Annotated in this window: 196 protein-coding genes, 3 tRNA genes and 1 riboswitch (1 of these 200 only partly in view); of the genes, 133 read left to right on the top strand and 66 right to left on the bottom strand. The window is 41.8% G+C overall.

What is annotated here, in order from left to right:
• Positions 1-116: 116 nt before the first annotated feature.
• Positions 117-713 carry a ribonuclease HII gene (locus tag ABD873_RS12575; RefSeq protein WP_345068815.1) on the bottom strand — a complete coding sequence of 199 codons (597 nt, stop codon included), beginning with the start codon at positions 711-713 and terminating at the stop codon, positions 117-119.
• 220 nt (positions 714-933) lie between these two features.
• On the opposite strand from ABD873_RS12575, the gene ABD873_RS12570 reads away from it, so the two are divergent.
• From ABD873_RS12570 to fabD, 4 genes are all read left to right on the top strand, one after another.
• Positions 934-1,611, top strand: a complete 678-nt coding sequence (locus tag ABD873_RS12570; RefSeq protein WP_345068813.1) for a hypothetical protein — start codon at positions 934-936, stop codon at positions 1,609-1,611.
• A gap of 7 nt (positions 1,612-1,618) precedes the next feature.
• On the top strand, positions 1,619-4,417 hold the full coding sequence (locus ABD873_RS12565; RefSeq protein WP_345068811.1) for an outer membrane beta-barrel protein: 2,799 nt from the start codon (positions 1,619-1,621) through the stop codon (positions 4,415-4,417).
• A gap of 95 nt (positions 4,418-4,512) precedes the next feature.
• Positions 4,513-5,745: a M16 family metallopeptidase gene (locus tag ABD873_RS12560; protein ID WP_345068809.1), complete on the top strand. Its 1,233-nt coding sequence runs from the start codon at positions 4,513-4,515 to the stop codon at positions 5,743-5,745.
• Between the two features lie 87 nt (positions 5,746-5,832).
• Positions 5,833-6,723, top strand: a complete 891-nt coding sequence (fabD, locus tag ABD873_RS12555; RefSeq protein WP_345068807.1) for an ACP S-malonyltransferase — start codon at positions 5,833-5,835, stop codon at positions 6,721-6,723.
• A 60-nt stretch (positions 6,724-6,783) separates the two neighbouring features.
• Here fabD and metK read toward each other — a convergent pair whose 3' ends face one another.
• A complete protein-coding gene (gene metK, locus ABD873_RS12550; RefSeq protein WP_345068805.1) occupies positions 6,784-8,040 on the bottom strand; it encodes a methionine adenosyltransferase in 1,257 nt (418 codons plus the stop codon).
• Positions 8,041-8,329: 289 nt separating this feature from the next.
• Between metK and ABD873_RS12545 the strand changes: the two genes are divergently transcribed.
• The 8 genes from ABD873_RS12545 (at position 8,330) to ABD873_RS12510 (ending at position 16,014) form a co-directional block, all read left to right on the top strand.
• Positions 8,330-9,208, top strand: coding sequence for a diacylglycerol/lipid kinase family protein (locus ABD873_RS12545; RefSeq protein ID WP_345068803.1), 879 nt, complete (start codon positions 8,330-8,332; stop codon positions 9,206-9,208).
• Between the two features lie 2 nt (positions 9,209-9,210).
• Positions 9,211-9,555 (top strand): translation initiation factor, encoded by a 345-nt coding sequence (locus tag ABD873_RS12540; RefSeq protein ID WP_039054121.1) that lies wholly within the window; start codon positions 9,211-9,213, stop codon positions 9,553-9,555.
• 401 nt (positions 9,556-9,956) lie between these two features.
• Positions 9,957-10,790: a MotA/TolQ/ExbB proton channel family protein gene (locus ABD873_RS12535; protein ID WP_345068800.1), complete on the top strand. Its 834-nt coding sequence runs from the start codon at positions 9,957-9,959 to the stop codon at positions 10,788-10,790.
• Positions 10,791-10,893: 103 nt separating this feature from the next.
• A complete protein-coding gene (locus ABD873_RS12530; RefSeq protein ID WP_039054120.1) occupies positions 10,894-11,556 on the top strand; it encodes an ExbD/TolR family protein in 663 nt (220 codons plus the stop codon).
• Positions 11,557-11,568: 12 nt separating this feature from the next.
• Positions 11,569-12,126, top strand: a complete 558-nt coding sequence (locus ABD873_RS12525; RefSeq protein WP_039054119.1) for an ExbD/TolR family protein — start codon at positions 11,569-11,571, stop codon at positions 12,124-12,126.
• Positions 12,127-12,166: 40 nt separating this feature from the next.
• A complete protein-coding gene (locus ABD873_RS12520) occupies positions 12,167-13,045 on the top strand; it encodes an energy transducer TonB (RefSeq protein ID WP_039054118.1) in 879 nt (292 codons plus the stop codon).
• A gap of 297 nt (positions 13,046-13,342) precedes the next feature.
• On the top strand, positions 13,343-14,254 hold the full coding sequence (locus ABD873_RS12515) for a PstS family phosphate ABC transporter substrate-binding protein (RefSeq protein WP_345068797.1): 912 nt from the start codon (positions 13,343-13,345) through the stop codon (positions 14,252-14,254).
• Between the two features lie 23 nt (positions 14,255-14,277).
• Positions 14,278-16,014: a tetratricopeptide repeat protein gene (locus ABD873_RS12510; protein ID WP_231561599.1), complete on the top strand. Its 1,737-nt coding sequence runs from the start codon at positions 14,278-14,280 to the stop codon at positions 16,012-16,014.
• An 80-nt stretch (positions 16,015-16,094) separates the two neighbouring features.
• Here ABD873_RS12510 and ABD873_RS12505 read toward each other — a convergent pair whose 3' ends face one another.
• Genes ABD873_RS12505 through ABD873_RS12495 form a run of 3 tightly spaced genes read right to left on the bottom strand, consistent with a single transcriptional unit; the run spans position 16,095 to position 19,646 of the window.
• A complete protein-coding gene (locus ABD873_RS12505; protein ID WP_345068794.1) occupies positions 16,095-16,964 on the bottom strand; it encodes an HAD-IIA family hydrolase in 870 nt (289 codons plus the stop codon).
• A 20-nt stretch (positions 16,965-16,984) separates the two neighbouring features.
• Positions 16,985-18,268, bottom strand: coding sequence for an MFS transporter (locus ABD873_RS12500; RefSeq protein WP_345068792.1), 1,284 nt, complete (start codon positions 18,266-18,268; stop codon positions 16,985-16,987).
• Between the two features lie 22 nt (positions 18,269-18,290).
• Positions 18,291-19,646, bottom strand: a complete 1,356-nt coding sequence (locus ABD873_RS12495; RefSeq protein ID WP_345068790.1) for a sn-glycerol-1-phosphate dehydrogenase — start codon at positions 19,644-19,646, stop codon at positions 18,291-18,293.
• 409 nt (positions 19,647-20,055) lie between these two features.
• Between ABD873_RS12495 and ABD873_RS12490 the strand changes: the two genes are divergently transcribed.
• The 20 genes from ABD873_RS12490 to ABD873_RS12395 all read left to right on the top strand — a co-directional run bounded on the left by ABD873_RS12490 (position 20,056) and on the right by ABD873_RS12395 (position 44,038).
• Entirely contained in the window at positions 20,056-20,826 is a 771-nt protein-coding gene (locus ABD873_RS12490; RefSeq protein ID WP_039054411.1) for a DeoR/GlpR family DNA-binding transcription regulator, read from the top strand.
• Between the two features lie 288 nt (positions 20,827-21,114).
• Positions 21,115-24,363, top strand: a complete 3,249-nt coding sequence (locus tag ABD873_RS12485) for a SusC/RagA family TonB-linked outer membrane protein (RefSeq protein WP_345068788.1) — start codon at positions 21,115-21,117, stop codon at positions 24,361-24,363.
• Between the two features lie 12 nt (positions 24,364-24,375).
• Positions 24,376-26,175 (top strand): RagB/SusD family nutrient uptake outer membrane protein, encoded by a 1,800-nt coding sequence (locus ABD873_RS12480; RefSeq protein ID WP_345068786.1) that lies wholly within the window; start codon positions 24,376-24,378, stop codon positions 26,173-26,175.
• Positions 26,176-26,214: 39 nt separating this feature from the next.
• On the top strand, positions 26,215-27,483 hold the full coding sequence (locus tag ABD873_RS12475) for a BACON domain-containing protein (RefSeq protein ID WP_345068784.1): 1,269 nt from the start codon (positions 26,215-26,217) through the stop codon (positions 27,481-27,483).
• Between the two features lie 240 nt (positions 27,484-27,723).
• Entirely contained in the window at positions 27,724-28,104 is a 381-nt protein-coding gene (locus ABD873_RS12470) for an NADH-quinone oxidoreductase subunit A (RefSeq protein ID WP_345068782.1), read from the top strand.
• A gap of 90 nt (positions 28,105-28,194) precedes the next feature.
• The gene (locus ABD873_RS12465; protein WP_039053126.1) at positions 28,195-28,749 is read left to right on the top strand and encodes an NADH-quinone oxidoreductase subunit B; all 555 of its coding nucleotides are present in this window, start codon (positions 28,195-28,197) and stop codon (positions 28,747-28,749) included.
• Entirely contained in the window at positions 28,742-29,245 is a 504-nt protein-coding gene (locus ABD873_RS12460) for an NADH-quinone oxidoreductase subunit C (protein WP_345068780.1), read from the top strand. Before ABD873_RS12465 ends, ABD873_RS12460 begins: the two co-directional genes overlap by 8 nt.
• Positions 29,246-29,256: 11 nt before the next feature.
• The gene (locus ABD873_RS12455; RefSeq protein ID WP_039053124.1) at positions 29,257-30,492 is read left to right on the top strand and encodes an NADH-quinone oxidoreductase subunit D; all 1,236 of its coding nucleotides are present in this window, start codon (positions 29,257-29,259) and stop codon (positions 30,490-30,492) included.
• The gene (locus ABD873_RS12450; RefSeq protein ID WP_039053123.1) at positions 30,485-31,009 is read left to right on the top strand and encodes an NADH-quinone oxidoreductase subunit NuoE family protein; all 525 of its coding nucleotides are present in this window, start codon (positions 30,485-30,487) and stop codon (positions 31,007-31,009) included. The genes ABD873_RS12455 and ABD873_RS12450 overlap by 8 nt, the downstream gene beginning before the upstream one ends.
• Positions 31,010-31,014: 5 nt before the next feature.
• Complete coding sequence (gene nuoF, locus ABD873_RS12445; RefSeq protein ID WP_345068777.1) at positions 31,015-32,370, top strand: NADH-quinone oxidoreductase subunit NuoF; 1,356 nt, start codon at positions 31,015-31,017, stop codon at positions 32,368-32,370.
• Between the two features lie 19 nt (positions 32,371-32,389).
• On the top strand, positions 32,390-33,406 hold the full coding sequence (locus tag ABD873_RS12440; protein WP_039053121.1) for an NADH-quinone oxidoreductase subunit G: 1,017 nt from the start codon (positions 32,390-32,392) through the stop codon (positions 33,404-33,406).
• A gap of 6 nt (positions 33,407-33,412) precedes the next feature.
• On the top strand, positions 33,413-34,453 hold the full coding sequence (gene nuoH, locus ABD873_RS12435) for an NADH-quinone oxidoreductase subunit NuoH (protein ID WP_039053120.1): 1,041 nt from the start codon (positions 33,413-33,415) through the stop codon (positions 34,451-34,453).
• 8 nt (positions 34,454-34,461) lie between these two features.
• The gene (locus ABD873_RS12430) at positions 34,462-34,980 is read left to right on the top strand and encodes a NuoI/complex I 23 kDa subunit family protein (protein ID WP_039053119.1); all 519 of its coding nucleotides are present in this window, start codon (positions 34,462-34,464) and stop codon (positions 34,978-34,980) included.
• Positions 34,980-35,477, top strand: a complete 498-nt coding sequence (locus ABD873_RS12425) for an NADH-quinone oxidoreductase subunit J family protein (RefSeq protein ID WP_039053118.1) — start codon at positions 34,980-34,982, stop codon at positions 35,475-35,477. The genes ABD873_RS12430 and ABD873_RS12425 overlap by 1 nt, the downstream gene beginning before the upstream one ends.
• Positions 35,477-35,806 carry an NADH-quinone oxidoreductase subunit NuoK gene (gene nuoK / locus ABD873_RS12420; RefSeq protein ID WP_039053117.1) on the top strand — a complete coding sequence of 110 codons (330 nt, stop codon included), beginning with the start codon at positions 35,477-35,479 and terminating at the stop codon, positions 35,804-35,806. Before ABD873_RS12425 ends, nuoK begins: the two co-directional genes overlap by 1 nt.
• Positions 35,807-35,828: 22 nt before the next feature.
• Complete coding sequence (nuoL, locus tag ABD873_RS12415) at positions 35,829-37,748, top strand: NADH-quinone oxidoreductase subunit L (RefSeq protein ID WP_345068772.1); 1,920 nt, start codon at positions 35,829-35,831, stop codon at positions 37,746-37,748.
• Between the two features lie 24 nt (positions 37,749-37,772).
• Complete coding sequence (locus ABD873_RS12410; protein ID WP_345068770.1) at positions 37,773-39,218, top strand: complex I subunit 4 family protein; 1,446 nt, start codon at positions 37,773-37,775, stop codon at positions 39,216-39,218.
• Between the two features lie 18 nt (positions 39,219-39,236).
• The gene (locus ABD873_RS12405; RefSeq protein WP_345068768.1) at positions 39,237-40,622 is read left to right on the top strand and encodes an NADH-quinone oxidoreductase subunit N; all 1,386 of its coding nucleotides are present in this window, start codon (positions 39,237-39,239) and stop codon (positions 40,620-40,622) included.
• A 114-nt stretch (positions 40,623-40,736) separates the two neighbouring features.
• The gene (locus ABD873_RS12400) at positions 40,737-43,253 is read left to right on the top strand and encodes a DUF5686 family protein (RefSeq protein WP_345068766.1); all 2,517 of its coding nucleotides are present in this window, start codon (positions 40,737-40,739) and stop codon (positions 43,251-43,253) included.
• A gap of 5 nt (positions 43,254-43,258) precedes the next feature.
• Positions 43,259-44,038: an enoyl-CoA hydratase-related protein gene (locus tag ABD873_RS12395; RefSeq protein WP_345068764.1), complete on the top strand. Its 780-nt coding sequence runs from the start codon at positions 43,259-43,261 to the stop codon at positions 44,036-44,038.
• Between the two features lie 2 nt (positions 44,039-44,040).
• On the opposite strand, the gene ABD873_RS12390 is transcribed toward ABD873_RS12395, so the two are convergent.
• The gene (locus ABD873_RS12390) at positions 44,041-44,706 is read right to left on the bottom strand and encodes a 4'-phosphopantetheinyl transferase family protein (protein ID WP_231561426.1); all 666 of its coding nucleotides are present in this window, start codon (positions 44,704-44,706) and stop codon (positions 44,041-44,043) included.
• Positions 44,707-44,805: 99 nt separating this feature from the next.
• On the opposite strand from ABD873_RS12390, the gene dcd reads away from it, so the two are divergent.
• The gene (dcd, locus tag ABD873_RS12385; RefSeq protein WP_039054002.1) at positions 44,806-45,342 is read left to right on the top strand and encodes a dCTP deaminase; all 537 of its coding nucleotides are present in this window, start codon (positions 44,806-44,808) and stop codon (positions 45,340-45,342) included.
• Positions 45,343-45,398: 56 nt separating this feature from the next.
• Here the strand turns inward: dcd and prfB are convergent.
• A protein-coding gene (gene prfB / locus ABD873_RS12380; RefSeq protein WP_345068761.1) for a peptide chain release factor 2 occupies positions 45,399-46,482 on the bottom strand; the annotation gives its coding sequence in 2 pieces (ribosomal slippage) (positions 45,399-46,421 and positions 46,423-46,482; 1,083 coding nt in all).
• A gap of 83 nt (positions 46,483-46,565) precedes the next feature.
• Between prfB and pgi the strand changes: the two genes are divergently transcribed.
• On the top strand, positions 46,566-48,212 hold the full coding sequence (gene pgi, locus ABD873_RS12375) for a glucose-6-phosphate isomerase (protein WP_345068759.1): 1,647 nt from the start codon (positions 46,566-46,568) through the stop codon (positions 48,210-48,212).
• 70 nt (positions 48,213-48,282) lie between these two features.
• On the opposite strand, the gene ABD873_RS12370 is transcribed toward pgi, so the two are convergent.
• Positions 48,283-50,394: a M3 family metallopeptidase gene (locus tag ABD873_RS12370; protein WP_345068757.1), complete on the bottom strand. Its 2,112-nt coding sequence runs from the start codon at positions 50,392-50,394 to the stop codon at positions 48,283-48,285.
• Positions 50,395-50,628: 234 nt separating this feature from the next.
• Between ABD873_RS12370 and ABD873_RS12365 the strand changes: the two genes are divergently transcribed.
• Genes ABD873_RS12365 through ABD873_RS12345 form a run of 5 tightly spaced genes read left to right on the top strand, consistent with a single transcriptional unit; the run spans position 50,629 to position 56,245 of the window.
• Positions 50,629-51,738 (top strand): DUF4407 domain-containing protein, encoded by a 1,110-nt coding sequence (locus tag ABD873_RS12365; protein WP_039054521.1) that lies wholly within the window; start codon positions 50,629-50,631, stop codon positions 51,736-51,738.
• 57 nt (positions 51,739-51,795) lie between these two features.
• Complete coding sequence (locus tag ABD873_RS12360; protein ID WP_345068755.1) at positions 51,796-52,980, top strand: DmpA family aminopeptidase; 1,185 nt, start codon at positions 51,796-51,798, stop codon at positions 52,978-52,980.
• On the top strand, positions 52,949-54,064 hold the full coding sequence (locus ABD873_RS12355; protein WP_345068753.1) for a serine hydrolase domain-containing protein: 1,116 nt from the start codon (positions 52,949-52,951) through the stop codon (positions 54,062-54,064). The genes ABD873_RS12360 and ABD873_RS12355 overlap by 32 nt, the downstream gene beginning before the upstream one ends.
• 8 nt (positions 54,065-54,072) lie before the next feature.
• A complete protein-coding gene (locus ABD873_RS12350) occupies positions 54,073-54,822 on the top strand; it encodes an aspartate/glutamate racemase family protein (RefSeq protein WP_345068751.1) in 750 nt (249 codons plus the stop codon).
• A gap of 19 nt (positions 54,823-54,841) precedes the next feature.
• On the top strand, positions 54,842-56,245 hold the full coding sequence (locus ABD873_RS12345; RefSeq protein WP_345068749.1) for an aldehyde dehydrogenase family protein: 1,404 nt from the start codon (positions 54,842-54,844) through the stop codon (positions 56,243-56,245).
• Between the two features lie 59 nt (positions 56,246-56,304).
• Here ABD873_RS12345 and ABD873_RS12340 read toward each other — a convergent pair whose 3' ends face one another.
• Positions 56,305-56,649 (bottom strand): phage holin family protein, encoded by a 345-nt coding sequence (locus ABD873_RS12340; protein WP_039054520.1) that lies wholly within the window; start codon positions 56,647-56,649, stop codon positions 56,305-56,307.
• 155 nt (positions 56,650-56,804) lie between these two features.
• Between ABD873_RS12340 and ABD873_RS12335 the strand changes: the two genes are divergently transcribed.
• The 3 genes from ABD873_RS12335 to typA all read left to right on the top strand — a co-directional run bounded on the left by ABD873_RS12335 (position 56,805) and on the right by typA (position 60,528).
• Positions 56,805-57,233 (top strand): DUF2147 domain-containing protein, encoded by a 429-nt coding sequence (locus ABD873_RS12335; protein ID WP_345068746.1) that lies wholly within the window; start codon positions 56,805-56,807, stop codon positions 57,231-57,233.
• A gap of 132 nt (positions 57,234-57,365) precedes the next feature.
• Complete coding sequence (gene kbl / locus ABD873_RS12330) at positions 57,366-58,556, top strand: glycine C-acetyltransferase (protein ID WP_345068744.1); 1,191 nt, start codon at positions 57,366-57,368, stop codon at positions 58,554-58,556.
• Between the two features lie 166 nt (positions 58,557-58,722).
• Positions 58,723-60,528 carry a translational GTPase TypA gene (gene typA / locus ABD873_RS12325; RefSeq protein WP_039053626.1) on the top strand — a complete coding sequence of 602 codons (1,806 nt, stop codon included), beginning with the start codon at positions 58,723-58,725 and terminating at the stop codon, positions 60,526-60,528.
• A gap of 61 nt (positions 60,529-60,589) precedes the next feature.
• Here typA and trmB read toward each other — a convergent pair whose 3' ends face one another.
• Positions 60,590-61,243: a tRNA (guanosine(46)-N7)-methyltransferase TrmB gene (trmB, locus tag ABD873_RS12320; RefSeq protein WP_345068741.1), complete on the bottom strand. Its 654-nt coding sequence runs from the start codon at positions 61,241-61,243 to the stop codon at positions 60,590-60,592.
• A 56-nt stretch (positions 61,244-61,299) separates the two neighbouring features.
• Between trmB and fcl the strand changes: the two genes are divergently transcribed.
• A complete protein-coding gene (gene fcl, locus ABD873_RS12315; protein WP_345068739.1) occupies positions 61,300-62,229 on the top strand; it encodes a GDP-L-fucose synthase in 930 nt (309 codons plus the stop codon).
• Here fcl and ABD873_RS12310 read toward each other — a convergent pair.
• The 3 genes from ABD873_RS12310 to ABD873_RS12300 are packed head-to-tail and all read right to left on the bottom strand — an operon-like array spanning position 62,226 to position 63,540.
• Complete coding sequence (locus tag ABD873_RS12310) at positions 62,226-62,747, bottom strand: hypothetical protein (RefSeq protein ID WP_345068737.1); 522 nt, start codon at positions 62,745-62,747, stop codon at positions 62,226-62,228. The two genes, fcl and ABD873_RS12310, sit on opposite strands and share 4 nt — an antisense overlap.
• On the bottom strand, positions 62,728-63,210 hold the full coding sequence (locus ABD873_RS12305; protein ID WP_345068735.1) for a phage holin family protein: 483 nt from the start codon (positions 63,208-63,210) through the stop codon (positions 62,728-62,730). The genes ABD873_RS12310 and ABD873_RS12305 overlap by 20 nt, the downstream gene beginning before the upstream one ends.
• Positions 63,211-63,270: 60 nt before the next feature.
• The gene (locus tag ABD873_RS12300) at positions 63,271-63,540 is read right to left on the bottom strand and encodes a YtxH domain-containing protein (protein ID WP_039053634.1); all 270 of its coding nucleotides are present in this window, start codon (positions 63,538-63,540) and stop codon (positions 63,271-63,273) included.
• Between the two features lie 245 nt (positions 63,541-63,785).
• On the opposite strand from ABD873_RS12300, the gene ABD873_RS12295 reads away from it, so the two are divergent.
• A complete protein-coding gene (locus ABD873_RS12295; RefSeq protein WP_345068733.1) occupies positions 63,786-65,324 on the top strand; it encodes a YifB family Mg chelatase-like AAA ATPase in 1,539 nt (512 codons plus the stop codon).
• Here the strand turns inward: ABD873_RS12295 and ABD873_RS12290 are convergent, their stop codons facing one another.
• From ABD873_RS12290 to rsfS, 4 genes are read right to left on the bottom strand one after another with little or no spacing between them, the layout of a single operon-like run.
• A complete protein-coding gene (locus tag ABD873_RS12290) occupies positions 65,325-65,954 on the bottom strand; it encodes a rhomboid family intramembrane serine protease (protein ID WP_345068731.1) in 630 nt (209 codons plus the stop codon).
• Positions 65,955-65,958: 4 nt separating this feature from the next.
• Positions 65,959-66,606: a LutC/YkgG family protein gene (locus ABD873_RS12285; protein ID WP_345068729.1), complete on the bottom strand. Its 648-nt coding sequence runs from the start codon at positions 66,604-66,606 to the stop codon at positions 65,959-65,961.
• A 43-nt stretch (positions 66,607-66,649) separates the two neighbouring features.
• Complete coding sequence (ftsH, locus tag ABD873_RS12280; RefSeq protein WP_345068726.1) at positions 66,650-68,716, bottom strand: ATP-dependent zinc metalloprotease FtsH; 2,067 nt, start codon at positions 68,714-68,716, stop codon at positions 66,650-66,652.
• Between the two features lie 36 nt (positions 68,717-68,752).
• Positions 68,753-69,127: a ribosome silencing factor gene (gene rsfS / locus ABD873_RS12275; protein WP_039053637.1), complete on the bottom strand. Its 375-nt coding sequence runs from the start codon at positions 69,125-69,127 to the stop codon at positions 68,753-68,755.
• Between the two features lie 45 nt (positions 69,128-69,172).
• Here rsfS and ABD873_RS12270 point away from each other — a divergent pair, with 45 nt between their 5' ends.
• From ABD873_RS12270 to pfkA, 4 genes are all read left to right on the top strand, one after another.
• Complete coding sequence (locus ABD873_RS12270; RefSeq protein WP_345068722.1) at positions 69,173-69,943, top strand: biotin--[acetyl-CoA-carboxylase] ligase; 771 nt, start codon at positions 69,173-69,175, stop codon at positions 69,941-69,943.
• 107 nt (positions 69,944-70,050) lie between these two features.
• A complete protein-coding gene (locus ABD873_RS12265; protein WP_345068720.1) occupies positions 70,051-70,503 on the top strand; it encodes a protein-disulfide reductase DsbD domain-containing protein in 453 nt (150 codons plus the stop codon).
• Positions 70,504-70,589: 86 nt separating this feature from the next.
• Positions 70,590-72,311 carry a protein-disulfide reductase DsbD family protein gene (locus ABD873_RS12260; protein WP_345068718.1) on the top strand — a complete coding sequence of 574 codons (1,722 nt, stop codon included), beginning with the start codon at positions 70,590-70,592 and terminating at the stop codon, positions 72,309-72,311.
• A 48-nt stretch (positions 72,312-72,359) separates the two neighbouring features.
• Positions 72,360-73,334, top strand: a complete 975-nt coding sequence (gene pfkA / locus ABD873_RS12255) for a 6-phosphofructokinase (RefSeq protein WP_345068716.1) — start codon at positions 72,360-72,362, stop codon at positions 73,332-73,334.
• Positions 73,335-73,368: 34 nt separating this feature from the next.
• Here pfkA and ABD873_RS12250 read toward each other — a convergent pair whose 3' ends face one another.
• A complete protein-coding gene (locus tag ABD873_RS12250; RefSeq protein ID WP_345068714.1) occupies positions 73,369-73,830 on the bottom strand; it encodes a hypothetical protein in 462 nt (153 codons plus the stop codon).
• 8 nt (positions 73,831-73,838) lie between these two features.
• On the bottom strand, positions 73,839-74,312 hold the full coding sequence (locus ABD873_RS12245; protein WP_345068712.1) for a DUF4293 domain-containing protein: 474 nt from the start codon (positions 74,310-74,312) through the stop codon (positions 73,839-73,841).
• A 100-nt stretch (positions 74,313-74,412) separates the two neighbouring features.
• On the opposite strand from ABD873_RS12245, the gene truA reads away from it, so the two are divergent.
• Together truA and ABD873_RS12235 are read left to right on the top strand one after the other, a co-directional pair.
• Positions 74,413-75,177: a tRNA pseudouridine(38-40) synthase TruA gene (gene truA, locus ABD873_RS12240; protein ID WP_345068710.1), complete on the top strand. Its 765-nt coding sequence runs from the start codon at positions 74,413-74,415 to the stop codon at positions 75,175-75,177.
• Positions 75,178-75,246: 69 nt separating this feature from the next.
• A complete protein-coding gene (locus ABD873_RS12235; protein ID WP_425568721.1) occupies positions 75,247-76,944 on the top strand; it encodes an ABC transporter ATP-binding protein in 1,698 nt (565 codons plus the stop codon).
• A gap of 57 nt (positions 76,945-77,001) precedes the next feature.
• Here ABD873_RS12235 and ABD873_RS12230 read toward each other — a convergent pair whose 3' ends face one another.
• Together ABD873_RS12230 and ABD873_RS12225 are read right to left on the bottom strand one after the other, a co-directional pair.
• Entirely contained in the window at positions 77,002-78,465 is a 1,464-nt protein-coding gene (locus ABD873_RS12230) for a WG repeat-containing protein (protein WP_345068706.1), read from the bottom strand.
• An 82-nt stretch (positions 78,466-78,547) separates the two neighbouring features.
• A complete protein-coding gene (locus tag ABD873_RS12225; RefSeq protein WP_345068704.1) occupies positions 78,548-79,399 on the bottom strand; it encodes a M23 family metallopeptidase in 852 nt (283 codons plus the stop codon).
• Between the two features lie 136 nt (positions 79,400-79,535).
• Here ABD873_RS12225 and mutY point away from each other — a divergent pair, with 136 nt between their 5' ends.
• From mutY to groL, 16 genes are all read left to right on the top strand, one after another.
• The gene (gene mutY / locus ABD873_RS12220) at positions 79,536-80,585 is read left to right on the top strand and encodes an A/G-specific adenine glycosylase (RefSeq protein ID WP_345068702.1); all 1,050 of its coding nucleotides are present in this window, start codon (positions 79,536-79,538) and stop codon (positions 80,583-80,585) included.
• Between the two features lie 24 nt (positions 80,586-80,609).
• The gene (locus ABD873_RS12215; RefSeq protein WP_345068700.1) at positions 80,610-81,101 is read left to right on the top strand and encodes a single-stranded DNA-binding protein; all 492 of its coding nucleotides are present in this window, start codon (positions 80,610-80,612) and stop codon (positions 81,099-81,101) included.
• Positions 81,102-81,169: 68 nt separating this feature from the next.
• The gene (gene pheS, locus ABD873_RS12210; RefSeq protein WP_345068698.1) at positions 81,170-82,207 is read left to right on the top strand and encodes a phenylalanine--tRNA ligase subunit alpha; all 1,038 of its coding nucleotides are present in this window, start codon (positions 81,170-81,172) and stop codon (positions 82,205-82,207) included.
• Complete coding sequence (locus ABD873_RS12205) at positions 82,208-82,609, top strand: hypothetical protein (RefSeq protein WP_345068696.1); 402 nt, start codon at positions 82,208-82,210, stop codon at positions 82,607-82,609. It begins immediately after the preceding gene.
• A gap of 2 nt (positions 82,610-82,611) precedes the next feature.
• Positions 82,612-83,187, top strand: a complete 576-nt coding sequence (locus ABD873_RS12200; protein ID WP_345068694.1) for a TetR/AcrR family transcriptional regulator — start codon at positions 82,612-82,614, stop codon at positions 83,185-83,187.
• Between the two features lie 50 nt (positions 83,188-83,237).
• Positions 83,238-84,647, top strand: coding sequence for a 23S rRNA (uracil(1939)-C(5))-methyltransferase RlmD (gene rlmD / locus ABD873_RS12195; RefSeq protein WP_345068692.1), 1,410 nt, complete (start codon positions 83,238-83,240; stop codon positions 84,645-84,647).
• A gap of 1 nt (position 84,648) precedes the next feature.
• Positions 84,649-85,056 (top strand): hypothetical protein, encoded by a 408-nt coding sequence (locus tag ABD873_RS12190; RefSeq protein WP_345068690.1) that lies wholly within the window; start codon positions 84,649-84,651, stop codon positions 85,054-85,056.
• 55 nt (positions 85,057-85,111) lie between these two features.
• Complete coding sequence (locus tag ABD873_RS12185) at positions 85,112-85,870, top strand: peptidase associated/transthyretin-like domain-containing protein (protein ID WP_345068688.1); 759 nt, start codon at positions 85,112-85,114, stop codon at positions 85,868-85,870.
• 102 nt (positions 85,871-85,972) lie between these two features.
• Entirely contained in the window at positions 85,973-86,662 is a 690-nt protein-coding gene (locus ABD873_RS12180; RefSeq protein WP_345068686.1) for a YiaD family glycine zipper/OmpA-like lipoprotein, read from the top strand.
• Positions 86,663-86,806: 144 nt separating this feature from the next.
• Positions 86,807-88,240, top strand: coding sequence for a tRNA (N6-isopentenyl adenosine(37)-C2)-methylthiotransferase MiaB (miaB, locus tag ABD873_RS12175; protein ID WP_039054284.1), 1,434 nt, complete (start codon positions 86,807-86,809; stop codon positions 88,238-88,240).
• Positions 88,241-88,261: 21 nt separating this feature from the next.
• The gene (locus ABD873_RS12170) at positions 88,262-89,527 is read left to right on the top strand and encodes a sigma 54-interacting transcriptional regulator (protein ID WP_345068684.1); all 1,266 of its coding nucleotides are present in this window, start codon (positions 88,262-88,264) and stop codon (positions 89,525-89,527) included.
• 10 nt (positions 89,528-89,537) lie between these two features.
• Positions 89,538-90,068 (top strand): LptE family protein, encoded by a 531-nt coding sequence (locus ABD873_RS12165; protein ID WP_345068682.1) that lies wholly within the window; start codon positions 89,538-89,540, stop codon positions 90,066-90,068.
• Between the two features lie 9 nt (positions 90,069-90,077).
• A complete protein-coding gene (locus ABD873_RS12160) occupies positions 90,078-91,145 on the top strand; it encodes a hypothetical protein (protein ID WP_345068680.1) in 1,068 nt (355 codons plus the stop codon).
• A gap of 14 nt (positions 91,146-91,159) precedes the next feature.
• A complete protein-coding gene (gene secG, locus ABD873_RS12155) occupies positions 91,160-91,510 on the top strand; it encodes a preprotein translocase subunit SecG (RefSeq protein ID WP_345068678.1) in 351 nt (116 codons plus the stop codon).
• Positions 91,511-91,728: 218 nt separating this feature from the next.
• Complete coding sequence (locus ABD873_RS12150) at positions 91,729-92,004, top strand: co-chaperone GroES (RefSeq protein WP_039054190.1); 276 nt, start codon at positions 91,729-91,731, stop codon at positions 92,002-92,004.
• A 56-nt stretch (positions 92,005-92,060) separates the two neighbouring features.
• Positions 92,061-93,695: a chaperonin GroEL gene (gene groL / locus ABD873_RS12145; protein ID WP_345068675.1), complete on the top strand. Its 1,635-nt coding sequence runs from the start codon at positions 92,061-92,063 to the stop codon at positions 93,693-93,695.
• A gap of 52 nt (positions 93,696-93,747) precedes the next feature.
• Here groL and ABD873_RS12140 read toward each other — a convergent pair whose 3' ends face one another.
• From ABD873_RS12140 to ABD873_RS12130, 3 genes are all read right to left on the bottom strand, one after another.
• Positions 93,748-94,128, bottom strand: a complete 381-nt coding sequence (locus tag ABD873_RS12140; RefSeq protein WP_345068673.1) for a DUF2752 domain-containing protein — start codon at positions 94,126-94,128, stop codon at positions 93,748-93,750.
• A 179-nt stretch (positions 94,129-94,307) separates the two neighbouring features.
• A tRNA-Glu gene (locus ABD873_RS12135) sits at positions 94,308-94,379 on the bottom strand.
• 123 nt (positions 94,380-94,502) lie between these two features.
• A tRNA-Glu gene (locus ABD873_RS12130) sits at positions 94,503-94,574 on the bottom strand.
• Positions 94,575-94,667: 93 nt separating this feature from the next.
• Between ABD873_RS12130 and ABD873_RS12125 the strand changes: the two genes are divergently transcribed.
• Positions 94,668-97,151: a family 20 glycosylhydrolase gene (locus ABD873_RS12125; RefSeq protein WP_345068671.1), complete on the top strand. Its 2,484-nt coding sequence runs from the start codon at positions 94,668-94,670 to the stop codon at positions 97,149-97,151.
• Positions 97,152-97,198: 47 nt separating this feature from the next.
• Here the strand turns inward: ABD873_RS12125 and ABD873_RS12120 are convergent.
• Together ABD873_RS12120 and ABD873_RS12115 are read right to left on the bottom strand one after the other, a co-directional pair.
• Positions 97,199-97,271, bottom strand: a tRNA-Gly gene (locus tag ABD873_RS12120).
• Between the two features lie 100 nt (positions 97,272-97,371).
• Positions 97,372-98,913 carry an NAD(P)/FAD-dependent oxidoreductase gene (locus ABD873_RS12115; protein WP_345068669.1) on the bottom strand — a complete coding sequence of 514 codons (1,542 nt, stop codon included), beginning with the start codon at positions 98,911-98,913 and terminating at the stop codon, positions 97,372-97,374.
• A gap of 152 nt (positions 98,914-99,065) precedes the next feature.
• Between ABD873_RS12115 and ABD873_RS12110 the strand changes: the two genes are divergently transcribed.
• From ABD873_RS12110 to ABD873_RS12095, 4 genes are all read left to right on the top strand, one after another.
• Positions 99,066-99,644, top strand: coding sequence for a LemA family protein (locus tag ABD873_RS12110; protein WP_345068667.1), 579 nt, complete (start codon positions 99,066-99,068; stop codon positions 99,642-99,644).
• 89 nt (positions 99,645-99,733) lie between these two features.
• Positions 99,734-100,168, top strand: coding sequence for a TPM domain-containing protein (locus ABD873_RS12105; protein WP_345068665.1), 435 nt, complete (start codon positions 99,734-99,736; stop codon positions 100,166-100,168).
• Between the two features lie 10 nt (positions 100,169-100,178).
• Positions 100,179-101,009 (top strand): TPM domain-containing protein, encoded by an 831-nt coding sequence (locus tag ABD873_RS12100; protein WP_231561372.1) that lies wholly within the window; start codon positions 100,179-100,181, stop codon positions 101,007-101,009.
• 106 nt (positions 101,010-101,115) lie between these two features.
• Entirely contained in the window at positions 101,116-102,240 is a 1,125-nt protein-coding gene (locus ABD873_RS12095; RefSeq protein ID WP_345068662.1) for a redoxin domain-containing protein, read from the top strand.
• A 40-nt stretch (positions 102,241-102,280) separates the two neighbouring features.
• Here the strand turns inward: ABD873_RS12095 and ABD873_RS12090 are convergent, their stop codons facing one another.
• Positions 102,281-103,465 carry a trans-sulfuration enzyme family protein gene (locus ABD873_RS12090; protein WP_345068660.1) on the bottom strand — a complete coding sequence of 395 codons (1,185 nt, stop codon included), beginning with the start codon at positions 103,463-103,465 and terminating at the stop codon, positions 102,281-102,283.
• 120 nt (positions 103,466-103,585) lie between these two features.
• Between ABD873_RS12090 and ABD873_RS12085 the strand changes: the two genes are divergently transcribed.
• Positions 103,586-106,084, top strand: coding sequence for a M14 metallopeptidase family protein (locus tag ABD873_RS12085; RefSeq protein WP_345068658.1), 2,499 nt, complete (start codon positions 103,586-103,588; stop codon positions 106,082-106,084).
• 37 nt (positions 106,085-106,121) lie between these two features.
• Here the strand turns inward: ABD873_RS12085 and mfd are convergent, their stop codons facing one another.
• The 3 genes from mfd to ABD873_RS12070 all read right to left on the bottom strand — a co-directional run bounded on the left by mfd (position 106,122) and on the right by ABD873_RS12070 (position 110,784).
• A complete protein-coding gene (gene mfd, locus ABD873_RS12080; RefSeq protein ID WP_345068656.1) occupies positions 106,122-109,457 on the bottom strand; it encodes a transcription-repair coupling factor in 3,336 nt (1,111 codons plus the stop codon).
• 172 nt (positions 109,458-109,629) lie between these two features.
• A complete protein-coding gene (locus ABD873_RS12075; RefSeq protein WP_039054231.1) occupies positions 109,630-110,058 on the bottom strand; it encodes a nuclear transport factor 2 family protein in 429 nt (142 codons plus the stop codon).
• A gap of 180 nt (positions 110,059-110,238) precedes the next feature.
• On the bottom strand, positions 110,239-110,784 hold the full coding sequence (locus tag ABD873_RS12070; protein WP_052259000.1) for a hypothetical protein: 546 nt from the start codon (positions 110,782-110,784) through the stop codon (positions 110,239-110,241).
• Between the two features lie 141 nt (positions 110,785-110,925).
• Here ABD873_RS12070 and ABD873_RS12065 point away from each other — a divergent pair, with 141 nt between their 5' ends.
• The 5 genes from ABD873_RS12065 (at position 110,926) to ABD873_RS12045 (ending at position 117,345) form a co-directional block, all read left to right on the top strand.
• Positions 110,926-111,786 carry a helix-turn-helix domain-containing protein gene (locus tag ABD873_RS12065; RefSeq protein WP_345068653.1) on the top strand — a complete coding sequence of 287 codons (861 nt, stop codon included), beginning with the start codon at positions 110,926-110,928 and terminating at the stop codon, positions 111,784-111,786.
• A 13-nt stretch (positions 111,787-111,799) separates the two neighbouring features.
• Entirely contained in the window at positions 111,800-112,207 is a 408-nt protein-coding gene (locus ABD873_RS12060) for a DUF983 domain-containing protein (protein WP_039054230.1), read from the top strand.
• 111 nt (positions 112,208-112,318) lie between these two features.
• Positions 112,319-114,184 carry a M1 family metallopeptidase gene (locus tag ABD873_RS12055; protein WP_345068649.1) on the top strand — a complete coding sequence of 622 codons (1,866 nt, stop codon included), beginning with the start codon at positions 112,319-112,321 and terminating at the stop codon, positions 114,182-114,184.
• Between the two features lie 344 nt (positions 114,185-114,528).
• Complete coding sequence (hemW, locus tag ABD873_RS12050; protein ID WP_345068647.1) at positions 114,529-115,659, top strand: radical SAM family heme chaperone HemW; 1,131 nt, start codon at positions 114,529-114,531, stop codon at positions 115,657-115,659.
• Positions 115,660-115,896: 237 nt separating this feature from the next.
• Entirely contained in the window at positions 115,897-117,345 is a 1,449-nt protein-coding gene (locus tag ABD873_RS12045; RefSeq protein WP_345068645.1) for a glyceraldehyde-3-phosphate dehydrogenase, read from the top strand.
• A 65-nt stretch (positions 117,346-117,410) separates the two neighbouring features.
• Here ABD873_RS12045 and ABD873_RS12040 read toward each other — a convergent pair whose 3' ends face one another.
• The gene (locus ABD873_RS12040; RefSeq protein WP_345068642.1) at positions 117,411-118,658 is read right to left on the bottom strand and encodes a 3-deoxy-D-manno-octulosonic acid transferase; all 1,248 of its coding nucleotides are present in this window, start codon (positions 118,656-118,658) and stop codon (positions 117,411-117,413) included.
• 64 nt (positions 118,659-118,722) lie between these two features.
• Here ABD873_RS12040 and ABD873_RS12035 point away from each other — a divergent pair, with 64 nt between their 5' ends.
• Entirely contained in the window at positions 118,723-119,682 is a 960-nt protein-coding gene (locus tag ABD873_RS12035; protein ID WP_345068640.1) for a UDP-glucuronic acid decarboxylase family protein, read from the top strand.
• A gap of 4 nt (positions 119,683-119,686) precedes the next feature.
• The gene (galE, locus tag ABD873_RS12030) at positions 119,687-120,715 is read left to right on the top strand and encodes a UDP-glucose 4-epimerase GalE (RefSeq protein WP_345068637.1); all 1,029 of its coding nucleotides are present in this window, start codon (positions 119,687-119,689) and stop codon (positions 120,713-120,715) included.
• Between the two features lie 59 nt (positions 120,716-120,774).
• Here the strand turns inward: galE and trhO are convergent, their stop codons facing one another.
• The 11 genes from trhO to ABD873_RS11975 form a co-directional block, all read right to left on the bottom strand.
• Positions 120,775-121,707 carry an oxygen-dependent tRNA uridine(34) hydroxylase TrhO gene (gene trhO / locus ABD873_RS12025; protein WP_345068635.1) on the bottom strand — a complete coding sequence of 311 codons (933 nt, stop codon included), beginning with the start codon at positions 121,705-121,707 and terminating at the stop codon, positions 120,775-120,777.
• 89 nt (positions 121,708-121,796) lie between these two features.
• Positions 121,797-122,036 carry a DUF3820 family protein gene (locus ABD873_RS12020; protein ID WP_345068633.1) on the bottom strand — a complete coding sequence of 80 codons (240 nt, stop codon included), beginning with the start codon at positions 122,034-122,036 and terminating at the stop codon, positions 121,797-121,799.
• Positions 122,017-122,790, bottom strand: a complete 774-nt coding sequence (locus ABD873_RS12015) for a glycosyltransferase family 2 protein (protein WP_345068631.1) — start codon at positions 122,788-122,790, stop codon at positions 122,017-122,019. Before ABD873_RS12015 ends, ABD873_RS12020 begins: the two co-directional genes overlap by 20 nt.
• On the bottom strand, positions 122,775-123,683 hold the full coding sequence (locus tag ABD873_RS12010; protein WP_345068629.1) for a glycosyltransferase family protein: 909 nt from the start codon (positions 123,681-123,683) through the stop codon (positions 122,775-122,777). Before ABD873_RS12010 ends, ABD873_RS12015 begins: the two co-directional genes overlap by 16 nt.
• A gap of 2 nt (positions 123,684-123,685) precedes the next feature.
• On the bottom strand, positions 123,686-124,552 hold the full coding sequence (locus ABD873_RS12005) for a glycosyltransferase family 2 protein (protein ID WP_345068627.1): 867 nt from the start codon (positions 124,550-124,552) through the stop codon (positions 123,686-123,688).
• A complete protein-coding gene (locus tag ABD873_RS12000) occupies positions 124,549-126,021 on the bottom strand; it encodes a lipopolysaccharide biosynthesis protein (RefSeq protein WP_345068625.1) in 1,473 nt (490 codons plus the stop codon). The genes ABD873_RS12005 and ABD873_RS12000 overlap by 4 nt, the downstream gene beginning before the upstream one ends.
• A complete protein-coding gene (locus ABD873_RS11995) occupies positions 126,022-126,765 on the bottom strand; it encodes a DeoR/GlpR family DNA-binding transcription regulator (RefSeq protein WP_345068623.1) in 744 nt (247 codons plus the stop codon).
• Positions 126,766-126,787: 22 nt separating this feature from the next.
• Positions 126,788-127,711, bottom strand: a complete 924-nt coding sequence (locus tag ABD873_RS11990) for a hypothetical protein (protein WP_345068621.1) — start codon at positions 127,709-127,711, stop codon at positions 126,788-126,790.
• 79 nt (positions 127,712-127,790) lie between these two features.
• A complete protein-coding gene (locus tag ABD873_RS11985; protein ID WP_039053536.1) occupies positions 127,791-128,516 on the bottom strand; it encodes a YebC/PmpR family DNA-binding transcriptional regulator in 726 nt (241 codons plus the stop codon).
• A 6-nt stretch (positions 128,517-128,522) separates the two neighbouring features.
• Positions 128,523-129,467, bottom strand: a complete 945-nt coding sequence (locus tag ABD873_RS11980) for an NAD-dependent epimerase/dehydratase family protein (protein WP_197053567.1) — start codon at positions 129,465-129,467, stop codon at positions 128,523-128,525.
• A gap of 25 nt (positions 129,468-129,492) precedes the next feature.
• Positions 129,493-131,160: a lamin tail domain-containing protein gene (locus ABD873_RS11975; RefSeq protein ID WP_345068618.1), complete on the bottom strand. Its 1,668-nt coding sequence runs from the start codon at positions 131,158-131,160 to the stop codon at positions 129,493-129,495.
• Positions 131,161-131,442: 282 nt separating this feature from the next.
• On the opposite strand from ABD873_RS11975, the gene ABD873_RS11970 reads away from it, so the two are divergent.
• On the top strand, positions 131,443-132,432 hold the full coding sequence (locus tag ABD873_RS11970; RefSeq protein ID WP_345068616.1) for an aspartate-semialdehyde dehydrogenase: 990 nt from the start codon (positions 131,443-131,445) through the stop codon (positions 132,430-132,432).
• A gap of 62 nt (positions 132,433-132,494) precedes the next feature.
• On the opposite strand, the gene ABD873_RS11965 is transcribed toward ABD873_RS11970, so the two are convergent.
• Together ABD873_RS11965 and dapF are read right to left on the bottom strand one after the other, a co-directional pair.
• Positions 132,495-135,371, bottom strand: a complete 2,877-nt coding sequence (locus ABD873_RS11965) for a DEAD/DEAH box helicase (RefSeq protein WP_345068614.1) — start codon at positions 135,369-135,371, stop codon at positions 132,495-132,497.
• 78 nt (positions 135,372-135,449) lie between these two features.
• On the bottom strand, positions 135,450-136,244 hold the full coding sequence (gene dapF / locus ABD873_RS11960; protein WP_039053532.1) for a diaminopimelate epimerase: 795 nt from the start codon (positions 136,242-136,244) through the stop codon (positions 135,450-135,452).
• Positions 136,245-136,446: 202 nt separating this feature from the next.
• On the opposite strand from dapF, the gene ABD873_RS11955 reads away from it, so the two are divergent.
• The 5 genes from ABD873_RS11955 to ABD873_RS11935 all read left to right on the top strand — a co-directional run bounded on the left by ABD873_RS11955 (position 136,447) and on the right by ABD873_RS11935 (position 140,492).
• Entirely contained in the window at positions 136,447-137,994 is a 1,548-nt protein-coding gene (locus ABD873_RS11955; protein WP_345068610.1) for a Do family serine endopeptidase, read from the top strand.
• Positions 137,995-138,084: 90 nt separating this feature from the next.
• Complete coding sequence (locus ABD873_RS11950) at positions 138,085-138,531, top strand: low molecular weight protein-tyrosine-phosphatase (RefSeq protein WP_345068608.1); 447 nt, start codon at positions 138,085-138,087, stop codon at positions 138,529-138,531.
• A 67-nt stretch (positions 138,532-138,598) separates the two neighbouring features.
• Positions 138,599-138,946 (top strand): hypothetical protein, encoded by a 348-nt coding sequence (locus tag ABD873_RS11945; RefSeq protein WP_039053529.1) that lies wholly within the window; start codon positions 138,599-138,601, stop codon positions 138,944-138,946.
• A 13-nt stretch (positions 138,947-138,959) separates the two neighbouring features.
• Positions 138,960-139,727 carry a peptidylprolyl isomerase gene (locus ABD873_RS11940; protein WP_345068605.1) on the top strand — a complete coding sequence of 256 codons (768 nt, stop codon included), beginning with the start codon at positions 138,960-138,962 and terminating at the stop codon, positions 139,725-139,727.
• Positions 139,728-140,492 carry an exodeoxyribonuclease III gene (locus ABD873_RS11935; protein ID WP_345068603.1) on the top strand — a complete coding sequence of 255 codons (765 nt, stop codon included), beginning with the start codon at positions 139,728-139,730 and terminating at the stop codon, positions 140,490-140,492.
• Positions 140,493-140,525: 33 nt separating this feature from the next.
• On the opposite strand, the gene ABD873_RS11930 is transcribed toward ABD873_RS11935, so the two are convergent.
• The 6 genes from ABD873_RS11930 to ABD873_RS11905 form a co-directional block, all read right to left on the bottom strand.
• Positions 140,526-140,945 (bottom strand): 6-pyruvoyl trahydropterin synthase family protein, encoded by a 420-nt coding sequence (locus ABD873_RS11930; RefSeq protein ID WP_039053526.1) that lies wholly within the window; start codon positions 140,943-140,945, stop codon positions 140,526-140,528.
• Positions 140,946-140,984: 39 nt separating this feature from the next.
• Positions 140,985-141,512, bottom strand: coding sequence for a DUF4833 domain-containing protein (locus tag ABD873_RS11925; RefSeq protein ID WP_039053525.1), 528 nt, complete (start codon positions 141,510-141,512; stop codon positions 140,985-140,987).
• Between the two features lie 136 nt (positions 141,513-141,648).
• Positions 141,649-141,825 (bottom strand): hypothetical protein, encoded by a 177-nt coding sequence (locus ABD873_RS11920; protein WP_197053566.1) that lies wholly within the window; start codon positions 141,823-141,825, stop codon positions 141,649-141,651.
• A 151-nt stretch (positions 141,826-141,976) separates the two neighbouring features.
• The gene (gene metE / locus ABD873_RS11915) at positions 141,977-144,292 is read right to left on the bottom strand and encodes a 5-methyltetrahydropteroyltriglutamate--homocysteine S-methyltransferase (protein ID WP_345068598.1); all 2,316 of its coding nucleotides are present in this window, start codon (positions 144,290-144,292) and stop codon (positions 141,977-141,979) included.
• A gap of 68 nt (positions 144,293-144,360) precedes the next feature.
• Positions 144,361-144,464, bottom strand: a riboswitch (SAM riboswitch).
• A gap of 216 nt (positions 144,465-144,680) precedes the next feature.
• Positions 144,681-145,367: a response regulator transcription factor gene (locus ABD873_RS11910; protein WP_345068596.1), complete on the bottom strand. Its 687-nt coding sequence runs from the start codon at positions 145,365-145,367 to the stop codon at positions 144,681-144,683.
• An 11-nt stretch (positions 145,368-145,378) separates the two neighbouring features.
• Positions 145,379-147,232, bottom strand: coding sequence for a sensor histidine kinase (locus ABD873_RS11905; protein WP_345068594.1), 1,854 nt, complete (start codon positions 147,230-147,232; stop codon positions 145,379-145,381).
• A 118-nt stretch (positions 147,233-147,350) separates the two neighbouring features.
• On the opposite strand from ABD873_RS11905, the gene ABD873_RS11900 reads away from it, so the two are divergent.
• Complete coding sequence (locus ABD873_RS11900; RefSeq protein ID WP_345068592.1) at positions 147,351-147,668, top strand: hypothetical protein; 318 nt, start codon at positions 147,351-147,353, stop codon at positions 147,666-147,668.
• A 4-nt stretch (positions 147,669-147,672) separates the two neighbouring features.
• Positions 147,673-148,182, top strand: a complete 510-nt coding sequence (locus ABD873_RS11895) for a thioredoxin family protein (RefSeq protein ID WP_345068590.1) — start codon at positions 147,673-147,675, stop codon at positions 148,180-148,182.
• Between the two features lie 66 nt (positions 148,183-148,248).
• Here ABD873_RS11895 and pyk read toward each other — a convergent pair whose 3' ends face one another.
• A complete protein-coding gene (gene pyk, locus ABD873_RS11890) occupies positions 148,249-149,679 on the bottom strand; it encodes a pyruvate kinase (RefSeq protein WP_345068588.1) in 1,431 nt (476 codons plus the stop codon).
• 128 nt (positions 149,680-149,807) lie between these two features.
• A complete protein-coding gene (locus ABD873_RS11885) occupies positions 149,808-150,308 on the bottom strand; it encodes an IPExxxVDY family protein (RefSeq protein WP_039054536.1) in 501 nt (166 codons plus the stop codon).
• A gap of 265 nt (positions 150,309-150,573) precedes the next feature.
• Between ABD873_RS11885 and ABD873_RS11880 the strand changes: the two genes are divergently transcribed.
• The 37 genes from ABD873_RS11880 to rplQ all read left to right on the top strand — a co-directional run bounded on the left by ABD873_RS11880 (position 150,574) and on the right by rplQ (position 174,219).
• Positions 150,574-150,810, top strand: a complete 237-nt coding sequence (locus tag ABD873_RS11880; RefSeq protein ID WP_039054535.1) for an acyl carrier protein — start codon at positions 150,574-150,576, stop codon at positions 150,808-150,810.
• 28 nt (positions 150,811-150,838) lie between these two features.
• The gene (fabF, locus tag ABD873_RS11875; RefSeq protein WP_345068584.1) at positions 150,839-152,092 is read left to right on the top strand and encodes a beta-ketoacyl-ACP synthase II; all 1,254 of its coding nucleotides are present in this window, start codon (positions 150,839-150,841) and stop codon (positions 152,090-152,092) included.
• An 87-nt stretch (positions 152,093-152,179) separates the two neighbouring features.
• Positions 152,180-152,902, top strand: a complete 723-nt coding sequence (gene rnc / locus ABD873_RS11870) for a ribonuclease III (protein ID WP_410528273.1) — start codon at positions 152,180-152,182, stop codon at positions 152,900-152,902.
• Positions 152,903-152,961: 59 nt separating this feature from the next.
• On the top strand, positions 152,962-154,341 hold the full coding sequence (gene hisS / locus ABD873_RS11865; protein WP_345068581.1) for a histidine--tRNA ligase: 1,380 nt from the start codon (positions 152,962-152,964) through the stop codon (positions 154,339-154,341).
• A gap of 172 nt (positions 154,342-154,513) precedes the next feature.
• Positions 154,514-155,509: a pyruvate dehydrogenase (acetyl-transferring) E1 component subunit alpha gene (gene pdhA, locus ABD873_RS11860; protein ID WP_345068579.1), complete on the top strand. Its 996-nt coding sequence runs from the start codon at positions 154,514-154,516 to the stop codon at positions 155,507-155,509.
• 53 nt (positions 155,510-155,562) lie between these two features.
• Positions 155,563-157,188, top strand: a complete 1,626-nt coding sequence (locus tag ABD873_RS11855; protein WP_345068576.1) for a 2-oxo acid dehydrogenase subunit E2 — start codon at positions 155,563-155,565, stop codon at positions 157,186-157,188.
• Between the two features lie 117 nt (positions 157,189-157,305).
• A complete protein-coding gene (locus ABD873_RS11850) occupies positions 157,306-158,493 on the top strand; it encodes a serine hydrolase domain-containing protein (protein ID WP_345068574.1) in 1,188 nt (395 codons plus the stop codon).
• A gap of 12 nt (positions 158,494-158,505) precedes the next feature.
• The gene (locus tag ABD873_RS11845) at positions 158,506-158,865 is read left to right on the top strand and encodes a CoA-binding protein (RefSeq protein WP_345068572.1); all 360 of its coding nucleotides are present in this window, start codon (positions 158,506-158,508) and stop codon (positions 158,863-158,865) included.
• Positions 158,866-159,228: 363 nt separating this feature from the next.
• Entirely contained in the window at positions 159,229-159,846 is a 618-nt protein-coding gene (gene rplC, locus ABD873_RS11840; RefSeq protein WP_039053747.1) for a 50S ribosomal protein L3, read from the top strand.
• A gap of 5 nt (positions 159,847-159,851) precedes the next feature.
• Entirely contained in the window at positions 159,852-160,481 is a 630-nt protein-coding gene (rplD, locus tag ABD873_RS11835) for a 50S ribosomal protein L4 (RefSeq protein WP_039053748.1), read from the top strand.
• 1 nt (position 160,482) lies between these two features.
• On the top strand, positions 160,483-160,773 hold the full coding sequence (gene rplW, locus ABD873_RS11830) for a 50S ribosomal protein L23 (RefSeq protein ID WP_039053749.1): 291 nt from the start codon (positions 160,483-160,485) through the stop codon (positions 160,771-160,773).
• Between the two features lie 7 nt (positions 160,774-160,780).
• Positions 160,781-161,605, top strand: coding sequence for a 50S ribosomal protein L2 (rplB, locus tag ABD873_RS11825; RefSeq protein WP_039053750.1), 825 nt, complete (start codon positions 160,781-160,783; stop codon positions 161,603-161,605).
• Entirely contained in the window at positions 161,605-161,871 is a 267-nt protein-coding gene (rpsS, locus tag ABD873_RS11820) for a 30S ribosomal protein S19 (protein WP_037498931.1), read from the top strand. The genes rplB and rpsS overlap by 1 nt, the downstream gene beginning before the upstream one ends.
• Before the next feature lie 6 nt (positions 161,872-161,877).
• Positions 161,878-162,309: a 50S ribosomal protein L22 gene (gene rplV / locus ABD873_RS11815; protein ID WP_345068567.1), complete on the top strand. Its 432-nt coding sequence runs from the start codon at positions 161,878-161,880 to the stop codon at positions 162,307-162,309.
• 11 nt (positions 162,310-162,320) lie between these two features.
• Positions 162,321-163,082: a 30S ribosomal protein S3 gene (gene rpsC, locus ABD873_RS11810; RefSeq protein ID WP_345068565.1), complete on the top strand. Its 762-nt coding sequence runs from the start codon at positions 162,321-162,323 to the stop codon at positions 163,080-163,082.
• Between the two features lie 55 nt (positions 163,083-163,137).
• The gene (rplP, locus tag ABD873_RS11805) at positions 163,138-163,560 is read left to right on the top strand and encodes a 50S ribosomal protein L16 (protein ID WP_039054267.1); all 423 of its coding nucleotides are present in this window, start codon (positions 163,138-163,140) and stop codon (positions 163,558-163,560) included.
• 92 nt (positions 163,561-163,652) lie between these two features.
• Positions 163,653-163,871 carry a 50S ribosomal protein L29 gene (rpmC, locus tag ABD873_RS11800; RefSeq protein ID WP_039054266.1) on the top strand — a complete coding sequence of 73 codons (219 nt, stop codon included), beginning with the start codon at positions 163,653-163,655 and terminating at the stop codon, positions 163,869-163,871.
• 13 nt (positions 163,872-163,884) lie between these two features.
• Positions 163,885-164,139, top strand: a complete 255-nt coding sequence (rpsQ, locus tag ABD873_RS11795) for a 30S ribosomal protein S17 (protein ID WP_039054265.1) — start codon at positions 163,885-163,887, stop codon at positions 164,137-164,139.
• A gap of 1 nt (position 164,140) precedes the next feature.
• Positions 164,141-164,509 carry a 50S ribosomal protein L14 gene (gene rplN / locus ABD873_RS11790; protein WP_039054264.1) on the top strand — a complete coding sequence of 123 codons (369 nt, stop codon included), beginning with the start codon at positions 164,141-164,143 and terminating at the stop codon, positions 164,507-164,509.
• A 2-nt stretch (positions 164,510-164,511) separates the two neighbouring features.
• A complete protein-coding gene (rplX, locus tag ABD873_RS11785) occupies positions 164,512-164,853 on the top strand; it encodes a 50S ribosomal protein L24 (RefSeq protein ID WP_345068560.1) in 342 nt (113 codons plus the stop codon).
• Positions 164,853-165,422, top strand: a complete 570-nt coding sequence (gene rplE, locus ABD873_RS11780; RefSeq protein ID WP_345068559.1) for a 50S ribosomal protein L5 — start codon at positions 164,853-164,855, stop codon at positions 165,420-165,422. Before rplX ends, rplE begins: the two co-directional genes overlap by 1 nt.
• Complete coding sequence (gene rpsN / locus ABD873_RS11775) at positions 165,415-165,684, top strand: 30S ribosomal protein S14 (protein WP_039054262.1); 270 nt, start codon at positions 165,415-165,417, stop codon at positions 165,682-165,684. The genes rplE and rpsN overlap by 8 nt, the downstream gene beginning before the upstream one ends.
• Before the next feature lie 146 nt (positions 165,685-165,830).
• Positions 165,831-166,229: a 30S ribosomal protein S8 gene (gene rpsH, locus ABD873_RS11770; RefSeq protein ID WP_039054261.1), complete on the top strand. Its 399-nt coding sequence runs from the start codon at positions 165,831-165,833 to the stop codon at positions 166,227-166,229.
• Between the two features lie 23 nt (positions 166,230-166,252).
• On the top strand, positions 166,253-166,807 hold the full coding sequence (gene rplF, locus ABD873_RS11765) for a 50S ribosomal protein L6 (protein ID WP_039054260.1): 555 nt from the start codon (positions 166,253-166,255) through the stop codon (positions 166,805-166,807).
• 5 nt (positions 166,808-166,812) lie between these two features.
• Positions 166,813-167,166 (top strand): 50S ribosomal protein L18, encoded by a 354-nt coding sequence (rplR, locus tag ABD873_RS11760; protein WP_345068558.1) that lies wholly within the window; start codon positions 166,813-166,815, stop codon positions 167,164-167,166.
• Between the two features lie 12 nt (positions 167,167-167,178).
• Positions 167,179-167,697 (top strand): 30S ribosomal protein S5, encoded by a 519-nt coding sequence (gene rpsE / locus ABD873_RS11755; protein ID WP_039054259.1) that lies wholly within the window; start codon positions 167,179-167,181, stop codon positions 167,695-167,697.
• A 5-nt stretch (positions 167,698-167,702) separates the two neighbouring features.
• On the top strand, positions 167,703-167,882 hold the full coding sequence (gene rpmD / locus ABD873_RS11750; RefSeq protein ID WP_345068556.1) for a 50S ribosomal protein L30: 180 nt from the start codon (positions 167,703-167,705) through the stop codon (positions 167,880-167,882).
• Positions 167,883-168,007: 125 nt separating this feature from the next.
• Positions 168,008-168,454 carry a 50S ribosomal protein L15 gene (rplO, locus tag ABD873_RS11745; protein ID WP_039054257.1) on the top strand — a complete coding sequence of 149 codons (447 nt, stop codon included), beginning with the start codon at positions 168,008-168,010 and terminating at the stop codon, positions 168,452-168,454.
• 3 nt (positions 168,455-168,457) lie between these two features.
• Positions 168,458-169,801 (top strand): preprotein translocase subunit SecY, encoded by a 1,344-nt coding sequence (secY, locus tag ABD873_RS11740; protein WP_345068553.1) that lies wholly within the window; start codon positions 168,458-168,460, stop codon positions 169,799-169,801.
• A gap of 8 nt (positions 169,802-169,809) precedes the next feature.
• Positions 169,810-170,592: a type I methionyl aminopeptidase gene (gene map / locus ABD873_RS11735; RefSeq protein WP_345068551.1), complete on the top strand. Its 783-nt coding sequence runs from the start codon at positions 169,810-169,812 to the stop codon at positions 170,590-170,592.
• A gap of 77 nt (positions 170,593-170,669) precedes the next feature.
• Entirely contained in the window at positions 170,670-170,888 is a 219-nt protein-coding gene (gene infA, locus ABD873_RS11730) for a translation initiation factor IF-1 (RefSeq protein ID WP_079643278.1), read from the top strand.
• 38 nt (positions 170,889-170,926) lie between these two features.
• Complete coding sequence (gene rpmJ, locus ABD873_RS11725) at positions 170,927-171,043, top strand: 50S ribosomal protein L36 (protein ID WP_039054402.1); 117 nt, start codon at positions 170,927-170,929, stop codon at positions 171,041-171,043.
• 28 nt (positions 171,044-171,071) lie between these two features.
• A complete protein-coding gene (gene rpsM / locus ABD873_RS11720) occupies positions 171,072-171,449 on the top strand; it encodes a 30S ribosomal protein S13 (protein ID WP_345068548.1) in 378 nt (125 codons plus the stop codon).
• A 10-nt stretch (positions 171,450-171,459) separates the two neighbouring features.
• A complete protein-coding gene (rpsK, locus tag ABD873_RS11715) occupies positions 171,460-171,849 on the top strand; it encodes a 30S ribosomal protein S11 (RefSeq protein ID WP_039054404.1) in 390 nt (129 codons plus the stop codon).
• Between the two features lie 67 nt (positions 171,850-171,916).
• Complete coding sequence (gene rpsD / locus ABD873_RS11710) at positions 171,917-172,525, top strand: 30S ribosomal protein S4 (RefSeq protein WP_039054405.1); 609 nt, start codon at positions 171,917-171,919, stop codon at positions 172,523-172,525.
• 86 nt (positions 172,526-172,611) lie between these two features.
• Positions 172,612-173,604 carry a DNA-directed RNA polymerase subunit alpha gene (locus ABD873_RS11705; protein ID WP_345068543.1) on the top strand — a complete coding sequence of 331 codons (993 nt, stop codon included), beginning with the start codon at positions 172,612-172,614 and terminating at the stop codon, positions 173,602-173,604.
• Positions 173,605-173,700: 96 nt separating this feature from the next.
• Positions 173,701-174,219, top strand: a complete 519-nt coding sequence (gene rplQ, locus ABD873_RS11700; RefSeq protein WP_345068539.1) for a 50S ribosomal protein L17 — start codon at positions 173,701-173,703, stop codon at positions 174,217-174,219.
• 70 nt (positions 174,220-174,289) lie between these two features.
• On the opposite strand, the gene ABD873_RS11695 is transcribed toward rplQ, so the two are convergent.
• From ABD873_RS11695 to ABD873_RS11655, 9 genes are all read right to left on the bottom strand, one after another.
• The gene (locus ABD873_RS11695) at positions 174,290-174,883 is read right to left on the bottom strand and encodes an RNA polymerase sigma factor (RefSeq protein WP_345068537.1); all 594 of its coding nucleotides are present in this window, start codon (positions 174,881-174,883) and stop codon (positions 174,290-174,292) included.
• Positions 174,884-175,036: 153 nt separating this feature from the next.
• Entirely contained in the window at positions 175,037-176,803 is a 1,767-nt protein-coding gene (locus ABD873_RS11690; protein ID WP_345068535.1) for a DUF4091 domain-containing protein, read from the bottom strand.
• A gap of 62 nt (positions 176,804-176,865) precedes the next feature.
• Positions 176,866-177,690 (bottom strand): endonuclease/exonuclease/phosphatase family protein, encoded by an 825-nt coding sequence (locus ABD873_RS11685; RefSeq protein ID WP_345068533.1) that lies wholly within the window; start codon positions 177,688-177,690, stop codon positions 176,866-176,868.
• A gap of 72 nt (positions 177,691-177,762) precedes the next feature.
• Positions 177,763-178,788 (bottom strand): BT_3987 domain-containing protein, encoded by a 1,026-nt coding sequence (locus ABD873_RS11680; RefSeq protein ID WP_345068530.1) that lies wholly within the window; start codon positions 178,786-178,788, stop codon positions 177,763-177,765.
• Between the two features lie 15 nt (positions 178,789-178,803).
• The gene (locus tag ABD873_RS11675) at positions 178,804-180,669 is read right to left on the bottom strand and encodes a RagB/SusD family nutrient uptake outer membrane protein (protein ID WP_345068522.1); all 1,866 of its coding nucleotides are present in this window, start codon (positions 180,667-180,669) and stop codon (positions 178,804-178,806) included.
• An 11-nt stretch (positions 180,670-180,680) separates the two neighbouring features.
• Positions 180,681-184,004, bottom strand: coding sequence for a SusC/RagA family TonB-linked outer membrane protein (locus ABD873_RS11670; RefSeq protein WP_345068520.1), 3,324 nt, complete (start codon positions 184,002-184,004; stop codon positions 180,681-180,683).
• A 178-nt stretch (positions 184,005-184,182) separates the two neighbouring features.
• Positions 184,183-185,226: a FecR family protein gene (locus ABD873_RS11665; RefSeq protein WP_345068518.1), complete on the bottom strand. Its 1,044-nt coding sequence runs from the start codon at positions 185,224-185,226 to the stop codon at positions 184,183-184,185.
• A gap of 123 nt (positions 185,227-185,349) precedes the next feature.
• Positions 185,350-186,546, bottom strand: a complete 1,197-nt coding sequence (locus ABD873_RS11660) for a metallophosphoesterase family protein (protein WP_345068516.1) — start codon at positions 186,544-186,546, stop codon at positions 185,350-185,352.
• 7 nt (positions 186,547-186,553) lie between these two features.
• Entirely contained in the window at positions 186,554-187,861 is a 1,308-nt protein-coding gene (locus tag ABD873_RS11655; RefSeq protein ID WP_345068514.1) for an acetylxylan esterase, read from the bottom strand.
• Positions 187,862-188,124: 263 nt separating this feature from the next.
• On the opposite strand from ABD873_RS11655, the gene ABD873_RS11650 reads away from it, so the two are divergent.
• From ABD873_RS11650 to ABD873_RS11630, 5 genes are read left to right on the top strand one after another with little or no spacing between them, the layout of a single operon-like run.
• Complete coding sequence (locus tag ABD873_RS11650) at positions 188,125-189,258, top strand: aspartate aminotransferase family protein (RefSeq protein WP_345068512.1); 1,134 nt, start codon at positions 188,125-188,127, stop codon at positions 189,256-189,258.
• 12 nt (positions 189,259-189,270) lie between these two features.
• The gene (locus ABD873_RS11645) at positions 189,271-190,236 is read left to right on the top strand and encodes a Rossmann-fold NAD(P)-binding domain-containing protein (protein WP_345068510.1); all 966 of its coding nucleotides are present in this window, start codon (positions 189,271-189,273) and stop codon (positions 190,234-190,236) included.
• 8 nt (positions 190,237-190,244) lie between these two features.
• Positions 190,245-191,042 carry an acetylglutamate kinase gene (argB, locus tag ABD873_RS11640; protein WP_039054241.1) on the top strand — a complete coding sequence of 266 codons (798 nt, stop codon included), beginning with the start codon at positions 190,245-190,247 and terminating at the stop codon, positions 191,040-191,042.
• Positions 191,043-191,066: 24 nt separating this feature from the next.
• Positions 191,067-191,867 (top strand): pyrroline-5-carboxylate reductase, encoded by an 801-nt coding sequence (gene proC, locus ABD873_RS11635; protein WP_345068508.1) that lies wholly within the window; start codon positions 191,067-191,069, stop codon positions 191,865-191,867.
• Positions 191,860-192,930: a M20 family metallo-hydrolase gene (locus ABD873_RS11630; RefSeq protein ID WP_345068506.1), complete on the top strand. Its 1,071-nt coding sequence runs from the start codon at positions 191,860-191,862 to the stop codon at positions 192,928-192,930. Before proC ends, ABD873_RS11630 begins: the two co-directional genes overlap by 8 nt.
• A gap of 32 nt (positions 192,931-192,962) precedes the next feature.
• Here the strand turns inward: ABD873_RS11630 and ABD873_RS11625 are convergent, their stop codons facing one another.
• The 5 genes from ABD873_RS11625 to ABD873_RS11605 all read right to left on the bottom strand — a co-directional run bounded on the left by ABD873_RS11625 (position 192,963) and on the right by ABD873_RS11605 (position 197,922).
• Positions 192,963-193,493 (bottom strand): hypothetical protein, encoded by a 531-nt coding sequence (locus ABD873_RS11625; protein ID WP_345068504.1) that lies wholly within the window; start codon positions 193,491-193,493, stop codon positions 192,963-192,965.
• A 102-nt stretch (positions 193,494-193,595) separates the two neighbouring features.
• The gene (locus tag ABD873_RS11620; protein ID WP_345068502.1) at positions 193,596-195,065 is read right to left on the bottom strand and encodes a glycine--tRNA ligase; all 1,470 of its coding nucleotides are present in this window, start codon (positions 195,063-195,065) and stop codon (positions 193,596-193,598) included.
• 40 nt (positions 195,066-195,105) lie between these two features.
• A complete protein-coding gene (bcp, locus tag ABD873_RS11615; protein ID WP_039052681.1) occupies positions 195,106-195,573 on the bottom strand; it encodes a thioredoxin-dependent thiol peroxidase in 468 nt (155 codons plus the stop codon).
• Between the two features lie 11 nt (positions 195,574-195,584).
• Positions 195,585-197,309, bottom strand: coding sequence for a M23 family metallopeptidase (locus tag ABD873_RS11610; protein WP_345068499.1), 1,725 nt, complete (start codon positions 197,307-197,309; stop codon positions 195,585-195,587).
• A 1-nt stretch (position 197,310) separates the two neighbouring features.
• Positions 197,311-197,922, bottom strand: a complete 612-nt coding sequence (locus ABD873_RS11605; protein ID WP_345068497.1) for a fumarylacetoacetate hydrolase family protein — start codon at positions 197,920-197,922, stop codon at positions 197,311-197,313.
• 282 nt (positions 197,923-198,204) lie between these two features.
• Here ABD873_RS11605 and ABD873_RS11600 point away from each other — a divergent pair, with 282 nt between their 5' ends.
• From ABD873_RS11600 to ABD873_RS11585, 4 genes are all read left to right on the top strand, one after another.
• The gene (locus ABD873_RS11600) at positions 198,205-201,216 is read left to right on the top strand and encodes a SusC/RagA family TonB-linked outer membrane protein (protein WP_345068495.1); all 3,012 of its coding nucleotides are present in this window, start codon (positions 198,205-198,207) and stop codon (positions 201,214-201,216) included.
• A 13-nt stretch (positions 201,217-201,229) separates the two neighbouring features.
• The gene (locus tag ABD873_RS11595; RefSeq protein ID WP_345068493.1) at positions 201,230-202,858 is read left to right on the top strand and encodes a RagB/SusD family nutrient uptake outer membrane protein; all 1,629 of its coding nucleotides are present in this window, start codon (positions 201,230-201,232) and stop codon (positions 202,856-202,858) included.
• A 46-nt stretch (positions 202,859-202,904) separates the two neighbouring features.
• Positions 202,905-204,080, top strand: a complete 1,176-nt coding sequence (locus ABD873_RS11590; RefSeq protein ID WP_345068491.1) for a glycoside hydrolase family 76 protein — start codon at positions 202,905-202,907, stop codon at positions 204,078-204,080.
• 314 nt (positions 204,081-204,394) lie between these two features.
• On the top strand, positions 204,395-204,428 hold the beginning of the coding sequence (locus ABD873_RS11585; RefSeq protein ID WP_345068489.1) for a SusC/RagA family TonB-linked outer membrane protein. Its footprint extends 3,233 nt past the window's final position; only the first 34 of its 3,267 coding nucleotides appear in the window; its start codon is at positions 204,395-204,397; its stop codon lies off the right edge, out of view.

Raw genomic sequence — 204,428 nt, 5'->3', positions numbered from 1 at the left:
TAGTGGTTACTAGACGTAACTTAAAATTGAAATTATACTTCTGTTTTTTACTCATAAAAATGCCCCAAATAAGTGTCTAACTTTTTGGGGCATGTCTAATCGAGAAGCCTTTTTATTTAGAATAATGTCAGTTGCGGTCTGCTTACCGTAAAAGTTTTTCTATGATGTGGAGTCATGCCAAATTCAAGCACGGCATTTCGATGTTTCACTGTGGGATAACCTTTGTTAGAGGCCCAATCGTACACAGGAAATTCTTTACTCAGCTCAAGCATATATTCATCTCTATATGTCTTTGCCAGAATGGAGGCAGCTGCTATGGAGAGGTATTTCCCATCACCTTTGATTATACATTGGTGAGGAAGATTTTTGTATGGGATGAAGCGGTTTCCGTCTATAATCAAAAATTCAGGGGCCACCTTCAGCTGGTCTAGGGCTAAATGCATGGCCTTGTAAGAGGCATTGTGAATGTTGATGGCGTCAATCTCTTGTGGGCTGACAGAAGTGACAGCGTAGGCTAAGGCATCCCTTTCGATGATCGGGCGTAGTTCCATACGCTTCTTCTCGGACAGCTTCTTGGAATCGTTAAGCTGCGGGTGGAAATAGTCTTTGGGGAAAATCACGGCTGCAGCAAAAACAGGTCCCGCAAGGCATCCTCTGCCGGCTTCATCGCATCCCGCTTCCAACAAATCCTCTTGAAAATAAGATAATAACATGTGGTCGTGTTCTGTAACTTCTCTGTGATAAGTAAAAAAAATACCCTTATTCTGCTAAGTAATTGCTTTTTTTGTGTTTCGTTTAAACAATTACTGACATTGCAAGTCTAATATACTGTGTAAAAATAAGTATAAACTTAAACTTATGATAAAACATATCCTCCTTAGTTTAATGTTATGCTTGCCTTTTTCATTGTTTGCACAGAAAAGTAAGAAAAAGGTGAACTATACATTTTCACGGCTTGAGCAGGTGGCAGTGGACGGCAATGTGGAAGAATGGGAAAACCATCTGAACGCCTTGGAAGACCTTTGGTCTTTCGGTGTTGCTGAACGAAATAATGTTTTGTTTGTTGCTATAGTGATAAAAGATATACAACTTCAACGAGAGGCACTTTCGGGAGGAATATTTGTTAACATAAGCTATAACGACAAAAGGAAGGATGGCGCCCGTTTATATTTTCCCTATTGGGATAGAGAGCGCAAAAAGGCGTTGTCAGCCAGTGAAGAACTGAGGCAGACCGAAAATTTCGAGCAGGCCTTGTTAGAGAAAGTCAACGGCTATTACTTGCAAGGATTTGGAAGGGTAAGAGATGGCCTTTTGGCATTAGACAATGACTATGGCATTCGTGCGACGACGCTGGTCGACAGCAATAAAAATTTGGTTTATGAGGCGCGAATACCGTTGGAACTTGTGGGGCTGAAGTCTGATGTCGTCGCGGTACAGGTTGGCGTAAGAACCCAATACGCGATGATGAAGAAGGCTATGGAAAGCTCAAACCGGCCTACAAACAGAGGATATGGGTACGGCTATCCCGTGATGGGAGGACCGTCCTTGAAAAATCCATATAAGGCAGAAACTGAAATTTGGATTGTAGATAAAGTAGAAAAGAGTAACTAAGAATATTATGAGAGTTTATAGCGCATTATTAGCTGTATTTTTTATGGTTGTAGGGTTTAATACCCATGCTCAGAGCCCCAAAGTGGTTCAGGGATTATTAAGAGACTCCTTGTCTAGGGTTGTTTCCGGTGCTACTGTCGAATTTATCGATGGCAAAGATACCTTGAAAACCGGAGCATCAGTCGGAGGAGTTTTTACTTTTAACAATGTTAAATCCGACAAGTTCAAACTTAGAGTAGTGAGCTTGGGCTTTGAACCTTTCGAGCAGGAATATACCTTCCCGACAGGGGAGTCTAGATTCATGGTTCCTACGATAGTACTTAACCCTATTTCTAACCTTATTGAGGAAGTAGTGGTTAATGGTGTCATTACCGTGCAGGTAAAAGGCGATACGGTAGAATATGCTATGAAGGACCTTAAGTTGAGAGATGGTTCTGTAGCTGAGGATGCCTTGAAAAAGCTACAAGGAGTAGAAGTAGACAAAGACGGTAATGTGACAGCCCAAGGAGAGCAGGTAACACGTGTACGTATCAACGGTAAAGATTTCTTCGGTGGTGATGTGAAAACAGCCACACAAAACCTGCCAGCCAATATTATTGAAAAAATTCAAATCGTGGATGATTTCGGTGATATGGCTAATATTACTGGAAATAGAAGCGGAGAGTCAACAAAAGTCTTGAATATCCAAATAGATCCGGAATACAATAAAGGATATATGACTACCATACGTGTAGGCGGCGGTACGGAAGAACGTTACCAAGCTACCGGCATGTGGATGGGCTTGAATAACAATTCACAGGTAGCAGTATTGGGTAACCTGAACAATATGAATGCTCCGTTATTTGACTTCAATGCTATGGGAGGTGGTGCCCGTGGTCGTCAAGGTGGAGGAGGTCGTTCTGGTGGAGGTATGTTTGGTGGTTCTGAAGGTATTACTACTACCGGTTCTATCGGAGTAAATATCCGTCACGACTTTTCCGATAAGCTGAAAGTGTACGGCTCTTACTCTTACGGAAGAGACGACAACAATACGATTTCGGAATCTTTTGCCAACTACTTGGCTCAAAATATGACGGAAGAGTCTAACAAGAATAATGGAAGTATTCGAGCCAATCACCGTTTTGAAGGTAACTTGGAGTGGAATATCACCCCTCGTGACTATATCAAATTTTCACCACAATTAGGTTTTGATAATAACTCTGCTGACAACTTCAGCAATACACTCCAATATATCGATCAAACTTTCAGTAACTTGCAGCAGCAGCGTACAATCTCGGACGTTACCGCTCCGCGTTATAATTTTTCCGGCTTGTATAACCGTAAGCTAAATGACAAAGGAAGAAACTTATTCTTCAACTTCAACTACGACAATGCGGTGAGCGAAACGGAATTCAACCAAGAGTTGGAGCGTTGGCTGACAGACCCTAACAATCAAAATCTTACTGAAGCCGATATTATTGAAAAAACAAGACGTGAAGTAGAAAACAGAAGCTGGAATGCAGGTGCTTCTGTGTCGTATACCGAACCGCTATCGGAAAAAGGTAAGTTGGAAATCACATATGACTTCAATAACAATGATTACGATAATAGCAATTCACAGAAACTATTGGAGTCCAAAGGTAGCACTGCAGGAAATATCCTGAACTATGACTACGACTATGACTATGCCTTTACAACACACCGTGTAGGCGCAAGCTATAGATACGAAGGCGAAAAATTCAAATACTCGTTGGGTGCTTCGGTGCAGCCTTCAGTATTGAAGGGAGATGCTTCGAACGGATCAGTGACAGAAATTATCGACCGCAAAAACTTTAACTTCATCCCTATAGCTAGATTTGAATATAAGTTCTCAAGACAGTCGAATATTACTTTACAATATTCTGGAAGATCGTCAGAACCTTCGGTATCGCAAATTCTGCCTTTTGAGGTGGCTACTAGCGAAACATACAAAACCTTAGGAAATCCAGATCTAGATCCAGAGTTCAGACATTCAATGAGCTTAAGATACCGCTCGGGAGACTTCCAAAAAGGTACTAACTTCTTCGCGATGTTAAGAGCTGAGGTTACAAACGATAAAATCGTTTCATATAATAAAATAACGACCCAACCGGGGTTAGGATCTGTCCAAGAGGTAGGATATGCCAATGAGGATGAAGGTGTTTACTCTATCAACTCTTTCTATCATTTCAGCAGATCATTTAAGGAGAAAACGTACAACATTATGTATGGTGGTGGCGTTTCCTTCAACAAGGGAATCTCTTACCAAAGCTCTGATTTTACCAATTTTGAATTCAAGAAGAATATTAACAACAATACCAGCATCAACCAGATGTTGTTCTTCCGATACAATCCTTCGGAAAACTTAGAAATCAATCCGGGGGTGCGTTTCAACTATACGATCACAAAATCGTCGTTGATAGATTTGTCCAACCGCAATACTTCTAAGATTACGCCTAACTTGATCGGTTCGGTGAATATTACACCAACTACTATCTTTGGATTAGATGTATCAAAGGAGTTCAACCACGGTTATACATCGAATGTTAATCCATTCATAATCAATACTTATATTGAACAAAAGCTGTTGAAAGATCGTCGTGGAACACTTAGATTGCAAGGGTTTGACTTGTTGAATGAACAAACAAACATCAACCGAACAGTGTCGGAAATCCTAACAGATAGCCGTACCAACCGGTTGGCAAGATACTTCATGTTGACATTTACCTTCAAACTGCAGAAGTTCTCCGGTATCAATCCATTCCAAGACCAGAGAGGTCCTGGAGGTATGCGTCACCCACGAATGTAATCCAACAAATTATAAATGAAACGGTTGTATTTCGATACAGCCGTTTTTTGTTTTTTATTACGTAGCTTTGCTCTCAATTTCAACAAAAAAATTAAATGAAAGAATACAATCTTATCCGGTTGGATAATGGTATTAGAATATTACTGCATTACCAGAACTCTCCCATCACCCATACTTGTTTAGTGGTCAATGCTGGTTCGAGGGATGAACAGGAGGGAAAATATGGTGTTGCACATTTTATCGAACACTTATTATTTAAACGTACGGAACGCCGTTCCACGAATCAGATTTTACGTCGTCTGGAACAGGTGGGAGGGGACCTTAATGCCTATACGACAAAAGAATATACCTGTATCCATGCCTCTTTCCTAAATCCTTACCTAGAGAGGGCTATGGACCTTTTTGAAGATGTACTTTTCCATTCCACCTTTCCACAGAATGAGATGGAAAAGGAAAAGGGTGTGATTTTGGACGAAATGGCTTCCTATCTGGATAGTCCGGAAGAGTCCATCATGGATGACTTTGAGGATCTGCTTTTCAAGGGAACGGGCTTGGGTCATAATATTCTTGGGACGGAGAAAGACCTATTGGGACTCCAAAGGAGCGATATAGAGGATTTTATGAAAGGCAATTACGATACCGAGGAGATTGTGATTGCTATAGCTGGAAACTATACCTTGGCTCAGGTGGAACGTATGGCTAATAGAATTTTCGGCCGTATAGCTCCTAATAAACGAGGAAACAAAGAGCGTCTGACGCTGGAGAACGAAGGTCAACATGTGGTGGTGAAAAAACCTATCAACCAAGCTCATTATATCTTGGGGATAAAAACTTTCGGGATTTATGATGAGCGGAAGACGGCTATGTTGCTGCTGAATAATATGCTTGGTGGTTTCGGGATGAGTTCCATTCTGAATTTGGGTATACGAGAAAAATATGGCATAGCTTATACCATAGAATCCAACTTTACCATGTACTCGGATATAGGTCATTTCAACATATATCTCGGAACGGATGAAGAAAAGCTTAAAAAGGCTGTTTCCTTAGTGTATAAGGAGCTAAGTAAGCTGAGGGATAAGCCTATCTCGGAGTATCACCTTAAGCTTGCAAAACAGAAGTTCAAAGGACAGATAGCTTTGGCCGAAGAGGGAAGAATGAGCATGATCATTGCGGAAGCTAAAAACATTATTGATTATGGAGAGGTGGTATCATTGCAACAGGTTTTCGATAAGATTGATGCCGTGTCTTCAGAGCATATCCTGGAGCTTGCCAACCTCTTTTTTGACGAAACGAAGCTGACCTCACTAAGCTTCATTCCGGAGGAATAGCATTTCATCAATATTGTTATATTTGCCCAAGATATCTTGAATACAAGATAGACACAATAACCTTTTAATAGTAGAAAATAAGTCTTTATGAAAACAGCTTACATTTTCCCGGGACAGGGAGCGCAATTCGTTGGAATGGGGCAGGACCTGTACAACCTTAATGAAGAAACAAAAGCTTTGTTCGAAAAAGCAAACGATATTTTGGGTTTTCGAATTACCGATATCATGTTTAATGGTACGGAGGAAGACCTTAAACAAACGAAAGTTACGCAGCCCGCAATTTTCTTGCATTCGGTGGTTTTAGCAAAGGCATTAGGGGATAAATTCCAGCCCTCGATGGTGGCGGGACATTCCTTGGGTGAGTTTTCTGCCTTGGTAGCTGCCGGAGCTTTGTCTTTCGAAGATGGCTTGAAGCTTGTTGCTCAGCGTGCGAATGCTATGCAGAAGGCTTGTGAATTGCAGCCTTCCACTATGGCAGCAATACTAGGTTTGGATGATGAAACCGTAGAAAAGGTTTGTGCACAGATAGAGGATGTAGTGGTAGCGGCCAACTACAACTGTCCGGGACAATTGGTGATTTCGGGAACTATCGAAGGTGTGGATAAAGCATGTGCTTTGTTGTCAGAGGCAGGAGCTAAAAGAGCGCTGAAACTTAACGTAGGAGGTGCGTTCCATTCGCCATTGATGGAGCCTGCGAAATTAGAACTTCAAGCAGCTATCGAGGCTACAGATATTAAGGCTCCTATCTGCCCAATCTATCAAAATGTAGACGCTAAACCGTATACTGATCCGGCGACTATAAAGGAAAACTTAATCGCTCAGCTGACAGGTGCAGTGCGCTGGACACAGACCGTACAAAATATGCTTGAGGATGGAGCCGAAGCTTTCGTGGAAGTAGGACCGGGAAATGTACTTCAAGGGTTGGTGAAGAAGGTAAACCGTCAGGCCCAGACCTCCTCAGCCTCTATAGCAGAATAAAGACTTTTGCTGAATATCATGGCAAAAAAAAAAGCGGAACCTTGGTCCCGCTTTTTTAGTTTATTTAATATTAAATGCTTCTTTGATTTTGTCTACGTAATCAAGCTTTTCCCAAGTGAACAGCTCTACTTCCATGGTTTTGATTTCACCATTGGAGTTTTCGAATGTCTTGGTCACTTTTCGGTTAGTTCTACCCATATGACCATAGGCTGCGGTTTCAGAGTAGATAGGTTTTCGTAACCCTAATCGTGTTTCTATGCCATAAGGAGTCATGTCAAAGAGTTCTCCTATTTTCTTTGCAATTTCTCCGTCGGTGAAGTTTACTTTGCTTGTGCCATAAGTGTTGACATAAATACCCATAGGGTCTTTCACACCGATAGCATAGGAAATCTGTACAAGGATCTCATCTGCTACGCCTGCTGCTACGAGGTTTTTCGCGATATGACGTGTTGCGTAGGCTGCGGAACGGTCCACCTTGGAAGGATCTTTTCCTGAAAATGCACCTCCACCATGAGCTCCCTTACCGCCGTAGGTGTCTACGATGATTTTTCTTCCTGTAAGACCGGTGTCACCATGTGGTCCCCCAATCACGAATTTTCCGGTCGGGTTTATGTAGTATTTGATGTCGTCAGTAAATAGCGCTTGCAGTTCAGGTTTGAGCTGTGCTTTAACGCGAGGAATCAATATGTTTTTGATATCCTCTGCAATTTTAGCCTGCATAGCGGCTTCGGTATCGAATTCGTCGTGCTGTGTAGATATTACGATCGTGTCTATACGTTGAGGTTTGTGGTTGTCACTGTACTCTAATGTTACCTGTGCTTTAGAGTCCGGACGTAGGTATTTGATCTGGTCATTTTCACGACGTAAGGCAGCAAGCTCGTATAATAGACGATGAGAGAGGTCTAATGCCAAAGGCATATAATTTTCGGTTTCGTTGTTGGCATAACCGAACATGATACCTTGGTCTCCGGCGCCTTGCTCTTGTTTTGTTTTTCTGTCCACTCCTTGGTTGATGTCGGCCGATTGTTCGTGGATGGCAGACAAGATTCCGCATGAGTTGGCATCGAACATGTATTCCGACTTCGTGTATCCTATTCTTTCGATAACAGAGCGGGCAATTTTCTGCACGTCAAGGTAAACTTTTGATTTAACCTCGCCGGCCAATACCACTTGTCCCGTGGTTACTAATGTTTCAATTGCTACGCGAGCATCTTCGTCCCAAGCTAAAAAATTGTCAATTAAAGCATCAGAAATTTGATCGGCAATTTTGTCAGGATGGCCTTCCGATACAGATTCGGACGTAAATAAGTATGCCATATTTATTTATTAAATTTTAACGTTAAAAAAATAGGAGGCGCTATCAAATAGATAGAAGTGGAAAAACGTAGTTGTCAAAATGGTTTTTAGCACTTTTTTTCCGTGGTTGCAATCTCCCCTTTTACTTCAGATTTGTAAAATGCAAATCAGTCCACAATTTTTTTAATACGGTCGCAAAGTTACAACACTTTTACTATTATAACAATAATAGCACGGGAATAAATTTATTTTGAAAGTATTAGCCATCGGGCAGTATTATTATCTTTATATTAGTGGTTGAATTTATAGTATGGAAGGACAGAAAAAGATACTTTTCGTAATAAACCCGATTTCAGGAGGAAAGAAGAAGACGGCGTTTAACAAAAAAGTGTTGGAAGTGTTGGATTTGAGTAAATTCCATCCTACATTTCAACAGACCACACATCCCAATCATGCGTATGAACTGGGGAAAAAAGCGGTAGAGGCAGGCTATGATGCTGTGGTGGCTGTGGGCGGCGACGGCACGATAAACGAGCTGGGGTCTGCTTTGGTGGGATCCGGTATCCCATTGGGAATCATTCCAGAAGGCTCCGGCAATGGATTGGCCTTGTATCTGGGTATACCGATGAATGAGGCTTCAGCTATCAACAGACTAAATCGTTTTGAGACAGTAGAGGTGGACTGCGGTTATATCAACGACAAGCCTTTTTTCAATATTGCAGGTCTGGGGTTTGATGCTACGGTCAGTGACCGCTTTGCCAATGATACTATTCGCGGACCTATAGGGTATTTAAGGTCTGTAGTGAATGTTATCAGTAAGTATAAGCCTAGTAAGTATATCCTTACCATTGATGGAAAAACTTATGAGCGAGAAGCTTTTATGATTTCCGTGGCCAATTCACCGCAATATGGAAATAATGCGTATATTGCACCTAATGCATCCGTAAGTGACGGAATTTTGGATGTGTGTATCGTACATAAGTTTCCTCTTTATATTCTGCCCATGATGGTGTTCCGTCTGTTCAACCGATCTGCCGATCAGTCTGAGTATGTGGAGATTATTCCCGGTAAAGAAATTCATATTCAGCGAGTTGAGGAAGGGCCTATCCACGTGGATGGAGAGCCTATCAGCCTGTCTGGGGATCTTAAAATCACGGTTAAGCCGAAATCATTGAAGATAATTTGTTAGTCATGGCCAAACAAAAGAAGCAGCGTTTTGAGGGTATAGTTTATTCTACAGATAGTAACTTCCAGTTCGATACGGATGAAGAGATTGTAGAAACATTACCTCCACATCAGCAGAAACTTAAAGTGATGTTGGATAAGAAAGCCCGCAAGGGTAAAATTGTTACAATAGTGCAGGGGTTTGTAGGCTCAGAAGATGATTTGGAGAGCCTAGCTAAAACATTAAAGCAGCGTTGTGGTGTGGGAGGAAGTGCCAAAGATGGGGAAATTTTGATACAAGGAGACTTTAAAATGAAGATTTTCGACATATTGAAAGCACTTGATTACCAAGTCAAAATTGTTGGTGGATAGTGGGAAAAAGCTTTTGTTAAACGCTTTATTTAAAGAGTTTTAAAGAAAATAAGTCAAAAAATATGTTAAAACTATTGTTAGTAAAAGTGAGTGTCCGGTTACTTATTTTTGAAAGTTAGCAGGATATTAATTTGCATTTAATAGAAAAAATAGTTTTTATTGCATTATAATTCTGATGAAGTGGCTTGATTTATCAAGTGTTAAGAATAAGGCCGCCGCGATGCACGTTCTTAAAAGAATAGAGACAGGAATGTTTGGAAAAAAATCGAAAAAATTTGATTTTTATAGCAAAATAGTATATTTGTTTTGATTTAATCAGAACAACATCATTAGTATTGCATTATTTTAATAAAATTTAACATAATAATTAAACAACAGTAAAAATCTAAAACTTAGTAAAAATGGCAAACGCACCAAAAACTACTAGCCCAGCAAAACAAGAGAAGAGTGGCAATTCAGGTAATTTATTTGCGAGCTTAGCAATCCTTATTTGTTTAGGTATCGGTTTATTGGTTTACACCTTCGTAATGGGTAACCCAGAAAACTTTATTGACAACAATCCAGACAATCAGCCAAAACCAGGTAACTATCTAGGTATGGTTTACCACGCAGGTGTGATCGTACCAGTGCTTATCGGTTTGTTCTTGATGGTATGGGTATTCTCAATCGAGCGCTTCATCGTTATCGGCAAGGCTTCTGGTACTGGTAATGTAGGTAACTTTGTAAGAAAAGTACAATCATTCTTGAAATCAGGAAGCATCGATGCTGCTATCGCTGAGTGTGACAAACAAAAAGGTTCTGTAGCTAACGTAATCAAAGCGGGTTTATTGAAATATAAAGACGTTGAAGCTAACCCAGGTTTAGACGCAGAAAAATCTGCTTTGGCAATCCAAAAAGAAATCGAAGAAACTACAGCATTGGAAATGCCAATGTTAGAGAAAAACTTGAACGTTATCGCTACATTAGTTTCTATCGGTACATTGACAGGTCTATTAGGTACAGTAACAGGTATGATTAGAGCGTTCGCGGCGTTAGCGACAGGTGGTGCACCAGATTCAGCGAAATTGGCGAACGGTATCTCTGAGGCCTTGATCAACACTGCAACAGGTATTGCGACTTCGACTTTCGCGATTATCATGTACAATATCTTGACTGCTAAAATTGATAAATTAACATATTCTATCGACGAAGCTGGTTTCTCAATCGTTCAAACTTACTCCGCAAACCACAAATAGTATAATGTGCTATTAAAAAAATCAACTTTCTTTATGGAAAGTGGAATGAAATAGCATCATTAGAGTAAACGAATAGAGTTGTTAATTGTATAAATAAAAAGAAATGGGTAAAGCGAAAGTAAAAAGAGCCAGCACAACGATCGATATGACGGCGATGTGTGACGTATCTTTCTTGTTGCTTACGTTCTTCGTTCTTACCGCAACTGCAAGACAACCAGAAACACTGGTAGTAGATACAGCTCCTTCTTATTCAGAAGCAAAATTGCCTGACGGCAACCTAGCTGTAATCACTGTAGGTGATGAAGGTAAAGTGTTCTTCAAAATGAGTGACCCTAACGTACGTGTTCAGACCTTACAACAAATGTCTGCACTGTATGGGGTAGAATTCACTCCGGAAGAATATGCTAAGTTCAAAAACTTAGAAGATTTCGGTGTATCGATTAAAGCATTAAAAGCTTTGTTGGCCGCCGATCAAGCAGAAAGAACGGCAGAAAAGCAGAAAGGTATTCCTGTAGATTCTACAATGAATGCTTCAAATGAGTTGTTCGCTTGGGTTAAGCAAGCTCGTTTGGCATCAGCAAAAATTTTGAAGGATAAAGCCATCGAAGAAGGCAAGGATCCGGATGATATCGAGCTGATGACAGTGGCTATCAAAGCGGATGCTGATGAGAAGTTTCCGAGTTTGAATCTAATTATAGAGACATTACGTAATCAGAAACAGAACAAGTTCAGTTTTGTAACGGGACTTAAGGCTTCTGATAAATAAAGGATATTTAAAATGGCAGAATTAAATCAAGACTCCGGTAAACAAGAGAAGGGTGGAAAACCTAGGGCCAAGAAAAGCGGTGGTAGGGTAGACCTTACAGCCATGGTGGACCTAGCGTTCTTATTGATTACCTTCTTCATGTTGACAACCTCCTTAAACAAGCCTCAGGCTATGGATGTTGCGATGCCAGATAAAAATGTCGAGACAGATAAAAATACCGACGTTAACGTAGATGAGCATCGTAGTGTCACCCTAGTCTTGGGATCGAATGATAAACTTGTTTGGTATCAGGGGGATGTGAAGAATCCTCTTCAGGGTCCTACGGTAGTAGATTATTCTAAGGAAGGTCTTCGTGCTGTTCTGATGCGTATGAAAGAACAAGTTCCAAGACAAGCTGGCGGTAAAGACATGATTGTCGTTATTCGACCAAGTGAAAAATCTGTTACCCGCAATATCATCGACGCCCTAGACGAAATGAAAATTGTTGACGTTAAGCGTTATATGATATCCAACAGGATCATGAGCGAAGAAGTTGAGCTGTTAAAGAAGGAAAACTTATATAACGATTAATAAATTGTTGTATTAAGCGTTCCAATAAAATGAATTAAATATGTTTGGAAAATTAAATATATTCAGAAATGACTGGCTTGAGGTTGTTTTCGAAAACAGGAACAAAAGCTACGGAGCTTATGAGCTACGTAAGCTAGGTCCTAAGGCAACCAACATTGGTCTTGCCGTTGTGACCGCCGTTGTTGCTGTGTTCAGCGCAACTCAAGTTTTCGATCTGAATCCTTTCAAAGGGGAAGAGGCTCCGAAAGAGGAGTTGGCTTTCACCGAAGAGGTTACTTTGGAGGATTTGGCAGAAAAACTTCCTGAAGAAGAAGAAAAGCCAGTAGTAAAAGAAGAGGCTCCAAAAATCGCCGAATCGAGACCAGCTCTTGATGTAGTAGCTCTACCTGAAATCAAACCTGTGCCTAAAGAAAAGGCCGTTACTGAAGAAGTAGCTACAGTAGAGGAAGCAACAGATAAGAAAAAACTTATCGGTCCTGTGGCTATGAAAGGTATGAAAGGTGGTAGCATCACTACTGAAGGTAAATGGGGTACAAAAGATGTGGCGGGAGCTGCAACAGGTAGTACCAAAGGTGTGGAAGGTGGTACCGGAGATTCGGAAGAAATCTTCCAATCGGTAGAGATCCAACCTGAGCCACCAGGCGGTATGGCTGCTTTCCGTAAGTGGATTGCCGAAAACTATGTATATCCACAAGCTGCGACAGAAGCAGGCATCAAAGGTACAGTACATGTGACTTTCGTTGTGGAAAAAGATGGTTCATTGACAGATATCAAAGTTGTTCGTGACCTATCGTATGGAACAGGACAGGCTGCCGTTAATATGCTTAAAAAAGCTAAGAAATGGAGCCCAGGTATCCAAAACGGTCGTCCAGTACGTGTACAATACTCACTTCCAATTCGATTGGATTTAACCAACTAGTTGATGAGTTATAATTCAGAAATGAATAAAACAAATAATTTTAGACAGAAATCGCCACTAAAGCGATTTCTGTCTATTTTAGGGCTATTTATGTTCCTCTTTTATTTCGTGTTGGGACTGCTGATTATCTTCTGGAAGGATTTCCCGCTAGAAATAAACAAAACCTATAAAAATCTGTTCGCTGCATTATTGATCGTCTATTCTTTTTTGCGCTTCGCTCGGTTGTGGCAAAACAACTTTATACGTTAAATATTGTTAAGTATTAATCTTTTACTTCTATAATCAATCATAATGGTAATGAATTTGTTCTATAGATCGGTAGCTATATTGTCTTTCGTATCGTTGTTGTTTGCCTGTTCTGGTGAGAATAATAAGGATAAGAAAGAGGATATCCTTTCAGGTGAAGTTGCCGTATTAGTAGATGAGACGATTTTACCTATTATCGAAGAGCAAAAGGAGGTCTTTGAAAGTTCCTATCAGCAGGCGAAGATTAATCTGTTGGCAAAGCCTGAAGTTAATGCCGTAAACAGCTTACTGAAGGGCGAAGCTAATATTATTCTTCTGACGCGGGAGCTGACCGAAGAAGAAAATCAGTCTTTCGTAAAGAGGCAGATTCAACCACGTATTTATGGCGTAGCGTATGATGCTGTGGTTTTCGTCGCTCATGTTTCTGCGGATAGTCTTATCAAAGTATCGGAAGTGATGGAGATTATGTCCGGCGAAAAAAAGACTGAAAGAAAGCTTGCTATTGATAATCCGAATTCTAGTCTTGTGCGATATTTGAGGGATAAAGGCAATTTAAGTAAATTAGGGAGTACAAATATCGTAGTCAAAGGAACAGTGGATTCGCTCTTAGACGCAGTGGGAGATAATAGTAATATTATTGCGATGTTGAGCTACAATCAGTATTTAAGTTTTACTAGATTGTATGCAAAAAAAGAGAAAATTCGTATATTGAGCGTGCTCAACGATACGTTGGCCACACCTAAATACGTAAAACCATCCCAGACGAGTTTGTCGACGGGTGAATATCCTTTGAAACGCGAGTTGAAAATCTTAAATTATCAGCCCAATATGGGCTTGGGGATGGGATTTTCTGCTTTCTTAACTGGAGACAGAGGACAGCGTATAGTGTTGAAATCGGGATTACTTCCCTACACAATGCCGGGAAGAGAAATTATAATTAGAGATATAAATAGTTTAAATTAGAAATAACTAAGAACATAAATAGAATGATGACAAAGAGCAAATTGTTTTTGAGTTTATTAGCTGCAGGAGCTATTGTAGGTACTGCTAGTGCTCAAAGTTTGAAAGACGCACAATCAGCAATTGATGCTGAGCAATTCGACAAGGCGAAAAGCATCTTGCAGAATTTGGTAACAAAGAAACCTAAAGATGGTAAAAACTATTTCTATTTAGGTCAAGTATATTTGTTGAACGATAAGTTGGATTCCGCTGCTTGGGCTTTCAATAATGGTTTGACAAATGCACCTAAAGAAGTTTTGAACAACGTAGGTTTGGGTATTGTGGATTTAAAGAAAAACAGTGCTTCTACTGCAGAACAAAAGTTCGCACAAGCTACTGCTTCCTTAGGTAAGAAAGATTATTTACCTTTATATTATATAGGTAAAGCTTATACAGAAGCTCCAAAGCCAGATTACGCTAAAGCGGTAGATTATTTGACCCAAGCGGCGTCAAAAAACACTAAAGATGGTAATATCTTGGTAGCATTGGGTGATGCCTATCTTGGTCTAGGAGAAAACAGCCAAGCTTACAAAAGCTATAGAGATGCATTGAACTTGGACCCGAACTTGGTAAAAGCTAAAGTTCAACAAGCATTGATTACACGTAAAGCATTTGCTTTTGACGTAGCTTTAGAGTCATACAATGCTATCGCTCAGGAATATCCTAACTATGGCCCTGTCTACCGTGAGATTGCTGAGACAGAGTTGGCTATAGCGAAGAGAATGCCTGACAACACAGACGAAGAAAAAGCTAAGTATGAAGCACAAGTAGCTAAAGCTGTTGATGCTTACAAAAAATACTTGCAAGTAACAGGAGATAACTCTGCGGACGCAAAAATCCGTTATGCAGACTTCTTGGTTTACGGTCAGCAATACGAAGAATTGAAGAATGTAGCATTGGAATTGGAAAATGTTCCAGGAATCGATGCTAAGGTGTACCGTTACTTAGGTTTGATTGCTATCAACCAAGATAAGGACGCTGCTAAAGCGGTAGGCTATTTTGACAAATTATTTGCTAATGCGGATGAAAACCGTCTTATTGCTATCGACTACTTGTTTGCTGGTTTTGCAAACATTGAAGCCGGCAGCAAAGAAAAAGGTCTTCAATACTTAGGTAAAGCATTAGAATTGGATAAAGAGTTGATCAACGAGGTAGATGGTTACGGAAGAAATGCTTTCAATGCTCAAAAATTTGAGGCTGCGGCAGCAATCTTTAACGTGCCTGCACAACAAAAAGGAGAGCCTTGGTACTATGAGGCTAACTACCTAGTAGGTGATGCTACTTTCCGTGCAGCTAATGCTAAAAAAGAAAAAGGTGAGGATGCTACTGCTGATTTCCAAGCGGCCATCAAAGCATTGGATGTAATCGTTCAATCTACTGATTCCGCTGCTGCTGAATACATTGTTCCGGCATTGTATATCAGAGGATATAGCAACTATAACTTAGATGTTATCGATCCTGAGAAACCTGAGTTGCACCAAGGTCTGTACTTGAACGATTTTAATCAATTAGCTAAAGTTCTTACAGACAAGCAAGCGGCAGGTAACCAATTGACAGAAGACGAAGTATTGAAATTAACTGACGTTTACAATGTAATCGGTTACTATCATATCTTGAAAGAAGATTATAAGAAGGCAGCTGAGTTATTCAAAAAAGCTATCGATTTATCACCTAACGACGAAGTAGCTACACAATACTTAGATGCTTTGAAAGATATCCTATAAGAATCTTTCCATAAACGAGAAAGGGACTGAATTTTCAGTCCCTTTTTTATAGCTAGATTAAAATTATTGGATTTTGCAGATTAAGCTTTCTGATGAGTCTGAACTAGCATTTGTCCTAACTCTGCCAGATCTCTAATGATGATATGAGGCTTTGTTTGTGCCTCTATGGCTGTTTCTATTTTTGTTTCCCCCGAAAGTGTTAGTACTCCTATTGCGCCGGCATTGTGGGCCATCTGCACATCGGTATATATTCTGTCACCTACCATCAACACCTCTTCAGGTCTTAGTGAATAATTATTTAGAATACCATCAAGCATACCGGGGTTGGGTTTACCAATAATTACATCTGGTTTGCGTCCTGTGGCATGTTCGATACAAGTATATATAGCACCGCAGTCCACAAGGACGACCTTTTTGTCAGTAGGGCAAACACGATCCGGATTGGTGGCTATATAAGGGATATTTTGGGTAGCCCACCAAGCTGCTCTGCAGAGCCTGCCGTATTGCAACGACATATCGAAAGCTACAACAAGGGCGTCAGGAACATCGTTTTCATCGTCGGCAGTAGAGATAAACCCTGCCTCCTCAAATTCTTTAATCATACTTGGAGTGCCTAAGAGGAACAGCTTTTTTGCTTCCGGAAGGTTTGTTTTAATGTAAGCTATTGTTGCCTGTGCAGAAGTGTATATGGCCTCTATAGGTACGTTTATGCCCATCTTATGGAGATGAGCCAGATAGTCCTCCTTATTTTTGGAAGGATTGTTTGTCAGAAACGAAAAACCTATTCCATTTTCTTTTAGAAGGTCCAGAAATGGAACGGTAAAAGGGAATAAGGTGCTTCCATTGTAGATTGTTCCGTCCATGTCCAAAGCGACATGTTTTATCTTCTGTAAGCAATTATATAGATCTTCTTCTTTGCTAAATTGTGCGTGTATATTGTATTCAAACATTTTTCTATGACGTAATAATATTAAGATTCGTAACCATGGGCTTTAGCCTTCCAGCCGAAAAGGAAAGTAACGGCACCAATAATACTTGTGAAAAATAATATCTCGAAAGTAAGGTCCCATCCAAAGTGCTGTGCAAGATAACCTAAGCCCCATCCTGAAACGATAGTACTAGCATATCCAAATAAACCTGTGAAACCTCCTGCTGTTGCTGCCGCTTTGTTGGTAGCCAAGTTTGCTGCCGCAATGCCTATCAGTGCCTGAGGGCCATAGATGAAAAATCCGGCCGCCATAAGCACAAGGGATGCCAACCACACCGGAGGATGCTCCAGCTTCCAGAAGATGAATACGAATATGGATACACCTATCATACAAAGGAAACATACGCGGATAGCTTTTCCTTTGAAGAATTTGTCCGTAGCCCATCCAGCCAGTAGCATTCCTATGATTCCGGCAATTTCGAATCCGGCGACCATCCATCCGGCCTTGGCAAGTGTCACGCCTTTCCACTCACTAAGGATCGTAGGTCCCCAGTCTAATACACCGTAGCGCACAACATAAACGAAGAAGTTTGCGATACTTATTACCCAGATGTAAGGGTTAAGGAATACATTTTTACGAAGGAACGCTTTGAATTCGGCTGATTTTTTTTCGTCTTTCTTTTCTTCTTGACTTTTGTCTTCGTGCAGTTCTGGAAGTCCTACGGAAGATGGTGTGTCACGTAACATTATCCAAAGGTAAATAGCTCCAAGGATAGCGATAAGGGACGGGATGAAGAAAGCCCATCGCCATGTCATATGGCTTACCACATAGCCACATACGATTACTACCAGTCCGGCACCGATAGAGTGTGACGTATTCCAAACAGACATTTTGGTAGCCAGCTCTTGCGGCGGTACCCAGTGTGTCATCAGGCGTGCACAAGGAGGGAAACCCATTCCCTGAAACCAACCGTTCAACACCCAAGTAATGCCTAAGACCATTACGGCAGAACTGAATCCGAAGACAACGTTACACAGGGCAGACAAAAGAAGTCCCAGTACCATAAAATGGCGAGCATTGACTCTGTCGCCGATGATTCCGTTGACAAATTTGGATACACCGTAAATAAGTCCATGTAAGGTTAAAAATATACCCAAATCAGCTTTCCCGATACCTAAATCTTCCTGCATGCCCGGGATAGCCATACTAAGATTTTTACGCACGAAATAGTACAGTGCGTATCCTATCATCGTGGCAATAATAGTTCTTCTCTGCCAATATTTAAACTTATCGGATAGGTTGTTTGTAGATGTATGATTAGCCATAATAGGATGAATTTAAGAAAGATTATGAAATTAATTGCGGTTTTAAATCCCAAATCTGGTTTTTCCCGAAAATTTTGTTAAGGAAATAATCTACGGTATTCGTGCGGACGATAAGATCCAGTACCGTAAATCTTCTGCGGATAAACTGAGCTCTTACGAAGGTGTTTTTCAGGTATTCTCTGCTTACACCTATATGTTCAGGCTCGTAAGGTGCTCCAACTAATTTCAACCTTTCTTGTAATTCCTTGAAGGAGATGAGTTGTTGTTCTAATCTTGATTTTATTTTTGGCCAATTGTTTTTCAAGATTGAAAGCTGTTCTCTCAACTGGTCTTTATCCACGTATTTGGCGGCTGTTTCTTGGACGCCGATTGTTGGGAAGTCGGTATCTTTAAAGAATTCTGTTGCTTGTGCTTCAAGCTGTTTCATTGAAGGCCATGCTTCCACGCATTTATCTATGTCCAATTGATCGAAAGGATGTGCCAAGACGTGTTCATAAAGGGCGGTGATGGCTAAGGTGCCTATAGCCACTTGGAACCCATGGGATACATTCTCTCCATTGTTGGTGTGGTGTTCCATGTTCCACAGATGGCTAAACTGATGTTCTGCCCCTGAAGCGGGACGGCTGGACTTAGACCACTGCATAGCAAAACCTCCCAACATTAAGCCTTCAATCAGTTTTCTTGTAGCTTCTTCGTCGCGGTTTTTTAATTGTTGAGGTGCTGACAGTGCATCGTGCAGGCCATCTTGAACTATACTCCAAGCCTGCGGATCTATTTTTTCTACGTTGAGTTCGTCGGCCAAAATCCAGTCGGCTCCGGCGGTAACTTTGGCAAAAAGGTCTGAATAACCTGAAGCGGTCATTTCTACAGGAGCGTCTTTAAGTATATCGATATCTGCTACACAAACTTTTGGAGCAGGACAGTTGAAGGTTTGTTTAGCTCCTTCAAAGGTAATGGACGCACCGAAAGCAGTATATCCATCCATGGAAGCAGCAGTAGCTATACACATATACTGTCTGTTGTTTTCGTGTGAGGCCAGCTTTGTAAGGTCATTGATAGTTCCGGAGCCTACGGCCAAGGCTATTGCTTCCGTATTTTTCAGATGATTGGAAAGCTGCTCTACGAAGCTGTATTCGGCATAAAGGTTAGGATCATCAAAGATGAAAGGCTCACCTTGTTCTATTCCCGCTTTTTGTAGATGATTGAACACTTCTTGTCCAGCAACGCGATAAGTCGTTGTGTCCGCTACGATAATGGCTTTTTTATCTTTAAAATATTTTTGGAATAATTCCGGAACTTGAGTTAATACATTTTTTCCTATTATCAAATCTTCCGTCTCTCTTGCGGCCTTAAGCGCCTCTTCAACTCTTTTTGACATATTGTTTCGAATTTTTGTTTTTACTATTTATGATGTAATCCTAATAAATAAGAAGCGTGTTTTTGCAGCTTCTACCGTTCTCTCGTAAGGAAAGATTTATTATATTGGTCATTGAGGGAGAGCAGCTGACTTCTACGTTGTTGACTGTTAAAATGTTAGGTTATCGCCATAGACGTACTTTCTACAATTTTTATAAAAATCATCATCACTGGAGGCTGTTTATGAGAATAAACTCTGGCAGCTTTCGTGGTTGATTCTTAAATTGGTTATACTTATTGTTGATAATCCTTTCGAATTAGGACTTATATAACAAAAATAGAAAACAAAACGAAAAATAGAAAACAAAACGAAATTTTATTAAAATTCCTTAATTTCGTATGTAAAGGTTTTTAAACTTAAATTATGTGCTATGATATTAAGTATAGCTGAAAGACATAAATATATATTGGAGGCATTGCGCAGAGATGGTTTTGTGAAAGTTGTGGATATAGCGAAACAGTTGGATGTGACCACTGTGACAATCCGTAAGGACTTCAAGGTGCTGGAGGAGAAAGGCCTACTATATCGTACGCATGGCAGTGCCAGCTCGGTGAACCCACATGCAAAGGACAAAAATGTGCGTGAGAAGGAGAAAATCCGCACGAAGGAGAAAGAGGCTATAGGCCTATGTGCCGCTCAGTTGATTGAAGAAGATGATTCTATCATCATCAATTCCGGATCTACGATATGTGCATTTGCAGAAAAAATTGTTCCTAAAGGAAACTTAAAGGTGGTGACCTCTTCCATAAAGGCTGCTTCCAAATTAGCTGAATCCGAAGGTGTTACTGTTATACAGCTGGGGGGCGTGCTACGAAGAAGCTCTATGTCTGTAATTGGCAATTATACGTTGGGACTGTTGGATAATATTACTTGCTCCAAGTTGTTTTTGGGGGTGGACGGGGTTGATGTGGACTATGGTGTGACGACCTCTAATATTGAAGAAGCAGAATTAAATAAAGCCATGATGGACGTTTCGTTGCGTACCATAGTGTTGTGTGACTCTTCCAAATTTGGCAGAAAAGGATTCGGGAAAATCTGCGGCATAGACAAGATTGATGTGATAGTTACGGATGAGGGCATTTCGGAATCTATGCATAAAACATTAGAGGAATACGGCGTGCAGGTTATTATTGCGAAATAGTTTTTATTTAAGGTGTTTGTTTGAAGGGAAAAGTTTGACTTTTCCCTTTTTATTTTCTTTTTCTTTTTTGAAGGAATGTAAACGAAATCAAATCGCTTTCTAAATTTCTATTTTTATTTTGTTATTTTTCGTTTTCTTATTTACATTTGTTTTATATCTGGAATAATAGAAGGATAGCCAATTAAAAGTATTAAAACCAAAAAATCCCGGTTAGCAATATAAGAGCTTGAATTTCATGCTTTTAAAATTTGTTTTCTGGTGTTTTTCAAAAAAGAAATCAAAACTAAAATGAAAAGAAAAATTAACCTGTTGAGTGCTTTTCTGTTGCTTACCATTTTTTCTTTTGCACAAGAATTGAAGAAGGTGACGGGAATTGTAGTGGGAGAGGACAACAATCCTATTCCTCATGTGACAATTTCTGTATCTACGGGTAAGCAAACACAGACTTCGGAATCGGGGAAGTTCGAAGTCGAGTTGAAGCGTGGCGACATCGTAAATGCACAGTCGCTGGGTTATCATCCTGAAAGCATGGTGTATCGTGATGAGGCTACCATACGATTTGTCTTGCGTGCGCAAGAGAAGAATCTAGATGAAGTGGTAGTGATTGGTTATGGTACGAGTAAGCGTAGAGACTTGGTGGGAGCGGTAGACCAAATCAGTGGTGATAAGTTGCAGAACAGAGGGAATATGAACATATCGCGAGCGTTGCAAGGTCAAATGCCGGGATTGAATATCAGCATGCGTGATGGTAAACCTTCTCGTGGTGCTACGCTCAATGTTCGCGGTACAGGAAGTATTGGTGCTGGCGGCTCTGCCCTTATCCTTATCGATGGTGTGGAGGGGGATATGACTACGGTAAATCCAGAGGATGTAGAAAGTGTGTCGGTATTAAAGGATGCTTCTTCGGCAGCAATCTATGGAGCCAGAGGTACTTTCGGTGTAATATTGATTACAACAAAACGTGCCTCCAAGGGAAAACCTAAGTTGAACTACAGCGGAGGATATTCGGTGAATGACCGTATTGTCAAAATGGAAAATAACATCGTGACCAACGGTCTTCAATGGACGGATGCCTGGTACAGGGCTTACATGGAAGGAAATGACAATGGTACCCCTCCTGCCGGTATCAACAATGTGTTTAAATATACAACCGATTGGTACAATGAGCTGGTGAAGCGCAATTCGGACGATTCGTACGAAAAAATGCGTGTTAACAGTATCGGCGAATATGAATATTTTGGTAATACCAACTGGTTCGATATTATCTACAAAGACTATAATATGAATACCGAACATAATGTTTCGGTGTCGGGCGGCAATGATAATGCTTCGTACTATGTGTCCGGAAGAATGTTTGCACAAGACGGAATTTATAATGCCGGAAATGAGGAATACAAACAATATAACTTCCGCGGTAAGGGCGAGATCAAATTGCTTCCAAACCTGACCTTAAACAACAATACCGACTTCATTCGTCGTAATATTCACCAGCCTATGGTGATGTACGACAGACAGCTGTTGCCACGTATGTTGGAGCATCAAGGATATCCTATGACATTAGAGAAAAACTTGGACGGCACATGGACTGAGGCTGCGGTATATATGGGATGGGCCGGCTTTGTGGAAGGAACATCGTATCAGAAAAACAACAAATTCGATATCCGCAATACGACAGCCTTGACATATGAGGCTATTCCGGGGCAGTTGATTCTTAAAGGTGACTTTACTTACTATTATAACCATTCGGACCGTACACGTGTAGAAAACATGTACGACTTCTATATAGGTCCCGGAATCAAGAAGTCAAGACAGACATATTCTTCTTTGGAGTTGTGGAATTATGTGAATAAGTATATTGCTAGCAATGCTACGGTGAACTATATCCCTAAGTTCAACAATGAAGATCATCGTTTGAACCTATTGGCAGGTATCAACATCGAAGAGAAAATCACGAGAAACTTCCTCAGCTACCGTAGAGGTCTGTTGTATGCAGATAAGCCAAGTTTCGCTCTTATGGATGGTGACTATTATACCTTAAATCAAACAGGGGAAGAGTGGGCATATGTAGGAGCGCTTTTCAGAGCAAACTATAACTATAAAGGTAAATACTTGGCGGAATTCAGCGGCCGTTACGACGGTTCGTCGAAATTCCCATCCAATCAGCAATGGGGATTCTTCCCTTCGGCATCTTTAGCATGGCGTGCTTCCGAAGAAAGTTTCTTAAAAGACAATGCGTCATGGCTAACAGATTTGAAATTTAGAGCTTCCATCGGAAGTTTGGGTAACGGTAATGTGAATCCGTTCCTATTCTTGCCGACTATGAATATCTCTCGCTCCTCATTTATCATAGGAGAGGGCTTGTTACCTTACACATACATGCCTGCCAACATCCCTGAGTCTCTGACTTGGGAAAGAGCCACAACATATGATATAGGCGTAGACCTTTCGGTTCTTCGCAACAGACTATCCTTGGTATTTGACTACTATCACCGTTATACTACGGATATGTTTACGGTAGGTCCTGAAGTTCCTGCGGTTTTCGGTGCTACCGTTCCTAAAGGAAACAATGCGGACCTGAAGACAAAAGGATGGGAAGTTTCGGTAGAATGGAAGGATCAATTCATGATTGCAGGTAAGCCATTCAATTACGGTATCAAAGGTATGTTATGGGACAGCAGAAGCTGGGTAACAAAATACAATAACCCTAATAAGCTGTTGTCAACATACTACGAAGGTATGGAAATCGGTGAAATCTGGGGGTATTCGATAGAAGGTTTATTTAAAGATCAGGCAGATATCGACAATCACCTCAATGATTTGGGAATGCCTATCGACCAATCTCGTATCTTGGTGTCTAGCAGTAATATTATCAAACCTGGGGATTTAAAATTCAGAGATCTGGATAATTCAGGAAGAATCGATAACGGCAACAATACGGTGGACAACCCTGGAGACCGCAAAATTATTGGTAATAGCTCTATTCGCATGCAGTATGGCTTTAACCTTAATGCTTCATGGAATGGTTTCGGCCTAAGTGCCTTCTTCCAAGGAGTGGGTAAGCGCAACTGGTACCCAGCAAAAGAATCTGCTTATTTCTGGGGGCAATACAATAGACCGTATAGTTATTATCTGAAAGATCATGTAGGGGACAATGTGTGGTCCGAAGAAAATCAGAACGAAAATGCGTACTGGCCACGATACAGAGGCTATCTAGCTTTGAACTCTAACCGAGCAATGACATTGACCAATGATAGATATCTTCAGAATGTAGCTTATCTGAGATTGAAAAATATTCAGATTGATTACAGATTGAAACAGTCTTTTGCGCAACGCTTCGGACTTCAAAACTGTAAGATCTTCGTGTCGGGAGAGAACGTATTTACATGGTCTCCACTGTATAAAGTTACCAAGAACTTCGATCCCGAAGTTATTGAACCAGGAGATACGGACTTCCGCTCTACTTCCGGTACAGATGGAGATGGCTACGGTTATCCAATGTTGAGAAGTTTCTCTGTAGGTCTTAATCTAACATTCTAAGCGATTATCATTATGAAAAAGAGATTATATATATATGGTGCTTTAGCCGTGCTCCTTTCAACCACTTCATGCGAAAAGTTCTTGACAAGAGAGCCGGAAAATGAAATTGGCTCGATCAATTTCCTTACCAAAGAAAGTGACTTGGCTCTCTACGCTAATGGCTTTATCCAGCGACATATGCCGGACGAAGAGACCTTAGCCTGGGGAGATCAATATAGCGACATTACGGCGACACGAGCGTCGACAGCGTTCTTGATTGGTGACACATGGAATGCGGACCAGCAAGGTGGTTGGTCCGGAGGGTCCAGTGGTACATGGTCTAAGCTGCGTAACGTGAACTATTTCCTTCAGAACTTGCCTAAAGCAAAAGGTAATGTTTCGGACGAAGTGTACAGACATTATGAAGGCGTAGGTCGTTTCTGGCGTGCGTACTTCTACTTCGATATGGTTAAGACCTTTGGAGATGTGCCATGGTACGACCAAGCTTTGGAGGTGGACGACTACACTCAGCTTTATAAAGGAAGAGACAGCCGCGAATTTGTGATGGAAAAGGTGTTGGAAGACCTAAACTATGCGGCAGAAAATTGCTCGGCAGATGCCAAGTATGTGAAGACTTCCACTATGATCCACAAGTGGGTGGCTTTGGCCTTTAAAGCACGTGTGTGTCTGTTTGAAGGTACTTACCGAAAATACCATACGGAGTTGGGCTTACAAAGTTCGGCGGCTACATTCTTGCGCGAAGCTGTGAAAGCAGCTGAAGAGCTTATGACTTCTGGACCCTATTCGCTAGTTAATAATGCTTCTAATGTAGCTACTCAATATCGTTCGTTATTCAACTCCGAAAACCTTAACGAGCAAGAGGTAATACTGGGTGTCCGTTTCATGAAGGATGTACGTATGCACTCCATCACTTGGAAATTGTTCTCCGCTTCTTATGGTAACAATTGGTCGCTATCCCAAGATTTTGTGAACCACTACTTGAAGTTGGATGGCTCTAGATTTACGGATGATCCTAACTATGCTACAAAGACATATCAGGACAACTTTGTGAATAGAGATTACCGTCTGAAACAGACCGTGGTGGCTCCGGATTACGAAAGAAAAATTAGCGGTAATCTGAAAAAAGATGCGCCAAACTTTGCGTTGACATCTACAGGTTATCAATTGATAAAATGGGCCATCGATGATGATATCCACGTGGGTATTGCCAACTCCTACAATTCGGTTCCTATGTTCAGATATGCTGAGGTGTTGTTGAATTACGCTGAGGCCAAAGCCGAATTGGGAGAGATGGGCGTGACAGAATGGAATAGAAGTATTCGTCTATTGCGTGAACGTGCCGGCGTGAACGGTGCAGCCCCTTCAACATATGATCCATATCTCGCTAGTTATTATATGAACCAAACTACGGATATGTGGATTTTGGAAGTGCGCCGTGAGCGAACAGTAGAGTTGGTACATGAGAACCTACGCTATGATGACTTGATGCGCTGGAAGTTAGGACCGCTTTTAGCAAAACCATGGAAAGGAATTTATTTTGAACAAAAGAATACGCCTTACGACTTGAACGGCGACGGAGTGATGGATGTGGCTGTGGTAGACGTAGAACCACCAGCAAGCTCTAAAGTGCCGGGAGTTGTGTATGTAGTGTTAGGAACAGGATTCCGTTTGACAGATGGCAACAGCGGAAACTTGGAGTTCGGGATGCACCAAAATAGATATTGGCACGACAAGAAATACTTAAGACCGGTGCCAAGCACAGCAATCCAAGTAAATCCAAACTTATTGCCACAAAATCAAGGATGGGATTAAGATAAATTCTTAGTGGTATTTCGTTAAAAGTAAAGAATTATGAAAGCATTGAATATAGTTGGAACATTCATCATTTTGTTGCTCTGTGTAGCATCGTGTTCCAAAGAATCTGTGGAGCATTTTCTCCGCAGGGATACAGATAAATTGAGCTTTGGCTATAAGTCTTCCAAGCAGACCTTTACCTTGCGTTCCAGTCAGGCATGGACCATTGACCTTAACGGCAATGATTGGATAAGCGTTGATACGTTGCAAGGAGGAGCTACGGGAGAAAGGGTGCTTAATGTGGGGGTTACTGTGTCGCGCAATCTGGGTGCACAACGGGAAGGTATCATCACCTTAAAATCGGGAGACAAAACCGCTGAAATTACTGTGACTCAACAGGAGGGAACAGTAATTTTCGGGACACCATATTTTACACAACCGCTGTTACCTGGTACACCTTTAGAGGAAGCATATATCGTGATTCCTTATAGCAAAGGCGGATTAGAGGGATTGGTAACGGTGCAATCCCAAATAAGTGGACCTGGTGCAGCGGGTATTCAGGTGCCAAATACGCAAGTAGACATGTCTAACGATGCAGGAGAAGTTCGTATCCCTGTGACGGGAACTCCTACGCAGGTCGGGGTGGTGAACATTGGCATTACCTTGCTGGGACAGACTGTATCCGTTAATTCCGAAGTAAAACCTCAGGGAAATACAGATCCTGTAGGTACGGTATATTTATCTCAAGATTTCAACCTGCTGGTGTTAGGAGGTGATCACTTCAACAAAGCTGCAGGATTGCAGCTTCAAGGAGATTGGGCAACTCTTGATGGAAAGCGCGTTCTTCCTGAAAATCCGGTGTTCGCTATTTCCGGCACAGGAAATACCGATGGATCTAATGATTATTTTGCTACTATGCATCCTTCTTACGTGGCCATGCGTGGTCTTGCCGGCTGGACGGGCTCTAGAGTGTACGAGCGCCCAGGATTGGTGAAAATCAACACGGCATCTAGTACGGATGGATATCTAGCAACACCTAAGCTTTCCGCTATCCAAGGATGGGCTGATATCAAAGTGAAGTTTAAGGCTGCCAGATGGAGTGAAAACGCTACCAACGATAAAGATGCTACCGTGGCTGTTTTTGTCCGCAATGCAGGCACTTCAGCACAGCATGGTGTACATTTCGAGCTTACACCAAATCTTACCGAATTTGAAGTTATCGTAGAAGGAGCGACAAGTGAAACAGTGATAGAATTCAGAGGAAGAAATGCAGCAAACAGCCGTTTCTTCTTGGATGATATTCATATCTCAAAAGTGATTAAATAAAACCACAATATTGTATCATAGGCTATATTATAATCTGTATGGTTAGCCTAATAGTTTAGGTGGCTCATCGCTGGGAAGTGATGAGCTCCTAAATTAGAAAGAGAAGAATCAAATGGGAAAAAAATTTTTGTTTAGTAGTTATTCAAAAGTAGTTTGAAAAAAAGAAAGGAAACCTTAGGGTTTCCTTTTATTTTTTAATAAAAACTCTATATTTGTTTACAAACTGATATAAACTAAATTATGGAACATTTACAGGGGGAAAACTTACCGGTAGACTATATTCCAATTTTGATTCAGATGCTTGTCGCTGCCGGTTTCGGTGTGACCACCATTGTTGCTACACACCTCTTAGGACCTAAAGTCCGTACCGAAAATAAACTTACGGCTTTTGAATCGGGAATCAAGGTAATCGGTAACGCCAGACAGCCTTTTTCTATCAAATATTTCCTTGTGGCAATCTTATTTGTCATCTTCGATGTGGAGGTAATCTTCATGTATCCGTGGGCTGTTAACTTCAGGGAAATGGGTTTGGAAGGTCTTATAGAGATGTTTATCTTTATGGGGCTGCTGTTGTTAGGCTTTGTGTATGTGATTAAGAAAAAAGCACTTAACTGGGATTAGAATCATTCTAAATAATATTCCTTTATTCAATTTAAGGAATAAAAACACTAAATTGAACCATTATAAACCGAGGAAAGATAAACTTTTATTATGAGCAAGGTCACCTTAGCGGAGGCACCTCCCGGCGTGGCGGGTGCAGGTTTTTTTGCCACTACTTTAGATAAAGCGATAGGATTAGCACGTGCCAATTCATTATGGCCATTGCCTTTTGCGACGTCATGTTGCGGTATTGAGTTTATGGCTACCATGGGGGCAACATATGATTTGGCAAGATTTGGTGCAGAACGTCCAAGTTTCTCTCCTCGTCAGGCAGATATGTTGTTGGTTATGGGTACCATAGCCAAAAAGATGGCTCCTGTCCTTAAGCAGGTGTACACCCAGATGGCGGAGCCTCGATGGGTAATAGCAGTAGGGGCTTGTGCATCCAGTGGAGGAATTTTTGATACTTATTCTGTATTACAAGGGATAGACGAAATCATTCCGGTAGATGTATATGTCCCGGGATGTCCACCGCGTCCCGAAGCCATATTGGATGGCGTACTCAAATTGCAGGAAATCGTGAAAAACGAATCCTTGAACAGACGTAATACGCCGGAGTACAAAGCCTTATTGGAGAAATACGGAATAGAGACTAACAATGGATAAACTAACTAATCAATATATCATAGAAAGACTGAAGGGGAAATTTGGGGAGGATGTAGAAATATTGGGTGAGCCACACGGCCTACTAACCATTTCTACATCCAAAACCCGAATTATAGAGCTTTTGGATTATCTCAAAAACGACGAAAACCTTCGCTTCAACTATCTGACGGATATTACAGGGGTACACTATCCTGAGCAGGAAAAATCTTTTGCAGTGGTATATCATCTGCATAATCTTTTTCAGAATTTCCGAATCCGTATCAAAGTGTTTTTGGAAAAAGAAAATCCGTCCATTCCTACGGCGACTACCTTATGGAAGGGCGCCAACTGGATGGAGCGCGAAACGTATGATTTCTTTGGAATAGTGTTCGATGGGCATCCCGATCTACGTAGGATTTTGAATATGGAAGATTTGGATGTTTTCCCTATGCGCAAAGAATATCCATTGGAAGATCCGAACAGAGTCGATAAGAAAGATTTTTATTTTGGCCGATAACTTCTATTTACATGAGCAAACCGATAACCAAAATAACACCTAACAAACCACTTCTTGATGATAATGACCCTCAAGAAGAATTGATAACCCTCAATATAGGACCTACCCACCCTGCTACGCATGGCGTATTTCAGAATGTGGTGCAAATAGATGGGGAACGTATTGTAAGCGGTGTCTCCACTATCGGTTATATCCATCGGGCGTTCGAGAAGATCGCTGAGCGTCGTCCGTTCTATCAGATTACGCCGTTGACAGACCGTTTGAATTACTGCTCGGCTCCTATAAACAACATGGGCTGGCATATGACGGTAGAGAAGCTGTTGGATATTGAAATTCCTAAGCGGGTGCAGTATATGCGTGTCATTGTCATGGAGCTCGCGCGTATAGCCGACCACATCATCTGTAACGGTATTTTGGGGGTAGACACGGGGGCTTTCTCCGGCTTCCTGTATGTGATGCAGGAGAGAGAATTTATCTATGAGATTTTCGAAGAAATCTGTGGGGCACGCTTGACGACAAATATTGGTCGTATAGGTGGTTTTGAAAGGGATTTCAACGAGGTTGCTTTCCGAAAGATAGAACATTTTTTGGAGCGATTCCCTCCGGTGTTAAAAGAGTTTGAGGAGCTTTTTGTCCGTAATAGAATATTTATCGAGCGTACGTCCGGTGTTGCGGCGGTAACGGCTGAGCAGGCTTTAGATTATAGCTGGTCAGGGCCTATACTGCGTGCTACGGGCGTAGACTACGACGTGCGTGCTGTAGCGCCATACAGCTCCTATGAAGAGTTTGACTTCGAGATTCCTGTAGGAACGCAGGGCGACGTATATGACCGTTTCATGGTGCGCAACGCAGAAATGTGGCAGTCGTTGAGCATTATCCGTCAAGCCTTGGAGAAGATTAAGAAAGAACCTAAGGGCGTGTTTCATGCTGATGTTCCAGAGTTTTACCTTCCTCCGAAGGAGCAGGTGTATAACAATATGGAGGCCCTGATCTATCATTTCAAGATTGTAATGGGTGAATGGGAAACCCCAAAATCCGAAGTGTATCATTCTGTGGAAGGTGCCAACGGAGAATTGGGATTCTATCTGATTCATGATGGTGGGCGTACACCTTACCGATTACATTTCAGAAGGCCTTCCTTTATCAACTATCAGATGTTTGCTCCTATGAGTGCAGGCATGCTGATATCGGATGCGATAATTAATATGAGTAGTTTAAATATTATAGCAGGAGAATTAGATGCTTAGTGTACAAGAAAACCTTCCCGTAGAATTTTCTGAAGAGCTCTTAGCCAAGTTTGCCGAGGTGGTGAGCCGCTATCCTGCAGGTAGACAGAAGTCTGCTTTGATACCTATTCTTCATTTGGTGCAGGCCGAATACGGCTGGTTAAGTACCGATGCCATGGATAAGGTGGCTGCGTATCTACAGATTAGACCTATTGAGGTATATGAAGTGGCTACTTTCTATACGATGTTTTTCCTTAAGCCGCAGGGGCGCTATGTCTTGGAAGTATGCCGCACCGGACCTTGCTGTTTGGTGGGGGCCGAGAAAATTATGAAGCATATTGAAAAACGGTTAGGAGTGAAAGAAGGAGAGGTGACGGAAGATGGATTGTTCTCTTGGCGTGGCGTAGAATGTCTCGCTGCTTGTGGCTACGGGCCGGTATTACAGATAGGTCCGGAGTATACCTATTATGAAAAATTAACTGAAGAAAGTGTAGATCAGCTGATCGAAACACTTCGTAATAAAGCTAAGGAGGCATAATCATTATGGGACGAAAATTATTGTTAGAGCATATAAACGTACCTGGTATCAACACTTTTGAGGTCTATCGCCAGAAGGGTGGATACCGTGCCGTCGAGAAAGCTTTAAAGACGATGTCTCCTGATGACGTGGTAGAGGAAGTGAAAAAATCGGGGTTACGCGGGCGTGGAGGTGCCGGTTTCCCTACGGGGATGAAATGGAGTTTCTTAGCAAAGCCTGAAGGGGTGCCTCGCTATCTGGTATGTAATGGTGATGAATCCGAACCAGGCACTTTCAAGGATAGATTTTTGATGACACATATCCCCCATGCGCTGATCGAAGGGATGATAGTTTCCAGCTATGCGTTGGGTGCAAATACGTCTTATATCTATGTGAGGGGAGAGATGATGCCTCAGATACGTATTCTGGAGAAAGCTATAGGGGAAGCTAAGGCCGCCGGTTTTTTAGGTAAAAATATTTTGGGTACAGGATATGACCTTGAAATATATGTGCAGCCGGGAGGCGGGGCATACATCTGTGGCGAAGAGACGGCTTTATTGGAATCGTTGGAAGGTAAGCGAGGAAATCCTCGTATCAAACCTCCATTTCCTGCCGTTGCAGGGCTATATGGATGTCCTACCGTGGTGAACAATGTTGAATCTATCGCAGCGACTGTTCCTATCGTGAACGAAGGAGGGGAAGAATATGCTAAGATAGGGATTGATCGAAGCACAGGAACAAAGCTTATTTCTGCATCAGGAAATATCAACAAGCCGGGAGTTTACGAGATAGAGCTAGGCATATCGGTGGAAGAGTTTATTTATTCAGACGAATACTGTGGTGGTATAGCCAATGGCAAACGCCTCAAAGCGTTGGTGGCGGGAGGATCTTCGGTACCTATTTTGCCGGCCAATCTGGTAACGAAAACCGCAGCAGGAAACCAACGTCTTATGACTTACGAGTCTTTGTCGGAAGGAGGTTTTCAGACTGGAACCATGTTGGGTTCGGGGGGATTCATCGTCTTTGACGAAGACCAATGTATAGTACGTAATACTTGGAATTTTGCGCGTTTCTACCATCACGAAAGCTGTGGGCAATGCTCTCCGTGCCGTGAGGGAACAGGATGGATGGAGAAGATCCTTCATAAGATAGAACATGGTAATGGCACGATGGAAGATATTGACCTCTTGTGGGATGTACAGCGTAAGATAGAAGGTAATACCATATGTCCGTTGGGTGATGCGGCAGCATGGCCTGTTGCAGCGGCAATAAGACATTTCAGAGACGAGTTTGAATGGCATGTGTTGCACCCGGAAGAGTCGCAACAACGAAATTATGGATTGGCACATTATGCAGATCCATTGGAGCCAGTAGTTCAATAGACATATAGAAGCAGTAACAATGGCAGATGAAGTAGTAAAATTCAAGGTCACTATAGATGGAATTCCGGTAGAGGTAGAGCCGGGTACTACGATTTTGAATGCGGCACGCAAAATAGGAGGAGATATTGTTCCTCCGGCGATGTGTTATTATTCGAAATTGGAGGGCTCAGGAGGAAAATGCCGTACCTGTTTGGTGAAAGTTACCAAAGGTTCGGATAAAGATCCTCGACCTATGCCGAAGTTGGTAGCCTCCTGCCGTACCACGGTGATGGATGGCATGGAAGTGCAAAATATAACTTCTCCGGAAGTTGTGGAAGCGCGCAAGGGGGTAGTGGAAATCCTGTTGATAAACCATCCTTTGGACTGTCCTATCTGTGACCAGGCGGGAGAATGTAAGCTTCAGGATTTAGGGTACGAGCATGGAGCTCAAAATACAAGGTATGAGTTTGAGCGCCGTACGTTTGACCCTATAAGTTTGGGGGATAAGATTCAGCTGCACATGAATAGATGCATCTTATGTTATCGATGTGTGTATGTGGCCAATCAGCTGACTGGAGAGCGTGAACACGGCGTACTATACCGTGGTGACCATTCTGAAATTTCGACCTATATAGAAAAAGCTTTGGACAAAGACTTCATCGGCAATGTCATCGATGTGTGTCCTGTAGGTGCGTTGACCGACAAAACGTTCCGCTTCAAGAACAGGGTGTGGTTTACCAAGCCTGTGAATGCACATCGCGACTGTCCTACATGTAGCGGAAAGGTAACCTTGTGGTATAAGGGCGAAGAGGTGTTGCGTGTTACTGCCCGTAAGGATGAGTACGGAGAGGTAGAAGATTTCATCTGTGACACTTGCCGTTTTGAGAAGAAAAATACTTCGGATTGGGTGTTGGAGGCACCGACACAAGTAGATAAAGAGTCTGTAATCGGTGCAAATCATTATTTACAGTTCAATCCACCTTCAGTTATCAAAGAAAATAAGAAGTTACAAGCTGCGAATGCCGAGCAATTGCAAAGGACAGAACCTTTAAAATAATATTCGATGGAAGTTGCTTTTATTTTGGAGAAACTCATATTAGTCGTAATTGTCTTCGTTATAACCTTGGTTATAGCGATGTACTCGACCTTAGCCGAGCGTAAGGTAGCTGGTTTTATGCAGGACCGATATGGTCCTAACCGTGCCGGTATCGGAGGAATCCTGCAACCCCTCTGTGACGGGGGAAAGTTTTTCTTCAAGGAGGAAATCATTCCTGCGGGAGCACATAAGGTGTTGTTCGTATTAGGACCGGTTCTGGCGATTGTTACAGCCTGTATCAGTTCTGCCATTATACCTTGGGGACAAAGTCTGAACATCAATGGTCGGGAGATCTCTTTGCAGGTTGCCGATGTGAATATTGGTGTGCTGTATATTTTTGGTGTAATAGCATTAGGGGTGTATGGCATCATGCTAGGGGGATGGGCTTCCAACAATAAATTTTCGTTACTGGGAGCCATACGTGCTGCCTCTCAAAGTATCTCATATGAGATAGCTATGGGGTTGGCCTTGATTTCCTTACTGATGGTGACAGGAACGTTGCAACTTGGTGACATAGTAAGGCAGCAGTCCGGTTTTGTAAACTGGAACATATGGGTACAGCCGTTAGGCTTCCTGATTTTTATGACATGTGCTTTTGCGGAATGTAATAGGGTGCCTTTTGACTTGCCGGAGTGTGAGACGGAGCTTGTCGGAGGGTATCATACCGAATATTCTTCGATGAAGTTGGGCTTGTATATGTTCTCCGAATATATCAACATGTTTGTGTCATCGGCATTGATGGCTTCCTTATATTTCGGAGGATACAACTTCCCATTTATGGATCAGCTAGACTTGTCACAGAACTGGATAACGATTATCGGGGTTATTGTTTTCTTCCTGAAGATTTTCGGCTTTATATTTTTCTTCATGTGGGTACGTTGGACCTTACCGCGTTTCCGTTATGATCAGCTGATGCATTTGGGATGGAAAATATTAATTCCACTAGCGATTACCAATATCGTGTTGACCGGAGTGATAACATTAATCAAGGACAGTTACTTACAATAGGTGGGGATATGCAATCATTAACCAATAGAAAAAAAGTCATCGAGCAGAAGCCAATGAATATATGGGAACGTATGTATTTGCCGGCTATTGCTAAGGGACTTTCTATTACGCTAAGACATTTTTTCAAGAAGAATAACACTATACAATATCCTGAAGAGGTAAGGCCGTATTCGAAGAATTTCAGGGGACGACATTCTTTGAAGCGTGACGAGCAGGGCAGAGAGCGATGCACGGCCTGCGGTTTGTGTGCTTTGTCCTGTCCGGCAGAGGCCATTACTATGGTTGCTGCCGAGCGTAAGAAGGGTGAAGAGCATCTTTACAGAGAAGAGAAATATGCTGCGGTATATGAAATCAATATGTTGCGCTGTATTTTCTGCGGTCTTTGTGAGGAGGCCTGTCCTAAGGAAGCCATCTATCTGGATGGACCGCATGTGACAGCGGAATATGTGCGAAAAGATTTCATCTATGGCAAGGATAAATTGTTAGAACCAAGATTTGATATCACAAAACTTAACGAAAAGGAATAATGGGTGTATTTTATTTTGTAGCCTTTCTGTCCATATTCTTTGCGTTGATGACCATCTTCACAAAGAATCCGGTGCATAGTGTACTTTATCTTGTCATTACCTTTTTTACGTTTACCGTGCATTATATCCTGCTGAATGCGCAGTTTTTGGCGGTGGTAAATTTTATAGTGTATATGGGGGCCATCATGGTGTTGTTCTTGTTCGTCCTCATGCTACTGAACCTGAACAAAGATACGGAGCCGATGAAATCTGTGCTGGTGAAGGTCATGGGAGCAATAGCAGGGATGTGTCTTTTGGCCACTTTCTTAGGAGCTTTCCGCGCATTGGACAGCCAGTCGGAGCTGGTGACCGGACATACAGAGGTGGGATTGGTGAAAAACCTCGGTAAGGTTTTGTTCAATGAGTTTTTGTTGCCGTTTGAGCTGTCCTCGATTTTGCTGTTGACAGCGATGGTAGGAGCGATATTATTAGCCAAAAAAGAAACTAAAGAAGCATAATGGATACTATTGTTCAACATATACAGGGAGTACCTTTAAATCATTATTTGATTTTCTGTAGTGTCATCTTTGCTATCGGCGTGATAGGAGTGTTGATACGTCGTAATGTGATTATCATTATGATGTCTATTGAGCTTATGCTCAACGCCGTGAATCTGTTACTGGCAGCGTTCTCTGCTTATTGGGGGGATGCGAATGGGCAGGTGTTTGTGTTTTTTATCATGGCTTTGGCAGCCGCAGAAGTGGCGGTGGGTTTGTCCATAGTGATTATGGTGTACAGAAATACCAAATCGGTAGATATAGAATCCTTGAATAAATTGCGTTGGTAAAATCAGTTTAAGCCTAAATTATATGATGGAATTGATCTGGCTCATCCCTTTAATACCTTTATTTGGATTTATTATTAATGGTCTTGGGCAACAAACTTTTTCGAAATCAGTTATAGGATGGATAGGATGCGGAACGGTGTTATCATCGTTCGTGCTTAGTTTGATACTATTCTTTCAGGTTCAGCAACAAAGAGCTTTGGGTGAGGAGGCCTCCACGGTCTATCATCTTTTTGATTGGATTACGGTGGGAAGTTTGAACTTAGGTTTTTCCTTTTTGGTGGATCCACTGAGTGCCCTAATGTTGTTGATAATTACGGGAATAGGCTTTTTGATTCATCTGTACTCGTGCGGATATATGGCTTCGGACGAGTCTTTTGGCCGTTTTTTTAGCTATTTGAATTTGTTTATCTTCTTCATGTTGTTGTTGGTGATGGGGTCGAATTATCTTATCATGTTCATAGGTTGGGAAGGAGTGGGTTTATGTTCTTATTTGCTTATCGGCTTCTGGTATAAGAATACATCTTATGCAAATGCGGCGAAGAAAGCCTTTGTAATGAACCGTATTGGCGATTTGGGCTTTCTGATAGCAATGTTTGTCTTGATAGCCGTTTTTGGTACTTTAGAATATAAGGAAGTGTTTGCAAAGGCATCGCAATTTCCAATGGGTGATGCTACTTTGCTACTGATAACATTACTGTTATTTGTTGCAGCTACAGGAAAGTCGGCACAGATTCCTTTGTTTACGTGGCTGCCGGATGCTATGGCCGGACCTACGCCGGTGTCGGCTTTGATTCACGCGGCGACGATGGTGACCGCGGGAATCTATATGATTATCCGTTCGAATATTTTATTTACGCTTTCTCCTTTGACATTACAGATTATTGCAGCCATAGGAGTGGCAACGGCATTGATTGCTGCTTTCATTGCTATGACGCAGAATGACATTAAGAAGGTCTTGGCTTATTCTACCGTTTCACAGCTAGGCTATATGTTTTTAGGCTTAGGGGTAGGAGCCTTTACGGCAGCCTTTTTCCATGTGCTCACCCATGCCTTCTTCAAAGCTTTGCTCTTTTTGGGGGCCGGCTCGGTCATTCATGCTATGCATCACGAGCAGGATATGCGTAAGATGGGGGGATTGAAAAAATATTTGCCTATCACTTTCATGACGATGCTTATTGGTACGGTTGCCATAGCAGGAATTCCGCCGCTGTCGGGTTTTTTCTCCAAAGATGAGATTCTAGCTTTTGCTTTTGCCCAAAGCCCTTTATTCTGGGGTTTAGGCTTTGTAGGAGCACTGTTTACGGCATTCTATATGTTCCGCATGCTGTATATCACTTTTTATGGTGATTTCAGAGGCACCACAGAGCAGGAGCAACATCTGCATGAATCTCCAATGGTGATGACTCTTCCTTTAATTGTATTGGCGGTGTTGTCGCTCATCGGTGGAATCATCAATTTGCCTTCAGTCCTAGGAGGAGGGCAGTGGTTGGCCAATTTCTTGAGCCCTATTTATGAGTATTCTGTGTCTCGTGCATCGGAAGTGCATTTAGAGCATTCTACCGAGTATATACTGATGGCGGCGTCGGCGATAGCAGCAATAATTATGGCTATCCTAGCATATCAAAAATATGTGAAGAAGCAGGATCTGCCTCAGGAAGATGGAGCTCAACAAGGGAGTCTACATAAGCTGTCGTACCACAAACTTTATATTGATGAGATCTATGATGCGCTTGTTGTGAAGCCGTTGAACGGGTTGTCCAAAGTGTTATATAAGGCAATAGACAAGGGGCTCATAGATGCGATAGTTAATGGTGTTGGTGACATCATCCATGCTTCCGGCCGGGGTATCCGCCAGCTGCAGAGTGGTTATGTCGGCTTTTATATCATTATGATGGTGTTGGGTGTTGCAGCGATAGTACTGTATGGCATTTTGAATATGTAAGAGATTTGAAATAGAAGATAATCAATGAATAACCTTTTTTTATTGCTATTACTGCCTGTTGTAGGCGCCATAGTGTTGGCGTTTACCAAGTCGTCTTCTGTGGCGAGATGGATTGCGCTTGTCTTTTCTTTAATTCAAATCGTCTTGACCGTTCCTCTTGTCTGTTCTTTTGTGCCGGATGCCGGCATTCAGTTTGAGCAGTCGTTGGAATGGATTAAGGAGTTGAATATACGTTTTCATATAGGTGTGGATGGCATCAGCCTGCCTTTGATTCTACTGACTAACGGTCTTATGCCGCTTATTGTGCTGTCCACTTTCCGAAATGATTACAAACATAGTTTTTATGCTTTGGCGAGCTTCATGCAGTCGGGCCTATTGATGGTGTTTGCTGCTTTAGATGCCTTTACTTTTTATGTGGGCTGGGAAATTGCATTGATTCCTATTTACTTTATTTGTGCATTGTGGGGAGAGGGAGACCGTATACGGGTGAATCTCAAATTTTTTGTTTATACGTTTTTCGGCAGCTTGTTGATGCTGATAGCTATTATCTATCTTTCGCAGCAGACGCCTAGCAAAGATTTTGAGTGGACTTCGTTTATGGCCCTTGAACTGAGTGAATACGCACAACGAGTGCTGTTTTGGGCGTTTTTTATCGCTTTCGCTATTAAGATTCCTATTTTCCCATTCCATACATGGCAGCCTGATACATATACATATGCCCCTACGCCGGGAACCATGTTGTTGGCAGGCATTATGCTTAAGATGGGGACTTACGCGTTGATCCGTTGGTTGATTCCTGTTATTCCTTTCGGCACACAGGTGTATGCTCCTATAGCGTTGGTATTATGTATTATAGGCATTGTATATGCTTCTATTATTGCTTTCAAGCAATATGAATCCAAGACATTGGTAGCCTATTCGTCCATTGCACACGTAGGGTTGATAAGTGCCGGCATTTTTGCGTGGAATCAGGAAGGTCTTCAAGGAGCTTTATTGCAGATGATAAACCATGGTATCACTGTAGTGGGGTTGTTTTATGTATTAGACATAATAAAGTCTCGCACGGGAACGAACAACCTAAATGATTTGGGAGGTTTGGCTGCCGCCATGCCGAAGACGGCAACCTTGTTTGCTATTATCCTGTTAGCTGCGGTGGGGTTACCATTGACCAATGGATTTGTGGGAGAGTTTCTACTGTTGAAGTCCTTATACTCACTTCATCTATGGTATGTTGTTTTTGCAGGGCTAACATTGATTTTTGGAGCCGTGTACATGTTGCGTCTATTTCAGAAAACCATGTTAGGCCCCGTGAATCCGAGCTATGCTGCTGTAAAAGATGTCAGTGGGGTAGAACTATTGGTTTTAGTCATCATATCGATATTAATCTTAGTTATAGGTATTAAGCCGAATATATTGCTTCATTTGTCTGAGGCATCGGTAACACAATTGTTGAATTCAGTAAAACTATAAGTTGAAATTGCGAGATATATGGGAGCGATAATAACACTTTCTTTATTAGGGATATTGCTACTTTATTTGGGGCTGTCCAATGCTAAATCTTTGCTCTTGCCAGTTTCTTTGGTGGGGCTGGCTGTAGCTTTGGGCTTCGAAATCTATGCTTGGAATGGTGAGGCGGCACCTCTATATCACGGCATGGTGTTGTTCGATAATTTCGCTCTTGCCTTTTCGGCATTGTGTATTGTTGTTACAGCCCTAGTACTGCTCCTATCTAAGGAATATTTTAGGGCTATAAGCTCCAATGTGGCGGAATATTATGCGCTGATATTGTTTTCGTTGACAGGAGCTTTGATGGTTTGTTCCTATCATAATATGGCTATGCTCTTCATTGGTATTGAGGTGATGAGCGTGGCGCTATATATCCTTGCCGGAATACGGAAGACTGACTTCAGTTCGAATGAAGCAGCATTGAAATATTTTTTGATGGGGGCATTTTCTACAGGCTTTTTACTTTTCGGCATAACCTTACTTTATGGAGCTACAGGCTCTTTCGATATCGAAGGAATAAAGAATTATGTCGTTGACAACCCATCATCTGTGTCGCCATTGTTTTATGCAGGGGTGTTGCTCCTTTTGGTAGGATTGCTGTTTAAGGTGGGGGCGGCACCTTTTCACTTCTGGACGCCGGATGTATATGATGGCTCTCCGATTTTGATTACCGCTTATATGAGTACTGTGGTGAAGGTCGCGTCTTTCGCCGGATTCATCCGTCTGTTTGCCAATGTGTTTGCTCCGCTTCAAGACTTTTGGGTCCCAGTATTGTTGACTGTGATTGTGATTACGTTGTTTGTAGGCAATATTACAGCGTTGATGCAGAGCAGCTTTAAACGTATGCTGGCCTATTCGAGTATTTCCCATGCGGGCTACATGCTATTTGCTATCATTGCCCTAGGGACAAATGCTTCTTCAAGTATTCTGACCTATGGACTTGCCTATTCATTATCCACTATTGCGGCTTTTGCAGGCTTGATTCTTGTGAAGAAGATGCAAGGCTCTGATCAGTTTATGGCTTTTGATGGCCTAGGGAAGACCAATCCTCTGTTGGCGCTGGTGATAACCATTGCTATGCTGTCATTGGCGGGGATACCATTTACGGCGGGCTTTGTGGGCAAGTTTATGCTGTTCAAAAATGTGATGCAGGATTATCATATCATTCTGTTGGTGTTGGCGGTAATCAATGCTGCTATAGGGATATATTATTACCTACGCGTGGTTGTACACATGTATTTTCATGCTCCTGCCGATGGACAGAAAGACCTTGCCGTGTCTATGAATTTTAATATTGTACTTATCATTGCCGCACTGCTTACCGTTTTGGTCGGTGTTTATCCGGATTGCATCATAGCATTACTTTAATTAGATAACATAAAATTTTCCTATCAAGCTCTTCTATATAGGAGAGCTTTTTTTATGGGTTATGTTTTGAACTTGAGGCACAAATTGTATATTTATAAATAACCGATTTTCATTATGGGAAGAGCTGTGTTTTATCATATACGTGTGATTTTGGTACTGTGCTGTTGTTGTTTCGTAAATATGGTGTTGGCACAGGTGCGTGTGAGTGGTATAGTTATGGACGCAGATTCTCATAAGCCCTTGGCAGGGGCAAGTATCCGAACCCCAGAAGGCAAGCTGTTGGCTTCTTCGGACAGTTTAGGTGCCTTCTCCTTTTTTTTGTCTGGCAGTACTAGCCAAGTCATTGTCTCAGCGATGGGATACACTCAGGAATACGTATCGGTAAAAGATAAATCCAAAATAGAGATATTGCTTCGTCATGAAGGCCTTACCATAGAGGAGGTCAAGGTCAATACTAAGCAGAAATACAAAAACAGAAATCCAGCAACAGAGATTATTGATCTTATCATAAGGCATAAAAAGTACAATAAATTAGAGAAGAAGGACAGCTTATATTTTGAGCAATATGAAAAAATAAAGATGGGCTTGGTCGACCCTCAGCGCGTGTTCGACAAGGCACCGTCAAATATGTCATATTTTTTCAACAATGTAGATACTACATTTATGTCTGAGAAGGATGTTCTAAACATCTTCATGAAGGAAACGATCGCCGATGTCTATGTAAAGCAGCATCCGGCACGTCAGAAAAAGATTGTCAAGGCAGAAAAGAAAACGGAGTTCGATCCACGGTATATCAATAATGCGAATATCCATGCTTTCATGGATTATATGTTCCAGCCTATAGATATTTATGACGAGAGTATTTTTCTTATCAATAAGCAATTTTTGAGTCCCATAGCGGATAATGCTAAGCTTTTTTACAAGTATTATATCGTAGATACCTTAAGGACGACAAATGATTTAAGGATACGACTACGCTTTGAGCCGCGCAACAGCAAAGACTTGCTCTTTAGAGGAGATCTTATTGTTTCTATGGATGGCAGATATGCCGTAAGTGACGCCCGTCTCTTCATGGATGAAAAAACGAATGTAAGTTGGATTTCGGATTTAAATTTGCGTTTATCTTATTTCAAGAATGAAGAGGGGATCATGTTGCAGGACACGGCAGAAGTCTCTTTGACTTTCGGAAGAGGAACCAAAGAAGTGATGTTTGGTCATCGCGTCAGCGTGAATAGCGGCTATGATCTTCACTATCCTGTCTCGGAGGAGATGGTGGCAGGAGCACCAATAGAAACCAAGCTGAATCCTCTTTTTTCGTTGGAATTCCATCGCCCGATTATGCTGAATAGCTCTGAGGCCGCCACTTACGTCAATGTGGAGCGTCTAAATAATGAGCCATCATTCAGACGACTGATGAGTGTAGGGTATTTGTTGTCACAAGGCTATTATTCTTTAGGTAAAGTAGAGCTAGGCCCTTTGGAATACTTGTATCATCAGAATCCTATTGAAGGACATAGAATCCGAGTAGGGGGACGTACGACAGCAGCTTTTTCGGATAGAGTGTATATGGAAGGATATCTGGCATATGGTGTGGAAGATAAGGATATGAAATACAACTTCCGCACAGCCATCTCGCTAAACAGAAAGCCTGTTACGACCTTCCCTGCCCATTATCTGGAGTTTTATGTACAACATGATATTTTTGAGCCAGGAAAGAGTTTGGGCTTCCTGAAGGGGGACGGCTTCTTCAGAAGTTTTAGATCCAATAAGCCGACGAAGTATCTGGCTACCGATGCTTTTAAGTTATCTCATCTGATAGAGTTTGGCAACCATGTAAGTCTAGCTACGGCTCTTACCATGCATCATCGTAGTCCTATAGGCGACATGCGCTTCGACCTAGCTGGCGCCCCTTCCAAATCTTTGGAGCATATAAACACGGCCGATTTACAGCTGCTTTTGCGCTGGGCACCTAATGAGCGCTTTTATTACAGAAATTTACAGCGTTCGACGATAGTGCAGAGGGAGCCTGTCTTCACCATTCAATACAACAGAGGGTTCAAAGAGTTTATGGGGGGAGATTACGATTATGACGCTTTGCGTGTGGCGGCGGCCAAGAGATTTTTCCTTAATCAGCTTGGCTTTGCCGATATGACTATCCATGCGGGAAAGATTTGGGGAACATTACCCTATCCGCTGCTTGAAATTCCAGGATTGACAGAGATGAAAGACCGTACCTCCGTTTCGTACGAACGTACGGAATCCATGGAATTTGTTGCCGATAGATTTCTCAAGTTGTCGTATGACCATCGTTTGCAGGGCTTTATACTCAACCGCATTCCTTTGGTGCGTCAGCTGAAATGGCGGGAAACTTTTGGTGCCCGCATGTTCTGGGGAGACCTTTCCGATAAAAATAACCCATATATCAATGGCAATGTGATACGGTTTGAACAAAATGAGGAAGGAACGCCGGTGACGCGCATTATGACCAGCCAGCCGTATTGGGAAGGGTATGTAGGTTTAGAAAATATATTCAAAATATTGTCCGTTCGATATTACGTACGCCTGACGTATGATGATGTCAACGATTCTTTCAAAGACCGATTAAGATTTAATTTACGCTTTAGTTTCTAACCATTATGAACACGTTTAACAATATTACTATAGACAAAGATGGTAAAACCGCTGTGGTAACTATCAACAGGCCATCCAAGATGAATGCTTTGAATGCCGCAACCCTTTCGGAAATAGCCCAGGCCTTCCACGTGTTGGAGGCCGATAATGAGGTGCGTGGCATCATCCTTACCGGGGCGGGAGAGAAAGCCTTTGTTGCAGGAGCAGATATTCAGGAATTTGTCCATCTCAATAAGGAGGAGGCTACACAGCTGTCGCGTAGAGGACATGAGGAGGTGATGAATGTGATTTATAACTTCAGAAAGCCTGTGATTGCCGCAATAAATGGGTTTGCGCTGGGAGGAGGTTTGGAGCTTGCTTTGGCCTGTCATCTTCGCATTGCTGTGGAGAGTGCTAAAGTAGGACTGCCGGAGGTTTCTTTGGGCATCATCCCTGGCTATGGGGGTACACAACGCCTTACGGCTTTAGTGGGACGAGGCAAGGCCTTGGAAATGATTATGACAGGGGATATGATAACGGCGACAGAAGCCTACCAATGGGGGGTATTAAATCATGTTGTCACAGAGGCAGAAGATCTTCTTCCTAAGGCTAAAAGTATTTTAGAACGCACTTACTTACGTTCGGCAACAGCCATAGGGGCAGCCATAGAAGCGGTAAATGCCGGTATTCAAGACAGTGCTGTGGGGAGTGAAGCTGAGATTAGGCTTTTCGGTGAATGTTTCGGTTCTGAAGACATGAAAGAAGGGGTGGCAGCCTTTTTGGAGAAGAGACAGCCTAATTTCTGATATTATTCCACGACGAAGCCCAGCATATAGTCCTTAAATTGTTCGTAATAGACCTGATAGCGGGTGGTATGTCCCTTTTTCTGCAGGTCGAGGTATAGCACACCTTGCGGTTTGTAGTGGAAAGGCTGAATGGTCATATCATGCAAAAAAGAGACGCCACGGTTGCCCTGAAGTTTATAGACTGCTTCTTTGGCGCACCAGCACGCATAGAGCTGTGGTACTTCATGTTCAGGATGAATAAACTGAAGCTCTTCCTTTTTAAGGAATTTTTCTTTGATTCTGACCACCTTGTTCATGACACGCTCCAGGTCAATGCCGCATTCTCCTTTGGTGCTCAGCATGACGCCGGCATATTCGAAAGAATGGGTCAATGAAATTTTGTAAGGGTAGTCAGGCAGATATGGCTTTCCGTTTGCATCGGAAGGACAGTGTATGTATTTGTCGGTCTGCAGTAGGTAGCGCAGCAATACACGTGTGGCTAACCAATGCAGTGTTCGTTTACCTTTGCTCAGTTGACGCAAAGTGTTGCGTTCGTTATCGTCCAATTGCAGCTTGCCGATAAGCTCTTCGGCGGATTCTTCGATTTGCCAAATCGCGAATTTGGTTTGGTTGTCCAGTTCTCTGAGGTAAACGAGTGCCATATCCAAAAGTAGCAATTCTCTACGCATAAAAAAATATTCTTCTCCCTGTTTTCATTTGTTTAACAGGCTCGAATACTGTATTTTTGAATCCTATTTGGTTTTATTCCAATACAATACTAAATCCTTATGATTTTATCCGATAAAAGAATTTTAGAAGAAATAGAAAAAGGCAACATCGTCATCGAGCCTTTCGACAGAAAGTGCTTGGGAACAAACTCTTACGATGTGCATCTTGGTAAATATCTTGCTACCTATAAGGATGAGGTGCTCGATGCCAAAAAACACAATCAGATTGAGCATTTCGAGATCCCTTCGGAAGGATTTGTATTGCAGCCCGGAAAGTTATATTTAGGAGTGACCTTGGAATATACCGAAACGCATGGACATGTGCCTTTTTTGGAAGGGAAGTCTAGTACGGGCCGTCTGGGGATAGATATTCACGCCACAGCAGGGAAGGGCGATGTAGGTTTCTGCAACACCTGGACCTTGGAAATATCTGTGGCACAGCCTGTCCGCGTGTATGCTGGCATGCCTATAGGTCAGTTGATCTATTTTGTGGTTGACGGAGAGATTGAAACTTTCTACAACAGCAAGGACAATGCAAAGTATAACAATAAGACTATCCGTCCGGTGGAAAGTATGATGTGGAAGAATAAGTTTTAACAGGACTTTCATAAAAGCAAAAAGCTCAATCGATATACGGTTGAGCTTTTTGCTTATTATCCTCCGAATTCCATGAGGTATGCTTTGATGAAGTCGTCGAGTTCGCCATCCAAAACGGCTTGTGTGTTGGAAGTTTCCACGTTAGTACGTAGATCTTTTACGAGCTTGTACGGATGTAATACGTAGTTTCGTATTTGAGAACCCCATTCAATTTTTTTCTTGGAACCTTCTATAGCAGCAGCTGCTTCCTGACGTTTACGCATTTCGATTTCGTAGAGTTGCGATTTCAAGAGGCGTAAAGCATTTTCTTTGTTTTGCAGTTGCGAGCGGGATTCTTGGTTTTTGATGATGATACCGGTAGGCTTGTGGTGTAGACGTACGGCCGTCTCCACTTTGTTTACGTTTTGCCCTCCGGCACCGCCTGAACGGAACGTATCCCATTCGATATCGGAATCTTTCACTTCTATTTCTATGTTGTCGTCCACCAATGGGTATACATACACAGAGGCGAAAGAGGTGTGACGCTTGCCGTTAGAGTCGAATGGAGATATACGTACCAGACGGTGTACACCGTTTTCACCTTTTAGGTATCCGTAGGCGAAGTCGCCGGAAAACTGAAGAGTAACGGTTTTTATTCCGGCTACATCTCCTTCCTGATAGTCTTGTTCTGTGACCTTATAGCCGTGTTTTTCGCCCCACATGATATACATACGCATAAGCATGGATGCCCAGTCGCAGGACTCAGTACCTCCGGCTCCCGCCGTGATTTGCAGGATAGCATCCAACTGATCTTCTTCGGCGCTCAGCATGTTTTTAAATTCCAGCTCTTCGACTTCTCTAAGAGCCGTTTGGTATTGGTCCTCAACATCCTGTTCGCTGGCGTCGCCACTCTGGAAAAATTCATACATCACCACGACATCCTCAACAGCATTTGCAACACGGTCGTAGTGTTCTGTCCACAGCTTTAGATTTTTGATGCCTTGAAGAATTTTTTCGGCTTCCTTAGGATTATCCCAGAAGTCGGGTCTTAGGGTTATTTCGGTTTCTTTTTCTATTTCAGCTTTTTTGACATCGATGTCAAAGATGCCTCCTCAGGGACATTACACGATCCCTCAAGTCTTGAATCTGTTCTTTCGTCATACACCAAAATTAGCAAGTATGGTGGTAAATAAAAAATTAAGCATATTTATCTATATTTGATTTTATTTCTAAAAAGACAAAATATGTTACCAAATATAGATTTTACTTCTACCGAAGCGTATAGAAAGCTGGTAGAACGCTATGAGATATTAAAAGACAAAAATATAAAAGACCTTTTTCAGGAAGACCCTTACCGTTTCGAGAAATATTCCGTTCTGCTGGATGATTTGCTATTCGATTACTCGAAGAACAGGTTGGACGAAGAGACTTTTTCCTTACTTATACAGCTGGCGCAGGAATGCCGTTTGGAAGAGGCTATCGACGCCATGTTTTCTGGAAAGAAAATCAATGTGACAGAAGGGAGACCTGTGTTGCATACCGCTTTACGCAACCAGGCTTCACACCCTATCTATGTGGATGGGGAAGATGTGATGCCGAAGGTACGCAAAGTGTTGGCTCATATGAAAGATTTTGTAAGCCGCATTTTATCCGGAGAATGGAAAGGTTACAAAGGGGATACCATCACCGATGTAGTGAATATCGGTATTGGTGGTTCTGACCTAGGACCGGTAATGGTTACTGAGGCGTTGAAACCTTACAAGACCCATCTTAACGTGCATTTCGTTTCCAATGTGGATGGCACTCATATAGCCGAAACATTGAAGAAGGTAAACCCTGCTACGACCTTGTTTCTTATAGCTTCGAAGACTTTTACCACCCAAGAAACTATGGCCAATGCCCATACGGCAAAGGCTTGGTTCTTACAAAGTGGCGCAACCGAACAGGATGTGGCCAAACACTTCGTGGCTTTAAGTACCAACGAGAAGGGAGTGGCCGCTTTCGGTATCGACACTAAGAATATGTTCGAATTCTGGGATTGGGTAGGAGGGCGTTACTCCTTATGGTCGGCCATAGGTCTTTCCATAGCGTTGGGGATAGGTTTTGACAATTTTGAGGAGCTTCTGAAAGGAGCCTACGAAGCGGATGTACACTTCAGGCATACGACATTCGAAAAAAATATTCCTGTGATAATGGCAGTATTAGGCGTTTGGTACAACAATTTCTTTGGAGCTGAAAGTCATGCTATATTGCCTTACGACCAATATCTTCACCGTTTTGCGGCTTATTTCCAACAAGGAGATATGGAGAGCAACGGCAAATATGTGGACAGGAATGGCAACCGTGTTAACTACCAAACAGGACCTATTATCTGGGGAGAGCCAGGGACAAATGGCCAACATGCCTTCTATCAGCTGATACATCAGGGAACAAAACTTATTCCTTGTGATTTCATAGCGCCGGCGGTATCCCACAACGCCATAGGAAACCACCATCAGCTACTGCTATCCAACTTTTTCGCACAGACAGAGGCTCTGATGAATGGAAAGACAGAGGAAGAAGTGGTCAATGAGTTGAAGCAGGCCGGTAAGTCGGAGGAAGAAATAGAAAAGATTAAAGCATATAAAATTTTTGAAGGTAACAGACCGACAAACTCCTTCCTGCTCAAGAAAATCACACCAAAGACATTAGGAATGCTTATCGCTTTATATGAACACAAAATCTTCGTGCAAGGTGTTATCTGGAATATTTACAGCTTCGACCAATGGGGAGTGGAGTTGGGTAAGCAGCTTGCCAATAAGATATTACCGGAATTAGACAACGAAGAGGTGGTGCTAAGTCATGATAGCTCTACTAATGGTCTTATCAACCAGTACAAAGCTTGGCGATAATCGATGAAGATAAAATATATATCAAAAAAGGCTTATTCTTTTGAATAAGCCTTTTTTGATGAAAGTATTATTAGTTTAAGCCTCTTTTCTTCATCAAGTGGATAGGATCGGGGTCTTTACCGCGGAAAGCTCGGTATAATTCTGCCGGATTTACTGTTCCTCCTTTTTCCAAGATATTTTTGCGGAAAGAAGCTGCTGTAACCTCATCGAAAAGTCCTTTTTCTTTGAATGCGGCATAGGCATCTGAATCCAATACTTCTGCCCAGATATAAGCATAATATCCTGCAGAGTAACCTCCTGAGAAGATATGTTGGAAATAGGTGCTTCTATAACGAGGGATAATGGCGTCTATCAAACCAATTTTGTCCATGGCAGCCTTTTCAAAGGTGTTGACATCTCCTGTAATCGGAGTTTTGATAGCATGATAAGCCATATCCAATAGTGATGCAGCAAGATATTCTGTTGTGGCAAAACCTTGGTCGAAGGTTCCTGCTTTTTCCATTTTAGCAATCAAAGAATCTGGAATAGCTTCTCCTGTTTTATAGTGTTTGGCATAGGTTTTCAGCACTTCAGGATCTGCTGCCCAATTTTCCATGATTTGTGAAGGAAGCTCAACGAAATCGCGCGATACTGATGTTCCGGCCAATGATCTGTATTTTACATTAGACATCAAGCCGTGAAGGGCGTGGCCAAATTCGTGGAATAGGGTTGTAGCCTCATCGAAGGTCAACAGTGCCGGCTGGTCACCAACAGGTTTGGTGAAGTTGCACACAATAGAAATTACAGGAGCTACGCGTTTGCCTTCCTTCATATATTGACTTCTGTAAGATGTCATCCATGCACCGCCACGTTTTGATTCACGTGGGAAAAAGTCGGCATACAATAATCCTAGATGAGAACCGTCTTTATCTTTAACTTCATATACCTCAACCTCTTCATGGTAGGTAGGGACATTGTTCAAGGCTACAAAAGTAATCCCGTAAAGTTTTGTCGCTGTTTCGAAGGCACCTTCTCTTACTGAAGCAAGGCTGAAGTATGGCTTTATCTCTTCTTCGTTCAAGGCATAGCGTTTAACACGGATTTTTTCTGCATAGTATCTCCAGTCGTAAGGTGCTACCTTGAACGTATCTTTCGCTGCTTCGATTTCTTTTTGGATGTCGGCAGCTTCGGCTTTAGCCTTATTTATTGCGGGAGTCCACAGCTTGTTCAACAGGTTATATACATTGTTAGGGTTGCCGGCCATAGCTTCTTCCAAGACGTAGGCAGCATGGGATTCATAGCCCAGCAGTTTGGCTTTCTCGAGACGTAGATTGGCGATTTTCAATAGCACGTCTTTGTTGTCGTTGTCATTGCCGTTGTTACCTCTTTTTTGGTAAGCATTCCAGATCTGCTTACGCAGCTCTCTGTTATCTGCATATTGTAAGAAAGGCATCACTGAAGGGTTCGATAAGGTGAATACCCATTTTCCTTCTTTTCCTTTAGCTTTTGCTGTTTCAGCTGCAGCCGCTTTTACGGCTTCAGGAAGTCCTGCCAAATCTTCTTCTTTATCGATAACCAGTTCGTATGCATTTGTCTCTGCCAATAAGTTTTGGCCGAACTTAGTGGTCAGAACAGAAATTTCCGCATTGATTTTTTTAAGTTTTTCCTTGTCGGCATCCGAAAGGTTAGCACCGGAGCGAACAAAGCCTTTGTATGTCTCTTCCAATAACTTTTTGTCCTCGGAATCCAAAGCGAATTTGTTCTGATTGTCGTAAACAAATTTAACGCGCTGGAAAAGCTTGGCATTGAGGTTAATTTCATCCGAATGTGCTGATAGCTTGGGAGCCATCTCCTGCGCTATAGCCTGAAGGCTGTCATTCGTGTTAGCCGAATTGAGGTTATAGAAAATCGTAGAAACATTATTTAGGAGAGAACCTGCATTTTCTAATGCTACGATAGTATTTTCGAAAGTAGGTTCTTCCTTATTGTTGGTGATAGAGTCGATTTCAAGATTATGTCTTTTGAGGGCTTCTTCAAAAGCCGGTTTAAAGTGCTCGTCTTTGATTTTGTCGAAAGGAGGAACATTAAAAGGAGTCTCGTATTCGAGTAGTAAAGGGTTGTCTGTTTGAATTTTGTTTTCTGTGTTGCAACCTACAAACATAGCTGCCATGACCATAAATGGAATGAAACTTTTCTTATTCATTTCAATTTTTTTGTTTACCAATGATTTCATGCAAAAGTACATATTAATTCGTGGAATTATCCAGAACAAATACGTCATTTCGTCAAGATATAAATATTACATTTAACTGTCAAATTTTGGCTCATTAAGGGGGTTTACCGACTTAAAACCTTCACTCACCGAAAATTAACATTTTTTCTACAAACTGATGATTACTTTTGCGCCGATGATTTTGCTTTCGCATAAAAATATAAAATGAACTCTATTCAACATTTCTTTTGGTGGTGTGCGGGGGTACACAAAGAAACATTATCCCGGTATCCTGAAGAACATAGCAAGTATGTTAGTATTGGCGCAACTATTTTCTTCACAGGATTGTTTGCCTCTCTTGCAGGTGGATATGCGTTATATTTTGTGTTTAGTGGAAATGATAATGCCATATTCTATTCTCTTGTGTTTGGGTTGATGTGGGGCCTAGCAATCTTTAATCTAGACAGATACATCGTATTGAGTATAGACAAAAACCAAAACGCTTTCAGGCAGTTTTTGCAAGCATTGCCTCGTATTCTTCTGGCCGTACTTATAGGCTTGGTTATATCGAGGCCTTTGGAACTCAAAATCTTCGATAAGGAAATCCAAGACTATCTACGTGTAGAATATCTTAAAAAACAGCAGGCTGCCATCGATACGTTAAACCGCACTTTCGAAAATAAATACGCTGTAGAATATGGTCAGCTGCGGGCGCTAAAGGTCCAAGCCGACTCGTTGGAGAATGATCTTAAAAAGGCACGCCAAGCGTTGAATCATGAAATCTTCGGCACTAAAACCGATGAGACTTCCGGCGTGATGGGATATGGCCCTTATGCGAAGATGAAAGAAGCTAACCTCAAGAAACAGGAAGTGTATCTCGATACATTAAGAAGTAGAATACAACAGAAAGAAAGTTTGCTTTCGGAGCGAAAGGTGAGGGAAGGGATTATGGCCCAAAAGATTCTTACAGACAGAAGTCTTGACAGTGCCATTAATGTGGCGGGATTTGCTGACCGTAATGCTGCTCTCAGCAATCTGCATAAGAAAGCTGACGGCTCGGAAGATCCTTCGACCAAGTATGCTGTTATTTTCATCACCCTCCTTTTTGTTTTTTTTGAGTGCCTACCTGTCTTCGTTAAGCTGATGAGCAAGAAAGATGTTTACGACATCGCCGTAAACAATCAAAAGGCTGTCCATGCCTTTGAATCTACCTCCGATGTGGATGTGGAGAAAAATGCCCTAAATAAACTTATCTCACAAAGAACGGATGTGGCTATACAGCGGCGCTTGGATAAGCTGTCCCAGATGTACGAGGATCAAAAGAACACGAATTAATACTTAGAACATATTTTTTGGCCATTTTTTAGTATTTTGCATAAGTTTTATTAACCTATGAAGATACTAAAATATGGCTTTTGTATTGCGTTGAGTTGTTGCACGTTTGTACATTCAACGTTGATAGCACAGGAGAAGAGAGTCCGAGCACGTGACTTGGGAATTTCTATTGGAATTTTACCTACTGGAAAGTGGAATGCCATTACTGACGTGGAGGGCGTAAAAGTAGGCCACGTATCCGTAATCCAAGGGGATAGTGTGCGTACCGGCGTTACCGCCATCATTCCACATGACGGCAACATTTTTCAGGATAAGGTGCCTGCCGCTGTATATGTAGGCAACGGCTTCGGAAAACTGATGGGAATCTCCCAAATCCGTGAGTTGGGAAATATAGAAACTCCTATTCTTCTTACAAACACGCTCAATGCTCCTAAGGTAGCGGATGCGCTGATAGACTATATGATACACCTTCCGGGCAACGAGAAAGTACGTTCCGTAAACCCGGTGGTGGGGGAGACGAATGATGGTGGCCTTAATGATATTCGTGGAAGACATGTGCACAAAGAGCATGTGTTTCAGAGTCTTAAGGAAGCCAAGACAGGTCCTGTCGCCGAAGGAAATGTAGGGGCTGGTGTAGGTACCGAGACGTTAGGCTTTAAAGGAGGTATAGGGACAGCTTCGCGTAAGCTGCCTCCTTCAAAGGGAGGTTATACCGTCGGAGTTTTGGTGCAATCCAACTTCGGGGGAGTGCTGCAAATCAATGGAGCTCCTGTAGGAAGGGAGCTGCACAACTTCTACATGATGGAGAAGAAAGAGCCCCATAAAGTGGATGGTTCTTGTATGATTATTATCGCTACCGACGCTCCTCTTTCGCCACGAAATCTGGAACGACTTGCTAAACGATCATATATTGCCTTCGGCAATGTAGGAGCCTTTTCTTCAAATGGCTCCGGCGACTATTCTATTGCTTTCTCTACACATCCTGCCTGTCGTGTTCCATACAATGGAAAGACCATAGAGATGGAAGTCAAGGATGTGCATAATGACGAGATGTCTGCGCTGTTTATGGCAGTATGGGAAGCTACAGAAGAAGCTTTGCTGAACTCGCTGTTCATGGCTGAAGATATGACAGGAATAAATAAACGGACTGTTAGATCTTTGCCGATTAAAGAAACCTTGCAAATCCTTAAAAAATATAATGTGTTAAACCATGACAAACTACCTAAGGCCACAACTAAGTAGGATTCTTGTTGTATTAGTTCTGTTATCCACATTCATTGGCTCTATGCGGAGAGCTTCGGCTCAGTCTATCAGACAGTCGTTGGAAGACATAGCAAAGGAAATCGGCATTCCAGGAATGCAGGTGGCTTTCGCCAGAGGAGAACACGTCAATCTGTATAACTATGGTGTTAAAAAGTACGATACTACAGCCTATGTGTACAACGAGACCCGTTTTCAGGCGGCTTCGTTGACCAAGGTGGTGGCTGCCTACACCTTTTTCCGCCTGATGGACAAAGGACTTATCGAGTTGGATAAGCCTCTTTGGGATTACTATCAATATGACCGCTTAAAGAATACTCCTAATGGCGATAAGATTACAGCAAGGATGGTATTGACCCATCGTTCAGGCTTACTAAACTGGCAGGGAAATGTGCCTTCCGATGCGTGGCGCGCTACACCTCTGACCTTGCAGTTTGAGCCGGGGACTGACTATATGTACTCGGGAGAAGGTTTTTATTTCCTTCAGGAAACATTAGAACATATTACCAACAAATCTTTCCAAACCTTAGTGGAAGAGGAGGTCTTGAGACCAATGGGAATGAAAAACAGCAATATCGTATGGAATGACAGCCTAGAAAATATTGCTGCCTATGGACATTACGAACTGACGAAACCTCGCAAGCTCGGAAAATATAGAAAGTCAAATGCTGCTTACACCTTATACACCACTGCGGAAGATTATATGCGTTTCATTCAGAAAGCCCTTCTTGAAGGTTTTGGATTGAAAAAATCTACGCATAAACTGATGATGCAGAAGGCTGCGGAGGCTAAAAAAGGAGAAAATGGAGATCCTACGGACAAATATGTGCCTTGCGCTTTGGGATTACGTATGCAATTTAATGAAAAAGGAACGGCATATTGGCATACGGGCTCGAATCCCGGTTTCCGTTGTTTTTTCATCACCTATCCGCAACGGGGAGAAACGTTGGTAGCTTTCATGAATACGGACCAAGGTTTCCCGGCTATGAAAAAGTTGCTTCAGCTGTTTTTCGGTAAAGACCAAACTTTCTGGGCATATGACTGGAGAGAAGGAGAATTAGATTAAAAGATAATATGATAGGTATAGTAGGAGGAGTGGGGCCGTTTGCAGGCCTTGATGTTTTCAAGAAGATAATAGAGGAAACAATAGCAAGCAAAGACCAGGACCATCTGCCCGTCTTATTGTCGTCGCAGCCGCATAGAATTGCCGACAGGACAGCCTATCTGTTGGGTGAAGAGAAGGAGAACCCTGCCTTCGCATTGAAAGATATCATCTTGGAGCTCGACAGAGCAGGAGCTACCGTCGCTGCAGTGCCTTGTAATACAGCACATGCACCTGCAATTTTTGATGTTGTAAGGGAAGAGCTCGCAAAGGAAAAACATACTATCCGGCTTTTGCACCTCGTGGAAGAAACGGCAAAATTTATTCATGTCAATTTCCAAGGTAAGAAAGTAGGGGTGTTGAGTACCACGGGAACGAGAAATACAGGGCTTTATAAAAATATATTGGCGCAGTTTGGGATTGATAATATTGCTCCTGAGGATACGTTGCAGGACAAAGTGCATCGAGCAATATATGATGAAACCTACGGCATAAAAGCCTGCTCCTCGCCCGTATCCATAAAGGCACGCGAAGATCTGTTAGAGGTGATAGCATCTCTGAAAGAACAAGGGGCGCAGGTTATCGTGTTGGCTTGTACGGAACTTCCTTTGGCACTCACAGAGAAGGTCTATCTGGATTTGCCCATGGTAGATCCTAACCGTGTGTTAGCACGTGCTCTTATATCCCAAGTGGCACCTCAAAAGCTGAAGCCTCTTACCTAAACATACAAGTATGCAAGCGATGAACAATACTGAAATTCAAGAAATCTATGAAAGTCAACTTGCATATAAGTCTGTTCTAAAGCAATGCACTGTCCAGCAGCGGACTTCATGGTTAAGACTGTTGAAGTCTGCTATTTTGTGTAAAGAAGAGCGAATAAAAGAAGCTCTTTATAAGGATTTTAGGAAAAATCCTTTCGAAACGGAAAGTACGGAACTTCTTCCGGTACTTTTGGAAATCAATCATTTTCTAAAAAAGTTGCCGCGCTGGATGAAACCTAAGAAAGCGGCTCTATCTTTGCTTTTTGCTTCCACGGCAGCATATACTGTTTTCGAGCCCAAAGGCAATACCCTTATCATTACTCCTTGGAATTACCCTTTTCAGCTGCCCATGGTGCATCTTATAGCGAGCATTTGCGCCGGAAATACGGTAATCCTTAAGTTGTCAGAATTCACCCCTAACATCAATTCTATTATTGAGGAAATTATTGGTGAAGTCTTCGAGAGGAGGCATGTTGCGGTAGTAGAAGGAGGGGTTGAAGAGACGTCGTACCTGCTGAACCTTAAGTTTGACCATATCCATTTTACAGGATCGTCAAAGGTAGGCAAGATTGTCATGGCCGCTGCTGCAAAGCATCTTGCAGACATAACATTGGAGTTGGGAGGCAAAAGTCCTGTTTTTGTGGACAGGAATGTGGAGCTGCGCGATACTGTAAGAAATTTAATATGGGCAAAATTTGTGAATATGGGGCAGACATGTATAGCTCCCGACTATCTTTTGGTGGACGAACAGCTGAAAGATGCCCTTGAAAAGACTCTTTGTGAAGAGATGAAGGCAGCCTTCGGAGATAACCCTCTGCAATCCATAGACTTGGCAAGGATAGTCAACCGTCAGCATTTCGATAGGCTGAAAGGATATTTGGACGAACTTAGAAACGGTAACGCTTCGTTAATTTATGGTGGAAATCATGATGCTGAAGCTCTTTTTGTGCACCCCACTATAGTGACCGACGTGCCGGAAGATTGTGCCCTGATGCAGGAAGAGATTTTCGGTCCTATACTTCCTATACGCTATTATAAACATGTCGAAGAAGCATTAGATTTCGTGAATGCCAAGGAAAAGCCTTTAGCTTTGTATATTTTCAGTAAGGATAAAAAATATGTTTCTCACGTCATGCAACGAACCACTGCCGGTGGTACCACCATCAACGACGCTATGCTGCATATTATGCATCCTAACCTGCCGTTTGGAGGAGTTAATAATTCCGGAATAGGACAGTCTACAGGATACTTTGGCTTTAAAGCTTTCTCTCATGAAAGAAGCCTATTGAAAGCGTCAGCTATACCGATGAGCAAGTTTTTTTGGTATCCTTTTTCCGCGAATTCCCGTAATATAATGAAATGGATAAGGAAATTTTTCCAATAAAAAAGCCCTAAGATTTTTCTTAAGGCTGGATCTCAATAATTTAAATTTATAATTGTTGACTATTTATCTCCTCGAATACGGTCAACAATAGCTTCCAAGATAGCTACGACAATAGCAAACAAGGTCGCGTTCCAAAAACCTCCCGCTTCAAATTTACTACCCAAAATAGAGTCACTTAGCATAACCATCAAAACGGTAATGATAAATGAGATTAATCCGAAGGTAAGCCAATTGAGGGGAAAGGTCAACAAACGTAAGATACCACCAACAATAGCGTTTACAAGCCCTATAACTAAACCTGTAACAATAGCCCATCCAAAATTAATAACATAAGCTCCGGGTACTATATATGTGGCGATGACGATAATCAGTCCTGTCAGAAGTAAGGAAATAATAAATCTCATAATGCAATAGATAAAATGTAAACAATCACCTTTAACAGTCAGACTTCAAAATTGATGCCAATACGTGCTCTCAAAAGAAGCTTAAAAAACAAAAGCTATTATGTTATGCTTGCATAGAAAATTTTGTATATTTATATATAAATAAACTAATGATTATGAAAAGATTGATAACGTTTTTCGTGGCTATGTGTGCTTGTCTTGCTTCCTATGCACAGTCTAATGATATCATAGGTAAATGGACAACCATAGATGATGAGACCGGACAGGCAAAGTCCGTGGTAGAGATATTTAAGAAATCAGACGGTCAATACTACGGTAAAATCGTTAAGTTGTTACAAAAACCTCAGAATGAAAATTGTGTCAACTGTAAGGACGACCGTAAGAACAAACCTCTTATAGGTCTGGAAATTATCAGAAATATCCAAAAGAAAGGTAATGAATTCACAGGAGGAACGATTACAGATCCTAAGACAGGTAAAACATATAAATGTACTATCACCAGAGATGGGGATAAACTAAATGTAAGGGGATATATAGGATTTTCCTTAATAGGAAGAACCCAGACATGGACGGCCAGTAAATAAACAAAAACACCCTATCTTTTATGCGCGGCAACAATTCTGTTGCCGCGCTTATTTTTGAACAATCGATTTCATAAATTTATCAAAGATTATTATTCTATCTTTGTTTGAAGATCATTATTAAACGTAAATATTATGTTCAAAACTTTAAAACCAGCTTTAGAAAAAGAATTACTTGCTATCAAAGAAGCAGGTTTGTATAAAGAAGAGCGCATCATCACGACGCCTCAGGGTGCAGATATAAAAGTGAGTACAGGACAGGAGGTAATAAACTTCTGTGCCAATAACTATTTGGGATTGTCGTCACATCCTAAAGTTATTGAAGCAGCCCAAAAGGCTATTGACAGGTATGGATATGGTATGTCGTCGGTACGCTTTATCTGCGGTACTCAAGACATTCATAAGGAGCTGGAAGCAAAAATTTCGAAGTTCTTAGGTACGGAAGATACCATCCTATATGCTGCTGCATTTGACGCCAACGGGGGAGTGTTTGAACCTCTGTTCGGTCCGGAAGACGCCATCATATCGGACGAACTGAACCACGCTTCCATCATCGACGGCGTTCGTCTTTGTAAGGCGCAGCGCTTCCGTTATAAAAACTGTGATATGGAAGATTTGGAAGCACAGCTCAAAGCCGCTTCCGGTGCTCGACATAAGATTATTGTCACCGATGGTGCTTTCTCCATGGATGGTGCCGTAGCGCCATTGGACAAGATCTGTGACCTTGCCGACAAATATGAAGCATTGGTGATGATTGACGAATCACACTGCACGGGATTTATCGGCAAAAACGGACGAGGAACACACGAACTGTACGACGTGATGGACAGAGTGGATATCATCACCGGTACTTTAGGAAAAGCGTTAGGCGGCGCCTCAGGAGGTTTCACCTCCGGGCGTAAGGAAATCATCGACATGCTTCGCCAGCGTTCACGCCCTTACTTATTCTCCAACACATTAGCACCAGCAATCGCAGGAGCTTCTGTGGCTGTATTGGATATGTTGAGTGAGACTACACACCTGCGTGACAAATTGGAGTCCAATACCAAATATTTCAGAGAAAAAATGACTGAAGCCGGCTTCGACATCAAACCGGGATTCCATCCTATAGTTCCTGTAATGCTATATGACGCAAAGCTGGCGCAGGAGTTTGCCGCTAAGATGCTGGAAGAAGGTATCTACGTTATAGGCTTTTATTATCCTGTGGTACCGAAAGACAAAGCTAGAATACGCGTGCAAATCTCTGCAGCTCATGACAAAGAGCATCTGGATAAGGCTATTGCTGCATTCACCAAGGTGGGAAAACAACTGGGTGTGATTAAGTAAGTTGTATGTAGAGAGTAGAAGGATATCCTTGTTACAAAGAGAAGTTTAGAGCTAACTGTTTGATTATTAATTTGAATAGTTAGAAAAAATAATACATAAAATGCTAAAACTGAGGTGCAAAATCATTATCTTTGCACCTCAATTTTTTATAACACATTATCGCTCAATGCAAAATATCAGAAACATCGCGATTATCGCACACGTTGACCACGGTAAAACTACGCTAGTAGACAAAATCCTTTACTTCACAAACCAATTCAGAGAGAATGAAAATGTTGGGGAATTAATCCTGGACAACAACGATTTGGAGCGTGAGCGTGGTATCACTATCGTATCTAAAAATGTATCCGTAAAATATAAGGATGTTAAAATCAACATCATCGACACGCCGGGCCACGCCGACTTCGGTGGAGAGGTAGAGCGTGTATTGAAGATGGCAGATGGGGTAGTTCTGTTGGTGGATGCCTTCGAAGGACCGATGCCGCAAACCCGCTTTGTGACAGGTAAGGCATTAGCCTTGGGAATTAAACCTATCGTTGTAGTAAATAAGGTAGACAAAGAAAACTGTCGTCCGGAAGAAGTATACGAAAATGTATTCGACCTTTTCTTCAGCCTCGGAGCTTCGGAAGAGCAGCTAGACTTCCCTGTACTTTACGGTTCTTCAAAACAAGGATGGATGTCTACGGATTGGAAAAAACCTACGAAAGACTTCACCGACTTGTTGGAAGCTATTATAGAACATATCCCTGCTCCTAAAGTGTCGGAAGGTACTTTACAAATGCAGGTTACCTCATTAGACTACTCTACATTCGTAGGTCGTATCGCTATAGGGCGCGTAGCACGTGGAACGATTAAAGAAAACCAGCCCGTGTCATTGGTAAAAAGAGATGGTACGGTGGTAAAATCTCGTGTCAAAGAATTACAGGTATTCGAAGGCTTAGGACGCATCAAAGTCCCTGAAGTACATGCAGGAGACATCTGTGCCGTAGTAGGTATTGAAGGCTTCGAAATCGGTGATACGATAGCTGACTTCGAAAATCCTGAACAATTGGAAGTTATCAGCATCGATGAACCCACAATGAACATGTTGTTTACTATCAACAACTCACCGTTCTATGGTAAAGAAGGTAAGTTGGTAACTTCTCGTAATATCTATGACCGTCTTCAAAAAGAATTGGAGAAAAACTTAGCCTTGCGTGTGGTTCCTACAGAATCTCCTGACGCTTGGTTAGTATACGGTCGTGGTATCCTCCACTTGTCAGTATTGATAGAAACTATGCGTCGTGAAGGATATGAGCTGCAAGTTGGGCAACCTCAAGTAATCATCAAGGAAATCGATGGCGTTAAATGTGAGCCTATCGAAGAGCTTGTGGTAGATGTCCCTTCCGATGTTTCGGGTAAAGTTATCGAGTTGGTAACACAACGTAAGGGAGAGCTTCTGGTGATGGAGGCAAGAGGAGAAATGCAGCACTTGGAATTCTCTATACCTTCACGCGGAATTATAGGCTTGCGTAACAATGTGCTTACCGCCACTGCAGGTGAAGCAGTGATGGCACACCGTCTTAAAGGTTATGAGCCTTGGAAAGGACCAATCCCAGGACGTCTTGCAGGCGTATTGATTTCTATGGATACTGGTACTACAACAGCTTATGCTATAGATAAGCTGCAGGACCGTGGTCGCTTCTTTGTCGATCCAGGAGTGGAAGTGTACGAAGGTCAAATCATCGGAGAACATATTCGGGACAACGATCTGACAGTAAATGTGACTAGAGCAAAACAGCTTACCAACATGCGCGCCTCAGGGTCGGATGAGAACGTACGTATCGCTCCGGCAATTAAATTCTCCTTGGAAGAATGTATGGAATACATTCAAGCCGATGAATATATTGAAGTGACACCTCAATCTATCCGCTTGCGTAAGATTTACTTGACAGAAAACGAACGTAAAATCAACGCTAAGAAATTTCAATAAGAATTTCGGAGCTTATAAAATAAAAAAACTCGACTATCATTAGTCGAGTTTTTTTATTGGATTATTTGTTGAACTGCCACTGAACGTAGTTGATATTTTTGTCTACGGCCAAATACTTTTTCTCGTAATAGGTCTTAATCGATAGGACTTCATCCACCAAATCCGAATTATATAAATCCGTTGTTTCTTTGATTTTATGATATCCCAAGTTGTCTATTTGTTCTAAAGTATAGGCATAAAATCCATCGTTATCGGTTTTTAGATGCAATATGCCATCCTCTTTGAGGATAAACTTATAACGTTCCAAAAATCTTGGATGGGTTAATCTTTTCTTTTCACGGCTTTGTTGAGGCTGTGGGTCGGGGAAAGTAATCCATATTTCTGAAATTTCATTTTCATCGAAATGCTCCAAAATCGTTTCGATTTGGATGCGTAGGAAACCTACATTGTCAATTCCTTCTTCCAACGCTGTCTTTGCTCCACGCCAAATGCGGTTGCCTTTATAGTCAATGCCGATGAAATTTTTATCAGGAAATAGTTTGGCAAGATTTACCGTATATTCACCTTTTCCACACGCTAATTCCAAAATGACAGGGTTATTGTTGCCAAAGAATTTGGAAGCCCACTGTCCTTTATAATCTTTTCCCGCATCTAGCTGTACTACATTTTTGAATGTAGCTACCTCTGCAAATTTTCTTAATTTATCCTTACCCATAACTTCAATTAAGTCGCAAAAATAACCTTATATTTGCAGTAATTCAACTATTTATCGTGGAAAAAGACGCAAAAATATATGTGGCAGGGCATCGCGGTATGGTGGGCTCAGCTATCTACAATCATCTTCAAAAGGAAGGATACACCAATCTGATAACTCGTACTTCTCAGGAGCTGGACCTTCGCAACCAAGCAGCTGTGGAGGAATTCTTTAGAACAGAAAAGCCGGAATATGTTTTTTTGGCAGCAGCAAAGGTGGGTGGAATCGTCGCAAACAATACCTATAGAGCAGATTTCATATACGACAATCTGGCTATCCAGAACAATGTGATACATCAGTCTTTCAAGCATAAGGTAAGGAAGCTTATGTTTTTAGGTTCTTCGTGTATCTATCCCAAATTTGCTCCCCAGCCCTTGAAGGAAGAATATCTTCTGACAGGCACTTTGGAACCTACCAATGAACCATATGCTATAGCCAAGATTGCGGGGATAAAGATGTGTGAAGCCTACAGAGCACAATATGGCTGTAATTTTATTTCGGTAATGCCTACAAACTTGTATGGCTATAATGACAATTATCACCCCGAAAATTCACACGTACTGCCGGCCTTAATCCGACGTTTCCATGAAGCAAAGGAAAAGGGAGCTCCTGAAGTGGTCATCTGGGGAACAGGAACTCCATTGCGAGAATTCTTATTCTCCTCGGACCTTGCAGACGCTTGTGTGTTTTTGATGAACCACTACGATGGAGAGCAGTTTGTCAATATAGGGGTAGGGGAAGATTTGAGAATCAAAGACTTGGCCTACCTAATCAAAGAAATCGTGGGCTATGAAGGCGATATAACATTCGACACCTCGAAGCCTGACGGCACACCAAGAAAGCTGATGGATGTTTCCAAACTGCACAGCTTGGGGTGGAAACATAAAATATCCCTTCGGGAAGGGATTAAATTAGCTTACGAAGATTTTAAAAAGAAATACTGTTAATACGTCTCACTTAGAGGCGGAATGCTAAGGTTGCTGTCTTCAGATTCTTCTTCCAAGGGTTTGATATTTTTATGCTTCTTCTTTGAGGATTTTTTAGGACGAATGAAGTCAGCAACTTTATTTACTACAGAAGAAATTTTATCCTTGTTAATCTGCGAGGCTGCTCCTTCCGACGCAAGAAGTACCAGTGTTTTTTTTAACCATCCGCTTTTTTTGAGTAAGGTTCTGTTAAGCACCAAAGGCAGGACGATTTGAGAAGCCTTGGTAAGCCAATCCGATTTATTGCTTGCTGACGTTTTGCCTCCTCCGGAAGCGGAAGTGGAAAACAGTCCTTTAATCATTCCCACGCCAGGAACATTGGAAACTACAGCATTGAAAACTCGAGCAGGAGTTTCTACCTTATTTTTCAGCAATGTATATTGTTGAGCAAGATATGCCTCCTGTTCTTTCTTCAAAAGGGTAAGACGCAACAGTTCTTTCTTCAGCTCTTCGGAATTGTTAATTTTTATCTTCATCATCTACTGCAGTTTCAAACATTTCTTTTACGGTAGCATTGGCTTTTTTTTGCTCTTCCTCGGCTTGCTTTCTATTCTCAAATTCTTCACTTTCCATCTGGCTGATAAAACCTTCTTCCTCATTCCATTTCCCTAATACTTTTTTAATGGTAATGTCCATGAATTTGGCTTCCAGCTTAGGTTCTAATAGCATAACGATAACCAAAATTATAATGAAGATAGCTCCTGTAACCAAGAAGCCTAGAGCGTTACTGTTTAACAGTTCACCCAGCCAGAATCCTAAAGCTAGGGACAAAAAGAAGATTATAACGAGAGTCAGTACCAGTTTGGTAATATCCAAAATGATAGCTCCCACTATACGTGATATTTTCGATATAGCTTTAAGCTTCAGAATCTCAAGTTGAGTATCTATATACTCTTTGGTTTTCTGAAAGCTGCCGGAAAAAGAAAACTTTGGTTCGTCCATCTACAAATCTTTTAATCTACAAGCGGCAGAGCAGCCACTTGTAGATAGCTGACATACTCTTTATGCGTGTTCGATGATTTCGTCATCTACTATTTCTTCAACTTTAGAAGCTTTAGCTTTTACAGCTGCTAAAACTTTTTCTTTCAGGTCGTTAAGCTGATCAATCTGTTGTTCTGCTCTTTCCTTTATAGCCTCTCCCAAATCAGAAAGTGATTCATTTAACTTATCTCTTGTATCTGATCCCTTCTCTGGAGCAAATAATAGACCTAATACAGCTCCTGCTGCCATTCCGGCTAATAAAGCCACTACTACTTTTCCGCTATCTTTCATATTGTTGATTTATTTTACTTGTCTTTATTAATATAACACTAATTAAAGCAAAACGTTTAAAATAAAAATATTTTTTATCGAAAAATATGTCCTTTCTCAATAATTAGCAAAAACAAGACCAAAGGGCACCAACTGTCATTCATACAAATGGAAAAGGAAAAAGTTGGCTTTTTATTTCCATTCGGATTTTATTAAATTAATACAAAAATTGACTATCCGTAGCTAACCTAAAATGTTCACACGTTATGTTGGTAAAGACTTTTGGTAGTGCCGTTTACGGCATTGAAGCGACGACGATAACGGTGGAGGTGAATGTTTCGACTGGGACTAAATACTATATTGTAGGCTTACCGGACAATGCGGTGAAGGAAAGTTTACAACGTATTGAAAGTGCGATAACGGCTATAGGTTATAGGATGCCTAGACAAAAGATTGTCGTCAACCTAGCGCCGGCGGACATACGTAAGGAGGGGTCCGCCTATGATTTATCCATCGCGGTAGGTATTCTGGCAGCTTCCGGTCAACTTCTTGAGGACAAGCTGCAGCAATATATTATTTTGGGAGAGCTCTCGTTGGACGGCATGATACAACCCATCAAGGGAGCATTGCCTATTGCTGTGCAGGCAAAGAAAGATGGATTCAAAGGTATTGTCCTTCCATCAGTGAATGCTAAGGAGGCTGCCATTGTCTCTGACCTAGAGATTTATGGTGTGGAAAGTCTCCAGGATGTGGTCGATTTTTTTGATGGCAACAGAATTATTGCTCCTACCGTTGTCAATATTCAGGAAGAGTTCGAACGGAATATTGACAACTATGACATGGACTTTGCGGATGTAAAAGGACAGGAAAATATCAAAAGAGCACTGGAAATTGCCGCTGCTGGAGGCCATAATGTGATTTTAATAGGTCCACCTGGGGCTGGAAAGACGATGCTGGCCAAGCGGATGCCCACCATACTGCCTCCATTGACCATTGAAGAGTCTTTGGAGACGACGAAGATCCACTCCGTGGCAGGCTTACTTCCCGCTGCGGGCTCCCTGATGACTACCAGACCATTTCGTGCTCCGCATCATACTATTTCCGATGTAGCTTTGGTCGGCGGAGGAACACACCCCCAGCCCGGAGAGATCTCTTTAGCCCATAATGGTGTTCTCTTCTTGGATGAGCTGCCTGAATTCAAGCGTTCGGTGTTGGAAGTCATGCGCCAGCCGTTGGAGTCACGTAACATTACGATTTCCAGATCCAAGTTTACGGTAGATTATCCGGCCAGTTTCATGCTCATTGCGGCGATGAATCCTTGTCCTTGTGGCTATTATAACCATCCGGAGAAAGAATGTATCTGTGGGGCAGCTGTGGTGCAACGCTACCTCAGCAAAATTTCTGGTCCGCTATTGGACCGTATAGATTTACATGTTGAAGTCACACCTATAGAATTTAATGAGCTTTCTTCCTCACGCAAGGCAGAGAGTAGCAAGAGCATCCGTGAGCGCGTCATTAAGGCCAGAGAAAGACAGGCACAGCGCTTTTCGGGAAATGAAAAGGTGTACTGTAATGCTCAGATGAGCTCTCGTATGGTGAGGGAGGTCTGTCAGATTGACGAGTCGGGACAACAGCTCCTCAAAAGAGCTATGGAGAGGCTGAGTCTTTCTGCTCGTGCATATGACCGTATTCTGAAGGTTGCACGCACCATAGCCGATATGGAAGATTCGGCAGACATAAACAACCAACACCTTGCAGAGGCCATACAGTTCCGTAGTCTGGACCGTGAAAACTGGGCTGGCTAATTAAAACTGTCCTAAAAAGTGGCGTACTATCCACGGATAAAGCAGTATAGTAAGGATAAGGCCTGACAGTGCTCCGAAAAGGTGAGCGTCATGGTTGATGCGGTCATTAGCATTTTTAGAAGCCCAAATGCAGTATCCTAGATACAATACCGCGAAGAGGTACGCCGGCATGGGGATAATCATGAATATGCCCAGCATGGCTTTAGGTTGGAATAAGATGAATGAAAACAGGACCGCAGAAATGGCTCCCGAAGCACCAAGACTGTAATATCCCGGATTGTTTTTGTGCTGAACGATGGTAGGGATATCGCTAAGTACAAGGCTTATGATGTACAACAAAGCAAAGTAAAGGTGGCCAAGAGCTCCGCTGGAGGCTACAAAAAACTGTTCCAGAGCAAAGCCGAAATAGTAGAAGGTAATCATGTTGAAGAGCAGGTGCCCCCAGTCAGCATGGATGATTCCACTGGTAAAGATAGTATATAACCTGCGTCGATCACGTGCAATGGCATAAGGATGCAGCATTAACTTACCATAAAGGTGCTGATTTGAAAAGGTATAAAGACTGGCTGCAATAGTGATGGCGAAAATTATACTTGCTACCGGCGTATAAAAAAGATACTGTTGAATCATTGGCCTAAAATCTGTCTTCTATTAGAAATACATATAAATCCTTAGGACCATGAGCTCCCAAAACCAACATCTTTTCAATGTCTGCTGTACGACTCGGTCCTGTGATCATGGAAATCATGGAAGGAAGGGATTCACCATATTTTTCTTTGAGTAAGGTAAATCCATGTTTGATGTCCATGACCAGTTGTGATGCTTTGGCAAAAACTATGTGTATAGGAGGGTAAATGCTTAGGCGTCTTCCCGAAAGACTGGCGTTGGAAATCATAATGCTGCCGTTGCGGGCTATCAGTGCTTCACATCCTGTGATGCCCACTTCAGCCTGCTCAAATCCGTTTTCTGAAGATATATAAGGAAATCCGTAAGTGTTTAGAAGGCTTTTTATCTCTTGTTCCCATGCGAAAATTTTACTTACCCCCAGTTCTTCGACAAGAGCGATAAGGTTTTCGATAACCTGAATTTCTCCGTCGCAATAGACAAAATGACCTGCCACATTGGTGAGCTCTCTAGCAAAAGTTACATCTAAACTTTCCTCCTCATCTTTGTAAAGCTGTGAATCTTCGTAATCGGGATGAGGATTATCTCTTTTCTGCAATAACGCTTGTCTTATGCTTTTCAGCATTCTCTCTTTAGCGGTCGTGTTTCGTATATTCATTTATCTAAACAAAAGAGGTGTATCCTAAGATACACCTTATTTATTAATTTTCTTCATTATTTACGGAAGAGGGATTCACTTCGGGTGTACCACTTTGCTCCGGAATCGGAGGTAGTGGAAGTTCTGTTTGCGGGACTCCTCCGCCGTCCGCTCCCCCGTTGACAAATTCATCGTAGGTGGTACGGTGGCTGAAAGGACGTTTTCCTAAAATCTCTTCTAAATCCGATTGGAATAAGATTTCTTTTTCCAGCAACTTTTCCGCTATTTTTATCAAACCCTCTTGTTTTTCCAGCAACAGCTCTTTTGTTCTCTTATATACGTTGGCTATAAGCTGACGAACTTCTTCGTCGATAAGTTCTGCCGTGCGTTCGGAATAAGGTTTATGGAACTGCGACTCAGAGCTATCATTGAATGAAACGTTGCCGACCTTTTCGTTCATACCGTACACGGCAACCATAGCATAGGCAAGCTTAGTGATGCGTTCCAAGTCGTTTTGTGCTCCCGTGCTGATTCTTCCGAAGGTGATGTCTTCTGCCACACGACCTCCCATGGTCATACACATGCTGTCGATAAGCTGTTCGGTAGTGTATAAGAACTGCTCTTTAGGCAGATACTGGGCATATCCTAGGGCGGCAACCCCACGAGGTACTATGGATACCTTCACCAAAGGATCGGCGTGTTCTAAGAACCAGCCGGCGATGGCGTGACCCGCTTCGTGGTAGGCCACGATTTTCTTTTCCTCCGGAGAGATGATTTTATTTTTCTTTTCCAGACCACCGATGACCCGATCTATGGCATCTTGGAAATCTTGCATGTCAATGGATGTTTTGCTCTTTCTTGCAGCAATCAGAGCAGCCTCGTTACATACGTTGGCAATCTCAGCACCCGCAAATCCAGGGGTTTGTGCTGAAAGTTTTTTTGCATCTACATCCGGAGCGAGTTTCAATGGTTTGAGATGTACATTGAAGATCTGTTCACGGCCTATAAGATCCGGCTTGTCGATAGAAATCTGACGGTCAAAACGACCGGGACGAAGTAAGGCTTGGTCTAATACGTCAAGACGGTTTGTTGCAGCTAAAATAATTACACCTAAGTTGGTGCCGAAACCATCCATCTCTACCAACAGTTGGTTCAACGTATTTTCACGTTCGTCATTTCCGCCCATGATAGAGTTTTTACCCCGAGCACGGCCGATGGCGTCAATCTCATCGATAAAGATGATACATGGTGCTTTCTCCTTGGCCTGCTTGAAGAGATCTCGTACACGAGAAGCTCCCACACCGACAAACATCTCTACGAAATCCGAACCTGAAAGGGAGAAGAAAGGTACCTGAGCCTCGCCGGCTACAGCTTTGGCCAATAAGGTCTTACCCGTTCCCGGAGGCCCAACTAGGAGTGCTCCCTTAGGGATTTTTCCTCCTAACTCTGTGTATTTTTTAGGATTCTTCAAGAAGTCTACGATTTCCATCACCTCGGTTTTAGCCTCTTCAAGGCCTGCGACATCGTTGAAGGTGACATTTATCTGTGACTCTTTATCAAACAGCTGAGCCTTCGATTTCCCTATATTAAATATCTGTCCACCTCCGGCAGCACCACCGCCCATTCTGCGCATAAGGAAAATCCATACGGCGATGATAATCACCAAAGGAAGAATATATCCTATAATTCCTCCCCAAGCGTTTGTCCGCTCTCCCCACTGAATAGGGACGCGCGGCGTATCTTCAGGAAGTAGCTTCTGTGACTCGCTCAACTTTTGGTTGAGGATGTCTGCCGATCCTTCGGTGAAGAAGTATTGCGGTCCTCTTAAGGTGAGAGCAAGCCTGCTGTCTGTAGGAGTTACCTCCTTATATTTTGGATTGTCTTTAAGCTTTTCGGGTTTTATATAGACTTCTACTTCGTAAACACTTCCATTTTTAAGTGCTACGAGCTTTTCCACATCCCCGGCAAGGAGCATTTCCTTCTCAAATTTTTCGTAAGAAATTTCCTTGGTCGAACTTACACCGTAGAAAAAATTTAATGCGATAAATCCAGCTATGGCTGCTATAAACAACCATATCATGTTGAATTTCGGCGGATTTGGAGTTACCTTTTTACTTGGTATTTTTTTCATTATAAATTATCGTAACTTACTATTGTACAACCTTCATTAGGCACTTTTGAAATGTTCGCTTTTAGCATCACCCCATAGGTCTTCGATGCGGTATTTCTCGCGTGCCTCCGTTTTAAAAATATGAACTACTACATCAACAAAATCTAATAAAATCCACTCTCCGTTACCCTCTCCTTCTTTATGCCATACATCTTGGCCGAACGCTTTATACACCTCTTCTTCCACACTTTTTGCTATTGCGTTGACTTGAATGTGGCTGTCCGCATTGCAAATCACAAAATAATCAGAAAGTGTACTGTTTACTTCACGCATATCCATCTTCACGATGTCGTTGGCTTTCTTTTCCTGCATACCCATTACTACGACATCTGCCAATTTGCTAGACAATTCTGAATTTTTCTTTTTACTCATTAAGAAATATTATAGTTTTACTTTGTCACTTTAAAATTAATTCAATTGCAAAATAACACATTTTTCGAAGATTCTGGCCCAAAAAACATAATTGTTCTTGAGGAAGTTTCCTCTACAAATGACTATTTGAAATATTTATTGACAAAATCCACGCCATTGGAACCTTTTACTGCCATAATGGCAAAAAATCAGACAGCAGGAAAAGGACAACGGGGCAATGTGTGGGTCAGTGAACCGAACCAGAATCTGACCGTCAGCATCCTTCTAAGTCCACATCAGTGGACTGTACAGCAGCAGTTTTGGCTCACCGTTATCACCAGCCTTGCTGTGGTAGACGCCTTACAAAGCGTGTTCCCTGCTGATTACCATATCAAATGGCCTAATGATATCATTCTCCATGGTAAAAAGCTGGGTGGTATTCTTATTGAAAATGCGCTCGCCGGCAAATATATTAAGCATAGTATCATTGGTATAGGTATTAACGTATTTCAAAAGAACTTTCCCGATACTATTCACCATAAAGTTACATCTTTGATGTTGGAAAATCCTAATCTAAAGGTGGATTTTGTTGATTTTATCGTCAAAATACAGGGTGGGTTGAAACATTATTTGCAGAGGCTGGAAAGCAGTCGAAACGAGATGCTGGAATTATATAATCGCCGGCTGTTCCTCCGTGACACGGAGGCGGACTTCCTGTATGAAGGAAAGAGAATGAAAGGTGTCATCAGAAGGGTGGAAGAAGATGGACTGCTGCAAATATTGCTTGAAGGACAGCTGAAGAAAGTTGACCTAAAAGGTATTGTTTATATACTATAACAAAGTATTTACTTGTAGATTATTAAAATTAAACTGACCTTTGCGTTAAACTTTTAAGAGGTAAGAAAGTCTTAAAAGCAAAGAAGATTAGCTAGAACAAATATTTTATGAAAAAAATTGGTTTATTAATTGCGGCTGTAGTGATGACTGTATCTGCAGCATTTGCGCAGATCCAAAATCCGGTAAAATGGTCTGTGGCGGCAAAAAAAATTAACAGCAAAGAAGCTATTGTAAACATCAAAGCGACAATTCAAAACGGATGGCATATTTACGGACAGAATGTTCCTGATGGGGGGCCACTGCCTACAACCTTTTCGTTCAAAAACTCAAAAGAATATGCTTTGAACGGTAAAGTGGTGGAAAGCGTGAAGCCTAAGACTAAATATGAGGAAGTATTTAAAATGAACGTTCCTTATTTCACGAATGAAGTTATCTTCCAACAAAAGATAAAATTAAACGGCAAGCAAGCCCGTGTGAGTGGAACGGTTGAATATATGGCTTGTGATAAAAATCAGTGTTTGCCGCCTGATGAATATAATTTCCAAGTAACAATTAAGTAAATTCTTGTAGTATTATATAGAAAAAGGGCAGTTTTTAGACTGCCTTTTTTTATTTTTACATCTTACTTGTTTAATGTTATCGTATAATGAAAGTCTATTTGATTTCTTTTTTCCTTATAATTTCAGCTTTTTTCTCTTCGACTGTGGATGCTCAGGATACAATCATCAATGTAGAAGGCCTAGAGTATACTGATGGTACGGAGTCGGACACCAATACGGGGTTTATTGATGTGGAGGGGCTGGAGTTCACGGATGGATCGGATAGTTCAGTTGAGGAGGTTGATACCGTTGCAGTAGAGGGCGAACAGAGCTTGTCTATGTCCGTTATGGAGTCTGATGTTCAGGATTCTTCGCTGTGGGGGATTTTCATTGCGGGTCTTCTTGGTGGTTTTGCGGCATTTTTCATGCCTTGTATTTTTCCTATGGTTCCTCTTACGGTGAGCTTTTTCACCAAGCGTTCGGGGTCTCATGCCCAAGGATTTTCTCAGGCGTTGCTGTACGGGCTTTTCATCATCGTGATTTATGTTGCTTTGGGTATGCTGGTGACGATAGCTTTTGGTTCGGATGCGTTGAACGAGCTGTCGACCAACGGGATATTCAATTTTGTTTTTTTTGTGATTTTGGTTGTTTTTGCGGCTTCATTTTTTGGGGCTTTCGAGATTACGCTACCAAGTTCTTTTGTTAACAAGATAGACGCCAAGTCGGACCGCGGGGGACTGCTGGGTCTTTTCTTCATGGCCTTCAGTCTGGCGTTGGTTTCTTTTTCGTGCACGGGTCCTATCATAGGGACGCTGTTGGTAGAGGCGGCCTCCAAGGGGGAGCGTCTGGGGCCAGCGGTCGGCATGCTTGGATTTTCTATTGCCTTGGCGGTTCCTTTTGTTCTTTTTGCGGGCTTTCCTTCGTTGCTGAAGTCCATGCCAAAGTCTGGAGGGTGGCTGAACAGCGTGAAGGTTGTTTTGGGCTTTTTGGAGCTGGCCTTGGCGTTGAAGTTTTTGTCGAACGTAGACTTGGCTTATCACTGGAACTGGCTGGACCGGGAAGTTTTTCTGGCCTTGTGGATAGCCATCTTCGGTCTTATGGGGCTTTATCTCATTGGCAAGATTAGGTTTGCCCATGACAGTGAGCTGTCGTATATGTCTGTTCCTCGAACGATTGTGTCGATTATCGTTTTTTCTTTTGTGATGTATATGATTCCGGGGATGTGGGGAGCGCCATTGAAAGCGATCAGTGCTTTTCTTCCTCCTAGTGCCACACAGGATTTTGATCTGTCGTCGGTTCAGGGAGGGGAATACCGGTCGGGAGACAGTGGAGTGAAGGTTCAGAAGAAATATTATGAGATCTTTCATGAGCGGGGAACGCCTAAGGGATTTGACCCGTACTACGACTATGAGGAGGCATTGGCAGCAGCCAAGGCGCAGAATAAGCCGGTATTGATAGACTTCACGGGATGGAACTGTGTGAACTGCCGCAAGATGGAGGCCAACGTTTGGACAGACGTGAAGGTGGCCAAGCTGTTGCGCGAGGAGTTCGTGATGGCCGAGCTTTTTGTGGATGACAAGACGGAGCTACCGGCGGAGGAGCAGTATGTTTCAAGCTTCAGCGGCAAGAAGATTAACACGATAGGGAAGAAGAACAGCGACTTTCAGGCTTCGTCGTTCAACAGCAATTCACAGCCTTTGTATGTTATTGTGGATACGGAAGGTAATGTGCTGTTGCCACCTACAGGGGCAGACTACAATGTGGACAGCTATGCTGCTTACCTGCAAAAGGGGATAGATTTGTTCAAAGCAAAGAACGCCAGCAATTAATAATTTTTTAACAAAAAAATATTGCCGATATTGATATATTTGTAATATATGAGTGAAATTAAAAATATTGCAGTATTAACGTCAGGAGGAGATGCTCCGGGTATGAATGCGGCAATCCGTGCGGTAGTGCGTGCCGGCATCTACCACGGTTTGAACGTGTTTGGTGTGAAAAGAGGATACGACGGATTGGTAAAAGGCGATATCGTTCCTATGGATGCCAAGTCCGTAGCGAATATCATACAGCGTGGAGGGACAATATTGAAAACTGCCCGAAGCGAGGAATTCAAAACCTATGAAGGCCGTAAACAAGCCTATGAAAATATTAAACGTTTCGGTATAGATGCTTTGGTGGTGATTGGTGGTGATGGAACTTTTACCGGAGCTTCTAAATTTATAGAGGAATTTGATGTACCTATAATAGGGCTACCGGGAACCATAGACAACGACTTGGCCGGAACAGACTTTACTATAGGTTATGATACAGCTATAAATACCGTGGTGGATGCGGTAGACAAAATTCGTGATACTGCGGAGTCGCATGACCGTCTTTTCGTGATTGAAGTGATGGGCCGTGATTCCGGATTGATTGCTATACGTTCGGGGATTAGTACCGGAGCAGAAGCGGTGTTGATTCCGGAGCTAGAGGTTGATTACAATGCTATCATGAAGCGTTTGGATCAAACTAGAAAAAATAAGTCTTCGCGTATCATCATCGTAGCGGAAGGAGACGATGAGGGTGGTTTGGTTGTAGCAGACAAGATTAAAGAGAATTTCCCACACTATGATGTTCGTGTTTCTATTTTAGGGCATATTCAACGTGGAGGAAAGCCTACCTGTATGGACAGGGTGTTAGCAAGCCGTTTAGGCGTTGCAGCAGTGGAAGGCCTGTTGGCAGGCCGCAAGGGTGAGATGGCAGGATTGATTTGTGGGGACGTGCAGTTCACGCCATTCGGTAAGGCTATTAAGCATATTGACAAGATAAATACAAACCTAACCAGGATTGTTGAAATTCTATCGTTATAAAAATAAAGGCCTTGAAATTTCAAGGCCTTTATTTTTATAAGTCAATGACGTATTCCAAAATTTTTCCCGGTTCTTGAAAATCTTCTATTGCCAGTTTTAGCTGTTGCGGCTTACCCCATTGTTTTTTCCATCCTGGCGTTTTTATGGTCAGTAATACCGGTTCATCTCTCGTTAAGAGATAATGCAGATAATTTTGACGGTCTTCTATGCGAACTACGACCTTGCCCATTTGCATGGAATGATACCACATAGGTTTTTCCTGTCCGTTGAGCAGACCACTGGCAAAGGTATTCATTTTGAATTCCCGTGGATTTTTGAGATAAGATTGTAAGTATAGCTCCACGATAGCAGTATCTCCGTTTGCCGACAGATGTACACTTTTGGTCCATACCTCAATCTCATTAATATCTATGGAATTTCTTTCCTTGGTATCTTGAGCATGGACACTTAGGCTGAGCGACAGGAAACCCACAAGAAAGAGGAAGCATCGTTTCATAGCTATTTTTAACGTAATCGGTCTGCCGATCGGATTAATTTTTCATCTTTTCGGATTCCTCCTAATGCCATGGCTAATAAGATTATCGCTACAGGCAATAGAAAGAAACCTACACCAATATTATTTGCTCCGAAGCTTTGGGAGATAAGTTGCAAGGTAGATGTAGCGGTGAAGTACATCCACACGCCCAACAGTACCACAAGCACTATGGATAGATAGATTAATTTAATCTGCAATTTTCTGTTTTTGAATTGAAAGATGGTGATGAGAGGTACCAAGGCTACTACGATAGTACCCAATGTCTGTAGGATAAAGCTTTTTTGTTTTACGGATTCATTGTTGACAGCAGAATATTCTCCAGTAACAAAAAGTTTTTTGCCTAGACCTACTAAGTCAATGTAATTTAAGTAAGGGAAAATAAAAAGTCCTAAGATTACTACCGTTGCTAAAAGCAACCAAATTGTTTGAATGCGTTGTATCATATTGTTTCAATCTAATGACAGTAATACAAATATAGTATAAACCACAGAAATATGACTTTGTTCTATCATGACGAAGGCAGTATTTTTTTACCTTTGTTGTGTGAACGAGAAAAAAAGGTTTTTTTTGGAGATAGCCTATGATGGGACAGCCTATCATGGATGGCAGGTGCAGCCGAATGCTGTTTCCGTTCAGGAAAAATTAAACCAAGCCTTAAAGACTTTTTTGCGGGAGGAGGTAGAAACGGTGGGGGCAGGACGTACGGATACGGGCGTACATGCCCGACAGCTCTATGTGCATTTCGATAGTGCGAATGGAGTGCTTGTGGACGTTCCTGACAGAGCCTTGCTGGCTTTGAATGCCTTGTTGCCCTATGATATTGCGGTGAGAAGGATAATTCCTGTGTTGTCGGAGGCTCATGCTCGTTTTGATGCCACGGAACGTTCGTACGAATATCATATCCATCATCAGAAAGATCCGTTCTTAATCAATAAATCGTGGTTTGTGCGTGACGTGCCGGACGTAGAAAAGATGAATGAAGCTGCAAAGCTGTTGTTAGGAACCAAAGATTTTGCCTGCTTCAGCAAGTCCAACACGCAGGTGTTTACTACTATCTGTACGATAAAGGAAGCCCGATGGGAACAAAAAGAAGGAAATCTTGTTTTCCATATTACGGCGGACCGTTTTTTGCGGAATATGGTGCGCGCTATTGTAGGTACCTTGTTGGAAATAGGGCTGAAGGGCAAGTCTATATCTTTTTTGACAGAAGTGTTGGAAAGTAAAAGTCGTTCGAAAGCAGGGGTTTCCGTGCCGGCGCATGGCTTATATTTAACACGTGTTGTTTATCCATATATTCAAGAGAGGTAAATTTTGAGAGAAGAAAAGATTTCAGGAAAGGCGTACGACAGTAAGCTGTTAAGTAGATTGACAAAGTATATGCGTCCCTACAGGACCATCTTTTGGGTGTCTGTAGTACTCACTATACTTTTGGCTGCTGTTGCTCCCGCCCTTCCTATGCTTATTGAATATACGCTGGACAATTACATCCTTACCGGTCGTTACGAAGGGCTTAACATGATGTTGTTGGTCATGCTGTTGTTGCTGGTAGCACAGACCGCAATTCGTTATTTTCATACATTGATGACCAACACCTTAGGACAGTCCGTCATACGCGACATACGTATTCAAGTATTTGAGCATATTACCAATCTACGTCTAAAATATTTTGATAATACCCCGATTGGGAGACTTATCACCCGAACGATTTCCGATTTGGAGACTATTGCTAATATTTTCTCTGAGGGACTGATTCAGATTATTGGAGATCTTTTACAGCTTGTAGTAATCTTAGGGGTCATGTTCTATACAGATTGGCGGCTGACACTTATTGTGCTTATACCTATGCCACTGATGATTGCTGCCACCTATGTTTTCAAAGAGGCAATGAAATCAGCCTTTCAAGGGGTGCGTCTATGGGTGTCCAATCTGAATACGTTCCTGCAGGAGCATATCTCCGGTATGGCTGTCATTCAATATTTTGCTCGAGAAGAGCAGGAGATGAAAAAGTTTGATGACATTAACAAGGAGCATAGAAATGCCCATATCCGAGCTAACTGGTATTTCTCTATTTTCTTTCCTGTTTTGGAAATTATCATCGCCATAGCTACAGGTTTGTTAGTATGGTATGGTTCCAAGCAGGTGTTGGCCGATGTGATATCTCCGGGTGTTGTGGTGGCCTTCCTGATGTATATCAATATGATCTTTCGTCCTATTCGTGAGCTTATCGATAAGTTTAACACCTTACAGATGGGCATGGTGTCTGCCGAACGTATTTTTGATGTCTTGGATACGGATGAGTTCACACCTAATTCCGGAACGTATCAACCTGAGCATATCCGGGGTGAGATTGAATTTAAGAATGTGTGGTTTGCCTACAATGATGATAAGTGGGTGTTGAAGGATGTCAGCTTCAAAGTGAAACCGGGAGAGACATTGGCATTGGTAGGAGCTACTGGCGCTGGTAAGTCCTCGACGATAAATATACTTAGTCGCTTCTACGAAATACAGAAAGGACAGATTTTGCTGGACGGCGTAGATATTAGAGACTATGAATTGTCGTTTCTGCGAAAACATATTGCCACAGTATTGCAGGATGTATTTCTGTTTTCAGACAGCGTAAGAAACAATATTACGTTGAGTAATAAGGAAATCACGGATGAACAGATTGTCGGTGCTGCCAAACGAGTGGGAGCATATGATTTCATCATGCGTCTTCCGGGAGGTTTTGATTATCAGGTACAGGAACGCGGAGCAACCTTATCTGCGGGACAAGCCCAGTTGGTTTCTTTTATTCGGGCTTTGGTACATGATCCTAGGATTCTTATTTTGGATGAGGCAACGTCTTCTATTGATACTGAAACAGAACTTCTCATCCAGTCGGCAATAGATAATCTCATGGAGGGAAGAACCTCTATAGTCATTGCTCATAGACTGTCAACGATTCAGAAAGCGGATAAGATTATTGTCCTGGATAAAGGGGAAATCAAGGAAATGGGATCCCATCAGGAATTGTTGGCACTGGACGGCTATTACAAGAAATTATACGATTTGCAGTTCTCTTCAGCGGGAATATGAGCAAACTGTTTATAAGAGCAAAAGGCCTGATAGTATCAGGCCTTTTGCTCTTTATGTTTATTTCTGGACTATTTCTCCTTTGGTGTTTATAAAAACAGAATTTTCCGCCCCTTGTTTATATACTTCTGCAAGTCCCTTTTCGAAAGGAGTTGCATATTCATATTGAAGAGGGATTATCACTTTTCCGTCTGCGTTGATAAATCCATATTTTTCATTTTGGATGACAATAAAGATTTCTTTCTCTTTGGCGTACATGATGTAATCAAAGGATGCTTTCTTATCTCCTTCCAAAGAGTATAGAGAATAGCTGTCATCCTCTTCGCTAACAATAAAGCGGTTTTCGACTATTTCGACGATTGCAGGATATTGAAAAGGAACAACGGTCTTATTTTGTAGGTCTATGACTCCATATTTCCCGTCCTTGGTGGCTATGGCTCTTCCCTCATCACTAAAGAAGTTGATATATTCATATTCGTTTGGAATAAGTATTTTGCCTTGAAGGTTCATAATTCCGGCCTTCTCATCCAATATGAATGCCAATGTTTTATCTTGCGGGTTGTAGGTCAAAGATTCATATTTTGGGGAAATGATGGATTTGCCATTGATGTCTATAAGTCCGTAGTAAGAGTTCTCGTCTATCACTACAGCCATGTCGTCCTCAAAAGTTTGAATGTAGGAAAACTGAGGGGCGAGGACTATTTTTCCTTCACTGTCTTTTATGCCATAAAGGTCTTTTTCTTCATCAAGGAAAGCCGTTCTGTTATCGGCCAAGAAATACTCTTTTTCTTTATCTGCGGTGGGGTCCATAGACAGGAAATCTCTTTCCAAAGGACTTTCTATTTGTGTGTAATGGTCAGGTATATCGAAGAGGTTGGGACTGTTGTCAATGGTTACTTTGTCAGCTGAGATGCCTATTCCCATAGTGGTTATTTCTAACGCTGCTCCAGGGATATTTTTCAGGTAATAGTATTCTCCCCAATATACAGAAGGTAATTTTTCTGTGTACCAGACTTCCAAAGTAATAGGCGTGTTAGGGGCCTCTTCCTCCTCAAAAATCATTTTGGCCAGCTTACAGGTGTAGCCTGCTATTTCTTTAGTTTGGTCAGTGAATTCAAAGGGAAGCTCATTGTCGGAATTTTCGAGTTCTTCCGCCAACGCTAAGGGCACATTTTCAGGTCTTTCGTTTTTATAGTACTGTGTTGAAGCAGGATAAACCAAATATTGAATATTGTTTTTTTTGTCGGTAAGTTCAAATTGATTAGAAGATAGATTACTTTGTGCCTTGACAAACTCTTTATTTCCCCAAACCTCTGCCAACGGTTTGTCATCCTCCTGAAAGACCTGAATCATCATTACTGCGGCAAGCAGCACTTTCTGAGATTCATTAAGATCTTCTTCGCTAAGCTCCATCAACTTAGGATCTACAACAAATCTATATTCTATTTTGTAGGTTGGATTCTGTTGGGCAAAGGAGTTTAATGAAAATAAAATTATGGCAACAAGTGATAAAATATTTTTCATAAAAATTTATTTTATCACAAATATGGCAAAAAGAAATAAATAAAGCTTCTTCTTTTTAAAGATATAAGGTTGATGTTATATGTCAGAAGCTTAGATATTTTTCTGGATTGATTTTTTTGTTGTTTTTTAGGATTTCGTAGTGAAGGTGTGGGCCAGTACTACGTCCTGTATTTCCTAATAAACCAATAGGAGTTCCGGCTTCTACTTTTTGATTTTTCTTTACCAACGGGCGGATGAGATGCGCATAGCGGGTTTCATATCCGTTTTTATGTTTGACTTTAACCACATAACCATAGTCACCTTCATAGCCTGCAAAAGTAACTTTTCCGTCTGCTGTTACACATACGGGTTCTCCGATTTTGCCTTTAAAGTCTATGCCGGAATGCATTTCTCTTCCTCTATTGGTAAAAGGATTGCGGCGGTAGCCAAATCTAGAAGTTATGACACCTTGGTGTGGTCTTCCTAGCGGTGTGGTGGCCAATTTTTTTTCTACCTCCAGCACTAAGTTGGTGTAATATTCACTAAGAAGAGATATATCCCCATTGTCTTCTTCTACTGGTCCACCACTGTTAGCAAGGGGTAAGGTTTTAAGTCCTCGTTTCTGCATCTTTTTATTTATGATGGATATAGTAGAGTCTATTTTGTTAAGCGTTTTTTTGACGTCAGAAATTTCTTTTTCATTTTCTAGCTGAGTGGTACTTATACTTTTGCTTTTTTCATACAGCTGTTGAAATACCTCTGCGTACTTTTTGTCAAGTTCTCGAGCTTTTTTTTGTGCGGAAAGATGAGCTATGATGCCTACGGTGAGGATGATAGCAGCTATTGAAGATAGTAAGATTGTTTTCCAATATTTGATGACGACGGTAGGTATTTCTAAACATTTATTTTTATTACCTTCTATACTGATTTGTACAGATGATTTTTTTTTAAACATAACCTTGTTTGTTTTATAGTAAATTTTTTATAGGCGAAAGCAAAAGTACAAAATTATTCCTCTAATATTCAACTTGTTGTTGTTGAGAATCAATGTGTTGGTGTTAAATTGTGTTAAAAATATGTGATATTTGCGTATGTCTTTTGCACAAAAGTTGTTGTCTTGGTATGCAGAAAATGGGCGTGATTTGCCTTGGAGAAACACAAAAGATCCTTATATCATCTGGCTTTCGGAAATTATCCTTCAGCAGACTAGGGTGGAACAGGGAATGCCGTATTTTTATCGATTTGTGGAAGCTTTTCCTACCGTAGAGGCTTTTTCTAGAGCCGAAGAGGAAGAGGTTTTGCGATTATGGCAGGGGTTAGGATACTATTCGAGGGCACGTAATATGCATAAGGCCGCAAAGATGGTAATGGAGTTATATGGAGGGGAGTTTCCTGCGGCTTATGATAAGGTAATTAAGCTATCCGGTGTGGGAGAATATACGGCTTCTGCTATAGCTTCCTTTTCTGCGGGCGAGAAAAGAGCTGTATTGGACGGCAATGTTTTTCGTGTTTTGAGTAGATATCTAGCTATTGATGTGCCGATAAATACTACTCATGGTAAGAAAGTCTTTTCAGAAGTTGCTGAGGAGATGATGTCTGCTGAGCAGCCCGGTTTATATAATCAGGCTATAATGGATTTTGGGGCTACGGTATGTAAGCCTAGAGGTCCGTTGTGCTCCTCCTGCATCTTTCGTTATGAGTGTGCTGCTCTGCAGCAGGGCGTGGTGAGTGAGCTGCCCAAGAAGATTAAGGGCAAAGCTAGCAGAAACCGCTATTTCAACTATTTTATCATAGAGAATGAAAATGGCATCCTCATGTCCCAGCGTCCTGAAGGAGATGTGTGGGCTAATCTCTTTGAGTTTCCGCTGATAGAGACCGAGCAGCTATTGACACAGGAAGAGCTGGTGGAAACCGATGCGTTTAAACAACATTTTGGCCCTTCAGAAGTGCATCAAATCGGAAAAACTGTCAAACATGTCTTGAGTCATCAGAATATTTTTGCTAACTTTTATAGGATAATAAAACCAGTTGATTTAGAGCAAAAAAAAGCGAATTGGTGTTATTATAATTCGGAAAATTTAGATAAATTAGCTAAGCATAAACTTATTTTCACGTTTATCGATAAGTATATGTTAAACTAATCAATTAATAAACTCTAAATTATTATGTCGAGCGTTAACAAAGTTATTCTAGTAGGACACTTGGGCAAAGATCCTGAATTGCGCTATCTTGAAGGAAATGTGAGTGTAGCAAGCTTTCCGTTGGCAACGTCGGAAACTTTTAACAAAGATGGCAAAAAAGTGGAGCAGACCGAATGGCACAATATCGTAATGTGGAGAGGACTGGCTGATGTTGCTGCCAAATATCTTTCTAAAGGAAGATTAGTATATATCGAAGGTAAATTACGAACACGCTCTTATGAAGATAAAGAGGGTATAAGAAGATATACTACGGAGGTTGTGGCTGAAAGCTTCAATATTCTTGGCAGACGTTCGGACTTTGAGGGGCCTAACACGCAGCAGGGAGGCTCCAACGCGGGGGCGGCACAAAGTGCAACAACTCCATCGAATACAAATACTACTAATGAAGGACAGCAGATTTCCGAGCAGTCGGTTGATTTTACAGAAAATGAGGGAGATGACGGTCTTCCATTTTAAGCTGTGCTAGCAAATTTTTTGAATAACCTTTCTCCAAAAGTTTATTTTTTGCCGTATCTTTGACTATTATGTTGCAAGATAAGATAGCGCAGTATACGAAAGAGGTTGAACAGTTTACACCGGCATCTGCTGCTGATGTAGAAAGTTTCCGATTGAAATTTTTAGTTTCAAAAGGTATTATCAAAGAATTGTTTGAAGAGTTCAAGACTGTTTCGCCTGAAGAGAAGAGGACTTTAGGTAAAGTTTTGAATGAGCTGAAACAGTTGGCTGAAGCGAAATTTCAGGAGGCTCAATCTCAATTTGCTCATACTGCAAAAGTTCATAAAAGAGAGGAAGAAGATTTAACACTTCCTGGAGAAGGATTTCAACTTGGGTCTCGTCACCCGCTGTCGTTGGTGCGTAAAGAGATTGTAGAGATATTTAAAAAATTGGGCTTCGTGGTTGCTGAAGGTCCAGAAATCGAAGATGACTGGCACAACTTCTCGGCTTTGAACTTCCCACCGGAACACCCTGCCCGTGATATGCAGGACACCTTCTTCATTAAGAAGCAGGAAGGCAACGACATTGCTTTACGTACGCATACTTCATCGGTTCAGGTGCGTCTAATGGAGGCAGGAAAGCCGCCATTCAGAGCTATCATGCCGGGACGTGTATACCGCAATGAGGCTATCTCAGCACGTGCTCACTGTTTCTTCCATCAGGTAGAAGGACTTTATGTAGATGAGAACGTTTCTTTTGCTGACCTGAAGCAGACCTTGTTCCACTTTGTGCAAGAGCTTTTTGGTGAGGGCACAAAAGTGCGTTTCCGTCCTTCGTATTTCCCTTTCACAGAACCATCGGCAGAGATGGACATCTCTTGTACAATCTGTAAAGGCGATGGATGTAACCTATGTAAAGGGTCCGGATGGGTAGAAATTTTGGGATGCGGTATGGTAGATCCTAACGTATTGGAAAACTGTGGTATAGACAGCAAGAAATATTCGGGGTTTGCCTTTGGTATGGGTATTGAACGTATTACCAACCTTAAATACGAAATTAAAGATTTACGTCTTTTCTCGGAGAATGACGTACGTTTCTTATCCCAATTTGAGACAGAGATTATTTAGATGATTCCTATAAAGCAGATTGCATCCCTGATTTTTGTGATATTGTTTATCAGTTGTAAAAAATCGGGATGCAATTTTGTTTCTAACATAATTGTAAACAAAACATTAACACTTGAAAAGAGCCTGATAGTATCCAAAGCACAGGGATGGGTGTATGAGGAAGGAGGTCGTTGCGGCCTTATCTTGTACAATAATGGGGATAGGGTACTGGCATTTGATCGCTGTGCTTCAGAAGATTCTTATTTGAACAATAAATTGGAAGTAGAGGGGATGGAAGCTGTGGATCCCTTGTCAGGAGCGCGATGGTTGTTATATGATGGTTCTCCTACTTATCTTGCCGAATGCCCCTTATATCAGTATCGGGTGATGAAGAGCGGGAATCTATATGTGATTAGCAATTGAATATGAGCCCGGAAGACGTTGTATTATCAATCAAAAGAGCTGCCAGAGAGTTGTTCCGCAAGTACGGATACAATAAGACCAACATGAACCAGCTGGCCAGGCAGGCACATATTTCCAAAGCTACTGTTTATAAATTTTTTCCATCCAAAGAGCTTATCCTCCATGAAGTGCTGATGGACTACATCCGCGAAAATGTGGAAGATATCCTGTCATTACGTGTGCAGGGAGAAGATCTTGCTTCATTTCTGATGTCCACCATTCTCAAAGTCAGCCGCGTTACTTATACCGTATGTAATGAATTTGTGGGATGGGAATTCATCCGTGAATCTACCAATGCCCAGGAGTATCTCAAAACGTTGTCCGACGACCTCGAGTTTCTACTTTTGAGTTCATTCATCAAGAATGAGATTATAGCCTCCACAGTGCCGGAGGAGAAACTTACCTTTCTCATCAAATCCAGCAAAAACATAGTGTTTTCCTTTGCCTTCACAGCTGTTACGGAGGCTGATGTACGCAAAAATTTCATTTCTTTCCAGAAAGAAATACTACCTTATCTTGTGGAAGCTACTTTAGCATAGATGGTGTCCTAATTCCTTAATTGCGATTAAAAAGTGTATTTTTGTACCCTATGGGCAGAAGAATACCGCAAGACAAAAAATTCCTTCAAAATATTGAAATAATTGATATTGCTGAAGAGGGCAAAGGTGTTGGTAGACACGACGAATTGGTACTTTTCATTGAAAAAGCTATCCCGGGCGATGTGGTTGAAGTAGAGCTCCAGCGTAAGAAGAAGAACTTTGCTGAAGGTAGGGTTACTTCTATCGTAAAGGAGTCTCCTTATCGTATTGAGCCTTTCTGTCCGCATTTTGGGGTGTGTGGGGGATGCAAGTGGCAGCACATGAGCTATGAGGCCCAATTAAAGTTCAAACAGCAATATGTGGATAATGTGTTGAGTCGCATAGGTAAGGTAGACACATCGTCTATGGAGGATATCCTAGGCTCGGAGCAGACTACCTATTACCGCAATAAGTTGGAGTTTACTTTTTCCAACAAGAGATGGCTTACCAGTCAGGATGAGGTTGTGACACCGGAAACCTTGAACGCTTTAGGTTTCCATGTGCCGGGGCGCTTCGACAAGATATTGGATATCAAGCACTGTTACCTTCAGCAAGATCCTTCCAACGACTTACGAAACAGCATCAAGGAGTTTGCTGTCGCCAACGGCATCAGCTTCTATGACCTTCGTCAGCATGAAGGGGCATTGCGTAATCTGATTATACGCACATCCTCAACGGGTGAAATTATGGTTATTGTGGTGTTTGCCTATCCGGAAGAGGGGCAGATTGAGCAACTTATGGATTTTGTGGCTCAAAAGTTTCCTGCCATCACCTCTTTGCTCTATATCGTCAACCAGAAACGGAACGACACCATCTTTGACCAAGAAATATATGTGTATAAGGGAAGAGATTATATCTTCGAGGAGATGGAAGGACTTAAATTTAAGGTTGGACCTAAGTCCTTTTATCAGACTAATTCGAAGCAGGCTTACGAGCTTTATAAAATAGCGCGAGAGTTTGCAGACCTTAAGGGTGATGAGCTGGTGTACGACCTCTATACCGGTGCGGGCACTATCGCCAACTTTGTAGCTAAATATGCTAAAGAGGTCGTGGGAGTAGAATATGTTCCTTCGGCGATAGAAGACGCCAAGATTAATTCTGAGATTAACGGGATTACCAACACGAAATTTTATGCCGGAGATATGAAAGACGTGCTTACAGCTGAGTTTGTGGCAGAGCACGGTAAGCCGGATGTAGTGATTACCGACCCTCCAAGGGCAGGGATGCATGCTGATGTGGTAAAGCGTATCTTGGAAATGGAGGCGCCAAAAGTGGTATATGTAAGCTGTAATGCCGCCACACAAGCCCGCGATCTAGAAATGCTTTCGGCCAAGTATGAGGTGGCGCGCATCAAGCCGGTGGATATGTTCCCTCAGACGCAACATGTCGAAAATGTGGTACTATTAAAATTAAAAAAGTAAGATGGATCTTTCGGAATTATTGAACCTTAGTGGAAATGTGTCCGGCTCGGACGGACAGCCTGCCAGTAAGTCAAGTCCTTTGCAAAGCCTTAAAGTGGATTTGGATTTCTACAGTGACTCCATCAAAGAGATGGCTGATGAGATGATTGCAGAAAAATATACGGACAAGCCCATTTTTATCGCTACGCAGCATGAGGTTACCATAGGTGAGCTGATGCTGGATAAAAAAGAGCTTAGCACCAATTGGTCTATCTATGCTTCTTCCGTGGAGGAATTCTTAGAAAGAGGTATTATCCAAGAGTCCAAAAAATCCGTCTTCGAGAAAAGTTATAAAGATCCAAAGCGATACATGTGTGTGTTTGTCGTGGTGCCTGAAGGAGCAAATTATGTGTTCTATCCTTATAGGTAAACTTTAAAACTTTTTAACAAAACTTAGTCCAATAAATTGATTACTTTAGATGTCAATGAAAAGGATTTTAGCATACATATTCGTGGCATTGGCGCTGCTTCTGTTCGTCCAACAGGTGGAAGCGCAGGTGTCGGAATTGCCTAAAGTATCGGGACTGGTTTTGGAGAAAGGTACAGGCAAACGAATATCAGACGTTAACGTTGTAAACACAAGAACCAAGCGTGTAGTATTTACTAACGCTTTTGGTGTTTTTTATATAGAAGCTGCTGTAGGAGATACGCTGTCTATCACCAAAGTAGGATATGGACCGTTGAAGACAGTCATCTATTCAAACGATGATATCCTTTTAGAGATGCAGCCGGGCATCATGTTGGAGGAGGTTGTCATAGCCCGTCGCTCCAAACGCCAGGATATGGAAGATATCTTACGCGATTATTCTAAAAAGGGAATTTATAATGGAGGCAAAAATACGCTAGGAACCTACCTCAATAGTCCTGCCACTGCCCTGTACAACCTTTTCGGTAAAGATGCTAAGAATATGAAACGCTTCGAAAAATTTATGAGCAGGGAATTGGACGCCATGGCTGTAGACCGGATTTTCAATAAAGAAGCGGTCACAAAAGTTACGGGCCTGCAAGGGGAGGAACTAGAACATTTTATGGAGTTGTATCGTCCTACGTATGATCAGGTAAGTAAATGGGGGCAGTACGATTTACTCGAATACATCAACAAATCCTTCAAGGCTTGGGACGCCAATGGCAGACCGGCACCAGAGAAGCTGCCTAAATTAGAGATTCCGCCACAAAACAATTAATATTCTTGTTTGTTGAAATAAATACATTAGAATATTGGCACTACCTTTGTTTCAAAATTCTATGAAAAACGTTTAGTAGGAAATTTGATAAACATTATAAGTATGAAAGTGAATAGAAAATTAGCAGTATATGGTCTGTCATTGGCTACATCTGCAATGTTGTTGGCAAGCTGTGAAACTATACAAAATACTAGTAACACAACTAAGGGAGCGGTAATCGGTACTACTGCTGGTGCAGGTATCGGTGCTTTGATAGGTAGTAAGGCAGGTAACACTGCTATCGGTGCTATTGCTGGGGCTGCTATCGGTGGAGCTGCAGGTACGTTAATTGGTAAACGTATGGACAAGCAGGCCAAAGAAATCGAAAATACCGTTGCAGGTGCAGAGGTTGAGCAAGTAGGGGAAGGAATTTTGGTGAAATTTGACTCAGGAATCTTGTTCGACTTTAACAGCACAGCTTTGAAAAGCAATGCCAAATCCAATATTGCTAAGCTTGTTGAGACATTAAACAAAGAACCTGACACAGAAATTTTGGTATTAGGTCATACGGATAATGTAGGTACTCTGGCTGCCAACCAAAAGGTTTCAGAGGGTAGAGCAAAAGCAGTAAGAGATTATGCTGTAGCACAAGGATTGGCAAGCAGCCGTATCAGAACTGAAGGTAAAAACTATTCGGAGCCTATCGCTTCTAACGATACTGAAGAAGGACGTGCATTAAACCGTCGTGTGGAAATCGTTATCGTTGCCAGCAAAAAAATGCAAGAAGAAGCTAAACGCATGGCAAATCAATAAGATTAGTATAAAGACTTGGTTTAAGAGGGCGTCGGCAATTTCCGGCGCCTTTCTTTTTATAAATGTTAAAATATCGTAAGCTCTGACATTCTGTCACAGATTTTAATATTTTATTTATAAATTTGTAGTCTTTTATATTAAGCTATGTTAGATTTATTACATACTACTAAGACACACGATGAGTCTCGTCAGGGAGAGGCTGTGGAGCTAGCGCCTACAGGCAAGTCTGACGGTAGAAAACTATATATCGAAAGCTACGGTTGTCAGATGAACTTCTCTGATAGCGAAATCGTAGCTTCTATATTGATCGATCAGGGGTTTGAAACGACGAAAGACTATAAAGAGGCCGATGTAGTATTCATCAATACGTGTTCTATTCGTGAGAATGCCGAGCAGCGTGTTCGTAACCGCTTGAAAGAGTTTGAGGCGGCAAAAAATAGAAAGCCAGGCATGATCGTCGGCGTATTGGGCTGTATGGCAGAACGCCTTAAATCCAAGTTCTTAGAAGAAGAAAAGTTAGTAGATATTGTGGTAGGTCCGGATGCCTACAGAGATCTTCCAAACCTTATCAATAAGGTGGAAGAAGGGCATAAGGCCGTTAATGTGTTGTTGTCTAGAGAAGAGACCTATGCGGATATCAGTCCGGTACGTCTGAACTCAAACGGTGTTACGGCTTTTATCTCTATTATGAGAGGTTGTGACAATATGTGTTCGTTTTGTGTCGTTCCTTTTACGCGGGGTCGTGAACGCAGCAGGGATGCCGCGTCCATCGTGAAGGAAGCGCAGGATCTGTTTAACGCGGGCTATCGTGAGGTGACCCTATTGGGGCAAAACGTGGACTCATACAAGTACACGCCAAAAGTAGAGGAAGGTCAGGAGCCTCAGCCTACAATAAATTTCGCTAAGCTGTTGGAAATGGTAGCGCAGGTAAGTCCTGATTTGCGTGTTCGCTTCTCTACCTCACATCCTAAAGATATTACGGATGAGGTGTTGTATACCATGGCAAAATATGAGAATATATGTAAATATATACACTTGCCGGTTCAGTCTGGTAACTCGCGCATTTTGAAGTTGATGAACCGTACCTACGACAGAGAGTGGTATATGGAACGTGTGGATGCTATCCGCCGTATCATTCCGGAGTGTGCGATTTCTACGGATATTATCACCGGCTTCTGTACAGAAACGGAAGAAGAACATGCTGACACTTTATCCATGATGGATTATGTGAAGTATGACTTCGCTTACATGTTTGCTTATTCAGAACGTCCGGGAACATTGGCTGCAAAACGCTATGAGGATGATATTCCTGAAGAAGTTAAAAAGCGTCGTCTTACAGAGGTGGTAAACAAACAGCTTGAACATAGTTTGGAACGTATCCAACAGTATGTGGGTAAAGTTCAGAAAGTTTTGATAGAAGGTTATTCAAAACGTTCGGACAGCGACTACTGCGGCCGTAATGACCAAAATACTATGGTGGTTTTCCCGGTAGATCCGCGTTTCAAAGTAGGAGATTACGTAAATGTGCTTGGTGAAAGCTGTACGTCAGCTACTTTGATTGGAAGGATTGTTGACTAACGTTAAACTGGGGAGGTAACAGTGGACATTCAAGACATCAAAAATAGATTTGGTATTATTGGTAACTCACCGTTACTAAATCGTGCTATAGACATTGCGCGTCAGGTGGCACCAACAGATATTTCTGTGCTTATCCAAGGGGAGAGCGGTTCCGGTAAGGAAGTTTTTTCCCAGATTATACATCACCTGAGTGCGCGTAAGCATGGACCTTTCATCGCTGTAAACTGCGGTGCTATTCCTGAAGGAACCATCGATTCGGAGCTTTTCGGACACGAAAAGGGGGCGTTCACGGGAGCTCATGAGTCGCGCAAAGGATACTTTGAAGTGGTGGACGGCGGTACAATCTTTTTGGATGAGGTGGGAGAGATGCCGTTGAGTACGCAAGCCCGTCTGCTACGTATCTTAGAGACAGGAGAATATATACGTGTAGGATCTTCGAAAGTGCAGAAGACCAACGTACGCGTGGTGGCGGCGACCAACGTGGATGTCTATGAGGCTGTACAGCGTGGAAAGTTCCGTGAAGACCTTTACTATCGTTTGAATACTGTTCCTTTACGTATCCCTCCATTGCGGGAACGAAAAGAAGATATCTATCTGCTGTTCCGTAAGTTTGTCGTGGACTTTTCGGACAAATATCGCACACCTGGGGTGCAGCTCACTCCGGATGCGCAGGAGCTGCTGATTAACTACTCATGGCCGGGCAACGTAAGACAGCTGAAAAATGTTGCCGAGCAGATTGCTATCCTAGAGAAAGAAAGAACTATTGATGCAGCTATATTAAGCCGTTATATTCCGGCAGAGCAACCCACTTCGACATTACCTATGTTTGTCAAGGAGCAATCTAAGGAGGATTTCTCCGAGCGGGATATCCTTTATAAGGTTCTTTTTGACATGAAAAAGGATATGGTGGAACTTAAGAAGCTAGTCGTAGAGCTTATCCAAAATGGCGTCAATGCGGCATCATTTGATCATAATGCCAAGTATATCAATCAGCTATATAACGAGGTGAATCCTTCCAATCAGCTTTATTCGCGTGAAGGCAGTGGCGTGACGCCTACCATTATCCATAATCCTGCTGTGAATTCTACTACGCCATCCAACTACGTTTCTCTGGATACATTGGACGCGGAAGAGGTAGAAGAGTCGCTATCGTTGGTGGAGAAGGAATCCGATCTTATTAAGAAAGCGTTGAAGAAGCACAAAGGGAAGCGGAAAGCCGCCGCACAGGAGTTGGGAATTTCCGAAAGAACTTTATATAGAAAAATAAAAGACTTAAATTTAGATTAGACTATAGTTTATGACACGAAAAGGCAACAACGTACGTTTCGCTTTCTTTTTTGTCCTGCTCTTGAGCGTAGTGGCAAGCTGTGGCGTAAAGTATAGTTTTTCCGGGGGTTCTATCCCTAAAGATATGAAGACCTATTCGGTCTTATATTTCGAAAATCTGGCACCTATGGTATACCCTACGTTGAGTCAGAATTTTACCGAAGCGTTGAAGGAGCGTATCCGTACACAATCCTCCTTAAGCCAGGTGAACAACGACGGGGACGCCATCTTTGAAGGGGTAATTACCAATTATACAATCACCCCGGCATCCATAGGAGCTGGAAACAACGATAGAGCACAAAATAGTAGACTGAGCATTACTGTTAAGGTAAAATATACCAATAAGCTGGACCCTACAGGGGAGAGCAACTTTGAAGAGAGTTTTACGCAGTTTAAAGAATTTCCGGGCTCGGACGTGACGGCCTATGAGGCACAGCTGAATCAGGAAATTATTAAAATGCTTACGGAGGATATTTTTAACAGAGCATTCGCTAACTGGTAATCCGTTGATATGATGACAAGCTTAAACAACTCTTATCCTTCTATGTATAAGCAGGCCCTGCAAGACCCTACAAGTCTTTCCGAAGAAGATATTTTAGCTCTACTGATAAAATATCCTTATTCGCAGCCGCTGATTTTTGCTTACGAGCGTCGCAAGAAGCTTGTACAGGAAGAGTCTCATAACAAGAATCTGGCCTTGCTTTACGCTAATGATGAGGGGTGGTTATGGAATTATGTGCACAAGCCTGTAATGAAGGAGGAACAAGCTGTTGTGGTGGAAGAGAAGACGGAGTCTACCGTAGAGGAAGAGACAGTGGTAGAAGATATTGTCCTCTCAGAAGAAGAACCGGTAATTGAGGTGCCGACGCAGGAAGAGGAAGAGAATGCCGACCTGCAAGAGTTGGAGAAGTTAGTGCAGGGAGGACGTGTCGTCAGCGATTATTTTGTTTTTGAAGAATTAGAAAACAAGAGTGAGGAAGAGAAAGAGAGTAATCCGGAACCTAAACAGGAGCTGACCTTTCTTACCGATAAGATTGAAAAGGATAATATTACCCTTTACAACGACGAGCTGATGCCTTATAGCTTCCGTTGGTGGTTGCACAAAACCCGTTTGGAGCACGCTGATACCTATCAGCCATATGCTGTAGGAAACCTGCCTTTTCCGTTCCAGTCGAAAGGACCAGTAGATTTTGGGGTAATTGAAGAGGCTATACTGGATCAGCAAATCAAAGAAAATATCATCAATCTGCAGGATCCGGAAGAGAAGCTTAGCAAAGAAGTCAAAAATAAGCCGGTGCTTCCTACACCGCCGAAAAAGAGCGCCGAGATTATAGAGAAATTTATACAGAAAGATCCTATCATCCAGCCTCCATCACCGGAAAATATCAATAATGAAAATATGGCGCGTCAGAGCGCGGAAGACAATTATACTCTTGTGACAGAGACGTTAGCCAAGATATATGCAGATCAAGGATTGTATCTGAAAGCCATTGAAGTCTTCAAAAAATTAATTTTGAAATATCCAGAAAAAAAATCGTATTTTGCGGGCCAAATCGAAGAATTAGAAAAGAATTTATAAAGTATAAAAAAGAAATGACTACACTATTTATTGTCTTGATTATCATCGTTTGTATTCTACTAGCGTTATTTGTGTTGGTTCAAAACCCAAAAGGGGGCGGCCTTTCATCCGGTTTTTCGGGCGGAAGCAGCTTGATGGGGGTTCAACGTACAAGCGATTTCTTGGAAAAAGGTACTTGGACTTTGATAATTTTATTAATCGTATTCAGCTTAGGAATAAATATCTTAGGTCCTTCGAGCGGCTCTTCATCCAGCCTGTCGGATCAAATTGAAGCTCCGGCAGCAGGTCCAAAGCTTAACTTGAATACAGCTCCTGCACAGGAAGCACCACAAGCGACTACTCCTGCAGCAGATTCAACGAAATAAGATAAGGAAAGAAATAAAAAGCCTCACGTCAGTGAGGCTTTTTTGTTAGGTGTACTGTCAGGGTGACACTGTGTCAGTTTGTTTGGTGGCTCCTAATAAGGATAAATATGAAAAATTGACAAGAAAAGTTGCCAAAATACGTTTGGCATAGTTGATGATAGGTTAAGGGTGATTTGATTGTTAAACGTTAAAAAAGTAAAACAAAACTATATAATACTATGGCATTAAATATCAAACCTATCGGAGACAGAGTAGTAGTGGAGCCTGCTCCAGCAGAAGAAAAAACAGCTTCTGGTTTGTACATTCCTGATACTGCAAAAGAAAAACCATCACAAGGTACTGTTGTGGCAGTAGGAACTGGTAAACCTGATGAACCTCTTACTGTTAAAGTAGGTGATAAAGTACTTTATGGTAAGTATGCTGGTACAGAAATCACTTACGAAGGTAAGCAATATTTGATTATGCGTGAATCAGACATTTACGCTATTATCTAATCAACATTCAAAGGAAGAGTTAGGTTTATTAACAAGTTCTAAATTTAAAAGTAAACATGGCAAAACAAGTAAAATATAATGTTGAAGCGCGTGAGGCCCTAAAGAAAGGTGTTGACACGTTAGCTAACGCGGTAAAAGTAACCTTAGGTCCTAAAGGACGTAACGTAATTATCGAGAAAAAATTCGGTGCTCCAGTTATAACCAAAGACGGTGTTTCTGTAGCTAAAGAAATCGAATTGAAAGACGCCCTAGAAAATATGGGTGCACAGATGGTGAAGGAAGTAGCATCTAAAACTGCTGACCAAGCGGGTGACGGTACTACAACAGCTACTGTCTTAGCGCAAGCCATCATCACTCCAGGTATCAAATCGGTAGCAGCAGGTGCTAATCCTATGGACCTAAAACGCGGTATCGACAAAGCTGTAGCTGCGGTAGTAGCTAACTTGAAAGCTCAGTCACAAGCGGTAGGTCAAGATAACAATAAAATCAAACAAGTAGCAACAATCTCTGCCAACAACGACGAAGTAATAGGTTCGTTGATTGCTGAGGCTATGCAAAAAGTTGGTAACGACGGTGTAATCACTGTTGAAGAAGCTAAAGGTACTGAAACAGAAGTTAAAACTGTGGAAGGTATGCAATTCGACCGTGGTTACTTGTCACCATACTTCGTAACCAACTCAGACAAAATGGAAGCGGAATTGGACAACCCTTACATTTTGATCTACGACAAGAAAATCAGCAACATGAAAGAGTTGTTGCCTATCTTGGAAAAACAAGTGCAAACAGGTAAACCTCTTTTAATCATTGCTGAGGACTTAGACGGTGAAGCTTTAGCTACTTTAGTAGTGAACAAAATCCGTGGTTCATTGAAAGTGGCTGCTGTTAAAGCTCCTGGTTTCGGAGACCGTCGTAAAGCGATGTTAGAAGATATCGCTATCTTGACTGGTGGTACTGTAATCTCTGAAGAGAGAGGTTTCAAACTAGAAAATGCAGAGCTTTCTTACCTAGGTCAAGCTGAAAAAGTTGTTGTAGACAAAGACAACACTACTATCATCAACGGATTAGGTAAAGCTGAAGATATCAAAGCTCGTGTAGCTCAAATCCGTTCACAAATCGAAACTACTACTTCAGACTACGACCGCGAAAAACTACAAGAGCGTTTGGCGAAATTGTCTGGCGGTGTAGCGGTACTTTACGTAGGTGCTACTACTGAAGTAGAGATGAAAGAGAAAAAAGACCGCGTAGACGACGCATTACATGCTACTCGTGCTGCTGTTGAAGAAGGTATCGTAGCAGGTGGTGGTGTAGCCTTTATCCGTGCTACTGAAGCGTTGAAAGACCTTAAAGGTGTTAACGAAGACGAGCAAATCGGTATCGACATCATCAAACGTGCTATCGAAGAGCCTCTTCGTCAGATCTGTGCTAACGCAGGTATCGAAGGTGCGGTAATCGTTCAGAAAGTTAAAGAAGGTAAAGATGACTTCGGTTACAACGCTCGTGTTGACAAGTTCGAAAACTTAATCAGTGCCGGTGTAATCGATCCTACTAAAGTTTCTCGTGTAGCGTTGGAAAATGCTGCTTCAGTAGCTTCAATGTTGTTGACTACGGAGTGTGTATTGGCTGACGAACCAGAAGAAAATACTGGTGCTGCAAACCCAGGCATGGGTGGTGGCATGGGCGGCATGATGTAATAGCGTCCATAGATAAACATAGAAAGGCTTCAATTCAAAATTGAAGCCTTTTTTATTTTATATTTCTCCATACCGTGAAGATTGCTGTCACCGCTATAATAACTGTTATCGCTTTAGTTCCGAATAAGGTGGAATAAAGTTTAGCTTCTTTCTTGCTATGGTCCGTTTTCAGTCGGAAATATATCCATAGTAAAAAATACGGCGTCAGAAGAAAAATCAAGGGGTTAAGCCGGAAAGCTTCTTCTATGTGTCCATTCAACAGTTCGTGGAGGGCGCGTTGGGAGCCACAGGTAGGGCACTCCAGTCCGGTAGTATGTTTTATGGGACAGGGCAGGAAGAAATGTTCTGCAGGATTAAATGTTCTGTATATCCATGCTAGCAGTAGGAATCCTGTCCCAATTCCAATTATGCTGTACCACCTTTTATGTATCATAGTTGTGGGATATTAAATTAAAGATACTATTTTGTGTGGATTATTTTAAGGTCTGAGGTTAAGGGAAAAGAAAATGGCGACCTCTTCTGCAGTAGCTTTATGGTGAATGCTAAATAAACCACAAAAAGCCTGCAGTCATTTGAATTGCAGGCTTTTGTATGCTTTTGATTTAATATCTGTAGCCCGTAGGGGAATCGAACCCCTGTTTCAAGAATGAAAATCTTGCGTCCTAACCCCTAGACGAACGGGCCTTTTCTGTTTCGGTGTGCAAATATAGGATTAAGTTTTTATTCTCCAAAAATAATTTAAAAAAAAGTCTTTGATTTTGTTCTCAACCCTACAACCAAAAAAGCGACTTATAAAGTCGCTTTTTGTAGCCCGTAGGGGAATCGAACCCCTGTTTCAAGAATGAAAATCTTGCGTCCTAACCCCTAGACGAACGGGCCTTTTCTGTTTTGCTGCGCAAATATAGCTCAATTTTTTAATCGTGCAAAAAAAAGTAGAAAAAAATTAGTATCTATGTATATAATATCCAGATTATGAAAACAATAAATTTTTGTCGTTTCTTGAGTGTACTTGTTCTGAATATTTTGCTAACAATTTTGTGTGTACAGGCGCAACATGGCCCAGCGGATTTGTCCATATATTGGCAGACAGATGCAGCTTATGATGGAAAAAATCAGCTTAGATACCAGCTGGTTTTAAAAAATGATGGACGTAAGGCCTTTTCATTAAATGAGTGGGATCTCTTTTTCAACACTATGTTTCCTATCTTGGATGAGCAGACGGAAAAGTACGCCATCAAGGATCTTAAAGGAAATGTTTTCCAGATTACTTTTTCGGGACAGACACTGCAGCCTAAAGATTCATTGGTAATAAGTTATACTTCCAAATATATTATTCCGGGTGTTTCGATGTTGCCCAACGGTTTTTACTTGCTAAACAATAAGGATAAGAAGACATTTTTTGGCATTGAGAAGGTGAGCTATAAAATGCTACAGCGCAGTGCCGAAGAAAATAGAAGTTATTTGGCAGAGCTTTACAACAAAAACAAGGCTTTTGAGAAGGCAGAAAGTAATATCCTCATTTTTCCAACCCCAAAATATCTGAAAGAGAGCAAGGGTAAATATAGAATTAAGCATAAAATCACCGTGCAAGCGGATACATCCTTATACCCGATGGTGAGCAGGGAGGTGTCTTCTATTGTTTCCGTGGAGTTTACCAATGGAGGTAGTGCAGACCTTGTATTAAAACAAAATCCAAGTTTAGGAGCTGAGGCCTATCATCTCACGATATCGGAGAACCAGATTAGTATTGAGGCCAGTCAGTATGCAGGTTTTCTATATGCTATCAAGAGCATCAAATCGCTGTATAGTGGAGTAAAGCATACTTCAGGAGAGAAAGTTTTGCCATGTGTAGAAGTGAAGGATGAGCCTCGCTATGGATATCGCGGCTTCATGATGGATATCGCGCGCAATTTCAGAGATAAGTCTATCGTATTGAAGTATCTGGATTTGATGGCAGACTATAAGTTAAATGTTTTGCATTTCCATTTTATCGAAGATGAGGCCTGGCGTATTGAAATTCCTGGTCTACCGGAGCTAACAGAGGTAGGGGCGCGCCGAAGTCCACTGTTTCATGAAGGCAACGCGCTAATGCCGGCATATGGTTCCGCAGCGGATACGCAAGCGAGATATCTTACACGCGCGGACTTTATCGAAATATTACGCTATGCGCAGGAGAGGAATATTCAGGTGGTTCCGGAGATAGAGACTCCAGGTCATGCTCGTGCGGCTATAAAAGCTATGTGGGCGCGATACAATAGGTTTATGAGGCAAGGAAAACCTGAGTTGGCTGAACAGTATCTCCTTCATGATCCGGAAGATAAGTCAGTGTATAATACCCCTCAGAATTATAATGACAACGTGTTGAACCCTGCATTGCCGTCGGTCTACACTTTCATAGAGAAGGTTCTTGATGAGTTTGCTCTTATGTATAAGGAGGCGGGAGTGCCTTTTACGAAGGTTTCCTTGGGAGGTGATGAGGTGCCGCGCGGTGTATGGGAAGGATCACCAAAGATTAAGGCCTTCATGGAAGAGCAGGGGATGAGTTCAGTACATGAGGTGTGGACGTATTATATCGATAGAATAAATAAGATATGTCTTAAAAAAGGATTACAGCTGGCGGGATGGGAAGAGATAGGCATGGTCAATAAAGGAAAGGGAATGGTCGTAAACCCCAACATGGCGGATAAACAGAATATGCAGTTGGATGTATGGAATAATGTTATTGGTGGTGGGCAGGAAGATTTGGTATATCGATTGGCCAATGCGGGTTACCCTACAGTATTGATTAGTGCTTCGAACACTTATTTTGATATGATGTGGGATAGAAGTTTTGATGAGCCGGGATTGAACTGGGCTACTTATGCTGATCTTTATCATTCCTACTCGCTGTTTCCGGAAGACTATTTTGCTAATATCCATACATACTACAGTGGCAAGAAACTTGACAGGTCGCGCATAAGCCAATTGGAGCGTATCAATGAGAAGGGACGAGCACACTTCTTAGGAATCAAAGGAGGGGTGTTTGCTGAGACTTTGCTAAAAGATGAAAATCTGGATTATCTAGCTTTTCCGAGGTTTTATGTATTGGCAGAGCGAGCTTGGGCGCAGCGCAAGCCTTATGAGAGTGAAAAGACTTTTGATATATCCAAATTTGATAAGGATTACGCTTCCTTTATTGACAGAATAGGGAGGGTGGAATTGCAGGAGATCCAAGATAGAATGGCTTTCCGTTTACCGAAGGTTGGATTGAAGCAGGAAGGGAAAATCGTTCTTTTTACTGCAGAGTATCCGGGTTTTGATGTGTACTATACCTTAGATGGATCTTTACCTACACAGACTTCGTCAAAGGCAGATAAAGCCACGGGAATACGTGTAGAAAGAGGGCAGAAACTGACTATAGCGGTATTGGATAAGAATGGAAGAAGAGGGCCTGTTTCTACGTTAGATATAGAATAAAAAAGCAAAAGCTTCTCGATAGAGAAGCTTTTGCTTTAATTTTTTTGAGCGAAAGACGAGGCTCGAACTCGCGACCCCAACCTTGGCAAGGTTGTGCTCTACCAACTGAGCTACTTTCGCTTGATTTTCTGACACAAAAATAAGGGCTTTTTCAGCATCTGTCAAGAGGATAAGATGAAAATTTTGCCTTTATTTTTGCATCAGTCTTATTCTTAGTGAATTAAATTTTTATGGCGTCGACACAATTTATCCCGTCAATGGCTGCGGAGACGATTCCTCCTGCATAACCGGCTCCTTCTGCGCAAGGATAAAGTCCCTTGATTTGTGGATGTTGAAGCGTTTCTTTGTCTCGTGGAATGCGCACCGGGGAGGATGTTCGTGATTCTACACCTACCAAGATAGCTTCATTAGTATAGTAGCCTCGCATCTTTTTGCCGAAGAGCGGCAAGGCTTTACGTAGTGCGGTATGCACGAAGTCAGGTAACACTTCGTTGAGGTCCACCGAGCGGGTTCCCGGCTTATATGAGTTTTTCGGTAAGTCCAGAGATACACGGTTTTCTACAAAGTCCACCATCCTTTGTGCTGGAGCTACGAAGTTGCCTCCTCCAAGCTGGTAAGCTTTGTGCTCTACCGCACGTTGGAAGTCGAGCAGAGCGAAAGGATTTGTTGCTGCGTTGGGTACATCATCGAGATTGATTTGTATTACTGTGCCCGAATTGGCGTGTGGATTGTTTCTTTTTGAAGGCGACCATCCATTTACAACAATTTCATCAAAGTCGGTGGCACAAGGAGCTATGATTCCTCCGGGACACATACAGAAAGAGAATACGCCACGGTTATTTACTTGTTCCACGAGGCTGTAATAAGCTGGAGGGAGATTGTCGTGGCGTACGGCACAATGGTATTGTGCACTGTCGATGATATGCTGTGGATGCTCGATGCGGACCCCTAAGGCAAAAGGTTTGGCTTCCAGAAGCCAGTTTTTGTTGCGGAACAGCTGGAAGATATCGCGTGCGGAATGTCCTGTTGCCAGAATGACATGCTCTGCACAGAAGGTATGGCCGTTTTCGGTCTTCACCGAATGTACCTGACCGAATTTTTCGACTATGTCCACCACTTTAGTCTCAAAATGCACTTCACCCCCCATCTCGAGGATTTTATGGCGCATGCTTTCTATGATGTGTGGCAGCTTGTTAGTACCAATGTGTGGTCTTGCATCGATAAGGATATCTTCATCAGCTCCGTGCTCCACAAAGATGGAAAGCACTTTGTGTACATCGCCTCTTTTATTGGATCGGGTATATAGTTTGCCATCAGAATAGGTTCCAGCACCGCCTTCACCGTAGCAATAGTTGGATTCGGGATTGACTATACCTTCACGATTGATTTTGGCGAGGTCACGTCTTCTTTCGCGTACGGGTTTCCCACGCTCGAGGATTATAGGTTTCAGGCCACGTTCCAGACAGCGGTAAGCGGCAAAAAGTCCTGCAGGCCCTGCGCCTATGATGATGACCGGTTTGGCATCACGGACATTTTTAAGCGTACTTTGATAGCAGAAAGGTTGTGGATGTTCATCTATGTAAAAAACTATGCGGAGACGAAAGACCACCTGTTTGCTGCGCGCGTCTATAGAACGTTTTCGGATATATATTCCGTTGATTCTTTTCGGGGATATGTTAAGCTGTTTTGCTCCTTGGCGGAGAATGTAATCCTGATCATGGATATGGTCAGGACCGATAGCTAATTCAATTTCTTGTTGCATATACTTTTATTGGGTTTTTATCCCAAAACTTTGCGAAGTTACGAATTTTTAGTTGAAGCTCGGGGTGTAATAATTTTGGCATTTGCTTTGGAGTATGAGTAATTGAAAAGTTATTTGTATTTTTAGGGGACCAGAAAATGAAAATTACGCCGATGAAAAGATTATTATTTGCCCTTATAGGGTTGTTTACAGCATTATCGTTTAGCTCATGTGGCTATAACACTATGGTATCTAAGGACGAAAACGTTAAGGCCAAATGGGCGCAGGTAGAGAATGCGTATCAGCGTCGTGCTGACCTGATTCCAAATTTAGTAGCTACGGTCAAAGGAGCCGCACAGCATGAGGAGTCTACGTTGACGGCAGTAGTGGAAGCACGTGCTAAGGCTACTTCCGTGACAGTAAATCCTGATGATCTTTCGGAAGAAGCTATTGCCAAGTTCCAGCAGTCGCAGGATGCGTTGTCGCAGTCTATCGGTCGTTTGTTGGTAAGTGTGGAAGCCTATCCGGACTTGAAAGCCAACTCCAACTTCCAAGAGCTGCAAGCGCAGCTGGAAGGTACCGAGAACCGAATTGCTGTGGAGCGCAGAGCCTATAATGAAGCTGTGCAGGATTATAACACTACGGTAAGAAGTTTTCCTAATAATATCATTGCGGGAATCTTTGGCTTTAAGCCTAAAGGAACATTCCAGGCTGCTGCGGGTTCAGACAAAGCACCTACAGTTTCTTTCTAAAGGATAATATTAAACTTTAATGAGGAGAAGATGAATATTGGGTGCCTTGTTATCACAATATTCATCTTTTTTAATTTTTGGGTATAGCTATGGCATTATTTAACGAAGAGGAGCAGGAGCGTGTCGTTCATGCTATAAACGTCGCAGAAAATCTCACCTCCGGAGAGATCAGGGTGGTGGTGGAAAATGTGGTAGGACAGGATACGACAGCTTTCGATAAGGCGAAGAGCTATTTTGAAAAGCTTAACATGCATAAGACGGTGCAACGTAATGGCGTTCTCATTTATTTGGCTATTGCTGATCATCAATTTGCTATCATAGGAGATGCAGGGATAAATAAAGTGGTGCCGGATAATTTTTGGGAGATCACCAAAGATAAGATGCTGTTTCATTTCCGACAGGGCAATTATGTGAGGGGGTTGGTCGAAGGTATTCAGGAGGCGGGGGAGCAGTTAAGACAATACTTCCCACGTCAAGATGATGATATCAATGAATTGCCTAATGACATTCATTTCGGTAATTAATCTAAATAACATGCAAATACTTTTTCCATCAAGATACTTTAAATATTTTGCTTTTTTAGCTTTCTTGTTATTGGCTACGGTGACAAACCTTAGGGCTCAAAATCTACCTGAAGCACCTAAGCAACTTGTTTCCGATTTTACCAATACGTTAAGTGCGGATGAGTTGTCGGCCTTAGAGCGCAAGCTGTTGATTTTTGAGGATAGCACTTCTACGCAGATTGCGGTGGTTATTGTACAGACAACGGATGGCTATGATGTGGCCGATTATGCGGTGCGACTTGCACAGAAATGGGGGGTAGGGCAAGCAAAATATAATAATGGTATAATGCTTTTGGTTGCTTTGGGCGATAGGGCCGTTACCATACAGACCGGCTACGGTATTGAGGGTGCTTTACCTGACGCTATAGCTTATCGTATTATTGAGCGGGACATCAAGCCAGCCTTTCGCAAAGGCAGGTATTATGAGGGGATTGATAATGCCATAAATTCTATCATTTCTTATACGAAGGGTGAGTATAAGGCTGAAAGGAAAGAACCTTCCGGCTCGGGGGGCATTGGCAGGGTTTTGGCGATTATTGTGGTGGTTGTCATTCTCTTTGTAGCTTTGGTATCCATCGGAGGCGATCATAATGATAAAGGAGGGGGACGGATGTTCGATGGGAAAGGAACGAATGATCTTTTTTGGTGGATGTTGTTGAATAATATGGGAAAAGGAGGTTCTAACCGAAGAGGAGGAGATTTCGGAGGTTTCGGAGGAGGCTTCGGAGGAGGTAGTTCCGGCGGCTTTGGTGGCTTTGGCGGCGGAGGTTTTGGTGGCGGAGGCGCCAGTGGCAGATGGTAAGGACGGGTTAAATAGTGTTAAATTTTAATTTAACACCATATAGTTATTATATTTACCACTTTATTTTATACGTTAAATTGATTTATTACAGATTAAAATCCAAATTATGAAAAAGATAGCTTTTGCTCTATTGACGAGCATACCGGCCTTAGCGTTTGCCCAAGAAGCATTCACTATAAAAGGCAAAGTCGGGGCATACAATGCTCCTGCTAAGGTGTTTATTCAGTATTATGAGGGACAACAGCCTAAGATAGATTCTGCCATAATAAATAATGGAGAGTTTACGCTGAGCGGCACTGTAGAGATGCCGTCAAAAGGTTATCTTGTTCTTTCTCCTGAAGGAAAAACTTTTGGCCCTTGGGTTCAACAAGCGGACTATGCTGAAGTCTTTTTATCTCAGGGAACCATCAATGTTAAGGGTGAGTCGTTGAGATCTGCCGATGTTTCGGGCACTAAAATCATTGAAGATTATAAAGCTCTTAATGCGTTGAAAAAGCCTATTCAAGAGCAGATGATGTTGGTGGATGAGGAGTTTAGAGCTGCTTCGGATGAGCAAAAGAGAAATCCGGAATTTATTGAGGGCTTAAGAAGCAAGATAATGCCTCTGTACGAGAAATCGCAGGCTATTGACTATGAATATATAAAGGCTAACAAGAATTTTGTGGCTTTGAGCTTGATGAGTCAAAGTATTTCTGCCGAAAATGTATTGGAGTATGATAAGTTGTTGAGCACATATCCTGCCGACCTAAAGGAATCGCGTTTTGCCCAAGCATTGGCTGACAAGATTGCAAGTATGAAGAAGGTTGCGGTAGGAGCTGTAGCGCCAGACTTTACTTTGCCGGATGTGAATGGTAAAGAGGTGTCCTTATCATCATTGAGAGGTAAATATGTGTTGTTGGATTTCTGGGCATCCTGGTGTGGACCATGCCGTCAGGAAAATCCTAATGTGGTTGCCGCCTACAATAAATATAAAGACAAAGGATTTACCATTTTAGGTGTTTCTTTAGATAATCCTGGAAAAAAAGACGCATGGCTGAAAGCTATTGAAGACGACAACCTAGGACAATGGACAAATGTTTCGGAGCTTAAAGGATGGAAGTCTGAAGTCGTAGGTCTTTACAACATAGAAGGTATTCCTCAAAACTTTCTCTTGGACAAGGAAGGACGTATTGTAGCTGCCGGCCTTCGCGGAGAGGCGTTGGAAGCTAAACTTGAAGAGCTTTTAAAATAGAAAGCATAAAAAAGCCTTGAGATATTTCTCAAGGCTTTTTTTATATCTTGTCGATAGCTTGTTGCCAATCGGCGATAAGGTCATCTATGTGTTCGATACCGACAGATATTCGAAGCATTCCCAATGTGATACCGGATATTTTCTTTTGCGATGCGGAGTGATGTGTTCCCCACATGCTGGCCGGATGTACGACTAGGGACTCCACGCCTCCGAGGCTTGCGGCATTAGCAAAAAGCTTAAGGTTATTCAGTATGGTTTGTGCATTTCTGAACTCTTCATTTTCATCTTTTCCTGCTACCTCAATACAGAGCATTCCGGTGTGTCCTTTCATTTGTTTTGCCGCCAGCTCATATTGCGGATGGGAACTCAGTCCTGTATAAGTAACCTTCCTTATAGCCTTATTTTGTTCTAAGAATTGCGCTAATGCCAATGCATTGTGATTAATCTGTTTCACGCGTAGTGAAAGAGTTTTCAGCCCTCGTAGTAGCAACCATGAGTCGAAGGGACTGAGACTGGCTCCCAAGGTGATGGATTTACGCCACACCTTTTCGATGAACTCTTTAGGGCCACATACGGCGCCGGCGGTAAGGTCGGAGTGTCCTCCTAGGTATTTTGTGGCACTGTGAATTACCACGTCAATGCCGAATTCTGTAGGAACTTGGTTTATCGGAGAAGCGAAGGTGTTGTCTACCATAGTCAAAATACCTTTTTCCTTACCAAGTTTGCCCACAAATGCTAGGTCGGTAATATCTAGATTGGGATTAGATGGCGTTTCGATGTAGATGAGCTTGGTATTTGGACGTATAGCTTCCACAAAAGAACTATTGTCAGTCTGGTCCACGTGGGTGACCTCTATGCCATATTCGCTAAGGAAATCTTTAAGGAAGAGCATTGCTCCGGAATAATGTGAGTTTTGTGCTATGACATGGTCACCAGATTTTACGGCAGCGAGGATGGCTGTGCTTATGGCAGCCATACCTGTGGCTAGTACTATAGCCTCTTCGGTTTTTTCGAGTTTAGCAAGAATGGCTGCCACCTGACTGTTTGTCGGATTTCCATGTCGATGGTAGAATTCAGGATGTTTGGGTTGTGTTGCCGCTTCTATATATTTCTCTGGATTCTCATCCGCAAAATAGGTTGAGGTCTGGAATATAGGGGTTACTACTGCTTTGGTACTGTTAAATTCTGTTCCAGCATGTATCAGATCTGTTTCGAGATGTTTCATTAGATTAAGTATTTAACCAAATCTACTAAATAATCTATTAAATAGGTAGATTAGGAAAATGTGTTTACGCTATAATATACGATTTAATAATTTCTTATATTGCAGTAAACTAACTGCTTTATGAAAAGATTTCTTATCATTCTACTCGTATTATTTTATAATATTCCTTTGTGGGCACAACTTAAATCTCCGGAAGAATATTTTGGTAGAAAAATAGGTTCAAAGATTACGCCGCATCACAGAGTTTTAGAATATTACAAATACATTGCCTCCCAAGCTCCTGATAGGGTAAAGTATGAGCAATATGGAGAGTCTGTGGAGGGAAGACCTTTGTATGTTTTCTTTGTGTCTTCGACAAAAAATATAGCGCGGCTCGAACAAATAAGGAAGAGCAACATGTCCATTGTGGGGGAAGAACGTGATGGATCCATTCTTGAAGATATGCCTGCCATCATCTGGATGAGCAACAATGCACATGGCAACGAAACTTCTTCTATGGAAGCTTCGATGATGACTTTATATGAGCTTGTAAATCCGAAGAACTCAAAGATGCAGGCTCAGCTGGAAAATACCTTGGTAATTATAGATCCCTGTCTAAATCCTGATGGTACCGAACGTTATAACAATTGGCAGAACGGTATCTTGGGGGTTAAATACAACCCTAATCTCTATGCCCGGGAGCATGCGGAGCCATGGCCTGGAGGTAGATACAATCATTATTATTTTGACCTGAACAGAGATTGGGCATGGCAGACGCAGGTAGAAAGTGTACAACGGATGAAAATTTATAATTCATGGCTACCTCATATACATGTAGACTTCCATGAGCAAGGTATTAATGCTCCTTATTATTTCCCTCCTGCTGCAGAGCCTCTACATGAGGTTATTACGCCTTGGCAGCGTGAGTTTCAGGCTGTCATCGGCAAGCATAATGCAAAATATTTCGATGAAAAGGGATGGCTCTATTTTACGAAAGAACGTTTTGACCTATTTTACCCATCGTATGGCGATACATATCCTATCTATTCGGGAGCTATAGGCATGACATACGAAAAGGCAGGTAATGGTTCAGCCGGACTAGGGGTGTATACCAATGAGAAAGATACCTTGACCTTGGTAGACCGGGCTATACAGCATCATGCTTCAGGAGTGAACTTGGTGGAAGTGGTGTCGCAGAATGCGCATCGTGTGGTAGAAGAGTTCAAGAAATTTTTCAGGCAAGCTCAGGAGGGAGAGCTATCTTCCTTTCATAGCTACGTCATCAAATATGAGGCGGCAAATGAAGGTAAATTACGTGCTTTAATGGAACTGCTGGATAAGAATAAGATAAAATACTATGCTGCGGAAGGAGTGTTCAAAGGGGTAGACTACAGCACGAAAAAGACTGTATCCTATGTGGCACGAGAAAAAGATATGATTATCCCCGGCAATCAGCCGAAGGCAGCACTAGTCAGGGTACTTTTCGAGCCGGAAGCGAAGCTTGTAGATTCGGTAACTTACGATATTACTGCTTGGTCGTTGCCGTATGTGTATGGATTGGAGGGAATAGCCTCGCAAACCAAAGTGTCGTCGATGAAGCCTTATTCTTTGGAGCGGGTGGACAATAACTTGTCGGAAAGCTATGGGTATGCCATTAAGTGGGATGGTTTCTCTTCCGCACAGGTGTTGGCTGCTTTGTTGCAACATGATGTTATCGTAAAGCGATCGGCGTATGCCTTCAAGCTAAATGGCGAAGATTTTCCGCGAGGTTCTCTACTTTTGTTGAGCAGCAACAATAAGAAGACAGACCTTAAGAAGTTATTGAAAGAGGTGGGTGATAAGTATGCCGTGAAGATTCATAGCATAAGTTCTGGCATCATCGAAGGAGCAAAAGATTTGGGAAGCTCGGATGTAAAAACCCTTAAAGCCCCTAAAGTGGTCATGTTAGCTGGAGAGGAGATAAGAGCTTTAAATGTGGGGGAGGTATGGCATTATTTCGATCATCAGCTTCAATATCCTATTACATTAGTGAATCCGAAAGATTTTGCACGCATAAAATGGGAAGAAGTGGATGTGTTTATCATGCCTAATGGAAATTACAGCTTCCTCAAAGATAAAGGTCTTGCCGAAGGTTTTGCTGCATGGGTAAGAAAAGGAGGCAAGGTTATCGCGTTGGAAGGAGCTGTAAGACAGTTGGCTACACAGTCATGGAGCAGACTGAAGCCCGTGAAGCAAGATAGTACACAAAAAAGCCAAGACAGTCCGCTGAAAGCTTATTCGGACAGAGAACGTGAGTCTCTCAAGTCCTACACGGCAGGAGCAATCTATAAAGTAGATTTTGACGCTACTCATCCTTTGATGTATGGCATTAGCCGCTATTACACGTTAAGACAAAGCGGAACGTTATACGATTATTTTAAAGATGGAAGTGGTTGGAATGTGGGATATATTAAAGAAGGAGCTTTGATGAGTGGTTTTGTAGGTTATCAGCTTAGCAAAAAAATAAAAAACGGCCTTATTTTCGGAACGGAATCCGTAGGTGCCGGGACAATAATTTATCTGACGGACAATGTGCTGTTTCGTAATTTCTGGGAATCAGGGAAGCAGATCATGGCCAACGCTATTTTTCAAGTAGATTAAGTCCGAAATAAAAAAGGCGTCCACTAGGACGCCTTTTTTATATCATCTGTTTGAGTAGATGCAATGCGTAGTCGATGGTATTTACGTTGCTGATGGCCAGTCTAAGTTGTCCTTTAACCTCTTTGAGGTTGCAGATAGCCGGATTGGCTCCAACAAAGGCTAATACTTTTCCGAACTGTTCAGACTCGAAATAAGAGGACTTCGGATTGTTGACGAAATATCCTTTTAATGTCTGCTTTTTGAAAGATATCTTCTCGAAGCCTATAGTCTTTCCTAACCACTGCAGACGCAAGGTATTAAAGAGTTCATACACTTGAGGAGGAATAGGACCGAAGCGGTCTTCCAGAGCTTTCTCAAAAGCAGTAAGCTGCTCTTCGTTTTCCAGTTTGGCTATTTCGTTGTATAGATTGTAACGTTCTGTGATGTTGGTGACATATTCATCTGGAATCAAGACCTCCAAATCCGTATCTATCTGTGTGAAAGAAACATATTTTCGGTTTTTGTCTTCGTCAAAGAGGTCGCTGAACTCTTCTTCTTTCAATTCCTGTACCGCTTCATCCAGAATTTTGTTGTACATCTCAAAACCTATCTCGGCAATGAAGCCGGATTGTTCTGCCCCCAACAAGTTTCCTGAGCCGCGGATGTCTAGGTCGCGCATCGCTACGTTGAATCCTGATCCTAATTCGGAGAATTCTTCGATGGCTGAAAGGCGTTTGTATGCTTCCGGAGTAAGTGTTGATAGCGGAGGGCTCAGCAGGTAGCAGAATGCTTTTTTATTGGATCGTCCTACGCGGCCCCGCATCTGATGAAGGTCGCTGAGTCCGAACATGTGGGCTTGGTTGATGATGATGGTGTTGGCGTTAGGGATGTCCAGCCCCGCTTCAATGATAGTGGTGGCTACCAACACATCAAAATCATGGTTGATAAATTTTAACATTACATCTTCTAGATCATCTCCTTCGAGCTGTCCGTGGGCGACACCTACGCGAGCGTGAGGTACCAACTTTCTGATTAATGCTCCCAGCTGCTGCAGGTCTGCAACACGGTTGTGGATGAAAAATACTTGTCCACCGCGGTCCAGCTCAAAAGTTACAGCCTCTTGGATTAGCTTTTCGTTGAACACGTGAAGTTCTGTCTGTACAGGCTGTCGGTTTGGTGGGGGCGTAGAGATGATGCTGAGGTCGCGAGCTCCCATCAGCGAGAAATGCAAGGTGCGTGGAATAGGTGTTGCGGTCAGAGTCAGTGCATCGACATTGGCGCGCATCACTTTCAGCTTTTCTTTCACCGAAACTCCAAATTTTTGCTCTTCGTCGATAATCATCAGTCCTAGGTCTTTAAATTTTACGTCCTTGCTTACCAGCCGATGGGTACCTATGATGATGTCTATTTTGCCTTCTTCCAGTTTTTTCAGAGTTTCTTTAATCTGTTTGCTAGTCTTAAAACGGTTTACATAGTCTATGTTTACGGGAAAACCTTTAAGACGTTCGGAGAAGGTGCGGTAGTGTTGCAAAGCTAAGATGGTAGTAGGCACTAGCACGGCAACCTGTTTGCTGTCGGCGACAGCCTTGAATGCGGCACGAATGGCTATTTCCGTCTTGCCGAAGCCTACGTCACCACAGACCAGCCTGTCCATAGGATGAGGAGACTCCATGTCACGTTTGACGTCGTTGGTAGCTTTCTCCTGATCCGGTGTGTCTTCGTAGATAAAGGAAGCTTCCAATTCTTTCTGAAGGTAGGTATCGGGGCTGAAGGCATTTCCTGTCTGTGCTTTGCGAAGAGCATAAAGTTTGATAAGGTCACGAGCAATATCTTTTACCTTTTTCTTGGTTGTTTTCTTCAGCTTTTCCCAGGTGTCAGTGCCCAGCTTGTTCAGCTTAGGGACAGTACCTTCCTTGCCAGAATATTTAGAAATACGGTTGAGTGAGTTGATGTTGACGTAGAGTAAGTCGTTGTCGGCATATACGAGACGTATCATCTCTTGGGTTTTGCCGTTGACGTCTACCTTTTCCAGCCCCGCATATTTACCTACACCATGATCTATATGGGTGATATAGTCGCCGGGCTTGAGGTCTCGAAGCTCCTTGAGGGTGATAGCTTGCGAACGCTCGTAAGTTTTTATTCTTTTGTATTTGTAATATCTGTCGAAAATCTGATGGTCTGTGTAGCAGGCCAGTTTTATTGTGTCGTCGCGGAATCCTTCCCGCAAGGCTTTGTAAACAGGGGTAAATACCACAGACGAATCTAAATCTTCCAAGATGGCGAAGATACGTTCGATTTGTTTTGAAGAGTCCGAAAAGATGAGGTTCTTCACGCCTTTGCTTTCGTTTTCCTTGAAGTTGTGGATAAGGAGGTTGAAATCCTTGTTGAACGAAGGCTGAGGACGTATGTCGAACGTTATTATTTCGTCAGCCTTAAAGAAGAACTGCTTTCCGAACTCCACATTAGGGAAGTCGAACAGCATGGCTCCGAAATTTTTGTCGTCTGTAAATGTAAATCTTGGATCAATCCATTCTGGATTGTTTTTTATATCCTCTTCGGATAACGCTTTCCATAGTTGGGAGGCTTTTTTGTATCCTTCACGGAGGATATCTAGCGTAAACTGGACATCTTTAATCCATATTACCGAATTGCGGTCAATATATTCCAACAGTGAAATATGGTTGTTTGCCAAAAACTTTGCCTGAACATTGGGAACGATGGTCACTGTATGGATTTTGCCTACTGAGAGTTGGCTTTCTATATCGAAGGTACGTATGCTTTCTATTTCATCCCCAAAAAATTCTATTCGGTATGGTAAGTCATTAGAGAAAGAGAAGATGTCTACGATACCACCACGTATAGCAAACTGTCCTGGCTCATAAACGAAATCCACCCTTTCGAAGTCATATTCGTAGAGGAATTCGTTTATGAAGTCTATGCTGAGTTTTGTGTTTTGCGTAATGGTAAGCGTGTTTTTCTCTAGGTCCTTCCTGTTGATGACCTTCTCGGCTACAGCTTCGGGATAGGTAACAACCATTTTTGGTAGCTCGGAGGTGTGGTTCAAAGCGCTTAGCGTTTCGGCACGCTGCAGCACATGTGTGCTGTCCAGCTGAGTGAAGTCGAAAGGCTTGCGATAGGATGATGGAAAAAACAACACCTGCTTTTCGAAGGCACTTTCCAAGTCGGATTGAAAATAGGCAGCATCTTCATGTGTAGGAAGGATGAAAAGGTAGGGACGCTCCTGCAGCTGATAGGAGGCAGCAGCCACCAAAGCATCTGAAGAGCCTATTAGCCCTTTGAGTTGAATTTTAGGATTTTTACCTTGAATAGCCTTTACAAGCGAAGAGACTTGTGTGGTTTGACCGTAATATGATAAGATTTCTTGAATATTCACTTAACTCCCAATGTTTTGATGCAAAGTTAGTAAAATTATGGCTTTAGGGTCAGTGCTTTTTGGATAGACTTTCAAGAAAACGGCATGGAGCGAGGAGAGGGATAGGGTTGCTATCTAAAAAGAAGGCCTGCTTTGTGGGCAGGCCGAGTTTAATGAAACAAAAATTACTCAGTTATAAAGGGTAAGTTGTGGTAACATTTTTAATTTTCCATCCTTCCTCAGACTGTACTAAGGTAACATAGTCTACGCGTTTGAAGGTCGGGAACTCCATAGTTACTTTTCCAATGGTAGTGTTACCCGTCTGGTCGAGGATTTCTATCGTTTGCTCGCAATCGAATTTGTTGTCTTTCAAAGATTTCAGGTACTTCAGATACGATTTTTTGTCGTGTTTGTCGTCATTAGCTGTATTTCTGTATTCGAAATCGTCGGCGAACATGATTTTGTTATACATGTCACTACCTAGGATGGAAGCACTGACATAGCTAAAGAGGACTTCTTTATTGTTTAGGTCTTTGTAAGGTTTTACGTTAGCATTGGCACTATATACAGAAGCTACTAAAGCGATGATTACTGCTGCGATTGTTGTTATTTTTCTTTTCATGACTTTAATGTTTATAATGTTTAATGTTTTCTGATGTTTTGATATGACAAAGTTATAGCGCAGCAGAGGCCAAGAGAATGGCTTTTCGACTAATTTGTCTCGAAAATCGGTAAATCCCGCTCTCTTATCGGTAAATAAATCTAGCGAGATTTAAAGGCGGTGAAAAAGGTAGGAAAATGTTTAGAGGAGCTGATGAGCTTCGGAAAAGCTTACTACTTTGTCATAGCTTTCTTTGAGGTCAAACTGTAAATCTTCGTGTAGTTTGTCGTACTTGCTCAAGGTTGTCTTCAGGCGTGCCGACACGTAGCGGCGAAGTTTATCGGAGGCAGCTACATAGCTATTCTGAAATAGGGCGGGATAATAAGAAAAAGCCAACTCAAGAATCAAGAGTCTAAATTCTACTTCACTAAACTTGTCTTTCGTGATTTTTTCATGTTCGTTGATCATGCCACTAGCCTGTCGCAACAGAGTAGTTAGAGTACGATAATTGGAGTACAGGGGAACATTTTTCACTCCCGACTTTTCTGGGGTGAGCAGGGAGCTAAGTTTTTCCCTCAGCGTATTAATCCGGTCTTCTAGGTCGTATTCGTTTTCGAGAAGCTGAAAGTGGAGTTGCTTCATGAGCATCTTATCTTTACTGATAAGGCGTACCAGCAGCTTGTCCTTTTCTTTAGGAGGAAGATTCAATATAGCTTCTTTAAGTTCCGGGTCTTTATGTAATGACATGCTATAAAGTTAGGAAAAGAAGGTTAATTTATTCCTATTGTTACGTAACGTAATGGTATAATTTACTTATCCGTAAAAAGTACCATTAAATATGCTAATAGTACCATATAGAGTTAAGTTTTAGAAGTATCTTTGTGAACGATGGCAAAAGTTCCTGTAATAGAGCAATGTGTTGTGTCTGATGGCTTTAATCAAGAGTTTATGATTGAAAGCTTGGCACATTATCTAGATAGGAATAAGAATTTAGTCTTTCCGCATCGCCATAATTTTTACCACTTCGTTTTGTTTACGAAGGGGGGAGGGAGCCATACTATAGACTTTGAACGCTTTGAGGTAGAGCCTTGGCAGATTTATTTCATGTCTCCGGGGCAGATTCATACGTGGGAGTTTGGCGAAAACATGGATGGATATGTGGTAAACTTTCACAAGGATTTGTTTAAGGATGTGTTGTTGCGGTCCGATTATCTGATGATGTTTCCTTTTTTCTCGGGTTTGGTGAGAGATGGCGTTTTTGTGATAGAGGAGGAAGACCGTAATCTAGTGACAGAGATATTAGACCGTATACTGCAGTATAGAGGTGATGTTTCTTTCATTAAAGCCTCATTGCTGTATCTTTTCCAGCTTTTGAACAGGCAGCGGATTTCTTCTTTCAGTACGGAGTCTAGTGTTTACAACCACACTTTGCTGCGCAATTTTCTAAATCTTATAGAATCTAACTTTAAATCCTTACGATTGCCAAAAGAATATGCAGCATTGCTGTATATCACACCGAACCATTTAAATGCATTATGTAAGGAGTTATTAGGTCAGTCGGCAGGGGAGATCATTCGCGACCGTGTGATTTTGGAAGCCAAAAGACTCCTTGTCATCAAAGATTATTCTGTGGCTGAGATCGCATATGAGCTAAATTTTAACGATAATTCGTATTTTACAAAGTTTTTTAAAAAGGCAGTAGGGGTTACCCCTGAAGAGTTCAGAAAAAAGTTAATAAATCATATATAGAAAAACGTTTACTATGTCAACAAAATATACCATACCAAGTGAGTGGAAGAGTGCTGTGGATGGCAAGTGTCCTAGATGTCGTACCGGCAACATGTTCAGAGCCCCTTTATTGAGTTTCAAGTCGAAGAAGATGTATGACACTTGTCCGCATTGCGATTTGAAATTTGAGAAAGAGCCTGGATATTTTTATGCGGCTATGTATGTGAGTTATGCTTTTGTGGTGGCTGAGCTGGTGACAGCATGTGTAGGTACCTATATTCTTACCGGCAATCTAGAGTCTCCATGGTTGTATCTTTCGGTAGCGGTAGCTGTTTCCTTAATCTTGGCGCCTTTCAACTATCGTTATTCCAGAGTTGTGTTGATGTACTGGATGACGCCTCAGTTTAAGTTTCAAGAGCGTTATTTCCTGAAAGGAAAATAAGGACATCTTCAATAGGTCAAATCCGATTATATTGTAACAAAATAATAGGGATTTATCGTCTTGCGGCGATTAATCCCTAATTTAGTTATAGAACAATTTAGTATTCTAAATATGAGATATTACGCATTACTCTTTTTAATGGTTTTATCCGGAATAGCTTTGGGACAGCGCAAGGGCTATTGGCAACAGGATGTAAAGTATACGATGGATATTGATGTAGACGAGAAAAGCTATCAGTATGATGGCAAGATGACCTTGGAATATGGCAACAATTCCGGTCGATCATTATCTAAAGTTTATTTTCATCTGTATTTCAATGCTTTTCAGCCGGGGAGTATGATGGATAACCGTTTGATATCCATTGCCGATCCGGATTCCCGTATGACCAAAAATATAGGAACTAAGGAAAAGCCGGTCTATCAGAGCCGCATTTCTACGCTTACTCCTGAACAGATAGGCTATCAGAAGATATCGACGCTGAAAGTAAATGGTGTGCCGGCACAATTCAAAGTGGATGGGACCATCTTGGAAGTAGAGCTTCCACAGCCTATTGCCGACGGTAGCAAGACGACCTTTGAGATGGAGTGGAAAGCACAGGTTCCAGAGCAGATTCGAAGAAGTGGTCGTAATTCCAGAGAAGGTGTAGCCCTTTCGATGACGCAGTGGTATCCTAAGATGGCGCATTTCGATGATTTTGGATGGCATTTGGATGAGTATGTAGGCCGAGAGTTTGTCGCCCCTTTTGGCGATTTCGATGTGACGATCCATATCCATAAAGATTATGTTATCGGCGGATCTGGCGTCTTACAAAACCCTTCAGAGGTGAAAGGCTATATGAAAAATGCCAAAATAAAGACTAACGCACAAAACAAGGCTACATGGCACTTTAAAGCTCATAATATCCATGACTTTGCATGGGCAGCGGATCCAAAATTTGTAGTAGACTCTACAACTTCCAAAGGTGGAGTTAAAATTTATACGGTATTTATACCTGCCAATAAGGAGATTGAAAACAACTGGAAACAAGCGTTGGGCTTTGCAGCAGAATTTTTCGATTTTGCTTCAAGCCGCTTCGGTGCTTATCCTTGGCCTACCTATACCATAGTGCAAGGAGGGGATGGTGGTATGGAGTATGGTACTGCAACCTTGATTACAGGCAATCGTAACCTGAAAAGTCTTGTTAATGTGATTTTTCATGAGGCTGCACACTCGTGGTATCAACACCTTTTCGGTATTAATGAGACTGTGGATGAGTGGTTTGACGAAGGGTTTACTTCTTATGTGGAAGAGTTGGCTATGCATCACATCTTTGAAAGAAAAGGAGCTATCCCTACTAATCCTATTATGGAACCATATCGCGGCTACTATCGTTTAGCCCTTTCAGGGAAGGAAGAGCCGATGAGCCTTTTGGCCGACTATTACAATACCAACTATGCTTATTCGAATGCGGCGTATAACAAGGGTGCAGTAATGGCCGAACAGCTAGGCTATATTATCGGAAAAGAGAATCTTGAGAAGACATTTTTGAAGTTCTATGAGCTTTGGAAGTTTAAACATCCGACCCCTAATGATTTCAAGCGCGTAGCTGAGGATGTGTCAGGAATCAACCTGAAATGGTATTTCAACTTATTTATCAACACCACACGTAAAATCGATTACGCTATTGACACCATTGCCGGAAAAGAAATAATCATTCGCAACAAATCGGATTTCGCGATGCCTTTGGATATCCTAGTAGAATACAAGGATGGAAGTAAGGAGTTGTTTTACATCCCTTTGCGTGAGATGAGAGGCGAAAAGCCGGCAGAAAATTATGATATCTATGCAGGAGTGAAACGTACCGTATTGGAAGATTGGTTCTGGACAAAACCTACCTACTCTTTTACGGCGAGCAAGGAGGTGGCTAAAGTGTGGATAGACCCAACGCTTCGACTGGCAGATATTGAGTCATCCGACAACCATAAAATAGTAAAATAAGCGGATTTAAAATCCGCTTATTTTTTATGGATTAAGTGATTCCAACTCTAAAGGTATTGAATTATTATTGGTAAGTCTTTGTTGAGGACTTGTGGATTCTAATACTGAAACCATGAGATATAGAAATATCATGCACAGTATCATGGCAACACATACTAAAAACTCTTTCATAAGCATTTCTTATTTATCATGTTTTTCATACTAGGTAGTACCATATAGAACAGTTTATCTTAATATTTTGTTTAGATAAATAGTGATTTTTGAGAACAATTGGTTTTCCAACAGTTTTTGAAGCCTAATTGAAACATGCTTTCTCTATCTTTGTCCGAAACGGAGGACAACGGATGATATACTTTCATATTCCATTTTGTAAGCAGGCCTGTCACTATTGTGATTTCCATTTTAGCACATCCTTGAAATATAAGGATGAGATGCTGGAGGTCTTGCAAACGGAACTTGTACGGAGGGCTGACTACTTACAAGAAAAGAAATTGTATAGTCTGTATTTTGGGGGAGGGACGCCTTCATTGCTGGAAAGTCAGCAGATATCAAAACTTATCGACCAGGTTTCCAAGTATTTTGATATCAGTGATGATGCGGAAATTACGTTGGAAGCCAATCCAGATGACCTGACCGCAGAGAAAGTTCGTTCGTTGCGCGATACTCCCATCAACCGTTTTTCTATAGGTATTCAGTCATTCTTTGAGGAGGACTTACGTTGGATGAACCGAGCTCACAATGCACAGGAGGCCGATGCTTCTATTAAGAGAGTTCAGGATGCCGGCTTCGAGAATATTACGTGCGATCTTATCTATGGATATCCTTTGCTGACGGACGAAAAGTGGAAGTACAACCTCCAACAACTTATCATCATGCAGGTGCCGCATATCTCTTCTTATGCGATGACGGTAGAAAAGAAGACAGCCTTGGCACACTTTGTCAAGGAGGGCAAAACTCCACCCATGAGCGATGTCCAGAGTGCTGAACAGATGCTGATGCTCATTGATACACTCACGATGGCCGGCTATGAGCATTATGAGATTTCTAACTTTGCAAAAAACGGTATGTATGCACGTCATAATACTAACTATTGGAAAGGAAAACATTATCTAGGCATAGGACCATCAGCACATTCCTTCAATGGAGAAAGCCGTTCATGGAATATAGCCAACAATGCCAAATATATAGAAGCCGTAAGTGAGGGCAAGGATTTTCAGGAAACAGAATATCTGCAAACAAAGGACCGATTCAATGAATATGTGATGACGTCCCTACGAACGATGTGGGGAATAGATATCGATAAAGTGAAAACTGATTTTGGAGAAAGTTGTGTTTCTCACCTACTACGAGACATTAATCCATTTATCGAACGGGAAGAAGTGGAGCTCAAAGAAGGCAGGTATCTATGTGCTACGACAAAAGGAAAGTTGATGGCAGACCATATTGCTTCCGAATTGTTTATGGTAGAAGAATAATTTTTAGCTGGAAAGAATTATCAAAGGCTAAAATTTAGCTACATACAGCTGAATTTTAGCTTTTTTATTTTTCGACAAAAGCTGTTTTTTTTAATGATTTGACAAAGGAATGGGGTTAAATTTTTTAATCTGATAAAAGGTTACTATAAGGTAGATGAAAAAATATTAAAAATGAAATATCAATAGGTTAATAATGAGGAATATACATAAGTTTGTGTCATAATAACCTAAGAAATTATGATACAACAACCGACTTTTGAGTCCGAAATCAGAAGTTATAAAAATCAGCAAAATGCTGCTGTAAAACTCATCAAAATTGTCAGTGATTTGTGGGTGAATCATTCCATAGAGTTGGTTTTCTTCCGAAATCAGTTGATGGACCGTCGTGTAAGCAAAGTGCTCAACTTGCATGAGGAGTCCAAAGGTATTGCAGGTAAGCCTATCAGCATTTTCTCTACATTGCAGGTTGCCGAAATCATGCAGAGCTTACATCTTGCGCCGTCGCGTATAGATATCGGTAAGCTGGCCTTAAAAATTCGTGAACAAGATATTGAAGAAGAACAGCTCCGTTATTTTATAAAGAAGGAGCTGGTGTCTGCCAAAGAACATCGCGAATTTGATCCTCGTGATGTGGTATTATATGGGTTTGGACGTATAGGTCGATTGTTGGCGCGTGAGCTTATCACTAAAGTAGGGGCAGGCCATACTTTGAGGTTGCGAGCTATCGTGACACGTGATAATATTGACAAAAAGACTTTAACGAAAAGAGCTGCTCTTCTTCAAAACGATTCTATACACGGAGAATTCGAAGGAACGGTAACTATAGATGAAGAAAAGAGAGCCCTTATAATTAACGGTGTTACAGTCTATGTAATTTCAGCTTCGACACCAGAAGAGATAGATTACACGAAGTATGGTATTCAGAATGCTTTGGTCATAGACAACACAGGCGCATTCCGTGATAAAGAACAGTTGTCACGTCACCTTGCTTCAAAAGGTGCTTCCCAAGTATTGTTGACAGCACCAGGTAAAGGTGTTCCAAACATTGTGTATGGGGTGAACAACGATATGATAGACACGGAAAATGAGAGTATATTTTCTGCAGCCTCCTGTACAACCAATGCCATCTCTCCGATATTGGATGTGATACATAATGCTATTGGGATTAAGCAGGGACATATAGAGACTATCCATTCGTACACCAATGATCAAAACTTGGTGGATAATATGCACAAAAAATCCCGTCGTGGTCGTGCTGCTGCCCTCAATATGGTTATCACGGAGACGGGAGCTGGTGGGGCTGTGGCCAAGGTGTTGCCAGATTTGTCCGGAAAGCTTACTTCTAACGCCATCCGTGTTCCGGTGCCCAACGGTTCTTTAGCTATCTTGCATCTACAGCTGAAGAAGAAAACGTCATTGGAAGAATTAAACGGGCTTGTGAAAGCGGCAGCATTGGACGGTCGTCTTACTGAGCAGATTAAATATTCTACAAGCGAGGAGTTAGTGTCTTCAGATATTATAGGCACTACGGCAGCTTCGGTGTATGACGCTCCGGCGACCATCGTAGCTCCGGACGGAAATAATGTGGTCCTCTATGTATGGTACGATAATGAGTATGGATATACGCACCAGGTGATGCGTTTAGCGCGACATGTGGCAGGGGTGAGACGCTATACCTACTATTAAGAAATTTCAGAGTCCAATTTTTATTTTCTTAGTTTTTGATAAGCCATCTCTAGGAGATGGCTTTTTTATTGCAAGAGCTTTTCCGTTTCAAGATATTTCATGATAATTTGGGTGGCTCCCGCTCGTTGCTGTACGTATTTTTTTGCGGCAGCACCACATTCTTGCAGCTTATCTTTATTTTGAAGAGCTTCAAATACCGTTTTCAGCTGTTTATAATTGGAAATTGAAAATCCAGCCATAAGAGTTACTAAGTCTACTGCCTCTTGGAATTTCGCGTACTTAGGTCCGAAAATTACAGGTTTTCCATAAGTTGCAGCTTCTAATGTGTTGTGTATACCCACACCGAACCCTCCTCCTACATAGGTGATGTCACCATAATGGTAAAGGGATGAAAGCATACCTATATTGTCGATGAGTAAGACTCGTCGAGCATGTATTTCTTCAGGTGAGTAATTTCTGAAATTGGAGAAGAGAAGCACCTGTCCATCAAACAGTTCTACGATGTTCTGAATATGGGTATCATGGATTTCGTGGGGAGCTATGATAAACTTCCAAGCGTTAAAGTCGTCATGCAGCTTTTTAAGAAGCTCTTCGTCAGGTTTCCAAGTACTGCCTGCGACAAGGACTCTATGCTCCCGACAAAAGCGTTCCACTTCGGATATGGGCTTATGCTGCATAGGAAGTTCAAGTACCCGGTCAAAGCGTGTATCTCCTGCAAGGCCGGCATTGGTGATATTTATCCACTTCAACATATGGACAGTATCCATATTCTGTGCGAAGAAATAGGTCACATTGCGTAGTATATCCCTGAAAAAGTCTCCATACGGCTTGAAGAAAATCTGCTCTTCCCTAAATATAGCCGAAATCATCAACAGCTTGATATTTCTTTTCTTTAATTCGACAAAATAGTGATGCCAATATTCGTATTTGGTAAATACGGCAAATTTTGGTCGGATAAGTTCTATAAATTGACGGGCATTTTTCGCTGTGTCCTCAGGCAGATAGAACACGTGGTCCGCCAGAGGCGTGTTTTTGCGTATCTCATATCCCGATGGGGAGAAAAAGGTGATAACAATTTTTTCGGAAGGGTATTTGATGCGGATCTTTTCGAGTACCGAACGCCCTTGCTCAAACTCTCCCAGCGAAGCAAAATGAAACCAGATATATTGTTGGTTAGGGTCTATCTGCTCTTGGATGGCTTTGAAAATATCTTTTCGGCCTTGAACCCAGAGTTTGGCCTTGCGGTGAAATGGCGAAATTATCCATAAAATCTTGCCATATAACCAAACACCAAGGTCGTATAATAATCGCATATTCTAAAATAATACTTATCTTCGTCAAAGATAAAAATTTAAACCTTTTCTAAACGGAGTTACGGTGCAAACTAGTAATCGCAAGCGCATATTAATCACAGGAGCTGCAGGGTTCTTAGGCTCCCATCTTTGTGACCGCTTTTTGGAGGAGGATTTTCATGTGATTGCGATGGATAACTTGGTTACGGGGAGCATAGAGAACATACAGCACTTGTTTCATCTTCCTAATTTTGAATTTTTCCATCATGATGTGACCAAGTTTGTGCATGTGCCGGGACGTTTGGATTATATACTTCATTTTGCTTCGCCCGCAAGCCCGGTAGATTATCTTAGAGTTCCAATTCAGACACTGAAGGTAGGCTCATTGGGTACACACAACCTGCTGGGGCTAGCCAAGGAGAAAAGAGCCCGAATCTTGGTAGCTTCCACTTCTGAGGTGTATGGGGATCCATTGGTATCGCCACAGTCAGAGGATTATTGGGGCAATGTAAACCCTGTAGGGCCGAGAGGCGTATATGATGAAGCTAAGCGTTTTCTGGAGGCGATGACCATGGCGTATCACAACTTTCATGGTTTGGACACCCGTATTGTACGCATTTTTAATACGTATGGGCCGCGTATGCGTCCTAATGATGGAAGAGCGCTGCCGACCTTTATCGGCCAGGCCTTGCGGGGGGAAGATATTACTGTTTTTGGTGATGGCACGCAGACACGTTCGTTTTGCTATATCACAGACCAGGTAGAAGGTATCTTCCGTTTGCTGTTTGCGGACTATTGCTTTCCTGTGAATATAGGTAATCCGGATGAGATCAGCCTCAACACCTTAGTGAGTGATATTATTCGGCTTACTGGAAGTAAGTCCAAGGTTGTTTTTCAGGCCTTGCCGGAGGATGACCCCAAGCAGCGTCGGCCTAGCATAACTCTAGCGAAAAATATCTTGGGGTGGGAGCCTAAAGTTTCACGTGAAGAGGGGTTACAAAAGACTATAGACTATTTCAAAACTATTTACGAGCATAAACGTTAAAATTATGAGCAGAATTTTGGTTACAGGGGGAACAGGCTATATTGGTTCTCATACTGTAGTAGAGTTACACAACGCTGGATATAAACCGGTGATCATCGACAACCTATCCAACTCCAACATTAAAATTCTAGATCAGATTGAAAAGATTATAGGTGTAAAGCCGGAGTTTCATCAATTTGATCTATGTGATGCGGAGAAGGTAAATGCTTTTGTCCAAGCTAATCCAGACATACAAGGTATTATTCATTTTGCGGCGTCGAAGGCTGTGGGAGAATCTGTTCAAGATCCTTTGAAATATTATCACAATAATTTTTTCTCATTGATTAATCTATTGAATGCTTATCGAGGAAAAAATGTGAACTTTGTATTTTCATCCAGCTGTACGGTGTATGGCGAGCCGGACGTTTTGCCTGTTACGGAATCGGCACCGGTGAAGAAGGCTACATCGCCTTACGGTAATACCAAGCAGATTGCTGAGGAGATTCTTCAGGATACGGCGAGTGCTTATGACAACTACCATATTATCGCATTACGCTATTTCAATCCGGTAGGGGCGCATCCTTCGGCATTAATAGGAGAGCTGCCAAATGGTGTTCCTCAGAATCTGTTGCCTTTCATCACCCAAACAGCTATAGGTAAAAGGGAGAAGCTCACCGTATTCGGTAATGATTACGATACGCCTGATGGTTCTTGTATACGAGACTATATTCACGTGGTAGACCTTGCCAAAGCTCATGTAGCGGCAATCAAACTACTGGAGAAGGGAAATCCGAATGGTAAGTATGATGTTTTCAATGTAGGGACGGGCAACGGCTATTCGGTATTGGAGGCTATTGCGGCATTTGAGAAGGCTTCGGGACAGAAGCTGAAATATGAATTTGGTCCTAGACGTGAAGGGGATGTAGTAAAAGTGTGGGGAGATGTCAGCAAATCTAACCGTGAGTTAGGCTGGAAAGCAGAGCTTGGTATCGATGAGATGATGGCATCGGCATGGGCTTGGGAAAAATACCTCAAGGAAAATCCTTTAGACTAATCTTTGTAGATAAAAAAAACCTTGCTTTTATTACAGCAAGGTTTTTTTTATACTTATTTTTAATGAGCAAGCGTATAGGAAGAAAGTTTTGCGTAATAGCCTGTGCCGTCGTATTTTCTTTTATAAGGTACGGATTGGCATTCCTTTGAGCAGCAGCCTTCCATCTCCCAGCCACATTCATCGCATTGGGTGAAATGGTCGTTGCAGCGGGGATTTGCACAGTTTATCATTTTCTTTGTTGGCTTACCACAGTTGCGGCAGGTGGACACAATGGTAGGGTTAACTTTATTTATCGGCACAGTAACTCTGTTGTCGAAGACATAACAGTCCCCTTCAAAATCTACACCGCCCACTTCTTTTCCGTATTTGATGATTCCTCCGTGCAGCTGATAAACTTCTTCGAAACCTTCTTTAAGAAGGAGGGCTGATGCTTTTTCGCATTTGATACCACCGGTACAGTAAGTAAGGATTTTTTTGCCCTTCAGATGTTCCAGTTCTTTGACCTTTTCCGGAAACTCCCGGAAATTGTTGATATCCAGTGTTACCGCATTTTTGAAGCGACCAACAGAATGTTCGTAGTTGGATCGTACGTCGAGGATAACCACATCCTCGCGGTCTTTCATCTCCATAAATTCTTTGGGCTCCAGATATTTGCCGGTTTCTTTGGTAGGATCTATGATGTTGGGATCTCGGAGTCCTGAGTGTACTATTTCCGGTTTGTAGCGGCAGTGCATCTTTGCGAAGGAAGGTTGTTCTACGTTGTCGATTTTGAAGTCGGTGTGGTTGAATCTTCCGTCAGCATAAATGGCTTCCATATATACTTTACATGCTTCAGGGGTTCCGGAAACTGTACCATTGAGACCTTCGTCAGCCACGATGATACGTCCTACGAGTCCAAGAGATTTACAAAATTCGAGGTGGTCTGCAGCAAACTTTTCTGCATTTTCGATACGGCTGTAGCAATAGTACAGCAATGTTTGATATTTAGTCATGTCATTGATACCGCTGCAAACGGCGTTTAATGTTAATTAAAAGATAAGCGACAAAGGTAGTAAAATATAATGGCTTGCTAGGAATTTCTTTACTTTTTAATTAAAGGTTTTAAAAGGTATTCTAAACCGTTGAGTTTGATTTCGTAAAGGGTTGCCAGCAGCAGTCCGAGTTTGCCGGGGGGGAATCCTTTTTTATAAAACCATAGGAGGTAAGGTTCGGGTAAGTTGCATAAGAGCCAGCCTTGATATTTGCCGAAAGGCATCTTTGTATTTGCTAATTCGATCAGGATTTCAGGATTAAAAAGGCTGTTATTCTCTGGTTTTGCCATGGGTAATTCTATATTTTATCAGTCGGAAAGCGATGACGATATGGTTGAAAATGTTGGGTATGGTGCCGTAGTGTTTTTTAAAGATTTCGTAGCGTTCTTTCAAGCTTTGGCGATGTCTTTTTTGTGACATGCCGCCAACCAGATAGCGGGCTACATAACAGTGTACATATTGTGCGGTTTTCGCTTTTTTTGCAGCACGGATTACCCAGTCAATGTCGGCACTCAGCTTATACTGAAGGTCGTACGGTTCAGCAATATTGCGTTTTATGTATATTGCCTGATGGCATACGTTCATGCCGTAGCGGAAAGATTTCCAATCAAAAGTTGAAGGAGCCTTATGGCGGCGGTCAGCCACGATGCGGCGCTCTTCATCCACCAGTTTCGTTTCGCCGTATATAATATCGGCATTGTTACCTCTTTCGACAACGGTCTGAATGGTGCTGTTGTCGTATAGTTCGTCTCCTGAGTTGAGAAAAAGGACGTAATCGCCTGTAGCTTTGGACAGACCTTTGTTCATAGCGTCGTAGATGCCTTTATCTTTCTCGGATACTATAACATCTATGCTGCCTCTATATTTGTTGATGACATCTAGAGTTCCGTCAGTGGAAGCTCCGTCGATAATGATATATTCAATATTGTCGTAGGTCTGGTTGAGGACAGACAGTATGGTGTGTTCGATATCTCGAACGTTGTTGTAAACAATAGTTATGATTGATATTTTGGGAGATGTCACTTTTTTTAACGTTTGTTCCAAAGCTTTTTAATATATCGTATGAGTCGTTGTGGTAAAGAGCCTTTACGAGTTCTGTAAAAATACTTAATTGCTTCGTAAGCGGCCTTATTTTCTTCAAATTCTTTCGGGAACTCGTTTATAGGTTCTGTAGCTAGCTCCACATGGTAGGCGTTGTCCACATCGGAATGGGTGCCGGAGCCGTCCGTACCCATATTTTGAATCATGGACTGACGGGGATAGAGCACTAGACCGTGGTTGTTAAAGATTGATAGGTACCAGCGTATAGCCCAAGAGTTTATCTTTCCTGCTTTAAATTCTTTGACTTGCTTCCAGAAGTTTTCGCTGTTGTCTATGCTAAATCTTTTGATTTTTTCGCTGGTGAAGCCTGCGGTAAGTTGGTCGATGTTTGGATTGAAGAGCTTCCAAGCTCTTTCCCATGTTGCCCAACCCCAGCTTGTTGCCACGCGGAAGAAGAAAGACTCAGGCAGTTTGTCGGCATCTTTGACAGGATACATGTATCCGCTTATTTCCATGACTTTGTCGTCACTTTCGTAGATGTCGAGCGCATCGTTGAAATAGCGGAGTCCTACCTTGGAAATTATAAGGTCGTCTTCCAGCACTATAGCTTTTCCGTAGCGGGAGATAATGTCTGTGACGCCGCTGATGACATTTTGTGCTAGGCCGATATTACGGTCGCGTTCTATGATGGTGATATGTTTGAAGTTCCATGGTTCACGGATGATGGCTCTTACTCGGTTTACAGCATCTATGGCTGCGGCATTTTTTGCCCCATCCGAAAAAATGAAGACCTCAGAGTCTTTGGCCAATTCGGCATTTTCCAGGGCCTGAAGCATACGACGCGTATGCTGTGGCCTGTTATAGGTGAAAATGATAATTGGAGCCAAGTTTTGCATATTTAATTATTGATTTTCTTGTTTTCTTTTCTTGTCTTAATGACCTGTTGTGTCTTTACCGACAGTTGTCCTGCAATTCTAATATATCTATAGGCGGCTTTCGCTTTCCCTTTAGACAGCTGTTGCCCCGCTTTCTTTAGGCAGGCTAACACTGCCTTCGCAAAAGCGGTGGTGCCACGATAATTAATATTACAAAATTCCGTCAAATGATAAACAAATTCCCCTTTAAAATTTATTCCTGCGGGAGCTTCGCGGTTCTGTCTGTCATGATAAGCCAGAGCATCATTGACCACAAGTATGTCAATGTTGTGGAAGCGTAACCTGTTGGCAAAGTCTTTATCCTCTCCATAGTGATAAAATATAGGAGAGAATAGCCCAACTTTACGTAAGGTGGCGGTAGCTATAAACCAAAAAGCCGCATTGACAAAATTCACCTTGGTGGTTTTTTCTTTAAGAGGATAATGCTGCTTGATATATTCCCGAAAACCTTTGTCCAACGCTTTCTCTGTACCGTCGTAATGTACAGGAGATAGGAGAGCATAATCTGCCGCAGGACATGTTATCAGATGTTTTATACAGTCTTTATCTATCCAAGCATCTTGGTTTACCAGAAAAACAAAGTCATATCCATGCCGTAAGGCATATTCCATTCCCATATTGTTGGCTTTGCCGAAGCCTAGGTTTGTTGGCGATTCCAAAAGAATTACCGAAGGATATTTTTCTTTCAGCAGTGGGACGGTCCTATCCTTAGAAGCATTGTCGATGACCATGATGTCAGTAGGATAAGAGGAGCTTAACAAGCTTTGTAGACATTTGTCAAGCCATGGCTCGAAATTATATGATACGATGATGGATAGGACTTTTTTCATTTCTTCTTAATCAACGATCCTTTTGCAAAGTTGATTATTTCTGTCAAGATATCGGGCTTAAAAATTTTATTTAACAAAAGATAAAATACACCGGAAGCAAGGATGCATGTTGAGAAGCGTACAAACAATAAGGAAATGCTTTGTGAAAGGAATGCTGCGGCGGCACAGGCTATCCCTGCGAGGAATACATAAGTAAAAACATCACTGATAAGCTGCATGAGACCGAAAGCGATGAATCGTTTGACGATGACGTACCAGATGAATATCCACAATAGGTTAAGTGTGGAAATCAGCATGATAGACAATTCCAATCCAAAGTCTTTGCATAGGATTAAGATTAAGAACTGTAAGATGCCGAATCCTACGATGTTAAACATGTAGATGGACGATTGTCCTTTGGTAAGTATGAGGTTTGAGAAAACGTTATTGATGGTAGCGAAAGCTCCCCCAATGCAAAGAATACGTACATAGCGTGCACTTTCAATCCATTTGTCCGTAAGTGTGATACGTATAAAGTCGCCGGCCACTGCTGCTAAGCCAAAAAGCATAATGAAGGCTACGAAGGAGGTAAAATTCAACAGCTTACGGAACACACGGACTTGACGGTTTTCATCATCATGGATTTGATTGAGTACGGGCTGAATCACATTGTTGATCATGTTGGTAATCAGCGACTGTCCCATGTTGTTCCATTTCGAGGCTTGAGAGATAAAGCCTATCTGTTGCTTGGAGAAAAATTTACCTAATACCGAAGCGTAAATATTGTTGTTTATATGAATGAAAATGTTTGTAATAAGGATTTTGCTGCTAAACTTATAAATGTCTTTGATGGGAGAGAAATCAATATGAAGTGTAGGCCTGAATTTCGAGAAATAAAAAAACATGGAACTTGAGACGAAAGTATACACCACAGTCTGGATGGCTAAGCTCCAGTAGGCAAAGCCGTAATAGGCAAAGATTAATCCTGCTATGTTAGAAACGATAAGTGCCGACAGCATGACGATACTTCTTTCGGCGACCATAAGGTGACGATAGAGATATGCATTATGTGCTATGCTAAAACTGCCTAGCCAGAAGCTTATGAACAAGAATCTAGACAGGGCGGTAAGCTCCACTTTTTCGTAAAAGTCTGCTATAAAAGGGGCCAAAAAGAAGAGTGCGATGTACAGCAGTGTACTTATGGACAGGCTACACCAAAAGACGGCATTATAATCTTTGTGCGAAACTTCCCTCTTGTTGACTAATCCCATGACAAAGCCACTCTCTTGGAAGGCTGTGGCAATCAACGCAAAGATGGTCAGTAGACTTATAGTACCATAATCACTGGGAGAAAGAAGGTTGCGAGCTACATAAAGCCCAAAGAGAAAGCCTATGATCTGCTGGATAGCATTAGAAAGGCCACCGAAAAATAAACCTTTCGCCGTTTTTTTCTTTAACGAGCTTTCCTTTTCTTCCTCCCTGTTGTCCATCTATAACACTTTGATATGTTTGGCGAAATCTTTAAGATGTTTGTCGTTAGGCTCTAAGTCGGTCACCAGATAAGAGACTTCCTTAAGAGGTGCTACACGCATCTTTTGGTTCGAATTGAGCTTCTCGGCTATACTTAAGATAGCCAAGTTTTTAGAACATTTAATCATCGCTCTTTTTATCTGAACGACTTCCCAATCCGAATCCGTAATACCTTCTTCTATAGAGAGACTGTTAGTTCCTAGCAGACACAGGTCTACATGTAAGTCTGAAAGTTCATTGATGACTTGTGACCCCGTAACGATGTTGGTATTTCGGGATAGTTTACCTCCCAATAAGAATACTTCGATGTTATCTTTTTCTGCCAGTTCCATGGCAACAAGAGGGCTGATGGTGAAGAACGTACATTGTAAATCGTTAGGAATAAGTCGTGCCAGTTCGATCATGGTAGTTCCTCCTCCTATCAATACCGTCATGCCCGAGTTGATCAGTGTCAATGCTTTGGAAGCGATTTTCTTCTTGTTTTCTTTGGCATACACATTGCCGTCTTGGAAAGGGAACTGGAAAGATTTGGATAATGCTCCCCCATATACCTTGATTACTTGGCCGTTTTCCGCTAGTTCGTTCAAATCCCTACGAATGGTGTCCTCCGAGACGTTTAGTTGGACACTTAAATCGGAGGATAAAACTTTATTGTGCAGGTTGATTTGATGAATTATATAGGCCTGTCTTTCTTCTTTAAGCATAGTCTGATATAATTGGTTAAGATTATTCTTCTTTTGGTTTATTTTTGGTTATCCCTGCTTTAAAACGTGGTTTAAAGCCAAGAGGTTTATTTGTTTCCTTATTTTCTTCTTGTTGTGTATCAGCTGCGGAGGCAGCATCGGCTTTCTCGTCTTCGGAAATGGTTTTTGTTACCCCGGCTTTGAATCTAGGCTTGAAGCCGGAAGGTTTGCTCGTTGCTGGAGCACCTTCAGTGCTAGAGCTTTCTGTGGATGGTGCTTTTTCTTCAGCAGCACTTTCTTTCTTTTCCACCTGAGTAGAAGAAGTTGCAGCAGTTTTGAAACGAGGTTTAAAGCCTGTAGGTTTACTTACTTCGGTAGGCTTAACTTGTGAAGAAGTTTCTTCTGCTGGTGTATTCGTAGCTATTTTAGTTACTCCGGCCTTGAAACGAGGTTTGAATCCCGTAGGTTTGTTTGCTTCCGTACTTTCATTAGTGTTATCTACAGAAGGGGATGAATCCTCTTTATTTTCTGTAGCGGGAGCAGCCTTTGTTACACCGGCTTTAAAGCGAGGCTTAAATCCAGCTGGTTTGTTGGTTTCAGCAGGAGATGTTGTGTTATCGGCTTCTTTTTTCTGTACATCATCTGCTGCCGAGCTTTTTGCTGCTGCTGCGAAGCGAGGTTTAAAGCCTGTAGGAGCCGCCTTTGCGGTTTCCGCACTTGGCGTGCTGCTAGGTTCTTTCTTTTCTGGGTTTAATGGAGTTGAAGTCCTTACCGGGTGTGCCTGTGTTTCATGGAGAGGGTGTAGATGTCTTAACCTGTTGAACCAGAATTTCTTACTATGGTCAAAACTTTTCTCTCCCATCAGCCGATAATGCTCTTGGAATTCTAAGAATAGCGCCTCATCCGCTTTTCTTAAAGCAGAGAGATCTATTTTCTTCTTGATAAAGAATTCTTCAAATGAGAGCATATCCAAAGTTAATGATTTTGCACTATTAATAAAAAAAGAGGGGGAAACCCTCTTTTTTTATGTTGTGGTCATGTTGTTTTTACTCCATATTATGATATACGGCTTGCACATCGTCGTCTTCTTCCAAGCGGTCAATAAGCTTCATCACATCGGCGGCTTGTTCTTCCGACACTTGTGTGTGTGACAATGGAATACGTTCCAATTTAGAAGACTTAAGTTCTATTCCTTTTTCTTCTAGAAGGCGTTGCATATTACCAAAGTCTTCGAAAGATGTTTGTACGACGATGACGTCGTTACCTTCTTCGTCGGCCTCCACATAAAGCTCTTCCAATCCGCCATCAATCAATTCCAATTCCAATTCTTCAAGGTCTAAGTCGTCTGATGCTTGGAAGCGGAAGATGGATTTTCTACTGAAAATGAAATCCAAGGAACCGGTTTTTCCTAAAGATCCTCCGGCTTTCGTAAAATATGATCGGATGTTACCTACAGTACGGTTAGTGTTGTCTGTTGCCGTTTCTACCAAGATAGGAACGCCATGCGGACCGTAACCTTCATAAACGTGTTCTTCATAGCCTTTAGCGTCTTTTTCTGAAGCTCTTTTGATGGCTGCTTCGATACGGTCTTTAGGCATGTTTACGGCCTTAGCGTTTTGGATTGCTGTGCGCAAACGAGCGTTATTTTCTGGGAGAGGCCCACCTTCTTTAACTGCAATTGCAATTTCTTTTCCTAAACGTGTGAATTGGACCGCCATTTTGGCCCAGCGTTTAAATTTTCTTTCTTTTCTAAATTCAAAAGCTCTACCCATTTTATTTTAATTGTTTTTAAGATTTTTCAGCATTTCTTTTGTCAAATCTTCAAGGTTGTACGCCAGCTTCCAGTTCCAATCCTTTTGTGCATACTCGTCGTTAATACTCTTAGGCCATGAATCAGCGATGGCTTGACGTGGATCCCCTTCAGCATAAGACATTTCAAAATTAGGAAGAATTTTTTTAATTTCTTGTGCAATCTCTGCAGGAGTGAACGAAATCCCTGCGAGATTGTAGCTGGAGTGGATAGTTAAGTTTTGTGCCGGAGCATCCATGAGCTCCAACGTGGCGCGGATGGCATCATCCATATACATCATCGGTAGAGCTGTGTCGGCCGAAAGGAAGCACTCGTATTTTCCTTTGGCAATAGCGTCGAAGAAGATGTGTACGGCATAATCTGTGGTACCTCCTCCTGGTGCTGTTTTCCAAGAGATGATTCCCGGATAGCGGATGCTGCGGATATCCAATCCATATTTGGCATGATAATATTCTACCAAACGCTCCCCTGCAAGCTTGCTGATTCCATAGATGCTGTTAGGGTCCATGATGCAGTATTGTGGGGTGTCTATCTTCGGTGAATGTGGTCCAAACACAGCGATAGAGCTTGGCCAGAATATTTTTTTGATACCCAATTCTACAGCTAGGTCCAGCACATTGAGTAATCCGTTCATGTTTAGGTCCCACGCTTTCTGAGGGTACTGTTCGCCGGTAGCCGAGAGCATGGCTGCCAGCAGATATATTTGGGTAGGCTTATATTTGATGAAAAGATCTTTAAGACGGTTTTTATCCAAAACATTAGCAACCTCGAAAATGTCGCCTTCTTCGATGGATTGCGGTTCCCTAATATCGGAAGCAATCACATTCTTTTGACCAAATTTTTTGCGTAAAGCAACCGTAAGCTCACTTCCTATTTGGCCGTTAGATCCTAAAATAATTATTGTTTCTTTCATATGAGTTAGCAAAGTTATTCGATTTTCAATGTCTTGTCAATGAGTTGATTAACACAAACGGTTGCTTAAATTGTTGTGCTTTTCCATCTGTATTAAAAATCTGCACGGTGCAGATGTAATGTCCTTGTTTACAGTGATTTCCGTATTGGTCTTTTCCATCCCACTGTAGCTGTCCGTGTGTGCCGGCATGATGTAGGTGGGCCAGTCTTTTTACCAAAACACCTTTGTCGTTGTATATTTCTGCTGTGATGAGGTAGTTCGGTTCTACAAGTTCGTAGAGGAGCTGCAGTTCGTCTTCGAATCCGTCACCATCGGGCGACATAGTCTTTGAAGCTAAGTATATTCTGTTTTGTGGGATATTTAGTGTCGCTGTGGAGTTTTGATAGCCTGGGGTTGCTCCTCCAGCCAACGTAGAGGCCGAGTAAAATTTTATGTCTTGGAAGGAGCGGCGTTCTAATGATATTCCTTTAACATTCTGCATCAGCTCACCATGCATATTGGCATTGTAATATATTGAGTCTATAAGCTGATTTTTATTGTCAAATAGGGTGACGATACCCTGTTGGTTAGGATAAGGCGGTAAGGCTGCCACTTCAAGTATGTTGTCGGCAAAGGCATTAGGATACTGTTGGAGGAGTACCCTTTTGTTTGTCGTTAAGGCTAAGTACTGTTGTGGTTGAAGGAGATAGAAATCATGGGTTACAACTCTGTTGCCGAGTGTGAAACCTTGAATGTTGATAGGAAGGTTGCTGTTGTTATAGATTTCTACGAAGTCCACACCTCCTTCCTTAGGATTGAATAGAATTTCACTGATAAGTATGTCTTTGGTGCTGACTGTTGGCTGATAGAAAAGAGAAAATAGCTGTTCTTCAAGGGGTATGTTGCAAAGTGTGAGACTACGCACTCTCAGACTATACAGCGTTCTTTCTTCCAGCATTTTTGAAAATATCAATACCACCTTGTTGTCTGTCACTTCGAAGGAGCGTGCCGTATCGAAATCTTGAATTTCGAATATAGGAGTGGTGACGTCCGTCCAATATGAGGCGTCGATATTAAATTCTAAAGTAAGCCTATTGTTATCCATTTCATAGTTTATGAGTTGGAGGTCGGGTTTGTGCCTTTTATTGAAGATGGTGTTGGCTTTGCCTGGAGTGCCGCCGGTCAGGGATAATGTTGCAGACCAGTTCAGGTTGATGTCGCACAACCAATCGGGATTGATGCGTTCTAAGCTCCATCCGCCATTGCGTTTGGAGGGACTGTTGTACCAGCTGTCGCGATAGCTTACCTGATCGATAACAGTGTTTTGCTGGAGCAGGCGTACGGTGGCGCCCGTGTTGGCCAAGGCGTACCAGCGTGACGGCGCTATGGCATTTCCATAGCGAGAGAAATCATCCACGGCATCTGCCGAACAGAGGATAACATACTGTTGCGGTGCAAGGAAGTATGTTGGCAAGGAGGTCTGATTATTGTTGATTTGTAGGGTTATGGAGGCTAAATTTACTGTGCTGCCTGAATTGTTATAAAGCTCGATGTATTCGAATGAGGGAAGGGCGGCCACATTGTTAGGGTTTACCATAAGCTCATTGATGATAAGGTTGCCGCTAGCTTGAGCCCTACTTTGACGCCAGCCCATCAAAGCCAAAATGGTAAGGATGATGATACGGCAATAAGTTACCCTTAGCGAAAATGTCATGATCCGAATACAACAACAAATTGTTTGTTTCGATGGAATGGGCAATTTACAGAATAATTTTCTCTAAGAAGGGTTTTTACATTGCATAAGTTCTGCCAAATGGCTTAAAAAATTACAATTTTTATAACCAAAATAACAAAATGATGTGTCTTTTCTAATATTTAATACAAAATTCATGCAAAAAATTAAAAATTTATATCGTTAGAGTGGTTTTAATTTCTTATGTTTGAGACCATTTATGTAAACAGTATTAATTAAATTCTTAAAGTACAATTGTAAAAAATGAAAGTAGCAGTAGTTGGCGCAACAGGTTTAGTTGGGTCAGAAATGTTGAAGGTATTAGCGGAACGTAATTTCCCGGTAACAGAATTAATTCCAGTAGCATCAGAAAAAAGTAAGGGTAAGGAAATTGAATTCAAGGGTAAGAAGTATAAGGTAATTACTCCAACAGAAGCTATTGCTCTGAAACCTAATGTTGCATTATTTTCTGCGGGAGGAGGCACCTCTACTGAATATGCGCCGTTGTTTGCAGAGGCCGGCATTACCGTGATCGACAACTCCTCGGCATGGCGTATGGATCCTACGAAGAAGTTGGTGGTTCCTGAGGTAAATGGTGATGTGCTTACGGCGGAAGATAAAATTATTGCCAATCCAAACTGTTCGACCATTCAGATGGTGGTGGTGTTGAAACCATTACACGACAAGTATAAAATCAAACGTGTAGTTGTATCTACTTACCAATCGGTAACAGGTACAGGCGTGAAAGCTGTACGTCAGCTGGAGGATGAGCGTGCCGGTATAGAAGGCGAAAAGGCTTATCCTTATCAGATTGACCTGAACGTAATCCCTCATATCGACGTGTTCCAAGAAAACGGATACACAAAAGAGGAAATGAAGATGATCAAAGAAACCAACAAAATCATGGGGGATGACACTATCCGTGTGACGGCCACTACCGTACGTATTCCTGTGGTAGGAGGTCACTCGGAATCCGTGAATATAGAGTTTGAAAATGATTTTGATGTTGAGGAGCTTAGAGAGCTATTGCGTCAGCAAGACGGTGTTGTGGTGGTAGATAATCCTTCCAACTTGGAGTATCCAATGCCTAAGGATGCACATGGTAAGAATGAGGTATTCGTAGGTCGTATCCGTCGTGACGAGTCGCAAGATAAGACTGTAAACTTGTGGATCGTGGCGGACAATTTGCGTAAGGGTGCTGCAACAAATGCCGTTCAAATAGCGGAATTATTATACAAAAAAGGATTGATCTAGTAGTCCTTGGTTGCCAGAATCTCAAATTTTAAAAAGCTGTAACTGCTGTTACAGCTTTTTTATTAACGTAGAAGTTCTTGAAGGTCCTCTTGGGTAAGCGATTTCACAAAAGTTTCTTCGGTAGTAATCAAAGAGGTAGCAATAGACATCTTTCTGTTTTGCAGTGCCACTATTTTTTCCTCCACGGTGTCTTTGCTGATAAACTTATAGATGAAGACGTTTCGTTTCTGCCCTATACGGTGGGAGCGGTCTATGGCCTGTTGCTCTACGGCAGGGTTCCACCATGGGTCTAAGATGAATACATAATCCGCTTCGGTGAGGTTAAGACCTACGCCTCCGGCTTTTATGGATATCAAGAAAATGCGTGTGTCGGCATCTTCTTTGAACTCTCTTACCGCTTCGGCCCGGTTTTTTGTAGCCCCATCAAGGTAAGCGTATTTGATGTTTTTTGTATCAAAATATTCTTTAAACAACTCTAGATGTTTGACAAATTGGGAGAAGATAAGCACCTTGTTTCCTTCGTCGGAGATGGAGCTCAGCATCTGTAATACGGTTTCAAACTTGCCTGATCCGTCTTTGAAGTTTTCGTCCAACATGCGAGGATGGTTGGCTAGTTGTCTAAGCTTTGTCAATCCTTGAAGCAGCGCAATCTGACTACCTTTACCGTTGACGGCACCTTCCAGTAGGGCATTGCGGTATTCGGATTTTATGGTTTCATATCGCTCGGCCTGTTTCTCCGTCATCTCACAGTAGATGATCTGCTCGGTTTTCGGAGGCAATTCCGTAGCTACCTGTGCTTTGGTTCTCCGAAGCACAAAAGGCTTAATGATTGCCTGCAGACGCTTTGCGGTCTGTTCGTCTTTTTTCTTTTCTATAGGTATGACAAATTCTTTCTGAAAGAAGGAATAGCTTCCTAACAAACCCGGATTGGTGAAATGCATCTGCGACCAGATGTCGGAAACCGAATTTTCTATGGGGGTTCCACTTAATGCCAGTTTATGGCGGCTTTTCAACGATTTTATGGATTTGAAAGATTTGGATGTAGGGTTTTTTATGTTCTGACTTTCATCCAAAATAATATAATTAAAGAAAAATTTGCTGAAGAGTTCTTCGTCGCTGCGCACAATGCCGTAGGTGGTGATCACCAAGTCGAAGTGTGTAAAGGCGTAAGCATCTTTAAAGCGGTTCGGTCCGGTATGGACGAGTAGGCGAAGTTTAGGAGCAAATTTTTCTGCTTCTTTGATCCAGTTGTAGACTAAGGAAGTAGGAAGCACAAGGAGGGATGTCTTGGCGTAGTCTGTATTTTTCAGGTCTTCCTTCTGTTTTTGGAGTAGAGCTAAAGTTTGCACGGTTTTTCCCAAACCCATATCGTCGGCAAGTACTCCTCCGAATTTGTATTCTTGCAAGAAATGAAACCAGTTGTATCCGGCTTCCTGATAAGGACGCAGACTGCCGTTAAACTCTTTTGGAGGTTCCACTCTGCTTATGGATTCGAAGTTGTTTAAGTTTTGCAGTTTACGACTCATTGTAAGCGCCGTATGTTCGGAAATTTCGTGTAGCAGTCCTATATGCGCCTTGTTGAGATGCAGTTCTTTCTTGGAGATGACAAACTGAAAAAGGTGTTCATATTGGGCGAACCACTCTTCCGGGATGATGGCTATTTCACCGTTAGGGAGGGTAAACTCCTGTATTCTGTTGAGGATGTGTTCGCGCAACTGAACGAAAGGAATCTTGTATGGCCCGAAGTTGGCGAAAGCTCTCACATCGAACCAGTCGTTGTCTTCCACCACTTCAATATCCAAGGTGGTTTTTCCTATGAAGAAGTGTTTATCTCCCGTCTCGTGTTTGATTTCAAAGCCATGGGCGAGGAGAAGGTCCTTTTTGTTGCTCAGCCATTCGAAGATGTTGTTATATTCTTTTCCGTCAGGGATGTAGCTGCCGAACAGGACATCCTGTTTCTTGAGACCTAAGCTTTCGAGAAACTGTTGTTGTTTTTCTTCCCAAGTAAGAGACCTTTTGATCCGGGTGAAGGTGTATAGGTCTTGTTTTTCGTTGTAATGAAGTTTCACCGAAATTTTATGGTCCGAATTCGGAGGAAACTGATAGGGACCGTATATGAATGAAAGCTGTAGGTGCGATTCGCCATTTTCTACATAGTTTAATGTCAACACGGGTACGGCTTCCTCTTTTATGGTCTTGATGTCGAAACCTTCGGCATACACTGAGTATTTTTCAATCAGTGAAGTTACAAAGGTTTCGTAATATTTTTTTTCTGTGGCACGTGAAACGCTGATGTATCTTTTGTTAAGGAAAGGGGTCAGCTTTTTGCCCTCCAATGGTTGATCGAAATGATACAGCACATTGTCTAGCAGCAGCCAAGCTTGTGTGTTGATGATGACTTCCGCATTGCGATACATGAATTCCATGCGGTGGCCGTTGTATTTTAATGTAGGAAAATAGCGGGTTTCCGTTTCGTTTCTTCTGAAATGAAAAAGGATGGAGGTAGACTGTTCCGCGATTTTGAGCTTTTTGTCGGCCGGATAGCCATCTTTCTTGCTCATAAGATAGAGAGGCTTGTCGCCTATAAGTTCCAAAACTTTAAGCAGTTTTTGTTCCAGCTTAGGGCGTATAAAATCGTATATTTTGGAGTCGAAAATCTTTCCGAAATAGTCGATAGGGCGTACAGCTTTTTTATGGTATTTTTTGATGACGTTGCTTTGTTCAAGGTCGTCAAGAAGCTTTATGATTTTGTAATCCGTCTCATCCAATACGTTGGCAAATTCTTCTACCGTGTTGCTGAAAACGCGCTTATACGACAAAGACAGGCTTCCGTTGGGGTTGAGTTGCACAATATGGGGCTCCATGAGGTAACCCAGATAAGGGTGTTCTCCAATCGAATAGATGAGTTTATAAGGAAGCTTAGTGTCTATTTGTTGCATGAATTTCTTCTATGGTTCATCAAAAAGACATCTAATATAAGGGGAATAGTTTATTTGCGGAAATTATCCGGGATATTCTTAAAGATTAGCTTCATCAATCTCTCCAGCGAAGACGAACTTTGCGGGTCCTTTGAGGAATACGTCTGTAAAAGCCTTATCCTTTTTGTGGAAAGATATGTAAAGCTGTCCTCCCAGCACACGGATAGGGATGTTGATGTCGCCTTCCATATTGTGGTGAAGGGCTACCGTCATAGCTGCGGCGGTGGCTCCCGTACCGCAAGCGAATGTTTCGTCTTCCACACCTCGTTCGTAGGTACGAAGGAAGTAGCCGTTATTTTCTTTTTCTATGAAGTTTACGTTTATGCCTTTGTCACCATAGGCTCCACTATAACGAATTTTTTTGCCTTCTTGGAATACGTCATAATCCGCCAGCCCTTTGATAAACTGCACATAATGAGGAGAGCCGGTGTTAAGAATATATGCCTCTCCGTCTTTGCGGAAATCGTGCACTTCAATCATTCCTAAGGTCACTTGATTGCCGTCAATAGAGGCTTGATGGGGACCGTCTACTGCCAAAAAGTCAGTTGTGGAGCTTATAATTCCCAAGTCGCGGGCAAAGGCGACAATACATCTTCCTCCATTACCACACATGGTTCCTTCCGCACCATCGGCATTGTAATATACCATCTCAAAATCATAATTTTCCGCCTGCTGCAGGAGCATCAACCCATCCGCACCGATACCAAAGCGCCTGTCACAAAGTTTTTTTACTAATTGTTCGTTTTTTCTGTCAAAAGAAGCATTTCTATTATCGATTAAGATAAAATCATTGCCGGCCCCTTGGTATTTGTAGAATGGAATTTTTTTGTGCATATACTTGAAAATTAAGCTCAAAATTAATATTCTTGTTACAATCGAGCAGATATCTGTTAAATGTTGTTAAAACCTAGCCTAAGCCTGTTTTTCTTAACAAAATTTAACTGACATTATTTTGTCTCGACTTGGATATGGTATTACATTTGAATAAGAAATGTAAACATATATACAAAAATAAGATTAATACAGCATAAGTAATATGAAGAATTTAGGGAAGAATCTTGGAGTTAATTTATTAACAGCAGTTTTGGGAGGTGCTGTAGCTGTAGGGGGATATAAATTGTTTGAAAACAAACAATTACAAAATATGACGTTTGAGGATCAACAGAAAGTTTATTATGCCAATAATCCTGGAGAACTGTTGTCCTCAACCGGTAATCCTGATTTTACGCAGGCTGCAGCAGCGGTTTCACCAGCTGTAGTGCATATCAAGGTGACCATGAGTGGTAGAGGCTCCAGACAGGAGGAGTATGGTTCTCCTTTTGATCTGTTCGATGAGTTTTTCGGTTTGCCGCAACGTCGTCAGGCTCAACCTCGTGTAGCGCAGGCTTCTGGCTCGGGAGTTATTCTTACTCCTGACGGATATATTGTCACCAACAACCATGTTGTTGAAAATGCCGATAAGATTGAGGTGCAGCTAACTGATAAACGTACGTTTGAAGCCAAGATCATAGGGCGTGATCCGAGTACGGATTTGGCACTTATCAAAGTCAGTGCTTCCAACCTACCTATTGTGAAGATGGGGGACTCGGACAATGTGCAGATCGGCGAGTGGGTATTGGCTGTGGGATATCCTTTGAGTCTTCAATCTACAGTGACAGCAGGTATTGTAAGTGCTAAAGGACGTCAGATCGGTATTCTTGGAGATGCTCAGCAACGCCGCTATTCCAATCCAGATGAGCAGATGGTCAATACAGCTATTGAGTCCTTTATTCAGACCGATGCTGTGATTAACAGAGGTAATAGTGGTGGTGCATTGGTAAATGCTCGAGGAGAGTTGATAGGGATTAACTCGGCTATCGCTTCTCCTACAGGGGTTTATGCTGGATATGGATTCGCTATTCCAATCAACCTGGCGAAGAAAGTGTTGGATGATTTCAAGAAGTACGGTAGTGTAAAACGCGGCTACATTGGTATTACGTTTACAGAAATTAATGAGGCTCTTCGTAAAGAGACAGGTATCGACGATATTAATGGTCTATATGTTCAGAGCGTGGTGAAGGGAGGTGCTGCGGAAGCTGCAGGTATCAAGAAAGGCGATGTCATTACGAAGATTGATGGTAAGAAAATTTATTCTTCGTCAGACTTGCAAGAACGTGTAGCGAGATTACGTCCGGGTGATAAAGTGACCATTACATACAAACGTGATGGCAAAGAGAAAGATGTTACTTTGACATTAAAATCGCAAGACGATGTCAAATCCTTAGGAGGTGATGAAGGACCAAGTGCAAGTGCAACCGAAATATTCAATAAATTGGGTGCAAGCTTCATTCCTGCGTCAGATGCACGTAAGAAAGAGCTAGGGGTGAACTCCGGAGTAGTTGTGACTGAAATTCATAGAGGAGGAATCTTCGAATATTTCGGTATCGAGAAAGGTTTGGTAATCACCGAGATAAACGGCAAACCAGTGAACAATGTGGACGATATTGAAGCTGCGTTAGCCAATACCAAACGTAATATCGTTCGTATCAAAGGAGTTCCTCAACGTGGAAGTACGGTAGAACTGAATATTCCTTTGAAATATTAATATCGAATTGATTGGCAACAAATAAATAAAACGGCTTTCTTTAGAAAGCCGTTTTTTGTTATTACGTAATTAAATAAGCATTTTTGTCGTATGAAGATATTGATGGTATGTCTTGGTAATATCTGTCGTTCGCCTTTGGCGCATGGCATCTTAGCACATTATGCAGCACAACACAATCTAAACTGGCAGGTAGAGTCCGCTGGAACAGGCAACTGGCATGTGGGGGAAGCTCCCGACAGACGTAGTATCGCAGTAGCTCGTAAATATGGCGTAGACATCTCGCAGCAGCGGGCACGACATTTCAGACCGGATTTCTTTGACCGCTACGATCGCATATTTGTAATGGATAGACAGAATTACAAGGATGTGGTACGTCTTGCCCAACATCCGGATCATATTCAGAAAGTGTCTCTTTTCCTGGAGGATGATATCGTACCCGATCCTTATTATGATGACACTTTATTTGAGCCGGTATATAAGATGATTGAAAGAAGATGTAAGGAGCTGATTCAGGAGCTGACTTCTGTCAAGGTGTAGTCAGTATTCGCTCCATAGCGTCGGAAAGCAAATAAATTTACCTATTTTGTGTCGGGAAAAACAATATATGAAAGCAGAAGAAGTAAATCAAAAATGGAATGAGCTTAGGGAAGTCATCGCAACAAATTTTGAGATGGAGCTTCCCGACATTAAGGTCATGTTATTTTTGATAGGTGTTCAAGAACTAGGAAAAGGTCCCCGACAGTTTTCCAAACGTGAAAAAGAAGAGTTGATGCATATAGCCACCTGCAGACTGTTCTCTTCTTTAGGATTTTATGAGCTGAAAGGTTTGGATGAGGAGGGCTGGCCACATTGGCAGCTCGTGAAGCCTATTCCCAACTATACGCTGTTGGAGCAAGAGATGCTCATCAAATCTTTGATTATAGACTATTTCCAGGAATTGAACTATATTTAGTAAAAGACATTTTATGAAAAGGATTTTAGCAACCCTAATATTCGGTGTGCTTTTCTTGTGTTCGTATGCACAGAAGCCTCAATATTATTATGTGGAGATAAAAACCAATAAGGGCGTTATTACGGCAAAGTTGTATAACGAAACACCAAAACATAGAGACAATTTCAAGAAGCTTGTAAGCGAATATTATTACGACGGCATCTTGTTTCATCGTGTGATTAACAATTTTGTAATACAGGGCGGCGATCCGGAGTCGAAGAAGCCTACGACAACAAGTCTGACGGTATTAGGTAGCGGTGGGCCGGACTACCGCATTCCTGCAGAAATTCAGGAAGGTTTGATCCACAAGAAGGGAGCCTTGGGAGCTGCGCGGGACAATAACCCTGCTAAAGCGTCTTCGGGCTCTCAATTCTATATTGTGCAGGGGCGTAAGTTTACGGAAGCAGGGCTAGATTCGTTGGAAACGTTTCGTATGGGCGGGAAGAAGTTTTCCTCTCAACAACGGGAAGCCTATACTAAGGTTGGTGGTACGCCCCACTTAGACGGAAACTACACGGTATTTGGCGAGGTCATCCTGGGGCTGGATGTGGTAGATAGTATTGCTGTCGTAAGGACGGACAAAAATGATAGACCTATCACCAATGAGCCTATGTTTATCAGGTTGCTCACACGCCGTGAAGCTATTAATTTAGAACGTCAGATGGCAGGTTTACCTCCCAAGAACGGCTTCTTTACGCGATTGTTTGATTCTTTTAAATCCAAAGACTATAAGCTCCCATAGATGAAGATTATCACCTACAATGTAAATGGAATCAGGGCCGCACTGAAGAAGGATTGGTTAGGATGGTTGAAATCAGTAAATCCTGATGTTGTCTGTCTTCAGGAAATCAAAGCTACCCCTGATCAGGTGCCTGAAATACTGTATTTGGAGCAGTTGGGTTACGAGCACTATTGGTATCCAGCGCAGAAAAAAGGGTATAGTGGTACCGCCATTTTTACGAAAATCACGCCTAAGCACGTAGAGTACGGTTGTGGTCATGAAGATTATGACTTTGAGGGGAGGATTATTCGTGCAGATTTCGACGATGTGTCGGTAATGAGTACCTATTTTCCTTCTGGTACTACAGGTGATGTGCGTCAGGATTTTAAGTATCGTTTTTTGGATGACTTTCATCAGTATGCACATAAGGTGATGAGTGAGCATCCCAACTTGGTTATCAGCGGAGATTATAATATCTGTCATCGTCCTATTGACATCCATAATCCCAAGTCCAATGCTAACACTTCAGGGTTCCTTCCTGAGGAAAGGGAATGGATGGAAAACTTTATCAATTCAGGCTTTATAGATACGTTTAGAGCTTTAAATCCTGAACCTCATAACTACACATGGTGGAGTTACCGTGCTGGAGCTCGTGCTAAGAACTTAGGGTGGCGTATCGATTACAATATGGCTTCTACGAGTTTGGCTGACCGTATTAAGGATGCTAAAATATTGAAAGAGGCTATTCATTCGGACCATTGTCCAGTGCTACTAGAGCTTGCTTAGATATAAAAAAGAGAAATCATCGATTTCTCTTTTTTATATCGTATAAGTGGCGGAACATTTTTGGGTTTCTTCGACTTTGCAGCGTATCAGTCTGCATGCCGTATCTTTAAGTTGTTGCGGACCTATTACCTCCACCAAATATTTAGCAATATTTTCTGCTGTAGGATTATACGGAACGATAACAAGGCTTTCGTCGGCGATCTTTTGCAGGTCTTTAAGGAGTGGGTCTTCTTGCCAGATTAGAAATTTATGATCGTAATGTTCTTCCAGCCACATACACAATTTCTCCTTGATGACTGAGAAATCAATGACCCTTCCAACTGTGTCGAGACTTTCTGCTTGAATTTCAAAATGGATGCGGTAGTTGTGGCCATGAAGAAATCTGCATTTGCCTTCATGTCCTACTACACGGTGACCACATGAAATATCGTGATATCGCTCTGCCGTAATCATAAGGCAAATATAGTGTTTATTTGTTATTTGGGATACGCTTTAATGGGAAGGATAAAGTTTTGCTTTTACAGGTTTCCCATTTTTATCAAGCCCATGAAAAAGGATGTAATCTGCCTTCACATTTAATCCGGAGGTGCCGTCTTTCAATTTGATGAAAAGGTGCTTGACATGCATATATTGGCCGTTAATGGTGCCTTCCACGTAAGGATGATGGTTTTTGTCCATACGTAGATACAGTTTTTGGCCCGGATAGGAAACTAGTTCCACCTCGTAGTAGTTATGTCCTAGCTTTTCCGTCTTGACTCCGTAGGCATATTTGCGTTGGATGTTTGTTATGGGTTTAACTTCTCCATTGAGATCGAAAAGCTGTCTACATACTTTGATGGGTTCTTTTTCATTAAGATCCTTGGAAGCCGTATAATTTGCTTGGTAAATAAAGGTGTTTTTTCCTCTGCTGTGCTGAATATAAAACAGTACGTCCTTTACGGTGGGGGTCGGATATCCTTCTTGGGCTAATACCGATACGGCATTTACAATAAACAGGAGTACGATAATTGTCTTCTTCATAAACTTTCAAATGTAGAATTAATATAACAACATTTGAACCTGAGTACAACAAAAAATGCTGTTGTTCTGTCTATGAAGAAGAAAATAACGTGCCGATTGCAATAAAATGGTAAAAATGGCAGATGTGAGGGGCGTGTTATCGTCTGTTGCCACCCATCAATTTCACGAAGATCCATATCAGGAGGGCTATGACGGCGACCACCATGATAATGCCGGTCCATACACCCGCTTTGAATATGCCGCCAATCACTTCGCAGCTGCTAAGTAGTAAGGTCGTCAGTGCTGCTATAGATAGTAAATGTGTTCTTCTCATAACCTTATTTTAGATATATAACAACAGAACAACCTTACTTGTTCGCGGTATTGCAAATTTTGGATAGTGGAGATCTGGTTGGACAATAAAAAACCGCCCTCAGAAGAAGGAGGGCGGTATCTGTTATTTAATAATACTACTTTCGTGTATACTAGGCTTCAGCTCTTAATATCTTAGCGGCTTTAACCATGTTTTCTAATGCTGCTTTAGTTTCTGGCCAAGCACGTGTTTTCAGACCACAGTCAGGGTTTACCCATAGCTGTTCTGCAGGAACAACCTCTTTTGCTTTGCGCAATAGGTCTACCATCTCTTCTACGCTAGGTACACGAGGAGAGTGGATGTCATAAACTCCAGGACCTATATCGTTAGGGTATTTGAATTCGCCGGCAAAAGCATCCAACAATTCCATTTGGGAGCGTGATGTTTCGATAGTGATGACGTCGGCATCCATCGCTGCGATATCACGGATAATGTCGTTGAATTCTGAGTAACACATATGGGTGTGTATCTGCGTGTCATCAGCCACATTGGATGAAGATACGCGGAAAGCACGAACAGCCCAGTTGAGGTATTCCTGTTGGTCAGCTTTACGTAAAGGTAACCCTTCACGGATGGCAGGCTCGTCAATTTGGATGATTTTGATACCTGCTTTTTCCAACGCTTGAACTTCATCCAATATCGCTAGTGCGATTTGGTAAGTTGTTGTGGAACGAGGTTGATCGTTACGTACAAAAGACCACTGTAAGATGGTTACGGGACCTGTCAACATACCTTTTACCGGACGGTCGGTCAACGATTGAGCGTATGAAGACCAGCGAACAGTCATGTCTGCAGGGCGGTAGACGTCACCATAGATAATTGGAGGTTTCACACAACGAGAACCGTAAGATTGAACCCATCCGTATTGTGTGAAGGCGTAGCCTGCCAACTGCTCACCGAAGTATTCCACCATGTCGTTACGCTCGAACTCTCCGTGTACCAACACATCGATGTCCAATTGTTCTTGAAGACGGATAACGTTTTCGGTTTCTTCAGCGATAGCCTTGTCGTACTCTTCTTGAGTGATTACCCCTTTTTTAAGGTCGGCGCGCCATTTACGTACATCTTTAGTCTGCGGGAACGAACCGATAGTGGTGGTAGGGAATTTCGGAAGGCCGAATTTCTCTTGTTGAAGAGCTTTACGTACGGCAAATGGTGAAGTACGTTTTGCGTCGTCGTCCGTAATATTGTTAACTCTGTTCTTAACTTCAGGTTTGTGAATCAACGGCGATGTGCGACGGCTTTCTGCAGCAGCTTTGTTTGCTTCGAAGTTTTCCTCAGTTTTAGCGTCTACTTCACCTTCAGCTAATACAGCTAAGTCTTTCACTTCTGCTAGCTTTTGTTTGGCGAAAGCTAACCAGTTTTTTACTTCAGCAGGTAGTGTTTCTTCTTTTTTCTCGCTATCCAAGTCGTATGGTACATGTAGCAGGGAAGAAGATGTACCTACCCATACTCTATCTTTACCTAAAGTATCGACAGCTTGTTTTATCTTGTTTAACGATTTTTCGTAGTCGTTTTTCCAGATGTTACGTCCTTCCACGATACCCAATGACAGCGTTAAAGTAGAAGGAACTTTTGGCAACAAGGTATCCAATTGGTTTTCACCGCGTACCAAATCCACGTGTAATGCATGGACAGGAAGGTTTACGGCGATATCCTCATTGTCTCTTAGTGCTTCGAAGTAGGTGGTAGCAATCAATTTAGCTCCTTTGGCGGCGGTGTTCAGCTTTTTGAAAACCTCAGGATATAAAGCTTTAACTTTTTCCGAAAGATCCAAAGCCAAATAAGGTTCGTCAATTTGGATATACTGCGCTCCTGCATCGGCCAATTTACCAAGAATTTCTTCATAAACAGGCAACAATCTGTCGATAAGGTCGATACGGTCGAAGCCAGCTTCTTTCTCTTTTCCTAACAACAAGAAGGTGATAGGACCAATGATTACAGGTTTAGTTTCAATGCCTAAGGCTTTAGCTTCGTTATATTCGTTTAAGAACTTTTGGGAGCTTAATTTGAATGTTTGGTCTTTGGTAAATTCAGGAACAATATAGTGATAGTTGGTGTCAAACCATTTGGTCATTTCCGAGGCGGTAACGTCAATTCCATTTTCTTGGAAACCGCGGGCTATAGCAAAGTAAAGGTCCAAGCTATAGTTGCTGTCCAGCTTATCCAACAAAGAGTTGTAACGCGCCGGAATAGCACCAACAGTAAGAGATAGGTCTAAAACCTGATCGTAGAAAGAGAAATCATTGGAAGGAATTAAATCTATACCTGCTTCTTTTTGAGTTCTCCAATTGTTTTCACGTATAGATTTAGCTACTTGTTGTAATTCCTCTGCATTGATTTTTTTTGCCCAATAAGCTTCATTAGCCTTTTTCAATTCACGGAAAGGGCCTACACGTGGGTAGCCTAAATTGTTTGTTAGTAACATAAAATTGTTGAAATTAAATTGTTTCTTAAATCCTTTGCTAAGAGAAGGCCACTCGGAATAGTGAACTCAGCTTATCTTTCCCATCATTAGTAGGGTAGAATGTAGCACCTTGTCAAGAGACAGGTTGCTAAGGCTTCTTCGGGTCTAGTCCCTCAGCCTTTCTCTATAAGCGTGGCTAAAATAGATATTTTTCTAAGAGTTTCAAAATTTTTTTCCTAAGAGGAATATTTTGTTTTACTGAAATTTATGAAAATCAATAAACTATATATATCGTCCAAAGATGAATATTCGTTGTGTCCGTGATTTGAGAAATTAATAAATTAATATTCTATAAAATAAAGGCCTGAAACATATGTTTCAGGCCTTTATTTTATGAAATAAATTTTAATTAGCTTACCAATAATTTGTATCCTCTTCCGTGCACGTTGACGATTTCGACGTTTGGATCCTGTTTCAGGTATTTACGTAACTTGCTGAGGAAAACGTCCATACTTCTTCCGGTGAAGTAGTTGTCATCGTGCCATATTTTTTTAAGTGCTTCTTCGCGTGTGAGTACGTCGTTTTTTTTCAGACATAATAAACGAAGGAGCTCAGCTTCTTTGGTAGACAACTTTTGTTGCTGGCCTTTGTAAGTGATAACCTGGCTGGTATAATCGAAGAAGTAGTCTCCAATTTCGAATTTGTCGGCCAGCTCTTCCTCTTTGTCTTTAGAAGCTCTTTTCAGCAAGGCGTTGATGCGAAGTAGCAGTTCTTCCACACGGAAAGGCTTGGTGATATAATCGTCACCACCAAGTTCAAATGCTTCGGTCTTATCTTCCATCATACTTTTTGCCGTAGCGAAAATAATTGGAATGTTTTCATTTACCTTGCGGATTTCTTTGCCTAGCGTGAATCCATCTTTTTTGGGCATCATCACATCAAAGATGCATAAATCGAACTCCTCCTTACGGAAAGCTTCCAAGGCTTGATCGCCGTCTTCGACGAGGACAACCTCAAACTTTCCTTTTAGTTCTAAGTAATCTTTCAGCAATTCTCCTAGGTTAGGATCATCTTCTGCTAATAATATCTTTTGCATAACTTTCTTCTTTATTCTAGATTTTTAAGGCTTTTTTTCAAAGGCATACTGATTTCGAATGTCGTGCCTTTATCCTTTTCGCTTTTTACTGTAATCTTGCCGTCGAGCCGTTTTATGATGTCATGAACATAACTCAATCCTAAGCCGAAACCTTTTACGTTATGTACGTTTCCCGTAGGTATTCTGTAAAATTGGTCAAAGATTTTTTCCTGTTGATCTTTTGTCATTCCCATTCCCTTGTCCGATACGGCTACAACAATCTTGCCGTTTGTGTTGTATGTCTTAACCGTAATGTCAGGGTTGTTCGGGCTATATTTAATAGCGTTGTCAACTAAGTTAAACATTACGTTGGACAGATGCAATTCGTCGCCAATCACCAAATCATCGGTTGCATTAAGCTCTTTGTGTAGTGTTCCCTTAGCTTTGTTGAGCTGTAAGGTCATACTTTCCAACACGTCATCGATGACGTTGTTGAGATGCACGTCAGTACGTTCTATTTTAAGGTTTTCTTTCTCGAGTTTAGCGATATTCAATACGCGTTCGATATGGTTGCCTAGGCGTACATTTTCGTCGTAGATGATATTTGCCAACTTGTTGACGCGCTTAGCGTCAGACGATATCTCTGGATCGCGCAGGGATTCGCTGGCAATCATGATTGTCGCTACCGGTGTCTTGAACTCATGCGTCATGTTGTTGATGAAGTCCGTCTTCATCTCGGAGATTTTCTTCTGACGGAAGATAATACGCAGCGTGTAGGCAAAACAACCGACGAGCAAGGCTAGAAGAGCTAAAGTAGGTAACAGCAGATAGCTGATATTTTTGGCAATGATATTCCGTTTGTTGGGAAAATAAATGGACAGTCTTCCTTTTGAGTTAGTGCGGTCACCTTTAAACAGTTCGGTGGTGTAGCGTGTAAGCTTTTCCGGATGTTTTAAGGTGCTAGGGTCCGAAGTTTGATAAATAAGGCGATGGTTGTCCCTAACTTCTATGTTGAAGGGGGAGTGTATTTCACGTGAGGAGAGTTCCTGTTGTATAAGTTGCCGCAAATGTTTGGTATTAATCCGGTGTTCGAGAGGTCTATTGGCCAGCTGCACACCGATGGCCACATCTTCTACGAGGTTGGCCTTCTTTCCACTAAGCACTGCTACGGTGTCAAAGAGGGTAGTGGCGTTGGATTCTGCAAGTAGCTCTTGGTTGATGTTGTCCAGCTCCATGAGCAGCTTGTTGATTTTTTGTGTGATTTTCACATCCTCCTTAGGTGGAAGAGTTGCAATGCGATACCACGTGATAAGTCCCGTAAGGTCGAAGTCCGATATCACGTAACGTACGGAGTCATCCTTTGCTGGTACGCGGGGTACGGCACGACTGGCACTTACCACCACATAGGTGTTGGCAAGCATGGTGCCGACGATAGGTTCCTGTTCGATACGTATCTGTATGTATTTGCGATTTTGGGGTATGTTGAAATAGGTTTCGTAAAACCAGTTTTCTATGGGTGTGACGTTAGGGTAGCGTGACTTGAGATCTTCATCGGCATCCTTAAACTTTTGGTAGGTAGCATGCTGTTTCAGCCGCAGTTGGTCTATCTGCTGTTGGATCTTGACCTGCTGCGCCAATTTTTGTTGCTTCTTCTGTTCGGCTATGTATTTTTCTTGATTGACTTTGGATTGGGTTTTGGCAAAATCCAAAACTTCCAACTTTTCAATTTCTGAAGCTACTTTCGCTAGAGAGGTGTTTACCTTTTCGTCAAACAACTGTGACTCTTGGATATAGGCTTCGCGGATAAAATAATATTGCATGGCCATTACTCCCAAGAGAGCAAAGGTCATCAGAAAGATGATCAGCGAAATACTTTTTTTCTTCATTTATACAAAAATAACCAATGCCAGCCTCTTAATTGTCTCATTTAACAGATTTTAACTTGTGAAGGAGACCTTGTTTTGTGTAAATTTATTTAATCAATGAACTTTAATTGAGGTCTTTATGAAGGCATATGTAATACTTTTTGTTTTTTGTGGTCTTTCAATAAATATAATAAAGGCTCAGAACATTTCCGAGAAATTCAACGATATAAAGGGTTTTGTATTGCCGGATTCGTTGGTGCAGGGGATTAAAAAGACTTATGATATTAGCATTGCCATTCCTAATGGATATATTGCTCAACCATATCATTACACTATGCCTATCAAGAAGTTGAGTGGTTGCGGACTAGCTCCCATGCCGGGAACAGAACATTTAGATAGGTTCGAAAATTTGAAATTAGCCCTTCGAAAAAGGAAAGAAAATACGATTAGAAAATAGAATTATGAAAAAATACCTGTTGTTTTTTTTCGTGCTGGTGCTTGTGTCCAATGTTGCTTTAGGACAGACCGCCGATCAACTTTTAGTTAAAGCAAAGTCTGAAGCAAAAGCCGATGGCAAGAACATTTTGTTGATTTTTCATGCTTCTTGGTGCGGATGGTGCAAGAAGTTTGAGAAAGGGCTGGACTCTTCCTTAGTCAAACCTTTTTTTGATGATAATTATGTGCATGTACATTTCACGGTTAAGGAGTCGGCGCAAAACAAAGATTTGGAAACTTTAGGAGGAGACAAGTATTTAAAACAATTTGGGGGAGCCGACAGTGGTCTTCCGTATTGGGTGATACTGAATGATGAAGGAGAATTAATTGCTTCTTCAGTGGTGGAAGGTGAAAATCTCGGGTGTCCTGCTTCAGAGGAAGAGGTGGACGCTTTTATTGGTGTTTTGAAGAAAACAACAAAAAATGCTTCCGTTAATGAGCGTCTTATCAAGGAAGTTTTTGTAATAAAAAAATAGATGACCTATATAATGAAGGTATAAGGTAAAAAGAAAGGCGAGATTTCTCTCGCCTTGTTGTTACTGTTATTGTAAAACTGTGACTCTTATCGTATTTGTTTTTCCTTTGTGGTGCAGAGGGGTAGAGGCTGTGTTGATGACAATTTCTCCCGGCTCTACCAAGTGGTTTTCTTTCAATAAGCCGTTCACATCTTGGATTGTTCCTTCAGCGTCTTCATACTTTTTGTAGATGAAAGAACGTACGCCCCACACTAAACTCAATTGGTTCAACAACTTTTGGTTGCCGGTGAACACAAAGATGTTAGCATTCGGACGGTAGCTGGAGATTTCGAAGGCTGTGTATCCCGAAGCAGTCATTACTGCGATAGCGGATGCTTTGGTTTTCTCTGCCAAGAAGATGGAAGATCCACAGATGGCGTCCGAAAGAAAAGTTTCTTCTGTAGAGGAATCCTCTTTTGCGATATAATAAGGGTATGATGTCGATTCGATATGGGTAATGACTTTGGTCATCGTTTCGATAACGATCTCAGGGAATTCACCTACTGAGGTTTCGCCGCTCAACATTACGGCGTCGGCACCGTCCAATACCGAGTTAGCTACGTCGTTGATCTCAGCGCGAGTAGGGCGAGGTGTTGTAATCATGCTTTCCAACATTTGTGTAGCGATGATTACCGGCTTAGACTGGTTGCGACATTTTTGCACGATTATTTTCTGTAAGCCGGGAACTTCTTCCATAGGAAGCTCTACTCCTAAGTCTCCACGAGCTACCATGACAGCGTCTGTTGCTGCGATGATGGCGTCGATATTTTCTATAGCTTCCGGCTTTTCGATTTTTGCTATGACTTTAGCGTGGCTGCCTTTAGCTGCTATGATTTCTTTACATTGTTTGATGTCTTCTGCCGAGCGGACGAAAGACATGGCAATCCAATCAGCACCATGTTCTAACGCAAAGTTAAGATTGTCCAAATCTTCTTCTGTCAAGGAAGGGATGGATACTTTGGTATTAGGGAGGTTTACCCCTTTTCGGGAGGTAAGGATACCGCCATGCACCACTTCACATGTTACGGTGTCTTTATGGTTGGTTGCCAGTACGCGAAGTTGAATTTTTCCGTCGTCGAGTAGGATGATTTCGTTTTCTTTGACGTCGTTAGGGAAGTTTTCGTAGGTGATGTATATTTTGTTTTCGTCTCCGATAAGCTCGTGCGTAGTCATTTCTATTTTAGCACCATTTACTAGGATGGCTCCTCCTTCCTTCATTTTGCCGATTCGGATTTTAGGGCCTTGTAGGTCGGCTAGGATAGCTACGTTGAAGGAATGTTCGGCATTGATTTCTTTTATGGTGTTGATTACTTTAAGATGATCTTCTTGCGAGCCGTGTGAGAAGTTAAGTCTACAAACATCCACACCTTTGGCGATCATTCGAGTTAATACATCTTTCTGTGAGGAGGCAGGACCTAGTGTTGCTACTATTTTCGTTTTTTTCTGAACTTTCTTCATCTGAGTAATTTCTTAAAATATTTAAACAAACTTCCCCTTATCGGATTGTGGATGATAAGGAACCATTTAGGTTAGTGATTGACTACTTATCAAACAAGGTGTAAAATGTACACTTTGCAAATAATCCGCTAAAATATTAGATTTTCTTTAGATTTCAATGAAGTTGGGTCAATTTCTTTTACCAATAGGATGTCATTGATGGCTTTTAGGTTGCTGATAAGCTTTTCGAGATCTTCCGGATCTATGTAATGTTTAATCAACATGAAGTAGTCAAAATTGGCTACTTCCGGTATTAGAACGCCATTTTCCAAGCTTTTATTGTTGATAAGGTAATATTCATAGTCGAAATTATCGGCACAATAGCGGTATACCGGAAAATGGTGGATAACTTCTTTCTTGCTTTTCGTGCGTTCGACGATGATATGATAGTCCAGCTCATCTGTGGACTTGGTCTTCGGCCTTCCCGTGTGATCGATATGGGATTCTTTGCCGAACTGTAGCTGAAGTCCGGTGTTTTTGTTTATAAAATGACAAAGTCTATAATCGCGCAGAGAAGAGCTGATGCCAATAAGGTTGAAATCTAGCTCTAAATCAAAGTCGAGATCTAGTTTGAAAGTTACTTTGTTCAAAATCGTAGTCAATATTTATTACGAAAATACAATTTATTCGCTTTAAAGAGGAATTTATGGGAGGTAAAAATCAAATTTTTCTTGTAAATCCATGTACGAATTAGTATTATTGAATAAGAATATTCTTATGCTAGTGAATGCATTTTATAGTGTTTGAAAACATTTTAAGTGGTTTATTTTTAAACCTAAATATCAAAAAGGTTTGATATTTGAGTAAATTTATTTTTCTTTGCACAGATTTATTAAACAATTAAACTATACAATCATGTCAGATATCGCATCAAGAGTAAAAGCAATTATCGTTGAAAAGTTAGGTGTAGATGAGAATGAAGTAACACCTGAAGCTTCTTTCACGAATGATTTAGGTGCAGACTCACTTGATACAGTTGAGTTGATCATGGAATTTGAAAAAGAGTTTAACGTTGCAATTCCAGATGACCAAGCTGAAAACATCAGCACAGTTGGTGAGGCAATAGCTTATTTAGAAAAAAACGTTAACTAAACTAATTTTATTAGGCCAAACATAATAAATGGAGCTTAAGAGAGTAGTTGTAACAGGATTAGGCGCACTTACACCAATTGGTAATACGGTTTCGGAATATTGGGAGTCGTTGGTCAATGGTGTAAGTGGGGCCGCTCCTATTACGCATTTTGATGCGTCTAAATTCAAAACACAATTCGCTTGTGAGGTGAAGAACTTCGATCCGCACGACTTTATGGATCGCAAGGAAGCCCGCAAGGTAGATCCATTTGTTCATTACGCTATTGCTTCTACTGACGAGGCTGTAAAGGATGCTGGGTTAGAATTTGACAAATTAGACAGAAATCGTATAGGTGTCATTTGGGGTTCGGGTATTGGAGGTTTGACTACTTTCACTGATGAGGTAGCTTCTTTTGCCAAAGGTGATGGTACTCCTCGTTTCAATCCGTTCTTCATTCCGAAGATGCTTGTAGATATTGCACCTGGACACATTTCTATGCGTCATGGATTGCGTGGGCCTAACTTCTCTGCTGTTTCGGCGTGTGCTTCTTCCACTAATGCGATGATTGATGCGTTTAACTATATCCGTATGGGTAAGGCTGACATCATCATCACAGGAGGTTCGGAAGCTACGATCAACGAGGCAGGAATCGGGGGGTTCAACGCTATGCATGCGCTTTCAACACGTAATGATGATCCAAAGACCGCCTCGCGTCCTTTTGATAAGGACCGTGACGGATTCGTGTCAGGTGAAGGGTCGGGCGCCATTATTTTGGAGAGCCTTGACCACGCTTTGGCACGTGGTGCTAAGATCTATGCTGAGATCATCGGTGGTGGTATGAGTGCTGATGCGCATCATATTACAGCATCGCATCCGGAAGGCTTAGGAGCTAAGCTGGCTATGACTATGGCTGTCAAAGACGCCGGATTGGATTTCTCGGATATAGACTACATTAACGTGCATGGTACATCTACTCCGGTAGGTGATATCAGTGAAACTAAGGCTATTGTCGATTTATTCGGCGAGCACGCTTATAAATTGAACATTAGCTCAACAAAATCAATGACAGGTCACTTGTTAGGTGCTGCAGGCGCTGTAGAAGCTATAGCATCTATCTTAGCTGTAAAAAATGATATTGTACCTCCTACAATCAATCACTTTACAGATGACCCTGAAATTGACAATAGGTTGAATTTTACATTCAATACAGCTCAGAAACGTGTTGTGAATGCTGCCTTAAGCAATACATTCGGCTTTGGTGGTCATAATGCAACCGTAATCTTCAAGAAATACGTTGGGTAGTATTGGAATGATATAAGAAACAAAATAGGTAGTTTATGACATATAAACTACCTATTTGTTCTTAATTCTCAGTAGAAATAAATGTCCTTGCAGATTTATAAGTTATACTTTTCGCGTAACAAAGCTTATTATAAAAAGCTGAAAAATATTCTTGGCTTTGTGCCGGGAAATGTGAAACTGTATCAGATGGCTTTTCGCCATAAATCTGTCGCGGTACAAATAAAAGACGGAGTAAAAAACAGCAACGAAAGGCTCGAGTTCCTTGGAGACGCAGTGCTGGGATCCGTGATTGCCGAGCTGCTCTTCAAACTTTATCCTTACAAGGGGGAAGGCTTTCTGACGGAGATGCGCTCCAAAATAGTTTCTCGTGAGAATCTCAACAAACTATCCAAAAAACTGGGGTTTGACCAGCTTATCCAATACGATGCACGTATGATATCCTATGCTTCCAAACAAGGATCATTGCTTGGCGATGCATTTGAGGCAGTGATAGGTGCAATATATCTAGATAAGGGTTATCGGTTTACCAAAGAGTTTCTCCTGACCCGTATCATTGAGCCGCATGTGGATATACAGACGTTGGAGGTTACGGAATCCAACTTCAAGAGCAGGCTTATAGAGTGGTGCCAGCAAGAGGGTAAGGAGGTGGCTTTCAACCAGGTGGATAACCCAGAGGGAGAATCATCCAAGATGTTCAGCATTGAGGTGGTGGTAGATGGAGAAGTATGTGGTATAGGTCGCGATTTCAATAAGAAAAGCGCTGAGAAGCTTGCCGCTGAGAAAGCCTGTGAATACCTGAAGATTCTCTAATATCCTTTTCAAGCAACTTTATCCGTATTTTTTCCTGTCCGTTTTCTTACCTTTGCACTATGGCAGCAATTAAACCATCATTAGCAAAGGGAACGCGTGATTTTTCTCCTGCGGAAATGGAGAAAAGGAACTATATCTTCAACACCCTTAAGAAAGTTTTTAAGAAATACGGTTATAACGAAATCCAAACTCCTTCGTTCGAAAATCTGTCTACTTTGACCGGAAAATACGGTGACGAAGGAGATAAGCTTATTTTCAAGATCCTGAATTCGGGAGATTATCTTGCTAAAGTAGATGAGACACTGTTGGCTGAGCGCAACTCAAACAAGCTCATCCCGCAGATATCGGAGAAAGCATTGCGTTACGACCTGACCGTTCCGTTTGCGAGGTATGTTGTCATGCATCAAAATGAGATTACTTTGCCGTTCAAGCGCTTCCAGATACAACCGGTATGGCGTGCGGATCGTCCGCAGCGCGGTCGCTACCGTGAATTCTATCAATGTGATGTGGATGTGGTAGGCTCCGAAAGCTTATTGAATGAGGCGGAGTTTATCATGATTTATCACGAAGCGCTTAAAGCTTTAGGCTTGAAAGATTTTACTATAAAAATCAACAATCGTAAAATCCTAAGTGGAATAGCGGAAATCATTGGCAAGCCGGAGCTTATCGTGGATATGACCGTAGCTATAGATAAGCTGGACAAAATAGGTGTCGACGGGGTAAACAAGGAGCTGATAGAGCGTGGCTTTACCGAAGAGGATATCAGGACGTTGAAACCTATCATTGAACTTTCCGGAAGCAATACAGAAAAGCTTGAGCAGCTGAAGACAGTGTTGGCTGCTTCTCAAACGGGTCTGAAAGGGATTCAGGAAATAGAAGAAGTTTTCGGCTATGTGTCGGCTCTTGCTGAGGAGGAAACATTGGCGAAGTATGTGGAGGTGGATATTACGCTAGCACGTGGGCTGAACTATTATACGGGCTGTATCTTCGAGGTGAAGACCAATGAGGTGGCGATGGGAAGTATTGGTGGAGGTGGTCGTTACGATGACCTTACAGGAATGTTTGGCCTTAAAGGGCTTACAGGTGTAGGGGTGTCTTTCGGTGCCGACCGTATCTATGACGTGTTGGAAGAACTAAATCTATATCCTTCTTCTAATTCGACGAGCACCAAAGTGCTTATCGTCAACTTCGATAAGACGTTGGAGTCTTTTACCTTGCCTCTGTTGGCGGCTTTACGCAAAGAAGATATTGCTGCCGAGCTATATCCTACAGCAGCTAAACTCAAAAAGCAGATGAGTTATGCTGATGCCAAACAAATTCCTTATGTTCTGTTGATTGGAGATGAAGAAAAAGAATCAGGACAGCTTAGCCTTAAGGATATGGCTTCGGGAGAGCAAGTGCGCCTTACCCGTGAAGAATTAATAGAGCGATTGAAATAATTGCAGTTTGTCTGTCGGAGTATAGGCTTTAATTTTTATTATTATTTAAAAGAGACTTCATTTTTTTATTCATTTATGACAAAAATTACTCATTTCGCGGAGTGAAAGTGTCATAAATGTGGATATAAATTATTAGATTTGTAGTCGGTTAAGTAAGAAACAATACTTTAAAATGAGTTCAACACCTATAACAAAAGAAACATATCTAGAGTGGTATAAATCAATGCTACTCATGCGCAAATTTGAGGAAAAAGCAGGTCAGCTTTATGGACAACAAAAAATCCGTGGTTTCTGTCACCTCTACATTGGTCAAGAGGCTGTTGTAGCAGGTACGGTATCAGCGACAAGGCCTACGGACACTTTCATTACCTCTTACCGCGATCACGCCCATGCCTTGGCAAAAGGTGTGTCGGCAAATGCTTGTATGGCCGAATTGTACGGTAAGATTACTGGTTGTTCAAAAGGTAAAGGTGGCTCTATGCACTTTTTCTCTAAAGAGCATGGTATGATGGGGGGACATGGTATTGTAGGTGGTCAGATTCCGTTAGGTGCTGGTATAGCTTTTGCAGAGAAATATTTAGGTACTGACAACGTAAATATCTGTTTCATGGGCGATGGTGCTGTGCGCCAAGGAGCTCTTAATGAAACCTTCAACATGGCGATGTTATGGAAATTGCCTGTTGTGTTTATCTGTGAGAACAACGGTTACGCTATGGGTACATCCGTACAGCGTACTACTAATATGATAGATATCTTCAAAATCGGTTTAGGTTTTGATATGCCTTGTGCTCCGGTTGACGGTATGGATCCGGTGGCGGTTCATAATGCGGTGGATGAAGCCGTACAAAGAGCGCGTGCTGGCGAAGGTCCTACATTCTTGGAGATTCGTACCTACCGCTACAAAGGCCACTCAATGTCTGACCCTGCGAAGTATCGTACAAAAGAAGAGTTGGAAGAGTACAAAGGCAAAGATCCTTTGATCACTACTAAAGCAGCTATCTTAGAGAACAAGTATGCTGATGAAGCATGGTTTGCAGAAGTAGAGGCTGAAGTGAAACGTGTGATCGACGAGTCTGTGAAATTTGCTGAAGAGTCTCCATATCCGACGGTAGACGAGTTGTACAAAGATATCTATGTGCAAGAAGACTATCCGTTTGTAATGGACTAATTCAATCGTATATTCACAAAGGTTTTTATTAAGATATAATCTACTATAAATAAATGGCTGAAGTAGTTAAAATGCCTAAGATGAGCGACACCATGACAGAAGGGGTGATCGCGAAATGGCACAAAAAAGTTGGCGACAAAGTAAATGCTGGAGACCTTATCGCAGAGGTCGAAACAGATAAAGCAACAATGGACTTCGAGTCTTATCAAGAAGGTACATTGTTATATATAGGTCCTAAAGAAGGAGAAGCAGTTCCTGTGAACGCCGTTATCGCTGTGTTGGGAGAAGAGGGGGAGGATTACCAAGCTTTATTAGATGGTGGATCTGCTACTAAGGAAGAAGCTCCTGCAGCGGAAGAAGCTAAAGAGGAAGCTGCTCCTGCAGCATCTGAGTCTACAGTGACAGCAGAAGACTTAGGCTGTACTGTAATCACCATGCCTTTATTGAGTGACACGATGAAAGAGGGTGTGATCGCTCAGTGGAATTTCAAGGTGGGTGATACCATTAAGTCGGATGATGCCATAGCGGATGTAGAGACGGACAAAGCTACCATGGAGGTGACGGCCTATGCAGAAGGTACGTTGTTATACATCGGTGTAGAAGCAGGCCAAGCAGCAAAAGTAAACGATATCATTGCTATCGTAGGTCCTGCCGGAACAGATGTAACTCCTTTGTTGAATCAGGTGAAGTCGGCTCCTAAGACGGAATCGAAGCAGGAAGAAAAAGCGCCTGAGTCGGCAGCTCCTGCAGCTGCATCATCAGCAGTATCTTCGTCAGATGATTCACGCATCAAAGCATCTCCTTTGGCACGCAAAATCGCAAAAGAAAAAGGAGTTAACTTGAGCGAAATCAAAGGCTCTGCCGACGGTGGCCGTATCGTAAAAAGAGACGTAGAAAACTATCTGGCGACAGCTAAAGCGGCTCCTGCTGCTGCGGCATCTGCCGAAGCTCCTAAAGCAGAAACTACGACTATCAGCTTGCCAACATATGTTGGAGAAGAAAAATATACAGAGACAGGCATTTCACAAATGCGTAAGACTATTGCGCGTCGCCTATCTGAGTCATTGTTCACTGCTCCTCACTTCTACTTGACAGTGACTGTGGACATGGATAACGCTATCGCTGCTCGTGCGCAGATTAACGAGTATGCTCCGGTGAAAGTTTCTTTCAACGACATGGTAATCAAAGCTGTTGCTGTAGCGTTGAAGAAACACCCTGCCGTAAACTCTTCATGGCAAGGGGATAAAATCCGCTTCAACGAGCATACAAACATCGGTGTGGCGATGGCTGTTGAAGATGGCTTGTTAGTTCCTGTGGTACGTTTTGCTGACGGCAAGTCGTTGTCGCATATTTCGGCAGAGGTCAAAGAATTTGCTGCAAGAGCAAAAGCTAAGAAATTGACACCTGCTGATTGGGAAGGCTCTACATTTACGGTATCTAACTTAGGAATGTTTGGTATTGATGAGTTTACATCGATTATTAACTCTCCTGATGGTGCTATCCTATCTGTAGGAGCTATCCAACAGGTTCCTGTAGTGAAAAATGGAGCTGTAGTACCAGGAAACATCATGAAGTTGACTTTAGGATGTGACCACCGTGTGATCGATGGGGCTACAGGTGCTCAGTTCTTACAAACCTTGAAAGGATTATTGGAAGCACCAATCCGTTTGTTAGCGTAAATAGATTGTTGCAGAACATAAATAAAAGCCACTTTACCAGTTAAAGTGGCTTTTATGTTTTGAAATTAATGTATAATCCTATTATATTTATTTGGATTCATCAACGTAGATAGTAGAGTGAAGAGACTAGTAGAAATTATCGTTTATAGTTTTGTCTTATCCGTTTTTATAGCGTGCAGTTCAGAAGAGAAAAAACAAGAAGAAGTACAGAAGAAGCAAGCCGAGTTAGACAGTATAGCATTGATTTACGATCCTGCTCAGGCAGATAAACGCATTGACGAGTTTATGCAGCGCCTGCATAAGAGATCGGGCTTCAATGGTAATGTGTTGATTGCCAAAAAAGGAAAAATCATCTATCAGAATTCCTTTGGTTGGGCTGACTATCTGCATAAAGATAGTCTTCATATAGATTCCAAGTTTGAGCTGGCATCGGTATCCAAACCTATGACGGCCTTGGCGATCTTGCAGCTTATCGACCAGGGCAAAATTCAGATTGATCAGAAGGTTTCGGACTTTTTCCCGGGCTTTCCGTATGAGGGGGTTACTGTACGTCAGCTGCTAACTCACCGTTCAGGATTGCCTAATTACGTGTATTTTGTAGATAAAATATGGCCGGATAGACGTAAGGGAATGTCTAATATGGATGCGATCAAGCTGATGATAGAGCATAAGCCGGCGCCTTATGGTCGCCCGAACGGAAGATTCCATTATAATAACTCTAACTATATGCTGTTGGGCGCCATAATAGAAAAGGTTTCGGGACAAGATTTTGACAGCTACATGCAGGCAAATGTGTTCAAACCTGCAGGCATGAAGAATACGGCTGCACTTTCCACGGTTAAGTACGACAAAATACCTACCGATGTGGTGGGGCATGACCGTGTGTGGCGCAGATCGGTGGTACAGGACTATCTTGATGGTCCCTTGGGAGACAAGGGCATATACAGTACGGTGAGAGACCTGTATCTTTTAGATATAGCTTTGAAAGAAGGACGGCTTTTGCGCAAGGAGCTGCTGGATTCTGCCTACGTACCACGTTCGGATGCTCGTAGGGGCGTGTTCAGCTATGGTTATGGATGGAGAATGTTTACCACGGACAAACATAAGATAGTCTATCATACTGGTTGGTGGCATGGTTTTAAAAATCTGTATATCAGAGATCTGACAAACGATATTACGATAGTATTGTTATCTAATATGGTCAACGGTAGTTTAAATCAGCTTGACGACTTGTATAAAATCTTAGAAATGCCTATATTAAGGCAAAACGCCTATGATTCCAAAGGTAGTTTTATAGATAACTAAAACAGCATTATTATGAAAAAGACATTGATATTAGGAGCCAGTACCAACACCGCTCGATATTCGTATTTAGTAGCCAACAAATTAGTAAGAAAAGGGTATCCAATAGTCAATGTCGGGCGTAAGGAAGGGGAGGTTGCCGGTGTGCCCATCGAGCCGGCGGTGAATATTCACGATGATATAGACACCATCACGGTGTATGTCAATCCACAGCATCAAGTACATTATTACGACTATATTTTAAATACCAAGCCAAAGCGGGTTATTTTCAATCCCGGAGCCGAAAATCCCGAGTTGAAAAATAAACTCCAGGAGGCAGGTATTGAAACTGTAGAGGCTTGTACCCTTGTCATGCTGAATACAGGACAGTATTAACTTTACATCATGAGATATTTGAGAGGCAAGGCGTATTGAGATTTTTCGATACGCCTTGATATTTTATCGGAAGGTTCCAATGCCGTCCTTATTTTAATGGATTAGAGTATAAATTCTGTCTTTATCTGAAAGAAATTACTATTCCTATTTCCTGAATAGTGAAGAGTATAACCGTATTTTGAAGAGGTATCAATAAAAGGTTCTAAGATTTGAAGTAAAGAATTTCAGAATAAAACAAAAAATAATTTGTTAATTATTTGATAGTTATAAAATTCTTTGTACTTTTGCAGTCCCTTATTGGGAAAAGTATGTCTTGAGCGAAGCCCTACTGCTTCGATGGACTTTAATTAATTAATTTATAACATGTCAGGAATTATTGGTAAAAAAGTAGGAATGACCAGCCTGTACGATGCAGAGGGTAGAAACATCCCTTGTACAGTGATTGAGGCTGGGCCGTGCGTGGTAACGCAGATACGTACGGTAGAAAAGGACGGTTATTCAGCAGTTCAACTGGGTTTTGATGATGCTAAAGAGAAAAATGTTACCGCTCCTTTAAAAGGACACTTCGCAAAAGCGGGCGTGACTCCTAAGCGTAAATTAGTTGAGTTCAAATCTTTCGAAGAGGAGAAGCAACTAGGTGACATCGTGGATGTGACTTTATTCAAAGAAGGCGAGTACGTAGATGTAGTTGGTACTTCAAAAGGTAAAGGTTTCCAAGGTGTTATGAAGCGTCACGGATTTGGTGGTGTAGGTGGTGCTACTCACGGTCAGCACAACAGGCTACGTGCTCCAGGTTCATTAGGTGCTTCTTCATGGCCTTCACGCGTATTCAAAGGTATGCGCATGGCGGGTCGTACAGGTGGTGAAAGAGTGAAAGTTCAAAACTTGCAAGTATTGAAAGTTTACCCTGAGCAAAACCTGATCGTTGTTAGTGGCTCTGTACCAGGAGCTAAAGGTTCATATGTAATCATAGACAAATAGTAGAGATGGAAGTTAATGTATTAAATTTATCAGGTAAGGAAACAGGTGCCAAGGTGCAGCTACCTGAGTCAGTATTCGGAGTACAACCTAACGACCATGCTATCTATTTGGACGTGAAACAATACTTAGCGAACCAACGCCAAGGTACTCACAAGTCTAAACAACGTAACGAAATTGCGGGTTCAACTCGTAAATTACATAAACAAAAAGGTACTGGTGGTGCTCGTGCGGGTTCTATTAAGTCTCCATTGTTTAACGGTGGTGGTCGTATTTTCGGTCCTCAACCTCGTGACTATAGCTTTAAATTAAACAAAAAATTAAAGCAATTAGCGCGTAAATCAGCGTTGACATACAAAGCGCAAGAAAACAATATTTTGGTTTTGGATGAAGTGAACTTCGATTCTATCAAGACTAAAAACTACGTAGCTTTAATCAACGCATTAAATGTTGCTGACGAGAAAACTTTATTGGTTTTACCAGCATACAATAACAATGTTTATTTATCAAGCAGAAATCTGAAGAAAACAAAAGTTGTGGTAGCTTCTGAATTGAATACTTATGATGTATTGAATGCTACTAAATTGTTGTTGACTACAGAATCTGTTAAAACTTTGGAGGAAGCATTAGCTAAGTAATATGGAGATCATTAAAAAACCTATCTTAACTGAGAAAGCTTCGTTATTAACGGAGAAATTGAACCGTTATGCTTTCAAAGTAGATCACAGAGCAAACAAGATTCAGATTAAAGCTGCTGTAGAAGAGATGTTTGGTGTAACTGTTGTTGCCGTAAATACTTCTGTTGTAGCTGGTAAAGCAAAAAACCGTTACACAAAAGCAGGTTTCGTTTCTGGAAGAGCTCCTAAGTATAAAAAGGCCATCGTAACGATTAAAGATGGTGAAACTATTGACTTTTACAGTGTTATATAAATAAAAAATGGCAGTTAAAAGATTCAAACCGGTAACCCCTGGTACTCGTTTCAGAGTAGGTGCTGATTATTCAGACGTTACAACAAACGTTCCTGAGAAATCATTAGTAGTTAGCATCAAGAAGTCAGGTGGTCGTAACAACACCGGTAAAATGACTATGCGTTACATCGGTGGAGGGCACAAGAAAGCATACCGATTAATTGATTTCAAACGCGATAAAAAAGATATCCCTGCAAAAGTAGCTACTATTGAGTACGATCCAAACCGTACAGCACGTATTGCCTTGTTGCACTACGCGGATGGTGAAAAACGTTACATCATTGCTCCAGCTGGTTTACAAGTTGGTCAGACTGTAATCGCAGGTGATCATGTTGCCCCAGAAGTTGGTAATACTTTACCATTAGCAAACATTCCTTTGGGTTCTATCATCCACAACATCGAGTTGAACCCAGGTCAAGGTGGTGCGATCGCACGTTCTGCAGGAACGTACGCACAGTTGTCTGCACGTGATGGTAAGTATGCTATTATCAAATTGCCATCAGGAGAGACTCGTATGATCTTAGCAACATGTGTTGCGACAATCGGTTCGGTATCTAATGCTGAGAAATCAAACCAAGTGTTAGGTAAAGCAGGTCGCAAACGTTGGTTAGGTCGTCGTCCTCGCGTACGTGGTGTTGCTATGAACCCAGTAGATCACCCAATGGGTGGTGGTGAAGGTCGTGCATCAGGAGGTCACCCTCGTTCACGCAAAGGCCTATTAGCGAAAGGTTTCAAAACACGCAGTAAAAAGAAAACATCGAATCGTTACATCATTGAAAGAAGGAAAAAATAATGGCTCGTTCAATTAAAAAAGGTCCTTATATCGATCACAACTTAGAAAGAAAAGTTCTTTCTATGAATGAAACTAACAAAAAGTCAGTAATCAAAACTTGGTCTCGTAGATCGATGATTTCACCTGATTTTGTAGGCCATACCTTCGCAGTGCACAACGGGAATAAATTCATTCCGGTTTATGTAACAGAAAATATGGTTGGTCACAAGCTTGGTGAATTTGCGCCTACGCGTACATTCAAAGGCCACGCAGAAAAGAAAAAATAATAGGTAATGGAAGCAACAAAAAAACTTAAGAAGTCTGTATTGATCAGACAACGCAAAGAGCAGGCAAAAGCTCAAAAAGGAGGAGCTTCTACTGCCAAATTATTGAATTGCCCTACTTCACCACGTAAAATGCGTTTAGTAGTGGATCTTATCCGTGGCGAAAAAGTAGAAAACGCTCTATATATTCTTAAACATTCGGGCAAAGAAGCAGCGGCTCGCGTTGAAAAATTGTTATTGTCAGCAATTAAAAACTGGGAATCGCAAAACGAAGGAGCTTCAGTAGCTGATAGCGCATTGTATGTGAAAGAAGTTCAAGTAGGCGGTGGCCGTCAGTTAAAAAGATTACGTCCAGCTCCTCAAGGCCGTGGATACAGAATACGTAAACGCTCGAACCACGTGACTTTGGTAGTAGATAGTTTAAATAACGTTAACAACTAATTTATTATAGAATGGGACAAAAAGCAAATCCAATAGGTAACAGATTAGGAATCATCAGAGGATGGGACTCTAACTGGTTCGGCGGTAAGAACTATTCCGATAAATTAGTTGAGGACGAAAAAATCAGAAAATATCTTTCTGTACGTATCGCAAAAGGTGGTGTAGCTAAAGTTGTTATTGAAAGAACTTTAAAACGTATCACTGTAACAATCCATACGGCTCGTCCAGGAATCGTTATCGGTAAAGGTGGACAAGAAGTAGATAAGATCAAAGAAGAGTTGAAAAAATTGACGAAGAAAGACGTTCAAATCAACATCTTCGAGATCAAACGTCCAGAGTTAGATGCCAAACTAGTAGCAGAAGGTATCGCTAAGCAATTAGAAGCACGTATTTCATTCCGTCGTGCAATGAAAACAGCTATCGCTTCTACAATGCGTATGGGCGCAGAAGGTATCAAAGTAATGTGTTCAGGTCGTCTTGGTGGTGCTGAGATGGCTCGTACTGAGCAATACAAAGAAGGTAGAACACCTCTACATACTTTGCGTGCGGATATCGACTACGCTTTAGCTGAAGCTTTAACTACTTACGGTAAAATCGGTGTTAAAGTTTGGATCTGTAAAGGTGAAGTTTACGGCAAACGTGATCTTTCTCCAAACATTGGTCAAACTTCTAACACGAGATCTCGTGGTGGTAACGATGGCGAACGTCGTGACAACCGTGGCCGTGGCCGTGGTGGACGCCGTGGTGGAAATCGTGGTGCTAAAAAGGATTAATTAACAACAAGAAGTAAAATATCTGCCTTAACGGTAGGTTAAAAATAATACGAACATGTTACAGCCAAAAAGAACGAAGTTCAGAAAGATGCAGAAAGGCCGCATGAAAGGTAATGCTACTCGCGGAGCAGAATTAGCTTTCGGTTCTTTCGGTATCAAATCAATGGAGCCAGCATGGATCACTAGCCGTCAAATCGAGGCTGCTCGTATTGCGGTAACACGTTATATGAAACGTGAGGGTCAAGTGTGGATCCGTATATTCCCGGACAAGCCGGTTACTAAGAAACCTGCTGAGGTACGTATGGGTAAAGGTAAAGGTGCTCCAGAATATTGGGTAGCCGTAGTACGCCCTGGACGTATCCTTTTCGAAGCAGAAGGTGTGCCACTAGAAGTTGCTAAAGAAGCGTTGCGTCTAGCAGCTCAAAAGTTACCGGTACAAACTAAGTTTGTAGTACGTAGAGACTACGTAGGAGCATAAAAAAGTTGGTAATGTCAATAGTTTAGCCTCTCGACCGTTACTCGAGAGGCATATATAAACCGATTGATAACCCAACATTAACACTGAAAGCAATGAAATATTCAGAAATCGTAGAATTAACAACAGAAGCTTTGACAGCTAAATTGGCTGAAGAGAAAGCTACGTTAAACAAATTAAAGTTTGCACATGCTGTTTCTGCTTTAGAAAACCCTAACGTTTTAAAAGCAACACGCAAAACTATCGCTCGTATCTCTACTGAGTTATCAAAGCGTAAGAATGCAGCAAAGTCTGAAACAGCCGCTGAGGCATAAAATTTAAGTCGAAATGGAAAGAAATCTAAGAAAAACAAGAATCGGCTTAGTAGTTAGCAACAAGATGGACAAATCTATCGTAGTAGCTGTAGAGCGTAAAGTGAAACACCCTATCTACGGTAAGTTTGTGAAGAAAACTACTAAATTTAAAGCTCATGACGAAAACAATACCTGCGGTATCGGCGATAAGGTATTAATCATGGAGACTCGTCCGCTGAGTAAAACAAAGAACTGGAGATTAGTTGAAATTTTAGAAAGGGCTAAATAACATGGTACAACAAGAATCTAGACTAAATGTAGCTGACAATAGCGGTGCTAAAGAGGTTTTAGTAATCCGTGTATTGGGCGGTACGCGCAAGCGTTATGCATCAATCGGAGATAAGATTGTTGTATCTGTAAAAAGCGCTTTGCCTTCAGGAAACATCAAAAAAGGAGCAGTTTCTAAAGCAGTAGTGGTACGTACGAAAAAAGAGATACGTCGTAAAGACGGATCATACATTCGTTTCGATGACAACGCTGCAGTATTGTTAAATAACAACGATGAACCACGTGGAACACGTATTTTCGGACCAGTAGCTCGTGAATTACGTGAGAAACAGTTCATGAAGATTGTATCACTAGCACCGGAGGTTTTATAATTATGGCACAGAAAACTAAAAAAACGCACAAACTAAAAATCAAAAAAGGTGATTTAGTGAAAGTTATCGCCGGTAACTCTAAAGGTGTCCAAGGAAAAGTATTAGAGGTTTTGGTGGAAGCCAACAGAGCTATCGTAGAAGGCGCTAACAAAGTTAAAAAGCACACTAAACCAACCGCAGCAAATCCTCAAGGTGGTATTATCGAGAAAGAAGCTGCTATCCACATCTCAAACTTAGCTTTAATAGATCCTAAAACAGGGGTTCCTACCCGCGTTGGTCGCAAAGTTAATGCAGATGGCAAAATTGTTCGTTACGCTAAAAAATCAGGGGAGGAAATTAAATAATGACTTACGTACCAAGATTAAAAGCGAAATATGCGGAAGAAATCCGTGTGTCGCTTAAAGAGAAATTCCAGTATAAAAGCGTTATGCAAGTTCCGAAACTTGAGAAAATAGTTGTATCGCAAGGTATCGGTGCTGCTACAGCAGATAAAAAATTAATCGATAATGCTATCGCTGAGTTAACCTTGATTACGGGTCAACAAGCTGTTGCGACTAAATCTAAAAAGGATATCTCTAACTTCAAACTTCGTAAAGGAATGCCTATCGGTGCTCGTGTAACATTACGCGACAACCATATGTACGAATTTTTAGACCGTTTGATTTCTGTGTCTTTGCCACGTATCCGTGACTTCCGCGGTATCAGCGACAAAGGTTTCGACGGAAGAGGTAACTACAACTTAGGTATCACTGAGCAAATTATCTTCCCAGAGATCAACATTGACAAAATCAACAAGATCGCTGGTATGGATATTACCTTTGTAACTTCAGCTACAAACGATATCGAAGCATTGGAGTTATTAAAACAATTCGGTTTACCATTCAAAAATCAAAATTCGAACAACAATGGCTAAAGAAGGAGTAAAAGCACGCGAAATCAAACGTCAGAAGTTGGTAGCTAAATATGCAGCTAAGCGTGCAGCTTTGAAAGCAGCTGGAGATTACGCAGCTTTAGATAAATTACCTAAGAATGCTTCTCCGGTTCGTTTACACAATCGTTGTAAATTAACTGGTCGTCCAAAAGGATATATGCGTCAATTTGGTATCTCACGTGTTACCTTCCGTGAGATGGCATTAGATGGTAAGATCCCAGGAGTAAAAAAAGCTTCTTGGTAATCTCGAAAAAATATTTATTTTTGCCCGGATAAGTCTGAAATAGGACTTATCAGGGTTTTTGCATTGCAATTATTTGTTAAACAGACAATAGGTCTCAGCTCTAGGTTGAGCAGGGAAACCGTTGTCATAAATCAGTATAAAGTAAAATGAATACAGATCCAATCGCGGATTACCTTACACGAGTAAGGAATGCCATTAAGGCCAACCACAGGGTTGTTGAAATTCCTGCATCGAACCTTAAAAAAGAAATTACAAAAGTTCTTTTTGACAAAGGTTACATTGCTAATTACAAATTCATTGAAGAAGGGCCTCAAGGTTCTATCAAAATCGCTTTGAAGTACCATCCAATTAGCAAAGTACCGGCTATTCGCACTTTGACACGTGTGAGTAAACCTGGTTTAAGAAAGTATGCAAGTGTTGAAAACATGCCTCGCGTTTTGAACGGCTTGGGCATCGCTATCTTGTCTACCTCTAAAGGAGTGATGACAGATAAGGAAGCTCGTCTGCAAAACGTAGGTGGTGAGGTTTTATGTTACGTTTATTAATCTAGGAAAAAAAACACGGAAAAATGTCAAGAATTGGAAAAGCGCCTATCGCTATTCCTGCGGGAGTAACGGTAACTGTATCAGACAAGAATCTGGTAACAGTAAAAGGCCCTAAAGGTGAATTAACTCAAAAAGTAGATAGCGACATTACGGTATCCACCGAAGACGGTAAAATTATCGTATCTCGCCCTACTGATCAAAAGAAACACAAAGCTTTACACGGTTTGTACCGTGCGCTAATCAACAATATGGTGATTGGTGTAACTGAAGGTTACAAAACTACACAAGAGTTAGTCGGTGTAGGTTACCGTGCATCAAACACTGGTAATACATTGGAACTGACATTAGGTTTCTCTCACCAGATTGTTTTTGTATTGCCAAAGGAAATTAAAGTAACAACAACTGCTGAAAAAGGTAAAAACCCTACAATCACGCTTGAGTCTATCGACAAGCAATTACTTGGTCAGGTAGCAGCGAAAATCCGCAGCTTCCGTAAGCCAGAGCCTTACAAAGGTAAAGGTATCAAGTTCGAGGGTGAAGTATTAAGAAGAAAAGCAGGTAAATCAGCTAAAAAATAATAACCATGGCAGGAAGTAAAACATCTCGCAGAGAGCGAATCAAATTAGGAATAAGAAAAAGACTTGCTGGTACAACTGAGCGTCCTCGTTTATCAGTATTTAGATCTAATAAAGGTATCTATGCGCAGATCATCGACGATACTACAGGCAAAACTTTAGTTTCTGCTTCAAGCATGTCGAAAGATTTCACCGCATCAGGTACTAAAGTAGAACAATCTAAAGCTGTAGGTAAATTAGTAGCTGAGAAAGCATTAGCAGCAGGTATTAATAAAGTAGTTTTTGACCGTAATGGGTACTTATACCATGGCCGTGTAAAATCATTGGCGGAAGGTGCTCGCGAAGGCGGTTTAGACTTTTAATCAATAGAAAGAATGGCATTAAGCAATATTAAAAGAGTAAAATCAAGCGAAATTGAATTAAAAGATCGCTTAGTTAGCATCCAACGTGTAGCTAAGGTGACTAAAGGTGGTCGTACTTTTAGTTTTTCAGCTATCGTAGTAGTTGGTGATGAAAACGGTATCGTTGGTTATGGCTTAGGTAAAGCTAAAGAGGTTACTGAAGCTATCACTAAAGGTATTGATGATGCTAAAAAGAATTTGGTGAAAGTTCCTATCATCAATGGAACAGTTCCACACGAAGCATACGGTAAATTCTCAGGTGGTTCTGTATTGATCAAGCCAGCTGTAGACGGTACTGGGGTATTGGCAGGTGGTGCAATGCGTGCCGTACTGGAATCAGCCGGTATCAAAGACGTATTGGCAAAATCTTTAGGATCATCAAACCCACACAACGTAGTGAAAGCAACTATTGCAGCATTGACTAGCATGCGCGATGCATACACAGTAGCTCAACACCGCGGTGTCGATTTAAATAAAGTATTTAACGGTTAATTATCATGGCAAAGATTAGAATTACCCAGATAAAGAGCGTTATCGACAGAAGCGAACGCCAAAAGAAAACTATTGAGGCTTTAGGATTGAAAAGAATCAACCACTCAGTAGAAGTAGAAGCTACTCCAGCTATCATCGGAATGGTGCGCAAAGTGAACCATTTAGTTGCTGTGGAAGCTATCTAATGAAAAAATAATCGTATGGAAAGGATATTTTATTCTTTCCATTAGTTATTTATTTATAAATTTATTGTTTAACGTTGTTTCCTGTTTAGTGAGAGCGAAGGAGCAACATAATTTAGGTTAATAAGATGAACTTAAGTAATTTAAAACCAGCTGTTGGTTCAACAAAAAGCAGAAAACGTATTGGTCGTGGTCAAGGTTCTGGTCGTGGCGGCACATCTACACGTGGTCATAAAGGTGCTGGTTCACGTTCAGGTCACTCTACTAAAATCGGTTTCGAAGGTGGTCAAATGCCTTTGCAGCGTCGTGTACCAAAATTCGGTTTCAAAAACTTCAACCGTGTTGAGTACAATGGTGTAAACTTAGACGTTATCCAAGGTTTAGTAGATAAATATAACTTGACAGTTATAGATTTCGATACTTTAAGAGAGCATGGTCTTGTATCTAAAAATGATCTTGTGAAAATCTTAGGTCGTGGTGAGTTGAAAGCTAAAGTTGAAGTTAAAGCGCATGCATTCTCAGCGTCTGCTCAAAAAGCAATTGAAGCTGCAGGTGGTTCTATCGTAAAACTTTAATACATGAAAAAACTAATCACAACCTTAACCAATATATGGAAGATTGAAGACTTACGTAATCGTATTTTAAATACCTTACTATTTCTTCTTATTTATCGTTTTGGATGTCACGTGGTTCTTCCAGGTGTAAATCCTGAAGCTTTGGCAAGTGCCGGAGAGAAAGAAGGGCTTCTGGGCATGATCAACATGTTCTCCGGAGGTTCATTCTCCCGTTCGGCAATCTTTGCTCTTGGTGTAATGCCTTACATCTCGGCTTCTATCGTTGTACAATTATTGGGGATAGCCGTTCCTGCGTTTCAGAAAATGCAAAGAGAAGGAGAATCTGGTCGTAAAAAACTTAATCAGATTACCCGTTATCTTACAGTAGCTATCACATTGGTTCAGGCTATAGCGTACGTGAAAACTCAGATTGATGACAGCGCGAAAACTATATCTGATCCGATGTTCACTATTTTAAGTGCTATTGTGTTGACTGCAGGAACCTTGTTTGTGATGTGGTTGGGTGAAAAAATTACCGATAAAGGTATAGGTAATGGTATCTCTTTGATTATCATGGTGGGTATCATTGCTCAGTTGCCGGGAGGTATTATAGCTGAATGGGGATCGCGTATGAGTCCAAGCGGTGGAGGTATCATTCCATTCATTGTGGAGTTCATAGCTTTGTTCTTTGTTGTGATTTTTACGATACTAATCGTACAAGGCGTGCGCAAAGTTCCTGTACAATATGCTAAGAAGATTGTTGGTAACAAACAGATTGGAGGTGTGCGTCAGTACATTCCGTTGAAGGTCAATGCAGCAGGTGTAATGCCTATTATTTTTGCTCAGGCTATCATGTTCTTACCAATGTCTTTGGCGCAATTTGTACCTAGCTTTCAAAACTCTGACTTCTTGAGATCGTTGACAGATTTTACTTCGATACCGTATAATGTCACCTTTGCTATTTTAATCATAGCGTTTACATTCTTCTATACGGCTATCATGGTCAACCCTCAACAGATGGCAGAGGATATGAAGAAAAATGGTGGCTTCATACCAGGTATCAAACCGGGATACGAGACTAACTTATTCATCGATAATGTTATTTCTCGCATTACGTTTCCGGGAGCTATTTTCATAGCTGTGATCGCTATATTGCCTTCAATAGCGAGTGCATTAGGTGTAAATAATACATTTGCACATTTTTACGGCGGTACTTCGTTGTTGATTTTGGTAGGTGTAGTGTTGGATACGCTTCAGCAGATCGAATCACATTTATTAATGCGTCACTATGACGGTTTGATGAAAACCGGACGTGTTAAAGGCCGTTCGGCTGTTGGGGTAGAAGGGTATGATCAATCAGCAATTTAATTCTTTAGATGTCTAAAGTAATTTTAAAAACAGAAGAACAAATCGAGCAAATTCGAGAGTCAGCAAAAGTACTCTCGAATTTACTCGTTGAAGTTGCCAAGGTAATCAAACCTGGTATTACTACATTGTCGTTGGACAAATTAGCTTATGAATTTATTCACGACCATGGTGGTACACCGGCGTTTCTGAATTACCAAGGTTTTCCATACTCTTTATGTATATCCGTTAATGATCAGGTGGTGCATGGTTTTCCGAGTGAGTATGTGATTAAAGACGGAGACTTGGTGTCGGTAGATGGTGGGGTGAACCTTAATGGCTTTATTTCTGATTCTGCCTATACATTCGGAGTAGGAGAAATTTCTAAAGAGGCGCAATTACTATTAGACGTTACAAAAGCTTCTTTGCAGAAGGGGCTTGAACAAGCTGTAGCTGGAAAGCGAGTGGGAGATATCTCATCTGCAATTCAAGAGTATATCCGCCCGTACAATTTCGGAATCGTACGCGAGCTGGTTGGTCATGGTGTAGGCTTACACCTCCATGAAAAGCCGGAAGTTCCGAATTACGGAAAAAGAGGTTCCGGACCTAAGTTGGAACCGGGCTTGGTAATCTGTATAGAACCTATGATTAATGCCGGCAAGGCCGGGGTTAAATTCTGGGATGACGGCTGGACAGTGAGTACAATAGATGGAAAATTGTCTGCCCATTTTGAGCAAATGGTTGCCATTCGCAAGGGATCTCCGGACGTGCTATTGAATTTTGACGAGATCGAGAAAGTTTTGAATAAAAAGTAGTTGGTTTTCAATATTTTTTGTTTATCTTTGCACTCCTGTTAAGTGCAGGTTGTTAAAACGTTAATAAAGATTGATATATGGCTAAACAGGCCTCTATAGAACAAGACGGAGTAATCAAAGAAGCATTGTCTAATGCTATGTTTCGGGTAGAACTGGAGAATGGGCATGAGATTATTGCACATATTTCCGGTAAGATGCGTATGCATTATATCAAAATTTTACCAGGAGACAAAGTGAAATTAGAGATGTCGCCTTATGATTTAACAAAAGGTAGAATAACTTATCGTTATAAATAAGACAATGCTCTAATCAGAGCTTTTAACAATTTATTACAATGAAAGTAAAAGCATCAGTAAAAAAACGTAGTGCGGATTGCAAAGTGATCCGTCGTAAAGGAAAAGTTTTTGTGATCAACAAAAAGAACCCTAAGTTCAAACAACGTCAGGGATAATTAGTTAACAAATCGCTTAAAGAATTATATGGCAAGGATAGCAGGTATAGATTTACCTAAAAACAAAAGAGGTGTTATTGGCCTAACGTACATTTTTGGTATCGGTCGTGCCACAGCTGCTTACATCTTGGATAAAGCAGGAATCAGTCATGACGTTAAAGTTTCAGAATGGAACGATGAGCAATTAACAGCCATTCGTACTATCATCAACGATGAGATCAAAGTAGAAGGTGCTTTACGCTCAGAAATCCAATTGAATATCAAGCGTTTGATGGATATCGGTTGTTACCGTGGATTGCGTCACCGTAAACACTTACCAGTTCGTGGTCAACGTACTAAAAACAACTCTCGTACGCGTAAAGGTAAACGTAAGACAGTTGCAAACAAGAAGAAAGCTACTAAATAACAAGTAAACAATGGCTAAAAGTAAAAAAGTTACTAAAAAACGTATCGTTGTTGTTGAGCCTGTTGGTCAAGCTCATATCAATGCTACTTTTAACAACATTATTATTACTTTAACGAATAACTCAGGTCAGACTATTTCATGGTCTTCAGCTGGTAAAATGGGCTTCAGAGGTTCTAAAAAGAACACTCCATATGCAGCAAGCCAAGCAGCGTCAGACTGTGGTAAAGTTGCTTACGACTTAGGTTTACGTAAAGTTGAAGTATTCGTTAAAGGTCCAGGTGCTGGTCGCGAGATGGCAATCCGTACTTTACAACAAGTAGGTATTGATGTAACAGCTATTAAGGATATTACACCACTTCCTCACAACGGTTGTCGTCCTCCAAAACGTAGAAGAGTTTAATAATAATTATTGTTTAAGATAAGATTCGTCAGTTACAGGCTGATAGATACTTAAAACAGAGAAAGAAATGGCAAGATATACAGGACCAAAGTCCAAAGTTGCACGTAAGTTCAGAGAGCCAATTTTCGGCCCAGATAAAGCGTTAGAGAAAAAGAATTATCCTCCAGGCCAACACGGTCCATCGAAAAGAAGAGGTAAACAGTCTGAATACGCTATTCAGTTGTTAGAAAAGCAAAAAGCGAAATACACTTACGGTGTATTAGAGCGTCAGTTTGCTAACTTGTTTGCTAAAGCTTCAGCAAAAGAAGGTATTACGGGTGAGAACTTCTTAAAATTATTGGAAGCTCGCTTAGATAACGTAGTATTCCGTTTAGGTATTGCACCTACACGTGCTGCAGCTCGTCAATTAGTTTCACATAAGCACATTACTGTTAACGGCGAAGTTGTTAACATTCCATCATATAGTGTTCGTCCAGGTGATGTAATTGCTGTACGTGAGCGTTCACAATCTCTAGAGGTTATCGCTAACTCGGTTGCAGGTAGAGCAATCAACAAATACAGCTGGCTAGAGTGGGACGCTAAAAACCTTACTGGTAAATTCGTAAATTATCCAGAAAGAGCAGAGATCCCTGAGAATATCAAAGAAAACTTAATCGTAGAGTTGTACTCTAAATAATAATTAATAGCGATATGCATAATCTTCAGAAGGTTATGCATATGCTATTAAGATTACATTGTTGAAAAAAATATAAAAGAATATAAATGGCAATTTTAGCATTTCAAAGACCGGATAAAGTTATCATGCAAAAATCTACGGATTTTGATGGTACTTTCGAATTTCGTCCATTAGAGCCAGGTTTTGGTGTAACGATTGGTAATGCTTTGCGCCGTATTTTATTGTCCTCACTTGAAGGATATGCAATTACGTCGGTAAGATTTTCGGGCGTATCTCATGAATTTTCTACCATCAAAGGAGTCGTAGAGGATGTAACTGAAATCATCTTAAATTTGAAACAAGTACGTTTCAAAAAAACAGGTGAGCAGGGGGATAACGAGAAAATCTTTGTAGTTATCAATGGTCAAGAGCAGTTCAAAGCTGGTGATATCACTAAGTTTTCAAACAACTTTACAGTTTTGAATCCTGACTTGGTAATCTGTAACATGGAACCTACAGTTACACTAGAGGTTGAATTGTCAGTTGCTAAGGGTCGTGGATATGTAAATGCGGAAGAGAACAAAGTAGCTGATGGTCCTGTAGGTTTGATCGCTATAGATTCTATCTACACTCCGATTAAGAATGTAAAATATACCATTGAAAACTATCGTGTAGAGCAAAAAACTGACTATGAAAAGTTAGTATTGGATATCTCTACAGATGGTTCTATTCACCCTGAAGATGCTTTGAAAGAAGCGGCTCGTATCCTGATCCAACACTTCATGTTATTCTCCGATGAAAACATGTTGTTAGAGTCTCAAACTAAAGAAGAGACTAAGGAAGTGGATGAAGAAATCTTACATATGCGTAAGATTTTGAAAACAGAGCTAGTAGATTTGGATTTATCCGTTCGTGCTTTGAACTGTTTAAAAGCTGCTGATATTCGTACTCTTGCTGAGTTAGTAACATATGATGTAGCAGACATGCTGAAATTCCGTAACTTCGGTAAGAAATCGCTTAGCGAGATCCAAGAGTTAGTTAAATCGAAAGGTTTATCATTCGGAATGAACTTGTCTAAATACAGACTTGACGAAGATTAATAAGTAAACTAAAAATTATATTTAGCGACCTGTTGCATAATTCCTCTGAACGCTTAAGGCTAGTAAGAACGGTATGCACAAAAAACAAAAACTAAAATGAGACACGGAAAAAAAGTAAATCACTTAGGCCGCACTGACAGTCACCGTAAGGCGATGTTAGCTAACATGGCGACTTCATTGATCAAACACAAACGTATTACTACTACTTTAGCTAAAGCTAAAGCTTTACGTCAATACGTTGAGCCATTGATTACTAAATCTAAAAACGATACGACTCACTCTCGTCGTACAGTTTTCTCTTACTTAAAAGACAAAGAAGCGGTATCTATTTTGTTCCGCGAAATTTCTGAAAAAGTAGCTAATCGTCCAGGTGGTTACACTCGTATCATCAAATTGGAAAACCGTCTTGGTGACAACGCTGAGATGGCATTCATCGAGTTAGTTGACTACAACGAAGTTTACGGTAAAACTGCTAAAACTGAGAAAAAAGCGACACGTCGTCGTGGTGGTAAGAAAAAAGCAGCAGCTGAAGCAGCTACTGAAGAGGTAAAAGCTGAAGCACCTGCAGCTACAGAAGAAGCAGCTCCTGCTACTGAAGAGAAAAAAGAAGATTAAGGATTTTGATTTTCTAAGATAAAAAGCCTATCGAAAGATAGGCTTTTTTGTTTAAAGATTTGCTATATATTTAAAAGGCTAATAGGCTAAGAATAATGATGCCTAAGGCAATGTCATGCTCTTTGACCAGATAAGTGCGTATGGTTTTCATTGCCAATGACATGTGTTCTTTCACCGTGTTGGGTGATATGTCCAGTCTTTCAGCTATTTCTTGATAGCTCAGGCCTTCTTCTCGGGACAGTTTGAAAATCTTTTGGCGCTGTGGCGGTAACTGCATTATCGCCAAGCGGTATATCTTTTCGTATTCGAGGTTGGCCAGACAATCTTCCCCTTCCACCACATAACTTTCTGTTTTGCTCTTTTGGATTTCCTCTTCAATGCTTAATTTCCTGAGGCGCTCCCTATAATATTTGTAGATTTCATTTCTCGTAATCCGAAAGAGGTAATTTTCAACTTTATGGTATACGGAGATGCGTTCTTTAGCGTTCCAGAGATTGAGGAATGAATCATGGATGATATCGTCTATCGTGTTACTATCAGAAACATACTTTCTGATATAGTTGTACATGAGCCTATTATTTTTGTTGTATATTTCCATAAAGGCTTCATGACATCCTTCTCTCAGCTTATGATTGATTGTATAATAGACTTTAGTAGCATCCATAATTTTATCTGGCTATGCTATCAAAATTCTAATTTCAAGATTAACTTAAAATTAAAACATGATTAGGTTTATTCATAGGTCGTTATTCCAAATATACTTTTTATAGCAATATTTTTCAAGTCCTTTTATATTATATATATGCAAATTAATATTTTATATGATATCGGAAATTTCATTTACAAGGGCTTTCGCTTTGTTTAGATTTTCCAGCCAATGATCGTCTCTAAAGTTTTTACGTAGCGGTACCAGTGCAGCTTCTATTTTACGTATCAGGTCGTTTCTTCCTTTGTTTTTGAGTTTTTGCTGAAGAATTTTGACCTTTTCGAAACTTTGAATTCCTTCTACCAGTCTTTCGTAACGTACGGAAGTTCGTGCTTGAGGATAGACGATGTAGGTATCTCCTGCGGGCCAGGTGCGGAATCGCGAATCTTCCAGTGGATTTTCTACCCATGAGTTGAAAGCCCAGCGGAGCATACCGTCATATCCGGTTGCTAGAGTATACCATCCCAGATAGGCGGATTCTGCTGGAGAGGAGAATGTAAACTGGTTAGGGAAGCTGTCGCTACAGCAGATATAGAAAGTGGTGTTGAGACCTTTGGAGCGACGTTGCACGATATCTATAGAATCTATAGGATTTCTAATGGCTGTACTCACATCCTTACTATTAGGATACTGTTTGAAGGTCTTGTGGTTATCGGCGTAGGCTACTCCAAGTTTGGGTGCAACTCTAGAGATAAGATCGAAGGCAGCAGCTAACTCTTCTTTTCGCCGTTCGTCCAGTGCGATATTGGTAATTTCCAGCCAACCTTTCTGTTTGAGGTGTCGGCTGAAATCTTTCAGGAACGGAGTCCACAGCTCTTCGAAGATTGCTGTTCCCGGCTTAGCCACAACATTGATAATACTGTTGGTTGTTTCGTCATGGTAGTGAATTTCGTTGTTCCATGGTACGATGGAATAGCAGTTGATCATTTTTTTCACTCCCAAGTCCATCATTAATGATACCCATTTGTCGAAAGCGGTATAATCGTACTCCCATGAGCCGTCCCTTTTCTTGGTCCAGATAATCATATCGGCATAGGGGTCAAAGGTCTGAACATGCCATGGATCTTTGTTTAATGTGGCAGTGATGACTTTTTGTCCTGCTTTGGCCAATAATTCCATTTGTGGTTTCAGAGCTTCGAAATGTTCGTCGCTCCACATTTTAAGGTTGTTGACCCGTGCGACGGCACTAGGGTGCTGCCATTGGTCTAGGTGAAATGACCATTGGGCTGCTGGGGGCAGCGTATGGTTTTGTACTTTAACAGTCAAGGGGAGGGTACCCACCACCTTGTTGCCGGTTCTAATATTTAACGTTAAGGTATATTTGTCTGCCTTTATCGAGGCCGGGATATCTACAGTAATCCATACGGGTCTTACGGAGTATGCAGGGATATCTATATGCTTCAGGTCGTCCAGCATATCGGCAGAAAGATGTGCTGGATAGTCTGTAGGGGTTCTTTTACCACAGCCTGTACCAAATTCGTCGGTAAGGACATATCTCAGAAATCTAGCCGAGGTATTTGCTGCCAAAAGTTGGTTGGAACTTTTTTCATTTTTGACCTCAATGCTGACACTCTTTATATTTTCTTTGGTCCATAGAAGGATTTGGGCTGACACTTTCTCGCCTTTCCAGCCTGTTACGTTATGTGTTAAGGATTTTTGTAATGCAGGAATGACAGACTTGGGATAACGTTGGTCTATAGAAGCATAGCTGAAATGTAAGCCTGTATTAATTTTTTTCCAGGCGTTGGTGTCTGCCGGTTCCGGATCCGGTCTTTCTTCAAACTGCTGGCCAATGAGCCAAGCTCTGTCTTGGGCTTGTGAGAAAGATTGAGAGGCAAATAAGGTTAAAGCCAGTAAGGAATAACTCAGAAATTTCATTATGATATATGTTGGTTGATTTTAGGTTTATCTAAATGGTTAATAAAAATAACTTTTATTTTTTAAAAGTTCAATTTAAAAGTTGCAATGACCGGAAAATGGTCGGACTCTTTATTTGCCCAAGTATACACCGTATAGTATGTAGGTGTAAAGGCATTTAAAGGAGCGTAAATCAAATAGTCGATAGTACGGTCGGGATTGGTAGTAGAGAAGGTATACTGACTGCAGTTCCCATTGAGACAACCGTAGGTGAAAAAGGTGCGCAGTATGTTCATGGGGTTAGAAGCAGGCAAAGCGTTGAAGTCCGCTCCCACAATCATCGGTTTATTGAACGTTTTAGCCATTGCGACGAAATCATTGGCCTGTTTTATACGGTTACGTTCATCGCTGAGGTGGTCGAAATGGGTGCTTATAAAATAAAACTCTTTGCCTTCCTTTTCGACTAGGATGCGAGCTACTGACCTTCTTTCTCCTCCCAATGTAGGGTCTACCTCCAAGTTGAAAGATTGCTTTTCTTTTATTGGAAGTCGGCTAAGTACGGCATCTCCGTATTCTCCTCCCGAGACGTTGATAGCCTTGGCAAAGTGATAGTCCATGCCTGTAAGTTCAGCTAATTTTTTAGCGATGTCTCCGTTTTTACTGTTGCGAGTTGTATTTTTATCTACTTCTTGGAGTGCCACAAGATCTGGCTTTGCACGGTTAATAACATCAGCTATCATCTGTAAATCCGGAATGCCACCGCTTCTCGCTCCAAAAATATTGTATGTCATCGCGGAAACTGAGAGGGTTTCTGCTGGCGGTGGAACAGGGGATGAATCCGAGTTCTCTTCGTTTTTCGAACAACCCATTAAGAAAATCATCAAGCCATAGACTAGTAGTTTTTTCATATCGCATATATTAAAAACTCTTTCTATGGCTAGCCATAGAAAGAATTAGGTTAAGGAATCTAGTAGGAGGTTTTAAAATGGATATAGTTCTGCAATAGCTGTCGTATCACCTGTTGGGCTAGTACTTCCTAATACAGTCACTCTCACATATCTTCCACTTACTGTTTCTTCAAAATACATTGTACCTTCAGGATTAATCTGATCTACCGGTATTAGGGTAAACACTCCTACGGAAGTCCAGTTATTATTGTCGGAACTAACTTCTATGTGCACGGTTTTAGGAAAGAGGTAGGTTTGAGAGCTTCCTCCCGGCAGAGTTTTTCTTCCGAACAGCTGGATACCGTGTAGTTCTTTGTTTTCCTTCATATCTACAGTAACATGGTGAGGATGTGCTGGGCGTACGCCATTTACCCGCGTATATTGAGACAGCCAGCAGGTGTTAACATCATCGTCTATACAAAATCGAGCTCTTCCGCCCACGGCATTGTCGTTATTGTCCGAAGAGTAGTCCACGATTTCCCACCCTGTCTTGTCGTAAGGTGTATAAGGGTTAGATTCATAAAAGCCGCTTACCTGAATATAGGCTGTTCCTAAGCCATTAGCGATGGGGATGTTCGGCGTAACATTGGTGATAGAAATAGGTATCAGATATGTTCTTGTTCCACCCAATTTGAGTGGGTTTACTTTGAGCTGTACTGAGTTGCTACCACTAAGGCCGGGAAGGATTTCTACAGTCCCTCCGTCGAAGGTATAGCTTCCAGAAGGAGGCAAAGTGTAGTTAGTATTATTTGCGGTGTTGTATTCTTCCAGTTTAGAAGGATCCACGCTGAGCTGTACGGTGATTTTCTGATCTGGCTTTACAAGGCCTCCGTATCCGGCTCCTAGGGGGATGCTGTGCCATGTGTCTTCTATAGGGAAGCTCTTGCTGAGTGTTCCATTGCTAGCTGCTTGCATAAATATTTTGGAATAGGACTCAGCATCCGGAATATCGTATTTCGGTTCGCTACAAGCTTGTATGATGAGGGTGATTCCGACTATAAAGCTGTATAATCGGGCAAAAGCTATAACTTTATTTATATTGTTAATGATTGTTTTCATGGGTTTTAGTGTTTATTACCAACCAGGATTTTGCACTAGATTCGGGTTTCTCTGCACTTCTGTTTGTGGAATAGGAAAGAAGTAGAAGCTCTTTCTGAATACGCGGGTTTCAAAGCGTGTTCTTTTGAAGAAGTTAGGATCCGTATTTGATGTTCCTGCTTCTACATTCATCCCATAGAAAGGCCCTCCGTCTGTCTGTTCTGCAATTTTCCAGCGGCGTGTATCGAAGTAGCGCAAATGTTCAAATGCCAATTCAATACGTCTTTCTGTACGGATAAACTGACGCATCTGTTCTTGGGTATAGCTGCCTGCAAGGGGAGGAATTCCTCCTCTTTCGCGTACTTGGTTCAAGTATTTCAAGATGTCGGGATGTCCTGGAGAAGCTTCGTTCAATGCTTCGACGTAGTTGAGCAAAATTTCTGCATAGCGCATCATGACGTGTGCACGGTTAGCTGTGGTCACATTAGGATGATATGTTGGCGACACGTTTTTGCGGAAGAGATATCCTGTTTCGGAATAGTCGTGAGAACCTGCTTTTCCTGATTCTCCGGTGTAGTAGAGCTGGATTTCGCGTATCCCTAGGGTTGAAGTTTCGTTAATCCAGTCGCTGCCGCTATATGTTACGGTAGCATAAAATCGTGGTTCACGACGAACGTACATATTGAATGTTGTTTTCTCTCTAGAAGAGCTAACGGCCTTGTATTGGGAGAATCCGGTTTCAGAGTAACCACTTTCTGGATTGATAATAGGGGAACCGTCAGCTAAATAACCAGTAATGGGAACTGAACCATCTTCCATTCGGTACGCGTCTATGAGTTGTTGCGTAGGACCTAAGGAAGCGTAGCCGTTAGCTAATCTAGGAGTGCAAGATCTTTGATAGGACGCTATGTTGTTTGTGTTTCTTCCAAGAATCCATTCAATGTTCCATACATCTAGGAACAAGTCTCGGTATGATAGGAAAGCATTTAATGTTCCATTGGTATTATATTTTTTGTATAAGCCCAGTTTTCCTGAGGACTCGGCATAGTCTATTAATTTTTTTGCGGCCGCGGCTGCACGTTCCCACTTGGTGGCATCGTAGGTGGTGTTCATTAGCGGCTTTCCGTCTTTGTTTTTGAAGTCAACATAATCTTTGTTGCCATTGTAGAGAGGGCTAGCGGCATACAGCAAAAGCCTGCTGCGCATGGCCATGCACAACACCTTGCTGGCTCTGCCCATATCGCTTTCCAACACTTGATCACCATAGTAGTGGTCTATGTCTAGGTCGGCTTCTGCCTGGTCTAGTTCGCTGAGAATGTAATCGACACATTCGTCATATGAACTCCTAGCGAGTTGCATCTTAGGGTCAGTCATCGGCAAGTCGGGACTTATTTCTTCGTCACCTATGATGATTACCGGGCCGTATTGTTTTAACAATTCCATATAGAAGAAAGCTCTCAGGAAGCGTGCTTCTGCCTTACGGCGTTTGATGAAGTTGGGGCCTTCTCTTTCTTCTAAAATCTGCTTGTTACCATCTATGTTGTTTATAAATGTGGTAGCGGTACGTATGCCTTTATAATAGTGGTCCCAAAAGTTCCAGTAATTGGAAGAGGCATTCCAGTTACCTAGGTTGACACGATAAGGGTTGTTGCGCTGTGAAACGTCACAATCGTCGGAAATTACATCCCAAGGGGTGTCATTAGTACGGTGTGTCTCATCGCGTATGTAGTTGTAGGTTGCAGCAAGCCAGTTTTCCGATAGATCTTTACGGTTGAACACCTCGTTGAGGTCTAACCTGTCGTCAGGAACTTGGTCTAGGAAATCTTTATTGCAGGCTGACGCGGTGAATAGCACTCCTGCAACCAAAACGTATTTCAATATCTTTATATATTTATTTTCCATAGTTTTTTTCGCTAAAAGTTAATGTTCATACCAATAGAATAAGTTTTAAGGTTAGGGTATCTGGTACCGCGACCGTCACCCAATTCCACATCCCAAAACTTGAAAGGACTCCAGGTCAGGATGTTGTATCCTGATAAGAATATACTTGCATTGGTAAGGTGTATGCTATTCACGAAGCGTTTTGGCAGCTGATAAGATAGCTGTATGTCTTTCAAGCGTAAGTATCTTCCGTTTTTCATCCACCATGTGCTAGGATTGTAGTTACCGTTTGGAGAACCATCCGAAAGGCGAGGGTAGAAAGCATCCTGACGAGGGTTGTCTTCCGTCCATCTATCTTCAATGTTGCTGAGAAGATTACCACGGCTTAGCGATACCGAGAAAGGATATACACCTTCTCCACTTAGCAGGATGTCTACGTTGCCTACACCTTGGAACAAGGAGGTGAGGCTGAAGCTCTTGTAGGAGAATGAAAGCCCGAAGCCGTATACCAATTCCGGGATAGTACCATATCCCATAGGCATCTTGTCAAAGTCGTCGATTTTACCATCCCCATTGATATCTTGGAATTTAATATCGCCTGGTCGTACCAGTCCTGGATGTAGAGGACCGTTGTCTATGTCGTCTTGTGATTCAAACAACCCTAAGGCCACATATCCCCAGCGCTGGCTTACTTTCTTTCCTTTGGCATCCAGCCAAGGATATAGAGGAGTAGGTTGGTCGTTTTCTACGACTTTATTGCGGTTGAAGGTGATGTTTCCTAACAGCTGGAAAGAGAAATCATTGAACTTCTTGCTCCAAGTGATGGATCCGTCAAACCCTTGGTTGTCGATGATTCCGAGGTTGCCGGAAGGGGCGGACTGTAGACCAACATAGGAAGGCACGTTACCTCTACGTAAGAAGATACCCTCTCTACGTTCTTTGAACAAGTCGAACTGGAAGTTTAGCTCGTTGTTGACTGTCTGAATATCGAGGCCTAAGTTGCTTTTTATAGAAGTTTCCCAGGTTACATCCACCCCATATTCACCGATGTTGTAGCCACCTAAAGATTTAGGGTTTTTGCCAAAGCTATAGCCTGTTACGCTGTTAATGGTTGAGATGTACGCGAACCGTAGTTCCTCACTGGAAATCTGTATCTTACTGCTTCCTACTTTACCATGTGAAAATCGAATTTTAGCTAGTGTTATCTTATCTTTGAGGCTGTCGAAGAAAGGCTCTTCCGAAAGCACCCAGCTTACTCCGAAGGAAGGGAAGAATCCGAAGCGGTGATCAGGAGCAAAGTTTTCCGAACCGTTGTATCCGAAGTTTGCTTCTCCGAAGTACTTGTTGTTGTAATTGTATGTTACCCTTCCTGAAAGTCCCATATAGCGGTAAGGAAGAGAAGTAATTAAGGTTGATGCCTGAGAGTTGAGGAGGTCACTCTTGTTGAAGAGTAACATGGCAGAGGTGTTGTGTTTGCCGAAAGAGCGGTTATAGTTTAAGGCACCTTCAAGGTAGATGGTACGCTCTCCAGAGCTATTTCGGGAGAAAGAGAGGAAACGCTCACCCTGATAAGTCTGTTCGTACTGCATTTCGCCGTTAGCGTCACGGCCGATGGCAAGGAAGGAGTCTGGTCTTTTTGTTCTTCTCATAGAGGTGTAGTTGTACACGTCGAAGGAGAACATAGCAGTTGCCGAAAGGCCTTGCGTAATGAAAGGAAGCTCTTGTGTTGCACGTAAGTTGGAAAACAGTTGATTGCGCCATTGGTTGGCATATCCTGTCTGTGTAAGGTGTGCATAAGGGTTTACCAGAGAGCCTGCCCTTTGGTCCGGAATAGTTCCGTTTTCAAAGACAATAGGATGTATTACGGGGGTTACCATCCATGCGTTTTCGAAGATGGTAGCCTGTCCCGATCCTGGATAGTTGGCATTTGCCAGATAGCCTTGCACGCCCAGTTCTACTTTTGTGGTAGTACTTGGCTTAACCGTTAGGTTGGATGTCAGGTTATAACGTTTATATCCTACCTGATAATTGTAGTTTACGGTTTCATCAGTTTTATAAAGTCCCACTTCATCGAAGTAACTGACACCGACATAGTAGGTTGAAAGATCAGAGCCTCCGTTGATATTGAGGTTTCCACGACGTTGTCTTCCGAAGTCATTGAATAGTGCTGACATCCAATCCACATTAGGATATAGATAAGGGTCTTCACCGGACATAGTTTTTTGGATGCGATCTTCACTATACATAGGTGCTGCTCCTCTGTTTGTCAAGGCTTCGTTAGACATCCGCATATAGGTGATACCGTCTGCAAATTTTGGAAGGGTGGTGAATTGTGTTACCCCTTCATAATAGCGGAAGTTGAACTTAGGCTTTCCTGATGTCCCTGATTTTGTTTTTATGATGACCACGCCGTTGGCACCGCGGACTCCGTAGACTGCTGTTGCGGCAGCATCTTTCAGCACGGTGAAGCTTTCTATATCTTCGGGATCTACGTTGGCCATTTTACGTGGGGTTCCATCTACGAGCACGAGAGGTTCACTCAACCCTTGGCTGAAGGTTGAAATTCCACGAATCCACACGCTGGCGTCATCAAAGCCAGGCTCTCCCGTACGTTGTACGGACACTACGCCGGCGATTCTACCACCGAGGACGTTGGTAAGGTTTGCTGCCGGCACCTGAAGGTCTTTTCCGCTGATGCTAGACTGTGCTCCCACTAAGCTTACCTTTTTCTGTGTTCCGAAGCCTACGATGACCACCTCATCCAGCCCTGCTTCTGTAGGTGTCATGACAATATCGAGTTGTATAGGAGAGGTGACAGAAACCTCTTGATCGCGATATCCTACGCTTTTGAATACTAGCACGGTAGGTGTAGGCACTGCCAAGATAAACTTACCGTTGATATCAGAGATGGTTCCCATACTAGGTTTATCTTTTACAGTGATAGACACACCGGCCATAGGTTGACCTTTCTCATCCACAATACTTCCTATTATCTGCGTTTGCGCTGTGGCAGATGATGGACCCGTGTTTGTGGAAGTGTTTTTTTGCACAAGACGGACAAAGTCGTGTTTGACTTCATAGGTCATGTTGGTCTGTGATAGGATATCCTGTAAAATTTCTTTTATAGGTTTTTGAGCTTTGTAGTTGATTTTATTTTTTAACTGACGGTTGGTGTTGCTGTAGGCTAGAGGTACGTTGTATTTACTTTGCAGCTGCACCAAAGCCTCTTCAACCGTCACATTAGAGAAGTTGACCGTAGCTATTTGGTTTAGTTCTTTCTGTCCATAACTCTCATTGCTGGCGAGTACTATGCATGTTGTCAGGACAAAATACCAAATCATAAACGATATACGCATAATTTGTCTGTACTTAATATGAGCAATACATTGTCTATTTTTTTGCATATTTGCATTGTAATTAATAAGGTTTAAAACTTTGTTAATTATCGGATATCAAGAAGTTTCTCAGGCCCTTGATATCTAGGAACTGCGGCCAGACTTGCCTAGCGAGTCTGGCTATTTTATGAAAGGTATTTTATTTGGTTCTCATCTCCCATACGTTTTTTTGTTTATTGAACTTCACTTTTGCATTGGCTAATTCACCAAGTGTATAGATAACTTGTTCTTTGGTTTTGCCTTTGAAGGTTATGGTGATTTTCACGTCTTCAAGACTTTTATCGATGACTATGGAGTCGCCGAAATTTCTATGAGCACTTTTGATTACATTTTTCAAAGGTTCGTTGAAATAGACAAGCTCGTTATTGATCCATAGAAGCTGGTCATGTTTTTGTTTAAGCCAATTTTTGTTTTCGTCTAAGTAGGCAATATCACCAGCTTTTAGCTCTATGGCGCGTGACTCTATGATATGGAGCAATGTGTATTCTGTACGGTTGACGAAATGGTTTATAAGCTCTTTTTCACTAATGTGGGCTTCTATAACATAGGATTGAACTACGCCGGAGCGCACTTCAATATTGGCATTGATGTCGGTATTGATATTGAAGCTAGTGCCTACGACCTTGGTAGTATACTGTGGAGCAATCACGAAAAAGGGGCGTTGCTTGTCCGGTTTTACATCAAAGAAACCTTCTCCTTGTATTTTTACGATTCTGAAATTTTTGGGCTGCCATTGAGGATAGGTAAGCGTACTGTTGCCGTTGAGCAGGACAGTCGTGCTGTCCGGCAGTGTCACTTTCTTTCTAATCCCATGGGGTGTGGTAACCGTAATCCACTCTTCAATGTTTTTGTTTTCGCTACGGTATTGAAAGAGGTAATACGTTGTCATAAGCAACACAATCAGGCAGGCCACTAGGGCTATAATGTTTTTGTGAGACCGAACCGCTGACTTATGAGGATGTATAGAATTCAGCAGACGTTGGCGTGTGTTCTCTGCATTCGTATATTCCGGATACTGATTTATATGTTGTTGAATATGTTCAAAGTCGGTCTTAAACTCTTCCAATAAGACTTTTGAGGCCGTAGGATCGGTGAAGTATGTTTTAAGGGTTTCAAGCTCCGACGGACTTATGGTATTGGAATTAAGTTTGGATAGTAAGTTTTTAATTTGGTTATGGTTCATAATGGTTGTCTTTCATTCATAATATGCAGAAAGACAAGGTTGGTAGGGGTGTAAAAAGAAAATATTTTTTATTTCGTTGATTTTCAATGAAATAAAAAATATTTTCAAAAGTATACAGACTCATTAAGCTTTTATCGTCCAGCTTTTTATGACCTGTCCGTTTTCACTTATGAGTTGTGAATGCAAGGATTTGCTGTTTGCCTGTACATCGAGAATAGTTCTTTGTCCCTCTTTAGGTCCGCCGCCGATAAATAAGGCGAATTTATGGTCATCATTTGGAGCGATAAACTCTGCTTTGTGATTATGGCCACTATAGACAATATCGATTTTATGTTTGTTGAAGATAGGGACAAACAATTCATGGCAATGTGTAGGTCCGTGCCAGTCTTTCGAATAGAGTGGAGGCATATGTATAGCTACTGCGCGGAATTTGGCTCTTTTGAAAGCCGGAGTTTTAACGATTTCCAGCAGCCAATCCCTTTGTTCTAGTCTCAATCGGTCAAAATCAGCTAGTCCAAAATACTCTTTGCTGCTATCAAATTTGTCTTCTCCGGAATCTAAGAATATCCAGAAAATAGGTCCTAGCTGAAATGCCTGGTAGGTCTTTTGATTAGGATAATCAAAATATTTGTCTAGCTCACGGGCGAAAAGTCCTCTTGTCTCGTGGTTTCCTCTGTTGAACACAAAAGGAGTACGAGTTGAGAAGAGCTCATTTATGGGGAGTAGGAAATTCTCTACGAGCTGATTTTCATCCTTTATCTGGTTGAACATATCTCCATTGAATACGACCAAGTCTGTCGTTTGCTGATTTCGGACCTGCCAAAGCGTTTTGAAACTTCCGTTGCGGTCGTGTATGTCGTTGAAAAGGATGATATTGCAGCTTTCTTTCTGTTGAGGAAGGGTGCGGAAGGAATAGGTTTCGGAAACCATCTCTTCGCCGTAGAGTACTTCGTATCCGGCTAACTTCTGTATGGGCTTGGTATGTATGCGGTATTGGTATAGAGTGTCCGGTTTGAGGTTGTACAGCTTGAAGTTAAAATATCGGCAGTTGGCTACTTTGAGACCATGTCTGCTTTCGAAGTGTGACTGATCGATTTTTTGCTCGCCAAACTCTACCCAGGTATAGCTGTTGGTGCGGGTCAATACCTGAATACTTACAGACGATGAGGTCAAACTTTGTAGATAAGGTTCTGTCGTAAAACCAGGAGACTGCGCATGTAGTGGTGTTTCCTTGTTGGCTGTTTTGCTTAAGGCAACATGTGGGATTGACAAGGAAAGCAATCCTACATGTTGCATAAATCTTCTTCTTGAAATAGACATAAGCGCTCTATTTTAGAAAGTTCTTTATCCAGTTAAATATCTTTTGTTGTTGTTCCGGATAGGTCCAATGTCCTGTCTCCTGTACCAAGAGTAATTCTTTTGGAGCTTGGATTTGGTTGAATGCGGAGTACATAGATGTAGGAGGACATGTTTCGTCGTTGTATCCCCAAGTATAATATCCCGGAACATTGATCTGACGGGCGAAGTTTACCACATCGTAGTATGCTGATGTTTCAATTTTGGCTTTTGTTGCCATGGTAGGAGCATTGTTTTCGTTGAACATGTGAGGCCATCCGCCGGCACGTTTATGTAGGTATCCTGTAAGGTCAGATAAGGCAGGGTATACCGCGACAAGTCCTTTAACTTTCTTGTTGAGAGCTGCGGTGATGATAGAGAGGGCGCCACCCTGGCTTTGACCCCATACCAAAAGTTTAGAATTGTCTACCTCTTCCAAGGAAGCCAACACGTCTATACCTCTTACGCTGCCGATATACACACGTTTGTAATAATATGTGTCTTTGTTGTCCAAGTTTACCATTGGATAGTTTTTAAGGGCTCCGGCAGCAAGGTTGTTATAAAGGCCCGTGGTATAGGTCACTGGGATGCCATGGATACCTATCTGTAAGGTTACAAATCCATGTTCGGCTTGTTCTATAAGACCATTATAAGGTCTGATACCTGCTCCTGGCACCTGCAGGATACCCGGATATTTTCCTGCTTTTTTAGGTTTGGCGAGGATGCCATAGATGAAACTGTTGTCAATATTTTTGTAGCGGATATGGTATACATCCACCAGTGGAGTACATCTTTCAGGAAGTAAGGTTAGGTTTACATCCAAAGGAATTTTTGCTGCTTTGTTGAGTTCGTTTTCCCAGAAGGAAAGGAAGTCGGAAGGGAGTTTTTGCGTGGCCTTGATTTTTTCCGGTGCGATGGCGGCAGTGGCAAGACCTCTATATTCGGTGCCTTCGATGTTGACTTTTACCTCACAACGCACGAAACCGGGTGTATCTAATGAAAGGACTTTTCCTACCTCTACATTTTCTTTAGTAATCTTCAAGGTACCAGACTGTTCCGGTTTCATCTTTTCCAAGCCGATAGTGTATTTTGCTTCGATGTTTTGCAGAGGAACCTGGTTTTTAAGTACGGTTACAGTAAATTTAACTTTCTCTCCGGGAGCGTATGTCCAGTCCGCTTTATTTGGTGTCACCAATACTTGTATAGGCTGATAATGTCTGGATTGACCGAAAAGGACGTTAATGCTTAAGGTCAATAAGCATACTAACGCAAGAAGTTTTTGATAAAATGTTATTCTCATAATAGGTTTTAAGATTTTTAGGTTTTTGTTGAATATTATTTTGGGTTGAATTTGAATTCATAAAGATAAGGGTTTTTGGTTATCATCTAAAACAGTAAATGAGAAGAACTTAGACTATCAGGGAGTTATTGAAGCGGATGACAGTCTTTTTTTCATCATTTATTGTAAAAATGAAAGATATTTTAACCCTTTTTATCGGTACTTAAGTATATTTGCTAACTATATTTACGGGCATCACAAAAGCCTTTAATACATATAAAAATATGAATTTATTTGATGTTTATCCTGTCAATCCTATCCATATCGTAAGAGCTAAAGGTTCTACTCTTTGGGATGCTGACGGCAATGAGTATTTGGATCTGTATGGCGGACATGCTGTGATTTCTATAGGACATACACATCCGCATTATGTTCAAAAGATTACGGAGCAGCTGAATAATATAGGCTTCTATTCCAACTCGATTGAGATTCCGTTGCAGAAGCAGCTGGCACAGCAGCTTGGTGAGATGTCGGGCAAAGAAGATTATGCGTTGTTTTTATGTAACTCGGGCGCTGAGGCCAATGAGAATGCGTTGAAGTTAGCATCTTTCCATACTGGACGTAAGAAAGTCATCGCTTTCAGTAAATCTTTCCATGGTCGTACCTCGTTGGCTGTTGCAGCTACGGACAATCCTTCGATTTCTGCGCCGGTAAATAAGACGGACAATGTCGTTTTCTTGCCTTTCAATGATGAGGAGGCCTTGTCACAAGCTTTTGCTTCTTATGGTGAGGAAGTTGCTGCGGTGATTATAGAAGGTATTCAAGGTGTTGGAGGCATCCGTGAAGCATCTATTCCTTTCTTGCAATTGATACGTTCGTTGTGTGACCAATACGGGGCAGTGTTTATTGCCGATTCAGTACAGTGTGGATATGGACGTACAGGGAACTTCTATTCGCATGACTATGCCGGTGTGCAAGCCGACATCTACTCTATGGCGAAAGGTATGGGCAATGGCTTCCCAATAGGAGGTATCGCTATTGCTCCTAAGTTTAAGGCGTCATATGGTTTGTTGGGCACAACCTTCGGGGGTAATCATCTAGCTTGTGCTGCCGCTGTAGCCGTATTGGATGTGATGAAGAGCGAAAAACTCCTAGAGAATGCAAAGACGGTGGGAAACTATCTGTTGGAAGAGCTCAAAAAGTTTGACAAGATCCAAGAAGTGCGTGGTAGAGGCTTGATGATCGGTATAGAGCTGCCTGCGGAGCTGGCTAGTGTGAAGAAGGATCTTCTTTTCAAAAACAGAATATTTACAGGTGAGGCAAAACCAAATGTCATCCGCATTTTGCCTGCATTGAATATTACGAAGGAGATTGCAGACAGATTTTTGGACGCCTTGGACGAACGTCTTAAAGCATAATTTGATTGATTGATGAAAAAGTTTTTTTCTGTAGCTGATGTAGATAGCTTGGAAGCTATTGTGCAGGAAGCACTATCCTTAAAAGCAAACCCAAATGCTTATGAGCATTTAGGAAAACATAAAATGTTGGGCTTGGTATTTTTGAATCCGAGCTTGCGTACACGTCTTAGCACACAGAAGGCTGCCATGAACCTAGGGATGAATGTCATGGTGATGAACATGGATAAGGACGGCTGGGCCTTGGAGACACGTGATGGTGTGGTGATGAACGGCACTACCGTAGAGCATATCCGTGAGGCTGCCGCCGTGATGGGTGAATATTGTGATATCCTAGGATTACGTTCTTTTCCTTCGTTAAAAGATAAGGAAGCCGACTATACGGAAGACCTATTCAACAAGTTTGTAAAATACTGTGGTGTTCCGGTAGTATCTTTGGAGAGTGCTACGCGTCATCCATTGCAAAGTCTTACCGACTTGATAACTATCACCGAGCATAAGAAGGTAGCAAAGCCTAAGGTAGTATTGGCATGGGCACCACATGTGAAAGCCTTGCCTCAGGCTGTTCCTAACTCTTTCGCCGAGTGGATGTCCAAAGCGCAAGAACAGGGATTGGTGGATTTTACGATTGCCCATCCAGCAGGGTATGAGCTTGCAGAAGAGTTTACGCAAGGCGCTACGATTACCCACAATCTGGAAGAAGCTTTGCAAGGAGCAGATTTCGTCTATGTTAAAAACTGGTCTTCCTATAAAGAATACGGTCAAGTATACCCTGTATCTGACAACTGGATGTTAGATAATCAAAAATTAACTCTTACAAATGACGCTAAGGTAATGCACTGTTTGCCTGTTCGCCGTGATTTGGAGCTGTCGTCAGAAATACTGGACGGACCAAACTCCTTGGTAATTAAGGAGGCGAGCAACAGGGTGTGGGCCGCACAGGTGGTATTGAAGCGAATGTTAGAGAATCTAAACAAATAAACAAGCATATGTCAAACAGTACATTGAATATTATTAAGATCGGTGGTAATGTTATTGATGATGATATTCAATTAGAAGCTTTTTTAGAAAAATTTGCCGCAATTCCCGGAAAGAAAATCTTGGTGCACGGTGGAGGAAAGATAGCGTCCCGCGTTGCAGAAAAGATGGGATTGAAGGTGAAGATGGTAGACGGCCGTCGCATTACGGATAAGGATATGTTGGATGTGGTGACTATGGTCTATGCCGGCCTTACCAACAAAAATATTGTTGCGACATTACAGAAATATAAATGCGATGCCATAGGGCTGAGTGGTGCCGATGGTAATGTCATCAAAGCCGTAAAACGTCCTGTTAAAGAGATAGACTATGGCTTTGCGGGCGATATCTTGGCGGATTCGGTAAACTCATTGGCTATCAAGAAGTTTTTAGATGCGGGATTTACCCCTGTCTTTTCGGCTATCACGCATAATGGCAACGGGCAGCTTCTGAACACCAATGCAGATACTATCGCCTCTGCCTTAGCCGTCAATATGACAGAACATTATGAAACCTCATTAATCTATTGTTTTGAGAAAAATGGTGTCTTGAAAGATATCAACGATGAGAATTCTGTCATTGAAACGATTACGGCAAAGCAATTTGAGATGTATAAAGATAGCGGCATCATCAGTGAGGGCATGATTCCTAAGCTGCAGAATGCTTTTGATGCTATCAACAAAGGAGTGAAGTCCGTATATATCGGAAATGCATCCAACCTGCATCTGTTCCAGCAGCAAAAATTTGGAACTTGTCTGGTGAATAAGTAATATTAAAAAATCAACCTACAAACCATGAGCAAATTAACAATAATCGGATCCGGAAATATTGGGTTTTCATTGGCTAAGGGCCTTGTTAAGTCTAATATTTATCAAGCAGGGGACATTGTGCTTACGCGCAGAACCTTGGCTTCTCTGGAGGAGGAGGCTAAGCAGGGTTTTGGTGTGAGTGCCAACAATGCGGAAGCTATTCAAGGTGCTGAAATCATTGTATTGGCGGTTCTTCCGCAGCAGATTAAGAAGGTGATGGAGGAGATTGCCCCCGTGGTACAGCGTGATCAGATTATTGTCTCGGTAGCTTCAGGTGTATCATGCCAGGATGTCAAAGAGGTGTTGGGGCAGGATAAAACTGTCGTTCGTGTTATGCCGAATACGGCCATAGCTATCGGGCAGTCCATGACCTGTATTGCCACGGATAATGCGGATGCGGAAGTGGTGAAGAAGGTAGAGAAACTTTTTGAGGCTGTAGGATCTGTGGTAGTAATCAACGAAGATCTGATGACGTCGGCAACAGCTTTGTGTGCCTGCGGCATAGCATTCTTCTTGCGTGCAATACGTGCGGCATCACAGGGAGGCGTGGAAATAGGTTTCCATGCTCATGATGCCTTGAAGATGGCGATACAGACAGCTAAGGGAGCAGCAGATCTGTTGTTGCAGACCCATAGTCATCCGGAAAGTGAAATCGACAAGGTGACCTCGCCGAAAGGATGTACTATTGCGGGGCTCAACGAAATGGAACACAACGGACTTAGCTCAGCATTTATAAAAGGTATCAAGTTGTCGGCAAAAAAAGCTGGCGGTCTTTACAATGAATAAGGATATAACAAATCTTATCGAGAAAAGTAAATCTCTATTAGCTCAACTGATAGAGATTCCTTCTTTTAGCAGAGAGGAAGACAAAACGGCCCTATGCATAGGCTCCTTTCTTCAGGACTGCGGTGTCTCATATCAACGGGTGGGCAATAACATCCTTGCTTACAACAAGTATTTCGACGAAAATAAACCTACCGTATTGTTGAATTCCCATCACGATACTGTAAAGCCTAATCCCGGATACACGAAAGATCCTTTCAAAGCCATTATAGAAGATGGCAAGTTGTATGGCTTAGGATCCAATGATGCGGGAGGCTGTCTGGTGTCTTTGATAGCAGCGTTCCTATATTTCTATGAGGATGTGAATTTGAGTTATAACCTTTGTCTTATTGCCTCAGCAGAGGAAGAGGTTTCCGGAAAGAACGGTATTGAGGAAGCATATAAGCATGTGGTTGCTTGTGATTTTGCTATTGTAGGGGAGCCTACTCTTTTGGATCTGGCTGTGGCAGAGAAAGGACTTATGGTGTTGGACTGTACTGCATATGGGGTGTCCGGTCATGCAGCAAGAGAAGAGGGTGTCAATGCTATCTATGAAGCTATAGAAGATATTACATGGTTTCGGACGTATAAATTTCCTAAGGAATCCGCGTTTCTGGGACCTGTGAAGATGTCCGTTACTGTCATCAATGCGGGCTCTCAGCATAATGTGGTACCTGCTGAATGTAAATATGTAGTAGACGTTCGAACTACGGATGTATATTCAAATGTAGAGGTGCTGGACATAATAAAATCCCATGTGAAGTCAGATGTGGTAGCGCGCTCTACGCGGCTTAATTCGTCAACGATTTCTCTCGACCATCCTATTGTAAAGGCAGGGCTTGAGTTGGGCAAGAAGACCTACGGCAGTCCGACTATGAGTGATCAGGCGTTGCTGCCTATACCTTCTCTGAAGGTGGGTCCTGGAGATTCGGCACGGTCGCATTCGGCGGATGAATTTATATATCTACGAGAGATTGAAGAAGGAGTGGAGTTTTATATCAGCCTTTTGGGAAAGGTCATAAAATAAAAGGAGGTCTTAAAAAGACCTCCTTATTAGATTTATCGTAATTGTTTCACTTCGCTCTCTGCTTTTTGTAAATCCAGTTCCAGCTGTTTTAGCTTAATCTGCTCTTTACTAATTTTGATTTTTTCCTTTTCGTGATCTATTCCTGAGATTTTTCCTTTGCTAACTTTCTTTTCTAAGTTTTTTTCCAGCTTAGCAACTTTTTTTTCTTGTTTTTCAAGTTTTTTTGAGAGCTTTTGAACTTTTTCTACAGCCTTGTTATGTTTTTTGATAGCTTTTTCTTTTTCTTTTCTCTCTTTTTCTAATTTTTTTGCTTCTTTTTCAGCTGCTTTCTGACGCTTTATTTCTTCTTTCTGGGCTTTTTCTCTAGCTTTTGTTTCTTTCTCTAATCTTTTCTTTTCTTCTTCCAGTTGTTTTGCTTTGGCCTCTTCAGATATTACAATAGATGAGAGGTTGGTTTTTGTAGTGTCGTTTGGAATATTAGGATTAGAAGTTTGAGCCTTACCAACGTTAGCGAATGCCAACATCCCCATAAAAAATAATGCGCAAAGTTTTAATGTTTTCATATGGTATTATTGTTTGATTTGTTTAGGACAAAGTTAAAAAAATGAAAGAGCAGCCTCTACTGAATGCTGCTCTTTCGTTTATAATTTGTAGCTATTTAGCTATTATACCAATTGTTTCAACAGATTTGTCATGCTAACACGTTCGCCGATAATCTTGTGTAAGTCATCTATAGCTACGCGTTCTTGTGCCATGGTGTCTCGGTCTCGGATAGTTACTGTATTGTCTTCCAGAGACTGGTGGTCTACGGTGATACAGTAAGGTGTTCCGATAGCATCCTGACGGCGGTAGCGTTTACCTATGGCATCTTTTTCGTCGTATTGAAGGTTGAAGTCTAATTTTAATTTTGCCATGATTTCTCTAGCTTTTTCCGGAAGGCCATCTTTTTTGGTTAATGGTAATATGGCTGCCTTTACCGGTGCTATTGCCGGGTGGAATTTCAACACCACACGAGAATCTTGCTTTTCTTCGGTAGAGAGGTCTTCGTACACCAAAGCATTAGAGAATACGGTCAAGAACAGACGGTCCAAACCTATAGAAGTTTCGATAACGTAAGGGATGTAGCTTTGATTGATTTCAGGGTCGAAGTATTGCATCTTACGTTTCGAATATTCTTGGTGTTGTTTTAAGTCGAAGTCCGTACGTGAATGGATTCCTTCTACCTCTTTGAATCCAAAAGGAAATTCGTATTCTATATCCACGGCAGCGTTGGCGTAGTGTGCCAGCTTGACATGGTCGTGGTAGCGGTATTTTTCTGGATTGGCACCTAAGGCCAAATGCCATTTAAGACGTGTTTCTTTCCATTTTTGGTACCATTCCAGCTCAGATCCAGGACGTACGAAGAATTGCATTTCCATCTGTTCGAATTCACGCATACGCATGATGAACTGGCGGGCGATGACTTCGTTACGGAAAGCTTTCCCTATCTGGGCTATACCGAAAGGTATTTTCATTCTTCCCGACTTTTGAACGTTAAGGAAGTTGACGAAGATACCTTGAGCGGTTTCTGGGCGGAGGTATACCTGCTCGGCACCGTCGGCCATCGCTCCCATTTGGGTTGCGAACATAAGATTGAACTGGCGCACGTCGGTCCAGTTTTTGGTGCCAGAGATAGGACATACGATATTATGTTCTTCGATTAGCGCTTTCAGACGAGGAAGGTCGTCATTGTTCAAGGCTTCATCGAGGTCTTTTTGCAGTTGGGCAGCCTTTTGAGTTTTACCGTCTTTTTCGTAGCGATCGATTTTATCTTCAATCAGTTGGTCTGCGCGGTAGCGTTTTTTCGAATCTTTGTTGTCGATCATAGGATCGTTGAACCCATCGACGTGACCTGAGGCTTTCCAGGTTGTAGGGTGCATGAATATTGCAGCATCAATGCCGACAATATTTTCGTGGAGCTGCACCATGGATTTCCACCAATATGTCTTAAGGTTGTTCTTTAATTCAGAACCCAACTGACCATAGTCATATACGGCACTAAGACCGTCATAAATCTCACTTGAAGGGAATACAAATCCGTATTCTTTAGCGTGTGATATAATGTTTTTGAAAAAGTCGTCTGTCTGTTTGCTCATAAGCGGTAAAAGTAGGAAATTCTATGTCAAAAGTCAACAACTATTTGGCTTCCATAAGATCTAAGATTTGCTGTGACGCATTTTTGTTGTCCACCTTACGGATGATATGCTGAATATATCCTTTTTCGTCTATGACGAAGGTAGTTCGTGCGGTGCCCATATATTTTTTACCGTACATATTTTTTTCTACCCATACACCGTAGTCGTTGACGATTTTTTTGTCTTCATCCGCCAGAAGATTGAAAGGAAGTTCGTACTTGGCGATAAACTTTTGGTGGGACTGTTCACTGTCGACACTTACTCCAATCACTTCAAAACCTTTACCTAAGAGGAATTGGTAGTTGTCACGGAAATTGCATGCTTCAGTGGTACAGCCCGGCGTATTGTCTTTAGGATAAAAGTATAAGATAACCTTTTTTCCTAAGAAATCAGAAAGTTTAATGGTTTCACCTTTCTGGTTTTTTGCGATGATTTCAGGAGCTTTTGATCCTACCTCTAACGTGCTCATATTTCGATGTTTTATCTTATAAATTTTGCTTGATATACTGTTTCGTTGTCTTTCCAGTCTTTGACAATCAGCTTGAAGGTATGTTCTCCTTTAGAGAGAGAAGCTTCAAAACGATGCCAAAGATGTCTGTTTTTGGAATCATATTCCATCAATACCCACTTACCGTCGATATAGCCGTCAAATGATTGGATGCCGGAGAGGTTGTCGCGTATGGTAAAATCTATTTTGGCTTGTGTAGACACATTTTTTCCGTTTATCAGATTTCTTGCAATAATTGTTGGAGGGACAGTGTCTACCGTTATATAGAAGTTGCCGAAATTGCGTGTGTTGACCTTTACCCAGCCGTCTTCATATTTTCCACCTTCGGCGCCGTTTTCGGTGGAGGTAATAAGCGCTTTACTTTGTAGGTGCTGCGGAAGACCGTTAGGCTTTATGGCCAGACTATAGGATGAAAACAGCGGTATGAAGGTGTTGTGTACTTTGTGAAGGGCAGAAAAGGTATTTGGAAGAGGAGGCTCTTCCTTGTAAACGAAATCTAGGTCGGTGTATAGAGAGCCTTTAGGGATTTCAATTTTGATATTTTCCGTAGAGAAAGAGTTTGTATTATTATAATGGAAAAGGTCTCCTTTAGGAGAATATGCTTCTGCTGGCTTTTGTGTGTTGTTTTGGATTTTAAAGTCCAGCTCGCTGCAATTTCCGGCTACATCTTTTACAACATACTTCGCCTCATAAATTTTATTTTCGGAGAGCTCTATGACGCCGTCATTTTTCAAGAACCTAAAAATTTCTATAGGGTTGCCCGGATCTTTAAAAGATTTTTGGTATTTGGTCTTGGTCCTTTTCCAATAAGGATAATCAATATACGAATGAATCCCTCTTGTATGGTTGAAGTCTAGTTCTTCAAATACCACTGAAGAAACCGGTTGGCCATCGATAAACAGCTCTATAGAGTATACTCCGTTTTGAAAGCCTCCCGCTCGATGGCGGTCGATAGCGTTGATGCCGAAGCCAAACTTCCCTGACACGGGAAGGGGGCTGTTTTGCTGAAGCACATATTTGCCTGCACCTACGGCCTTTACCGGAACAACCTTTCGAGGTGTAAATTCGTTAAACAGATGTTGCTGGTTCAGGTCGTAAAGCATGATGCCTCCGATGGTGGGATTGTAGTGATCCGTAAATTTGAGACCGAACAGCTGCGGGTTTAGAGGACGTTGGGTCTTGGTATCCCTTATTTCAAAGTGTAGATGCGGTCCTGCGGAACCGCCCGTATTTCCTGCGTTACCAATGTACTGCCCTTTAGCTACTTTAAGCTGATTGGAATCCAGATAAATATCTACATCAAAACGCTGAAGCTCGTATTGTTTGGCACGAACGATTTTTGTCAGTTCCTCGTTGAACCTGTCCATATGGAGGTAAACTGTCGTATAGCCGTTGGGATGATCGATATATACAGCATTGCCTCCTCCACCGATTTGGACGCGTACGCGTGAGATATGTCCTTCAGCGGCTGCATATAGGGGAAGACCTATTTTCTGTTGGGTGCGGTAGTCGTCACCTGCATGAAAATGAGTGCTTCTCAACTCTCCGAAGGTCCCGGAAGCATCCATAGGGATATTGAGGGGATTCCGGAAATACCCTTGAGGATATGTTTTGCTGGTAATGATATTTTTGTTTTGCGCCTTGACGGTAAGTATAGTGCATACCGCTGCGGCAAGCAAAAGCTGAAATTTCTTCATGTTATTTAATATGAGTGGAGAACATCAATTTATTCTCTAGGTATCCTTCCAATTTATCTCCGATTTGTATAGGTCCCACCCCTGCCGGTGTACCGGTGTAAATAAGGTCTCCTTTGCGGATGGTGATGAACTTGGTGATATATACGATGAGTCTGTCTATATCAAAGATCATGTCTTTACTATTGCCCTCCTGAACAATTTCCTGGTTTTTTTTTAAGGAAAATTGAATGTTATTCAGGTCAGAGAACTCTTCCTTAGGGATGAGAGGGCTGATAACGGCCGAGTGGTCAAATGCTTTGGCTAGTTCCCAAGGAAGACCTTTTTCTTTGTGTTTGCTTTGTATATCCCGTGCCGTAAAGTCTATGCCCAAACCTATGGCATCATAATATTTGTGGGCAAATTTGGGAGAAACATGTTTCCCTTCGTTGCAAACTCTAAACACCAGTTCGCATTCGTAGTGAATGTCTTGCGAAAATTCGGGATAATAAAAATCCTTGTTGTCTTTAAGTATGGCGGTGTCCGGTTTAAGAAAGATGACAGGGTTTTCAGGGACTGGATTGTTAAGTTCTTTAGCGTGGTCGATATAGTTTCTACCTATGGCGATGATTTTCATTTTTTTACTGAATGGGTGAAAAACAAATTTATGAAAAGCAGAGCGGTTAAGCAAGAATGGCTATTTGAGGGGAGTTTGGGGTGTTTCTAATAAAGTTAAAAATTTTCGTTGCTAAATCGATTAAAATATTTAATTTAGTTAAAATTATAAACTTATAACTATCTACTTAGGTAGAAATTCTTGTTGAACGAAAAGTTGAAAGATAACCAAGTAAAGAAAAGTGGATAAACATACTATGTATTACTTTTAATTAATAGTGTTAATACTAATTAATTATTTATTATGAAGATTACAGACACAACACTCAAGAGGGGTGGGATTTGGGCTATGTCCCTTTCCTTAATAGCGGTGAGCTATAGTCCTGTGTATGCCCACCGGGCGGAGTTTTATAAGGAAATCAGGTCTACCTTACTGCAGCAGACCGTGCAGGGTACGGTCGTAGATCAGGCAACGGGACAAGGTATTCCTGGGGTGACTATTAAAATAAAGGGCTCTACGAAGGCAACCTTTACGGATTCCGACGGTAACTTTACTATTCAAGCAAGTCCCGGCGATGTTTTGGTAGTGGAAATTCTAGGATATAAATCCATAGAGCAGCGTGTTAACGGAGAAAGAATGACGATTTCTTTGGTTGCTGAGCAGACCAATATTGAGGAAGTCGTGGTGATGGGGTATGGTAGCCAGAAGAAAAGTGAGGTGACTTCCGCCGTAGCTTCTGTCAAAGAAAAGGATTTTAACCAGGGAGGAATGAGAAGTCCTATGGATTTGGTACAAGGTAAGGTAGCGGGGTTGAATGTCACGAGAACCCAAGGTAGTAACCCGAACTCGGGTACGAGCATACAACTTCGGGGTATGGCTTCCATTAAAGGTACCAATACACCTCTGATTGTCATTGATGGTATTCCTGGCGGAAATTTGGACCTTATAAAACAAGGAGATATAGAATCTATTGATGTATTGAAAGACGGATCTGCTGCAGCTATTTACGGTACGAGAGGTAATGGTGGGGTGATTTTAATCACGACGAAGAAAGGAAAGAGTGGAGCTTCCACTTTTGAGTACTATACATATGGTCAGCATGAGACTGTAGCACGACGTCCGGAGATGTTGTCGGCAGCAGAATTTAGGGATTTGGTGGTCAACGGACAAAATAAACCTGACCTAGATCTGGGAAGTTCGACAGACCTCTATGATGCGTTGATAAATACAGGCAACTTCTCTACTTTCCACAACTTTGTGGGTAGCGGAGGAGGAGAAAACTCTTCCTATCGGGCTTCTATCAATTATGAGAATGCCCAAGGTATTGCCAAGCAGAATGAAAGACGTCAGTTTGGTGGACGTGTGAATTTTAATCAGAAAGGGTTAGAGCAGAGACTAACCTTTACAGGTAATATCGCTGCCAACTTCAATAAGGCTGATCTTTTGGGAGGAAAGACCGAGTATTTTGAGCAGGCTATCCAACGTAATCCTACAGCACCTTTATATAATCCGGATGGAAGTTTCTATCAGACACAGGGATACAACAACTTCAATCCCTTGGATCGGCTGGCCAATCGTATTGACGACCGTAACCAACAAACATTTTCAGGAGATGCTCGATTGAAGCTGCAGATTATTGATCCGTTGAGTGTAAGTGCTTTTGCCTCTTACGTGAGGGATAATATGAATAATAGACAATTCCGCTCCTTGAAAGATTGGGATCAGCGCGAGGTGTCAGACTATCAAGGTATGGGGTATGCGTGGAAAGAAAACACACTTTCTTGGACAAAAACGTTTGAGGCTACCATAGATTACAATCAAACGTTTGGCGAAGTGCATTCCTTCACTGGGTTGTTGGGATATAGTTATCAGTACGCTACGTATGAGAATTTTTCCATGTCCAACAACGGCTTTACTACCGATGCTTTCCAGGACTGGAATATGGGGTCTGGTACAGCATTGACGAATCCAAAGCTTCCGCGTCCAAGTATGGGGTCTTATAAAGATGATAACACCTTAATCGCTTTCTTCGGAAGGGTGAACTACTCGTATGCGGATCGTTACTTCCTTACAGCCATTTTAAGAAGAGAAGGGTCTTCTCGTTTTGGTGCAAACAATAAGTGGGGTAATTTCCCGGCGGTATCGGCAGGTTGGAATATTAGCAATGAAGAGTTTTTCACAAACAAGGAGGTGGTGAACAACCTGAAATTGAGGGTAGGTTATGGGGTGACCGGTAACCAAGGGTTCCCTAACTATCAGTCTATGGTGTTGTTGGGAACAGGAGGGGTGTACCCTCAGGATGGTGTGTATTATCAGACCTATGGACCTACTCAAAACCCTAACCCTAATCTTAAGTGGGAACAAAAAGCAGAAACTAATATTGGATTGGATTTTGGGTTGTGGGCAAACCGCCTTACCGGTGCTTTGGATATTTATACACGTAGGACCACAGACTTGCTTAACCAATATACCGCACAACAACCAGCTTATGTGTCCGGTTCAATCTGGTACAATTTAGGAGAGGTAACCAACAAAGGTGTGGAGTTACAACTGTCGGCTACGCCTATAAGCCGGGAGGATTTTTCTTGGACAGTAGACTTTGCTGGCAATTATCAAAAAAATAAGTTGGTGAAGATGTCTAATGAAACCTTTAAGAGTGATTGGCTGACATTTGGAGGCCTGCCTTCTCCAGGTAACTTGGGTGATGCTATACGTCTGGAAGAGGGAGGCGAAATAGGTTCTTTCTATGGTAAACGTTTCGCCGGAATTAACGATGAAGGAAAATGGCTGTTCTACAAGGCCGATGGTAGCACAGGCACTGCTGCCGAGATGAATGATAACGACCTTACTTATATAGGTAATGGCGTCCCTAAATATCAAGCTTCGTTAGGAAACCGTTTCAGCTATAAAGGCTTTGATTTAACCATATTTTTCAGAGGAAAATTCAAGTATCAAATCCTAAATACGGCTGATATGTTTTTCGGAAACCAAAAATGGTTGCCTAATAACGTGTTGAAGTCTGCCTTCACCAAACATAGTGCTATCAAAGATGATCCACAATATTCGGATTACTATCTTGAAAACGGAAACTTTGTCAAACTGGATAATATCACCTTGGGATACAACTTTAAATTCAAGACCAACTATGTTCGAAATCTGTACGTATATGTTACGGGCCGTAATATAGCAACAATCACCGGCTATTCGGGCTTGGATCCGGAATTGCAAGATACAGGTTTCGATGCAGGTATAGACAGTCGTGGATTCTACCCTAGGACACGATCATGGACTTTGGGATTAAATGTTGGATTTTAAATGAATAAAAGATATGAAAGCGATAAATAAGATGCTGTCGGCTGTTGCCCTTTTAGGTTCGGGATTGTTGTTCCACTCCTGTACAGACCTGACAGAAAATGTATATAGCAGTATCAGTGAAGATAATTTTTATAACAATAAAAGAGAAGTAATGCAGGCGGCTTTACGACCTTTCACGCATATGCAAGCGTGGTTGGCACCTACCGGACAAAGCGGTTATTATTATCATTCAGAATTGAGTGCTGATCAGCTTGCTTGGCCGCAAAAGGGAAGACATGGCTATGACGGAGGAGATCATATCCGGCTACATTATCATACTTGGACAAGTAATGAAGGGCGTCTGAGAAACGCGTGGACCTTAATGTGGGGAGGATTAGGGTATGTCAACAATGCCATTGGGGATATAGAAAGCCTTGATGTCTCTATGATTGACGGTTTGACGGAAGAAGATCGTGCTATTATTATCTCTCAGTTAAAAGTATTACGTGCCTTCCATTATATCAAATTGATGGATATGTGGGGCAATGTTCCTATTGTGACAAAGGTGGCTGATCCTTTAAATCCAGAGACCAAGCCGCGCAGTGAAGTTTTTGACTTTGTCTTGCAGGAATTGCTGGATAATGTTGAAAAGCTGCCGTTGACATCGGCAGAGAATATAGGTCAGGTGTCGCGTGCTGCAGGATATGCTATGTTAGCGGAACTTTACCTCAATGCGGAGAAGTGGAAAGGTCAGCCTATGTGGGATGAGTGTATCGCCGTATGTGATAAAATCATAAGCGGCCAAGGAGGAGGAATAGGTGGGGCTCCACAGCTGTCTCCGGATTTGACTGCTCTTTTCAGTAATACTAATTCCGCGAATCCCGAATCTTTATTTCAGTTTCAGTTTAGCCGTGAGGCCGGCTTCACCTTCAATTGGGCGGGATTCTTTTTCGGTTATGATTATATGAAGGAAGTGTTGAATGTAGGATATGGCGGATGGAATGCCTTTGTGGTGATTCCTTCAGCATTTGATGCCTTCGCTGAAAATGACCTACGCAAGAAAGAATGGTTCTTGTTCGGTCCGCAATATAAATACGGTACCAATATACCGGTGTTAGGTACGGAGGAGTATAGTGGTAAGCCATTTGTTTTGGTGAACAGCATACGTAGGGAAAGTGAAGGAGACCTTACCGGTCCGGGAAGTATGACCGAAGGGGAAGAAAACTCGGGAGCTCGATTCCACAAGTATAAGTCTGGAACGCTAGACGACCCTAATTATTGGGAGAATGATTATATCATCTACAGGCTTACGGAGATTTACTTCAATAAGGCTGAAGCTATCATGCGCAAAAACAATGGCGTGGCTACTGCCGAAGCTGTGGAGCTTATCAACGCGTCGCGCAAGAGAGCATTCACCGATGCTGACTGGCCAGCCAATCAGTATACTGTCGCTACGCTTACCCTTGACGAGCTTCTCAAAGAAAGAGGACGTGAATTTATCTTTGAAGGAAAGCGCCGTACGGATCTGATCCGTTTCGGGAAATTTACGACAGCATCATGGTGGGATCATAATCCTTCCAACGACCCTAATAAAGAGCTGTTCCCTGTTCCTAATAACCAGTTGGCTATAAATCCTAACTTAGTACAGAACCCTGGATATTAATGAAAGAGGCTCTGCGGCAAGCAGAGCCTTCTTGAATTGCTGACAGATGAGACAGTTTTTTATTATTCTTTTTTTCTTTGGAATTGGTAACGGTCTTTGTAGTGCTCAGAAGACTAAGTTCATTTCGTATGCCACAAGTACTTTGGAAGCAATCTATAAACATTATGGCGTGGAAGGAAATGTGCTTTTGAGAGAAAATTATCCCTTCCGAGGGGATTTTCGCGCAGATTATTTGGGAGTAGAGGCGGAAAAAACGCAAGCCAATTCTTTTTCTTATCTCTGGCCCTATTCTGGTATGTTGTCTGCCCATGTGGCCTTATTAGAAACCACTAAAAGTCGAGAGTGGGTCAAAGCTATAGACCAAAATGTTTTAACAGGATTACAGGCTTATTATGATGATAAAAGAGAGCCTAAGGCCTACGCATCTTATATTAATTCTGCTCCTCAATCGGATAGGTTTTATGATGACAATATTTGGATTGGTATAGATTTTACCGATTTGTATCTTCTAACCAAAAAGAAAGTATATCTTGAACAAGCGCTGGAAGTATGGCGGTTTGTAGAAAGCGGGATGGATGATAAGCTGGGGGGCGGTATTTACTGGTGTGAGCAGCGCAAGGAATCCAAAAATACTTGCTCCAATGCGCCGGCAATAGTCTTTTTGGCAAAACTCTATATAGCTACTAAGGAGGAGAAATACCTTACCTTGGCCAAAAGTCTTTACCAATGGGTGCAAAATCAGCTGTTAGATCCTTCGGATTCAGTCTATTATGACAATATTAATCTCCGTGGACAGCTTGATAGGAGAAAATTTGCGTACAATTCCGGTCAGATGATCCAGGCAGGAGCTTTACTATATAAAATCTCTAAAGAAAAGCAATATCTTACCGATGCACAAAGAATTGCAAAAGGTGCATATTCTTATTTTTTTCATCCAGTCGCGGAGTCAGATACCATGCAGTCTTTTAGATATCTAAGGAAAAGTAATAACTGGTTTATTGCTGTGATGATGCGAGGGTACGTCGAGCTATATGCTATGGACGGCAATAGTTTGTATGTCGATACTTTCCGTAAAAATCTGGATAATGCTTGGGACCATATGAGAGAGGCACAGGGTTTATTCCACAAGGATTGGTCAGGAAAGGAAAAAGATAAGCGTTTCTGGCTATTGGATCAGTTGGCCATGGTTGAAATGTATGCTAGAATAGCAGGAATACGATAATGATTTGTTGTTGATTATCAGTTAATTATGTTTTTCTCTTTTAATAGTAAAAATCTTTTTAGTTTAAAACTTTCTTAATATTTGTTAAAGATTGATTTATTAAATCGTAAGAGATTGTTTTGAGGGTTAATTTAACCCTCTTTTATTTTTATGTATAGCAAAGTTGGTAATCGCATTTGTTTTTTCGTGTTATACTTTTTAATTTAACATTAACAATTAGATAACTAAATCGATTTTTATGACTTAAGTTATGATTACCTAACATCTACTTTATTACAATTATAAACTTATTAACCATTTAGAGTCTTTAAATTATGTGCAAGTTAAAGGTGTTCAAAGGGATACACT

The organism is Sphingobacterium thermophilum (assembly GCF_039541675.1).
Taxonomy (GTDB): domain Bacteria; phylum Bacteroidota; class Bacteroidia; order Sphingobacteriales; family Sphingobacteriaceae; genus Sphingobacterium; species Sphingobacterium thermophilum.
This window is presented reverse-complemented; position numbering and strand designations above follow the sequence as displayed.

Coding starts and splice junctions, on each gene's coding strand:
- ABD873_RS12480 (WP_345068786.1), top strand. CDS start 24,376: ATGAAAAAGAGATTATATATATATGGTGCTTTAGCCGTGCTCCTTTCA.
- ABD873_RS12525 (WP_039054119.1), top strand. CDS start 11,569: ATGGCAGAATTAAATCAAGACTCCGGTAAACAAGAGAAGGGTGGAAAA.
- rsfS (WP_039053637.1), bottom strand. CDS start 69,127: ATGAGTAAAAAGAAAAATTCAGAATTGTCTAGCAAATTGGCAGATGTC.
- ABD873_RS12230 (WP_345068706.1), bottom strand. CDS start 78,465: ATGAAAAATATTTTATCACTTGTTGCCATAATTTTATTTTCATTAAAC.
- ABD873_RS12100 (WP_231561372.1), top strand. CDS start 100,179: ATGCAAATACTTTTTCCATCAAGATACTTTAAATATTTTGCTTTTTTA.
- ABD873_RS11685 (WP_345068533.1), bottom strand. CDS start 177,690: ATGAAAAAACTACTAGTCTATGGCTTGATGATTTTCTTAATGGGTTGT.
- ABD873_RS11975 (WP_345068618.1), bottom strand. CDS start 131,160: ATGACATTTTCGCTAAGGGTAACTTATTGCCGTATCATCATCCTTACC.
- rpsM (WP_345068548.1), top strand. CDS start 171,072: ATGGCAAGGATAGCAGGTATAGATTTACCTAAAAACAAAAGAGGTGTT.
- rpmJ (WP_039054402.1), top strand. CDS start 170,927: ATGAAAGTAAAAGCATCAGTAAAAAAACGTAGTGCGGATTGCAAAGTG.
- ABD873_RS12295 (WP_345068733.1), top strand. CDS start 63,786: ATGTTGGTAAAGACTTTTGGTAGTGCCGTTTACGGCATTGAAGCGACG.
- ABD873_RS12020 (WP_345068633.1), bottom strand. CDS start 122,036: ATGGCAAAACCAGAGAATAACAGCCTTTTTAATCCTGAAATCCTGATC.
- ABD873_RS12340 (WP_039054520.1), bottom strand. CDS start 56,649: ATGAGATTTATTATTTCCTTACTTCTGACAGGACTGATTATCGTCATC.
- ABD873_RS12410 (WP_345068770.1), top strand. CDS start 37,773: ATGAATAACCTTTTTTTATTGCTATTACTGCCTGTTGTAGGCGCCATA.
- nuoH (WP_039053120.1), top strand. CDS start 33,413: ATGGAAGTTGCTTTTATTTTGGAGAAACTCATATTAGTCGTAATTGTC.
- pfkA (WP_345068716.1), top strand. CDS start 72,360: ATGAGTGAAATTAAAAATATTGCAGTATTAACGTCAGGAGGAGATGCT.
- rplN (WP_039054264.1), top strand. CDS start 164,141: ATGGTACAACAAGAATCTAGACTAAATGTAGCTGACAATAGCGGTGCT.
- rplB (WP_039053750.1), top strand. CDS start 160,781: ATGGCAGTTAAAAGATTCAAACCGGTAACCCCTGGTACTCGTTTCAGA.
- miaB (WP_039054284.1), top strand. CDS start 86,807: ATGTTAGATTTATTACATACTACTAAGACACACGATGAGTCTCGTCAG.
- rplV (WP_345068567.1), top strand. CDS start 161,878: ATGGAAGCAACAAAAAAACTTAAGAAGTCTGTATTGATCAGACAACGC.
- rplR (WP_345068558.1), top strand. CDS start 166,813: ATGGCAGGAAGTAAAACATCTCGCAGAGAGCGAATCAAATTAGGAATA.
- ABD873_RS11675 (WP_345068522.1), bottom strand. CDS start 180,669: ATGGAAAATAAATATATAAAGATATTGAAATACGTTTTGGTTGCAGGA.
- ABD873_RS12305 (WP_345068735.1), bottom strand. CDS start 63,210: ATGGACGAACCAAAGTTTTCTTTTTCCGGCAGCTTTCAGAAAACCAAA.
- trhO (WP_345068635.1), bottom strand. CDS start 121,707: ATGACTAAATATCAAACATTGCTGTACTATTGCTACAGCCGTATCGAA.
- ABD873_RS12165 (WP_345068682.1), top strand. CDS start 89,538: ATGACACGAAAAGGCAACAACGTACGTTTCGCTTTCTTTTTTGTCCTG.
- dcd (WP_039054002.1), top strand. CDS start 44,806: ATGATTTTATCCGATAAAAGAATTTTAGAAGAAATAGAAAAAGGCAAC.
- ABD873_RS12430 (WP_039053119.1), top strand. CDS start 34,462: ATGCAATCATTAACCAATAGAAAAAAAGTCATCGAGCAGAAGCCAATG.
- ABD873_RS12045 (WP_345068645.1), top strand. CDS start 115,897: ATGATACAACAACCGACTTTTGAGTCCGAAATCAGAAGTTATAAAAAT.
- nuoL (WP_345068772.1), top strand. CDS start 35,829: ATGATGGAATTGATCTGGCTCATCCCTTTAATACCTTTATTTGGATTT.
- ABD873_RS12565 (WP_345068811.1), top strand. CDS start 1,619: ATGAGAGTTTATAGCGCATTATTAGCTGTATTTTTTATGGTTGTAGGG.
- ABD873_RS12055 (WP_345068649.1), top strand. CDS start 112,319: ATGAGATATTACGCATTACTCTTTTTAATGGTTTTATCCGGAATAGCT.
- ABD873_RS12310 (WP_345068737.1), bottom strand. CDS start 62,747: ATGATGAAGATAAAAATTAACAATTCCGAAGAGCTGAAGAAAGAACTG.
- hisS (WP_345068581.1), top strand. CDS start 152,962: ATGGCAGCAATTAAACCATCATTAGCAAAGGGAACGCGTGATTTTTCT.
- ABD873_RS11610 (WP_345068499.1), bottom strand. CDS start 197,309: ATGAAGAAATTTCAGCTTTTGCTTGCCGCAGCGGTATGCACTATACTT.
- ABD873_RS12475 (WP_345068784.1), top strand. CDS start 26,215: ATGAAAGCATTGAATATAGTTGGAACATTCATCATTTTGTTGCTCTGT.
- ABD873_RS12515 (WP_345068797.1), top strand. CDS start 13,343: ATGAATTTGTTCTATAGATCGGTAGCTATATTGTCTTTCGTATCGTTG.
- ABD873_RS12460 (WP_345068780.1), top strand. CDS start 28,742: ATGGATAAACTAACTAATCAATATATCATAGAAAGACTGAAGGGGAAA.
- rpsD (WP_039054405.1), top strand. CDS start 171,917: ATGGCAAGATATACAGGACCAAAGTCCAAAGTTGCACGTAAGTTCAGA.
- ABD873_RS12490 (WP_039054411.1), top strand. CDS start 20,056: ATGATATTAAGTATAGCTGAAAGACATAAATATATATTGGAGGCATTG.
- ABD873_RS11690 (WP_345068535.1), bottom strand. CDS start 176,803: ATGAAATTTCTGAGTTATTCCTTACTGGCTTTAACCTTATTTGCCTCT.
- rplF (WP_039054260.1), top strand. CDS start 166,253: ATGTCAAGAATTGGAAAAGCGCCTATCGCTATTCCTGCGGGAGTAACG.
- pyk (WP_345068588.1), bottom strand. CDS start 149,679: ATGAAGAAAGTTCAGAAAAAAACGAAAATAGTAGCAACACTAGGTCCT.
- ABD873_RS11655 (WP_345068514.1), bottom strand. CDS start 187,861: ATGAGAATAACATTTTATCAAAAACTTCTTGCGTTAGTATGCTTATTG.
- ABD873_RS12160 (WP_345068680.1), top strand. CDS start 90,078: ATGATGACAAGCTTAAACAACTCTTATCCTTCTATGTATAAGCAGGCC.
- ABD873_RS12500 (WP_345068792.1), bottom strand. CDS start 18,268: ATGGCTAATCATACATCTACAAACAACCTATCCGATAAGTTTAAATAT.
- rpsS (WP_037498931.1), top strand. CDS start 161,605: ATGGCTCGTTCAATTAAAAAAGGTCCTTATATCGATCACAACTTAGAA.
- rplD (WP_039053748.1), top strand. CDS start 159,852: ATGGAAGTTAATGTATTAAATTTATCAGGTAAGGAAACAGGTGCCAAG.
- ABD873_RS12390 (WP_231561426.1), bottom strand. CDS start 44,706: ATGCGTAGAGAATTGCTACTTTTGGATATGGCACTCGTTTACCTCAGA.
- rplP (WP_039054267.1), top strand. CDS start 163,138: ATGTTACAGCCAAAAAGAACGAAGTTCAGAAAGATGCAGAAAGGCCGC.
- ABD873_RS12495 (WP_345068790.1), bottom strand. CDS start 19,646: ATGTCAAAAAGAGTTGAAGAGGCGCTTAAGGCCGCAAGAGAGACGGAA.
- ABD873_RS11645 (WP_345068510.1), top strand. CDS start 189,271: ATGAAAAAGTTTTTTTCTGTAGCTGATGTAGATAGCTTGGAAGCTATT.
- ABD873_RS12440 (WP_039053121.1), top strand. CDS start 32,390: ATGGCAGATGAAGTAGTAAAATTCAAGGTCACTATAGATGGAATTCCG.
- ABD873_RS11600 (WP_345068495.1), top strand. CDS start 198,205: ATGAAGATTACAGACACAACACTCAAGAGGGGTGGGATTTGGGCTATG.
- rplW (WP_039053749.1), top strand. CDS start 160,483: ATGGAGATCATTAAAAAACCTATCTTAACTGAGAAAGCTTCGTTATTA.
- ABD873_RS12070 (WP_052259000.1), bottom strand. CDS start 110,784: ATGTCATTACATAAAGACCCGGAACTTAAAGAAGCTATATTGAATCTT.
- ABD873_RS11895 (WP_345068590.1), top strand. CDS start 147,673: ATGAAAAAATACCTGTTGTTTTTTTTCGTGCTGGTGCTTGTGTCCAAT.
- ABD873_RS12075 (WP_039054231.1), bottom strand. CDS start 110,058: ATGAAAAGAAAAATAACAACAATCGCAGCAGTAATCATCGCTTTAGTA.
- rpsH (WP_039054261.1), top strand. CDS start 165,831: ATGAATACAGATCCAATCGCGGATTACCTTACACGAGTAAGGAATGCC.
- ABD873_RS12360 (WP_345068755.1), top strand. CDS start 51,796: ATGAAGATACTAAAATATGGCTTTTGTATTGCGTTGAGTTGTTGCACG.
- secY (WP_345068553.1), top strand. CDS start 168,458: ATGAAAAAACTAATCACAACCTTAACCAATATATGGAAGATTGAAGAC.
- ABD873_RS11620 (WP_345068502.1), bottom strand. CDS start 195,065: ATGAGCAAACAGACAGACGACTTTTTCAAAAACATTATATCACACGCT.
- rlmD (WP_345068692.1), top strand. CDS start 83,238: ATGGGCAGAAGAATACCGCAAGACAAAAAATTCCTTCAAAATATTGAA.
- ABD873_RS12065 (WP_345068653.1), top strand. CDS start 110,926: ATGGCAAAAGTTCCTGTAATAGAGCAATGTGTTGTGTCTGATGGCTTT.
- rpsN (WP_039054262.1), top strand. CDS start 165,415: ATGGCTAAAGAAGGAGTAAAAGCACGCGAAATCAAACGTCAGAAGTTG.
- ABD873_RS12290 (WP_345068731.1), bottom strand. CDS start 65,954: ATGATTCAACAGTATCTTTTTTATACGCCGGTAGCAAGTATAATTTTC.
- ABD873_RS12235 (WP_425568721.1), top strand. CDS start 75,247: ATGCGTCCCTACAGGACCATCTTTTGGGTGTCTGTAGTACTCACTATA.
- ABD873_RS11680 (WP_345068530.1), bottom strand. CDS start 178,788: ATGAAAACAATCATTAACAATATAAATAAAGTTATAGCTTTTGCCCGA.
- ABD873_RS12285 (WP_345068729.1), bottom strand. CDS start 66,606: ATGAATATACGAAACACGACCGCTAAAGAGAGAATGCTGAAAAGCATA.
- ABD873_RS12225 (WP_345068704.1), bottom strand. CDS start 79,399: ATGTTTAAAAAAAAATCATCTGTACAAATCAGTATAGAAGGTAATAAA.
- ABD873_RS12520 (WP_039054118.1), top strand. CDS start 12,167: ATGTTTGGAAAATTAAATATATTCAGAAATGACTGGCTTGAGGTTGTT.
- ABD873_RS11955 (WP_345068610.1), top strand. CDS start 136,447: ATGAAGAATTTAGGGAAGAATCTTGGAGTTAATTTATTAACAGCAGTT.
- ABD873_RS12470 (WP_345068782.1), top strand. CDS start 27,724: ATGGAACATTTACAGGGGGAAAACTTACCGGTAGACTATATTCCAATT.
- ABD873_RS12115 (WP_345068669.1), bottom strand. CDS start 98,913: ATGCAACAAGAAATTGAATTAGCTATCGGTCCTGACCATATCCATGAT.
- ABD873_RS12205 (WP_345068696.1), top strand. CDS start 82,208: ATGATTCCTATAAAGCAGATTGCATCCCTGATTTTTGTGATATTGTTT.
- ABD873_RS12465 (WP_039053126.1), top strand. CDS start 28,195: ATGAGCAAGGTCACCTTAGCGGAGGCACCTCCCGGCGTGGCGGGTGCA.
- ABD873_RS11965 (WP_345068614.1), bottom strand. CDS start 135,371: ATGCAACAAATAGACACTAAGCTTCCTTATAAACTCATCTATTCGATT.
- ABD873_RS12300 (WP_039053634.1), bottom strand. CDS start 63,540: ATGAAAGATAGCGGAAAAGTAGTAGTGGCTTTATTAGCCGGAATGGCA.
- ABD873_RS12540 (WP_039054121.1), top strand. CDS start 9,211: ATGGCCAAACAAAAGAAGCAGCGTTTTGAGGGTATAGTTTATTCTACA.
- ABD873_RS12200 (WP_345068694.1), top strand. CDS start 82,612: ATGAGCCCGGAAGACGTTGTATTATCAATCAAAAGAGCTGCCAGAGAG.
- pdhA (WP_345068579.1), top strand. CDS start 154,514: ATGAGTTCAACACCTATAACAAAAGAAACATATCTAGAGTGGTATAAA.
- ABD873_RS12085 (WP_345068658.1), top strand. CDS start 103,586: ATGAAAAGATTTCTTATCATTCTACTCGTATTATTTTATAATATTCCT.
- nuoK (WP_039053117.1), top strand. CDS start 35,477: ATGGATACTATTGTTCAACATATACAGGGAGTACCTTTAAATCATTAT.
- ABD873_RS12530 (WP_039054120.1), top strand. CDS start 10,894: ATGGGTAAAGCGAAAGTAAAAAGAGCCAGCACAACGATCGATATGACG.
- ABD873_RS12260 (WP_345068718.1), top strand. CDS start 70,590: ATGAAAGTCTATTTGATTTCTTTTTTCCTTATAATTTCAGCTTTTTTC.
- ABD873_RS12060 (WP_039054230.1), top strand. CDS start 111,800: ATGTCAACAAAATATACCATACCAAGTGAGTGGAAGAGTGCTGTGGAT.
- pgi (WP_345068759.1), top strand. CDS start 46,566: ATGTTACCAAATATAGATTTTACTTCTACCGAAGCGTATAGAAAGCTG.
- ABD873_RS11595 (WP_345068493.1), top strand. CDS start 201,230: ATGAAAGCGATAAATAAGATGCTGTCGGCTGTTGCCCTTTTAGGTTCG.
- ABD873_RS11910 (WP_345068596.1), bottom strand. CDS start 145,367: ATGCAAAAGATATTATTAGCAGAAGATGATCCTAACCTAGGAGAATTG.
- ABD873_RS12370 (WP_345068757.1), bottom strand. CDS start 50,394: ATGAATAAGAAAAGTTTCATTCCATTTATGGTCATGGCAGCTATGTTT.
- ABD873_RS11855 (WP_345068576.1), top strand. CDS start 155,563: ATGGCTGAAGTAGTTAAAATGCCTAAGATGAGCGACACCATGACAGAA.
- ABD873_RS12350 (WP_345068751.1), top strand. CDS start 54,073: ATGATAGGTATAGTAGGAGGAGTGGGGCCGTTTGCAGGCCTTGATGTT.
- ABD873_RS11905 (WP_345068594.1), bottom strand. CDS start 147,232: ATGAAGAAAAAAAGTATTTCGCTGATCATCTTTCTGATGACCTTTGCT.
- rpmC (WP_039054266.1), top strand. CDS start 163,653: ATGAAATATTCAGAAATCGTAGAATTAACAACAGAAGCTTTGACAGCT.
- kbl (WP_345068744.1), top strand. CDS start 57,366: ATGTTCAAAACTTTAAAACCAGCTTTAGAAAAAGAATTACTTGCTATC.
- ABD873_RS11880 (WP_039054535.1), top strand. CDS start 150,574: ATGTCAGATATCGCATCAAGAGTAAAAGCAATTATCGTTGAAAAGTTA.
- pheS (WP_345068698.1), top strand. CDS start 81,170: ATGTTGCAAGATAAGATAGCGCAGTATACGAAAGAGGTTGAACAGTTT.
- hemW (WP_345068647.1), top strand. CDS start 114,529: ATGATATACTTTCATATTCCATTTTGTAAGCAGGCCTGTCACTATTGT.
- rpmD (WP_345068556.1), top strand. CDS start 167,703: ATGGCAAAGATTAGAATTACCCAGATAAAGAGCGTTATCGACAGAAGC.
- ABD873_RS12365 (WP_039054521.1), top strand. CDS start 50,629: ATGAACTCTATTCAACATTTCTTTTGGTGGTGTGCGGGGGTACACAAA.
- ABD873_RS11650 (WP_345068512.1), top strand. CDS start 188,125: ATGAATTTATTTGATGTTTATCCTGTCAATCCTATCCATATCGTAAGA.
- ftsH (WP_345068726.1), bottom strand. CDS start 68,716: ATGAAAAAAATACCAAGTAAAAAGGTAACTCCAAATCCGCCGAAATTC.
- dapF (WP_039053532.1), bottom strand. CDS start 136,244: ATGCACAAAAAAATTCCATTCTACAAATACCAAGGGGCCGGCAATGAT.
- ABD873_RS12090 (WP_345068660.1), bottom strand. CDS start 103,465: ATGAAACATCTCGAAACAGATCTGATACATGCTGGAACAGAATTTAAC.
- proC (WP_345068508.1), top strand. CDS start 191,067: ATGAGCAAATTAACAATAATCGGATCCGGAAATATTGGGTTTTCATTG.
- ABD873_RS11695 (WP_345068537.1), bottom strand. CDS start 174,883: ATGGATGCTACTAAAGTCTATTATACAATCAATCATAAGCTGAGAGAA.
- ABD873_RS12510 (WP_231561599.1), top strand. CDS start 14,278: ATGATGACAAAGAGCAAATTGTTTTTGAGTTTATTAGCTGCAGGAGCT.
- ABD873_RS11845 (WP_345068572.1), top strand. CDS start 158,506: ATGAAAAAGACATTGATATTAGGAGCCAGTACCAACACCGCTCGATAT.
- ABD873_RS12105 (WP_345068665.1), top strand. CDS start 99,734: ATGGCATTATTTAACGAAGAGGAGCAGGAGCGTGTCGTTCATGCTATA.
- rplQ (WP_345068539.1), top strand. CDS start 173,701: ATGAGACACGGAAAAAAAGTAAATCACTTAGGCCGCACTGACAGTCAC.
- ABD873_RS11705 (WP_345068543.1), top strand. CDS start 172,612: ATGGCAATTTTAGCATTTCAAAGACCGGATAAAGTTATCATGCAAAAA.
- typA (WP_039053626.1), top strand. CDS start 58,723: ATGCAAAATATCAGAAACATCGCGATTATCGCACACGTTGACCACGGT.
- ABD873_RS12505 (WP_345068794.1), bottom strand. CDS start 16,964: ATGTTTGAATACAATATACACGCACAATTTAGCAAAGAAGAAGATCTA.
- ABD873_RS12150 (WP_039054190.1), top strand. CDS start 91,729: ATGGCATTAAATATCAAACCTATCGGAGACAGAGTAGTAGTGGAGCCT.
- ABD873_RS11630 (WP_345068506.1), top strand. CDS start 191,860: ATGAATAAGGATATAACAAATCTTATCGAGAAAAGTAAATCTCTATTA.
- rplC (WP_039053747.1), top strand. CDS start 159,229: ATGTCAGGAATTATTGGTAAAAAAGTAGGAATGACCAGCCTGTACGAT.
- rpsE (WP_039054259.1), top strand. CDS start 167,179: ATGGCATTAAGCAATATTAAAAGAGTAAAATCAAGCGAAATTGAATTA.
- metK (WP_345068805.1), bottom strand. CDS start 8,040: ATGGCATACTTATTTACGTCCGAATCTGTATCGGAAGGCCATCCTGAC.
- ABD873_RS12355 (WP_345068753.1), top strand. CDS start 52,949: ATGACAAACTACCTAAGGCCACAACTAAGTAGGATTCTTGTTGTATTA.
- ABD873_RS11590 (WP_345068491.1), top strand. CDS start 202,905: ATGAGACAGTTTTTTATTATTCTTTTTTTCTTTGGAATTGGTAACGGT.
- ABD873_RS12560 (WP_345068809.1), top strand. CDS start 4,513: ATGAAAGAATACAATCTTATCCGGTTGGATAATGGTATTAGAATATTA.
- ABD873_RS11950 (WP_345068608.1), top strand. CDS start 138,085: ATGAAGATATTGATGGTATGTCTTGGTAATATCTGTCGTTCGCCTTTG.
- ABD873_RS11660 (WP_345068516.1), bottom strand. CDS start 186,546: ATGTCTATTTCAAGAAGAAGATTTATGCAACATGTAGGATTGCTTTCC.
- ABD873_RS12125 (WP_345068671.1), top strand. CDS start 94,668: ATGAAAACAATAAATTTTTGTCGTTTCTTGAGTGTACTTGTTCTGAAT.
- ABD873_RS12180 (WP_345068686.1), top strand. CDS start 85,973: ATGAAAGTGAATAGAAAATTAGCAGTATATGGTCTGTCATTGGCTACA.
- ABD873_RS12215 (WP_345068700.1), top strand. CDS start 80,610: ATGTCGAGCGTTAACAAAGTTATTCTAGTAGGACACTTGGGCAAAGAT.
- galE (WP_345068637.1), top strand. CDS start 119,687: ATGAGCAGAATTTTGGTTACAGGGGGAACAGGCTATATTGGTTCTCAT.
- ABD873_RS11970 (WP_345068616.1), top strand. CDS start 131,443: ATGAAAGTAGCAGTAGTTGGCGCAACAGGTTTAGTTGGGTCAGAAATG.
- ABD873_RS12095 (WP_345068662.1), top strand. CDS start 101,116: ATGAAAAAGATAGCTTTTGCTCTATTGACGAGCATACCGGCCTTAGCG.
- ABD873_RS11995 (WP_345068623.1), bottom strand. CDS start 126,765: ATGCTTAAAGAAGAAAGACAGGCCTATATAATTCATCAAATCAACCTG.
- ABD873_RS12535 (WP_345068800.1), top strand. CDS start 9,957: ATGGCAAACGCACCAAAAACTACTAGCCCAGCAAAACAAGAGAAGAGT.
- rplO (WP_039054257.1), top strand. CDS start 168,008: ATGAACTTAAGTAATTTAAAACCAGCTGTTGGTTCAACAAAAAGCAGA.
- ABD873_RS11935 (WP_345068603.1), top strand. CDS start 139,728: ATGAAGATTATCACCTACAATGTAAATGGAATCAGGGCCGCACTGAAG.
- bcp (WP_039052681.1), bottom strand. CDS start 195,573: ATGAGCACGTTAGAGGTAGGATCAAAAGCTCCTGAAATCATCGCAAAA.
- ABD873_RS12040 (WP_345068642.1), bottom strand. CDS start 118,658: ATGCGATTATTATACGACCTTGGTGTTTGGTTATATGGCAAGATTTTA.
- ABD873_RS11605 (WP_345068497.1), bottom strand. CDS start 197,922: ATGAAAATCATCGCCATAGGTAGAAACTATATCGACCACGCTAAAGAA.
- ABD873_RS11990 (WP_345068621.1), bottom strand. CDS start 127,711: ATGCTCTCATTTGAAGAATTCTTTATCAAGAAGAAAATAGATCTCTCT.
- ABD873_RS12335 (WP_345068746.1), top strand. CDS start 56,805: ATGAAAAGATTGATAACGTTTTTCGTGGCTATGTGTGCTTGTCTTGCT.
- ABD873_RS12005 (WP_345068627.1), bottom strand. CDS start 124,552: ATGAAAAAAGTCCTATCCATCATCGTATCATATAATTTCGAGCCATGG.
- ABD873_RS12000 (WP_345068625.1), bottom strand. CDS start 126,021: ATGGACAACAGGGAGGAAGAAAAGGAAAGCTCGTTAAAGAAAAAAACG.
- ABD873_RS11625 (WP_345068504.1), bottom strand. CDS start 193,493: ATGAAAACATTAAAACTTTGCGCATTATTTTTTATGGGGATGTTGGCA.
- map (WP_345068551.1), top strand. CDS start 169,810: ATGTCTAAAGTAATTTTAAAAACAGAAGAACAAATCGAGCAAATTCGA.
- ABD873_RS12010 (WP_345068629.1), bottom strand. CDS start 123,683: ATGCAAAACTTGGCTCCAATTATCATTTTCACCTATAACAGGCCACAG.
- ABD873_RS12575 (WP_345068815.1), bottom strand. CDS start 713: ATGTTATTATCTTATTTTCAAGAGGATTTGTTGGAAGCGGGATGCGAT.
- ABD873_RS12245 (WP_345068712.1), bottom strand. CDS start 74,312: ATGATACAACGCATTCAAACAATTTGGTTGCTTTTAGCAACGGTAGTA.
- metE (WP_345068598.1), bottom strand. CDS start 144,292: ATGTTACTAACAAACAATTTAGGCTACCCACGTGTAGGCCCTTTCCGT.
- secG (WP_345068678.1), top strand. CDS start 91,160: ATGACTACACTATTTATTGTCTTGATTATCATCGTTTGTATTCTACTA.
- rpsK (WP_039054404.1), top strand. CDS start 171,460: ATGGCTAAAAGTAAAAAAGTTACTAAAAAACGTATCGTTGTTGTTGAG.
- ABD873_RS12455 (WP_039053124.1), top strand. CDS start 29,257: ATGAGCAAACCGATAACCAAAATAACACCTAACAAACCACTTCTTGAT.
- nuoF (WP_345068777.1), top strand. CDS start 31,015: ATGGGACGAAAATTATTGTTAGAGCATATAAACGTACCTGGTATCAAC.
- ABD873_RS12450 (WP_039053123.1), top strand. CDS start 30,485: ATGCTTAGTGTACAAGAAAACCTTCCCGTAGAATTTTCTGAAGAGCTC.
- ABD873_RS11670 (WP_345068520.1), bottom strand. CDS start 184,004: ATGCGTATATCGTTTATGATTTGGTATTTTGTCCTGACAACATGCATA.
- rplX (WP_345068560.1), top strand. CDS start 164,512: ATGGCACAGAAAACTAAAAAAACGCACAAACTAAAAATCAAAAAAGGT.
- infA (WP_079643278.1), top strand. CDS start 170,670: ATGGCTAAACAGGCCTCTATAGAACAAGACGGAGTAATCAAAGAAGCA.
- ABD873_RS11920 (WP_197053566.1), bottom strand. CDS start 141,825: ATGAGAAGAACACATTTACTATCTATAGCAGCACTGACGACCTTACTA.
- rplE (WP_345068559.1), top strand. CDS start 164,853: ATGACTTACGTACCAAGATTAAAAGCGAAATATGCGGAAGAAATCCGT.
- ABD873_RS12405 (WP_345068768.1), top strand. CDS start 39,237: ATGGGAGCGATAATAACACTTTCTTTATTAGGGATATTGCTACTTTAT.
- rpsC (WP_345068565.1), top strand. CDS start 162,321: ATGGGACAAAAAGCAAATCCAATAGGTAACAGATTAGGAATCATCAGA.
- ABD873_RS12265 (WP_345068720.1), top strand. CDS start 70,051: ATGAAAAAAATTGGTTTATTAATTGCGGCTGTAGTGATGACTGTATCT.
- ABD873_RS12345 (WP_345068749.1), top strand. CDS start 54,842: ATGAACAATACTGAAATTCAAGAAATCTATGAAAGTCAACTTGCATAT.
- ABD873_RS11930 (WP_039053526.1), bottom strand. CDS start 140,945: ATGATTACGGCAGAGCGATATCACGATATTTCATGTGGTCACCGTGTA.
- argB (WP_039054241.1), top strand. CDS start 190,245: ATGTCAAACAGTACATTGAATATTATTAAGATCGGTGGTAATGTTATT.
- ABD873_RS12425 (WP_039053118.1), top strand. CDS start 34,980: ATGGGTGTATTTTATTTTGTAGCCTTTCTGTCCATATTCTTTGCGTTG.
- ABD873_RS11985 (WP_039053536.1), bottom strand. CDS start 128,516: ATGGGTAGAGCTTTTGAATTTAGAAAAGAAAGAAAATTTAAACGCTGG.
- fabF (WP_345068584.1), top strand. CDS start 150,839: ATGGAGCTTAAGAGAGTAGTTGTAACAGGATTAGGCGCACTTACACCA.
- mutY (WP_345068702.1), top strand. CDS start 79,536: ATGTCTTTTGCACAAAAGTTGTTGTCTTGGTATGCAGAAAATGGGCGT.
- ABD873_RS11940 (WP_345068605.1), top strand. CDS start 138,960: ATGAAAAGGATTTTAGCAACCCTAATATTCGGTGTGCTTTTCTTGTGT.
- ABD873_RS12395 (WP_345068764.1), top strand. CDS start 43,259: ATGAACACGTTTAACAATATTACTATAGACAAAGATGGTAAAACCGCT.
- ABD873_RS12110 (WP_345068667.1), top strand. CDS start 99,066: ATGAAAAGATTATTATTTGCCCTTATAGGGTTGTTTACAGCATTATCG.
- ABD873_RS12485 (WP_345068788.1), top strand. CDS start 21,115: ATGAAAAGAAAAATTAACCTGTTGAGTGCTTTTCTGTTGCTTACCATT.
- ABD873_RS12250 (WP_345068714.1), bottom strand. CDS start 73,830: ATGAAACGATGCTTCCTCTTTCTTGTGGGTTTCCTGTCGCTCAGCCTA.
- ABD873_RS11980 (WP_197053567.1), bottom strand. CDS start 129,467: ATGAAAGAAACAATAATTATTTTAGGATCTAACGGCCAAATAGGAAGT.
- rpsQ (WP_039054265.1), top strand. CDS start 163,885: ATGGAAAGAAATCTAAGAAAAACAAGAATCGGCTTAGTAGTTAGCAAC.
- ABD873_RS12140 (WP_345068673.1), bottom strand. CDS start 94,128: ATGATACATAAAAGGTGGTACAGCATAATTGGAATTGGGACAGGATTC.
- ABD873_RS11665 (WP_345068518.1), bottom strand. CDS start 185,226: ATGAACCATAACCAAATTAAAAACTTACTATCCAAACTTAATTCCAAT.
- fabD (WP_345068807.1), top strand. CDS start 5,833: ATGAAAACAGCTTACATTTTCCCGGGACAGGGAGCGCAATTCGTTGGA.
- ABD873_RS12400 (WP_345068766.1), top strand. CDS start 40,737: ATGGGAAGAGCTGTGTTTTATCATATACGTGTGATTTTGGTACTGTGC.
- groL (WP_345068675.1), top strand. CDS start 92,061: ATGGCAAAACAAGTAAAATATAATGTTGAAGCGCGTGAGGCCCTAAAG.
- trmB (WP_345068741.1), bottom strand. CDS start 61,243: ATGGGTAAGGATAAATTAAGAAAATTTGCAGAGGTAGCTACATTCAAA.
- ABD873_RS12190 (WP_345068690.1), top strand. CDS start 84,649: ATGGATCTTTCGGAATTATTGAACCTTAGTGGAAATGTGTCCGGCTCG.
- ABD873_RS11925 (WP_039053525.1), bottom strand. CDS start 141,512: ATGAAGAAGACAATTATCGTACTCCTGTTTATTGTAAATGCCGTATCG.
- ABD873_RS12185 (WP_345068688.1), top strand. CDS start 85,112: ATGAAAAGGATTTTAGCATACATATTCGTGGCATTGGCGCTGCTTCTG.
- ABD873_RS11945 (WP_039053529.1), top strand. CDS start 138,599: ATGAAAGCAGAAGAAGTAAATCAAAAATGGAATGAGCTTAGGGAAGTC.
- ABD873_RS12545 (WP_345068803.1), top strand. CDS start 8,330: ATGGAAGGACAGAAAAAGATACTTTTCGTAATAAACCCGATTTCAGGA.
- ABD873_RS11900 (WP_345068592.1), top strand. CDS start 147,351: ATGAAGGCATATGTAATACTTTTTGTTTTTTGTGGTCTTTCAATAAAT.